This window comes from Klebsiella sp. GW_Kp181, assembly GCF_040062315.1.
Taxonomy (GTDB): domain Bacteria; phylum Pseudomonadota; class Gammaproteobacteria; order Enterobacterales; family Enterobacteriaceae; genus Klebsiella; species Klebsiella oxytoca.
Genome location: NZ_JBEAFR010000085.1, coordinates 1 through 174,409, shown reverse-complemented (window position 1 = coordinate 174,409; position 174,409 = coordinate 1). Strand labels below are relative to the sequence as shown.

Annotated in this window: 153 protein-coding genes, 6 tRNA genes and 1 pseudogene; 52 read left to right on the top strand and 108 right to left on the bottom strand. The window is 55.1% G+C overall.

All coding sequences use genetic code 11. The annotated features are described in order from the left end of the window. The 8 genes from ABLV11_RS25870 to ABLV11_RS25835 form a co-directional block, all read right to left on the bottom strand. The coding region (locus ABLV11_RS25870) for a hypothetical protein (RefSeq protein ID WP_237761165.1) at window positions 1-379 on the bottom strand (379 nt) is incomplete at its 3' end. Continuing rightward, the gene (locus ABLV11_RS25865; protein ID WP_126489358.1) at window positions 369-1,508 is read right to left on the bottom strand and encodes a hypothetical protein; all 1,140 of its coding nucleotides are present in this window, start codon (window positions 1,506-1,508) and stop codon (window positions 369-371) included. The genes ABLV11_RS25865 and ABLV11_RS25870, both read right to left, overlap by 11 nt. Continuing rightward, window positions 1,505-1,771, bottom strand: a complete 267-nt coding sequence (locus ABLV11_RS25860) for a PAAR domain-containing protein (protein ID WP_016809482.1) — start codon at window positions 1,769-1,771, stop codon at window positions 1,505-1,507. The genes ABLV11_RS25865 and ABLV11_RS25860 overlap by 4 nt, the downstream gene beginning before the upstream one ends. 6 nt (window positions 1,772-1,777) lie before the next feature. Beyond that, a complete protein-coding gene (locus ABLV11_RS25855; protein ID WP_126489359.1) occupies window positions 1,778-4,243 on the bottom strand; it encodes a DUF2235 domain-containing protein in 2,466 nt (821 codons plus the stop codon). Next, window positions 4,231-4,761: a DUF3304 domain-containing protein gene (locus ABLV11_RS25850; RefSeq protein WP_049128287.1), complete on the bottom strand. Its 531-nt coding sequence runs from the start codon at window positions 4,759-4,761 to the stop codon at window positions 4,231-4,233. Before ABLV11_RS25850 ends, ABLV11_RS25855 begins: the two co-directional genes overlap by 13 nt. A 93-nt stretch (window positions 4,762-4,854) precedes the next feature. Next, window positions 4,855-5,661: a DUF4123 domain-containing protein gene (locus ABLV11_RS25845; protein WP_224250619.1), complete on the bottom strand. Its 807-nt coding sequence runs from the start codon at window positions 5,659-5,661 to the stop codon at window positions 4,855-4,857. A 15-nt stretch (window positions 5,662-5,676) separates the two neighbouring features. Further along, on the bottom strand, window positions 5,677-8,049 hold the full coding sequence (gene vgrG / locus ABLV11_RS25840) for a type VI secretion system Vgr family protein (protein WP_126489360.1): 2,373 nt from the start codon (window positions 8,047-8,049) through the stop codon (window positions 5,677-5,679). Beyond that, on the bottom strand, window positions 8,046-8,222 hold the full coding sequence (locus ABLV11_RS25835; RefSeq protein WP_158414355.1) for a hypothetical protein: 177 nt from the start codon (window positions 8,220-8,222) through the stop codon (window positions 8,046-8,048). Before ABLV11_RS25835 ends, vgrG begins: the two co-directional genes overlap by 4 nt. Window positions 8,223-9,434: 1,212 nt before the next feature. Here ABLV11_RS25835 and ABLV11_RS25830 point away from each other — a divergent pair. Together ABLV11_RS25830 and eco are read left to right on the top strand one after the other, a co-directional pair. Continuing rightward, a complete protein-coding gene (locus ABLV11_RS25830) occupies window positions 9,435-10,541 on the top strand; it encodes an AI-2E family transporter (protein ID WP_004103976.1) in 1,107 nt (368 codons plus the stop codon). 327 nt (window positions 10,542-10,868) lie between these two features. Next, window positions 10,869-11,360 carry a serine protease inhibitor ecotin gene (gene eco, locus ABLV11_RS25825; protein WP_126489361.1) on the top strand — a complete coding sequence of 164 codons (492 nt, stop codon included), beginning with the start codon at window positions 10,869-10,871 and terminating at the stop codon, window positions 11,358-11,360. Between the two features lie 45 nt (window positions 11,361-11,405). Here eco and mqo read toward each other — a convergent pair whose 3' ends face one another. Beyond that, window positions 11,406-13,040 (bottom strand): malate dehydrogenase (quinone), encoded by a 1,635-nt coding sequence (gene mqo, locus ABLV11_RS25820; RefSeq protein ID WP_126489362.1) that lies wholly within the window; start codon window positions 13,038-13,040, stop codon window positions 11,406-11,408. A gap of 279 nt (window positions 13,041-13,319) precedes the next feature. Between mqo and ABLV11_RS25815 the strand changes: the two genes are divergently transcribed. Continuing rightward, complete coding sequence (locus ABLV11_RS25815; protein WP_224330007.1) at window positions 13,320-14,567, top strand: SulP family inorganic anion transporter; 1,248 nt, start codon at window positions 13,320-13,322, stop codon at window positions 14,565-14,567. On the opposite strand, the gene mgtE is transcribed toward ABLV11_RS25815, so the two are convergent. The 6 genes from mgtE to ABLV11_RS25785 all read right to left on the bottom strand — a co-directional run bounded on the left by mgtE (window position 14,530) and on the right by ABLV11_RS25785 (window position 21,894). Next, window positions 14,530-15,966: a magnesium transporter gene (gene mgtE / locus ABLV11_RS25810; RefSeq protein ID WP_004103983.1), complete on the bottom strand. Its 1,437-nt coding sequence runs from the start codon at window positions 15,964-15,966 to the stop codon at window positions 14,530-14,532. The two genes, ABLV11_RS25815 and mgtE, sit on opposite strands and share 38 nt — an antisense overlap. Window positions 15,967-16,134: 168 nt before the next feature. Continuing rightward, window positions 16,135-17,778, bottom strand: a complete 1,644-nt coding sequence (locus ABLV11_RS25805; protein WP_049129130.1) for a multidrug ABC transporter permease/ATP-binding protein — start codon at window positions 17,776-17,778, stop codon at window positions 16,135-16,137. A 76-nt stretch (window positions 17,779-17,854) separates the two neighbouring features. Then, on the bottom strand, window positions 17,855-18,505 hold the full coding sequence (gene alkB / locus ABLV11_RS25800) for a DNA oxidative demethylase AlkB (RefSeq protein WP_348855998.1): 651 nt from the start codon (window positions 18,503-18,505) through the stop codon (window positions 17,855-17,857). Then, the gene (ada, locus tag ABLV11_RS25795) at window positions 18,505-19,569 is read right to left on the bottom strand and encodes a bifunctional DNA-binding transcriptional regulator/O6-methylguanine-DNA methyltransferase Ada (RefSeq protein WP_163530348.1); all 1,065 of its coding nucleotides are present in this window, start codon (window positions 19,567-19,569) and stop codon (window positions 18,505-18,507) included. Before ada ends, alkB begins: the two co-directional genes overlap by 1 nt. Before the next feature lie 72 nt (window positions 19,570-19,641). After that, entirely contained in the window at window positions 19,642-20,694 is a 1,053-nt protein-coding gene (apbE, locus tag ABLV11_RS25790) for an FAD:protein FMN transferase ApbE (protein ID WP_004103991.1), read from the bottom strand. A 102-nt stretch (window positions 20,695-20,796) separates the two neighbouring features. Then, window positions 20,797-21,894 carry a porin OmpC gene (locus tag ABLV11_RS25785; protein WP_004103993.1) on the bottom strand — a complete coding sequence of 366 codons (1,098 nt, stop codon included), beginning with the start codon at window positions 21,892-21,894 and terminating at the stop codon, window positions 20,797-20,799. Between the two features lie 771 nt (window positions 21,895-22,665). Between ABLV11_RS25785 and rcsD the strand changes: the two genes are divergently transcribed. Next, window positions 22,666-25,326 (top strand): phosphotransferase RcsD, encoded by a 2,661-nt coding sequence (rcsD, locus tag ABLV11_RS25780; RefSeq protein ID WP_126489364.1) that lies wholly within the window; start codon window positions 22,666-22,668, stop codon window positions 25,324-25,326. A 16-nt stretch (window positions 25,327-25,342) separates the two neighbouring features. Further along, window positions 25,343-25,993, top strand: coding sequence for a response regulator transcription factor RcsB (gene rcsB / locus ABLV11_RS25775; RefSeq protein WP_004103995.1), 651 nt, complete (start codon window positions 25,343-25,345; stop codon window positions 25,991-25,993). Window positions 25,994-26,037: 44 nt separating this feature from the next. Here the strand turns inward: rcsB and rcsC are convergent, their stop codons facing one another. Both rcsC and gyrA read right to left on the bottom strand, forming a co-directional pair. Next, window positions 26,038-28,884, bottom strand: a complete 2,847-nt coding sequence (gene rcsC, locus ABLV11_RS25770; protein WP_105890564.1) for a two-component system sensor histidine kinase RcsC — start codon at window positions 28,882-28,884, stop codon at window positions 26,038-26,040. A 131-nt stretch (window positions 28,885-29,015) separates the two neighbouring features. Then, window positions 29,016-31,649, bottom strand: coding sequence for a DNA topoisomerase (ATP-hydrolyzing) subunit A (gyrA, locus tag ABLV11_RS25765; RefSeq protein WP_348855995.1), 2,634 nt, complete (start codon window positions 31,647-31,649; stop codon window positions 29,016-29,018). 184 nt (window positions 31,650-31,833) lie between these two features. Here gyrA and ubiG point away from each other — a divergent pair, with 184 nt between their 5' ends. The 4 genes from ubiG to yfaE all read left to right on the top strand — a co-directional run bounded on the left by ubiG (window position 31,834) and on the right by yfaE (window position 36,677). Continuing rightward, window positions 31,834-32,562, top strand: coding sequence for a bifunctional 2-polyprenyl-6-hydroxyphenol methylase/3-demethylubiquinol 3-O-methyltransferase UbiG (gene ubiG / locus ABLV11_RS25760; protein WP_004114176.1), 729 nt, complete (start codon window positions 31,834-31,836; stop codon window positions 32,560-32,562). 344 nt (window positions 32,563-32,906) lie between these two features. Further along, complete coding sequence (gene nrdA / locus ABLV11_RS25755; protein ID WP_004104000.1) at window positions 32,907-35,192, top strand: class 1a ribonucleoside-diphosphate reductase subunit alpha; 2,286 nt, start codon at window positions 32,907-32,909, stop codon at window positions 35,190-35,192. Between the two features lie 100 nt (window positions 35,193-35,292). Further along, window positions 35,293-36,423, top strand: a complete 1,131-nt coding sequence (nrdB, locus tag ABLV11_RS25750; protein WP_004104001.1) for a class Ia ribonucleoside-diphosphate reductase subunit beta — start codon at window positions 35,293-35,295, stop codon at window positions 36,421-36,423. Further along, window positions 36,423-36,677 (top strand): class I ribonucleotide reductase maintenance protein YfaE, encoded by a 255-nt coding sequence (gene yfaE, locus ABLV11_RS25745; RefSeq protein ID WP_004104002.1) that lies wholly within the window; start codon window positions 36,423-36,425, stop codon window positions 36,675-36,677. The genes nrdB and yfaE overlap by 1 nt, the downstream gene beginning before the upstream one ends. Before the next feature lie 71 nt (window positions 36,678-36,748). Here the strand turns inward: yfaE and glpQ are convergent, their stop codons facing one another. Both glpQ and glpT read right to left on the bottom strand, forming a co-directional pair. Further along, window positions 36,749-37,819 (bottom strand): glycerophosphodiester phosphodiesterase, encoded by a 1,071-nt coding sequence (gene glpQ, locus ABLV11_RS25740; RefSeq protein WP_004114182.1) that lies wholly within the window; start codon window positions 37,817-37,819, stop codon window positions 36,749-36,751. Between the two features lie 9 nt (window positions 37,820-37,828). Further along, a complete protein-coding gene (gene glpT, locus ABLV11_RS25735) occupies window positions 37,829-39,175 on the bottom strand; it encodes a glycerol-3-phosphate transporter (protein ID WP_004104004.1) in 1,347 nt (448 codons plus the stop codon). Window positions 39,176-39,446: 271 nt separating this feature from the next. Here glpT and glpA point away from each other — a divergent pair, with 271 nt between their 5' ends. From glpA to glpC, 3 genes are read left to right on the top strand one after another with little or no spacing between them, the layout of a single operon-like run. Further along, the gene (glpA, locus tag ABLV11_RS25730; protein ID WP_348855993.1) at window positions 39,447-41,069 is read left to right on the top strand and encodes an anaerobic glycerol-3-phosphate dehydrogenase subunit A; all 1,623 of its coding nucleotides are present in this window, start codon (window positions 39,447-39,449) and stop codon (window positions 41,067-41,069) included. Continuing rightward, window positions 41,059-42,318 (top strand): glycerol-3-phosphate dehydrogenase subunit GlpB, encoded by a 1,260-nt coding sequence (gene glpB / locus ABLV11_RS25725; protein ID WP_348855992.1) that lies wholly within the window; start codon window positions 41,059-41,061, stop codon window positions 42,316-42,318. Before glpA ends, glpB begins: the two co-directional genes overlap by 11 nt. Beyond that, the gene (glpC, locus tag ABLV11_RS25720; protein ID WP_004104007.1) at window positions 42,315-43,493 is read left to right on the top strand and encodes an anaerobic glycerol-3-phosphate dehydrogenase subunit GlpC; all 1,179 of its coding nucleotides are present in this window, start codon (window positions 42,315-42,317) and stop codon (window positions 43,491-43,493) included. Before glpB ends, glpC begins: the two co-directional genes overlap by 4 nt. Before the next feature lie 22 nt (window positions 43,494-43,515). Here glpC and yfaU read toward each other — a convergent pair whose 3' ends face one another. The 6 genes from yfaU to ABLV11_RS25690 form a co-directional block, all read right to left on the bottom strand. After that, entirely contained in the window at window positions 43,516-44,319 is an 804-nt protein-coding gene (gene yfaU, locus ABLV11_RS25715; protein WP_004104012.1) for a 2-keto-3-deoxy-L-rhamnonate aldolase, read from the bottom strand. A gap of 14 nt (window positions 44,320-44,333) precedes the next feature. Then, entirely contained in the window at window positions 44,334-45,623 is a 1,290-nt protein-coding gene (locus ABLV11_RS25710; RefSeq protein ID WP_004104014.1) for an MFS transporter, read from the bottom strand. A 52-nt stretch (window positions 45,624-45,675) separates the two neighbouring features. Continuing rightward, window positions 45,676-46,881: an L-rhamnonate dehydratase gene (rhmD, locus tag ABLV11_RS25705; RefSeq protein WP_004104015.1), complete on the bottom strand. Its 1,206-nt coding sequence runs from the start codon at window positions 46,879-46,881 to the stop codon at window positions 45,676-45,678. A gap of 13 nt (window positions 46,882-46,894) precedes the next feature. Then, entirely contained in the window at window positions 46,895-47,677 is a 783-nt protein-coding gene (locus ABLV11_RS25700) for an IclR family transcriptional regulator (RefSeq protein ID WP_201520674.1), read from the bottom strand. Window positions 47,678-47,881: 204 nt separating this feature from the next. Next, complete coding sequence (locus tag ABLV11_RS25695) at window positions 47,882-49,078, bottom strand: nicotinamide mononucleotide deamidase-related protein YfaY (protein ID WP_348855989.1); 1,197 nt, start codon at window positions 49,076-49,078, stop codon at window positions 47,882-47,884. Window positions 49,079-49,174: 96 nt separating this feature from the next. After that, a complete protein-coding gene (locus ABLV11_RS25690) occupies window positions 49,175-49,717 on the bottom strand; it encodes a YfaZ family outer membrane protein (protein ID WP_004114193.1) in 543 nt (180 codons plus the stop codon). 269 nt (window positions 49,718-49,986) lie between these two features. Between ABLV11_RS25690 and ABLV11_RS25685 the strand changes: the two genes are divergently transcribed. Beyond that, on the top strand, window positions 49,987-51,435 hold the full coding sequence (locus ABLV11_RS25685) for a catalase (RefSeq protein ID WP_004104019.1): 1,449 nt from the start codon (window positions 49,987-49,989) through the stop codon (window positions 51,433-51,435). Between the two features lie 52 nt (window positions 51,436-51,487). Here ABLV11_RS25685 and ABLV11_RS25680 read toward each other — a convergent pair. After that, a pseudogene (locus tag ABLV11_RS25680) lies at window positions 51,488-52,159 on the bottom strand (Rpn family recombination-promoting nuclease/putative transposase); the annotation flags it as partial. Window positions 52,160-52,270: 111 nt separating this feature from the next. On the opposite strand from ABLV11_RS25680, the gene nudI reads away from it, so the two are divergent. Beyond that, window positions 52,271-52,696: a nucleoside triphosphatase NudI gene (gene nudI, locus ABLV11_RS25675; protein ID WP_004104021.1), complete on the top strand. Its 426-nt coding sequence runs from the start codon at window positions 52,271-52,273 to the stop codon at window positions 52,694-52,696. Here nudI and ABLV11_RS25670 read toward each other — a convergent pair. Together ABLV11_RS25670 and tctD are read right to left on the bottom strand one after the other, a co-directional pair. After that, the gene (locus ABLV11_RS25670) at window positions 52,688-54,103 is read right to left on the bottom strand and encodes a sensor histidine kinase (RefSeq protein ID WP_004104022.1); all 1,416 of its coding nucleotides are present in this window, start codon (window positions 54,101-54,103) and stop codon (window positions 52,688-52,690) included. The two genes, nudI and ABLV11_RS25670, sit on opposite strands and share 9 nt — an antisense overlap. Beyond that, a complete protein-coding gene (tctD, locus tag ABLV11_RS25665; protein ID WP_016809054.1) occupies window positions 54,090-54,764 on the bottom strand; it encodes a transcriptional regulator TctD in 675 nt (224 codons plus the stop codon). The genes ABLV11_RS25670 and tctD overlap by 14 nt, the downstream gene beginning before the upstream one ends. A 134-nt stretch (window positions 54,765-54,898) precedes the next feature. On the opposite strand from tctD, the gene ABLV11_RS25660 reads away from it, so the two are divergent. From ABLV11_RS25660 to ABLV11_RS25645, 4 genes are all read left to right on the top strand, one after another. Continuing rightward, window positions 54,899-55,879: a tripartite tricarboxylate transporter substrate binding protein gene (locus tag ABLV11_RS25660; protein ID WP_004104027.1), complete on the top strand. Its 981-nt coding sequence runs from the start codon at window positions 54,899-54,901 to the stop codon at window positions 55,877-55,879. A gap of 15 nt (window positions 55,880-55,894) precedes the next feature. Further along, window positions 55,895-56,326 (top strand): tripartite tricarboxylate transporter TctB family protein, encoded by a 432-nt coding sequence (locus ABLV11_RS25655; protein ID WP_016808363.1) that lies wholly within the window; start codon window positions 55,895-55,897, stop codon window positions 56,324-56,326. 11 nt (window positions 56,327-56,337) lie between these two features. Next, the gene (locus ABLV11_RS25650) at window positions 56,338-57,858 is read left to right on the top strand and encodes a tripartite tricarboxylate transporter permease (protein ID WP_004114208.1); all 1,521 of its coding nucleotides are present in this window, start codon (window positions 56,338-56,340) and stop codon (window positions 57,856-57,858) included. Window positions 57,859-57,963: 105 nt separating this feature from the next. Next, window positions 57,964-58,587 (top strand): DUF2238 domain-containing protein, encoded by a 624-nt coding sequence (locus tag ABLV11_RS25645; RefSeq protein ID WP_016808364.1) that lies wholly within the window; start codon window positions 57,964-57,966, stop codon window positions 58,585-58,587. A 9-nt stretch (window positions 58,588-58,596) separates the two neighbouring features. Here ABLV11_RS25645 and menE read toward each other — a convergent pair whose 3' ends face one another. The 7 genes from menE to ABLV11_RS25610 form a co-directional block, all read right to left on the bottom strand. Continuing rightward, window positions 58,597-59,955, bottom strand: coding sequence for an o-succinylbenzoate--CoA ligase (gene menE, locus ABLV11_RS25640; RefSeq protein ID WP_348855985.1), 1,359 nt, complete (start codon window positions 59,953-59,955; stop codon window positions 58,597-58,599). Continuing rightward, window positions 59,952-60,917 carry an o-succinylbenzoate synthase gene (gene menC, locus ABLV11_RS25635; protein WP_348855983.1) on the bottom strand — a complete coding sequence of 322 codons (966 nt, stop codon included), beginning with the start codon at window positions 60,915-60,917 and terminating at the stop codon, window positions 59,952-59,954. Before menC ends, menE begins: the two co-directional genes overlap by 4 nt. Beyond that, on the bottom strand, window positions 60,917-61,774 hold the full coding sequence (gene menB, locus ABLV11_RS25630) for a 1,4-dihydroxy-2-naphthoyl-CoA synthase (RefSeq protein WP_004104035.1): 858 nt from the start codon (window positions 61,772-61,774) through the stop codon (window positions 60,917-60,919). The genes menC and menB overlap by 1 nt, the downstream gene beginning before the upstream one ends. A 14-nt stretch (window positions 61,775-61,788) precedes the next feature. Beyond that, a complete protein-coding gene (gene menH / locus ABLV11_RS25625; protein ID WP_348855982.1) occupies window positions 61,789-62,553 on the bottom strand; it encodes a 2-succinyl-6-hydroxy-2,4-cyclohexadiene-1-carboxylate synthase in 765 nt (254 codons plus the stop codon). Beyond that, entirely contained in the window at window positions 62,550-64,220 is a 1,671-nt protein-coding gene (menD, locus tag ABLV11_RS25620; protein ID WP_004104038.1) for a 2-succinyl-5-enolpyruvyl-6-hydroxy-3-cyclohexene-1-carboxylic-acid synthase, read from the bottom strand. Before menD ends, menH begins: the two co-directional genes overlap by 4 nt. A gap of 47 nt (window positions 64,221-64,267) precedes the next feature. Further along, complete coding sequence (gene menF / locus ABLV11_RS25615) at window positions 64,268-65,593, bottom strand: isochorismate synthase MenF (protein ID WP_050545148.1); 1,326 nt, start codon at window positions 65,591-65,593, stop codon at window positions 64,268-64,270. 97 nt (window positions 65,594-65,690) lie between these two features. After that, window positions 65,691-66,152, bottom strand: a complete 462-nt coding sequence (locus ABLV11_RS25610) for a GNAT family N-acetyltransferase (RefSeq protein ID WP_004104042.1) — start codon at window positions 66,150-66,152, stop codon at window positions 65,691-65,693. 59 nt (window positions 66,153-66,211) lie between these two features. On the opposite strand from ABLV11_RS25610, the gene rnz reads away from it, so the two are divergent. Then, a complete protein-coding gene (gene rnz / locus ABLV11_RS25605; protein WP_064373206.1) occupies window positions 66,212-67,132 on the top strand; it encodes a ribonuclease Z in 921 nt (306 codons plus the stop codon). Window positions 67,133-67,184: 52 nt separating this feature from the next. On the opposite strand, the gene ABLV11_RS25600 is transcribed toward rnz, so the two are convergent. The 22 genes from ABLV11_RS25600 to ABLV11_RS25495 form a co-directional block, all read right to left on the bottom strand. After that, window positions 67,185-67,715, bottom strand: coding sequence for a tyrosine-type recombinase/integrase (locus ABLV11_RS25600; RefSeq protein ID WP_004114230.1), 531 nt, complete (start codon window positions 67,713-67,715; stop codon window positions 67,185-67,187). Window positions 67,716-67,749: 34 nt separating this feature from the next. Continuing rightward, window positions 67,750-68,259 (bottom strand): fimbrial protein, encoded by a 510-nt coding sequence (locus ABLV11_RS25595; RefSeq protein WP_134883989.1) that lies wholly within the window; start codon window positions 68,257-68,259, stop codon window positions 67,750-67,752. Between the two features lie 12 nt (window positions 68,260-68,271). Further along, window positions 68,272-69,315, bottom strand: a complete 1,044-nt coding sequence (locus ABLV11_RS25590; protein WP_023321366.1) for a fimbrial protein — start codon at window positions 69,313-69,315, stop codon at window positions 68,272-68,274. 19 nt (window positions 69,316-69,334) lie between these two features. Further along, complete coding sequence (locus ABLV11_RS25585) at window positions 69,335-71,884, bottom strand: fimbria/pilus outer membrane usher protein (RefSeq protein WP_348855981.1); 2,550 nt, start codon at window positions 71,882-71,884, stop codon at window positions 69,335-69,337. A 30-nt stretch (window positions 71,885-71,914) separates the two neighbouring features. Continuing rightward, complete coding sequence (locus ABLV11_RS25580) at window positions 71,915-72,577, bottom strand: molecular chaperone (protein ID WP_004104055.1); 663 nt, start codon at window positions 72,575-72,577, stop codon at window positions 71,915-71,917. 62 nt (window positions 72,578-72,639) lie between these two features. Beyond that, complete coding sequence (locus tag ABLV11_RS25575; protein ID WP_004104056.1) at window positions 72,640-73,176, bottom strand: fimbrial protein; 537 nt, start codon at window positions 73,174-73,176, stop codon at window positions 72,640-72,642. Between the two features lie 425 nt (window positions 73,177-73,601). Beyond that, window positions 73,602-74,153, bottom strand: a complete 552-nt coding sequence (locus ABLV11_RS25570; protein WP_024274515.1) for a tyrosine-type DNA invertase — start codon at window positions 74,151-74,153, stop codon at window positions 73,602-73,604. A 215-nt stretch (window positions 74,154-74,368) separates the two neighbouring features. Then, the gene (gene nuoN, locus ABLV11_RS25565) at window positions 74,369-75,826 is read right to left on the bottom strand and encodes an NADH-quinone oxidoreductase subunit NuoN (RefSeq protein WP_004104058.1); all 1,458 of its coding nucleotides are present in this window, start codon (window positions 75,824-75,826) and stop codon (window positions 74,369-74,371) included. Window positions 75,827-75,832: 6 nt separating this feature from the next. Next, window positions 75,833-77,362, bottom strand: a complete 1,530-nt coding sequence (gene nuoM, locus ABLV11_RS25560; RefSeq protein ID WP_004104059.1) for an NADH-quinone oxidoreductase subunit M — start codon at window positions 77,360-77,362, stop codon at window positions 75,833-75,835. Window positions 77,363-77,525: 163 nt separating this feature from the next. After that, window positions 77,526-79,367 carry an NADH-quinone oxidoreductase subunit L gene (gene nuoL, locus ABLV11_RS25555; protein WP_004104060.1) on the bottom strand — a complete coding sequence of 614 codons (1,842 nt, stop codon included), beginning with the start codon at window positions 79,365-79,367 and terminating at the stop codon, window positions 77,526-77,528. Further along, window positions 79,364-79,666 (bottom strand): NADH-quinone oxidoreductase subunit NuoK, encoded by a 303-nt coding sequence (nuoK, locus tag ABLV11_RS25550; RefSeq protein WP_004104062.1) that lies wholly within the window; start codon window positions 79,664-79,666, stop codon window positions 79,364-79,366. The genes nuoL and nuoK overlap by 4 nt, the downstream gene beginning before the upstream one ends. Next, on the bottom strand, window positions 79,663-80,217 hold the full coding sequence (nuoJ, locus tag ABLV11_RS25545) for an NADH-quinone oxidoreductase subunit J (protein ID WP_004104064.1): 555 nt from the start codon (window positions 80,215-80,217) through the stop codon (window positions 79,663-79,665). The genes nuoK and nuoJ overlap by 4 nt, the downstream gene beginning before the upstream one ends. 10 nt (window positions 80,218-80,227) lie before the next feature. After that, window positions 80,228-80,770 carry an NADH-quinone oxidoreductase subunit NuoI gene (gene nuoI, locus ABLV11_RS25540; protein ID WP_004104066.1) on the bottom strand — a complete coding sequence of 181 codons (543 nt, stop codon included), beginning with the start codon at window positions 80,768-80,770 and terminating at the stop codon, window positions 80,228-80,230. 14 nt (window positions 80,771-80,784) lie between these two features. Next, complete coding sequence (gene nuoH, locus ABLV11_RS25535; protein ID WP_004104068.1) at window positions 80,785-81,762, bottom strand: NADH-quinone oxidoreductase subunit NuoH; 978 nt, start codon at window positions 81,760-81,762, stop codon at window positions 80,785-80,787. Next, the gene (gene nuoG / locus ABLV11_RS25530) at window positions 81,759-84,485 is read right to left on the bottom strand and encodes an NADH-quinone oxidoreductase subunit NuoG (RefSeq protein ID WP_126489377.1); all 2,727 of its coding nucleotides are present in this window, start codon (window positions 84,483-84,485) and stop codon (window positions 81,759-81,761) included. Before nuoG ends, nuoH begins: the two co-directional genes overlap by 4 nt. 155 nt (window positions 84,486-84,640) lie before the next feature. Continuing rightward, on the bottom strand, window positions 84,641-85,978 hold the full coding sequence (nuoF, locus tag ABLV11_RS25525; RefSeq protein ID WP_004104072.1) for an NADH-quinone oxidoreductase subunit NuoF: 1,338 nt from the start codon (window positions 85,976-85,978) through the stop codon (window positions 84,641-84,643). Then, window positions 85,975-86,475, bottom strand: a complete 501-nt coding sequence (nuoE, locus tag ABLV11_RS25520) for an NADH-quinone oxidoreductase subunit NuoE (protein ID WP_004104075.1) — start codon at window positions 86,473-86,475, stop codon at window positions 85,975-85,977. Before nuoE ends, nuoF begins: the two co-directional genes overlap by 4 nt. Before the next feature lie 2 nt (window positions 86,476-86,477). Continuing rightward, complete coding sequence (gene nuoC, locus ABLV11_RS25515; protein ID WP_004104077.1) at window positions 86,478-88,286, bottom strand: NADH-quinone oxidoreductase subunit C/D; 1,809 nt, start codon at window positions 88,284-88,286, stop codon at window positions 86,478-86,480. An 86-nt stretch (window positions 88,287-88,372) separates the two neighbouring features. Beyond that, entirely contained in the window at window positions 88,373-89,047 is a 675-nt protein-coding gene (gene nuoB, locus ABLV11_RS25510; protein ID WP_002913178.1) for an NADH-quinone oxidoreductase subunit NuoB, read from the bottom strand. A gap of 15 nt (window positions 89,048-89,062) precedes the next feature. Beyond that, window positions 89,063-89,509, bottom strand: coding sequence for an NADH-quinone oxidoreductase subunit NuoA (gene nuoA, locus ABLV11_RS25505; RefSeq protein ID WP_004104081.1), 447 nt, complete (start codon window positions 89,507-89,509; stop codon window positions 89,063-89,065). Between the two features lie 389 nt (window positions 89,510-89,898). Continuing rightward, window positions 89,899-90,114: a hypothetical protein gene (locus ABLV11_RS25500; protein WP_101836956.1), complete on the bottom strand. Its 216-nt coding sequence runs from the start codon at window positions 90,112-90,114 to the stop codon at window positions 89,899-89,901. 46 nt (window positions 90,115-90,160) lie between these two features. Then, window positions 90,161-91,087 (bottom strand): LysR family transcriptional regulator, encoded by a 927-nt coding sequence (locus ABLV11_RS25495; RefSeq protein ID WP_004104083.1) that lies wholly within the window; start codon window positions 91,085-91,087, stop codon window positions 90,161-90,163. Window positions 91,088-91,977: 890 nt separating this feature from the next. On the opposite strand from ABLV11_RS25495, the gene alaA reads away from it, so the two are divergent. Beyond that, entirely contained in the window at window positions 91,978-93,195 is a 1,218-nt protein-coding gene (gene alaA / locus ABLV11_RS25490; RefSeq protein WP_004104085.1) for an alanine transaminase AlaA, read from the top strand. A gap of 87 nt (window positions 93,196-93,282) precedes the next feature. Continuing rightward, complete coding sequence (gene yfbR / locus ABLV11_RS25485; RefSeq protein ID WP_004104086.1) at window positions 93,283-93,882, top strand: 5'-deoxynucleotidase; 600 nt, start codon at window positions 93,283-93,285, stop codon at window positions 93,880-93,882. A gap of 48 nt (window positions 93,883-93,930) precedes the next feature. Here the strand turns inward: yfbR and ABLV11_RS25480 are convergent, their stop codons facing one another. From ABLV11_RS25480 to yfbV, 4 genes are all read right to left on the bottom strand, one after another. After that, the gene (locus ABLV11_RS25480) at window positions 93,931-95,763 is read right to left on the bottom strand and encodes an SLC13 family permease (RefSeq protein WP_004104087.1); all 1,833 of its coding nucleotides are present in this window, start codon (window positions 95,761-95,763) and stop codon (window positions 93,931-93,933) included. Between the two features lie 76 nt (window positions 95,764-95,839). Continuing rightward, on the bottom strand, window positions 95,840-96,499 hold the full coding sequence (locus ABLV11_RS25475) for a sugar phosphatase (RefSeq protein ID WP_016808374.1): 660 nt from the start codon (window positions 96,497-96,499) through the stop codon (window positions 95,840-95,842). 11 nt (window positions 96,500-96,510) lie between these two features. Further along, window positions 96,511-97,005: a YfbU family protein gene (locus tag ABLV11_RS25470; protein ID WP_004104089.1), complete on the bottom strand. Its 495-nt coding sequence runs from the start codon at window positions 97,003-97,005 to the stop codon at window positions 96,511-96,513. Window positions 97,006-97,092: 87 nt separating this feature from the next. Then, window positions 97,093-97,548, bottom strand: a complete 456-nt coding sequence (yfbV, locus tag ABLV11_RS25465; protein WP_004104090.1) for a terminus macrodomain insulation protein YfbV — start codon at window positions 97,546-97,548, stop codon at window positions 97,093-97,095. Between the two features lie 335 nt (window positions 97,549-97,883). Between yfbV and ackA the strand changes: the two genes are divergently transcribed. Together ackA and pta are read left to right on the top strand one after the other, a co-directional pair. Beyond that, complete coding sequence (ackA, locus tag ABLV11_RS25460; protein ID WP_004104091.1) at window positions 97,884-99,086, top strand: acetate kinase; 1,203 nt, start codon at window positions 97,884-97,886, stop codon at window positions 99,084-99,086. 76 nt (window positions 99,087-99,162) lie between these two features. Continuing rightward, entirely contained in the window at window positions 99,163-101,307 is a 2,145-nt protein-coding gene (pta, locus tag ABLV11_RS25455; RefSeq protein WP_004114247.1) for a phosphate acetyltransferase, read from the top strand. Window positions 101,308-101,354: 47 nt separating this feature from the next. Here pta and ABLV11_RS25450 read toward each other — a convergent pair whose 3' ends face one another. The 5 genes from ABLV11_RS25450 to ABLV11_RS25430 all read right to left on the bottom strand — a co-directional run bounded on the left by ABLV11_RS25450 (window position 101,355) and on the right by ABLV11_RS25430 (window position 105,335). After that, the gene (locus ABLV11_RS25450; protein ID WP_224330248.1) at window positions 101,355-102,308 is read right to left on the bottom strand and encodes a transketolase family protein; all 954 of its coding nucleotides are present in this window, start codon (window positions 102,306-102,308) and stop codon (window positions 101,355-101,357) included. Next, the gene (locus ABLV11_RS25445) at window positions 102,301-103,131 is read right to left on the bottom strand and encodes a transketolase (protein WP_004114251.1); all 831 of its coding nucleotides are present in this window, start codon (window positions 103,129-103,131) and stop codon (window positions 102,301-102,303) included. Before ABLV11_RS25445 ends, ABLV11_RS25450 begins: the two co-directional genes overlap by 8 nt. Beyond that, window positions 103,128-104,519 (bottom strand): PTS ascorbate transporter subunit IIC, encoded by a 1,392-nt coding sequence (locus ABLV11_RS25440; RefSeq protein WP_004104096.1) that lies wholly within the window; start codon window positions 104,517-104,519, stop codon window positions 103,128-103,130. Before ABLV11_RS25440 ends, ABLV11_RS25445 begins: the two co-directional genes overlap by 4 nt. Window positions 104,520-104,539: 20 nt before the next feature. Continuing rightward, window positions 104,540-104,812 carry a PTS sugar transporter subunit IIB gene (locus ABLV11_RS25435; protein ID WP_004104098.1) on the bottom strand — a complete coding sequence of 91 codons (273 nt, stop codon included), beginning with the start codon at window positions 104,810-104,812 and terminating at the stop codon, window positions 104,540-104,542. 79 nt (window positions 104,813-104,891) lie between these two features. Beyond that, entirely contained in the window at window positions 104,892-105,335 is a 444-nt protein-coding gene (locus ABLV11_RS25430) for a PTS sugar transporter subunit IIA (protein ID WP_023321372.1), read from the bottom strand. Between the two features lie 236 nt (window positions 105,336-105,571). Here ABLV11_RS25430 and ABLV11_RS25425 point away from each other — a divergent pair, with 236 nt between their 5' ends. Then, complete coding sequence (locus tag ABLV11_RS25425) at window positions 105,572-106,591, top strand: LacI family DNA-binding transcriptional regulator (protein WP_004104102.1); 1,020 nt, start codon at window positions 105,572-105,574, stop codon at window positions 106,589-106,591. Between the two features lie 3 nt (window positions 106,592-106,594). Here the strand turns inward: ABLV11_RS25425 and yfcD are convergent, their stop codons facing one another. The 3 genes from yfcD to yfcF are packed head-to-tail and all read right to left on the bottom strand — an operon-like array spanning window position 106,595 to window position 108,460. Further along, window positions 106,595-107,149: an NUDIX hydrolase YfcD gene (yfcD, locus tag ABLV11_RS25420; protein ID WP_004104103.1), complete on the bottom strand. Its 555-nt coding sequence runs from the start codon at window positions 107,147-107,149 to the stop codon at window positions 106,595-106,597. Window positions 107,150-107,207: 58 nt separating this feature from the next. Further along, window positions 107,208-107,759, bottom strand: a complete 552-nt coding sequence (yfcE, locus tag ABLV11_RS25415) for a phosphodiesterase (protein ID WP_023321374.1) — start codon at window positions 107,757-107,759, stop codon at window positions 107,208-107,210. 56 nt (window positions 107,760-107,815) lie between these two features. Then, on the bottom strand, window positions 107,816-108,460 hold the full coding sequence (yfcF, locus tag ABLV11_RS25410) for a glutathione transferase (RefSeq protein WP_004104105.1): 645 nt from the start codon (window positions 108,458-108,460) through the stop codon (window positions 107,816-107,818). A 208-nt stretch (window positions 108,461-108,668) separates the two neighbouring features. Here yfcF and yfcG point away from each other — a divergent pair, with 208 nt between their 5' ends. The 6 genes from yfcG (at window position 108,669) to ABLV11_RS25380 (ending at window position 112,247) form a co-directional block, all read left to right on the top strand. Then, window positions 108,669-109,298: a GSH-dependent disulfide bond oxidoreductase gene (yfcG, locus tag ABLV11_RS25405; RefSeq protein ID WP_126489383.1), complete on the top strand. Its 630-nt coding sequence runs from the start codon at window positions 108,669-108,671 to the stop codon at window positions 109,296-109,298. Between the two features lie 65 nt (window positions 109,299-109,363). Beyond that, the gene (folX, locus tag ABLV11_RS25400; RefSeq protein ID WP_004104107.1) at window positions 109,364-109,726 is read left to right on the top strand and encodes a dihydroneopterin triphosphate 2'-epimerase; all 363 of its coding nucleotides are present in this window, start codon (window positions 109,364-109,366) and stop codon (window positions 109,724-109,726) included. Between the two features lie 20 nt (window positions 109,727-109,746). Beyond that, entirely contained in the window at window positions 109,747-110,640 is an 894-nt protein-coding gene (locus ABLV11_RS25395) for a TIGR01777 family oxidoreductase (protein ID WP_004104109.1), read from the top strand. A 217-nt stretch (window positions 110,641-110,857) separates the two neighbouring features. After that, window positions 110,858-111,112: a hypothetical protein gene (locus tag ABLV11_RS25390; RefSeq protein WP_064344153.1), complete on the top strand. Its 255-nt coding sequence runs from the start codon at window positions 110,858-110,860 to the stop codon at window positions 111,110-111,112. Window positions 111,113-111,115: 3 nt separating this feature from the next. Beyond that, a complete protein-coding gene (locus ABLV11_RS25385) occupies window positions 111,116-111,682 on the top strand; it encodes a hypothetical protein (protein ID WP_004104113.1) in 567 nt (188 codons plus the stop codon). A gap of 67 nt (window positions 111,683-111,749) precedes the next feature. Continuing rightward, entirely contained in the window at window positions 111,750-112,247 is a 498-nt protein-coding gene (locus ABLV11_RS25380) for a GNAT family N-acetyltransferase (RefSeq protein ID WP_224330246.1), read from the top strand. A gap of 41 nt (window positions 112,248-112,288) precedes the next feature. Here ABLV11_RS25380 and hisP read toward each other — a convergent pair whose 3' ends face one another. From hisP to ABLV11_RS25340, 8 genes are all read right to left on the bottom strand, one after another. Beyond that, window positions 112,289-113,062, bottom strand: coding sequence for a histidine ABC transporter ATP-binding protein HisP (gene hisP / locus ABLV11_RS25375; RefSeq protein ID WP_004104116.1), 774 nt, complete (start codon window positions 113,060-113,062; stop codon window positions 112,289-112,291). A 7-nt stretch (window positions 113,063-113,069) separates the two neighbouring features. After that, the gene (hisM, locus tag ABLV11_RS25370) at window positions 113,070-113,786 is read right to left on the bottom strand and encodes a histidine ABC transporter permease HisM (protein ID WP_004104118.1); all 717 of its coding nucleotides are present in this window, start codon (window positions 113,784-113,786) and stop codon (window positions 113,070-113,072) included. Continuing rightward, a complete protein-coding gene (locus ABLV11_RS25365) occupies window positions 113,783-114,469 on the bottom strand; it encodes a histidine ABC transporter permease HisQ (RefSeq protein ID WP_004104120.1) in 687 nt (228 codons plus the stop codon). Before ABLV11_RS25365 ends, hisM begins: the two co-directional genes overlap by 4 nt. 66 nt (window positions 114,470-114,535) lie before the next feature. Continuing rightward, window positions 114,536-115,318, bottom strand: a complete 783-nt coding sequence (hisJ, locus tag ABLV11_RS25360) for a histidine ABC transporter substrate-binding protein HisJ (protein ID WP_023321376.1) — start codon at window positions 115,316-115,318, stop codon at window positions 114,536-114,538. Window positions 115,319-115,575: 257 nt separating this feature from the next. Continuing rightward, the gene (argT, locus tag ABLV11_RS25355; protein WP_004104124.1) at window positions 115,576-116,358 is read right to left on the bottom strand and encodes a lysine/arginine/ornithine ABC transporter substrate-binding protein ArgT; all 783 of its coding nucleotides are present in this window, start codon (window positions 116,356-116,358) and stop codon (window positions 115,576-115,578) included. 290 nt (window positions 116,359-116,648) lie between these two features. Beyond that, entirely contained in the window at window positions 116,649-117,218 is a 570-nt protein-coding gene (locus ABLV11_RS25350) for a UbiX family flavin prenyltransferase (RefSeq protein WP_004104126.1), read from the bottom strand. Between the two features lie 41 nt (window positions 117,219-117,259). After that, window positions 117,260-118,255 (bottom strand): LacI family DNA-binding transcriptional regulator, encoded by a 996-nt coding sequence (locus tag ABLV11_RS25345; protein WP_004104128.1) that lies wholly within the window; start codon window positions 118,253-118,255, stop codon window positions 117,260-117,262. Between the two features lie 38 nt (window positions 118,256-118,293). Beyond that, window positions 118,294-119,205, bottom strand: coding sequence for an ROK family protein (locus tag ABLV11_RS25340; protein ID WP_070555631.1), 912 nt, complete (start codon window positions 119,203-119,205; stop codon window positions 118,294-118,296). A gap of 272 nt (window positions 119,206-119,477) precedes the next feature. Between ABLV11_RS25340 and ABLV11_RS25335 the strand changes: the two genes are divergently transcribed. Beyond that, the gene (locus ABLV11_RS25335; protein ID WP_004114267.1) at window positions 119,478-120,881 is read left to right on the top strand and encodes an MFS transporter; all 1,404 of its coding nucleotides are present in this window, start codon (window positions 119,478-119,480) and stop codon (window positions 120,879-120,881) included. Window positions 120,882-120,888: 7 nt separating this feature from the next. Next, on the top strand, window positions 120,889-122,856 hold the full coding sequence (locus tag ABLV11_RS25330) for a beta-L-arabinofuranosidase domain-containing protein (RefSeq protein WP_070585432.1): 1,968 nt from the start codon (window positions 120,889-120,891) through the stop codon (window positions 122,854-122,856). A gap of 58 nt (window positions 122,857-122,914) precedes the next feature. On the opposite strand, the gene purF is transcribed toward ABLV11_RS25330, so the two are convergent. From purF to pdxB, 9 genes are all read right to left on the bottom strand, one after another. Then, window positions 122,915-124,432 (bottom strand): amidophosphoribosyltransferase, encoded by a 1,518-nt coding sequence (gene purF / locus ABLV11_RS25325; RefSeq protein WP_004104140.1) that lies wholly within the window; start codon window positions 124,430-124,432, stop codon window positions 122,915-122,917. Window positions 124,433-124,465: 33 nt separating this feature from the next. Next, window positions 124,466-124,954, bottom strand: coding sequence for a colicin V production protein (cvpA, locus tag ABLV11_RS25320; RefSeq protein ID WP_348855973.1), 489 nt, complete (start codon window positions 124,952-124,954; stop codon window positions 124,466-124,468). Window positions 124,955-125,153: 199 nt separating this feature from the next. Next, on the bottom strand, window positions 125,154-125,837 hold the full coding sequence (gene dedD / locus ABLV11_RS25315; RefSeq protein ID WP_004114272.1) for a cell division protein DedD: 684 nt from the start codon (window positions 125,835-125,837) through the stop codon (window positions 125,154-125,156). After that, window positions 125,827-127,095: a bifunctional tetrahydrofolate synthase/dihydrofolate synthase gene (gene folC / locus ABLV11_RS25310; protein WP_126489390.1), complete on the bottom strand. Its 1,269-nt coding sequence runs from the start codon at window positions 127,093-127,095 to the stop codon at window positions 125,827-125,829. Before folC ends, dedD begins: the two co-directional genes overlap by 11 nt. A 72-nt stretch (window positions 127,096-127,167) precedes the next feature. Further along, window positions 127,168-128,082: an acetyl-CoA carboxylase, carboxyltransferase subunit beta gene (gene accD / locus ABLV11_RS25305; protein ID WP_016808402.1), complete on the bottom strand. Its 915-nt coding sequence runs from the start codon at window positions 128,080-128,082 to the stop codon at window positions 127,168-127,170. 194 nt (window positions 128,083-128,276) lie between these two features. Further along, on the bottom strand, window positions 128,277-128,936 hold the full coding sequence (locus tag ABLV11_RS25300) for a DedA family protein (protein ID WP_004104153.1): 660 nt from the start codon (window positions 128,934-128,936) through the stop codon (window positions 128,277-128,279). Window positions 128,937-128,963: 27 nt separating this feature from the next. Next, window positions 128,964-129,776 carry a tRNA pseudouridine(38-40) synthase TruA gene (gene truA, locus ABLV11_RS25295; protein WP_004104154.1) on the bottom strand — a complete coding sequence of 271 codons (813 nt, stop codon included), beginning with the start codon at window positions 129,774-129,776 and terminating at the stop codon, window positions 128,964-128,966. Further along, entirely contained in the window at window positions 129,776-130,789 is a 1,014-nt protein-coding gene (locus tag ABLV11_RS25290) for an aspartate-semialdehyde dehydrogenase (RefSeq protein ID WP_004114277.1), read from the bottom strand. Before ABLV11_RS25290 ends, truA begins: the two co-directional genes overlap by 1 nt. Before the next feature lie 63 nt (window positions 130,790-130,852). After that, a complete protein-coding gene (gene pdxB / locus ABLV11_RS25285) occupies window positions 130,853-131,989 on the bottom strand; it encodes a 4-phosphoerythronate dehydrogenase PdxB (protein ID WP_224330244.1) in 1,137 nt (378 codons plus the stop codon). A gap of 123 nt (window positions 131,990-132,112) precedes the next feature. Here pdxB and flk point away from each other — a divergent pair, with 123 nt between their 5' ends. Next, window positions 132,113-133,072, top strand: coding sequence for a flagella biosynthesis regulator Flk (gene flk / locus ABLV11_RS25280; protein WP_224330242.1), 960 nt, complete (start codon window positions 132,113-132,115; stop codon window positions 133,070-133,072). Between the two features lie 38 nt (window positions 133,073-133,110). Here the strand turns inward: flk and ABLV11_RS25275 are convergent, their stop codons facing one another. Together ABLV11_RS25275 and fabB are read right to left on the bottom strand one after the other, a co-directional pair. Then, a complete protein-coding gene (locus tag ABLV11_RS25275) occupies window positions 133,111-134,286 on the bottom strand; it encodes an MFS transporter (protein WP_004104159.1) in 1,176 nt (391 codons plus the stop codon). 206 nt (window positions 134,287-134,492) lie between these two features. Next, window positions 134,493-135,710, bottom strand: coding sequence for a beta-ketoacyl-ACP synthase I (gene fabB, locus ABLV11_RS25270; protein ID WP_004104161.1), 1,218 nt, complete (start codon window positions 135,708-135,710; stop codon window positions 134,493-134,495). Window positions 135,711-135,868: 158 nt separating this feature from the next. Between fabB and mnmC the strand changes: the two genes are divergently transcribed. Beyond that, window positions 135,869-137,857, top strand: a complete 1,989-nt coding sequence (mnmC, locus tag ABLV11_RS25265; protein WP_224330240.1) for a bifunctional tRNA (5-methylaminomethyl-2-thiouridine)(34)-methyltransferase MnmD/FAD-dependent 5-carboxymethylaminomethyl-2-thiouridine(34) oxidoreductase MnmC — start codon at window positions 135,869-135,871, stop codon at window positions 137,855-137,857. 63 nt (window positions 137,858-137,920) lie between these two features. On the opposite strand, the gene ABLV11_RS25260 is transcribed toward mnmC, so the two are convergent. From ABLV11_RS25260 to prmB, 6 genes are read right to left on the bottom strand one after another with little or no spacing between them, the layout of a single operon-like run. Beyond that, window positions 137,921-138,199 carry a YfcL family protein gene (locus ABLV11_RS25260; RefSeq protein WP_004104165.1) on the bottom strand — a complete coding sequence of 93 codons (279 nt, stop codon included), beginning with the start codon at window positions 138,197-138,199 and terminating at the stop codon, window positions 137,921-137,923. 31 nt (window positions 138,200-138,230) lie between these two features. Continuing rightward, window positions 138,231-138,779 (bottom strand): elongation factor P hydroxylase, encoded by a 549-nt coding sequence (locus ABLV11_RS25255; RefSeq protein ID WP_126489394.1) that lies wholly within the window; start codon window positions 138,777-138,779, stop codon window positions 138,231-138,233. Continuing rightward, on the bottom strand, window positions 138,779-139,588 hold the full coding sequence (locus ABLV11_RS25250) for a sulfite exporter TauE/SafE family protein (protein WP_004104169.1): 810 nt from the start codon (window positions 139,586-139,588) through the stop codon (window positions 138,779-138,781). Before ABLV11_RS25250 ends, ABLV11_RS25255 begins: the two co-directional genes overlap by 1 nt. Then, the gene (gene mepA, locus ABLV11_RS25245; protein WP_126489395.1) at window positions 139,588-140,412 is read right to left on the bottom strand and encodes a penicillin-insensitive murein endopeptidase; all 825 of its coding nucleotides are present in this window, start codon (window positions 140,410-140,412) and stop codon (window positions 139,588-139,590) included. The genes ABLV11_RS25250 and mepA overlap by 1 nt, the downstream gene beginning before the upstream one ends. A 3-nt stretch (window positions 140,413-140,415) precedes the next feature. Next, window positions 140,416-141,501, bottom strand: a complete 1,086-nt coding sequence (gene aroC, locus ABLV11_RS25240; protein ID WP_224330239.1) for a chorismate synthase — start codon at window positions 141,499-141,501, stop codon at window positions 140,416-140,418. Between the two features lie 37 nt (window positions 141,502-141,538). After that, window positions 141,539-142,471, bottom strand: coding sequence for a 50S ribosomal protein L3 N(5)-glutamine methyltransferase (prmB, locus tag ABLV11_RS25235; protein ID WP_024274529.1), 933 nt, complete (start codon window positions 142,469-142,471; stop codon window positions 141,539-141,541). 167 nt (window positions 142,472-142,638) lie between these two features. Between prmB and smrB the strand changes: the two genes are divergently transcribed. After that, window positions 142,639-143,190: an endonuclease SmrB gene (gene smrB / locus ABLV11_RS25230; protein WP_004104178.1), complete on the top strand. Its 552-nt coding sequence runs from the start codon at window positions 142,639-142,641 to the stop codon at window positions 143,188-143,190. A gap of 20 nt (window positions 143,191-143,210) precedes the next feature. On the opposite strand, the gene sixA is transcribed toward smrB, so the two are convergent. The 4 genes from sixA to ABLV11_RS25210 form a co-directional block, all read right to left on the bottom strand. Further along, window positions 143,211-143,696 carry a phosphohistidine phosphatase SixA gene (gene sixA, locus ABLV11_RS25225; RefSeq protein WP_014230284.1) on the bottom strand — a complete coding sequence of 162 codons (486 nt, stop codon included), beginning with the start codon at window positions 143,694-143,696 and terminating at the stop codon, window positions 143,211-143,213. Window positions 143,697-143,905: 209 nt separating this feature from the next. After that, entirely contained in the window at window positions 143,906-146,050 is a 2,145-nt protein-coding gene (gene fadJ, locus ABLV11_RS25220) for a fatty acid oxidation complex subunit alpha FadJ (protein ID WP_126489736.1), read from the bottom strand. Further along, window positions 146,050-147,360 carry an acetyl-CoA C-acyltransferase FadI gene (gene fadI, locus ABLV11_RS25215; RefSeq protein WP_126489396.1) on the bottom strand — a complete coding sequence of 437 codons (1,311 nt, stop codon included), beginning with the start codon at window positions 147,358-147,360 and terminating at the stop codon, window positions 146,050-146,052. Before fadI ends, fadJ begins: the two co-directional genes overlap by 1 nt. A 159-nt stretch (window positions 147,361-147,519) precedes the next feature. Further along, a complete protein-coding gene (locus ABLV11_RS25210; RefSeq protein WP_004114294.1) occupies window positions 147,520-147,804 on the bottom strand; it encodes a YfcZ/YiiS family protein in 285 nt (94 codons plus the stop codon). Window positions 147,805-148,175: 371 nt separating this feature from the next. On the opposite strand from ABLV11_RS25210, the gene fadL reads away from it, so the two are divergent. After that, window positions 148,176-149,540, top strand: coding sequence for a long-chain fatty acid transporter FadL (fadL, locus tag ABLV11_RS25205; RefSeq protein ID WP_004104187.1), 1,365 nt, complete (start codon window positions 148,176-148,178; stop codon window positions 149,538-149,540). 62 nt (window positions 149,541-149,602) lie between these two features. On the opposite strand, the gene mlaA is transcribed toward fadL, so the two are convergent. Next, the gene (gene mlaA / locus ABLV11_RS25200) at window positions 149,603-150,364 is read right to left on the bottom strand and encodes a phospholipid-binding lipoprotein MlaA (RefSeq protein ID WP_004104189.1); all 762 of its coding nucleotides are present in this window, start codon (window positions 150,362-150,364) and stop codon (window positions 149,603-149,605) included. A gap of 258 nt (window positions 150,365-150,622) precedes the next feature. Here mlaA and ABLV11_RS25195 point away from each other — a divergent pair, with 258 nt between their 5' ends. The 3 genes from ABLV11_RS25195 (at window position 150,623) to ABLV11_RS25185 (ending at window position 153,022) form a co-directional block, all read left to right on the top strand. Beyond that, complete coding sequence (locus ABLV11_RS25195; protein WP_004104191.1) at window positions 150,623-151,519, top strand: formate/nitrite transporter family protein; 897 nt, start codon at window positions 150,623-150,625, stop codon at window positions 151,517-151,519. Between the two features lie 74 nt (window positions 151,520-151,593). Continuing rightward, window positions 151,594-151,665: transfer RNA gene (locus ABLV11_RS25190), tRNA-Arg, on the top strand. Window positions 151,666-152,152: 487 nt separating this feature from the next. Further along, complete coding sequence (locus ABLV11_RS25185) at window positions 152,153-153,022, top strand: hypothetical protein (RefSeq protein WP_126489397.1); 870 nt, start codon at window positions 152,153-152,155, stop codon at window positions 153,020-153,022. A 204-nt stretch (window positions 153,023-153,226) separates the two neighbouring features. Here ABLV11_RS25185 and cynR read toward each other — a convergent pair whose 3' ends face one another. Continuing rightward, the gene (cynR, locus tag ABLV11_RS25180; protein ID WP_004114299.1) at window positions 153,227-154,132 is read right to left on the bottom strand and encodes a transcriptional regulator CynR; all 906 of its coding nucleotides are present in this window, start codon (window positions 154,130-154,132) and stop codon (window positions 153,227-153,229) included. Between the two features lie 166 nt (window positions 154,133-154,298). Between cynR and ABLV11_RS25175 the strand changes: the two genes are divergently transcribed. Together ABLV11_RS25175 and ypdK are read left to right on the top strand one after the other, a co-directional pair. Next, window positions 154,299-155,486: a cyanate transporter gene (locus ABLV11_RS25175; RefSeq protein WP_126489398.1), complete on the top strand. Its 1,188-nt coding sequence runs from the start codon at window positions 154,299-154,301 to the stop codon at window positions 155,484-155,486. A 366-nt stretch (window positions 155,487-155,852) separates the two neighbouring features. After that, on the top strand, window positions 155,853-155,924 hold the full coding sequence (ypdK, locus tag ABLV11_RS25170) for a membrane protein YpdK (protein WP_077777854.1): 72 nt from the start codon (window positions 155,853-155,855) through the stop codon (window positions 155,922-155,924). 41 nt (window positions 155,925-155,965) lie between these two features. Here the strand turns inward: ypdK and alaC are convergent, their stop codons facing one another. Further along, window positions 155,966-157,204 (bottom strand): alanine transaminase, encoded by a 1,239-nt coding sequence (gene alaC, locus ABLV11_RS25165; RefSeq protein ID WP_004104296.1) that lies wholly within the window; start codon window positions 157,202-157,204, stop codon window positions 155,966-155,968. 398 nt (window positions 157,205-157,602) lie between these two features. Between alaC and ABLV11_RS25160 the strand changes: the two genes are divergently transcribed. Both ABLV11_RS25160 and ABLV11_RS25155 read left to right on the top strand, forming a co-directional pair. Beyond that, window positions 157,603-159,282, top strand: a complete 1,680-nt coding sequence (locus ABLV11_RS25160) for a sensor histidine kinase (protein WP_163530545.1) — start codon at window positions 157,603-157,605, stop codon at window positions 159,280-159,282. A gap of 11 nt (window positions 159,283-159,293) precedes the next feature. Beyond that, window positions 159,294-160,031: a LytTR family DNA-binding domain-containing protein gene (locus tag ABLV11_RS25155; protein WP_126489399.1), complete on the top strand. Its 738-nt coding sequence runs from the start codon at window positions 159,294-159,296 to the stop codon at window positions 160,029-160,031. Between the two features lie 43 nt (window positions 160,032-160,074). Here ABLV11_RS25155 and glk read toward each other — a convergent pair whose 3' ends face one another. Then, on the bottom strand, window positions 160,075-161,040 hold the full coding sequence (glk, locus tag ABLV11_RS25150; RefSeq protein ID WP_004104302.1) for a glucokinase: 966 nt from the start codon (window positions 161,038-161,040) through the stop codon (window positions 160,075-160,077). Between the two features lie 262 nt (window positions 161,041-161,302). Between glk and ABLV11_RS25145 the strand changes: the two genes are divergently transcribed. Next, complete coding sequence (locus ABLV11_RS25145) at window positions 161,303-162,538, top strand: ion channel protein (RefSeq protein ID WP_126489400.1); 1,236 nt, start codon at window positions 161,303-161,305, stop codon at window positions 162,536-162,538. Here the strand turns inward: ABLV11_RS25145 and ABLV11_RS25140 are convergent. Further along, window positions 162,535-164,196, bottom strand: a complete 1,662-nt coding sequence (locus ABLV11_RS25140; RefSeq protein ID WP_126489401.1) for a thiamine pyrophosphate-binding protein — start codon at window positions 164,194-164,196, stop codon at window positions 162,535-162,537. The genes ABLV11_RS25145 and ABLV11_RS25140 overlap by 4 nt on opposite strands. Before the next feature lie 176 nt (window positions 164,197-164,372). On the opposite strand from ABLV11_RS25140, the gene mgrA reads away from it, so the two are divergent. Then, a complete protein-coding gene (mgrA, locus tag ABLV11_RS25135) occupies window positions 164,373-165,365 on the top strand; it encodes an L-glyceraldehyde 3-phosphate reductase (RefSeq protein ID WP_126489402.1) in 993 nt (330 codons plus the stop codon). Between the two features lie 130 nt (window positions 165,366-165,495). Next, entirely contained in the window at window positions 165,496-165,843 is a 348-nt protein-coding gene (locus ABLV11_RS25130; RefSeq protein ID WP_004104306.1) for a DUF2502 domain-containing protein, read from the top strand. A 41-nt stretch (window positions 165,844-165,884) separates the two neighbouring features. Here the strand turns inward: ABLV11_RS25130 and ABLV11_RS25125 are convergent, their stop codons facing one another. Then, window positions 165,885-167,120, bottom strand: coding sequence for an Nramp family divalent metal transporter (locus ABLV11_RS25125; protein ID WP_004114311.1), 1,236 nt, complete (start codon window positions 167,118-167,120; stop codon window positions 165,885-165,887). Window positions 167,121-167,466: 346 nt separating this feature from the next. On the opposite strand from ABLV11_RS25125, the gene ABLV11_RS25120 reads away from it, so the two are divergent. After that, window positions 167,467-168,669: a NupC/NupG family nucleoside CNT transporter gene (locus ABLV11_RS25120; RefSeq protein WP_105890593.1), complete on the top strand. Its 1,203-nt coding sequence runs from the start codon at window positions 167,467-167,469 to the stop codon at window positions 168,667-168,669. Between the two features lie 42 nt (window positions 168,670-168,711). Here ABLV11_RS25120 and ABLV11_RS25115 read toward each other — a convergent pair whose 3' ends face one another. From ABLV11_RS25115 to ABLV11_RS25105, 3 genes are all read right to left on the bottom strand, one after another. Then, on the bottom strand, window positions 168,712-170,892 hold the full coding sequence (locus tag ABLV11_RS25115; protein ID WP_004104314.1) for an EAL domain-containing protein: 2,181 nt from the start codon (window positions 170,890-170,892) through the stop codon (window positions 168,712-168,714). 197 nt (window positions 170,893-171,089) lie between these two features. Further along, window positions 171,090-171,165 (bottom strand) — tRNA-Ala (locus ABLV11_RS25110). Between the two features lie 41 nt (window positions 171,166-171,206). After that, window positions 171,207-171,282, bottom strand: a tRNA-Ala gene (locus ABLV11_RS25105). Window positions 171,283-171,501: 219 nt separating this feature from the next. Here ABLV11_RS25105 and ABLV11_RS25100 point away from each other — a divergent pair. Next, window positions 171,502-171,855 carry a YfeC-like transcriptional regulator gene (locus tag ABLV11_RS25100; RefSeq protein ID WP_004104315.1) on the top strand — a complete coding sequence of 118 codons (354 nt, stop codon included), beginning with the start codon at window positions 171,502-171,504 and terminating at the stop codon, window positions 171,853-171,855. A 4-nt stretch (window positions 171,856-171,859) separates the two neighbouring features. Beyond that, window positions 171,860-172,252: a YfeC-like transcriptional regulator gene (locus ABLV11_RS25095; RefSeq protein WP_004104316.1), complete on the top strand. Its 393-nt coding sequence runs from the start codon at window positions 171,860-171,862 to the stop codon at window positions 172,250-172,252. A gap of 60 nt (window positions 172,253-172,312) precedes the next feature. Here ABLV11_RS25095 and gltX read toward each other — a convergent pair whose 3' ends face one another. Then, on the bottom strand, window positions 172,313-173,731 hold the full coding sequence (gltX, locus tag ABLV11_RS25090) for a glutamate--tRNA ligase (protein ID WP_004104317.1): 1,419 nt from the start codon (window positions 173,729-173,731) through the stop codon (window positions 172,313-172,315). Window positions 173,732-173,990: 259 nt separating this feature from the next. Between gltX and ABLV11_RS25085 the strand changes: the two genes are divergently transcribed. The 3 genes from ABLV11_RS25085 to ABLV11_RS25075 all read left to right on the top strand — a co-directional run bounded on the left by ABLV11_RS25085 (window position 173,991) and on the right by ABLV11_RS25075 (window position 174,306). Then, window positions 173,991-174,066 (top strand) — tRNA-Val (locus ABLV11_RS25085). 44 nt (window positions 174,067-174,110) lie between these two features. Further along, window positions 174,111-174,186 (top strand) — tRNA-Val (locus tag ABLV11_RS25080). Between the two features lie 44 nt (window positions 174,187-174,230). After that, window positions 174,231-174,306: transfer RNA gene (locus tag ABLV11_RS25075), tRNA-Val, on the top strand. Window positions 174,307-174,409: the final 103 nt, after the last annotated feature.

Below are 174,409 nucleotides of genomic sequence, written 5' to 3'. Positions count from 1 at the left end.
CCAGCAGCAGGCGGACTTTGTGGCGCCAGAAACGGGTATAGCGGCGGCGGAGATACTGACGCAGTTCAGTAAGATAATGCGAATTTGCATCCAGGGTTTGTTGATGTGTGGCGGGTCCTGGATGATAAATCTTGTTTAAAGCCTCGGCTCGCGCCAAAGCATTCCAACCTTGCAGAATAAAAGGTGATAACCACATCAGTAAAAACCACGCTCCTGCAAGGTATAGCAGGAACATTTGTAATGTGAAGGGAGGTAAACCGAGCGCGTCCTTTAAAAACCAATACAGGCAACCAATAATCACCAGAAATAGAGTGATCGTTACTGAACACCAGATGAACTGGCGAAAAAGAGAGCCTTGATGTTCCTTATCATTTATCAATGGTAATTACTCCAATAATACATTTACGCATTTGATCCTGGGCTATCCATCCACATGATTGCCCAGCCTCAAGGCTTCTGAAGGCAGCCATAGAAATTGCAACAAATGGGGACATTTGCTGCAGGTCCCCCCAATATGGGGCAAGGATGTGTTCCAGCGTCGGCCATCCTCCCGATTGCAAATATTCTGCTGCACGGTTATTAAATGACAGACAGTGTTCAGGCGGAGAAGTCATAAGGGAAATTTTTTCAACCTGCCTGGTTAGCATCAGGGCGGTTTCATCTGGAATATCCTGCCGTTCAGCACGTTGCACGATAACTTTTTTTTCTACCCCGACGCACCAGACAAACCCTGCTTCTCCGGTAATCTGCGTAGAGTCGATGTGGCTCGCCGAATAAATGCCAGCACACAGTAATCTATTTTTATGCCGGGAGAGACGATGGTAATGGTCGATAGCATCATCTAACTGATCGATATCGTTCAGCGGTAAAAGCGGCTGCTGAAACTGCCATCCTGAATCACATAACGTCTGCATAAACTGTTGCCCCGCTTGTGACGAACCACACCAGTACAACGCCTGAAATACTGGAGGACATGAGCTTTTTAATGCGTATGTCTCAATCAACGTGCGCACTAAATGTCGAGTTAATGCCGCCTCCCGGCGCCAAATGTCGTTTTCCAGTATTTGTGGGCAACGCAAAACCCTGAAACCATGCTGGGTTATTAAATATTCTGGCGGAGAGCTATCTCGCGCCAGAGCAGCCAGATGATGCTCTGGTTTATCACCGCCCGGCCCCAGCAAACACCATGGTTCTATCGGAAGTCCGGCCGCTCGTTGCCGCCACCATCGCACTTCCTCCTGCTGCAGTATATGGCGATAAGCCCGTTGATTCCCCGAAGCCACCTGATAAATCAAGACTCGTGCAGCAAACAGAAATCCGATAAAAAGGGTAGGAAAAACGGCAGTCCAGAACCAGAATTCTGCAGTATGGGTGGCCTTGTCTAAAGGCCATAACCAGAGGATAAAAAATGTAAACAGTAAATTACCCACCAGCCATGCCACTCCCCAGCGTTTTTTACAGGGGGGAACAACTCCCCGGTAATCAGGATAAAGCCGCGGATATTTCATAGCGCGATATCCATCTCCTGTAATGAACTCACCAAAGCGCAACCGCAGGTGCAACGGTGTCCATCCAGAGCAACAGACTTACCATCAATCATGGTTCCTGCTGCTCCCTCAATAATTGTTGTAGCTCCATGCTTATTGCACTGCACCGCATCCCCCACGCGGGCAATAGGCTTGCCAAAAGCAAGATATTTCCCGGATAAGACAGTTCCACCATATTCCCGTAAAGTATCGCCCTGTCGGACTATTTTTTTTAACGCGCTCATTGCCGGCTATCTCCTGTTACTGGCTGGCTCGACAAAGTTATTTAAATTTTCCACCAGTTCATCCAACTGTTTTTTATCACTCGCTGCTTCTTGCTGATTATAAATTTTGCGTAACTGGGTAACATTACGCGTGGGGAAAACTATATTCACATATAGCGGAACCTGGCATATCATTTCGCCATTGATATCGGAAACAGGACATGTTTGCATAGAAGACATATGCCTTACTTTCTCGACCACGCCACGGATAACTTTCCCGCCCATTTCACGGATCTTTTTATTTCTGGCAGCGATAGCCTCATTCTCCAGGTGCTGCGCCTGTGCCGATAATTCCATGCCGTCTTTCATGACGTTTCCTAACTTATCCACACCCCGATCCACTGCGGCAAATGCTTTATTTTCCTCAGCAACTAAATAAATATTTACGCCAATAAGCACCTCGCCACCTTTTTGGCTCATTTTTAACAAAGAAGTCTCTTTATTAGCATCATCCCCGCTATAAATGGTACGGTAGCGAAAATAACCCGCCCACAGTTCGCGATACCCCAGACTAGATTGCATAAACCACGCACGTGAATCATGAATATGATCGTCATACAACTTACAAACTTGGGCATAGTGACTATCATCGGTAATCGCGCCACGATCGTCTTTAAAGAGTATTCCTTTTAACGAGTTAGCCGCGGTTTTCATCTGCGTATATTCAGCCGCCTGATCGTCAGGATCGAAGATGTACGTAATCCTCCCACCGATGCCATCAACCAGCATCTGCCATCCACCGCCAGTGTTATTCCGCGTCATGCCTACCGTGTAAGGAGAGAGAGCGTGATAATCTGCACGAAATTCGTCCGCTGCCTGCTGCAACTGCTGCTGATCGAGAGCAGGTTCGAATATTGGTACTCCCGGCGTATCCGGTATTATCTTGCGAGCCTTTTCACGCTCATTCTGTTTTTCATCACGCGCCCTCTCACTTGCGTCACGGTGCTGCTGGTCCGTATCCCCACTATTCCATGCCGCTTCCTGATAAAAGGACTGACGCTGGTAACTGCCATTCGCAAAACGTCCTATACGCCAGGCAGTTATCCACGCCATCTGCTGTTCAATCACATTTTCCAGCGCATGCTTCAGGTCAACAGGTTGATAACCAGAGGTGGCGTTCTGCGGCAGGTCTGGCTGCAAAGTGGTGCGCCAGGCATTGAAGCGCTCGATAAGCGGTTGTTTGATTTTAAATTCCTGCAGAACGTCCTCACTCATATTCCGTGAAGGCTTACGCGATACTAAATCGGGCGGGATCATCTGTTCCGGTACCATCAGGGGGGCGCCCATAGCAAAGGCTGCGGCATAAAGATCGTGCAGCACAATCTGCGAGAGAATCAGCGCATCCTCAACGCTCTTCCCCTGCTCCCCCCGGGCATAGCCGCCGCCCACGTCAGAGTGAACACCAGGGTAAACCACCTCAAAGGTACTGGCGGGGTAATTTCCCTCCGTGCGTCTGACAGAATCGAGCGGAAAGCACAAACGCTGCTCGTGAGCGGAGACAAAATGGCAGCAGCGCTGAATAAATCCGGGGAATTGACTTTCATCCGGCAGCGCCAGATTATCATCCGCCCACGCCATATGCCCCTGAAATCCAGGGGCTATGCGTGCAATCCCTACCGAGGCCACGGTGTCGCAGAGACCAAGAAACTCAACGGCTATCGGCCAGCCCAGCAGAGTGGGTTGCGGAGTTTTCTCCTGTAGCAATGCCGCATCCAGGATGTCCGTTAACCAGTTCACAAAGGCGCGCGCCTCGGCGGCGCCGCGGGAGAAACCGTAGATAAACAGCTTGATTTTGAGGATTTTCGGCTGATGGGTTTTCGCTCTAGCGCGCAGTGGGGCAAACAGGTGACGGAATACGACCTGCCGCCTCATCGTTCTTATTGGTTTGTTTACTTTCGCCTTGCCTGCCATGTCCCTTGAAAGAGACTGTGCCAACCCCTTCGCTTCGCTATCACCCAGACGTTCTCCGGTTAATGTATGCCTGACGGCATCGACAATGCGCAGCAGTGCCCAATTAATTCGCGCCTCTCCCCCCGTGGCATATCTTAACCCCGCATCGCTAAAATCCAACTCGCCAATTTCCGGAAAAGCAGTCCCCACACCGGGTATATAGTAGCTATAATATCCGCTATCGATATCTTCAAGCGCCGTATGATAAAGTCGGGCGATATTGCTGGGGTTCGGTCTTTTTGCCTCAGCGCTTGCTTTTTCATTATTATTAGTGCCGTCAAAAAATAGGCTGACATGCAGGCTTTTACAACAAGGAGGGGTATTATTAAGACCATTTTGCGCATTCAGCGTTAGTTTAAACTCCTTCTCCTCACGTGTCTGTAAATCTACATTGGCTTGTACCAAGTCAATATTTTTGGGCAACCGGCCTTCAGCGGGGAAATACGGAGGTGCTAAAACCGACCTGACATTCATTTGGGGCATTGCTCAGGCTCCTCCATTTCACGGGGCTCTTTAATCGGATATTCAGCGGCACCATATGTTTTGCAAGAGGCAGTAACCTTGATTTGATTACAGGGCAAAAAATGGACGGTTAATCCGCATTTCCTGTCACCGTAGTCGGGAATATCGACTGTGGTGTAGTGTTTAACCCTCCCCTCTATAACTTTTTTTTCCCATGCCTTATATTTCTCCCAATCCTCATATCCAGGAAAGTTGATTATGTCTGAAGTCGTACTGACCACCCACACAACATCAGCCTTTAAACCTGGTCGCCATTTATCAGGCAGGGAAATGCAACAAGCTCCTCCCTTTTCCCCGAAGGAACCAATATTCGGCCCGATACTGCCGTTGACGCTGAAGCCGGGAATCTCCTGGCGTGTATGGTTAACCCCACGCAAATCACCGCTGCTCCAGGTTTCCGGTTGTTCACAACTGGTCAATAATAATGCCGCAAACAAAAACAGCGTATAGCCCCTGCATTTAGTAAGCATCTTGATCATATTTATTTTTACTCTTTGTCTCACTCATGTAGGCGCATGCTGGCTTTAGGATACACACCAATGAATTATGCGCGAAAAATTACAGAGCCATTATTAATCAGGTCTCTTCTTTTTATCGATGGTTTGCTGTTCACCCCCCCCTCCCGATAAATACTCACTAAAAAAGCGCTCATTATCAAGCGGTTTTTCTTCATCCATCATCTGCAATCGCTGCCACAAATGATTAAATAATGTTTGCTTTGTAAACTCAGGATGCCTGAAGTGATATTTTCTGATAAATCCTTCGATATCACTAATCATACCTAATTGGCTGTATTGAGCATCGGTAAGCGTTAATAATGTCGTCTCGCTAAAGTTATATTCACAGTTTTCACCCCGAAACCAGACGGATTGCCCATCGCGATTACGCCAGCTCCATAGTTGCGCAATATGTAGAAAATAATTTTTTTGTTGCTCAGTCAATACTGACGTTACCAACGCCGGGAATACTCGGGTATCATAAAATCGCATTAAGCCCTTACGGCCCTCCCATTCCGCAATAATCAGGTTCTGCAAATGTTTTGCCAACGAACTAAAATCACACACAGAAAAAAAGAGCAATATTCGCGCCGGATCATTATATTGCCGAAGTAAGGCTGACAACCACTCTTTGTGCTGCCATACATCAATACATAATTGCAAAAAAAGAGGCGCATCTTCAATAAACTCATTTTCCGGTTCATTCTCTAATAGCGAAACCCAGGCAATCTGCGGTTGAAACCGCATCAAATCATGAACTAAAGAGGGGGCATCCCCAGCCTGATCCACAATAATATTTACTGACACGGTATCCAGACAAGCACACACTTGTTCGATCTGTTTTAACCAATTTAATATTGAATTATCAGTATCTGCGTCCATTTGATATCCTTTTAGTTAGCGAGGGATAAATCCAGCGGCAGCTTCCTGTGCTTTACATAGACACTCTTTACAAATCGATTGTGGGAGTTCTGGTAATGGAAAGTCCTGCCTTGTCGGACCTTCAAATACATGTTTTCCCTTAAGGCTTAACAAACCAGGCCCATGTATTTCAATTCGACCATCGGGAGACAACCGAATATACGCGCCACCGCATGCCAGGGTAATCCCATTTTTGGCTGTCAATTGCAAATGGCCCTGCGTGGACTGAATAGTAATATCTTTGAGCGCAGTAATAGACAGAGTATCTGTATGCGATTCCAGTTCGCAAGGCCCCTTACCAGAGACAATCCTTACTCCCTCTGTTTGAGCTAATAAAGAAATAGCGTAATTAGCATTAAGCGCAATGCGTTTGCTGCTGGCAATATGTACTTCGCCCATACTTTGGGCATAGAGTGCTTTCCCCGTCTGTAGCATCACTGTATCCGGACTGACAATCCCTACTCCAGCAGGGGCTGTCAACAACATAGCGGGTTTTTGAAGCCGTTCGGCCGCTTTTAAATAGTCACGTAAGCATTGTGCGTCGGGTTGCACGTTATGATGACTCTCAGCAATCTCTCCCCACTCAGTAGCCTGATGAATAGCACCTTTAACAAGGCTTATTGCTGACCCCATCTCAAGTACCTGCCCCTGCGCTTTCATCTGCGCATCAGCGGTGATGAATATCCCTTTCCCGGCCCGTATCGCTCCGTAGCTGTCGGTACGCAGCTCGAATCCCTCCCCGCGCGGCTGTTTTCCGCCGTCCACCAGATGCCCCAGGTTCAGCTGGCTCTTGCCGCCGTACTCCGTGCTGACCTTGATGTGCTCTTTTCCCCGCGCGTCGTCGAGGCGGATTTTGTTGTTCGCCGGCGTGCGCAGCACGTTACGTTTATAGTTCCGGATGGTGACAGGGTCCGGGTGCGCCGAGTCGTGCAGGACACCGGCTATATACGGCCGGTCCGGGTCACCCTGTTCAAAGGCGATGGCCACCTCGGTGCCCGCCAGCAGCGGCAGATGCAGGCCGTACGTGTCACCGGCATACGGGCGCGCCTGGCGTACCCACAGACTCTCTTCCCCCGGCGGCCAGTGGTCGCGGTCGAACAGCAGGTTGACCCTGTAACGCCCGTCGCGGTCGATATGGCCGTAGATATCACTGCTTTTCGTGCTGGTGACCCGCGCCGGCAGCGTCCCGGCCATCACCGGCCTGGCGATACTGGCCGGGCGGAAGCCGTAATCTTCCGAATACGGGATGGCGTGGAAGGCCACCTCAAAACTGCGGTCGCGCCGGCCGCGGCTGTGGATGTGGGTTATCACCACCCTCTCACGGAAGGTGCCGGTGACCTCTTCGCCGCCGCTCACCTTCAGTTCCTGACCGGGGGCGAGCGTCGCGCAGCTGCTCTTTGCGCTCAGCCGGGTCTGGTCGTTCAGATAGCGCTCGTGACGCAGGCGGGCATAAAACGCCCCGCTCTCCGGCGCCGGGTCGCGCGGATGGCTGTCGCCCGGCGTCAGGTAGTTATCCCCCCAGTGGTACGCCTCGCCGTAAGTGGTGCTGTCGCCCCGGCTGACATCGATGCTGAGGCTCATCTCCGCCGGCGCGTTGCGGTAGTTATAGTCCCGGGTGAACACCGACTGCGGCACCACGCGATGCCGGCTTTTCAGCGCCCACACCGACTCGGTACCGCTGTCGTGCTGGCCGGAGGGCGGCACCGACGGCAGAATCAGTCCCAGCCCGTCGTGCCGCTGGTCGTCGTAAAACTCCACCACGTCAATGTTCAGCCGGGTGTCGGCGGTGAAGCGGAACCAGATACCCACCTCACTCAGCAGGCGGGTGATAAAGCGCAGGTCGTCCTCGCCGTACTGCATCACCTGCTCGCGCCGCGGGTACGCCTGCGCCAGCGTGAAGATAAAGTCCTCCCCGCGCATGCCGTGGCGGGTGCGCAGGATATGCTCCACGATATCCGGCACCGACATATCCTGGTAAATCCGGTTCTGGTGGCTCCGGGAGAGCAGCGCCAGACGCGGCTGCAGAGTCAGGGAATAATGCGTTTCGTCCCGGGAGGCGGAAAGGCGCTCAAACGCCGTCACCACGCCCTGAATCGTGCGTACCGGCTGCCGGATTTTTACCCCGAAGCCCTGGTCAACCGGGGCCTGCAGGGTGAAGGCGGCATCCTGCATCAGCATCTGCTGCGGCGTGAGGGTTTTGTCGGCGCTGGTGAATTCAATCTGGTAGCTGAACGGTTCGCTCAGGGCCTCATCGCCTTCAAAGGCCAGCACGTCCAGGAGGGCGCGGCAGCCGCGCACCGTTAACAGAGGATGGTTGTGGCTGAACTGCTGCGCCGGGATATCACTCATTCGCTCACCTCTTTCTCAAACGTCATCGCAGGCCGCTCCTCTTTATTGCAGGCCGGAACCGGGCCCGTCTGCGCCGGCTGACAGTGACCGGGCAGGATTTGCCCGCACGCCCGGGTCTGGCGCACTCCTTCTACAGCACAGGTACAGCCGGGATTAAGTTGGCGTTGCGGCATGGCGGGGTTTTCACAGGAATCTCTCTTTATCGTTTGCGGGCACGCTACCGCCCGTCGCTGTTCACTTACCAAAGCGCATCAGGTCTGACAGGCTGATTGTGTGTTTTTGCCAGGTTCGCGCATTTCGTCAGCTAACGCTTCTGACCACCCAGGGGCTTTTAAAATATTTCCAGGTTATTTCCTGAAAAGTAGCGTTATTAAGAAGCCAGCAATTAGAGCGGCGTCGCCAGCATGGCGCGATGTTACGATCTCTTCGACCAGCTATTTCCTGATTAAAGTCTTTAATACAGGCAACATTCAGCATCAACTTTTATTCCGAACCGTCCCTGCCAGCATATTTTGCACGTTGAAGCTTATGTCCGGGCTAAATTAAAATAGCCCGACATTGAAATAATTTTTATTGATAATGATTTTTTCTCCTTCAGAGAATAAACGGCTGCTGTATTACGACCGACAATCGCTGGTGGTAAGAAGTTTTAGTCGTAGATCGACACTCCTCTGTACGCCACCGATATACAGTCTTAAGGGTAAATTAATACGTTAACCCGGCTTTTATTCTGAGTCGTAGTGGCCATAGCAATCTCTTCCTTTGAGGGACCTTAGAGAAAAATAATTGAATAGCCTGAATAAAACCATAGTAGAACAAAGCATTGTAACAGGTCAACCAGTAAGCCTCCCGCTTTTAACCAGGGTTTCAATTAAGAAATTCAACTCTCTGAGAAAAAATACTAATTATTCATTCCGCGCAATGACTAAATTCATAGCAGACGTATGAATAAACATTGCATTCATATATAAATAAAACCATTTAATTGATATAAATCAATGCACGCAAGGGATAATAATTATTCCTGAAACTGAAAACACTCAGCACAATCAGTAGACGTTTAAATATTGTCATGCATACCCGCTGCAAGGGAATAATAATAGAGGGTATTAATATCGTGATAATAATGGAAAGAGAATTTCATATAAAAGAGCCAAATAATACCAGGCAGTCTCAACGACTGATTACTCGTCCTGGCGAGCCGGACAGAGAAAGCGAGAACAAAAATAGCGCGACTCCATTCTGCCGGTGTGTCTAAAGTATGAGCAGAAATGATATCTCCCATCAATACCGCTCTTCTACACATCGCCGCAGCAGCTATGATTGTAAATTGTGGAGAAACTTCTATTATTTGACTGTACACGTCATTTTTCTGAAGGATTTACATGAGAGTTAATGGACTTACGAAGGGATTTTTCATCCTGATCGTGCTGATCGTCACCCTGGCTTTTTTCGACGTTCTCTCCCCCTATTATTCAGCCATTTTATGGGCGGCCATTCTGGCGGTGATCTTCCACCCGGTGAAAAACAAACTGCGCGATCGGCTCGGCGAGCGCAACGGCCTGGCGGCGCTGCTGACCATCGTCATTATCTGCCTGATTGTCTTTACCCCGCTGGCGATCATTCTTTCGTCGCTGGCCTTCGAGCTCAACGTGGTTTACACCAAACTGCAGCATAATGACACCCAGTTCCCGACCGTGGTAGCCAGCCTGTTTGCTCACCTGCCGGAATGGGCCAGGAGCTTCCTTTCTGAGCATAATCTCGATAGCGCGGAACAGATTCAGCGCCAGCTTTCAGACGTAGCGCTGAAAGGAGGCCAGTACCTGGCCGGTAGCGCATTCTTGATTGGGAAAGGGACCTTCGGCTTTACCGTCAGCTTCGGCATCATGCTTTATCTGCTGTTTTTCCTGCTCAAAGATGGCCCGTATCTGGTCAGACTGATCCTTGAATCCCTGCCGCTATCGAATCACGTGAAGCAGCATCTTTTCGCTAAATTTGCCGCCGTCTCCCGGGCGACGGTAAAAGGCACCGTCGCGGTGGCGCTTGCGCAGGGCGCGCTTGGGGGACTGGCGTTCTGGATCGTGGGGATTGATGGCAGCATCCTGTGGGGCGCGCTGATGGCGTTTCTGTCGCTGATCCCGGCGGTGGGCTCGGCGATTATCTGGGTTCCAGCGGCAATCTATCTCTTCGCGACCGGGCAGCTCTGGCAGGGCGCGTTTATCGTCGGTTTCTTTGTGATCATCGTAGGGCTGGTGGATAACATTCTGCGACCTTTACTGGTTGGTAAAGATACCAAAATGCCGGACTACCTGATCCTGATCACCACGATCGGCGGAATGGAAATTTACGGCATCAATGGTTTTGTGATCGGCCCGCTGATCGCCGCGCTGTTTATCGCCTGCTGGAACCTTCTCTCCGGACGCGATCACGCTGGAAACATCGATGAGCTTGATGAAGATTTCCTCGAAGAAGGTAAAAATCACGAAGAGTAGCAGCGCTGTATTGCAGCGCTTTACAGGTAAAATGCTGCCATCCCGTCAGGTGGCGATCGGCGTTTTATCTGAGCGGTAAATAAGTAAAAACAGCGCGGGACAGCAAAACGCAGGGGCCCCCCCTGCTCGACTGCGATGAAACCCCGTTCTCAGCGCCCGTCTTAAACCGAGACGTTAAGCTTATGGGAAGTAGTTAACGACTACGTTCCCTCTCATAAACAGAATTTATAACTGCTATTTATGAAAATTTTGGTAAATAGCACTTATCAATCAGCGGATAAATGCTACTCTTATGCCGTTGAGGATTGATAACAAAGGATTACTCACGTGAAAAAAATCACTACGTTTGCCGCTTCCATGCTGGCTCTTGCCTGCGTTTCCGCCAGCGCCGTTGCAGCTGAACAGCCGCTGGAAAAAATCGCTCCCTACCCTAAAGCGGAGCAAGGGATGAAGCGTCAGGTGATTCAGCTGCCGCAGCAGCCGGATGAGTCGACGTTAAAAGTGGAGCTGATGATTGGCCAAACGCTGGAAGTCGACTGCAATCGTCATCGTCTTGGCGGTCAGCTGGAAAGCAAAACCCTTGAAGGCTGGGGCTACGACTACTACGTATTTGATAAAGTGACTTCTCCCGTCTCGACCATGATGGCCTGTCCGGATGGTAAAAAAGAGAAGCAGTTTGTGATGGCAGGTCTGGGCGATGCGGGAATGCTGCGTTACAACAGTAAGCTGCCAATCGTGGTTTATACCCCGGCCAACATCGATGTGAAATATCGTATCTGGAGAGCGGACGAAACCATCGGCACGGCCGTTGTGCGTTAATCCCTGTACGAGTGAATCCGGCGGCCTGAGCCGCCGGAGAAGAAGTTAAAGCGCAATATCAGCGACCGGTTTACCTTCCGGCAGCGGCTTCAGCTCCGCCTGCGGAACCTCATCAGCCACCGTAACCGGCTCGTAGTGCAGTTCCAGCACTTCGCTGGTCCACGCCAGCGCCTTTTCAATTTCCGCAGCGTTGCCGTCCAGACGCGTACCGTAGCTTGGTATAATCGCTTTCAGTTTCGCCTGCCACTCCGCTGAGTTGATCTTCTCTTTGAACACTTTTTCCATGAGCTGCAGCATAATCGGCGCCGCAGTGGAAGCTCCCGGCGAGGCGCCCAGCAGCGCGGCTACGGTGCCTTCGTCATCGCTGACGACCTCGGTACCGAGGCGCAGAACGCCGCCCTTCTTCTCATCGCGCTTGATAATCTGCACGCGCTGGCCAGCCTGCCATAAGCGCCAGTCATCTTTGCGCGCTTCCGGATAGTATTCACACAGCGCCGCGTGACGATCTTTGTCCTTTTGCAGCACCTGGCTAATCAAATACTTCACCAGATCGAAGTTATCCAGCCCCACGTTGAGCATCGGCATGATATTCGAGGTGTTGGTCGAGGCCAGCAGATCCCAAAGCGAACCGTTTTTCAGGAAGCGGGTCGAGAAGGTTGCGAACGGCCCAAACAGCACCACGCGCTTGCCGTCGATAATACGGGTGTCGATGTGCGGAACCGACATCGGCGGCGCGCCAACCTCGGCCTGACCGTAGACTTTGGCCAGATGGTGATTAACCACTTCCGGGTTCTCACACACCAGGAACTGTCCGCCGACCGGGAAGCCCGCGTACTCTTTAGCCTGCGGAATACCGGTTTCCTGCAGCAGGGTTAGCGCGGCGCCGCCGGCCCCGATAAAGATAAATTTAGCCTTGATAACCCGTTTCTGGTGGCGGTTGTTCGCATCCGCCAGCGTAACGGTCCAGCTTTTGTCGGCGTTGCGCTTAAAACGGCGCACCACGGTCCCCAGCTGGAGAGAGAAATTATCATGGGTTTGCAGCCCGGCGATCAGCTGACGGGTGATTTCGCCGTAATTCACGTCGGTACCCACCTCCGAGCGGGTCGCGGCCACCTTCTGCTGCGGATCGCGTCCTTCCATCACCAGCGGAGCCCACTCTTTTATTTGTTGATGATCTTCAGAGTAGCGGATACCGCGGAACAGCTCGCTTTGTTGTAAAGCCGCATAGCGAGCGCGCAGGAAGTTAACATTGTTTTCGCCCCATACGAAGCTCATGTGCGGCACGCTGTTAATAAAGGATTTAGGCTTTTTCAGAATGCCCCGGGTCACCTGATGGGCCCAGAACTGACGAGAAATCTGGAAGGATTCGTTGATGTCGACCGCTTTATCGATGTTGATACCGTTAGCGGTTTGCGGCGTATAGTTCAGCTCCATCAACGCCGCGTGGCCGGTACCCGCGTTGTTCCATCCGTTCGAGCTCTCTTCCGCCACGCTGGACATCTGCTCGACCATGGTAATAGACCAATCCGGCTCCAGTTCCTGCAGCCAGGTTCCCAACGTGGCGCTCATGATGCCGCCGCCAATCAACAATACATCCGTCTCTTGCTCATGGCGGGTGTTGGTCCGAGTGTTATTGGAACCAACCGCCTGTGAGCTGGGTACGGCCATCTTTTTCTTCATCGGATTTGAGCCTTACTTTACTCGCTTTTTTATTTAGCGCAGGTGAAACGATTCTCGGCTTCAAAGGTAACACTGAAGAAAAAAAATTTAAATATTGTTTAAATTTTAAGTTGAGTTTTGAGATCTGTTATAAAAATGTTTAATAAATGTGTATCATAAATCACATTTTGTACTGGTATCAGAGGCGCTTCCGCGCTATTATCCTCGGTTTTGTGACCGACCGCACGTAACCAGCGACCGATCATGGCCCAAATTTTTTAAATTCTGCGAAATTTTTTTATGCCCCCTGTTTCTGATTCCGCTACCTCCAGCAACGCTGGCGCATTAGGCCAGATCCTGCGCTCGCCCGCGCTGCTGACGCGTGAAACGCTGGCGGGCGTACTCACCGCACTGGCGCTAATCCCCGAGGTCATCTCCTTCTCGGTTATCGCTGGCGTTGATCCGAAAGTCAGCCTGATTGCCTCCGTAGTGCTGTGCCTGGCGATGTCGGTTCTCGGCGGCAGACCGGCGATGGTCACCGCCGCCGCCGGATCGGTAGCGCTGGTGATTGGTCCGATGGTGCATCAATATGGCGTCGGCTACATTCTCCCGGCGGTCATAATGGCCGGCGTTATTCAAATTTTGTTTGGCATTTGCGGCATGGCGCGCCTGATGCGCTTTATTCCGCAGCCGGTGATGACCGGTTTTGTTAACGCGCTGGGTATTCTCATCTTTTTTGCCCAGGTACCGCATTTCTGGAGCAAGCAGCCGCTGATTATCGGCCTGTTCGTGTTAACGCTGCTGATTGTGCTGTGGGTGCCGCGCTATATAAAGGCAATCCCTTCTCCGCTCATCGCTATCGTACTGCTGACGCTGTTTACCGTTTTCAGCGGCCAGCTGCTGCCGACCGTCGGCGATGAAGGCTCAATGAGCGGCGGACTACCGGGGTTAACCAGCCTGATAGTGCCTCTGAATTTAACCACGCTGCACATCATCTGGCCCTGCGCGCTGAGTATCGCTTTTGTCGGCCTGATGGAGTCGCTTCTGACGGCAAAGCTGGTGGATGATTTAACCCAAACGCCTTCCAGCAAAGCGCGCGAGAGCGCGGGTCTGGGCATCGCCAACATTCTCGCCGGGTTCTATGGCGGTATCGCCGGGTGCGCGATGATCGGCCAGACCATCGTTAATGTTGAAATGGGTAAAGCGCGCAGCCGCGTGTCGACCGTTGCCGCAGGCCTGGTGCTGCTCCTGCTGGTGACTGCCTTAAGCGAAGTGATGGCAAAAATCCCGATGGCCGTGCTCGCCGGGGTGATGGTGATTGTCGCGGTGAAGACCTTTAGCTGGCACAGTATTCGTCCAACTGAGCTGGCGCGCAATCCGTGGCCGGAAACGCTGGTGATGCTGGTGACCGTCGGCGCAACCGTCGGCACCAGCAATCTGGCAATCGGCGTTCTGGCAGGGCTGATCTCAATGGCTCTGATCCCCCGCCGTCTGCGGACTCAAGCGCAGGCTACATCAGAAAAAGCGTCGCCAGCCCAAGAAAAATAAAGAATCCGCCGGTGTCGGTAATCGCGGTAATCATTACGCTGGAGCCGACCGCCGGGTCGCGTCCCAGCTTGACCATCACCATTGGGATAATGACGCCCATCATTGCCGCCATCAGTAGATTGAGCATCATCGCCAACGTCATCACGCCGCCCAGTTGCGGATCGTCGTATAGCCACCAGGTGATAGCCCCCATAATCCCGCCCCAGACGATCCCATTGATCAGCGCAACGCCCATCTCGCGCAAGATCAGGAAGGTAAAACTTCCCGGCTGAATATGCTGTAACGCCATTGCCCGCACGATCATGGTGATCGTCTGGTTGCCCGTGTTGCCGCCAATCCCGGCGACAATCGGCATTAGCGACGCCAGCGCCACCAGTTGGGAAATAGTATGTTCGAAGCCATCGATCACGCGGGAAGCGATAAACGCGGTGCACAGATTCACCGCCAGCCAGGCCCAGCGGGTCTTCACCGCTTTGCTCACCGGCGCAAACACGTCGTCATCGTTGCTCAGGCCGCCCATGCGGCGTAAATCGTTATCCGTCTCCTCATAGACCACGTCAACGATCTCATCAATGGTTAAACGTCCCATCAGCTTGCCGTCGGCATCAATCACCGCGGCGCTAAGTAAGTCATCACGTTCAAAGGTACGCGCCACTTTCTCCGCGTCTTCGTGCGGCTGGAAGGTCACCGGATCGCCTTCCATCACTTCCCCTACCCGCTTCTGCGCATCGTTAAGCAGAATGGTTTGCAGCTCGAGTTCGCCGAGCAGCAGCTTATTGCGGGTGGTCACAAACAGTTTATCGGTATTCTCCGGCATTTTACCTAGTCGCCGCAGATAGCGCTGCACCGCTGCGAGAGTCGCTTCCGGACGGACGGTAATGACCTCAAACTCCATGATCGCGCCGACGGTATTGTCGGCGTAGCGCATCATCTGGCGAATACGCGCGCGCTTATCCGCAGGCAGGGTGGCCAGTAAACGTCCGGTCAGATCGCGGGGCAAGTGCTGCAGCAGGTAAACCTGTTCATCGATATCGAGATTTTGCAGCGCGAACAGCAGATCGTGATCGCTCATCTCTTCGATGAGATCGCCCCAGACGCTTTCCGACGCCTCCAGCAGCACTTTGCCGCGCTTATCATCGGCGACCAGCCGCCAGAGCGCGTTGCGCGCATCATAGGGCAGCGCTTCGAGCGCATCGGCAAGATCCGGCGGCGGCAGGTGTGAAACCAGCATTTCCACTTCCGCCAGATCGTCGGCCAGGGTACTGTCATCGTAGCGTTCAGCGAGGGTTAATTTACCCAGCAGTGAAGATGTGACGGCTTTATCGGTGCTCAGGAGCCAAATGAGGCGGGCGCGCTCTTCATCGCGCAATCTGGCGCTTTTTTTGTGCAAAACGGACATCGGTCAGGCAATCCTTGTAAAAATATCTGTCAGACCAGCAGGCCGGAAGCCTTAAGCATAGCGCGAGGAGGCGGAAATAATAACCGCTATAAATTCGGTCGACGGAAAAAACAGCAGCCTGCAGATACCCCGGAGGTCGACTGACGCCTCCGGGACGGCGTAAACCGATCAGGCGGTACGGGCAACCGCATCGCGGGTCGCCAGTTCGCGCTCATTTCCGGTCAGCTCCGAGAGCTGGCCGCCGCGCATTTCCAGCAGCCTGTCGGCGTGCTGAAAGTAGTGATCGTCATGGCTGATGGCAAAGAGGGTTTTGCCCATCTCCTTCATCAGCGGCAGCAGCACCTGATAGAATTCGCGGCGGAAATGGGGGTCCTGATCTGCCGCCCATTCGTCCAGCATGATGATATCTCTGTCTTCCGCTAACGCCAGCAGCAGCGCCACGCGCTTTTTCTGCCCTTTTGACAGCTTCAGGTCGAGAATTTTGCCATCGTCCAGCCGTAGCTTATGGTTCATTTGCAGATAGCCCAGCCACTTCTCCACCAGCGCCGGATCGGCCGCCTTCCCTTCCGGTCCCAGCAGCCTGTCGAACAGCCAGACGTCGGTAAAGACCGCCGAGAAAAGCTTGCGGTAATCTTCCGGCTTATCCGCCGCCATCGGCTTCCCGTCAACCAGGATCTGTCCAGAAACCGGCTGATACAAACCGGTCAGCAGCATGGCCAGCGTCGATTTTCCGCTCCCGTTGCCGCCAATCAGGAATACCAGCTCGCCGCGCCTGAGAGTCAGATTAATCGGCCCGACCGCAAAGCTGTTGTCGGGATAATGGAAGGTAATATCGCGCAGCTCGAGCGTCTGCCAGTGGGGGTACACCTGCGCCTGCGGGAATTCAGCGCGGTAGGGCGCGAGCGAAAACTTATTCAGCTTATTGAATGCCACCTGAGCGCTGAGCAGAGTCGGCAGCGCGCCAACCGCAGAGAGCAGCGGCGTGCGCAGGAAGAGCAGCGTCAACGAATAGGTGGCCGCCACCGCCGTATCGGCCCAGCCCAGGCTGTTAGCCATCCAGAAGACCAGGCCAATCGCGCCCAGCATCATAATATTCGACCAGTTGACCGCGCTCAGATGGAAGGTATCGGCGCGGACAATATGGTGGCGGTATTCGCGCGCGTCCGGGAGATAGAGCTGATTAAATACATATTCAGCGCGCTCGCGATTAAGGGTGAGCTCTTTGCGTCCTTCGAGAACCGTTTGATAATCGTGATACAGCTTATCTTCGGTTTCGCGCAGCGAGGCCATGTGCTTGTAGACCCGCGACACCAGCACAAATCCGCCCCAGATGGTTAACGCCAGCCACAGCGCGGTAACCAGCATCATTTTTCCGGACAGCCAGGCCAGATAAGCGGCGGAACCAAAGGTCAGAATAATCCCCTGTACCAGCTCCGGCAGACGCACGAAAGCAATGGTAATGTTGCGGATGTCGCTGGTTAACCCGGCCAGCAGCGACGCGCTGCCGATTTTCTCGATCTTCTCAATTTGCGTATCCAGAATGCGCTTAATAAATTCCCCGCGCAGGCGATAAACAAAATGGTGGCCGAGCGTAGTAAGCGCCAGTTGCGAGCCAAGGGTGACCGCCATCAGCAGCAATAATAGTCCCAGAAATTCCGGCAGTACCGTCAGGGAGGTATCGACGATAGTTATCAGGCGCAGGTTAATAAAGGCGATAAGCCCAATACCCAGCGCCGCGCTCAGCAGGCTCAGGGCAATGACGGAGATAAACGGCCAGCGGTACTGACGCCAGACAAGAAGAAGAAGTTCCATAACGCGTAATCCGGGCAAGCAAAAACAGCCAGCAGTTTAAACTGCTCGACGATGACAGCAAGAATAATTCTTATTTTTATTCTTTATTCCCTGCCAGGCGGAAAGTGAGATTGTAGCGACAGGAGCCGGTATCCGGATGAACACCCTCTTTTAGCGGCTGAATGCCGTGGTAAAACAGCCGTGATTCGCCGCCCCAGACCACCACATCGCCGTGCTCCAGCAGCACCCGCTGTAGCGGATCGCTACGCCGCAGGCCGCCAAACTGGAATATCGCCGGCAACCCCAGCGAGACGGAGACGATCGGCGCCCGCAGGTCGCGCTCGTCTTTATCCTGATGCAGCGACAGCTTTGTGCCGGGCTGATAGCGATTAATAAGACACGCATCCGGGGTAAAGTGCGCATAGCCGCCCGCCGCCGCCGCCTCTGAGGCCAGCTCGCGGAAAAGCGGCGGCATCTGCGGCCAGCGCTTTCCCGTCAGCGGATCGTCGCTGGCATAGAGATAGCCGCGCGCGTTCGTGGTCCAGCCCAGCTCGCCACAGTTGGTCATCGCCACCGACATCGTATAGCCGCCGGGGGTAACCATCTGACGAAAAGGCGAACGATGGGCAATATCGGTGATTGCCTGCAAAAGCGCTGGCGCGCGTTCACGGGCGTAGCGGCGCAAAATTATCGCCCCCGGATCCAGTTGCTCCTGCCAGGGCGGCGTATCGGCAAAAAGATCGAGCATTATGTCTCCTCGTATTGCGCTTCTCGCGCCAGCAGCAGCGCCTTACGCGCCGTTCCCCAACGATAGCCGGATAGCGCCCCATCCTCGCGAACCACACGATGACACGGGATAACCAGCGCCAGCTTATTGGCGGCACAGGCGCTGGCCACCGCCCTCACCGCGCGGGGACGCCCCATACTTTGCGCCACCTGGCGATAGCTGCGGGTCTCCCCCGCCGGGATCTGGCGCAGCGCCTGCCAGACCTGAAGCTGAAAAGCCGTGCCGCGCAGATCCAGCGGCAAAGAAAACGGCTGGCGATGATCGTTAAGATGAGAAAAGACCTGCGCAACCCGCAGGCGAAAGACTTCATCGCCTGGATGCAGTCGCGCATTGGGGAACAGGCTGGCTAATTGATCATACAGCGAGCTGTCGCTATCTCCCGGTAGCACGGCACAGATTCCCCGTTCGCTCTCAGCCACAAGGCAGCGCCCCAGCGGCCCGTCGCCGCATACCCAGGTAATGTCCATATTCTCACCGCCGCGGCGAAACTGACGGCCGGTCATCCCCAGCGCGGCGTCAGCCTGCTGATAGTAGCTGCTATTATCCGGGAAACCGGCGGATAGCGCCGCGTCGGTAATTTTCGCCCCCTGCCCTAACGCTTCGCGTAAACGGCGAGCGCGCCAGGCCTGTTGCCAGGCTTTGGGGGTCATACCAGTCACGGATTTAAAGAGGCGGTGGAAATGAAAGGGGCTGACCGCAAGCTGGCGTGCCAGTGCTTCCAGCGTTATCGGCGTCTCCTGCTCCAGCAGACGGCAAGCGGCAGCGACTTTATCTACCTTCTGCTGCTGCGGATCGCTGTTTTCCGGCTGGCAGCGTTTGCACGGGCGAAAGCCTGCCGCCTGCGCGGTATCGACATCAGGATAGAAGCGAACATTTTCCCGCAGCGCGCGACGAGAGCGGCAGGACGGACGGCAGCAAACGCCGGTAGTCAGCACGGCAAAAACGAACTGACCATCGGCGCCGGTATCGCGTTCGCATACTGCCTGCCAGCGGCGCTCATCGGTATCAAACATTATCGGTTTCATCACGGACTCCTGCTGTAAGTGTAACTTCAGTCTGGGCCGAAGTCCGTTAGCAAAAACCCGAAATCTTGCGGTTTAATTTTTCTCGCCAACCAGGAAAGCGCGGAACTGCGGAGACATCCAGGTTTTAAACCCCTCCCCCTCTTTGACAATCATATAGACCGCCAGCCCCTGTTCACGCACCACCTCCTGCGCTTTTTCCGGCCCCAATACCATCAGCCCGGTATCCCAGCCATCTGCTTCCAGCGCCGTCGGAGCGATAACGGTCACCGAAACCAGCTTGTGATCGATTGGTCGCCCGGTTTGCGGATCGATGACGTGCGAGATGCGCTTGCCGTCCAGCTCATAGTAGTTGCGATAGCTGCCCGAGGTACTGATACCGTGGCCGTTAATATCGACGATCGCCTGTACCGCATTTTCGCGATCGGTCGGTTTCTGGATCGCGACCCGCCACGGTTGACCTTCGGCATTCATGCCCCGGCTCACCAGCGCCCCGCCCACCGAGACCAGGTAGCGCGAGATCCCCTCCTGTTCCATCAGGCGCGCCAGATGATCGGCAGCGTAGCCTTCACCGACGGTGGAGAGATCGACGAACAGATCCGCAATGTCTTTTTGCAGATACTGCCCGTCGGCCCGGTTGATCACCGTCAGATGCTGTAAGCCGCTACGCGCTTTGGCATCGGCAATCTGCTGCGGATCCGGCGTTTTTACCGGCTGTTTGTCCGGGCCAAAGCCCCATAAATTGACCAGCGGCCCGACGGTAATATCCATAGCGCCGTGAGTTTTAGCGCCAATTCGCAGGGACATCGTCACGATATCCGCCATCGCCTCGCTGACCGGCCAGGGCGATGTCTCCGGCGAATGGTTAAAGCGCATCAACGCTGAATCGTTCTTCCAGGTGGAAAGCAGACGATCGTCAGCATCCAGCTGAGCCTGAACTTTCTGACGCAGCGCCTCGGCCTTCGCCTGATCAAGGTCTATGACGCTGACCCGCCAGAATGTGCCCATGGTTTTACCGTCCAGTACGGTAGCGGCGGATTTTGGCGTCTGGGGAGAAGTGGCTGAATCACAACCTGAAAGTAATACCAGGGCCCCGAACAGGGCGGCGCGGAAAAATGTCATGTCCATAAAATTGGCTTCCTCTTGCTAAGGCCCAAAGAGTACACCAGCAAGGTTAAACCGGGCATAAAAAAAGGCGCCATCGGCGCCTTTTTTCAAACTTAAGCGTGCTTAGAACTGGTAAACCAGGCCCAGAGCAACGATGTCGTCGGTAGAGATACCGGCAGCACGGGTGAAGTTGTTTTCGTCCAGCAGGTTGATTTTGTAGTCAACGTAGGTGGACATGTTTTTGTTGAAGTAGTAGGTCGCGCCTACATCAACATATTTCAGCAGATCTTCGTCGCCGTAGCCACGTCCCAGGTCTTTACCTTTGGACTGCAGGTAAGCCACGGACGGACGCAGACCGAAGTCGAACTGGTACTGAGCAACCACTTCGAAGTTCTGCGCTTTGTTAGCAAAGCCCAGGGAACCGGCGCGAGTTGCGTTGTAGGTCTGGGTGTACTGAGACGCCAGATAGATGTTGTTGGCGTCATATTTCAGACCGCCGGTGTAGGTTTCAGCGTTGTCGCCGCGGCCCAGTGCTGCTTTGGTGTTCTGATCGCTAGTACGTTTAGAGTGAGAGTACGCAAAACCAGCGCTGATACCGTCATAGATATCATAGGTCAGAGAGGTGCCGTAGCCGTCGCCGTTCTGTTTATTCCAGTCACGACCATTGTTGGTGGAACCTTCACCGCTGGTGCTACCGTTTTTACCCTGGTACTGCAGAGCAAAGTTCAGACCGTCAACCAGACCGAAGAAGTCGGAGTTACGGTAGGTCGCCACGCCGTTAGCGCGAGACTGCAGGAAGTTATCAGAACCGTAGGTGTCGCCGCCGAATTCCGGCAGAACGTCGGTCCAGGAAGTCACGTCGTATACTACGCCGTAGTTACGACCGTAGTCGAAAGAACCCGCGTCGCCGAATTTCAGACCCGCAAATGCCAGACGAGTCCAGGACTGCTTGTCAGAACCTTCTACGTTGTTCGCCTGAACGTTGTATTCCCACTGGCCGTAACCGGTCAGCTGGTCGTTGATCTGAGTTTCGCCTTTGATGCCCAGACGCATGTAGGTCTGGTCGCCATCGGAAGATTTGTCGTCAGAGAAATAGTGCAGACCGTCGATTTTACCGTACAGGTCTAATTTGTTGCCATCTTTGTTATAGACTTCAGCCGCATTCGCTGCGCCTGCTACCAGCAGAGCCGGTACCAGGAGGGACAGTACTTTAACTTTCATGTTATTAACCCTCTGTTTGTTATATGCCTTTTATTATTGCCACTGCTTACTGATTACCCTTCTAATCAGTCGGCTATTTCATTGTGCTGCAAAATGCAGAATAATCCAACAAGAATATGATACTAAAACTTCTAAGATGTTTCAAAATACCCACAAGATGTTTCAATTTGTAAATGCAAGGGAACTTTTTTTCTGCCACAAATGCGCAACTAAATAAGCACTAATAATCAAAAAATAAAAATTTTCAATCCCTGTCAATGAGTTACATGGTTACATCTCTATAGCACTGAATGGTAAAACAAAATTCTCGTCTGCGACTAAAATTAATCCTGCTATCATCATTAACTTTATTTATTACCGTCATTCAGTTCTGAATGTCTGTTTACCCCTATTTCAACCGGATGCCTCGCATCCGGTTTTTTTTACCCTTCTTTACACATCTTTAATTATTCCATGCTACTCGTGAAAAAAATAACGGTTATTAATCAAACAACTTACGTCTAAGCTCAACGCTATTTATATAATTTCTTGTTATTTAGTGCTATTTCCCTAAGGTAATCCGTCAATAATTGTACAAAAACAACTGCGGTGTACATCTTTGCTCGCATTACTGGTTTAAGATAAATCTCAAGGCAAAAAAGTCATTGTAGGGTATTCAGATGTATGGATTTTGGACGTTAACCTTTATACTGTTCGTAGCATCTGCGCTGCCCCCGGTTAACTTGGTGCAACAGTCCGTTTACACACACTGATGAGTCGTACTCTCACACGATGACCCCGAAAAAATTTTCCCTGATACCCGGCAACATTACCCGCTTCTTTATTCTCATGGTCATCGTCCTGCTGGCGACGATGGGGGTCATGATCCAAAGCGCCGTTAACGCCTGGCTAAAAGATAAAAGCTACCAGGTTGTCGATGTCAGCTACGACTTGCATAAACGTATTGACACCTGGCGCTACGCCACCTGGCAAATCTATGACAACATCGCCGCAACCTCTGCCAGCTCAGCCTCCGAAACCGGGTTGCAGGAAACGCGTTTAAAGCAGGATGTTTACTATCTGGAGAAACCGCGGCGCAAAACCGAAGCGCTGATTTTTGGCTCTCATGACGGCTCAACGCTGGAAATGACGCAAAAAATCTCCAACTATCTCGATATCCTGTGGGGCGCCGAGACGATTCCCTGGTCAATGTATTATCTCAACGGCCTGGATAACAGCCTGATACTGGTTTCAACGCTGCCGTTAAAAGATCTCTCTTCCAGTTTCAAAGAATCGACGATAAGCAGCGTCGTTGAATCACGCCGGGCTGAGATGCTGCTGCAGGCCAATACCCTTGATGAACGCGAGACGTTTTCGTCGCTGCGCCACCTCGCCTGGCAAAACGGCTACTACTTCACCTTACGCACCACCTTTAACCAGCCCGGTCATCTGGCGACGGTAGTGGCCTTCGATCTGCCCATTAACGACCTCATTCCGCCGAGTATGTCTCTGGAGAGTTTCCGCCTGGAGCCCGATCCCTCGCAGAACGGAACCAGCAATCCGGATAAAGAAGCTGCCGACATCGTCAGCATTAACTTTAACGGCCCGCAGATTGAAATTATCACGACCATTAATACCACCGGTATGCGCCTGGTCTGGATGGTGCCCTTTAGCGAGCTGATTCTGGAATCGCTGCAAAATATTTTACTGCCGCTGTTGCTGAACATTGGTCTGCTGGCGCTGGCGCTGTTCGGATTTACCACCTTCCGTCACTACAGCGGACGTAAAAGCGTCGCGGGAACGGCTATCTCCTCGGCAGCCAATAGTGAACTACGCGCTCAGCGCGCCATTCACGAAGAGATCGTTTCCCTGCTGCCGCTCGGGCTGCTGGTGCACGATCTGGAGGCTAACCGTACGGTGATCAGCAATCCGATCGCCGATCATCTGCTGCCGCATCTGAACCTGCAAAACATCATTAATATGGCCGATCAGCATCAGGGCGTGATCCAGGCGACGGTGAACAATGAACTGTATGAAATCCGTCAGTTCCGCAGTCAGGTTTCGCCACGAACGCAAATTTTTATTATTCGCGATCAGGACCGTGAGGTGATGGTGAATAAGAAACTTAAGCAGGCCCAGCGTCTGTATGAGAAAAATCAGCAGGGCCGCACGGCGTTTATGCAGCATATCGGCGCGGCGCTCAGGCAGCCGGCGCAGACGCTGGCGGAAGAAGCCGCGGCGCTCGGCATGGCAGAAAGCCGCAGGCTGGCCCAGCATGCGGACGAACTGGTGCAGTTGGTAGATGAAATCGAGCTGGCAAACCTGCTGGAGAGCGATAGCTGGAAGAGCGCTCAGGGTCTATTCTCGATTCAGGAACTGATAGATGAAGTGGTGCCTGAAGTGCTACCTATCATCAAACGCAAGGGTCTACAGCTGCTGATTAACAACGCTTTGCCGGCCAATGAGCAACGCTACGGCGATCGCGACGCCCTGCGCCGTACGCTTTTACTGCTTATCCAGTATTCGGTTACCACCACGCCTATTGGCAAAATCACTCTGGAAGTGAGTAAAGATGAATCAGCGGAAGATCGTCTGACCTTCCGTATTCTCGATACCGGCAACGGCGTTTCCGCAAACGAAATTGACAATATGCACTTTCCGTTCCTCAACGATACGCAGGCAGACCTCTACGGCAAGGCCAACGCCCTCACCTTCTGGCTCTGCGATCGCCTGACGCGCAAGCTCGGCGGGCAGCTCAATATCAAAGCACGCGAGTCGCTGGGTACCCGCTACTCCCTGCATTTAAAAATGGCCGCCAGCGCAGAGGAGAGTGAGTCAGGGGAACATCTGCTGGATGACGTGGTGATATTGCTTGATGTGACCGCCAATGAAGTCCGCCGTATTGTGACTCGCCAGCTGGAGAGCTGGGGGGCCACCTGCATCACGCCGGATGACAGAATCACAAGTCAACAATATGATCTCTTTTTAACGGATAATCCGTCTAATCTTACTGCTTCGGGCTTGCTTTTAAGCGATGATGAAGCCCGGGTTCATAAGATTGGTCCTGGTCAGCTCCGCGTAAACTTTAATATCAGCGCTGCGCTGCAGGAAGCTATCCTGCAATTGATTGAGCAGCAGCTTGCAGAGGAAGAGGAGCAGCCTTCCTCTGCCGGTAGCGAAAGTAACGCCGAACTGCATGCCAGCGGCTATTACACGCTGTTTGCTGACACGGTACCAGATGATGTTAAGAGGCTGTATAATGAACGGGCAACGGGCGATTTCGCCGCGCTGGCGCAGACCGCTCACCGCCTCAAAGGGGCGTTTGCTATGCTAAATCTGGTACCCGGCAAGCAGTTATGTGAAACGCTTGAGCATCTGATCCGAGAAAAAGATGCGCAAGGCATAGAAAAATATATCAGCGACATTGACGACTACGTCAAGAGCTTGCTGTAGCAAGGTAGCCTAATACATGAACAATATGAACGTAATTATTGCCGATGACCATCCGATCGTACTGTTCGGTATTCGTAAGTCACTTGAACAAATTGAGTGGGTGAACGTTGTCGGCGAGTTTGAAGACTCCACCGCATTAATCAACAATCTGCCAAAACTGGACGCACATGTCCTGATTACCGATTTATCCATGCCCGGTGATAAATACGGCGATGGCATTACGCTTATCAAATACATCAAGCGTCATTTCCCGGATCTGTCAATCATTGTACTGACGATGAATAACAACCCGGCGATCCTTAGCGCGGTTCTGGATCTGGACATAGAAGGGATTGTCCTGAAACAGGGGGCGCCAACCGACCTGCCTAAAGCGCTGGCCGCGCTGCAAAAAGGCAAAAAATTCACTCCGGAGAGCGTTTCGCGCCTGCTGGAAAAAATCAGCGCTGGCGGTTACGGCGACAAACGTTTGTCGCCGAAAGAGAGTGAAGTGCTGCGCTTGTTCGCCGAAGGCTTCCTGGTCACCGAGATAGCCAAAAAGCTCAACCGCAGCATCAAAACCATCAGTAGCCAGAAAAAATCGGCGATGATGAAGCTCGGCGTGGAAAACGACATCGCCCTGCTGAACTACCTCTCTTCCGTTTCCCTGAGCTCCACCGACAAAGACTAAGCTCTTTTCTTCCCGGATAGCTCGGCGTTATCCGGGAAGCTTCTCTACTCCCTTCCCTTACGTACCCGCGTAGCGTAGAGCGTTAACGTCTGCTTAATGATATCCAGCGTGACCGGCTTAGAAAGACAGCTGTCCATACCGGATTCCAGGCAGCGCTGCTTCTCTTCCGCCAGCGCGTTGGCGGTAACGCCAATCACCGGCAGCGTGAGCCCCAGCTGGCGAATACGCTGAGTCAGGCGATAGCCGTCCATGTTCGGCATGTTGACGTCGCTGAGCACGATATCAATATGCTGTTTGCTCAGGACATTCAGCGCATCGACCCCATCATTTGCCGTCACGCATTGATAGCCCAGCGATCCAAGCTGATCGGCCAGCAGGCGACGGTTGATCGGATGATCGTCAACCACCAGAATCATCATGTCATCATTGCTGGCGTTTTGCGCATCCGCGGCAGCTAGCGCAGGGCCGTTATCCGCACTGGCTACGGCAATATGGAAGATGCGTCCCAGCAGCGGCAGGAGCTCGTGCGGCGTGGCGACGCTATGCAGCCACTCGCCGGGTGCCCGCTCTTGCGGAATACCGATATGCCGACGAGAGAAGATCACCATCGCGCAGCCAGCCCAGGCTTCATACGTCTCGCTATCGGTTAACAGAATATCTTCCGCTCCCGGCGTTTGCCCGTCAAAACGACGGACAGGAACGCCGTGGAAGGTCAGCAACTGCTCGACGAACACCGCCAGCGAGCTGTTATCAATCGCCAGCCAGCAGCATTTTTCAGCCAGGCCATCAATATTCAGCGGCGGCGTATTTTGCACGCCATAAAGCGGGATACGAATAGTGAATCGACTGCCCATACCCGGTTCGGTTTCGACGGCGATATCACCATCCATCATGCTGATAAGCTTTTCACAAATCGCCAGGCCGAGCCCGGTTCCCTGGAAGTTGCGCTGCACGCCGGTACCGACCTGGAAGAACGGATCGAACAGGCGTAGCACCTCTTTCGCCGGGATCCCTTCGCCGGTGTCGCGTACGCTGATGCGCAGATAATCATCCGCCCGCTCTACGTGCAGGACAATACAGCCGGTATCGGTAAACTTAATCGCATTACTCAACAGGTTTGAAATAACCTGCTGCAGGCGCATCGGATCGCCGGACATCAGTTGCGGAACGTCTGGCTCAATAAAGCAGTACAGCCCAAGATGTTTACGCACCACCAGCGGCAGATAGTTGGCGGAGATATGGTTCATTACCTCACGTGGCGAAAACTCCCGCGGCTCAATTTTAAGCTGCTCGGACTCAATTTTAGAGAAATCGAGAATATCGCTAATGATTTTCAGCAGCAGGCTGGAAGAGTTGTTCATCGCTGTCACCAGACGATCGACGCCCTTCGGTAGCTCCTTGGTCTGCAAGAGATCGAGGTTGCCGATAATCCCGTACAGCGGCGTACGCAGTTCGTGGCTGACGGTGGCGAGGAACATCGATTTCGACTGGCTGGCCTGCTCGGCGGCCTGGGCCATCTCCTGCAGAGACTCTTCCATTTTGACGCGCGCCGATACGTCCACCAGTACGCAGATCGCCACGTTCTCGTTGCGATAGCGCGAATGGACAAAGCTGATTTGCAGGTTGGTATTATTGCTGGTCAGCACATCGACAAAGTTTACCTGCTGGCCGCAGATAATTTGCGTCAGCCGCTGCCGGTCCTCATGAGTTAACATGTTGAGATAGTTATGCGCCAGCTCGTTACTCAGGATATTGGTGCCGTCGAGGGTACGTAAAATACAGATCCCCACCGGCGCGGAGGCAACGATTTTGCGGTTGAACTGCTCATGCTCTTCCAGGCGCTGGGCATCATTTTCGGCCGGAATAAAAATCCGTCGTTCATACATTCGGGCGAGGGCGAAAAGGAGCGCGCCGGTGAGCAGATTGAGTACCACCGCGTTCAGTATCAGCATCCGAATGCGTTCCAGCACCTGATCTACCGGCACCGAATAGACAATACTTAAGGATGACGGCGGCAGGCTTTTTTTCATCGCCAGCTCGCGAAAACCCGCGGTATAGCCAAACCACAGACGTTCCTGCATCCACTTCGCGTCCGGTTTGATATTGCTATTCGACCCGGCAAGTGAAATCAGCGACTGTCCATTATCGTCAAGGATCGTCACGTTCATCGGCAAACTGCCTGGGGTAAAGAAACTTTCCATACGGATGGTTTGCTCTACGCCAAGCATCGCCTGCAGACGATTCGCCACATAGATGGGCGTGAGCGCATAGAAATAGCCAACGCCCGGGCGCACGCCCTGGCTTATCCAGAACAGATTATTGCCGCGCTCGTTTTGCGGCGCGTCGCGATACTGCTCAATGCGCTGATGCAGTACTTTAAGCGCCTGGTCCCGCTCCAGCGGGATGTCACGCAGGCCGAAGTTGGCCATGCACAGATTGTCGCTACCAATCAAAAAAATACGATTGAGGTCGTAGGCCGTGGAGAAATTGTCGCGCCAGTAGCGCATAAACCACGCCAATGACTGCAGCGAATTACGCCAGGTGGAACTCATCAGCGCACAGTCGGAATCCGGATAGAGCGGTTCAAAATCAGGAATTGAAATATTGCCGCGCTGGGCCGGCGTATCGCCGCCTTCGCCGCCATCTATCGGCCGATTACCGGCAACATATTTCAGCTCCTTAATCACGTCGGCCGTACGCTGTATATAGCGCTGCGCCTGATCGGCATTGAGGTTAAATTCCTGGCGAATTTCCGATTCCCGATCGTGCAAAGCGTTGACGATGTAAAACACCGAAACAAAAGCGACCAGCACCCACAGCAGTACCGCCAGCGCTCTGAACAGATAGCGTGAAACTTTTAACGTGTTATGGAAAGAAGCTAGATATTTCAATGTGGCGATGCTCGGCCGTCAGGGGCTCAACAGAATGGCGTTAAGGTAACGATAAAACTACGGTCCCGCAACGGGAAAACAAAAAGGGCCGGGGATGAGCCCGACCCTTTCAGAACAATTACCGCAGAGAATTACTCTTCATCTTCGGCGATGTCATCGTCAGTATCTGCTTCCGGCGCGATATCTTCATCGCCTTCCGCCGCGCTGCCGTCGATGGCATCCAGCTCTTCGTCATCAACCGGCTCAGCAACGCGCTGCAGACCGACCACGTTTTCATCTTCCGCGGTACGAATCAGGATCACGCCCTGAGTGTTACGGCCGACAATGCTCACCTCGGAAACGCGGGTTCGTACCAGCGTGCCCGCATCGGTGATCATCATAATCTGGTCGCAGTCATCAACCTGCACCGCGCCCACCACGGAACCGTTGCGTTCGGTCACTTTGATTGAGATTACGCCCTGGGTCGCACGCGACTTGGTTGGATACTCATCAGCCGCGGTACGTTTACCGTAGCCATTCTGCGTAACGGTCAGGATGGCCCCTTCACCGCGCGGAATGATCAACGAAACCACTTTATCTTCGCCGGCCAGCTTGATGCCGCGTACGCCGGTAGCGGTACGGCCCATTGCGCGGACGGCGTCCTCTTTAAAGCGCACCACTTTACCGGCGGCGGAGAACAGCATAACTTCGTCCTGACCGGAGGTCAGATCGACGCCAATCAGCTCGTCGCCTTCGTTGAGGTTAACCGCGATAATACCGGCAGAACGCGGACGGCTGAATTCGGTCAGCGCCGTTTTCTTCACGGTACCGCTGGCGGTAGCCATAAAGACGTTCACGCCCTCTTCGTACTCACGTACCGGCAGAATCGCAGTGATACGTTCGTTGGCTTCAAGCGGCAGCAGGTTGACGATCGGACGCCCGCGCGCGCCGCGGCTGGCTTCCGGCAGCTGATAAACCTTCATCCAGTAGAGACGCCCGCGGCTGGAGAAGCAGAGGATCGTGTCGTGGGTGTTGGCCACCAGCAGGCGGTCGATAAAGTCTTCTTCTTTTATACGCGCCGCAGATTTACCTTTACCGCCACGACGCTGTGCTTCGTAATCGGTTAACGGCTGGTACTTCACGTAGCCCTGATGCGAAAGGGTCACGACAACATCTTCCTGGTTGATCAGGTCTTCGATGTTGATATCCGCGCTGTTAGCGGTGATCTCGGTACGACGCGCGTCGCCGAACTGTTCACGGACCAGCTCCAGCTCTTCACGGATAACTTCCATCAGGCGATCGGCGCTGCCCAGAATGTGCAGCAGTTCCGCAATCTGTTCCAGCAGCTCTTTGTATTCATCGAGCAGTTTTTCATGCTCAAGACCGGTCAGTTTCTGCAAACGCAGATCCAGAATCGCCTGCGCCTGCTGTTCGGTCAGGTAGTACTGATCGTCGCGTACGCCGAACTCAGGCTCCAGCCATTCCGGACGAGCGGCGTCATCGCCTGCGCGTTCCAGCATAGCGGAAACGTTGCCCAGATCCCATGAACGCGCGATTAATGCTGCTTTCGCTTCCGCCGGAGTCGGCGCGCGGCGAATCAGTTCGATAATCGGATCGATGTTGGCCAGGGCAATCGCCAGCGCTTCGAGGATATGCGCGCGATCGCGGGCTTTACGCAGTTCAAAAATAGTACGACGGGTCACCACTTCGCGGCGGTGGCGCACGAACGCGGCAATAATTTCTTTCAGGTTCATGATCTTCGGCTGACCATGGTGCAGGGCAACCATGTTGATACCGAAGGAGACCTGGAGCTGAGTCTGCGAATAGAGGTTGTTAAGCACCACCTCACCCACCGCATCGCGCTTCACTTCAATCACGATGCGCATGCCATCTTTATCAGACTCGTCGCGCAGCGCGCTGATGCCTTCAACGCGTTTGTCTTTGACCAGCTCGGCGATTTTCTCAATCAGGCGCGCTTTGTTCACCTGATACGGAATTTCATGCACGATGATGGTTTCGCGGCCGGTCTTCGCGTCAGCTTCCACTTCCGCGCGGGCGCGAATGTACACTTTTCCGCGACCCGTACGATAGGCCTCTTCAATGCCGCGGCGACCGTTGATGATCGCAGCGGTCGGGAAGTCCGGACCGGGAATATGTTCCATCAGCCCTTCAATGCTGATGTCTTCGTTTTCAACGTAGGCCAGACAGCCGTTGATCACTTCGGTCAGGTTGTGCGGCGGAATGTTAGTCGCCATACCTACCGCGATACCGGACGAACCGTTGACTAGCAGGTTCGGGATTTTGGTCGGCATAACGTCAGGGATTTTCTCCGTGCCGTCATAGTTATCGACGAAATCCACCGTCTCTTTTTCGAGGTCGGCCATCAGTTCATGGGCGATCTTCGACATACGGATTTCCGTATAACGCATCGCTGCGGCGGAGTCGCCGTCGACCGAACCAAAGTTACCCTGGCCATCTACCAGCATGTAACGCAGGGAGAATGGCTGCGCCATACGTACAATGGTGTCGTATACGGCAATATCACCATGAGGGTGGTATTTACCGATGACGTCACCCACGACACGGGCAGATTTTTTATAGGCTTTGTTCCAGTCATTGCCCAATACGTTCATGGCGTATAGTACGCGACGGTGTACCGGCTTCAGGCCATCTCGGACATCCGGCAGCGCACGGCCAACAATGACCGACATCGCATAATCCAGATAGGAGCTCTTCAGCTCTTCCTCAATGTTGACCGGTGTAATTTCTCTCGCAAGGTCGCTCATCTAACCGCTATCCCTCTACTGTATCCCGGATTCAAAGGTCGCAAATTATAACACAGCCGCGGTGATACGGGTAAACCTATACCCAATGATTTTCGCGCTGTAACAGGGACAGGGATAGACGGTTTATTCATCGCGGAGGCCTGATATACTTGCCGGTCTGAACTGAACAGGAGTAATAGCGCCCATGAATGCCGAAAAACCGTCGGTGGCCCACAATGTTGATCATAATGAAATCGCTAAATTTGAAGCCGTCGCATCGCGCTGGTGGGATTTAGAGGGCGAATTCAAACCGTTACATCGCATTAATCCTTTGCGTCTTGGCTATATTGCGGAGCGCTCAGGCGGCCTGTTTGGTAAGAAAGTGCTGGATGTCGGCTGCGGCGGCGGCATCCTGGCAGAAAGCATGGCCCGGGAAGGCGCTACGGTCACCGGTCTGGATATGGGGTTTGAACCGCTTCAGGTCGCGAAACTGCATGCCCTGGAGAGCGGTATTCAGGTCGACTATGTCCAGGAAACCGTGGAAGAACACGCGGCGAAGCACGCCGGGGAGTACGATGTCGTCACCTGCATGGAGATGCTGGAGCACGTGCCGGACCCGCAGTCGGTCGTTCACGCCTGCGCGCGGCTGGTCAAGCCTGGCGGCCAGGTATTCTTCTCTACCATTAACCGTAACGGTAAAGCCTGGCTGATGGCGGTTGTCGGCGCCGAGTACGTCATGAAGATGGTGCCGAAGGGAACCCACGATGTGAAGAAATTCATTAAACCAGCGGAGCTGCTCGGCTGGGTGGATGAGACAATTCTGAAAGAGCAGCACATTACCGGTCTTCATTACAATCCGCTAACCAATACCTTCAAGCTGGCGCCGGGGGTGGATGTTAACTATATGTTGCATACAACGGCGAAAAAAGCATAACGTCAGCAGTATTTCCTATGATGATTGCGCGGCATCAAGCCGCGTGATTATTTCTTCCGATGAAGAAATCAGCACTCGATCAAATTTTCATTTTTTTTTCAGATTTATTGACATCTTCTCCAGGCCTTATGGGGCGTGGATTTCGCGATTATCACCCTTCCGCAACCTCAATTTAACGTCAAAATCAACTCTTGTACTCAAAAGAATCCTTACTAGAATACTCACCATATAGCGTTTCTTTTATCGACCACCCCCTACATATAGTATTTATCCACAGAGTTAGTCACAACGGCGATCTGTGGATAAGTGGGGGATATTTTCTTTCACGGACAGGTATAAACCACATGAATCAGAGTCTGCTGGTGACAAAGCGCGACGGTAGCACCGAGCGCATCAATCTCGACAAAATCCACCGCGTGCTGGATTGGGCGGCAGAAGGGCTGAATAACGTATCCATCTCCCAGGTAGAACTGCGTTCCCACATTCAGTTCTATGACGGCATTAAAACCGCCGATATTCACGAAACCATTATCAAAGCCGCTGCGGATCTGATCTCCCGCGACGCGCCGGACTACCAGTATCTCGCCGCTCGTCTGGCGATTTTCCACCTGCGCAAAAAAGCCTACGGCCAGTTTGAGCCGCCAGCGTTGTTCGACCACGTGTCGAAAATGGTGAAAAACGGCAAATACGATACTCATCTGCTGGAAGACTACACGGAAGAAGAGTTCAAGCAGATGGATTCGTTTATCGAGCACGATCGCGATATGACCTTCTCCTACGCTGCGGTTAAGCAGCTCGAAGGCAAATATCTGGTACAGAACCGCGTCACCGGTGAGATCTACGAAAGCGCCCAGTTCCTGTACATTCTGGTGGCCGCCTGCCTGTTCTCCAACTATCCGCGCGAGACGCGTCTGGACTATATCAAGCGTTTCTATGACGCGGTGTCGACGTTTAAAATCTCGCTGCCGACGCCGATTATGTCCGGCGTGCGTACCCCGACCCGTCAGTTCAGCTCCTGTGTGCTGATCGAGTGCGGTGATAGCCTCGATTCTATTAACGCGACCTCCAGCGCGATTGTTAAATACGTTTCTCAGCGCGCCGGTATCGGCATCAATGCCGGCCGCATCCGCGCGCTGGGTAGCCCGATTCGCGGCGGTGAAGCTTTCCACACCGGCTGTATTCCGTTCTATAAGCACTTCCAGACCGCAGTGAAATCCTGCTCGCAGGGCGGCGTCCGCGGTGGTGCCGCCACCCTCTTCTACCCGATGTGGCATCTGGAAGTCGAAAGCCTGCTGGTGCTGAAAAACAACCGCGGTACCGACGCCAACCGCGTTCGTCATATGGACTACGGCGTACAGATCAACAAGCTGATGTACACTCGCCTGCTGAAAGGCGGAGACATCACCCTGTTCAGCCCATCCGACGTTCCGGGCCTGTACGATGCGTTCTTCGCCGACCAGGACGAGTTCGAGCGCCTGTATACCCAATACGAGCAGGACGACAGCATCCGCAAGCAGCGCATTAAAGCCGTAGAGCTGTTCTCGCTGATGATGCAGGAGCGTGCCTCCACCGGTCGTATCTACATCCAGAACGTGGACCACTGCAACACCCACAGCCCGTTTGACCCGGTTGTCGCGCCGGTGCGCCAGTCCAACCTGTGCCTGGAAATCGCCCTGCCGACCAAGCCGCTGGAAGATGTAAACGACGAGAACGGTGAAATTGCGCTGTGCACCCTGTCCGCTTTCAACCTCGGGGTTATCGATAGCCTGGATGAGCTGGAAGAGCTGGCGGTGCTGGCCGTTCGCGCGCTGGATGCCCTGCTGGATTACCAGGACTACCCGATCCCGGCGGCCAAACGCGGCGCGATGGGCCGTCGTACGCTGGGTATTGGCGTGATTAACTTTGCCTACTATCTGGCGAAGCACGGTAAACGCTACTCCGACGGCAGCGCTAACAACCTGACGCATAAAACGTTCGAAGCGATTCAGTACTATCTGCTGAAAGCTTCTAACGAGCTGGCGATCGAACAAGGCGCGTGCCCGTGGTTTAACGAAACCACCTATGCAAAAGGCATTCTGCCGATCGATACCTACAAGAAAGACCTGGATGCTATCGTCAGCGAATCTCTGCACTACGATTGGGAGCGGCTTCGCGAGTCGATCAAAACGCACGGCCTGCGTAACTCCACGCTCTCCGCGCTGATGCCGTCCGAGACCTCTTCGCAGATCTCCAACGCCACCAACGGCATTGAACCGCCGCGCGGTCACGTCAGCATCAAAGCGTCAAAAGACGGTATCCTGCGCCAGGTGGTGCCGGATTACGAAAAACTGCAGAACGGCTACGAGCTGCTGTGGGAAATGCCGAACAACGACGGTTATTTACAGCTGGTCGGTATTATGCAGAAGTTTATCGACCAGTCGATTTCCGCCAATACCAACTACGACCCGACGCGCTTCCCGTCAGGCAAAGTGCCGATGCAGCAGTTGCTGAAAGACTTGCTCAATGCCTATAAGTTCGGCGTCAAAACGCTGTACTATCACAACACTCGCGATGGCGCGGAAGATGCCCAGGATGACCTGGCGCCGTCTATTCAGGACGACGGCTGCGAAAGCGGCGCATGTAAGATCTAAGTTTTTTGCCGGGCGGCGCGATGCTGGCCCGGCCTAAGGTTTTGTAGGCCCGGCAAACTCACTGCCGCCGGGCGATACAATCTCAACAGGACTCACTTCAATGGCATATACCACTTTTTCTCAGACTAAAAACGATCAGCTGCTTGAGCCGATGTTTTTTGGTCAGCCGGTGAACGTCGCCCGCTACGATCAGCAAAAATATGACATCTTCGAAAAGCTGATTGAAAAACAGCTCTCCTTCTTCTGGCGTCCGGAAGAGGTTGACGTTTCCCGCGACCGTATCGACTACCAGGCGCTGCCGGAACACGAAAAACACATTTTTATCAGCAACCTGAAATATCAGACGCTGCTGGACTCGATCCAGGGACGCAGCCCGAACGTTGCCCTGCTGCCGCTGATTTCCATTCCTGAGCTGGAAACCTGGGTTGAAACCTGGGCGTTCTCGGAGACTATCCACTCGCGCTCCTACACCCATATCATCCGCAATATCGTTAACGATCCGGCGATGGTATTTGACGATATCGTCACCAACGAGCAGATCCAAAAACGCGCGGAAGGCATTTCCAGCTATTACGATGAATTGATTGAGCTGACCAGCTACTGGCATCTGCTGGGCGAAGGCACCCACAGCGTGAACGGTAAAACCATTACCGTGAACCTGCGCGAGCTGAAGAAGAAACTGTACCTGTGTCTGATGAGCGTGAACGCGCTGGAAGCCATCCGTTTTTACGTCAGCTTCGCCTGCTCTTTCGCCTTTGCCGAGCGCAAGCTGATGGAAGGTAACGCCAAGATTATCCGTCTGATCGCCCGTGACGAAGCGCTGCACCTGACCGGCACTCAGCACATGCTGAATCTGCTGCGCTCCGGCGTTGACGATCCGGAAATGGCGGAAATCGCCGAAGAGTGCAAGCAGGAGTGCTACGACCTGTTCGTGTTGGCGGCACAGCAGGAGAAAGAGTGGGCGGATTATCTGTTCCGCGACGGTTCGATGATCGGCCTGAACAAAGATATTCTTTGCCAGTACGTTGAGTACATTACTAACATCCGCATGCAGGCGGTAGGTCTCGATCTGCCGTTCCAGACCCGCTCCAACCCGATCCCGTGGATCAACACCTGGCTGGTGTCCGATAACGTGCAGGTCGCGCCGCAGGAAGTGGAAGTCAGCTCTTATCTGGTCGGGCAGATCGATTCCGAAGTCGACGCTGACGATCTGAGCAACTTCCAGCTCTGATGAAACGCATTTTCTTGAAGATTTCTGACACTCGCCTTGAGTGTCAGGATGAACATCCCTCCCTGCTGGCGGCCCTGGAATCGCACAATATCGACGTGGAGTATCAATGCCGCGAAGGATACTGCGGATCGTGTCGTCTGCGGCTGGTTTCCGGTCAGGTTGACTGGCTCACCGAGCCGCTGGCGTTTGTCCAGCCGGGAGAGATTTTGCCCTGCTGCTGCCGGGCAAAAGGCGATATCGAAATTGAGATGTAAGTTTTGTCGGGCGGCATAACGCTTATGCCCCCGACAAAACTGCCGTTCACAGGCCGGGTAAACCCGGCTTTTTACTGCTTAGCGTGCAGAAACTGCACGGCTTTATCCGGAAAATCGGTGAACAAGCCGTCGACATCCGCCTGATGGTACAGCACGTTATAGAGCTGATTGACGTCGATGGCGTAGTCAGGCAATTGATCCGCGCGAACCGTGTATGGATGTACCTGCATGCCGCTGGCGTGCGCCTCTTTCACCATTGCCGTCAGCTTCACGTCTCCCGGTTTCGAGCCTTCCGCCACCAGCATATGGTAGTCCGGACCAATACCGTCAGCGTACTGGGCGATCTGCGCCATTGCCCCTGGTTTGAACATCCAGTCATAGCTGTAGTTCACCCACTTGCCGTCAGCCTGCCGCTGCTGGGTCTCATTCCAGTCGGTATAGGCGATAAGCTGCACCAGATTGAGATCCATCCCCATTTTCGGCTCCAGCTCATGCTTAATACGCTTAAGCTCGTTGGCGTCAAAGCACTGCAGATACACCTTATCCTGCTTGCCGGTGTAACCATATTCCTTCAGCACTTTCAGCGTGCTGGCGGCAATATCCTTGCCTTCCTGATGGTGGAACCACGGCGCTTTGATTTCCGGGTAGATGCCAATGTTTTTGCCGGTCGAATGGTTTAACCCCTGGACAAACTCAATCTCCTCTTCGAAGGTATGAATGCGGAAATCAGATTTCCCCATCGGGAAGCGACCCGGATAAGTTTGCACGTTCTTGCCATCTTTCGGTTCAAACCCTTCGGTAAACTTCAGCGACTTTATCTCAGCGAGGGTAAAGTCGATAGCGTAGAAGCGGCCATCTTTACGCGCCCGCTGCGGGAAACGCTGGGCCACGTCGGTCACCCGATCCAGATAGTGGTCATGCAGGACCACCAGCCGGTCATCTTTGGTCATCACCAGGTCTTGCTCAAGGTAATCCGCCCCCTGCGCGTAGGCCATCGCTTTCGCCGGCAGGGTATGTTCCGGCAGATAGCCGCTGGCGCCGCGGTGGGCGATAACGATTTTCTCTCCCGCCACGGCGCTGAAGGAGAGCGCCGTGGCGGCCAGCAGCACTCCGCTCATCAGGGTGGTTAATTGACTTTTCATCGCCGCACCTTAACCTTGTTTCATCTGTTGATGGTGGCGTCGTTCACCCAGCATCACGATAATCAGCAGCACAACCGCCAGCACGCTGCCGCCGATCATCACCATAAAGCCGCCGTCCCAGCCGAAGAAATCGACGGTATAGCCAACGATGGCGCTCGCGGCCACGGAACCGCCGAGATAACCGAACAGGCCGGTGAAGCCCGCAGCGGTGCCGGCGGCTTTTTTCGGCGCCAGCTCCAGCGCATGCAGGCCAATCAGCATCACCGGGCCATAAATCAGGAAGCCGATAATAATCATACAGGCCATATCCACGCCCGGGTTACCCGGCGGGTTCAGCCAGTAGACAACGGTGGCGATGGTGACCAGGGTCATAAAGAAGACACCGGTCGCGCCGCGGTTGCCTTTAAACACTTTATCCGACATCCAGCCGCACAGTAGAGTGCCCGGAATCCCCGCATATTCATAAAGGAAGTAGGCCCAGGAGGATTTATCCAGCGCGAAGTGCTTAACCTCTTTCAGGTAGGTTGGCGACCAGTCAAGAATGCCGTAGCGCAGCAGGTAAACAAACACGTTTGCAACGGCGATGTACCACAACAGCTTGTTCGGCAGGATATACTGCATAAAGATCTGCTTTGCGGTCAGCTCCTCTTCATGCTTCTCGCTGTAGTCATCAGGATAATCGTTTTTATACTCTTCGATCGGCGGCAAACCGCAGGACTGCGGAGTATCGCGCATCATCGCGAAGGCGAAAATCGCCAGCAGGATCGCGCCGAAAGCCGGCATATACAGCGCCGCATGCCAGTCGTTAAACCACGCCATTCCCAGCAGGAACAGCAGCGGCGGGATCCCGCCGCCGACGTTATGCGCGCAGTTCCATACCGACACGATACCGCCGCGCTCTTTCTGCGACCACCAATGCACCATCGTACGTCCGCACGGCGGCCAGCCCATCCCCTGGAACCAGCCGCACAGGAACAGCAGAACGAACATCACCATAATGCTGGAGGTCGCCCAAGGGACGAAGCCCATCACCAGCATCACCAGCGCGGCAAGAATCAAGCCTGCCGGTAAAAAAATGCGCGGATTCGAGCGGTCGGAAACCGACCCCATGATGAATTTCGAAAATCCGTAGGCGATGGAGATACCGGAAAGGGCAAAACCGAGGTCGCCACGGGAGAACCCCTGCTCGATAAGGTAGGGCATTGCTAAAGCAAAGTTCTTACGAACCAAATAGTAAGCAGCATATCCGAAGAAAATACCGATAAAGATCTGCCAGCGTAATCGACGATATAAAGGATCGATTTCCGCGGTTGGCAATCGCGCTTTATGCGCTGCGGGTTTAAATATACTTAACATATCAGCCTCCGTGGCCATTGCTGTTCTTCTGACGTCGACGCAAAAAAACGTAATTTATTCACCAACTTCTGATTTGGTCGCGATAGTAGGCAAAGCGTAAATCTAATACTGTGAAATGTCGCACACTTTGTTACAGAAATATGACAGCATTTTCTAATATGCGCACAAAGTCACAACAAACGCTCGAATTTCGCGCAAATATGCTCGAAATCAAACATTAAATGCTGTCGATATGGCTAAATGAAGTAAAACGAAAACAGAGGACGGGGAGATGGCCGATAGTCGTGAATATGACGTCATTATTATTGGCGGCGGCGCCACCGGCGCCGGGATCGCGCGCGACTGCGCGCTGCGCGGGCTAAAAGCAGCGCTGGTGGAGCGCTACGATATCGCCACCGGCGCGACTGGCCGCAATCACGGTCTGCTGCATAGCGGCGCGCGCTATGCGGTCACCGATAGCGAATCAGCGCGCGAGTGCATTAGCGAAAACCGCATATTGCGCCGTATCGCCCGCCACTGCATAGAGCCCACCAGCGGCCTGTTTATTACCTTGCCGGAAGATGACCCGGCGTACCAGTACACCTTTATCAGCGCCTGTCAGGAGGCAGGCATCGAAGCCCAGCCTCTGACGCCCGCCGAAGCGCTGCGTATAGAGCCCGCGGTTAACCCGGCGCTGCTCGGCGCGGTACAGGTTCCCGACGGCACCGTCGATCCTTTCCGCCTCACCGCGGCGAATATGCTCGATGCCCGCGAACATGGCGCGACGATCCTCACCGGCTGCGAAGTCACCGGTCTGCTGCGGCAGGGCGATCGTGTCCATGGCGTCGCGATCTACAATCATCAGCACCGAGAATCGCGCGCGCTGCGCGCTCAGGTGGTGGTTAACGCCGCCGGGATTTGGGGGCAGCGCATCGCAGAGTACGCCGACCTGCGCATCGCGATGTTTCCGGCAAAAGGATCTTTGCTGATCCTCGACCACCGCATTAACCGTCAGGTTATCAACCGCTGCCGCAAACCAGCTGACGCCGATATCCTGGTGCCCGGCGATACTATTTCGCTGATTGGCACCACCTCAATGCATATTCCTTATGACGAAATTGACGACAACCGGGTAACCACCGAGGAAGTCGAAACGCTGCTGCGGGAGGGAGAAAAGCTGGCGCCGATCATGGGACGGACGCGGGTCCTTCGCGCCTATTCCGGTATACGGCCGCTGGTCGCCAGCGATGACGATCCCAGTGGCCGTAGCGTCAGCCGCGGTATCGTGCTGCTCGACCACGCCCGCCGCGACGGTATGGAAGGCTTCATCACCATCACCGGCGGTAAGCTGATGACCTATCGTCTGATGGCGGAGTGGGCCACGGATGCGCTATGCCGCAAGCTCGGAAATACCGCCCCCTGCACGACCGCCGATACGCCGCTGCCCGGTTCGCAGGAACCGGCGGAAGCCACGCTAAGTAAAATCATCTCGTTACCTGCGCCGCTGCGCGGGTCGGCCATCTACCGCCACGGCGATCGCACCCCGGCATGGCTTGGCGATAGCCGCCAGCGCCGTAGCCTGGTCTGCGAATGCGAGGCGGTCACTGCCGGAGAAGTAGAGTACGCGGTTGAAAACCTGGCGGTGAAAAACCTGCTTGACCTGCGCCGCCGTACCCGCGTCGGCATGGGAACCTGTCAGGGCGAACTGTGCGCCTGCCGCGCCGCCGGGCTGCTCGCGCGTTTTAACGTCACCACCTCCGCGCGGTCCCTCACCCAGCTGTCCCAATTTTTGAACGAACGCTGGAAAGGCGTTCAGCCGGTGGCCTGGGGGGATGCGCTGCGCGAAAGCGAGTTTACCCGCTGGGTTTATCTCGGTCTGTGCGGATTAGAAAAGGAGCACCAGGATGAAGTTTGATTGCGCGATTATTGGCGGCGGCCTTGCCGGGCTGCTCTGCGGGCTGGCGCTCAACCAGCGCGGCCTGCGCAGCGTGATTATCAGCCGGGGCCAAAGCGCCCTGCACTTCTCTTCCGCCTCGCTGGATTTGCTCTCGACGCTGCCGAATGGCGAAACCGTCACCGATGTTGCTTACGGTATCGGCCAGTTGGCCCGCCAGCTTCCCGAACACCCTTATGCCAGGCTCGGCGCCGAAAGCGTGATGAATTACGCCCGCCAGGCTCAGGCGCTGTTTGCCGACTGCGGGATTGCCATGCAGGGCGATGCCAGCCAGCCGCATCTGCGCGTGACGCCGCTGGGAATCTTACGCGCGGCCTGGCTTTCTCCGCAGGAAATCGCCACCGCGCCGCTGCCCGTCAGCGGCGTCTGCGTCGTAGGCATCAGCGGGTTCGGCGACTTCCAGCCGCATCTTGCCGCGGCCTCTCTGCACCAGCACGGCGTGACCGCCGTAGCACACGAGATAGAATTACCCCTTCTTGATGTTCTGCGCGATAGCCCATCCGAATTTCGCGCCGCCAATATCGCCCGCCGGCTGGACGATGAAGCGCACTGGCCGGCGCTGCTGGCGGCGCTGCGCCCGCTGGCGCAGCAGCATAATTTACTGATTATGCCCGCCTGCTTCGGCCTCGCCGACGATCGCTTGTACCAGTGGCTGCGGCAGCGTCTGCCCTGCCCGCTGTGCCTGCTGCCTACCCTGCCGCCATCGGTGCCGGGGATGCGCCTGCACGCCCAGCTGCAGCGGCAATTTATCCGCAGCGGCGGGACCTGGCTGACCGGGGATGAAGTCATTGATATCAGCCACCAGGACGGTAGGGTTAACGCGATCTGGACGCGCAATCACGGCGATATTCCGCTGCGTCCGCGCTTCGCTGTGCTGGCCAGCGGCAGCTTTTTCAGCAACGGGCTGGTCGCCGAACGTAGCGGCGTGCGCGAGCCGATCCTCGGTCTGGATCTGCAGCAGACGCTGCCGCGCGAAAGCTGGTATCAGCAGGATTTTTTTGCCTCGCAGCCCTGGCAGCGTTTCGGCCTGAAAACCGATGAGGCTCTGCGTCCCCAGCGTCAGGGGCGGACGCTGGAGAATCTGTTCGCCGTCGGTTCGATCCTCGGCGGTTTTGATGCCATCGCGCTGGGATGCGGCGGCGGCGTGTGCGCAGTGACCGCGCTTCACGCCGCAGGGCTAATTGGCGAGCTTGCCGGAGGTGAGTCATGAACGACACGCGCTTTGAACACTGTATTAAATGCACCGTTTGCACCACCGCCTGCCCGGTCAGCCGGGTTAATCCGCGCTACCCGGGGCCAAAACAGGCCGGGCCGGACGGCGAGCGCCTGCGCCTGAAAGACGGCGCGCTCTACGACGAGGCGTTAAAATACTGCATTAACTGTAAACGCTGTGAAGTCGCCTGCCCTTCAGACGTCAAAATCGGCGATATTATCCAGCGGGCGCGCATGGAATACGGCCGGCAAAAGCCCACGCTGCGCGATACCATCCTCAGCCACACCGATCTGATGGGCACCCTCTCCACGCCGTTTGCTCCGCTGGTAAACGCCGCCACCGGGCTGATGCCGGTACGTCGGGTACTGGATGCCGCGCTCAAAATCGATCACCGCCGCTCGCTGCCCAAATATGGCTTCGGCACCTTTCGCCGCGCGTATCGACAGCTGGCTGGCCAACAGGCGCAGTACGCCGAGCAGGTGGCCTTCTTTCATGGCTGCTATGTGAACTACAACAATCCGCAGTTGGGTAAAGATCTTATCCGGGTGCTCAACGCCATGGGCATCGGCGTGCAGCTATTGCATAAAGAAAAATGCTGCGGCGTGCCGCTCATTGCCAACGGTTTTTTTGCGAAGGCGCGTAAACAGGCACAGAGCAACGTTACCGCGATGCGGGAAAATAACCTGCCAGTGGTGGCGACGTCCTCGACCTGCACTTTTACGCTGCGCGATGAATATCCGCACGTCCTTGATATCGATAATCACGATGTGCGCGACCGGGTTGAACTGGCGACCCGCTGGATCTGGCGTCAGCTGGACGCCGGACGGAAGCTGGCGCTGAAATCGCTGCCGCTGAAGGTGATCTATCACACGCCCTGCCATATGGAGAAGATGGGCTGGTCGCTGTATACCCTTGAGCTATTGCGGCTGATCCCCGGCTTGCAGCTGGAGGTGCTCGACTCGCAATGCTGCGGTATTGCTGGCACCTTCGGCTTCAAGTCGGAGAATTACGACTCATCGCAGGCGATTGGCGCGCCGCTGTTCCGACAAATTGAGGAGAGCGGCGCGGACCTGGTAGTGACCGACTGTGAAACCTGTAAATGGCAGATAGAGATGTCCACCAGTAAACGCTGCGAGCATCCCATCACTCTGCTGGCGCAGGCGCTGGCCTGACGCCAGCGCCAACACCGGGGGGCTAGTAGCTCCCCTTGCCCTCCGCCTGTTCGGCTACCGGCCTGAACATCGCCAGTCGTTTATCCAGCGCGCTGGTATAGAGGTTGGTATCGACGCCAACGGCAACGAAATTCGCCCCCCACGCCAGCGCTTTGTGCGCCATCTCCGGATCGACGGCCAGGAATCCGGCCGCCTTTCCCGCCGCGCGAATGCGGCGGATGCTCTGTTCAATAACCCGCTGCACTTCAGGATGACCGGCGTTATCCGGGTAGCCCAGCGAGGCCGACAGGTCCGCCGGGCCGATAAAGACGCCGTCAATCCCCTCGACTTCAAGGATCGCATCCAGATTATCGAGGGCGGTTTTGCTCTCAACCTGAATCAGCAGGCACAGCTCATCGTTGGCCTGCGCCATATAGTTCTCTACCCTTCCCCAGCGCGCGGCGCGAGCTACCCCGGCGCCGACGCCGCGGGTCCCCAGCGGCGGATAGCGCGTCGCCGAGACAATGTCCCGCGCCTGTTCTGCGGTATCGACCATGGGGATCAGCAGCGTTCTGGCGCCAATATCCAGCACCTGTTTAATCAGGCTACGATTGCCCTCGACCGGACGAATCACCGGCTGGCTGGCGTAGGGCGCAATGGCCTGTAGCTGATGATAAAGATCCTGAATAGTATTCGGCGCATGCTCACCGTCAATCAGCAGCCAGTCGTAACCCGAGGTGGCGGCAATCTCAGCCATATAAGAGGAGGTCGAGCTCAGCCACAGGCCAATTTGTGCTTCCCCTTGCAATAACCCCGCTTTAAATGGGTTCGATAAAATTGCGTTCATAGTTCTCCCTTAAATTAATGCTGTACGCTGCCGGCCTGCGGTACCGTGCGGCTCACGCGCAGTGAAAAGATAATAACAACCCCGATAACCGCCACGCAGGCGAGCGTCAATAATCCGGCAGAATTATTGCCGAACATCGTTTCAGCCTGGACGCGTATAATCGGCGCTAAAAATCCGCCGATCGCGCCAAACAGGTTGACGAAACCAATGCCTGCGGCCAGCGCCGTGCCAGATAACAGCTGCGTCGGCATAGTCCAGAAGACCGGCTGTACGGCAATGACGCCGACGGCGGCAACGCACAGCGCGATGATGGCCAGTACCGGCGACACCAGCCCGGAGACCGCAATGCCAATTGCCGCCGCCAGCAGGGTTAATGCCGCAATATTACGCCGCTCGCCGGTGCGGTCGGAGTAGCGAGGAATCAGCCAGGTACCAAACAGCGCTGCCACCCACGGGATCGCGGTCACCACCGATGCCACAAACCCCACTTTAGTGCCGAGCAGCGCCGCAACCTGGGTCGGCAGGAAGAAGATCAGGCCGTAAACCGCCACCTGAATGGTGAGATAGATAATCGCCAGCTGCCAGACGCGGCCGTTGCGCAGCGCATCGGACAAACGCGAAGTAATCTTTTTCTGCTCTTCGCTGGCCAGCTCGCTGATGAGCGCCTGCTTTTCGGCAGCGGTCAGGAAGCGGGCGTTTTGCGGCGTGTCGTCAAGCCAGAAGAAAGTAAAGAAACCCGCGCCGACCGCCAGTAAGCCTTCAATAATAAACATCCAGAACCAACCGGGATGCCCCATAAAACCGTGCATTTCCAGCAGCGCGCCGGAGAGCGGCGACCCGAGGGTCAGCGCCAGCGGCGCGCCCATATAAAATAATCCCATAATGCTGGCGCGGTTTTGCTGCGGAAACCACTGTGAGGTCAGGTAGATCATGCCCGGAAAGAAACCCGCTTCGGCGGCGCCAAGCAGGGTGCGTACCAGCAGAAATTTCGCTTCCGTATCCGCCCACGCCATCGCCGCTGAAAGAATGCCCCACAGTAAGGTGGTGCAGCCAATCCATTTTCTCGCGCCGAATTTGCGCATCAGCAGGTTGGCAGGTACCCCAAGAAAGGCGTACACCACAAAGAAAATCCCCGCCCCCAGCGCGTAAGCTTCATTGCTGAGGCCGGTATCCAGCTGATAGGTCTCTTTCGCAAAGCCGATATTCGAACGGTCAAGAAACGCCAGCACGTACAGCGCCAGCATAAAGGGGATCAAACGGGCGCGGTTTTTCTTCACCACGCTCTCAAGCAAGGTGTTGCTCATCGTAATATCCTCAACAATAGGCCGCACATCAGCGCTGTGCGGCACGACGGGATCAGTGGCTATAAGGACGTTTCAGGTTGCAGTCGCGGTTCAGCTCGACGCCGAAACCCGGTTTATCCAGAACGGTTTTATGAATGCGCCCGTTAACCGGTACCGGCTCATCAACCAGAATCGGGTCAAACTGTGGACGCATCGTTGAACAGTCCGGGCTGGTCATCAGGAATTCGCTGAACGGCGTGTTGGTAAAGGTAATGACCGCATGATGCGAATAGACCGACGAACCGTGCGGCACCACCAGCTGGCCGCGCGATTTGGCGATCGCCGCAATCTCCACCAGCGTGGTCAGACCGCCGCACCAGCCTACGTCAGGCTGCATAATATCGATGCCGGTTTCCGACAGCGTGCGGAAGGATTGCAGCGTGCCGTGGTGCTCGCCGCTGGTGACCATCATTCCGGCCGGGGCATTGCGTTTCAGCTCGCGATAGCCTTCATACTGCTGCGGCGGCAGGCACTCTTCGATCCACTTAAGGTTATAGGGCGCGCAGGCGTGGGCCAGTTTAGTGGCATAATTAACGTCCTGGCTCATCCAGCAGTCCAGCATTAGCCAGAAGTCCGGGCCGCATTTTTCGCGCATATCGGCCACCATGGCGGCATCTTTGCGGATCCCCGCATCGCCATCGTGCGGGCCCCAGTGGGTCGGCATCTTGCCGCCAATAAAGCCCATCTCTTTCGCCAGGTCCGGACGGGCCCCGGTAGCGTAGAACTGAATTTCATCGCGTACCGCGCCGCCCAACAGTTTGTATACCGGTAATCCCACCACTTTGCCGAATAGATCCCACAGCGCCAGGTCGATACAGGAGATGGTATTCATCACCAGGCCGCCGGAGCCGGAGTAGTACATGGTGGCGTTGAGCATCTGGTCATGGATCAGTTTGATATCGCTGACGCACTTCCCTTCGATAAAGCGGTTCAGGTGCTTTTCCACAATAAAACAGCCCATCTCGCCGGCGGTTGATACCGCAAAGCCGGTCTGGCCGTTTTCGGCTTCGACTTCAACAATCAGCGTGCCGAGAACGTTGATGCCAAACGACTGGCGGGACTGTTCATACTGTTTATATTTGCTCATCGGCGTGGCGATATGATCGTCAATCCAGTGGTTTGCGCCCTGGTCATGATAGTCGCCGCCGCCAGCGCCTTTCTCTGCGGTAGCGCCGCCGATAAACCAGGCGCGGACGTGTTTAATTTTCGGTAGGGTCATGATCTTCTCCTTATTATGAGGCTTGTTGTTCGAAGGGGCTTTTCCACCCCAGCAGACGAGAAATGTCCTTGGCGCAGGCAATCGCCCTGCCAGCGAGATAATCGCGATTGTCTTCATTGATTTGCAGACGAGTACCCACCACGGAGATGGCGGCGGTCAGCTCGTTATTGGCATTAAAAACCGGCGCCGCCACGCAGCGAACGTCGGGATAATCTTCGCCGTTATCGAAGCTCCAGCCGCGGGCGCGAATACGCCCCAGTTCATCGCGAAGCAGCTGGGCGCTGGTGATGGTGGTTGGCGTTGCCCTCTCCCACTGCAGCTCGCTGATAATTGACTCCTGAACCCGCTCGGGCTGCCAGGCAAGCAGGCATTTACCGATACCGGAGCGGTACAGCGACAGGCTTTTACCTTCGTGGGAACGCACGCTGATGGTGGCCGGGGATTCAATCTTCAGAATGTAGTAGGCGTTACCGCCATCGATAATGCCCAGATGGCAGAGCAGTCCGCACTGATCCATTAGCTGCGTCAGGCGCGGACGCGCCAGTTCGCGCAGATCCATTTTGCTCAGCGCGTGACCGGCCAGCTCAACCAGTTTGGTCCACAGACAGTAGTTGTCCTGATTATCCATGCTGAGGAAGCGCTGTCTTCTCAGTTCTCCCAGCAGCAGGTAAGCGGTGCTTTTCGGAATACCCAGTTCGTCAATAATGGTCGCCGCGCTGCACGGACCAATGCGGGCGATCAAATTGAGAATATCGATGGCGCGGGTTAGCGCCGGGACTTTGCTTGATTCCAACATACTGGACTCCAATCCTGAATACTGGAATCAGTGTTGCGGTTGTCGGGTCTGTAAATTGTGAGCGACTTCAAATGACGACGCTATTCCAGCAGGGTGGACGTTCAAGGGGATAGAAATGCGAGATGGTGCACAGAATTTTTAAAAGCAAGTACAGCAGGTTGGACTGATTGCGCGTCGGGTAGGTCTCCCGACGCGGTGTTTTATCTAAACGGCGAGATAGTCAACGACGTTAATCCAGCCGTGTTCACCGGCCACGGGCTGGCCATTCAGCCAGCGGCGCAGCATGTTGAGAGCCATCATCGCGCAGACCTCCTGACGCACCTGCACGCTGTGGCGGTTGGTCGCGAACTTCACCCGCAGCGCGTGGGTGCCGTCCGGCGTGGAAAGCGCAAAGTTCAGGTGATCGCTCTCCTGACCACTCACCGCCAGCGCCAGACCGGCAAAGTGTTTTTCGCGCCGTTCCGCCGCCCAGCGCGCAGACTGCGCCAGGGTCTCCTCCTGCGCCGGAATGACTTCGCTGGCCAACAGCGGGGCATTGACCCGTGAAAGCTGTAGCGCCAGCAGACCGCCGGTGAACTGCTCGCTTAGCGTCAGGCTTAGCTGGCGCTCCTGCAGACGATGGGCGATCTGCGCCGGCAGGCCTTCGGTGCCTTCGAAAACGATGCTCTCTCCGGCCACTTTTTGCACTTCCGGCCACAGCGCCAGCATCGCCTCGCGCTGTTCGGCAGGCCCGGTCAGCTTCAGTTCGATAATCGGCATTGAGGAACGATAGCCCATCACCACGCCCGGCGGCAGTTGTAAATGCTCGAGGCTCTGCGCCAGCTCGCTTTCGGAACGACCGAAGGTGGTCAGACGCAGACACAGCGGCGCGGCGGGCAGCGGAAAACGTTCGCGCAGGCGCGGTAAGATTTCCTGCTCGACCATTATCTTAAATTCAGACGGCACGCCGGGAGTGAAAAACATCAGGCAGCGGTTTAGCTGCACGGCAAAACCGCAGGCGGTTCCGACCGGATTGTTGATCATCTCGGCGCTTTGCGGAATTTCCGCCTGTTTACGGTTGCTGGCGGCCATAGGCCTTCCGCGCTCGGCAAAGAAACGGGTCATGGTTTCCAGCCACGCTTCATGCAGAATCAGCCCTTCACCTTTGGCGGTCGCTGCGGCAAGCGCGCTTAAATCATCGCTGGTCGGGCCCAGACCGCCGTTGACGATCAGCACGTCGGCATGCTCGCTGCGCTCGCGTAAAATCGCCACCAGGGAGTCAAGATCGTCACCCACGGTATGGCGACGCTTTAAAGGTAATCCTTGATTAAAAAAGAAATCCGCCAGCCACGCGGCATTGGTATCGATGATTTGCCCATGCAGCACTTCATCGCCGGTGGACAGCATTTCCACGTTTAACATTGTCAACTCCAGCCTGATAAGTAGAAATACTATATCGCAAAGCGGCTGGCGAAAAAGCCTGAAAATCAGGCGCGGCGGAATACCGCGCCGAAGGGGTTAGAAGCTGGCGTTAACGCCGACGTACGGGCCGTCCGCGACCGCGTTATCGCGGTTGCCGTCTTTACCCGCCAGGTTAAGGTAGCGATAACCGGCTTCAATGCTCAGAGGACGCATAATGGTAAAGCGCGCGCCGGCATTAGCTTCCTGATAACTGTCGATACCGCTGGAGAGCGAATCAGGAGAATAATAATATTCGCCGAACAGGCGGAAGCTGTCGCCGATCTTCCACTGCAGGCCGCCGCCAACCGCTGCTGCGTAGCCCTCATCGCCGTTATTCGGATTGGTATAAACCCCTTTACCGCCAACGGTGGCAAGGAATGGACCTAAAGGGATGTTCAGCCCCAGTCCCAGGCCTGCCGCATCGCCGTCGTCATCGTTATGCAGCCAGTTGCCGGTTACCGCCAGGCCGGTAGATTCCGTGCCAAATCCGACGCCAAGGTTCGTGTAGTGCTCGCCGGCCTGTCCGCTGAAACTGATCGCATGCGCCGCCGTTGAGACGAACATCATGCCAGCGAGGGCCGCAAATATACTTTTTTTCATTTTTACTCTATCCAACAAACAAGAATTAAAAAGTCCCAAAAAACCGCGAAATTGTACTGCCGAACGTTAAGGAATCAATGCGCTAAGACGAGCTTTACCATTGTGATTGTAACCAGTTGCTACCGGAGCCAGGCCAACGGACGCGGGTATCAAATCGATAGCCAGAGCCAGATTGTCCGTGTTGGATATTTATTCTACAAATAGCGCTCAGCTTATTCTGCCCTTGCGGGAAATGAATAAGTTACATAAAACTTTGTCAGGAGATAAAGATGAGCAAAAAAGGATTAACCACCGGCTCCGGCGCGCCGGTTGTCGATAATAACAAAGTCATCACCGCAGGTCCTCGCGGCCCGATGCTGCTGCAGGATGTCTGGTTTCTGGAAAAACTGGCCCACTTCGACCGGGAGGTTATCCCGGAACGCCGAATGCACGCAAAAGGCTCCGGCGCTTACGGTAAATTAACGGTCACTCACGATATCAGCCGCTACACGCGCGCAAAAATGTTCGCCGAGGTCGGTAAAACCACCGATCTGTTCCTGCGCTTTTCCACCGTTGCCGGAGAACGCGGCGCCGCAGACGCCGAGCGCGACATCCGCGGCTTCGCTATCAAGTTTTATACCGAAGAGGGCAACTGGGATCTGGTAGGCAATAATACCCCTGTTTTTTATCTTCGCGACCCGCTGAAATTCCCGGACCTGAACCACGTAGTGAAGCGCGATCCGCGCACCAACCTGCGCAACCCTACCTGGAAGTGGGATTTTTTCTCCCTGCTGCCCGAAACGCTGCATCAGTTGACTATCGACTTCAGCGACCGCGGCATCCCGCGCTCTTATCGCCATATGCACGGCTTCGGCAGCCACGCGTTCAGCTTTATAAATGCCGACAATCAACGTTTTTGGGTGAAATTCCACTTTAAATCCCAGCAGGGGATCGCCAACCTGATGGATGATGAAGCAAAACGTCTGGTGGCCGAGGACCGCGAGAGTTCGCAGCGCGATCTCTATGAGTCGATTGAAAGAGGCGATTTTCCGCGCTGGACCTTTTACGTGCAGATCATGCCGGAAGCAGAAGCCAGCCGGGTCCCTTACCATCCTTTCGATCTGACCAAAGTATGGCCGCATAGTGATTATCCGCTGATAGAAGTGGGGGTACTTGAGCTCAACCGCAACCCGGACAACTATTTCGCCGAGGTTGAGCAGGTTGCGATGAATCCGGCTAACGTGGTGCCTGGCGTCAGCTTCTCTCCGGATCGCATGCTGCAGGGTCGTTTATTCTCCTACGGCGACACCCAGCGCTACCGCCTGGGCGTTAACCATCATCAGATTCCGGTCAATGCGCCGCGCTGCCCGTTCCATAACTACCATCGCGATGGCGCGATGCGCGTCGACGGCAATAGCGGCAACGGCGTCACCTATGAGCCAAACAGCTTCGGCCTCTATCAGGAGCAGCCGGACTTTAGCGAACCGCCTTTAAATCTTGAAGGCGCGGCGGCTCACTGGAATCATCGGGAAGATAACGACTATTTTAGCCAACCGCGCGCGCTGTTCGGGCTATTAAGCGAAGACGAGCATCAGCGTATGTTCCATCGAATCGCCAGCGATATGCGGGATATCCCTGAATTTATCCAGCAGCGACAAATTGGCCTGTTTAGTCAAGTCCATCCCGACTACGGCGCGGGCGTGGCCGCGGCGCTGAAAGTCTTACAGAAAACCCTGTAAACACAAACGGCAGCCCACGTGCGGCTGCCGTTTGACGAAAACGTTTTAGGGGTTAGTGCTGAAGCTTAGCGAGCTGCCGCAGCGACAGTCCGGTTAGCTTTGCGACCTGGTCACGCTCAAGCCCCTCTTCCAGCATCGCCCGGGCGATGCGTTTTGTCGCCGCTAGTTGCCCTTCATTTCTGCCTTCATTACGACCTTTCTGTCGGCCCTTGCGCAAACCTTTTTCTATCCCCGCCTTCATTCCCTGAAGCATCCCCTCTTTGCGACCTCGCTCTTCGAGAAAATGAGCAATATTTATCAGCGTCTCCTTATGCGGCTTGAGTGACGTCTTTTGCGCTAGCTTGCGTAAAAAAGCCACCGGATCGGCGGCGTTGCCCGCCTGAAGCATATAATTCAGCAACGTTTTAAACTGCCGACGGGTAGTGTATCCCGGGGACAATATTCTGACCAGTTGCTCTGAGATGTCCATCCTATCCCGCTGCCGAATATGCTTTTGCAACAGTTCCAGCATAGCGACCCGCCGGTGCTGTATCAGCTGGTCATCTGGGATCTCAGTCACGTCTATTAGCGGAAAGTTCTGGCTATAGAGCCGCTCGGCCACCTCTGGTAGAGAAAAACCGTCCAGCCAGCGCGTTGAGTGCGGGTAGGGACTGATTCTGCCGTGATAAAACAGCAGAGGAATAACCAGCGGCAGCTAATGATGGCCCCAACCCATTAACCTGCGCTCACCCTACCACCGCTCGCGCTCAACGCGTATTTTCGCTTGCGGTTTGCCGAGGCAGCTCGCAAACTGGACCATCCCATGATATATCCCTGCCACCATTAAGGAGAAGTTATGCGTCAAAGGACTATTGTCTGCCCGCTCATTCAACATGAGGGTCACTATCTGTTGTGCAAAATGGCCGACGATCGCGGGGTATTTCCCGGGCAGTGGGCGCTCTCCGGCGGCGGCGTCGAGCCCGGCGAACGCATCGAAGCGGCGCTGCGGCGGGAAATTCGCGAAGAGCTGGGCGAAAAACTGCAGCTAACCCACATCACACCATGGACCTTTAGCGATGACGTACGGGTTAAAACCTACGCCGATGGCCGTCAGGAAGAAATATATATGATTTATCTTATCTTCGACTGCGTCAGCGCCAATCGCGAAGTAACCATCAACGAGGAATTTCAGGACTACGCCTGGGTAAAAGCGGAAGATCTTCCCCACTATGATTTGAACGAGGCGACCCGGAAGACGCTCACCCTGAAAGGCCTACTCTGAACCCACAGTCAAAAAGCGCAGCCTGACCTTCAGCCCGCCCAGCGTTTCGCTACGCAGCAGCTGCGGATGGCTGCGATGCAGGCGTGCAATATCGCTGACCAGCGCCAGTCCGAGCCCGGCGCCGGGATTATCACCAACGTTTTCCAGACGGTGGAACGGCATGAGCGCCTGCTGGATCTGCGCATCATCGATTCCCGGCCCGCTGTCTTCAACATCCAGCAGCACCGCCTCCCCTTCACGATGCAGGCTGACCGTGACGATACCGCCCTGCGGCGTATAGCGGATCGCGTTATCCAACAGATTTGCGCACAGCTCGCTCAACAGCACGCCATCGCCGGCGATAGTCACCGTTGAGGGTTCCCCCTCATAGCCGAGATCGATAGCTTTGCTCCGCGCCTGCTGAAGACGGGAAAAGCAGCTGTTGTGGACGATCTCATACAGATCCACCGGCGGAAACGCGTGTTCTCCCTGCTCTTTACGTTTGATGGTAGCCAGCTGTAGCAGGCGTTCGGTAAGCAGAATCGTACTGTCCAGCGTGCCGCTCATCGCCTCCAGACTCTCTCGCCACAGCCGGGGATCGCCGCTCGCCAGCGCCACCGAAGCCTGGGTTTTCAGCACCGCCAGCGGCGTTTTTAACTGGTGAGAAGCATCGGCGCTAAACCGCTCCTGCCGGGAGATCATCGCCCGCAGCCGGTCGATATAGCGGTTAAAAGCAACAATCAATAAACGGGTTTCCGACCACGGCAGCAGTTCCGGCAGCGGCGTCAACAGGCCGGGTTCGCGCCGCACCATGAGCGCCGAAAGCCGACGCATCGGCCGCAGCACCCGACGCAGCAGCCAGCCGGTGAGCACCAGCGTCAACAGCACCAATAGCCCCTGCGAGATCCACGATGAAAACAGCAGCTGTCCCGCCAGCCAGCGCCGCGACTGCAGCGTTTCGGCGATATAGATTTCCGCCATTCCCACAACGCCGCCTTCGTTAACCGGCTGCAGCAGCCGCGCCACGCGGATGGCCTGACCGCGATACTCGGTATGATAAAACCACGCCAGCGCCGGATAGAGCTCGGTACGAGAGGTTGAGGGCGGCATCGATGGCAGATCGTCAAAACCGGAAATCACCCGCTTACCGGGATCGAGCACCTTATAGTACAGGCGATCGTTCATATTCAGCTCGAAGCTATCGAGCACCACCCAGGGGACATTCACCTCCAGTCTGCCGCCGCGTACCACCAGGCGTTCCGCCACCGTGCGGGCGGAGGAGAGCAGCGTACGATCGTAAGCCTGGGTCGCCGCCTGCAGAGCGCTGACGTAGCTATTGAATGCCGACAGCCCCCACAGTAACACCAGCGGCAGGCCAAGAAACAGCAGCAGCTGAGCGAATAACGACTGCGGCTTACCCCACCTCATCGGCGAGCTCCAGCACGTAACCCAGGCCGCGCAGGGTCACAATTCGCACGTTGCTCTCCTGAAGTTTCTTCCGCAGACGATGGATATATAGCTCGATGCTTTCCGGGCTGACGTCATCGTTAAGGCTGAAAACCTGTTCAAACAGCTGCTGGCGCGACACCGGACGCGTGCGGCGAAACATCAGCACCGTCAGCAACGCCTGCTCGCGCGGGGTCAACGATAGCGTCTGTCCGCGCAGTAAAAAATAGCCTTCATCGCGATATTCCAGAGAGCCGATCTGCTGAATCTCATGCACCTGGCCTTCGCTACGCCGCAGCAGTGCGCGCAGCCTGGCGTCCAGCTCTTCAAGTTCAAACGGTTTTGGTAAATAGTCATCGGCACCGACGTTGAGCCCTTTTACCCGATCCGCCACCGCGCTGCGTGCGGTCAGCAGTAAAACGGGAAGGGTTTGTCCGCGCTTTCGCAGACGCTGCACGACTTCCAGGCCGTCGAAGCCCGGCATGCCGATATCCAGTACCGCCAGCGCGTATTTTTCGCTTTGCAGCAGATGATCGGCCGCCCGGCCATCAAATACGCAGTCCACGGCAAACCCGCCCTGTACCAGCGCTTTCTCCAGCCAGTGAGCCAGCTCACGGTTATCTTCTGCCAGTAAGAGACGCATATCACATCCTGTAAAGTTGCTGCCGCATTGAAAGGGAAATGAAAGGTAATTGTTTTAACAATCACGCAACCGAATAGCCACAAGCCGGTTCACATAATCAAAAAAACGTCCCCTGTATCTGACTGAGGAAGCCTATGAATATCCCGTTCCTTCGCCCTCTTAGCGCTATCGCATTATGCCTTTTTACCGCCTCTGCCTGGGCCGCCGAAGCGCCTTCCCGTACCGAATGTATCGCGCCCGCCAAGCCCGGCGGCGGCTTCGATCTCACCTGTAAGCTGATTCAGGTGAGCCTGATGGAAACCGGCGCCATCCAAAAACCGATGCGCGTCACCTATATGCCCGGCGGCGTAGGCGCAGTGGCCTATAACGCTATCGTCGCCCAGCGCCCCGGAGAACCCGGCACCGTTGTCGCCTTCTCCGGCGGCTCGCTGCTCAACCTGGCGCAGGGCAAGTTTGGCCGCTACGGCGTGGATGATGTCCGCTGGCTGGCCAGCGTCGGCACCGATTACGGCATGATTGCCGTCCGCGCCGACTCGCCGTGGAAAGATCTGCCGTCGTTTATGGCGGCAATGGAAAAAAATCCCGCCAGTATCGTCATCGGCGCCGGCGCCTCAATCGGCAGCCAGGACTGGATGAAAGCGGCGCTGCTGGCGCAGAAAGCAAACGTCGATCCGCACAAAATGCGCTACGTAGCGTTTGAGGGCGGTGGCGAACCGGTCACCGCGCTGCTGGGTAATCACGTGCAGGCAGTATCCGGCGATCTCAGCGAAATGGTGCCTTATCTCCAGGGCAATAAAATCCGCGTGCTGGCGGTCTTCGCTAACGAAAGGCTGCCCGGCGCGCTCGCCGATGTCCCTACCGCCAAAGAGCAGGGCTATGACCTGGTGTGGCCGATTATTCGCGGTTTCTTCGTCGGCCCGAAAGTCAGCGATGCCGATTATCAGTGGTGGGTGGCGGAGTTTACTCGACTGCAGCAGACCGACGCGTTTAAAAAACAGCGCGAGCTGCGCGGCCTGTTTGAATTCAATTTGAACGGGAAAGAGCTGGACGCCTACGTCAAAGAGCAGGTGGAAGAGTATCGCCTGCAGGCGAAATCTTTTGGCCTTGCCAAATAACCCACGGAGGCTGCGATGAGCGATCGTATTTTTGCCGGAATATGGCTGCTGCTCTGCGTAGGGGGGATGTTTATCGCCTGGCAAATCCACAGCGAATACGCCTATGAACCCGTCGGCCCGCGCCCCTTTCCGGTCGGCATTATCGGCCTGATGCTGCTGTGCTCCGTTTTGCTGCTACTGCGGCGGCCCGACGCAATCTCCTGGCCCGGGCGTCTGGTTTTACAACGGCTGTTGACGATGGTCGTGGCATTGGCGGTTTATGCGTGGGGTTTTGAATGGCTGGGGTTTCCTCTGGCCACCGCGCTGCTGACCGCTGTTTTTGGCCTGCTGTTTGGCGCCACCCTGCCCGCTGCTGGGGTAGCAGGCGTCGCGATGGGCATCGCGCTGTGGTACGTCTTTGACGCCCTGCTTGATGTCACCCTGCCGCTCGGCGTCTGGTTAAGTTAACGGAGAAGGTTATGGATATCTGGATTTATCTGTCGCAGGGCTTCGCTGTCGCCATGACGCCGGGCAACCTGACGATCGCGCTGATCGGCTGCTTCGTCGGCACCATCGTCGGACTCCTGCCGGGTCTCGGCCCGATTAACGGCGTGGCGATCCTGTTGCCGCTGGCCTTTGCCCTGCACCTGCCCGCAGAATCGGCGTTAATTCTGCTGGCTACGGTCTATATTGGATGTGAATACGGCGGGCGTATTTCGTCGATCCTGCTCAACGTGCCCGGCGATGCCGCCGCCATTATGACCGCCATCGACGGTTACCCGATGGCGCAGCAGGGACGCGGCGGCGTGGCGCTGTCGATCTCTGCCGTGAGCTCCTTTGTGGGTTCAACGATCGCTATCGGCGGGATCATCCTGTTCGCGCCGGTGCTGGCGCAGTGGTCGCTGGCGTTCGGTCCGGCGGAATATTTCGCCCTGATGATTTTTGCCATCGCCTGCCTCGGCAGCATGATGGCGCAAAATCCGCTGAAATCGTTTCTCGCCGCGTTAATCGGGTTGGGGCTGGCGACGGTGGGCGTTGATGCCAATACCGGGGTGTACCGTTTCACTTTCGATAGCGTTCATCTTTCCGACGGCGTGCAGTTTATCGTGGTGGTGATTGGGCTCTTTTCGGTTTCGGAGATTTTGCTGATGCTGGAGAGCACCAGCAGCGGACAGAGGCTGGTACGGAAAACCGGGCGCATGCTGTTTAACGCCAAAGAGGCGGGCCAGTGCGTGGGCGCGACGCTGCGTTCATCGGTGGTGGGCTTTTTTGTCGGTATTCTGCCGGGCGCGGGGGCGACCATTGCCAGCGCCATCACCTATATGACCGAGAAAAAGCTCAGCGGTAACAGCGATACCTTCGGTAAGGGCGATATTCGCGGCGTGGCGGCGCCGGAGGCGGCAAATAACGCCTCCGCCTGCGGATCGTTCATTCCGATGCTTACCCTCGGCGTCCCCGGCTCCGGAACTACCGCGGTGATGATGGGCGCCCTGACCCTCTACAATATCACTCCGGGTCCGGCGATGTTTACCGAGCAGCCGGATATCGTCTGGGGATTAATTGCCGCGCTGCTGATCGCCAACGTGATGCTGCTGATTATGAACATTCCGCTGATCGGTCTGTTCACCCGCATGCTGACGATCCCGCTGTGGTTTCTGGCCCCGGCCATCGCCGCCGTGTCCGCGGTCGGCGTCTACGCGGTACACAGCACCACTTTCGACCTGCTGTTGATGGTTGGGCTGGGCGTGCTGGGCTACATTATGCGTAAGATGCACTTCCCGATGTCGCCGTTGATCTTAGGGTTTGTGCTGGGCGAGATGCTGGAGCAAAACCTGCGCCGCGCGCTGTCCATCAGTAACGGCAACGTGGGAATTTTGTGGCAAAGCGGCGTAACTAAAACGCTCCTGGTGTTAGCCATCGCGGTGCTTGTTGTCCCTCCGCTGCTGCGTTACTGGCGCAAACGTCAGCTTAACACGCAGGGCGACCTGCCCTCTTCCTGATGCGCAACGAAACTGGCGGTCGCTCAGCGCCGCCAGTCTCGGTATACGTTGAATTTTCACCGCACCTGCCTGATAGTTATGGTTTTAACTTTCTGGTGATCCGTTATGACCGTCGCAGCATCCCGCTCGGGGTTAACATTCGCAGCGCTGGCGCTGGCCCTGATTCTTATTTATACCGGTATCAGCGCAGGGGAAAAGCTTACCTGGCTGATGGAAGTGACGCCGGTGATTATCATCGTTCCGCTTTTGCTGGCCACGCGCTCTCGCTATCCGCTGACGACGCTGCTTTATGTGCTGATTTTCTTCCATGCCATCATTTTGATGGTCGGCGGTATGTACACCTACGCGAAAGTGCCCATCGGCTTTGATGTCCAGGCGTGGCTGGGTTTGAGTCGTAATCCCTACGACAAGCTGGGGCACTTTTTCCAGGGGCTGGTGCCGGCCCTGGCGGCGCGGGAGATTCTGCTGCGCGGCGGCTACGTTCACGGGCGTAAAATGCTCGCTTTCGTGGTCTGCTGCATTGCGCTGGCGATTAGCGCCGTCTACGAGCTGATCGAATGGTGGGCGGCGCTGGCGCTGGGACAGGGGGCGGATGATTTTCTCGGCACCCAGGGCGATCCCTGGGATACTCAGTCCGACATGTTCTGCGCCCTGCTTGGCGCGCTGACCACCGTTTTTGCGCTGGGCCGCTGGCATACGAAGCAGCTACTGCACGTCCAGCGCATCTGAGGCGGAGCTCTACTGCTGGTTGACCCAGTCACGTAACGCCCGGCGGGAAATTTTAATTCCGCCGGTTTTCAGCGATTCAGGCAGCCGTAACCAGCGCACAGGCTGCTGAAAGCGCGCCAGCTTATCGGCGCACCAGTCAGCCAGCACGGATGGGTCGCCATGATCGCGACACTCTACTACCGCCACCGGCCGCTGGCCAAACTCCGCATCATCCTGCGGCACGATAAAAACTTGCTCAATCAACGGGTGTGTGCCGATAACCCGCTCGACTTCCTCCGGCTGAATGCCTTCTCCGCCGCTAAAAAAAAGATTATCCATTCTCCCGAGGATAGTCAGCCTGCCGTTGTCAAGCCGACCCCGATCGCGGGTGGCGAACCAGCCATCGGCGTTGGTGAGCGGTATCGTTTGGCCGCCTCGCCAGTAGCCTGCGGCCATGCTGTCCGATCGAAGCCACACTTCGCCATCCACGATGCGCAATTCGCGCCCCGGCAGCGGCAGCCCGACATCCGCCAGGCCATCCGCTTCCTTGGCGCATACCGTGGAGGCAAACTCGGTCAGTCCGTAGCCGCACCAGCAGCGGATACCGCGCCTGCGCGCCTGTTCGGTTAGCGCCACCGGGATGGCCGCGCCGCCGAGCAAAACCGCTTTTAACGACACCTCGTCATCGCCGCTCAGCAGCCGCCAGAGCTGGGTTGGCACCAGGGAGGCGTGAGTACAGCCGCGTAGCGCCAGCACCAGCGGCTGTTTGTCGCGCACCGTCAGGCCTGCGCCGGCAACCAGCCAGCGCCAGAGAATCCCCTGGCCGGAAACGTGAAACAGCGGCAGCGACAGCAGCCAGTCGTCCTGCGGCGCAAAGGGTATCAACGCCAGTACCCCTTCAGCGCTGGCAATATGGGCGCGAAAAGCGTGTACCGCCGCTTTCGGTAGCCCCGTCGACCCCGAGGTCAGCGTCATGGAAGCCATACGATCTTCTCGCCAGTCAGCCGCGCGCTCGCCGTCGACAGGGTACAGAGTCAGTGGATTAAGCGTTACCGGAAGATCGCCGCCGTTCAGCACCAGCGCGTGGCGCAGGTCCAGGGTCGGCAGCAGTTCAGCCAGCAGTGGCCCGGGCAGTTGCGGATTCAGCGGCAACACGCGCGCACCGCACTGCAGGAGCGCCAGCCATGCCAGCAAAACATCGGGCTGGTTGTCAGCCCGCAGCAGTACGCCATCACCATCGCGAACGCCCTGGGCGTGCAGTCCTGCCGCCAGCGCATCGATTTGCGCGCACAGTTCCCGCCAGCTTAGCTGCCGCTCGTTCAGGCGCAGAGCATGCGCCTCCCCTCGCTGCTGGCGCCAGTGGCGCCAGGGCCAGTCGCTAAAGGTCACAGCAGCGGCTCCAGTTCATCGACGGTCAGACACGGCAGCTCGCTTTCCGGCCAGCAGCGAACCAGCTGGCCGCGCATGAGGCTCAGGGTATCCAGACCGGGAATGGTATTCGGCGTCAGCCAGGCGGCAATTCGCGCCAGCTGCGTCAGGCCAAGGCTGGACTCAATGGCTGAACTGATAACCGCCGTCAGCCCCAGCGCATGAGCCTGCGCGACCTGCTGCTGGACCTTTTGCAGACTGCCGGTCAACGTCGGTTTAATCACCACCGCGTGCAGACCCGGCTCGGCAGCAAACGTAAAGTCCGCTTCGCGCAGGCTCTCATCCCAGGCGATAGCGATGCCCGTTTGTTGGGCAAACGCGCGTGAATCATCGCGGTTTTTGCAGGGTTCTTCGAGAAAGGCGATACGGGTGCGATAGTGCGGGCTCACGTATTTAGCGAACTGCTGCGCCTTCAGCGGCGTCCAGGCGCGGTTAGCGTCGAGACGCAGCGTCAGATCGGGAATCGCTTCCAGCAGCAGATTGACCACCATGCCATCGCGCACCGCCTCATACAGGCCGACCTTGACCTTGGCGACCTTCTCGCCGGGCATCTGCGAAAGCCTGGCGAACAGTTCGTCCGGATCGCCGGAACAGAGCGGCGCGGCGCGATAATCCGCCGCCAGCGGCAGCTCACCGCCCAGCTCCGCCAGTGCGCAGCTTATCCCGAAGGCGGCTGAAGGCGGCGTCGGCAACGCGCCATCCTGGCCTTCGCGCCAGGCGTTCGCCCATGCCAGCAGCGCTGCCTGCGCCTCATCCAGCGTTTCCAGACTGAATCCAGGCAGGGGAGAAATCTCCCCCCAGCCTTCGCGCTCGCCATCGCGCAGCTGCAGAAGCAAGCCATCGCGGGTTTTTAACCGCCGTTCACGCAGCACCACTCCCGCGTCCATCGGTAGCTGCCAGCGGTAGACCTGCGCCTGCCGCATTACGGATTCCGTTTAAATTTGCTGAAGTCCGGCTGGCGCTTCTGGTTGAAAGCGTTGCGTCCCTCCTGACCCTCTTCGGTCATGTAAAACAGCATGGTGGCATTGCCCGCCAGCTCCTGCAGTCCCGCCTGACCATCGCAGTCGGCGTTCAGCGCGGCCTTCAGGCAGCGCAGCGCCATCGGACTGTTCTGCAGCATTTCACGGCACCAGCGCACGGTCTCTTTTTCCAGATCCGCCAGCGGCACGACGGTATTGACCAGCCCCATATCCAGCGCCTGCTGCGCGTCGTACTGGCGGCACAGGAACCAGATCTCACGGGCTTTTTTCTGCCCGACAATGCGCGCCATATAGGAGGCGCCCCAGCCGCCGTCAAAAGAACCAACTTTCGGGCCGGTCTGACCGAAGATTGCGTTTTCCGCGGCGATGGTCAGATCGCACATCATATGCAGAACGTGGCCGCCGCCAATGGAGTACCCCGCCACCATCGCCACTACCGGTTTCGGACAGGTGCGGATCTGGCGCTGAAAATCGAGTACGTTGAGATGATGAACGCCGGAGTCATCCTGATAGCCGCCGTAGTCGCCGCGGACTTTTTGATCGCCGCCGGCGCAAAAAGCTTTATCGCCTTCACCGGTCAGGACGATCACGCCGATATTGTCGTCATAGCGGGCATCCGAGAGCGCCTGAATCATCTCTTTGACGGTCAGCGGACGAAACGCGTTACGTACCTGCGGGCGGTTGATGGTTATTTTGGCAATCCCGTCCGCCGATTTGTGGTAGCGAATATCGCTGTAGCCTTCGGAGCAGTCCTGCCATTCAATCGGAGCGTAAAGCATTGCTTCATCAAGAGAGATCATAAAGTGTCCTTCGGTTAACTCGCTAAAAACTGCGCCAGACAAGCCACGACTGCATCGGGGTTTTCCCGATGCGCGTTGTGTCCGGCATGATTAATCACGTGCGTGATGGCGGATAGATCATCGGCGAGGGCGCGAAACTTGCCGTCGCGTTCGCCGCAAAGGTAATGGAATGGGAAATCGCGCGCCCGTAATGCCTCGCGCAGATCGGGCTGTTCAGCCAGTGAGCAGGCCTGCAGCATCGCGGCTAACGCCCTGCCGTTGTTGCAGCTGCGTAGCGCAACCAGCGCCGCACGCTGCGCTGCGTCCAGGGAGGCGAAGACCGGCTGCTGATACCAGTCGGCAAAGACCTGCGTAAGCGGCTCTCGGCGAAAGCGTTCAGCCCAGGCGGCATCGCTGCGCCGGCGCTGCGCACGCTGATCATCGTCCGCCAGACCCGGATGCCCTCCCTCTACGACCAGCCCGCAGAGCCCCTCATGCGACTGGCTGGCATAATACATCGCCACCCGTCCGCCGAGGGAGTACCCCACCAGCCAGTACTTATGTATGTTGTAACTAATTAACGTATTCTTAATCAGCTCGCTGACATCCGTAAAACGGTTAACTGCCCTATCCGCCGAGCCGCCGTGGCCCGGCAGGTCAATATAGAGACGCGGATACGCGTCGAACGCCAGCCCCACCGCCCGCCATTCGAGGCTATCGCCGGCAAAACCATGCAAGAAGACCAGCCAGGGATAGCCCGGCAGCCCGCGTTCCGCATGCGCGTGCGCGTGCAGAATCATAGCTGACTCACCTGCGCAAGCAACTGCTGGAGAGTTTGCGTACCGTCGGTTTCATTAACCACCAGCTCGATCAGCGTTGCGCCGGGCGCTCGCCAGGCAACGTCCAGCGCGCGCTCCAGCTCACTCCAGTCCGCGGGGCAATGATAAGTCAGATCGAACATCGCCGCCGCGTGCGCAAAATGGATATTCTGCGGCATCAGATAGAACTGGCTGCGCTGCTCCTGCGGCGTTGGCAGCAGGGAGAAAATCTGCCCGCCGTTATTGTTGACGACAATCAGCACCAGCGGCGCGGAGGCCTGACGCAGCAGCGCCAGCGAATTGAGGTCGTAAAGCGCCGAGAGATCGCCGACGATGGCCAGGGTCGGACGCGCGCTGGCGCGCTGCACGCCGGCCGTCGTCGCCAGCAGACCATCTATTCCGCTGGCCCCGCGATTGCTGTAGACCGGGTAGCCTGCGGGAAGCTGCGACAGGGCGTCAATTAAGCGCACCACCAGACTGTTGCCGACAAACAGCTGGCCCTGATCCGGCAGGTAGCGACGGATTCGCTGCGCCAGCTGGGCCTCGCCGAAATCCTCGCTGCTGGCGACAGCCGCCTGCCATGCCTGGCGTGAAAGCGCAGGAATGACGGTAGCCCACGGCTGCCGCTTTTCCGCCGGATGCTGTTCAAGCCAGCGGTCGATGGCGCACACCAGTCGGCGACCACGATGTTGGGCGGGATCCAGACGACCCGGCAGGTTGTCGATCAGCCAGTACTCTTCAGGTTCGCAGGTGGCCTGCCACTGCAAAACGCGTTTGCTGGTCAGGCTGCTGCCCAGCTGAACGATAATTTGCGCCTGCGCCAGTTCGCTAACCGCTTGACCGTTACCGAGCCACAGATCGGCGCAGGGGAGCGGCTGCCCGGTTTGCGAAAGGACATCGCCAATCAGCGGCCAGCCGAGCGTTTTCGCCCATTCGGCAACCTTCAGGCCCTCTTCCGCGCTCATTCGTCCGGCAACCACGACGCCGCGTTTTTGCCGCCAGAAAAACCAGTCGCGCTGCTTTTCGCTTTCCAGATGCAGATTGTGACTCAGCCAGGGCTTGTCGCTCTGCCACCAGTCGCCGAGCTGCTGCTGCCACGCGACCCCGGTGTCGTCCATATCGCCGTACAGCGGTTCGGCAAAAGGACAGTTAATATGAATGCCGCCGCAGTGCAGCGCGCCGAGCGCCTGGTCGAGGGTCGAGACCAGCCAGCGGGCGGAGATATCCTGCGACGGGCGCGGCAGGGCCAGGGTCTGCGACGGATGCGAAGCAAACATGCCCGGTTGACGAATGGCCTGGTTCGCACCGCAGTCGATGAGCTCCGGCGGCCGGTCGGCGGTCAGTAAAATGAGTTTTTCGCCGGTCAGACCCGCTTCTATCAGCGCAGGATAGAGGTTGGCCGTGGCGGTGCCGGAAGTGACAATCACCGCCACCGGCTGGCCGCTGGCTTTTGCCAGCCCTAACGCCAGATGGCCAAGGCCGCGTTCATCAAAGTGGGTATGGTAAATAAACGCGCGGTTTTCCGCCGCAGCCAGGGTCAAAGGGGTCGAGCGCGATCCGGGCGCAATGCAGATATGCTGCACGCCGTGGCGCGTTAAAGCTTCGAGGATCACCGCCGCCCAGCGTCGGTTAAATGCGCTTACTGACATGAATTTGTCCGATATCAAATATTGACGCTAAGTATAGATAAAGCCCGTTATTGCCGTTTTGATATGCATCGTTTTATCTCTGCTTCTGTGAGCAGTAACGAACGCAATCCTGCAGCTTTATTTTCAATTTCCTGCCACTCTTGCTCCGGGTCAGAGCCGCTGACGATGCCCGCTCCGGCGTAGAGCCTGAGCGTATGCTGCCGTACCTTCGCCGAGCGTAGCGAAACGCAAAATTCGCTTTGCGCCAGCGACAGATAACCGGCGGAGCCCGCATACCAGTCGCGGGTAAAAAGCTCGTTCCGGGTGATAAAATCCAGCGCCACCTGACGCGGCAGCCCGGCGACCGCAGCCGTGGGCTGGAGCTGGCGCAGACAGCGGGCATCATCGGGGACGTCCAGCTCGGCCCATATACAGCGCCGCAGATGCTGCACTTTACGCAAACGGACGATCTGCGGCGGCAGCACCTCCAGCGCGCGCGTCTCCGCCTGCATACGCTGACAGATGTCCTCAACTACCAGCATATTTTCCCGCTGGTTCTTGTCATCGCCCATCAGCCAGTCGCCCAGGCGCTGCGCCTGGCGATCGTCCTCATGGCTGGCCGCTGTTCCCGCCAGCGCCTCGGTACGCATCAGCGCGCCGCGCCGTCGCCATAGCCGTTCCGGCGTTGAGCCGAAGAAGGCTTCTTGCGGATTAAAGGCCATCAGATAATGAAAACAGTGCAGATTGCTGCGGCGGCTGGCGGCCATTATCGCCCCGACGTTCAGCGGGGCGGCAAACTGTAAATCGGTGGCGCGCGCCAGCACGACTTTATCCATCTCCCCTGCCGCTATCGCCTGTGTCGCCTGTGCAACCAGATCTCGCCACTGCGGATAAGCCGGGAAATGCTGCTCACTGAGCAGAGAAGGAAGCGTGCCAGGCTGCGCTTGCCGGGTCGTCAGCGAGCGGAGAAACTCGCGCGCCGCGCAGGCATCGTCACGGAGTGAGGTATCGCTATACAGCGTCAGGCGTAGCGTGGCGTGACCGCCAAGCCGACGCCACTCCAGCCTCGGCAACAGCAGCATGCCGCGCTGCGGATCAAACGCGTTAAGGCCGCAAATCCGCAGATCGTCACGCGCTTGTTGCTGAAGAAAAGCGTGCGCCTGCGGCAGAGAGGAAAAGATTTTTACCGCCCCCAGAGCGGCCAGCTCTTCATCGCCGCTGCGCTGCTGCCAGTAGAACTGCGGCCACTGCTGCTGATGGGTACACCACAGAAGCGGATCAAAAGCGTCATTCAGCGCGAAGGGGATATCGAAGATGCGCCAGCCGGGCGATGGCGGAAACGCTTCATCCAGGCAGCGGTACAGGCTTTCCAGCGCGGTGGACACAGACAGCACGCAAACCTCCACGGAGTAAAAACCCCACATTATACGGGGTACTGCTGCGGAATAGCAGTACCCCCGATGAGGGAGCGGCTTTTAATCAGCCCGGCGGCTAGTGGGTGGCAATTTCGTATGCCATGCCAATATGGTCGATGCCGTCCTCGTCGTAGACGTCGGTCACCGGCACAAAGCCGAAGCTGGCGTAGAATTTTTGCAGATGCGCCTGGGCGCCAAGATAAATGGCCTTCTGCGGCCAGTGTTGACGGCAGCTGGCCAGCGCCTGCTCCATCAGTTGATAGCCCAGCTTTTCGCCGCGCACCGCCGGGCTGACGATCACCCGGCCAATCACGACCGGCTCATATTCATCATCGCTCTTGAGAATGCGCGCATAGGCCACCAGTTCATCGCCGCGCCAGCCGAGAAGATGGCGGTTCTCCCCTACCAGATCGTCGCCGTCGATATCCTGATAGGCGCAGGTTTGTTCGACAACGAACACCGCACAGCGTAATTTCAGCACAGCATAGAGCTGGGGGACGGTCAGTTCAGCGTGGTGAAGATCCTGCCATGTCATCATCTGCGGTTCCTTAGTTGGTATACTTTGTTTTTTGACCCACGCCCTGAGGACACTGGACGATGGAATTACTCTTTTTGGGGACATCCGCTGGCGTGCCAACCCGTACGCGTAATATGACGTCGATGGTGCTGAATTTGCAACAGCCAACTATGGCGGAGATGTGGCTGTTCGACTGCGGGGAGGGAACGCAGCATCAGTTTCTCCACACCCCTTATCATCCCGGCAAGCTGAATAAGATCTTTATTACCCATTTACATGGCGATCATCTTTTCGGTCTTCCCGGCCTGCTGTGCAGCCGCTCAATGCAGGGTAATTCTCTGCCGTTAACGCTGTACGGGCCAAAGGGGCTTAAGGAGTTTGTGGAAACCGCCCTGCGTCTTAGCGGTTCCTGGACCGATTATCCACTGGCAATCGTCGAAGTCGAACCGGGTCTGGTATTTGATGAAGCCGGTTTCCGGGTCACCGCCTGGCCGTTAAACCATCCGGTTGAGTGCTACGGCTATCGGATCGAACAGCATGATAAGCCGGGTCCCCTTGATGCCGCACAGCTTATCGCCGAGGGCGTGCCTCCCGGTCCGTTGTTCCACCGCTTAAAACTGGGGCTGACGGTTGAACTGGAAGATGGTCGGTTGATTGACGGCAGCCGCTACCTTGGGCCGGCAACGCCCGGTAAGAAGCTGGCGATTTTCGGCGATACCGCCCCCTGCCCGGAGGCGCTGGAGCTGGCGCGCGGCGTGGACGTTATGGTTCATGAGGTTACGCTCGAACAGGCGATGGCGGAAAAAGCCAACGGTCGCGGGCATTCATCCAGCCAGCAAACGGCGGCGTTAGCGAGGGAAGCAGGCGTCGGGACGCTTATCGCCACTCATTTTAGCTCGCGCTATGATGCCGAAGGCTGTCAGCGGCTGTTGGCTGAGTGTCGGGAGGTCTTTCCCCCTACCGTGCTGGCGGAAGATTTTCTGGTTTATAACATCGAATAAAAAAAACAGGCGTAACGCGGGAGATGAACGTTACCCGCGATTACGCCAAAAATTACTCTTCAACATAACCGTTATAACGCAGAATAGATTTTAAATTGCGATAGCCCAGATAATCCTGGATAGAGTCATCATCTATGCCTTTTTTACCCAATTCATATCCGCAAGCATGGCGCAGCATCCGCGGGTGAATATTTTGCTTCAGTTTCGCCAGCTCACAGCATTCACGAATGATTTGATAAAAACGCTGGCGAGTCATCTGATTTCCCCGCGAAGAGATAAAGAGTAAATCATTATGGGCTGGATAACACTCTCTGGCCAATAGCCAGCGCTGCAATGAGATAATCTCTTTGGGTTGTAATGGATGATACCCCGAGATCCCGTGACGCGCCCGGCGAATATAAATTCGTTTTCCCGGCAGGTCGACATCCCGCAAAGTTAATGCGGTAATTTCATTAATCCGACAACCGTGCAAAAAGCACATTTGGATCATGCAGCTATTTCTCTCGGGGTGCGCACAATAATGTGCGGCAAGCACCAGGCGCTCAACGTCTTTAACGCTCAGATATTCCGTCTCATCCTGCATATGACATTCCTTTTCATCCATTTAATACATACAATTACTGATAGGTAAAAGTCAGCTGCACCACCGACTCGAATTTTCCCACTTTTGCTCCGCCCTGTGTTGAATATAAGCGCGCGGCCAGCGGGAATTCGCCTTTGCCGGTGCTACCGTTAATAGCAATAGTCATCCGATCCTGGTTTTTATAGGTTGTGGAATGATCGGTATTGGTTATCTGCAGCGCGATATTTTGCGCCGCATCGCTGGCGGCCATATTGGCGAAATGCGTGGCATCATCGCCGTCGATCACGCCATCAAATTTCACCGTCGCTTTCGTCGTACCCGCCGGGCAATTTTCAACGTTCAGGCTAAAGGTTTTCCACTCAGAAGCGGTGCCAGCAGTTTGAAAATCGATATTCAGCAGCGTGCCGAAATTCACCTCCTGATACTTCGTATCGGTGCTGACGTCGCAGGGGAGATAATATATATTACCCTTCACGTTCAGAGGGATGCCGCCCCAGGATGAAAAAACAGGCAGCAGCAATGCCAGCCATAGCGCCTTTTTCATTATTCACTCCTGCTATTCGATTTCTGCTTGAATGGTTGCCGTCGCCGTAAATCCGCCGCCATCGGGTACATTCCCGGTGGTATTAATCGGATAGATTTTCATGGTCGTGTCCCCTTTCTGGGTCGCGTAATTCAGATTGACCGGCAGCATTCCGGATATAACGGGGATTTTGACACCAGTAATATTTTCTATACGAACCGCAATATCACTATTTGTGGTCGCCAGCGCGGTACTGTCATTCGTATCCGCCGTTCCCTGGAAGGAAAGCGCAATTTTTACCCCTGAGGAAATATTAGTACAGGCTACCGTCATATTGACAACATGCGGCGTAAAGCCCGTCGGCATCTGACCTGAAGTTTTAAAGTTATTCGCGGCAATATCGCCGAAGTCGATATTAATCGGCTGACCGGTATTAATCTCGCAGGACTGCGGTACTGTTACCGAGCCGCTCATTGAGATCTGCGTGAGAGGAATACTGCTATAGCTCCCCGTTTTCCGCGACCCGTAAACGTTCAGGATCACCGTTGGCGGGATCGTCACCTGACCGACGAACGGCCGGGTAAAGTAGAGCGAGATATATCCCACTGAACCGGTATTAAACAGCGTACCGCCCGGGTTACAGGCATAACCCTGATTATTTAGATTGCTTTTATCCTGAATGGGCGTCGGTAAATACTGATTCACCCCGCCGGCAATAAATAGCTCGCTGGCGATTTCCAGGTATTTATTCAGCTGATAATAATTCAAGCCGCTTCGGGTTTGCGTCGCGACTAATCCCGGAACAGTGGCTCGAAAATACGTAGTACCAGTAACATCGCTACCGCAATCACATTTCGCCTGATAGGTTCCCCCGGTAGTCCAATGGTACAGACGAGGGAACGCCATTCCGGCCTGGTTTTGCGAAGGGTTAGTAAAAGTTTCAATAAATGAAAAGCTGTCCTGGAAAGGAGCTCCGCCATTACCCGTATTCTGACACCAGCCCGTTTCCGCCATAATCTGCGGCGATATCGCCAGCGCCGCCAGACCGGTCAGTAATCCCCATGAAAATCGTTTCATTGTCTCTGCATCCTTTCGATTAACGGCATAGCCCCTGGGCTACGATAATGCCGGTGAGGCTTTTCCCTGACGGCAGCGCATACTGGACCCGGCAGCGATCTTGCGCGCTGGCCCCCCACTTCACGTTAAGTACGCCGCTAGATTCCAGCCCGGTCAGATAGACCTGGCCGCTATCGCCAACGATAAAAGCTTGCTCAGATGACGCGGCTCCAGGAATGCTGACCATGGCGCCAAAAGGCACCGGCCGCCCGTTATCCTGACGCACCGTCATCAGCACCCGGCTACCGACGCTGGTAGCGTAATAAGCGCGCACTACCGCCCCGCGGGTTGGCACCACCGTTTGCGTCGTTAGCTCAAGGTCGACATCATCCGGCATCGTGCTGGTATCAAGCGTTAAGGTGTTTTTACGATACGGCGAGGTGTAAGGTACCAGGGCATAGCCCCGCCAGTCGGTTCTGACGCCGGTCTGGTTGTTGATGCCAACGCCCGCGGCGCCCGGGGCTTTAACTAAAGCAAGGGTTTCACCAAATGGCTGCCCAAGCGTCAGCCCATTCTCATGCGCCAGTACTCCGCCTCGCAGGGCGTAGTTCAGGCGGTGGCTGTATTTATCATGACTGTAGCCGCCGGTCAGTTCCGCGTAGGTCGCACGCCAGTCGGCGTTAACGCTGCCGCTCTCCCCTCTTCCCTGGCTGGTATAACCTTCCTGTACGCTCCAGCTCAGGTTGTTACGCTCCAGCAAGGTACCGGAGAGGCCCAGGTTGTTGGTAGTCGAGCCATTTTTGCTGCTGTTAAGGGAGTAGTTGGCATAGACCGGATTAGGCAGCCATTCGCCCAGCGGTATGCTGATGCTTAAGGCGAACAGATGGTCTTCATCATTACGTTTACCGGTGTTCTGATCGGTGGTATTGCGATTGTAGCTATAGTTCATGCTATAGCTGATGCCGCGCCAGCTATTGTTGTAACCGACGCCCACTGACTCCATGGTACGACCGGTGTTCCAGTAGTCCTCGCGAATATAGCTTAGCGACAGCGACCCCATCTCATCACCAAGACTCTGGCTGATCGTCACCTCTCCCCGGTTGCGCCGCCGTTCCACTGAAGGCGTATAGGCGTCATCGCGATAGGTATCCAGCACCTCCTGCATATCCCAGTAACCGCTGGTGGCATAGCGATATCCTGCCAGGCTGACGTTGGTCCCTAATCCCGGAAGATCTTTGCTGTAACGAACACGAACCGACTGACCGCTCTCTTTATCTTTATCATGGCGATTCGACCAGGCCTGGGTAACGTCGGTCGATACGGCCCCCAGTTCGCCGAGGTTTTTGCCCATACCCAACGCCAGCGACTGATATTTGCTACTAAACTGACCGCCGCCGTACAACGTCCATCCCCATGGCAGACCGTAGATGGCCGTTGCCTGAGAGAGAGGCGTCTCGTCAATACTGTTGTCGTAGGCGCGATACACCCCAGTAGTTACGCTATATTTCAGACGCCCTTCACGCTGCAGAACGGGGAGTGAAGCATAGGGCACGATCAGGTTCTGCTCGCTGCCATCGGCCTCTTTGATAGTCACCGACAGATCGCCAGACCCCCCGGTCGGATACATATCGGTGATTTCAAATGCCCCGGGGGAGACGTAGGTCTGATAAATCTCATAGCCGTTCTGGCGAATAATGACCTGGGCGTTAGTCCGCGCGATCCCGCGCACAACCGGCGCATAGCCGCGCAGGCTTTCCGGCAGCATATCGTCATCGGAAGCCAGCATCGCTCCGCGAAAGGGAATACCTTCAAAAACGTCGGCGTCGGTGCTACTGTCGCCCAGCGTCATCACCCCTTGCAGAGCATTAATATTGCGCTGCGCATAGGTGTAGACCGTATCCCAGCTGTTACTCGACTCGCCGCCGCCGCTGCTGCGGGTCCAGGTCGTGTAGTTACGCAAACGCCACGGTCCGATGTTAATACCGGGACGGAGGTTAACGTATTGATTATCGCTATCCGGCGTGTCGTTCTTGCGCGACCAGTTGTTGGCTCCGCTAAAAGCGTAATTCAGCAGCAGCGCCGTCACTCCGTCATCCCACTGTTTAGGATCGACCCAGCCCCGGGCTGCGCTGGACACTGCCGCCTGAGGGAAGCTTAATAACAGCCGCTGTTGGCTGAAACGAAACTCGGCTTTCGCCTGCGGTATGACGCTCATATCCGCGCAGTTTGCTGACTTTCGCCCTAAATCTGGAAATCGGGAGACGCGCACGCCCCATTCCGCAAGCTCTTCGACCTTCAGGCACGGCTGCAGTTCCGTTTTCCCGGCGCCTTCACCTTGCTGAAAAGTCACATCGCGGGTATCCATAAAAACGTTATTAAGGTAAATATCCACCCGATAGCTGCCCGGCTGCTGGCCTCCGACCTGCTCATAGGCTGATAAATCCCTGATGCCCGTCTGAGGTCCATCCATTTCCAGCAGGGCCGGGTTGAAAACATCCCGCGCCAGGACCTCGTCACACAGCGGTAACAGCGCAACGGCCAGAGCTCCGGCTATCCGGTTAAGCCGCCATTTTTTATGATTATTTTTCATTTTCTCTGGAACTCCCTGGCCAGACAGCCTCTACAAATTAGCGCGGTGCTGCGCGCCGATTCCGCCGTAATCGTTAATCAGCTTCCACTGCAAAGCGCCGGCGCTGCCGCGCGGTAGTTCAAAGCGCGCCGTTTCCCCTGGCCCCACCCAGTTGGCGTCCTTGACTTCGGCCCCGCCTATTTTGACCTCGGCGAAATTCATATAGAACGCGGTCGGATTGGTTACCTGGAGCGTGTTACCGCTACGCGCCCAGCGAAGCTGCTCCGTTACCATCTCCGGCGAACCCACGACGGATTTAGGTCGATAGATGAGTTTGATGCGCGTTTTGATCGCGATCTGCAGGGTGTTGGCCCCGGCTTTCGCTTGCGAAGAAGGAATCGCTTTGATGTTCATCCAGAACATGCTCTCTTTGTTTTCCGGCAGGCCGCCGCTATAAATCACCCGCAGACGGGTTTGCTGCTCGCCATCCAGGCGAAATAAAGGCGGAGTCAACAGAAAAGGGGCGGCCCCCTGCGCAGCTTCTACCCAGCTTTGAATGAGATAAGGCGTAGCATCGGTATTGGTAACGCTCAGAGAGGATTCTTTTTTGCCCCCGGGATATATCAGGCGAGTGCCCCCGGTGACGACGCCCGCATGTGCCGCAGCGCCCACTAACAGCCATCCAGCCATTAGCACTTTCAGGTATCGTTTCATCTCCAGCTCCCTGGAAAAGCGAGCCACGCAGGGCTCGCTAACACTGTCATACAAACGGAGAATCAGTTGTAGCTGATAGTGAAGTTCGCGCTACCGTCTGCCTTACCGGCAACCACTGTGGTATCAGTCTGGATATAACGAACGCGGAACGGCAGATCGATTTTGCCGGTAGCCGGGATATTCAGGCTGGTGGAACGGGTGAACAGCGGCAGGGTATTGTTGTTGCTGCCATCAACCAGCTGCAGGGCCACGCCTTCGGCAACGTCAGGATCGGTACCGGCGCCGGTCAGCTCCAGTTTTTCATTATCACCGTTGACGTTAGGGCCGGAGAACAGTACCGATGCTTTGGCGACGGTCGTCGGGCAGTTTTCCAGTTTGATCGAGAAATCCTGTTCAGCCGCAGTAGAACCGGTACCGCTAAACGCGGTCTTGGCAATCTGCCCCATATGAACTTCCAGCGGGTTGGTCATGTCGTTAACCACGTCACAGCCAGCATCGATGATTTCGCCGAGAAACTTCACCTGACCGTCATCCGCCAGCGCAGCACCAGAGAACGCCGCGCAACCGGCAACTACAGCAGCAAGTAATGTTTTTTTCATGATTTATCCTTTTCAATGCAGTCAATGCATTAATTTAAAAGCGCAATACTGAGCGCATCCTTTTATTTACGCTTGATATTAATAACGCTTCAAAACATTGACCCATGAATGGATATAATATTTTGAAGTGGTCATTTTGTATCAATTTGACCACTTCAATTAATTGAAATATAAATTGCCAGGGAAGGCATATTTGATTTTATATTTGCCAGGTGAAACCTTAATAAACACGATAAAACACTAAGGGTCGAAAGGAGAGACAACTCATGCATTAAACTAATTTAAATAACCCCAAGAATAAATGACACCAATATATAATTTAAACGTATGAAAAACATAACAAAAAATATTGTTAATCATAAATTGACATTGTTACCACCTGTGGATAGCATAGGAGACAGTTTGATACAAAATGACTATTTCATTTACCAAACCTCTCTAAATCTTGCATCATTACTTGCCGTATAAATGACCGTATGCTGAATATTCCTGTGGCCGAGAAAATCCTGGATTAATCGCGTATCGACACCGTTGTTAGCCAGCGCAAAACCGCAGGCGTGGCGCAGCATATGGGGATGAGCGCTGATCTCCAGCTGGGCGACAAGACTCAGGTTCTTCATCATCTGATATATTCGCTGCCGGGATAAAGGTTGACCATTGCGCGATAAAAAGAGCCAGCCGGAATGATTACCGGGATAATCCTTACGCACGCGCAGCCATTCCTTAAGAACTTTCACCTCTTGTTTATATATCGGATGGGTCGTTGAAAAGCCATTTTTTAACCGTCGAATATAAATAACCCCGCTTTGAATATCGATATCCGAGAGCTTCCAGTGACGAATTTCACTCACCCTGCATCCATGATTAAAACACATCCACAATAAACAGACATCGCGTTCCGGGTTAGCCCCCCGTCTGGCTGCATCAACCAAACGCTGAACTTCACCGACAGTCAAATGCTTACGCCTTGTTTTCATTCACTTTCTCCATCTACAGAACACAACAGTGTGCGTATCAATAATAGTACGGAAAATAAGAGGATGAGTGGAAACGTAAAGTGAGATTAATATGATAAAAAGCATGAATAATACGAAAAATAGGCAATATTAAAGAAAATTCCCATCGCTTGCTGGTAGATATAAAAAAAGGACCGCCGAAGCGGTCCTTGTTCGTTCCCAACCTGCGTGCAGCATTACATCAGCGGCGTCGCCAGCTGTACGATGTTGATGAGCGGTTGCGGCCACACGCCGAGCACCAGCACCAGCAGCGCGGAGATCAGCACGACGATACCACCGGCGCTGTACTGCCAGTTAGACGGCGCATCGCGATTCAGTTTCTCCGGCGCGCTGAGGTAGAGGCTCACCGCCACGCGCAGATAGTAGTAGAGGCCAATCGCCGAACCCACCACTACCGCCCCGACCAGCCACCACAGGTGCGCATGCACACCCACCGCCAGCACGTAGAACTTACCGATAAAGCCCAGCGTCATCGGAATCCCGGCAAGAGACAGCATCATTACCGTCATCACCGCCGACAGAATCGGGCGATGCCAGAACAGGCCGCGGTAGGAGTAGAGAGAGTCTGCGTCCGGGCCGCGGTACGGGCTGGACATCAGGCTCACCACGCCGAACGCGCCGAGGCTGCTGAACAGATATCCGGCCAGATAGACGCCCACCGCTTCCATCGACATCTCACCGCTCTGCAGGGCAATCAGCGCCACCAGCAGATAGCCAAGATGGGAAATGGAAGAGTAGCCGAGCAGACGTTTGATGTTGGTCTGGCTCAGGGCCATCAGGTTACCAAAGATAATCGATGCAAAGGCGATCAGACCCAGAACCACCCGCACTGCTTCGCTGTCGCCCACCGGCATGTAAAGGAACAGACGCATGACCACGCCGAAGATAGCAATCTTGCTGGCGGTGGCCAGAAAGGTCGATACCGGGGCAGGCGCGCCCTGGTAGACGTCCGGCGTCCACAGATGGAACGGCACCAGCGACAGCTTAAAGCCAAGACCGACAATCATCAGGCCGAGACCGGCCAGCAGCAGCGGCTCATGCAGCATGCCATCCGTCAGGCTCTTACCGAGCGCCAGGAAGGAGAGGTTACCGGAATTGGCATACACCAGCGCCATACCGAACAGCAAGAACGAAGAGGCAACGGCGGACAGGATCGTATATTTGATACTGGCCTCCAGCGAACGTTTCTGGCGGAAAGCGTAGCCGACCAGGCCAAACAGCGGCAGCGAAATCAGCTCAATGCCGAGGAACAGCGCTGCCAGATGGTTAGCGCCCGCCAGCAGAATGCCGCCCAGTGCGGCGATCAGCACCAGCAGATAGAACTCTTCTTTGTTGTCCTTGTAACCCTCAAGCCACGGGTAGGCAAAGGTGCAGGTTGCCAGGCTGGCCAGCAGCACCAGGCCGGTATAGAGCATCGCGTAACCGTCAACGCGAATCAGCGGCGTGACGTCCATCGCTCCGTTCTGACCCACGAACCAGAGTGATATCAGCGCGGCGTTCAGGCCGAGAACCGACAGCGTGGCATTGAGGAAATGATTGCGTCGCCACGCAATGGAGAGCATCACAACCACCACCGTCAAGCCGACGATCAGCAACGGTAGCAGTGCGATCAGTTGTTGTGGAGTTATTGTCATGGCGAATTACGGCCTTGTAGTAGAAACAGAATTAACAAACCACTGCTGAATGTTACTCATCGCAGAGTGCGAGGTGTCCAGAATCGGCTGCGGGAAGAAGCCCAGCAGCACCAGCAGAACAACCAGCAGCAGGATGATCGACAGTTCACGCAGGGACATTCCCGGCAGCGCTTTGGCGGCGATTTCGCTTTTTGCTTTACCGAAGTACGCGCGATGCAGCATCGACAGCGAGTACACGGAAGCGAACACCAGACCAAAGGTAGAAATAACGGTAATCACCGGCACGGTCTTATAGCTACCGAACAGAATCATAAATTCGCCGACGAAGTTACCGGTGCCCGGCATCCCGAGGGTCGCTACCGCAAAGAACATCGACAGCGCCGGCAGCCACTTAATTTTGCTCCACAGACCGCCCATCTGGCGCATATCGCGCGTATGCAGACGCTCGTAAAGCTGACCGCAAAGGATAAACAGACCGGCTGCTGACAGACCATGAGCGATCATCTGAATCACCGCCCCCTGGTAAGCCAGCTGGCTGCCGGTGTAGATAGCAATCAGCACGAAGCCCATATGGGAGACGGAGGTGTAAGCGATCAGACGCTTAATATCGTACTGGCTGAAGGCCATCCACGCGCCATAGAAAATACCGATCACGCCAAGCCACATCGCGATCGGCGCAAATTCGGCGGAAGCGTTCGGGAACAGCGGCAGCGCAAAGCGCAGCAGGCCGTAGGCCGCGGTTTTCAACAGGATCCCCGCGAGGTCAACGGAACCCGCGGTCGGCGCCTGAGAGTGCGCATCCGGCAGCCAGCCGTGCAGCGGAACCACCGGCATTTTTACCGCGAAAGCGATAAAGAAGCCCAGCATCAGCAGGTATTCCACGCCGTGGGACATCGGCGTCTTCAGCAGCTCTTCATAGTTGAAGGTCCATACGCCGGTAGCGTTGAAGTGCACAAACGCCAGCGCCAGGATGGATATCAGCATCACCAGACCGCTCGCCTGGGTATAAATGAAGAACTTGGTTGCCGCCGTGATGCGCGTTTTACCGTCGGAAGCCTTATGGCCCCACAGCGCGATCAGGAAGTACATCGGCACCAGCATCATTTCCCAGAAGAAGAAGAACAGGAACAGGTCGATAGCCAGGAATACGCCGATCACGCCGCCAAGGATCCACATCAGGTTAAGATGGAAAAACCCCTGATATTTCTCGATTTCGCGCCATGAACAGAGCACCGCCAGCACGCCGAGCAGCCCGGTCAGCACCACCATCAGCAGCGACAGACCGTCGATAGCCAGATGAATGCTAATCCCGAATCGCGGGATCCACGGCATCACGAATTCCGATTGCCACTGCGGAATACCGGTAGATTGCGTGAGAGAATAGCCGCCCTGCATCCACAACTGCAGGCCAAGCAGAAACGTCAATCCCATAGTGATCAGCGCGATCCAGCGCGGCATCTTCACGCCAAAGCGTTCAGTCTGCCAGCACAGGAAGCCGCCGATGAAGGGAATTAATATTAGCCAGGGTAATAACATGGCGATCTTTATTCCTTGTTAAAGTCCCGTTCAGGACCGATTTTCAACGAATTCTCACAGAAAATTCACTTCGGATTGCGGGTGTTATTGCCCGGCAGCGCTATGCTTGCCGGGCCTACTGCTTGTAAGTCGGGTTAACCGACAACGCCCACAATCCTCAAACTCAGCGCAATACCATCAGTAACGCCAGCACCACGACAGCGCCAATGCCCATTGAAGCCACATACCAGCGCAGATAGCCGTTCTCGCTTACCACCAGGCCTTTACCTGCGAAGCGGGAAAGGATCGCCGGAATGTTCATCAGCGCATTCAGCGGATCGCTCTTCAGCAGCCACGCCACGCCGAGGAACGGCTTGACGAACACTTTGTCGTACAGCCAGTCAAAGCCCCAGGCGTTGTACCACCAGGTCCCGAGCAGACGACCCGGCGCGCTGTTGGCAATCGATGTGACCAACGTGCGTTTACCCAGCCACAGCCAGGCGGCAATCAGAATACCGGCGATGGCAATCACTCCGGAGGCAATCTCCAGGGTCATGACGCGTCCATGCTCAAGCTCGGTGGTCTGCGGCAGTACGCCATCCAGCGGCGGCACAATCAGCGCGCCAACGAAGGTTGAGAGCACCAGCAGCACAATCAGCGGCAGATGATGGGTAATCCCCTTCCCTGCGTGAGCATGAATTTGTTCTTTGCCGTGGAACACGATGAAAATCATACGAAAGGTGTACAGGGAGGTCATAAATGCCCCGACCAGACCGGCCACCATCAGATTCAGATGACCGTTCGCCATCGCGCCCGCCAGGATCTCATCCTTACTGAAGAAGCCTGCCGTCACCAGCGGCAGTGCGGACAGCGCCGCGCCCCCCACCAGGAAGCAGACGTACACCAGCGGAATAGACTTACGCAGGCCGCCCATCTTGAAGATATTCTGTTCGTGGTGGCAGGCGAGGATCACCGAGCCGGACGACAGGAACAGCAGCGCTTTGAAGAACGCATGGGTCATCAGGTGGAAAATCGCCGCATCCCACGCCTGCACGCCGAGCGCGAGGAACATGTAGCCAATCTGGCTCATGGTGGAATATGCGAGTACGCGTTTGATATCGGTCTGCACCAGCGCGGCGAAGCCTGCCAGCACCAGCGTTACCGCTCCGACGATCCCGACGAGATGCAGAATTTCCGGGGTCATCAGGAACAGGCCATGCGTGCGCGCAATCAGGTAGACGCCGGCGGTCACCATGGTGGCGGCGTGGATCAGCGCGGAGACCGGCGTTGGACCAGCCATCGCGTCCGCAAGCCAGGTCTGCAACGGCAGCTGCGCAGATTTACCCACCGCGCCGCCCAGCAGCATCAGGGTTGCCCACATCAGCATGTTATTACCGGCGGCAAAGTGCGCAGGCGCCAGCTCAACCATTTCGCGGAAGTTCAGGGTGCCCAGTTCGTTGTAGAGAATGAACAGCGCGAACGCCAGGAACACGTCGCCGACGCGGGTCACTACGAACGCTTTCATTGCCGCCGCGCCGTTCTTCGGATCGGTGTAGTAGAAACCGATCAGCAGATAGGAGCAGAGGCCCACGCCTTCCCAGCCGAGGTACATCAGCAGCAGGTTATCAGCGAGCACCAGAACCACCATGCTGGCGATAAACAGGTTGGTATAAGCGAAGAAGCGGGAGTAGCCCTCTTCACCGCGCATATACCAGGAGGCGAACATGTGGATCAGGAAACCGACGCCAGTGACCACGGACAGCATGGTCAGAGAGAGACCGTCCAGCACCAGGTTGAAGCCAACATTGAAGTCGCCCACCGACATCCAGGTCCACAGCGGAACGCTGACCGCCTGTTTGCCGTTGGCAAAGAAGTCGACGCCGACAAACGCCGTCGCCAGCGCCGCCAGACCGACCGAACCCACCCCCACGGTGGCGGATAAATTCTCCGACCAGCGTCCGCGAGAGAAGGCCAGCAAAACAAAGCCAATCAATGGCAAAAGAATGGTTAGGGTAAGCATGTTCATCCGCGCAACTCACTTACTGAATCGATGTTCAGGTTCTGGCGACGACGATGGAGCTGCAGCAGCAGCGCCAGGCCGATACTCGCTTCCGCGGCGGCGAGGGTGATGGCGAGGATATACATTATCTGGCCATCGGTCTGGCCCCAGTAGCTTCCTGCAACCACGAAAGCCAGCGCCGCGGCATTGATCATGATCTCCAGGCTAATCAGCATAAACAGCAGATTGCGGCGGATAACCAGCCCCGTCAGGCCGAGGACAAACAGGACAGAGGCGAGGATCAGTCCATGTGTTAAGGGGATCATGCGTGTTCCTCCGTTTTTCTTTTATCGCTGTCGTTCGGGCGGTTGCTCAGCACTTCCCCGGCGCGCTCTTCGCGGCCGATATGGAAGGCAACAACCAGGCCCGCGAGCAGCAGCATGGAGGCCAGCTCCACCGCCAGAACGTACGGACCAAACAGCGCAATACCGACCTCTTTGGCGTTAATCGCCGCACCGTCAATTCCCTGATCGTTAATACCGAGGATGGCGTAAACGATAACCACCAGCAGTACCGCAGAGAGGATGGCGGGGCCAATCCAGATCCCGGGTTTCAGCCACTGGCGCTCCTGCTCGATTTCGCTGCCGCCCAGATTGAGCATCATCACCACGAACACGAACAGCACCATAATGGCCCCGGCGTAGACGATAATTTCCAGCGCACCGGCAAAGTAAGCACCTAGCGAGAAGAACACCCCGGCAATCGCCAACAGCGAAATGATCAGGTACAGCAGCGCATGCACCGGATTGGTATGGGTGATCACCCGCAGGGTAGCGAGGATGGCTATCAGGCCACAGATATAAAAAGCGAATTCCATTGCCCTCTCCTTACGGTAACAGGCTCTTGACGTCGATAGGCTTAGCTTCGTTCTCTGCTTCGCCCTTATCTTTGCCGTCGATTGCCATACCCGCCATCCGGTAGAAGTTATATTCCGGGTATTTACCCGGACCGGAAATCAGCAGATCCTCTTTTTCGTACACCAGATCCTGACGTTTGTATTCGCCCAGCTCAAAGTCCGGGGTCAACTGAATCGCCGTCGTCGGGCATGCTTCTTCGCACAGACCGCAGAAAATGCAGCGTGAGAAGTTGATGCGGAAAAACTCCGGATACCAGCGGCCGTCTTTAGTTTCGGCTTTTTGCAGAGAGATACAGCCTACCGGACAAGCTACCGCACACAGGTTACAGGCAACGCAGCGCTCCTCGCCGTCCGGATCGCGCGTCAGCACGATGCGGCCACGGTAGCGCGGCGGCAGATATACCGGCTCTTCCGGGTACATCCGAGTTTCACGTTTGGCAAAGGCGTGCATCCCGATCATGCAGATACTGCGGACCTGGGTGCCAAACCCTACCAATAATTCTTTTAAGGTCATGGTCAATTCACCCCTTATTGCGCCTGCCAGAGAATGACAGCCGCCGTTACCAACAAGTTGATCAGCGTTAACGGCAGGCATACCTTCCAGCCAAAGGACATTACCTGGTCATAGCGCGGACGCGGTAATGATGCGCGGATCAAAATGAACATCATCATAAAGAACGCGGTTTTCAGCGCGAACCAGATGAAAGGAGGTAACCATGGGCCATTCCAGCCGCCGAAGAACAGCGTCACGATCAGCGCCGATACGGTAACAATCCCGATATATTCACCGACGAAGAACAGACCGAACTTCATGCCGGAGTATTCGATGTGATAACCGTCAGCCAGCTCCTGTTCCGCTTCCGGTTGGTCAAACGGGTGACGGTGACATACCGCTACGCCCGCAATCGCAAAGGTCACGAAACCAAAGAACTGCGGGATGACGTTCCACAGATGCGCCTGGTTATTGACGATATCGGTCATGTTGAATGAACCGGCCTGCGCCACTACGCCCATCAGGGAAAGGCCGAGGAACACTTCGTAGCTCAGGGTCTGGGCAGAAGCACGCATCGCGCCAAGCAGCGAGTATTTGTTGTTGCTCGACCAGCCGGCGAACAGCACCGCATAGACCGCCAGGCCCGCCATCATCAGGAAGAACAGGATACCGATGTTCAGATCGGCCACCACCCACGTCGGGCTGACCGGCACGATGGCGAAGGCCAGCAGCAGCGAAGTAAAGGCGATCACCGGCGCCAGAGTAAAGATCACACGATCCGAGAAGCGCGGAACCCAGTCCTCTTTAAAGAACATTTTGATCATGTCGGCGACAAGCTGCAGCGAACCGCCCCAGCCCACGCGGTTAGGTCCGTAACGGTTCTGGAACAGGCCCAGCAGACGACGTTCGCCAAAGCTCATAAACGCGCCGCAGGTGACCACCACCAGTAGAATCACTACCGCCTTAAGGATGCCTAACAGAATGTCGATGAGATCGGGAGTTAACCAACTCATGCTTTCGCCTCCTGCAGAGTATCAATACGCGCTCCGGTCAGCACCGGCGCAATCCCTGGCAAGCCCATCGGTAAGCCAACCTGCCCTGCCGTCAGCCCCGCCGAGATTACCAGCGGCAGGCTAAGCGCCTGGCCATCAACGCTGAAGGAAACCATCGCCCCTTCGTTCACGCCAAGCTTCGCGGCATCTGCCGGGTTGAGCTTAACGTACGGCTGCGGCATGCGGCTCTGGAATACCGGAGCACGCTGCGACAGCTCGTCGCTGCCGAACAGATGGTAGTAAGGCGCGATACGCCATTTCCCTTCTTCAGCCTGGAAGCTTGCCGGTACCGCGGTAAAGTACTCAAGACCGCTGGCGGAGGCTTCAATCAGACGCACGCCCGGATCGCCGTGGCGCAGTTTACCGCCCACTTCATCCTGGAACTTGTTCCAAGCCTGAGGGGAGTTCCAGCCCGGAGCCCAGGCAAACGGAATTTGCGAACGCGGCGCGGACGGCTGGTTGTTCCCTTCCATAGAGAAGGCGAACATGGTGTCTTTATCCTGCGGCTGACGCGGTTCATGCACGCTGATGTTGGCGCGCATCGCCGTACGTCCGCTGTAGCGGTGCGGTTCACGAGCCAGCTTCTGACCGCGAATGCGGAAGGTCGCATCCGGCGCGGCGTCTTTGATCGCGGCCAGCTGCGGCAGGGCGGCAATGGCGGCGTCAATCACGTGGTCCAGCTGCGTCCAGTCAACCTGACGATTGTTCACTGTGCTGTGCAACGAGTGCAGCCAGCGCCAGCTTTCCAGCATCACGGTTTTCGCATCGTAATAGGCCGGGTCGTAAACCTGGAAGAAGCGCTGGGCGCGACCTTCGTTGTTGACCACGGTGCCATCGCTTTCCGCAAAGCTTGCCGCGGAGAGCACCAGATGCGCTTTTTCCATAATCGCCGTACGCTGATGGTCAACCACCAGCACCAGCGGCGCTTTCGCCAGCGCCGCATCTACGCGGGCGGCTGAAGCGTGGCGGTGCAGATCGTTTTCCAGCACGATAACCGCATCGGCTGCGCCGGTTTCCAGTTCACTCAGCGCCTCTTCAAGCGAGCCGCCACCGATCATCCCGAGACCAACGCTATTCACTGCCCGGGCGACCATGGTCACGCCAACGTCGGCGCCGCGGCCTTTCAGGGCTTTCGCCACGTTCGCTGCAGCCTGAATCACCTCGATGCTGCCGGCGTTAGTTCCGGAAACAATCAGCGGTTTTTTCGCTCCGGCTAACGCCTGAACGATCACCTCGATTTTGCCTTTCAGCTCGCTGCTCAGACCTTCGACCGCCGGCGCGCTATCGTCCAGCGCGTGGGCAATGGCGAAGCCAAGACGCGCCTGATCTTCCACCGGCGCGCGATAGGTCCATGCCGCAATGTCATCAAGACGGGTGTCGTCGATGTTGGTCACGAACAGCGGATGCTTTGCACGCTGGCCGATGTTAAGGATCGCGGCGATCTGCCAGTCGGCGACCTTCTGCGCCGCCGCCATTTCGCGCGCTTTGCCTTTCACCGCCTGACGCACCGCCAGCGCGATACGCGCGCCGGTCTGGGTAATATCTTCACCGAGGATCAGCACCGCATCGTAAGATTCGATCTCGCGCAGCGCCGGGGTATGAATACCGCCTTCGCGCAGCACTTTCAGCATCATCTGCAGGCGTTCCTGTTCGCCCTTCGCGATGCCGGTATAGAAGTTGTCGGCGCCGACCAGCTCACGCAGCGCAAAGTTGCTTTCAATGCTGGCGCGCGGGGAACCGATACCAATCACTTTCTTCGACTGGCGCAGAATATCTGCCGCCCCCTGCATCGCCTGCTCGGCGTTAAGGGTAATCAGATCGTCGCCGCGACGCTGAACCGGCTGACGCGGGCGATCTTTCAGATTCACATAGCCGTAGCCAAAACGTCCGCGGTCGCAGAGGAAGTAACGGTTAACGGTACCGTTATAGCGGTTTTCGATACGACGCAGTTCGCCGTAGCGCTCGCCGGGGCTGATGTTACAGCCGATGGAACACTGCTGGCAGATGCTTGGTGCAAACTGCATATCCCATTTACGGTTATAGCGCTCGGAGTGTGTTTTATCGGTAAAGACGCCGGTCGGACAGACTTCAACCAGGTTGCCGGAGAATTCGCTCTCCAGCACGCCGTCTTCCGGGCGACCGAAGTAGACGTTATCGTGAGCGCCATAGACGCCCAGGTCGGTACCGTCGGCATAGTCTTTATAGTAGCGAACGCAGCGGTAGCAGGCGATGCAGCGGTTCATTTCGTGGGAGATGAACGGCCCCAGATCCTGGTTACGGTGGGTACGCTTGGTAAAGCGGTAGCGACGGAAGCTATGACCGGTCATCACGGTCATATCCTGTAAGTGACAGTTGCCGCCCTCTTCGCACACCGGACAGTCGTGCGGGTGGTTGGTCATCAGCCACTCAACTACGCTTTCGCGAAACTGCTTCGCTTCTGCGTCGTCGATAGAAATAAAAGTGCCGTCGGATGCCGGAGTCATACAGGACATCACCAGGCGGCCACGCGTGTCTTCCGCGTTCTGATATTGCTTCACCGCACACTGGCGGCAAGCACCAACGCTTCCCAGCGCCGGATGCCAGCAAAAGTAAGGAATATCAAGACCCAGAGAGAGACAAGCTTCTAACAGGTTGTCCGCTCCGTTGACCTCGTACTCTTTGCCGTCTACATGAATCGTAGCCATTAGCGTGCTTCCAAAGTAAAAAAATCTTTTCCACTTCTTCATTCAGGCGGCCTCTGCGTTGGCTGCCTTCGTTCACCCCGGTCACTTACTGTAGTAAGTCCTGGGGGTTCACTCAGTTGCCGCCTTGATGCAACCTGAATGATCTTGTGGATACATTACCAGCGCGTCTTAAGCAGGTTCGGCTGAATCCCGTTGATTGCATGGGTATTGCTGAACTGCTGTTTAATGCCAGCTTCGAATTCTTCGCGGAAATATTTAATCGCGCTCTGTAGCGGCTCAACCGCACCCGGCGCGTGCGCGCAGAAGGTTTTACCCGGTCCGAGGAATCGACACAGTTGCTCAAGCGTCTCGATATCCCCCGGCTGCCCTTCGCCGCGCTCGAGAGCGCGCAGAATTTTCACGCTCCACGGCAGACCGTCGCGGCAAGGCGTGCACCAGCCGCAGGACTCGCGGGCGAAAAACTCTTCGAGGTTGCGCACCAGCGATACCATGTTGATCTCGTGGTCAACGGCCATCGCCAGCGACGTCCCCAGGCGGCTTCCCGCTTTACCGATGCTTTCGAACTCCATCGGCAGGTCAAGATGCGCTTCAGTCAGGAAGTCGGTACCCGCGCCGCCCGGCTGCCAGGCCTTGAACTTCAGGCCATCGCGCATGCCGCCGGCGTAATCTTCGAGGATCTCGCGCGCGGTGGTGCCGAACGGCAGCTCCCAGACGCCCGGATTTTTCACCCGCCCGGAGAAGCCCATCAGCTTGGTGCCGGCATCTTTACTGGTGGAAATGTTCTGATACCACTCAACGCCGTTAGCCAGAATCGCCGGCACGTTGCACAGGGTTTCAACGTTGTTAACGCAGGTCGGTTTGCCCCATACGCCGGAGCTGGCCGGGAACGGCGGCTTCGAGCGCGGGTTCGCGCGGCGGCCTTCGAGAGAGTTAATCAACGCGGTTTCTTCGCCGCAAATATAGCGCCCTGCCCCGGTATGGACGAACAGCTCGAAGTCAAAACCGGTGCCGAGTATGTTTTTGCCGAGCAGGCCCGCTTCGGTCGCTTCGGCAATCGCCCGGCGCAGATGCTGAGCCGCTTCAACATATTCTCCGCGCAGGAAGATGTAGCCGCGGTAAGCTTTCAGCGCAAAAGCGGAGATCAGCATACCCTCCACCAGTAGGTGCGGCAGCTGCTCCATAAGCAGGCGGTCTTTATAGGTACCCGGCTCCATTTCATCTGCGTTACACAGCAGATAACGGATGTTCATGGATTCGTCTTTCGGCATCAGGCTCCACTTCAAACCGGTGGAAAAGCCCGCGCCGCCGCGCCCTTTCAGGCCAGCGTCTTTTACCGCCGTGACGATTTCATCCGGTGCCATCCCGGAGAGCGCTTTACGCGCCCCGGCGTAGCCATTTTTGCTCTGGTATTCATCCAGCCATACCGGCTGCTTGTCGTCGCGCAGCCGCCAGGTCAGCGGATGGGTTTCGGCAGTACGAATAATGGTTTTCATTTATACCGCTCCAGGAGGTCAGGAATCGCTTCCGGCGTCAGATAACTGTGAGTGTCCTCATCAATCATCATCGTCGGCCCCTTGTCGCAGTTGCCCAGACAGCAGGTCGGCAGCAGAGTGAAGCGGCCATCAAAGGTCGTTTGACCCGGTTTGATATCCAGCTTCTTCTCGATCGCCGACTGAATGCCCTGGAACCCGGTAATATGGCACACCACGCTATCGCAGTAGCGAATCACGTGACGCCCTACCGGCTGGCGGAAAATCTGGCTATAGAACGTCGCCACGCCTTCTACGTCGCTGGCCGGGATCCCCAGCACATCGGCGATAGCGTAGATTGCGCCGTCCGGCACCCAGCCGCGCTGCTTCTGAACGATCTTCAGCGCTTCAATGGACGCCGCACGCGGGTCTTCGTAGTGGTGCTTCTCGTGCTCAATCGCCTCACGCTCTGCCGCACTCAGCTCAAAAGCCTCGGTTTGTGGTTGTTGATTCTCGTGCATAATTAGCGGTCCACGTCTGACATAACAAAATCGATACTACCCAGATAGACAATCAGGTCAGAGACCAGACTGCCGCGAATGGCGGCCGGGATCTGCTGCAGGTGCGCGAAGCTCGGCGTACGCACGCGGGTACGGTAGCTCATGGTGCTGCCGTCGCTGGTCAGGTAGTAACTGTTAATCCCCTTCGTCGCTTCAATCATCTGGAAGGATTCCTGCGCCGGCATCACCGGGCCCCAGGAAACCTGCAGGAAGTGCGTAATCAGGGTTTCGATATGCTGCAGCGTGCGCTCTTTCGGCGGCGGCGTCGTGAGCGGGTGATCCGCCTTGAACGGGCCTTCCGGCATGTTATCGAGGCACTGCTGAAGAATGCGCAGGCTCTGGCGCAGCTCTTCCACTTTCAGCATCACGCGGGTATAGCAGTCGGAGACGCCACCGCCGGTCGGGATCTCAAAGTCGAAGTTTTCATAGCCAGAATAGGGACGCCATTTACGTACGTCGAAGCCGATGCCGGTGGCGCGCAGGCCCGCGCCGGTGGTGCCCCACTCCAGCGCTTCTTTCGCATTATAGGCGGCAACCCCTTTCGAACGACCGATCAGGATAGTGTTGCGTAGCGCGGCTTTCTCATAGGAATCCAGACGCTTCGGCATCCACTCGAGGAATTCGCGCAGCAGGCGATCCCAGCCGCGAGGCAGGTCGTGCGCGACGCCGCCGATGCGGAACCAGGCCGGATGCATACGGAAACCGGTAATCGCCTCCACCAGATCGTAGATCTTCTGGCGGTCGGTAAAGGCAAAGAATACCGGCGTCATCGCCCCGACGTCCTGGATAAAGGTGGAGATGTACAGCAGATGGCTGTTGATGCGGAACAGCTCGGAGAGCATCACGCGGATCACGTTGACGCGGTCCGGCACGGTAATACCCGCCAGTTTCTCTACCGCCAGTACGTACGGCATTTCGTTAACGCAGCCGCCAAGATATTCAATACGGTCGGTATAAGGAATGTAGCTATGCCAGGACTGGCGTTCGCCCATCTTCTCCGCGCCGCGGTGGTGGTAACCGATATCGGGCACGCAGTCGATAATCTCTTCGCCATCGAGCTGCAGAATAATACGGAACGCACCGTGCGCTGAAGGGTGGTTCGGGCCGAGGTTAAGGAACATGAAGTCCTCGTTTTCGGTCCCGCGCTTCATGCCCCACTCTTCCGGTTTGAAGGTCAGCGCTTCCATTTCCAGATCCTGTTTGGCTTTGGTCAGCTCAAACGGGTCAAATTCGGTGGCGCGCGCCGGATAGTCTTTACGCAGCGGATGGCCTTCCCATGTCGGCGGCATCATGATGCGCCTGAGGTTCGGGTGGCCGTCGAAGGTCACGCCAAACATCTCCCAGGTTTCACGCTCATACCAGTTAGCGTTAGGGAACAGTTTGGTGAAGGTCGGCAGATGCAGATCGTTTTCAGACAAGGCAACCTTGAGCATGATGTCACGGTTGCGGTCTATTGAAATCAGGTGATAGAAAACGGAAAAATCCGCGGCGGGTAAACCGTCGCGGTGCGTGCGCAGACGTTCGTCCATGCCGTGCAGGTCGAACAGCATCACGTAAGGCTTCGGCAATTTCTTCAGGAAATCACCCACCTCAAGCAGCTGTTCGCGCTTAACCCAAACCACCGGAACGCCGGTGCGGGTAGGCTGAACGGTAAAGGCATCCGGCCCAAAACGGTTGCGCAGTTCGCCGATCACCGGGTCATCTAGGTGATCGCGGGTTTGCCAGGCTGGTGCGGCGTCATGCGCGGTTAAATCGGTCATATTGTTCACCATTGCAAAAGGTCCGTGGTGACTGCTGGCGAGGCTTCGCGCTGTAGTAGATTGATTTGCGAAGTTTTTATCCCACCCGCAGGCGCAAGTTAAATCTCGTCCGGAGTCCGCAGATTGGTCACTGCAATACGCTCGCCGCGTTTACGCTCGCGTTCCGACTGCATATTGGCGCGGTACACGCCCTGATCGCCTACCACCCACGAGAGCGGACGGCGTTCTTTACCAATGGATTCCTGCAGCAGCATCAGCGCCTGCATGTAAGCTTCCGGACGCGGTGGACAGCCCGGGATGTAAACATCGACCGGAATAAACTTATCCACGCCCTGGACGACTGAGTAAATATCGTACATTCCGCCGGAGTTGGCGCATGCGCCCATCGAGATAACCCACTTCGGCTCCAGCATCTGGTCATAAAGACGCTGAATGACCGGCGCCATTTTGGTGAAGCAGGTCCCCGCAACCACCATCAGGTCAGCCTGACGCGGGGAGGCACGTAATACTTCTGCACCAAAGCGCGCAACGTCATGCACCGCGGTGAATGACGTCACCATTTCCACGTAGCAGCAAGAAAGGCCGAAGTTATAAGGCCAGATTGAGTTCTTACGGCCCCAGTTCACCATGTCATGCAAGGCGTGTTCGAGTTTCCCCATATACACGCTTTTATTGACTTCTTGCTCCAGGGGGTCGGTTACGATCTCCTGTTTTTGCAGGGGGTAACGGTCGTTCTCACCGTTAGGATCGATGCGGGTGAGCGTATAATCCATCTTATTGCCTCGCTTTTACTGCGTATGACGGTTAGTGGGACTGTCTGTTTCCGGGTTAACCAGCGTGCGACGGGAGCGCGCAGGCGTCCAGTCCAGTGCGCCGATACGAACGAGGTAAACCAGACCAGCCAGTAGCACTAAAATGAAAATTGCGGCTTCCACAAAGCCGACCCAGCCGCTTTCACGGATAGAGGCCGACCATGCGTAGAGATACAGGGCTTCCACGTCGAAAATCACGAAGAACATGGCTACCAGATAAAACTTCGCAGAAAGACGTAAGCGAGCCGAACCGACGGAGTCGATCCCGGATTCAAACGGCGTGTTCTTGCTACGCGCGCGCGCGCGTCCGCCAAGATACCAGCCGCCGACGAGCATCAGGCAGCACAGGCCGATAGCGATGATGAGAAATATAGCGAATGCCCAATGATGAGCGATGACTTCAGTGGATGTTGACATACGCATTGCTTAACCAAAAAAGTGTAGCGCTAAAACCCTCTGCTCTTACTGGCAGATGAACGCCACAGCGTTTCACGGGGAGGAATAAAAAAAATGCCGTGCAAAAAAGCGTCCCTGGGTGATGTGGAAGGCCAGTTGCGGTGGCTTTTTACTCCTTTCATTAACCTTTTGTCAACTTTAACAAAAGTTTTCACAACATTAATTTACATTGGATTTTTTTCATTAACATTAAATGCCCTTTCATGCGGAATAACCTTGCATACTGTTCGGCTTTAGTGTTGTTGAATCGTGTCCGTTTCCGCCGTAAATCAAAATTACCCGTCTATTTTGACAGGATTCAGACACGATTCCTCCCCCTAAGGAGGGGTATTTTCTTGATCTGCGACACGCTTTTGTTAATTCAACCAAGAAAACAGCAACAAACCAGATGGTTTTTTAACATTAGCAGGAAGTATTGAAAGTGCAGAGAAAAGTGGAGAAATGAGAGGAAGAGCAGAACTAAGCCACTGATTTACATGCAAAGAAATCAACAAAACATTTAATTCATCAATAAAATTTGAAAAAAACGAACCACAGTGGCGATTTTGCAGGTCTGTGGTTCGTTTTTGCACTTACATTTTGTTACCAGTTTTTGTGATGTTTGTTAGCTTTTTCCCTTCAGGAAACAAGGGAATTATCTCCCCCTTCAGGGGTATAAATGCGCTGGCTAGACCATGGCTGGTACTCCGTGCTCAACGACTGGAAAATCGCCTGAGTGAGCTCGCTTGCCTTCTGAGGGTTACAGTTCAACATGTAGTGGGTATCCGGCAGCACCGGTAACCCGTCGCTTCTGCCCGGCACGCGAAACTCCGGGCTCATCATCTCTACCGGCTGCGCGGTTACGCCAAGTCCGGCTTTCACCGCCGCTTTGACCCCAGCCATTGATGACGCCGTATGGGACAGATGCCAGGGAACCCGGGCAACATCGAGTACCGTAGTGATATCTTCGCGAAACGGATCTGCGGCATCCAGCAATACAAGCGGGACCGACTCGCCCTGCGGGAGAACGTAATCCGCCGCGCAGTACCACAGGGTTGGCGAAGTGCGCAGCGTCAGCATTTCCGAACCCTTCGTTGGTCGGGTCGTTAGCGCGAGATCGATCGCCCCATTGTTCAGCATATCTACTATATCGGGATGATTGAGGACTTTAATTTCAAGGGTCAGCTTGGGATAAAAACTGCCGATCCGATTTAATAAGAACGGTAAAATGGTATCCGCTGTCTCATCAGAAGCACCCACTGTCAGCGTCCCCTGGAGGCTGCCGAACATGAGCGACATACAGGCTTCATCGTTAAAACGCAGAATCTTCCGCGCATAGCCTAACAGCTGAATACCCTGTTCTGTCAGGAGTTTATTGCGCCCGTGGCGCGCAAAAAGTTCTTTGCCGACCAACTGCTCCAGCCGCTGCATCTGCTGGCTTACCGCTGACTGAGTCCGGCACACCGCAACGGCGGCAGCGGCGAATGTACTGAGATCGGCGACGGCAACAAAGGTTCTCAAGAGGTCGAGGTCTAAATTTAGTATCGAACGATTTTCATTTATCATATTTGCTTCACTTTCAGGCGGCTAATGCTTACCTGCCTTGTTGATGCTGTGCTCCAGGCTTCCGGCTAATCCTTCAGCTTCGCGTTATCCGCCAGGAGAGTGGCGAATGAACAACTGGACGAACGTTATTGCATTAGAAAGCACTCATCCGCAGCAAATGTGCAGAATTTCTGAGTAATATTTTGTTCGTAGGCCTAAGCGCTTTTAATTACGACGCGCTGGCTTTTTGTGATGTGACGCAAAAAAACAGCCAGCGATGGCCATCTTCGGCATCCTCACGGGCGACAAACTTGCCATAGCCCTCAGGAAGATAACAAAAACCTGCAATAACAATGTATTAATAAAAAGACTAGCTACCGGGTATAGCTCTACGTCCGTATTAACGGCGATATTCTAACCGAAAACCACAATATTTATAAGAGTTAATCAGTATTAACTCAGCTAATTTTAAACGCTTTTCAGAACCTTAATTAAATTAACAAATCTAAGAATATTCCTTATGTAAAATAAAACTCATTTATCGATTAAATACTTTCATTAAAAATAGCGCGTCAAGTTGTTACAACCTGCTGTGTATTGTGAAATAAACGTTCTCATTTAAGAGACGCTTTATTGCGCAAAAAATAATCCGCTCATCCTCCAGGCAGAAAAAACCATATAAACGTTCGCAAAAACACGACATCACACAATATAAGACCAATTATAAAACCAGAGAAGGAATAATGTATAAACAAAATCGCCTGACGCCAGGGAAATTGATTAAACTAAAAAAACATGAATAGCAAAATCTTCTCCTGTTAACCCTTCAAAACAGCGGGGATGCGGAGTACATTGTTCCGTGCTGACTTCCACGGCAGGGAGTGGCGATAACAGCTAAAAGGTCAAGGTTCATGTCCCCCATCGAAAAATCCAGCAAGTTAGATAACGTCTGTTACGACATCCGCGGCCCGGTTCTGAAAGAGGCGAAACGCCTTGAAGAAGAAGGCAATAAAGTCCTGAAGCTGAACATCGGCAACCCAGCGCCGTTCGGCTTTGACGCACCTGACGAAATTCTCGTTGACGTCATCCGCAATCTCCCCACCTCCCAGGGCTATAGCGATTCAAAAGGTCTTTATTCCGCGCGTAAGGCCATCATGCAGCACTATCAGGCCCGCGGTATGCGCGATGTGACGGTCGAAGACATCTATATCGGTAACGGCGTTTCCGAGCTTATCGTCCAGGCCATGCAGGCCCTGCTGAACAGCGGTGATGAAATGCTGGTTCCGGCGCCGGATTATCCGCTCTGGACCGCCGCAGTCGCGCTTTCCAGCGGTAAAGCGGTGCATTATCTTTGCGATGAATCGTCCGACTGGTTCCCGGATCTCGACGATATTCGCGCCAAAATCACCCCGCGCACCCGCGGCATTGTGATTATCAACCCGAATAACCCAACCGGGGCGGTATACTCAAAAGAGCTGCTGATGGAGATCGTTGAGATCGCCCGGCAGAATAACCTGATTATTTTCGCCGACGAGATCTACGATAAGATCCTCTACGATGATGCGCAGCACCATTCGATAGCCCCGCTGGCCCCGGATCTGCTCACCGTAACCTTTAATGGTCTGTCAAAAACCTACCGCGTCGCCGGCTTCCGCCAGGGCTGGATGGTGCTTAACGGCCCGAAGAAACACGCTAAAGGCTACATCGAAGGCCTGGAGATGCTGGCTTCCATGCGCCTGTGCGCCAACGTTCCAGCCCAGCATGCAATTCAAACGGCCCTCGGCGGTTATCAGAGCATCAGCGAGTTTATTGTTCCCGGCGGCCGTTTATATGAACAGCGTAATCGCGCCTGGGAGCTGATTAACGAAATCCCCGGCGTCTCGTGCACTAAGCCGAAAGGCGCGCTGTATATGTTCCCGAAAATCGACGCTAAACGCTTTAATATTCACGATGATCAAAAAATGGTGCTCGATTTTCTGCTGCAGGAGAAAGTCCTGCTGGTTCAGGGAACCGCCTTTAACTGGCCGTGGCCGGATCACGTACGTATTGTGACCCTCCCGCGCGAAGACGATCTTGAAATGGCGATTACCCGCTTCGGACGCTTCCTTTCCGGCTACCATCAGCTCTGATTTAGCCTGTCCAGCCGCCGGTATTTGCATCCGGCGGCGATCCCTGCGCACAATGGCACCCGACGTCATAACTGATTAAGGGTTCCTATGAGTCAGAGTCATTTCTTTGCCCACCTCTCCCGCCTGAAACTGATCAACCGCTGGCCGCTGATGCGCAATGTCCGCACAGAAAACGTCTCCGAACACAGCTTACAGGTCGCCATGGTTGCCCATGCGCTGGCGGCGATTAAAAATCGCAAATTTGGCGGCCAGGTTAACGCTGAGCGAATCGCGCTGCTGGCGATGTATCATGATGCTTCGGAAGTGCTGACCGGCGATCTGCCGACGCCGGTGAAGTATTTCAATTCGCAAATTGCGCAAGAGTACAAAGCCATCGAGAAAATCGCCCAGCAGAAGCTGGTCGATATGGTTCCTGACGAGCTGCGCGACATTTTTGCGCCACTCATTGACGAACATCACTATAGCGAAGAGGAAAAATCCATTGTCAAACAGGCCGATGCGCTTTGCGCCTACCTGAAGTGTCTGGAAGAGCTATCGGCGGGTAACAATGAATTTCTGCTGGCCAAGGGCCGCCTGGAGAAAACGCTGGAATCGCGCCGCAGTCCAGAGATGGACTACTTTATGCGGGTATTTGTACCGAGCTTCCATCTTTCCCTTGATGAAATTAGCCAGGATTCGCCTTTATAAATCACTTCCCGGCCGGCGCGCGCCTGACCGGGAATTTTTACAGCGCTATCAAAACGGGAACAGTACCGGGATTAGCAGTACGCACACCACCATCACCATGATGGTAAACGGTACGCCAATTTTGACGAAATCGCTAAATGAGTACTTACCCGGCCCCAGCACCAGCGTGTTCACCGGTGACGATACCGGCGTCATAAACGCCGCAGAAGCCGCCATAGCCACGACCATCGCAAAGGGATATGGCGATACGCCCATCGACTTCGCCGCAGCCAGCGCAATCGGCGCCATCAGCACCGCGGTAGCGGTATTGGAAATAAACAGGCCGATAGCCGCGCACATCACGAACAGGCAGCCCAGCATCAGATAGGGCCCTTTACTCCCCGCCACGTCCATCAGGCCTTTCACAACCAGATCCACCCCGCCGGTTTTCTGCAGCGCTAGGGCAAAAGGCATCATTCCGACGATCAAAATAATGCTCGGCCAGTGGATGGCTTTATAGGCGCTTTCCGCGTTGATGCAGCGGAATTTACCCATCAGCAGGCAGGCAATGATGGCCGCTATAGGGTTAGGTATTTCGTCAGTCAGCATCAGCGCCACCATCAGCACCAGACAGAAAATGGCGTGCGGCGCCTGGCTGTGCGCCGGCGAGGCGTCATTGACCTCAATGGGCATATTCAGCACCACGAAGTCCCGCCCCCGCTTGGCCAGCAGGGCTATCTGCCGCCAGTTGCCAACCACCAGCATGATATCGCCAAGCTGCAGGGGTTCATCGGTGACTGCGCCGTCAATGGCTTTGCCATCGCGCTTCAGGCCCACGATGTTCAAATCAAAACGGGTACGAAAAGCGATTTCGCGCACCGACTTGCCAATCAGTTCTGAATCCGGGATCAGAGAGACTTCCGCCATCCCTACGTCCAGCGCCTGATCGGAAAAATATTCACCGCGCAGCACCATCGGCTCAAGCATCTGCTCGCCGCAAAACTGGCGTAAATCAACGTCCGAAGCCGACATATCGATCAGCAAAACGTCACGGGCGCGGAATTCTGATACCCCATTAACGTTCACGATAACCCGTCGAAAGCGCCGCCAGCGCTCAACGCCGATGACGTTCGCCCCATAGCGCTCGCGTAGTTTCAGGTCGTCCAGGCGCTGGCCAATCATCGGCGAGCCGGGGCGAATAGCCAGGCGACGCGCCCTGCCGGTCAGATGATAATCTTTGATGAGATCGCGAAAGGTGCTGCGTTTACGCCCATCTCTGACCTGTTCGCTTTCATCTCCCTTAAGCATAAAGCGCATCACCAGCATATAGAAAACGCCCAGAACCAGCACCACCAGGCCTATCGGCGTGACGCTAAAAAAGCTGAATCCTTGCAGCCCTTCGCGTAATAGTTCGCTGTTGACGACCAGGTTGGGCGGCGTGGCGACAAGCGTCATCATCCCGCTGATAAGCCCGGCAAAACTGAGCGGCATCATTAACCGCGAAGGCGAGGTGTTCATGCGCATTGATACGCTGAGCACCACCGGAATAAAAATGGCCACCACGCCCGTCGAGCTCATAAAAGCGCCCAGCCCGGCAACGGTCAGCATCAAAAAAACCAGCATTTTGGTTTCGCTGTTACCGGCAACCTTCACCAGCCAGGAACCCATTTTAGTGGCAACCCCGGTACGCACCAGCCCATCGCCAATAATGAAAAGCGCGGCAATAAGGATAACGTTGGGATCGCTAAAACCGGAGAAGGCCTCGCTGAGCGTCAAGGTATCGCTGAGGACAAACGCGACAATCACCAGCAAAGCGATAGCGTCCATGCGCACTTTTCCGGTGGCAAAGAGCACGACGGCTACGGCAAGAAGAGATAACACCCAAATCAATTCACCGTTCACAACTTATCCTTGTCAGAAGATGGAGTTGGAAGTTTGGCATAAAAAAGCCCCGCCAACGCGGGGCTAAATCATGAGATTAGTTTTTAAGGCTAACATTCACCTTGCCGTCAGGCAGACGCTCAACCTGCAGGCTTTCCAGCGTCGTTAATACTAAATCCGCTTCATCAAGACGCGGTGCATCGGCGGGCACGTTGACCGCGATGGTCCGACAGCCGGCATTCAGGCCGGAAAGCAGACCGGCAGGGGCATCCTCCACGACGGCGCAATCCGCCGGTGCCAGGCCCAACAGTTCGGCCCCCAGCAGATAGGCATCCGGAGCGGGTTTCCCGTGCTTTACGCGCTCGGCAGTGACGAACACCTCAGCTTCAGGCAGACCTGCGGCACGGTGACGAGCGTGGGCCACAGGTATCGAACCCGACGTCACAATCGCCCAGGGGATCCCGGCTTCATCCAGGGTTTTGAGCAACGCAACCGCACCCGGCAGCGCCGTAACGCCATCGGTATCCGTCGCTTCTACCGTTTCCAGCAGGGTGAATTCAGCCTGAATCTCTTCTTCGCTGCGGCCGGGGAGAAAGTGACGCAACGAGGTGATTGCCTGCTTGCCATGAATGAAGTTCAGCACCTCATCATGAGGGATACTGAATCGATCCGCCCATTTGCACCACGAACGCTCCACCACCGGCAACGAATCGACTAATGTCCCGTCAAGATCAAACAGGAAACCTTTACACTGCACGGGAACCTCCATCAGGCGTTGATAATTTGATTAATTTCGTTACTGCTCAGATGATACTGACGCGGGCAGGCGTGCCAGGTGCTCAGCATACGCTGGTATTTTTCCCACATCGGGGTCTGGGAGTTAAAGCCGTGAGTCCCGGCGTCAAAGTGGCTGTAGCGTCCCTCAACGTTGACCATAAAGCGAACGTAGCCGAGATAGCGAGCTTCAGTGGCAACGTCAAAACCGAGGAATGTGACCCGACGCTCGTCGATTCCGCTGGCGTCCTTCAGGTTGGTCCAGGAGACATGCAGCGCATGATACATCTCCATGATATCAATGATGGTACGACACGTTTCCTCGGTAAGCTGGCCAAACTCGCGGTCCAGCTCGCGCATCTGCAGCCCGTATCCACGCTCAATGATGGTCTGTAGACGGCGATAGCGTTCGGCGTTGTCCGGGTCGAGCATCGTCATCATCTTGTACTGATTCGACAGAATCAGACGTTGCGCATTGGTCATTTCCATTTTTGACTCCTGTTGCACTTTTTACGGCGTGAAAAAAGAAGGCGCATGAATTATGCGCCTTCTTTTATATGCGTTTTCCTGATGCAATTACAAATCATCCAGGAAAGTTTTATCCAGTTGTTTGAAGGCGCGCTTAAGCGTGTCAGCTAAAGCCTGATAATCAGGCTTACCGTCGACCGGCGTTAATGCTTGTCCGGCCTCCTGCAATTTACCGCGCACTTCATAAAACCAGTTTAAAATCGATGGCGGCAGCGGCGTCACCGAGCGCTTGCCCAACCACCATAATCCCTGCATCGGCAGGCTCAGCGCAAACAGCGCGGTAGCCACGGCCGGGCCAAGCTGGCCGCCAAGGGCGATTTGCCAGCACAGCGTGAAAATCGCTACGGGCGGCATGATACGAATCGCATAGCGCGTGGCGCGAATAATACGGTTTTCGATAAACACCGGGGCAAGGCGCTTATCCAGAGGCCAGGTCTTTGCATAATGCTGCCCGTGGCGAAACAAGCCGAAAAAACTTACAGGGCGATTTTCTGGACCAGACATGGCTTACCTCAACTTTACATATAAAACTTAAAAAATTTGTGCAAAACACCAACTGTGTATGACAACGTTCAAAAGATTTTGGCAATGGCGGCCTCAATCAGGTATTCTGTGCGCACCTGAGGGGCGGTTAGACCCTTTTACCAGGTTAGTCAAATTATCGCATATTCTGCCACTGGCTGAAAATTATGCAAAATGACATAAAATCAAATGTACTTCTCCCATCGTGCCGAAAACAGTGCAAGGCATGATGTTAATCATAAATGTCGATGTCATCCTGCGCTACGCTTTGTGACACACTGACGTTTTTTTAGCCACGTATCATAAAAGGTACTTCCATGTCGAGTAAGTTAGTACTGGTTCTGAACTGCGGTAGCTCCTCTCTGAAATTCGCTATCCTTGATGCCGTCAACGGTGACGAATACCTGTCCGGTTTAGCAGAATGTTTCCATCTTCCAGAAGCCCGTATCAAATGGAAAATGGATGGCAGCAAACAAGAAGCCGAGCTAGGCGCTGGCGCTGCTCACAGTGAAGCGCTGAACTTTATCGTTAACACTATTCTGGCACAAAAACCAGAACTGTCTGCTCAGCTGACCGCAATCGGCCATCGTATCGTTCACGGCGGTGAGAAATACACCAGCTCCGTTGTTATCGATGACTCCGTCATTCAGGGCATTAAAGATTCCGCATCTTTCGCTCCGCTGCACAACCCTGCGCACCTGATCGGTATCGCTGAAGCGCTGAAATCCTTCCCGCATCTGAAAGATAAGAACGTTGCCGTGTTCGACACCGCGTTCCACCAGACCATGCCGGAAGAATCTTACCTCTATGCCCTTCCGTACAGCCTGTACAAAGAACACGGCGTACGTCGCTACGGCGCGCACGGTACCAGCCACTTCTATGTGACTCAGGAAGCTGCGAAAGTTCTGAACAAACCGGTTGAAGAGCTGAACATCATCACCTGCCATCTGGGCAACGGTGGTTCCGTTTCCGCTATCCGTAACGGTAAATGCGTTGACACCTCTATGGGTCTGACTCCGCTGGAAGGCCTGGTTATGGGTACGCGTTCTGGCGATATCGACCCGGCTATCATTTTCCATCTGCACGATGCCCTGGGCATGAGCGTAGACGCCATCAACAAAATGCTGACCAAAGAGTCCGGTCTGCTCGGCCTGACCGAAGTGACCAGCGACTGCCGCTATGTTGAAGACAACTACCAGGACAAAGCGGATGCTAAACGCGCTATGGACGTTTACTGCCACCGCCTGGCAAAATATATCGGTTCCTACACCGCGCTGATGGATGGCCGTCTGGACGCGGTTATTTTCACCGGCGGTATCGGTGAGAACGCGGCGATGGTTCGCGAACTGTCTCTGGGCAAACTGGGCGTACTGGGCTTTGAAGTTGATCACGAGCGCAACCTGGCTGCCCGTTTCGGCAAGTCTGGCTTCATCAACAAAGAAGGCACTCGCCCGGCTATCGTCATTCCGACCAACGAAGAGCTGGTCATCGCGCAAGACGCCAACCGTCTGACCGCCTGATTCCACACCGCCAGCCTAGCTGGCGGTGCTGTTTTGTATCCCGCCCGATACTGGCGGTAACGAAAGAGGATATATCGTGTCCCGTACAATTATGCTGATCCCTACCGGAACCAGCGTAGGCCTGACCAGCGTCAGCCTCGGTGTTGTCCGTGCTATGGAACGTAAAGGCGTGCGCCTGAGCGTCTTTAAACCAATCGCTCAACCACGCGCCGGTGGCGATGCGCCAGACCAGACGACGACCATCATTCGCGCGAACTCCGACCTTCCGGCCGCAGAACCGTTGAAGATGAGCCACGTTGAGTCGCTGCTCTCCAGCAACCAGAAAGACGTGCTGATGGAAGAGATCATCGCCAACTACCACGCCAACGCTCAGGATGCTGAAGTGGTGCTGGTTGAAGGCCTGGTCCCGACCCGCAAACATCAGTTTGCCCAGTCGCTGAACTACGAAATCGCCAAAACGCTGAACGCTGAAATCGTCTTCGTCATGTCCCAGGGTACCGATACTCCGGAACAGCTGAAAGAACGCGTTGAGCTGACTCGCAGCAGCTTCGGCGGCGCGAAAAACACCAGCATTACCGGCGTAATCGTCAACAAGCTGAATGCGCCAGTTGACGAACAGGGCCGTACTCGCCCTGACCTGTCAGAAATCTTCGACGACTCTTCCAAAGCGAAAGTCGTGAAGATCGATCCGGCTCAGCTGCAGAACGGTAGCCCATTACCGGTTCTGGGCGCGGTGCCGTGGAGCTTCGATCTGATCGCCACCCGCGCGATCGATATGGCGCGTCACCTGAACGCCACCATCATCAACGAAGGCGACATTAATACCCGCCGCGTGAAGTCCGTGACCTTCTGCGCACGCAGCATTCCACACATGCTGGAGCACTTCCGCGCAGGATCGCTGCTGGTCACTTCCGCAGACCGTCCCGACGTTCTGGTCGCCGCCTGCCTGGCCGCGATGAACGGCGTGGAAATCGGCGCCATCCTGCTGACCGGCGGCTACGAAATGGACGAGCGCATCAGCAAGCTGTGCGAACGCGCATTCGCGACCGGCCTGCCGGTATTTATGGTCAACACCAACACCTGGCAGACCTCCCTGAGCCTGCAGAGCTTCAACCTGGAAGTTCCGGTTGACGATCACGAGCGCATCGAGAAAGTTCAGGAATACGTGGCTAACTACATTAACGCTGACTGGATCGAGTCGCTCACCGCGACTTCCGAGCGTAGCCGTCGCCTCTCTCCGCCAGCCTTCCGCTATCAGCTCACCGAGCTGGCGCGTAAAGCAGGCAAGCGCGTTGTTCTGCCGGAAGGTAACGAACCGCGTACCGTTAAAGCCGCCGCTATCTGCGCCGAGCGCGGTATCGCCACCTGCGTCCTGCTGGGCAATCCGGAAGAAATCACCCGCGTCGCCGCGTCTCAGGGCGTAGAGCTGGGCGCCGGGATTGAAATCGTCGATCCGGAAGTGGTTCGCGAAAGCTACGTAGCTCGCCTGGTCGAGCTGCGTAAGAGCAAGGGTATGACCGAAGCGGTTGCTCGCGAGCAGCTGGAAGACAACGTGGTTCTTGGCACCCTGATGCTGGAGCAAGACGAAGTTGACGGTCTGGTCTCCGGCGCGGTTCACACCACCGCCAACACCATCCGTCCGCCACTGCAGCTGATCAAAACGGCCCCTGGCAGCTCTCTGGTCTCCTCCGTATTCTTCATGCTGCTGCCGGAACAGGTTTACGTTTACGGCGACTGCGCGATCAACCCGGATCCGACCGCTGAGCAGCTGGCTGAAATCGCCATTCAGTCTGCTGAATCCGCAATTGCCTTTGGCATCGAGCCGCGCGTGGCCATGCTCTCCTACTCCACCGGCACTTCAGGCGCAGGCAGCGATGTAGAGAAAGTTCGCGAAGCAACTCGTCTGGCGCAGGAAAAACGTCCTGACCTGATGATCGACGGCCCGCTGCAGTATGATGCTGCGGTAATGGCTGACGTTGCGAAATCCAAAGCGCCGAACTCCCCGGTTGCCGGACGCGCTACCGTGTTCATCTTCCCGGATCTGAACACCGGTAACACCACTTACAAAGCCGTACAGCGTTCCGCCGATCTGATCTCCATCGGGCCGATGCTGCAAGGCATGCGTAAGCCGGTGAACGACCTGTCCCGCGGCGCGCTGGTTGACGATATCGTCTATACCATCGCCCTGACCGCGATTCAGTCGTCCCAGCAGCAAGCATAATCTGCCCGCTGCATGAAAAAAGGCGACCGGATGGTCGCCTTTTTTATTTACAGCAGCTCGCGCGCCGCTGAGACAATATCATGCGCCGTCAGGCCATACTCCTTCTGCAAGAACTCCTGCGTTCCCACCTGACCGTAGCGCTCTTTCACTCCTACGCGCCGCATCGGTACCGGACAGGTTTCCACCAGCACCTCCGCCACCGCCGATCCCAGTCCATTGTGAATACTGTGGTTTTCGCAGGTCACGATGCGCCCGGTTTTTTCGGCGTAATTTTTCACCAGCATGCGGTCAATGGGCTTCAGGGTAAACATATCAATCACCGCCGCGCTAACGCCTTCCTGCTCAAGCTGGCGCGCCGCCTCCAGCGCTTCCGCCACCATAATCCCATTGGCAATCAGCGTGATATCTTCACCTTCGCGCAGTACATTCCCTTTGCCAATGGTGAACGTTGAACCCGGCGCGTACACGCTCGGCGCCTGTTTGCGAATGGTGCGAACCCAGTAGAAGCCGTCGAGATCGATAAGCTGACGCAGAATCTCATCGAACATCACCGCATCGGTCACTTCCAGCACGACCGAATGCGCCAGGCCGCGCACAATCCCCATATCTTCAAACGACATATGGGTTCCGCCGTTATGGCAGGCGGTCACCCCCGCATCGGAAGCAATCACTTTGACGTTATTCCGCTGATAATCGAGCGACATAAACAGCTGGTCGAAACAGCGGCGGCTGGCAAAAGCGGTAAAGGTGTGCACAAACGGCTTGCGTCCGGTCAACGATAGCCCGGCGGCAGTGCCTATCACGTTGGCTTCCATGATGCCGCAGTTGATGACTTGCTGCGGATGCTCCCGCGCGACGCCGTCCATCGCCATGGAACTCATCAAATCCGCTTCCAGCGCGATAATTGAGCTCTTGTCTGCAATCTGCTCTGCGACGAACCCGGCATAAACCTTACGCATCTCTACGGCATCTTTTTGCCCTGCTGGTGCAAGCTTAATCATGTTCGGCCTCCAGTTGGCGAATCGCCTCGTTTAGCGTCTCTTTCATTTCGCCCGTCAGGCGCAAATGGTGGTTGTTGCTGAGATTTTCGAGATACGGCACGCCCTGGCCTTTCACGCTATCGAGAATGACTACCCGCGGTCGCGCATCGACGGGCGGAACGGGCTGTACCGCAGCCAGCAGTCCGGGAACGTCATCGCCTTTAACGGTCACGACATCAAAACCAAAGGCGCGGAATTTATCTTCCAGATTAAAAGCGCGAATGATCTCATCCAGCCTGCCGTCAAGCTGTAGCTTGTTCCAGTCAACAAACACGGTCAGGTTATTCAGGCGATGATGGGCGATAAACTGGAATGCTTCCCAGCACTGGCCTTCATTCAGTTCCCCGTCGCCAACGATACAGAACACACGATTCGTCCGTCCCGCCAGCTTATGCGACAGCGCCATCCCGCCAGCGATGGAAATCCCCTGCCCCAGCGACCCCGTTGTGGCGTCTACGCCGCGCGTTTTTAGCCGATCCGGATGGCTTGGCAGCCGCGTACCGTTCTGGTTCAGCGTGCTTAGTTCCTCCATCGGGAAATATCCCTTTATCGCCAGCGTACTGTACAGCGCCGGGCCGGCATGGCCCTTCGATAACACAAAGTAGTCGCGCTCGGGCCAGTCCGGATCGGCGGGATCAATTTTCATCACCGCGCCGTACAGTACCGCCAGCGTTTCCACGACCGACATACTGCCGCCGTAGTGGCCGAAACCGAGATCCGTCAGCGATTTAAGGGTTGCGACGCGAATGTCTCGCGCCAGTTTAGTCACTTCTTGCACATTCATGATTTCGCTCCGCTGTTCTCCTGCGCGCCGCGGCCCACAGATTTCTTTTTCGCAAAAACGTTGTACGCCACCAGCAGTACGAACAACGCCACAACCAGGCCAGTTATCGCAAACGGCGACAGATAGCGGGCCAGATTACCCAGCACGATGCCGACGACGCCGAAATCAGCATCCGAGAAAGTGGTATTGGCAAAACCAATCGCCCCCAGTACAGGCAGGAGCAGCACCGGCAGGAAGGTGATCAGCAGACCGTTGGCAAACGCGCCGATCATTGCCCCGCGCCGCCCGCCGGTCGCGTTGCCAAACACGCCAGCGGTCGCGCCGGTAAAGAAATGCGGCACCACGCCGGGCAGAATCAACACCCACTTAAATTGCCCGCAGAGGAACAGCCCGACCAGCCCGCCGAGGAAGCTAAACAGGAAGCCAATCAGTACCGCATTGGGCGCATAGGGATAAACAACCGGACAGTCCAGCGCCGGACGGGCATTCGGCACCAGCTTTTCCGAAAACCCGGTAAAAGCCGGTACGATTTCCGCCAGAATCAGGCGTACCCCTTGCAGGATGATGAACACCCCGGCAGCGAAGGTGATCGCCATAATGATGGCGTAGACCAGGTAGTTCTGGCCGCCGCTGAAGGTGCTTTCAACGTATTCACGCCCTGCGCTCACCGCCATAATCAGATAGATGATCATCATGGTCAGCGAAATAGAGATGGAGCTGTCGCGCAGGAAGCTCAGGTTTTTCGGCAGGTTCATCTCTTCTGTTGAACGCGAGCCTTTACCGCAAACGCTACCGATCCACCCCGACAGTACGTAGCCCAGAGTGCCGAAGTGGCCGAAAGCAATGTCATCGGTTCCGGTAATACGCTTCATATAGCGCTGGGCCAACGCCGGGAAGAATGCCATGACCAGACCAAGGATCAGCGAACCGGTAAATACCAGCCCGACCCCCTCAAAACCCGCCACGGTGAGAATCACGCCAATCATGCAGGCCATATAGAAGGTGTGGTGCCCGGTGAGAAAAATGTACTTCAGGCGCGTAAACCGGGCGACCACAATATTTGCCACCATCCCAAACGCCATAATCAGCGCGGTTGAAGCACCATATTTTTCCAGCGCAATAGAAACTATCGCCTCATTATTAGGGATAATTCCCTGAATATTAAATGCGTGTTCAAACATCCCCCCTAATGGATTCAGCGAGCCGACTAATACCGTCGCGCCACCGCCGAGAACGATAAAGCCCAGAATAGTTTTAATTGTTCCCTTCACGACGTCGGAGAAAGATTTTTTTTGCGCCACCAGACCAATTAACGCAATTAAACCGACCAGTACTGAAGGGACTTTAAGAATATCAACAACAAAATTCAGCGTTTCAAGGATAAACATATCCACCTCGCTATAAATAGTTATTGTCTGGCGAACCACGCGCGCAGCTGCGCTTCGAGTTCATTAATATCGATGATGTTAGTAATCACCACCAGCTGGCTTTCCGGTACGCTGGCGCTGGCAGCAATATCTTTCGCCATCACAAACAGATCCGCCGCGCCAGGAGTTGCCGACGACAGATCGGAGTGCTCTACCTCGGCCTCGATTTCGAGCTTTTTAAGCACTTTTTTAATATTCATTTCAACCATAAAACTGCTGCCCAGGCCAGAACCGCAAATTGCCATAATTTTCATTGTTATCACCTTTTTTGGGTAGAGTAGGTCCGCATCACGCAGGCGCGTAATGTCCGATAAGTCGGATGTTTAAATTAACTCAGAAGCGTGCGATGATTTTTTTAATCTCCTCAAGGCCGGTTGCCTGATGTAATTGATGCATATCTTCATCGCTGGAAAATAATTCCGCCAGAGCCGCGATCATTTCGAGATGGCTATGTTTATCCGGTGCCGCAAGCATAATGATAATATCAACCGGGTCGAACTCCTCAGAGCCAAACGATACGCCCTGTTCCAGTTTCAACAGCGATAGTCCTAAGCCCTTTGCCCCCTCCTCTGGCCGCGCATGCGGCATCGCCAGTCCCGGCGCCAGCACGTAATACGGCCCCAGCCTGCGATGCTGCTCCACGATCGCCTTCACGTAAGCAGGTTCGATAACGCCGGCCTCGAGCAGCGGCCGGGCGCAGATATCCAGCGCCTGGGGCCAGCTGTCTACGTTCTGCCGCAGCGCAATGGTGGCATCAGAGAGCCATGTGTTGAGCATTTTATCCCCCGTCTTTTAGCAAAAGATGGGCAAACTTTATGCAAGCAGGGAAGAGTTATCTGCGAGAACGATCACAAAGATAGCGCTACCAAAAAGGAACATTCAGATTTGTGATAGCGCTATCAACTCACAATCATCCTGTGAAAACGCAGCAAAAAGCCCCGGTTAAGGCGTATACTCCCTGACACGTGAAGTAATGGATGAAAATAAAAAACGTCTGTTTAGCAGGAATATGTATGTCTCTAACCCGAAAACGGCGTAGTACCGGTAAAGTGACGATCGCCGATGTTGCTCAGCTGGCAGGTGTGGGAACCATGACCGTATCCCGCGCGCTTCGCACGCCGGAACAAGTTTCCGATAAACTCCGTGAAAAAATCGAAGCGGCGGTGCAAGAACTCGGGTATATGCCTAACCTCGCCGCCAGCGCCCTGGCATCAGCCTCTTCAAGAACTATCGCGATGGTGGTCCCCAATCTGGCGGAGGCGGGCTGCTCAGCGATGTTTGCCGGGCTTCAGCAGGTACTACAGCCGGCGGGTTATCAAATCATGCTCGCGGAATCGCAGCACCGTCTTGAGCAGGAAGAAAAGTTGCTGGAAACGCTGCTGGCTTCGAATATCGCCGCCGCCATTCTGCTTAGCGTTGAACATAGCGATACCGTACGCCACTGGCTGCAAAACGCCTCGATTCCGGTGGTGGAAATGGGGGCGATGCGCGCCGATCCTATCGACATGAATATCGGCATTGATAACGTAGCGGCGATGTTCGAGCTGACGGAGATGCTCATTCACCGCGGCTATCAGAATATCGGTCTACTGTGCGCCAATCAGGAACAGTGGATTTTTCAGCAGCATTTGCAGGGGTGGTACAAGGCCATGCTGCGCCATCATATGTCGCCTAACCGGGTGATTAACGCTGCGCTACCGGCCAACTTTTCCACCGGCGCTTCGCAGCTGCCGGAGTTTTTGCTGGCATGGCCAGAACTCGATGCGCTGGTCTGCGTTTCCGATGAGCTGGCATGCGGGGCGCTGTATGAGTGCCAGCGTCGGCGTATCAAGGTGCCTGATGATTTAGCCGTCGTCGGCTTTGGCGACAGTGACGTGAGTCGGGTGTGCCAGCCGCCGTTAACGACCATGGCTGTGCCGCACCACAAGATTGGTATAGAAGCCGGGCGAGCCCTTCTGGAGCGTTTTAATGAGGGAAACTGGAGCGACAGGAAACCCATCGCGTCCAGTTTATGCATGCGGGATAGCTGCTAAAGGCTATTCCGCCTCTTCCTGTTTTTCGGCTTTTGTTGGCTCATTGTTGGCATTGCGGGTCATCCACAGCGCCAGCGCTTTTAATGAATCCGGAGTGAACTCATCGCAGCGGGCGGTGATCTCTTCCGGCGTCAGCCAGCACACTTCGCTCACTTCTTCTTCTTGCAGCGCGAACGGTCCGTGCGATACGCAGCTAAACAGACCGCCCCAGACGCGGCAGTGCTTATCTTCGTAGTAGAACTGCCCGTGGTCAGCGAAGGGCACGCCGGCAATGCCGAGCTCTTCTTCCGCCTCGCGGCGCGCGGACTCCAGCATTTGCTCATCAGCCTGCACCACGCCACCGGCGGTGGCGTCCAGCATGCCCGGCTGGAAATCTTTCGTTTCGGTACGACGCTGCACCAGGATTTTGCCCATCCCATCATGAACAACAATGTAGGTCGCGCGATGACGCAGACACTCCGCGCGCATTTGTTCGCGGCTGGATTGTGCTATCACCTCGTTGTTTTCATTAACAATATCGACCCATTCTGTGCTTGCCAAATGATTCTGTTCCGCCATCAGGAAACCTTACTTTTTAAAGCGCTCTCGCGGCGCGTCTATACGATTGAGGGGTAAATTACGGGTAAATTGCGACCTCTGCAATAACCTGATGATCATCGAGTGCTAAAACCTGCAATCGCCCCTCGTTCAGAAGACCGTAGCTGGCGGTAAATCCCCCTTTAGGGATGCTGACCGAGCCGGGATTGAAGAGAAAAATCTCGCCGCGTTTCTCGGCTACCGGAATATGAGTATGGCCGTAAGCCAGCACATCGCCAGCGGCGAGTGGAGGCAAATTATCGGGGCTGTACAGATGTCCGTGAGTGAGAAACAGGCGGGTTCGCTCGCTCAAAACCTGCTGCCAGGGGGCGGTTATGGGGAAATGGAGCAGCATCTGATCGACTTCGCTGTCGCAGTTGCCGCGAACGGCAACCACCCGCTCCGCTACGCGATTTAACACCTCTGCGACCTGGGCCGGGGCATAACCTTCAGGAAGCGCGTTACGCGGTCCGTGATTCAGCACATCACCGAGAATAACCAGCCACTGCGCCCCGCTTCGCGCGAACAGCTCAAGCACGCGTTCGGCTGCAGGCAGAGAGCCATGGATATCCGAGGCAAACATCAGCTTCATACATTTCATCTCCACGCATTACGATGCCGCTATGATAACGGAACCGCTGACGCTTATCAGCCCGCTCGTTTGGCTGAGAGTGCGACGTAGCGCTGGACTGACGCTCGCTGCCACTGGAAGGTGGCGTAATCAGCCAGCGCTGTCGGAACCTCATCGCCGTTCAGAACCAGACGATTGAGCATCAGCGCAAGGTCGGTATCGGCTATAGACCATTCGCCAAATAAATTCTGCCCGCCATGGGATAGCAGAACGCCAGCCGTTTCAAACAGCTTGCCGGCGCTTTTTTTCCCGGCTTCGCTGAGCGGCGGTTTCTTTTCTCCGGCAAAAACCACGGCCGTCGAGCGTTCTTCACGAATCGGCATTAAATCGCTACGCAGCCAGGCCTGCACCTGACGCGCCCGCGCGCGCTTTTGCAGGTCATGCGGATACAGTCTCTCCCACTCCGGAGGCGCGAAGCGTTCATCGAGATATTCGGTAATCGCGGAGGATTCGCTCAGGAAGAACTCACCGACCTCCAGCAGCGGTACGCGCCGCGTCACGCTGTAGCCTTTCCAGCCGCTTTGCAGATGCTCGCCGCTGTCGAGATCGACGGTTTTTAGAGTGAAAGGCAGGCTCTTTTCCTGCAGGGCAACGTACACGGACATCACATAGGGCGAGAAAAAATCGGCGTCGGACCACAGGGTAATCGCGGACTGGCTCATAGCATCCTCAATGGCTAATGTAATGGGGCGATAAGCCAACATAGCCTGTCTTTCAGAAGATGTCACTGACCGTCGCCTTGAGGATCTTACATACTTAATTGCGGTGAACTTGCCTGGCGAAAATCATCCCGGATTCGGTTAGCCTGCCGGATAACGTCAGTTCACCTATACTCGAAAAGTTTGCGACCCGTAACGGCGAGGGATTTTCATGATCGATCTTTACTACGCACCCACTCCCAATGGCCACAAAATCACGCTCTTCCTCGAAGAAGCTCAGTTGGCCTATCGTCTCATCCGGGTGGATATCGGCAAAGGGGAGCAGTTCCAACCCTCCTACCTTGCGATTTCGCCAAATAACAAGATCCCGGCGATCGTTGACCATGAACCCGCCGACGGCGGTGGCCCGTTAAACCTGTTTGAGTCCGGAGCAATCCTGCTCTACCTTGCAGAAAAAAGCGGCAAGTTACTGAGCGGTGAGCTCCGCGAGCGCTACGCTACGCTCCAGTGGTTATTCTGGCAGGTCGGCGGTTTAGGGCCGATGCTCGGGCAAAACCACCACTTTAACCACTGCGCCCCGCAGGCGGTACCCTATGCCATCGAGCGCTATCAGGTAGAAACTCAGCGGCTGTACGGCGTGCTCAACCGGCGCCTTGGCGAGAGCCCCTGGCTGGGCGGCAACCACTACAGTATCGCCGATATCGCCTGCTGGCCGTGGGTGAATGCCCATCAGCGCCAGCGCATCGACCTCGCCAGTTTTCCGGCGGTTCACAACTGGTTTGAACGCATTCGTCATCGCCCGGCGACCGTTGAGGCGCTTCTGAAAACAGAAGCCTGGTAACCCCCTGCTCGGCCGGGAAGCTTTGATGTATGATGGCGGAAATTACTACCCGGAGGAAGCCTGCAATGTCTCAACCAGACGCCATTATTCGAATTAAGAACCTGCGCCTGCGTACTTTTATCGGAATTAAAGAGGAAGAGATCGCCAACCGCCAGGATGTGGTGGTCAACGTCGCTATCCACTATCCGGCGGAGAAATCACGCAACAGCGAAGATATTAACGATGCGCTGAACTACCGCACCATTACTAAGCGCATTATTAGTCATATCGAAAATAACCGCTTTTCTCTACTGGAAAAATTAACTCAGGATGTGCTCGACATCGCACGCGAACATCACTGGGTCACATATGCTGAAGTAGAGATCGACAAACTGCATGCACTGCGCTACGCCGATTCCGTCTCCATGACAATGAGCTGGCGGCGCTAGATGCATCTTCGGGAGGCGCTATGAACGTTCTGCTTACTGGCGGTACCGGCCTGATTGGCCGGCATCTGATACCCCGGCTGCTGGAGCTGGGGCATCGCGTAACGGTTTCAACCCGCAGCCCTGAAAAGGCGAAAAACCGCCTCGATTCTCGCGTCACTCTGTGGCGCGATTTTGAGCATCAGGTGAATCTTAACGGTTTTGATGCCGTCATCAATCTGGCAGGCGAACCTATCGCCGATAAACGCTGGACGGCGGAGCAGAAGCAGCGCCTCTGCCACAGCCGTTGGGATATCACCCAAAAGCTGGTCACCCTAATCAACGCCAGCGACGCGCCGCCCGCGGTGCTGATTAGCGGTTCAGCCGCCGGCTATTATGGCGATCTCGGCGAAGTTGTCGTCACCGAAGAAGAGCCGCCGCATAATGAGTTTACCCACAAGCTTTGCGCCCGCTGGGAGCAGATTGCCTGCGAAGCGCAGAGCGATCGCACCCGCGTATGCCTGCTGCGTACCGGGGTGGTGCTGGCGCCGCGAGGCGGCATTCTGGCCAAAATGGCGCCCGCCTTTAAGCTTGGCCTCGGCGGCCCTATCGGCAGCGGCAGACAGTATCTGGCCTGGATCCACATCGACGATATGGTCAACGGTATACTGTGGCTGCTTGATAACGACCTGCGCGGGCCGTTTAATATGGTTTCCCCTTACCCGGTTCGTAACGAGCAGTTCGCTCATGCGCTGGGCCATGCGCTAAACCGTCCGGCGATTTTCCGCGTCCCGGCGGCGGCTATTCGTCTGCTGATGGGAGAATCTTCCGTTCTGGTACTCGGCGGCCAGCGCGCGTTGCCTAAACGCCTGGAAGCGGCCGGATTTGGCTTTCGTTGGTACGATCTGGAAGAGGCGCTGGCCGACGTGCTGCGGTAGTTCAGTTTACTCAGGGAGAGCGCTACGTTCTCCCTGAGCGATTAATTTGTGGAACCCACCTCGCAGCGCGCAAAAATCACCATTCCTGTGTCGCCTTAACTGTGAATCTTATTCCAGTGATATGTCTTTCACTCTGCCATAACCCCTGTGTGTAATTTAACACCACCACACCGTTGACATTCGTCAACAACTTATTCAATATTACCAGGATGAATTGATGAAGGAACATCCGGATAAACATATCAGAGCAGCTATTGACTACGCGCTGGCACGGGGCTGGATTTTTATCACTGGCTGCAAAAGCGCTCACTGTTTTGGCAGGTTGATGTGTGGGACGGCCCGGCACCGGGAACATATGATGAGCATCTGGTCAACGCCTGCGGTACCCATTAACCACGCCAGGCAAATTATCAGAATGGTCGACCGCTGCCAGCCGCCTGCCTCGGGTCAGATTAACCACAAGAAGGATTAAACAATGGCGCTGTATAATTTTACGCTCACCCTCTCCGGCGTAACTTCTCGTACCGTGGGTCTGGAAGATGCACTGCATGCCGCAGGCTGCGCTGACGCCCTGGTCTGTTTTTACGGAACGGCGGTCTATCTGGAGTTCGATCGCGAAAGAGACTCTCTTGAGCAGGCTATTCTGTCAGCCATTGCTGATATCGAATCCGCTCCGGCTCTGAATGCGCGAGTCGAATCCGTCGATTCCGCGCTGGTAGGATTAAGCGATATTGCCGAACTCACCGGCCTGACGCGACAGGCCGTCGCCTTATTGAAAGATGGCGCGCGAGGCTCGGGCCAGTTTCCGGGACCGGTGCAGCGCGTTAAAGGCAATTCGCCGCTATGGCGCTGGAAAACCATCGTTGGCTGGCTGGTAACGGAGGGACGACTTGCTGAAGACTCAGCGCTGGTCGCCCACGCCGAGGTGCTGGACGATCTCAATCTGGCGCTGCAGCTGAGGGCTACGCGGGAGAGCAAAACCGTGTTGCACTATCTTAGCGGGCTGGAAAGTCAGCGCCAGGCTTCACCGACGGTTGCTTAAAGGCATAAACATTCCGCGGCTTTATGGTGTTAAGGTGGCGGAAGAATCCACTTGTATGGACTGCTTTATGATAATGCTCACCACTCCGCGCCTGCGTCTCTCTGGGTTTAACGCATCCGACTGGCCTTTTTTTCTGCGCTTACGGCGAGATCCCGAAGTGATGCGCTATATGGGAGAGCTTCTTGAGGAGCCGGCGCTGCGGACGCTGTTTGAGTCCCGCTGCGCAGACCCTGGCGTATTCGTTTTACGTGATGCCAGCGGCGCGGCAATTGGCGATATCGGGCTGCGCATCAGCAGTAAAAACCCGCACGAAGCGGATGTCGGATACGCACTCCTGCCCGAAGCTCAGGGGAAAGGGTACGCCAGCGAAGCGCTAAAAGCGATTTGCGACTACGGTTTTCAGCTGCTCGGCGTTCACGCCATCAATGCCTCGGTGCTGGGCAGTAACGCTGGTTCCTCTCGTCTGCTGGAAAAACACGGTTTTATCCGCATTCAGGTGCTCGAAAAAGCCTATCGCCTGAACGGAATTGATTACGACGACTGGGTATATCGGCTGGAGCGTTAGCCGCCCCGACGGAGAGTATTCCGCCGGAGGCAGGACAGGAATTACTTTAAAGAGCCTTTCAGGAACTGCTGCAGGCGCTGGCTTTTCGGATTACCGAAGACTTCGTCAGGGTGCCCCTCTTCTTCTATCTTGCCCTGATGCAGGAAGATTACGTGAGAGGAGACGTGGCGCGCAAAGCCCATCTCATGGGTGACCACGACCATGGTTTTCCCCTCTTCCGCCAGCTGCTGCATAATGCGCAACACTTCGCCCACCAGTTCAGGATCAAGCGCCGACGTCGGTTCATCAAACAGCAGCACATCGGGTTCCATCGCCAGCGCGCGGGCGATGGACACGCGCTGCTGCTGGCCGCCGGAGAGATGCACCGGATATTTAATCTGCTGGCGTTCGTCAATCCCCACCTTCGCCAGATATTTCACCGCCCGCTCGCGCGCTTCCTGTTTGCTCAGGCCCAGAACCTGAATCGGCGCTTCCATCACGTTTTCCAGCACCGTCATATGGCTCCAGAGATTGAAATGCTGGAACACCATCGTCAGGCGAGTCCGCAGCAGACGCAGTTGGTTCTTATCCGACACCTTGAGCTGACCGTCTTTATCACGAACCAGACCAATGTTCTGCCCGTTAACCACAATCGTCCCTTCGCTGGGCTTTTCAAGAAAGTTAATGCAGCGCAGAAAGGTGCTTTTACCGGAACCGGATGAGCCAATAATACTGATCACGTCCCCGGCTTTCGCCCGCAGCGAAACGCCTTTCAGCACCTCGTGTTCGCCGTAACGTTTATGCAGATCGATTACATTTAATTTATTGTCGGACATGGCGTTCTCAATGCGTCGAAGAAGGTTTGATATGCTGCAGCCAGCGCTTTTCCGCCCTGCGGAATAAGCTAATCAGCACATAGGAGATAATTAAATACAGAACTGCGGCAATGCCAAAAGCGGTAAACGGCTGGTAGGTTGCCGAGTTGATATCACGGGCAATTTTCAGCAGATCCGGCACCGTGGCGGTAAAAGCCAGCGCGGTGGAATGCAGCATCAGGATCACTTCGTTGCTGTAGGCAGGCAGAGCAATACGCAGCGCGGAAGGCAAAATAATGCAGCGATACATTTTGACCGCAGAAAAACCGTACGCGCGGGCGGCTTCGATCTCTCCCGCCGGCACTGAACGAATCGCTCCGGCAAAAATCTCCGTGGTATAAGCGCAGGTATTCAGCGTCAACGCCAGCACCGTACAGTTCAGACCGCTACGAAAGAAGGCGTTCAGCAGTTCTGTACCTTTGACGATCTCCAGCGTGTACATACCGGAATAGAACACCAGCAGCTGCACATACAGCGGGGTACCGCGAAAGATATAGGTGAAAAGCCAGATTGGGAACTGGATAAATTTGTTGCTCGATACCCGGCCTATGGCAAGAAAAACCGCGAGTATGCCGCCCATCACGACTGAAGAGATCAGCAGCCAGAGCGTAATCGCTACGCCGGTGAAGCGATAGCCGTCGGTCCACAGCAGAGATTTCCAGTACTCCTGAATAATATCAATCACAGGTCAGCCCTCTTCACGCCAACAGAATAACGGCGTTCGAGCATCAGCAGCACACCATTGGAAACCGTGGTAAACACCAGATAAATCAGGCCGCAGACGATAGCGAAGTAGAAAGGCTCCCAGGTGCTTTTACCCGCCAGCTGAGTTGCCTTAACCACATCTTCCAGCCCCAGCAATGAGACCAGTGCAGTCGCTTTGAGGATCACCTGCCAGTTATTGCCAATTCCGGGCAGCGCATAGCGCATCATTGCCGGAAACAGAATGCGGCGAAAGGTCTGCCCGCCGCTGAAGCCGAAGGCCGTTGCCGCTTCAATATGTCCCTTCGGTACCGCCAGGAAGGCGCCGCGAAAGGTTTCGGTGAAGTAAGCGCCGTAAATAAAGCCCAGAGTGATAATCCCCGCGACCATGGGGTCGATATCAAACTGCGCGAGGCCAAGCGCATCGGTCAGCGCGTTGAGCGCGATCTGCAACCCGTAGAAAATCAGCAGCATCAGCACCAGATCGGGTACGCCGCGAATTAAGGTGGTATAGCCTTCAAAAATCAGCGCCAGCGGACGATTACTGGAAAGCTTCGCCCCCGCGCCTGCCAGGCCGATAAGCACTGCCAGAACGACCGAGCTTAACGCCAGCTCAAGGGTGACCAGCGCGCCCTGAAAAATAACCTGAGAAAAACCGTACAGCATGCTGTCTGCCCTGTCTGTCATCAACCATCGCGCGCTAAGTCACGCGCGATGGGGTACGCGGGATGGTTAGTCGCCGTACACGTTAAAATCGAAATATTTCTTCGCCAGCTTGTCGTAGGTGCCGTCCTGGCGCATCTCGGCAAAGGCTTTATTTAATGCTTCACGCAGCTCATTATCCTCTTTGCGCAGCCCCATTCCGGTGCCGACGCCAAACAGCTTCTCGTCTTTAATCGACGGGCCGCCGAACTGATAATCTTTGCCAATAGGCTGTTTGAGGAAGCCTTCGCTGGCGGCAACTTCATCCTGGAACGCCGCGTCAATACGTCCGGCGGTCAAATCGGAATAGATATTGTCCTGGCCCTGATAGGAAACGATTTCAATACCTTTCGGCGCCCAGTGTTCATTGCCATAGGTTTCTTGTGTGGTGCCCTGCAGAACGCCAATGCGCTTACCTTTCAGCTTCGCAAGGTCTGGCGTGATATCGCTGCCTTTTTTGACGACCAGGCGAGAATCAGCCGCGTAAAGTTTGTCGGTGAAGGCAATTTCCTGCTGGCGTTTTTCGGTGATCGAAAGCGAAGACATAATGGCGTCGATCTTCTTCGCTTTTAAAGAAGGGATCAGCGCGTCCAGCGGGTTCTCAATGAAGGTACATTGCGTATTGATGCGCTTACACAGCTCTTTTGCCAGATCGATGTCAAAACCAACCAATTCACCCTGTGCATTCTTTGATTCGAACGGGGCATAAGTAGGATCGGTGCCAATGCGGACTTTTTGCGGAATTGCTGCGAATACGGTGGAAACGCTGGAAAGGGCCAGCGCTAAGGAGAGAGACAACGCCAGTTTTTTCATAACTATCCTCAACAGACTGTCATTCTAATGGATTTATTAGAAGTACTTACGGCAGTTATCGTGCCATTATTCGCCCCGGTAAGGCAAAGTATTCTGCGCCGGAAAGCAAATTTTTTCGCATCGGAAACGCTTAACTATGCACTTTTTAACATAGAGTGCGCAATTTCCTGTACCAAATTGATCCGCTTAAAGCACCGTTGCACCAATATCAGACAGAAATAGATACTCGTGGCCCGGAATCCGGGCCAGCGGGCGACTTAATCACCGTAAACGTTGAAGTCGAAGTATTTCTTCGCCATTTTGTCGTAGGTGCCGTCTTTGCGAAGCTCAGCCAGGGCTTTATCAAAAGCGGCCTTCAGTTCGCTATCATCCTTACGCAGGCCAATACCGGTGCCATCTCCGAAGAATTTTTTGTCTTTAACAGAAGGTCCGGCAAAGGCAAAATCTTTACCGGCTGGTTGCTTGAGGAAGCCTTCGCTGGCGGCGACCTCATCCTGCAAGGCGGCATCCAGGCGGCCCGCAGCGAGGTCTGAGTAGATTAAGTCCTGATTCTGATAAGCCACGACGTCGACCCCGTGGCTGCGCCAGCGTTCATTGCCGTAGGCCTCCTGGGTGGAGCCCTGCAGAACGCCGACGTGCTTGCCTTTCAGAGATTCCAGCGTCGGTTGAATCGGTGAGCCTTTGGCGGCAATCAGGCGAGAGTCCGCCGCATAGAGCTTGTCAGAGAACGCGATTTCCTGCTGGCGTTTTTCGGTTATCGATAACGAAGAGATGATGGCGTCGATTTTCTTCGCCTTCAGCGATGGGATCAGGGAGTCGAAATCGCTGCCAACCCAGGTACATTTTACTTTGATGCGCGAACAGAGCTCATTACCCAAATCAATGTCAAAACCCACGAAATCCCCTTTCGCATCCTTAGAAGAAAAAGGCGCGTAGGTGGCATCGGTGCCAATGCGAATACTCTGCGGCAGCGCGGCGAAGGCGCTGGAAGCGCTGCAAATGCCCATCATTAAAGAGAAAGCCAGGACCGTCTTCTTCATAGGTTACCCTTAAGTGTCGTGATGTTGTTATGTCATGCGTTGTCTTGTTATTGGTGCTGCCGACAAATCTTGCACGTTTTATGCCATTCTCTCAGTGCGTGCTGGAAACGGCGTTAAATTTGTTAAATAAAGGTTGCAAGTTTGTCTTGAAAGGGAAGATACCAGCAATAATGGATAAACCGCAGCGCCGTAGCGCAAAAAAACAAATTAAATGTTGAGGATTTGATCGAGGCGACAAAATTGCACTGCAGGAGCGCAGAGGTGAAGAAAGCGCACTATGTTAGTGCGCCCTACGCGCCCTGCCAGCGGGTAAAGAGGTCTGCAGGAAGAGAGATATCAAACTGATCGATAACGCGATTGACCGTTTGATTGATCACATCGTCAAGGCTTTCAGGACGATGATAGAACGCCGGAACCGGCGGCATAATCACTGCGCCCATTTCCGCCGCCTGGACCAGCAGACGCAGATGACCGAGGTGGAACGGCGTTTCCCGAACGCACAGCACCAGCGGGCGACGCTCTTTAAGCACCACGTCCGCCGCTCTGGTCAGCAGCCCATCGGTATAGCTATGAACAATGCCGGAAAGCGTTTTCATTGAACATGGCAAAATCACCATCCCGGCGGTTTTAAAAGAGCCGGAAGAGATACTGGCGGCGATATCACGGGCATCGTGCACTACGTCGGCCAACGCCTGCACCTCGCGCAGGGAGAAGTCCGTCTCCAGCGCCAGCGTCTGACGGGCGGCCTGGCTTAAAATAAGATGGGTTTCGACATCAGGCACCTCGCGCAAAACCTGGAGCAGGCGTACGCCGTAAATTGCGCCGCTGGCGCCAGAGATACCGATAATGAGTCGCTTCACGATGATTGCCCCTTTCACACGATGGCGCAGACTTTGCCGGATTATGCCTGCGGACGCAACCGCAATGAACTCTCACGAACCACTAACCGCACCGGCAACAACAGGTTTCTGTCACCCTCATCGCTGAGTAAAAGACGGAACGCATCGCGGCCAAGCTCACGTTTATCAATGGCCACCGTGGTTAACGGCGGCCAGGCCCATGCAGCAGCTTCAATATCATCGAAACCGACGATCGCAATCTCATCCGGCACCTTGATGCCCTTCCGCGCGCAAACTCTCATCGCCACCAGCGCCGCCATATCGTTATAAGCAAAGATAGCATCCGGCGGCTGCGGTAGCGCCAGCAGTTTCTCCATGCCTTCTACCAGCGGTTTTTCTATCTCCTTGACCGGGGGGACTTCGACTCGATACTCCTCGGCCAGAGAAATTCCGGCATCAAACAGCGCCTGCAGATAGCCTTCAGTACGCTGACGGATGCTGTAATGGTGCTGCGAATGGCCGAGTAAGGCAATACGCTTTCTTCCCTGTTCAAGCAGGTGGCGGGTGGCGATAAATCCGCCGTGATAGTTGTCAGGATTGGCACAGGGAAAATCCGCCGCCCACAAATCAACCAGGGCAACGGGGAGCGCCGTTTTTTTCAATTCCGCCAGTATCTCTGCTTCAAGATAACCCGCGCAGATCAGCGCGTCAGGCTGATGGAGATTAATCAACTCGCCAACTGAATCTCCCGGACCAATGGGCTGGAAGCTCATGGCAATTTCATTTTCTCTACAAGCGTCAGCAACGCCAAGCATGACGGTCGAATAGAACGGCAGAGCGCTGGCAATATTGTGTTCCCTGTGCATTAAAAACAGCAGCCGCTTGATGCGACCGTTGCGCAAGCGGCTAAAATCATAGCCTTCGGCTTCCGCTATCGACAGGATCCGCTGACGAGTCTCCTCGCTAAGCCCCGGCTGCCCTTTTAGCGCTCTTGATACTGCGGCAATCGACACGCCGCAGGCCGCCGCAATATCTTTAATTCTGGTCTTTTTTACCATTCCGTTCGTTTTCACCTGTTTTACGGGGTTTACGCTGATTATCCCTGCAGCGCCTGCTCTCCAGCCCATGCAGCGCCGCGTACGCCGCTGCTGTCGCCATGCTTTGCCGGCAGAACCGGCGTCACGCAGCGTCCACCGAATATGTACTTTGCCATTTCAGCCGATAAATCGCTATACAGCTCATCGACGCCCGACAGCCCCCCACCTATCACTATCACATCCGGATCGAGCATATTCACGACGTTTGCGAAGGCGCGCGCCAGCTGATTACGGAATTGCCGCCACAGCGCCAGCGCTTGAGGGTGTCCTTCACGCATCTTCAACACCAGTTCTTCAGCGGTTCCGCGTCCTTCATTATGTAAGCGAAACTGTCGGGCCAGCCCGCTGCCAGAGATAAACGATTCTACGCAGTTATGCTGACCGCAATAGCACAAGTGCGAAGGCCCATCGTGTTCCGGGGAATAGTGCGGCAAAGGATTATGCCCCCATTCACCGCTGCAGGCATTCGGCCCGGTCAGCAAACGCTGATGCACCACCACCCCGCCGCCGCATCCGGTACCAAGTATCGCCCCAAACACCACTTCATGACCGGCGCCACAGCCATCTATCGCTTCCGACAGCGCGAAACAGTTAGCATCGTTTGCGACAGCCACCGGCTGGGAAAAATAGTCGCTAAGGATATCATGCAGCGGATGCCCATTGACCACCTGAATATTTGAATTTTTTACTAAACAAGTAGCGGTGTCAATCGCGCCGGGCAAACCGAATCCCAGGCTTAGCTTTTCGCCTGCCCAATCCTGCGCGGCATGGACTTCTCCAATGATACCCTGTAAGAACTGCTCAATACTGGCTTTCGGTGTCGCAATGCGCTGCTGCCAGACCAGTTTTCCCTTGTCATCCAGCACGACAGTCTCAACTTTGGTCCCACCGATATCCATACCTAAATGCATTTAATTCGACCTTTTCTCGTAAAAATGATGCTCAGCTTAGCGAATAACGCAAAGAATCCCGGCATCCTTCACGGATAAATGTGATCAAGATCGGCATTAAAAATAATTTGTAGTAAAACTCAAGATCAAAATCACAAGCACAAAAGTCAAAAATGTACGAAAAGAGAAGATTAGATCTATGCTCGGCAGCGTATGAAGTTTACTAAAAACATAAAAACAGATCGTAATGACCTGTGTACCCTCACACTCTGCTTAGCAAATAAGGATTGGTTATGGCTACAGTCGATAATCTGGACACGAATGTGCAGATGGTTGATGCGGGCGAAACGCTCTCCACCCGCGAAAAAATAGGCTATGGGCTGGGAGATGCCGGTGGACACTGCATCTCTGACTTAATCAGCGGCTTCCTGCTTTTTTTCTACACCGATGTGTTCGGCCTCAGCCCGGCCATCGTCGGGGCAATGTTCTTTACCCTGAGAATTTTTGATGCGATATCAGACCCGGTTATGGGCGTTATTGCTGACAGAACCCGCAGCCGCTGGGGCCGCTTTCGCCCTTGGCAGCTCTGGACTGCCGTGCCGCTTGCGGTTATCGGCATTCTGACGTTTACCGTGCCAGACATGAGCCCAAACATGAAAATTGCCTGGGCGTTCGGGACCTATTTTTTGCTCTCTATTGGCTATACCGCCAATAACGTCCCCTACTGCGCCCTGATAAACGCCATGACCAACCGTCACGATCAGGTAATGTCCTGCCAGTCCTGGCGCTTTGTCTTAAGCGGTATCGCCGGCTTCCTGGTCTCCGTCGGGCTGCCATGGATGGTCGAGCTTTTTGGCCAGGGCAATCTGGCTAAAGGCTACCAGTACGGCGTGGCCGTGCTGTGCGCCGTTGGTATGATCATGTTTTTACTTTGCTTTTTCTGGGTCAAAGAGCGGGTTCCGCTGTCGCTGGCCGGAAAATTCACGCTGCGCCAGCATCTGCAAGGGCTGCGTAAGAACGACCAATTACTGCTGATGCTGGTGATGTCCTTCCTGCTGGTGAATATTCTGTGCATTCGCGGCGGCGGCTACATGTACTTTATCTCCTACGCGCTGCAGGGCAGCGCCGGCTTTATGTCGCTGTTTTTTGCTATCGTCACCGTGGCTGCGATTATTGGTGCGGTGATCGTCAACCCGCTTTCACGCCGCGTCGACATGGTTACGCTGTACTTCCGCACTAACCTGGTGCTGGTTATTTTCGGCGTGGCGATGTGGTTCCTGCCCACCGGCCCGCAGCATCAGACACTATGGCTGGTCTGTATCCTGATCAACAACGTTGTGCTTGGTTTCACCCTGCCGCTGCACTTCTCGATTATGGCCTTCGCCGATGATTACGGTGAATGGAAGAATGGCGTGCGTTCCTCCGGTATGAACTTCGCCTTTAACCTCTTTTTTATCAAGCTCTCCTGGGCCTCATCCGGCGGCATTATCAGCCTGTTGCTGATTCTGGTCGCGTACCGTCCAGGCCTGGAAAATCAAACTGCCGCGTCTATTCAGGGCATCACCCTGCTGCAAACCGTAATACCGGCAATTTTCCATCTGGTGCTGGCCCTGTGTCTGCTGAAGTGCCGGCTGGACGGCCCAATGATGAAACGTATCTCCACCGATCTTAACCAAAGACATAGCCAAATTTCCTGAGGTAAACATGATGCAGTCCGATGTAATTGAAGCCGACCTGAACAGAATTACCGTTACCGATCCTTTCCTGGGAGAGTATCAGCGTTTGATTCGTGATGTCGTCATTCCTTATCAGTGGCAAGCGCTGAACGACAATATTCCCGATGCGGAGCCCAGCCACGCGCTGGCCAACTATCGCATTGCCGCGGGACAAGAGGATGGCCAATTTTACGGAATGGTTTTTCAGGATAGCGACGTCACCAAATGGCTTGAGGCGGTCGCCTGGTCGTTAAGCCAAAAACCTGACGCGACGCTCGAACAAACCGCTGACGAAGTGATCGAACTGCTGGCGCAAGCGCAGTGTGAAGACGGCTATCTCAATACCTGGTATACCGTAAAAGAACCGGGTCAGCGCTGGACTAACCTGGCAGAGTGTCATGAACTGTACTGTGCCGGGCATCTTTTTGAAGCGGCTGTCGCTTTTTATCGCGCCACCGGTAAACGTCGTCTGTTGGAAATCTCCTGCCGCTTTGCCGACCACATTGATACCGTCTTCGGGCCTAACCCCGGACAGCTTCGCGGCTATCCGGGACATCCGGAAATCGAACTGGCGCTGATGCGCCTGTATGAAGTCACCCGGGAACCTCGCTATCAGGCGTTGGCCTGCTTCTTCGTCGAAGAACGTGGGAAGCAGCCCTACTATTACGATATCGAGTTCGAAAAACGCGGCGGTACCCGGCACTGGATCGGTTGGGGCGACGCCTGGCCAGGAATGATCAAAGACAAAACTTACACCCATGCGCACAAACCGCTCGCTGAACAGAACGAAGCGGTCGGCCACGCCGTACGTTCGGTCTATCTGATGACCGGCCTGGCGCATATCGCCCGTATGACAAATGACGAAGAGAAACGTCAGACCTGCCTGCGGATCTGGAACAACATGGTGCAGCGTCGGATGTATATCACCGGTGGAATCGGCTCTCAGGGGATCGGCGAAGCTTTTACCAGCGACTACGATCTGCCCAACGATACCGCCTACGGCGAAAGCTGCGCTTCAATTGGCCTGATGATGTTCGCCCGTCGGATGCTGGAAATGGAAGGCGATGCGCACTATGCCGACGTGATGGAACGCGCTTTTTACAATACGGTACTCGGCGGGATGGCGCTGGACGGTAAACACTTCTTTTATGTTAACCCGCTGGAAACCTATCCGAAAAGCATTCCGCATAACCATATTTACGACCATATCAAACCGGTTCGCCAGCGCTGGTTTGGCTGCGCCTGCTGCCCGCCAAATATCGCCCGCACGTTGGTGGCTATCGGGCACTACCTGTTCACGCCGCGCCGGGATGCGCTGTTTATCAATTTCTACGCCGGAAGCGAAGCGCAGTTCACCATTAATGACCAGCCGCTGGCGCTAAAAATCAGCGGTAACTATCCATGGGATGAGGAGGTCAACATCACTTTCAGCCACCCGCAGGCCGTTCAGCATACGCTGGCGCTGCGCCTGCCGGAATGGTGTGAAGCGCCGCAGGTGCTCATCAACGGCGAAGCCGCGCAGGGCGAACAACTGAAAGGCTATCTGCATATTACGCGCCAATGGCAGCAGGGGGATATCATTACGCTGCGCCTGCCGATGACCCTCCGCCGGGTCTACGCCAACCCACTGGTTCGCCATAACGCCGGTAAAGTCGCCATTCAGCGCGGACCGCTGGTTTACTGCCTGGAAGAGGTTGATAACAGCGCCGAACTGCACAACCTGTCGCTGCCCAAAGCGAGTCAGATACGCGAGATTCCAGGGACCGGGGTGCTAAAAGGAAAAATCGTGCTGCAGGCGGAGGGGCTTCGGGTACTGACCGCCCAGGAGGATAAACCGCTCTACAGCTTCGACCATCGCCAGACGGCGGTAGAGAAACAGACCTTAACCTTTATTCCATGGTTTAGCTGGGCCAATCGTGGCGAAGGCGAGATGCGAATTTGGATCAACGAGGCCTGACCTCTAAAAACAAAAAGCCCGCAGTCTTCGGACCGCGGGCTTCCAGCGAATCAAGGCATTACCCTTCGTTGTGCATCTCCAGGTTTTCCACTTCGTTCTGCAGCTGAACCGCTTTTGCGTCGTCGTTGCGCAGAGAGTCAAGGAAATCCAGATAGGTCTGATCAACATCTTTAGTGACGTAGATACCGTTGAAGACCGAACATTCAAACTGCTGGATATCCGGATTCTCAGCGCGCACCGCGTCAATCAGATCGTCCAGATCCTGGAAAATCAGGCCATCCGCACCGATGATCTGGCGAATCTCATCCACTTCACGCCCGTGAGCAATCAGCTCATTGGCGGTCGGCATATCGATGCCATACACGTTCGGGAAACGAATTTCCGGCGCAGCGGAAGCCAGGTAGACTTTCTTCGCCCCGGCTTCGCGCGCCATCTCAATAATCTGCTCAGAGGTGGTGCCGCGCACGATGGAATCATCCACCAACAGCACGTTCTTATCGCGGAACTCGGCGCGGTTGGCGTTAAGCTTACGCCGCACCGATTTCCGGCGCAGCTGCTGGCCCGGCATGATGAAGGTTCGGCCTACGTAGCGGTTTTTAACAAACCCCTGGCGGTACGGCTTGTCGAGGATGCGGGCGATTTCCAGTGCGATATCGCAGGAGGTTTCCGGAATGGGAATGACCACATCGATATCCAGATCTTCCCACTCGCGGGCAATTTTCTCGCCCAGCTTCGTGCCCATATTGACGCGGGCGCTGTAAACGGAAATTTTGTCGATGAAGGAGTCCGGACGCGCAAAGTACACGTACTCGAACAGGCACGGGTTGCTGACCGGGTTTTCCGCGCACTGGCGAGTAAACAGCTGGCCTTTTTCGGTGATATACACCGCTTCGCCAGGCGCCACGTCGCGCAGGAACTCAAAGCCCAGCGTATCGAGCGCCACGCTTTCCGAAGCGACCATATACTCGGTACGGCCATCGCCAATATCGCGCTTGCCCAGCACCAGCGGACGGATGCCGTTCGGGTCGCGGAAGGCCACCATGCCGTGACCGATAATCATCGCCACGCAGGCGTAAGCGCCGCGAATCTGGCGGTTGGTGGCGGCAATCGCCGCAAAAATATTGTCGGCTTCCAGCGGGTAGTGGCGGAAGTTGTCCAGCTCGCTGGCAAAGATATTGAGCAGGATTTCGGAATCGGAGGTGGTGTTGATGTGGCGGCGTTTTTCTTCAAACAGCTTTTTACGCAGCTCGTGAGCGTTGGTCAGGTTACCGTTGTGCGCCAACGTAATACCATACGGTGAGTTGACGTAGAAAGGCTGAGCCTCAGAGGCGCTGGAGCTGCCAGCCGTCGGGTAACGAACGTGACCAATCCCCATATTGCCCTGCATACGCTGCATATGGCGAGCTTCAAAAACATCGCTCACCAGTCCGTTCGCCTTACGCAAACGGAAACAGTTGTTCGCATCAATGGTGATGATGCCTGCGGCATCCTGGCCACGATGCTGAAGCACCGTTAACGCGTCATAAATCGACTGGTTTACCGGCATGACACCGGCGATACCGACAATACCGCACATACGTCTTTTCCTCGTTAAGCTACATCCCAACGCTTATGCTTTGGGCAAGAAACTTGACGAGCTCTGCAGATAGTCAAAGAACCATCTGATAACGAAACTGAACTGCGGGATAAGCTCAGACTTTTGCCAGTCTTCGCTTTTCGCCATACCGGTAAAGCTATCGAGAAAGAACAGAATCGCTGAGACGATTAGCACACCGCGCAGGGCGCCAAAGCAGATCCCTAAGACCCTATCGGTACCCGACAGGCCGGTTTTCTCCACCAGCTGACCTATCACAAAGTTTACGATAGCGCCGACGATAAGCGTTGCGATAAACAGTATCGCGATAGCAATCCCATTTCGGACCAGTTCGTCTTCAAAGCCCGTGAACCAGACAGCCAGGTAAGCGTAGTAATGACTGGCAACAAAGAAAGCACATCCCCAGGTTACCAGCGATAAAGCTTCACGAACAAAGCCGCGGATCAGGCTAACCAGTGAGGAAAAACCAATCACCGCAATTATGGCGTAATCAATCCAGACCATATACGTCCCACGATTTTACGCCCTGTCGTCCGGTTCGGGGCGCATTCTAACAGAAAAAGAAAACGTTTGCGTAGGGATTTCCGTGCCCTACATAAATAAAAATGGCGCTGAAAAAACATTCAACGCCATACTGCCTTTCGCCTCTTCAGGGCACGTCAGACAGGGGTTTCAGCTCGCTACTCTTTTAAAAAAGAGAGAGTTAGTTCGGGCTGTAGCCCATGACCACGCCGCTGAGTCCTGAAAGCTGCTTCAGTTCTCCAAGCTGGCCTTTAAGCTTATCCTTTGAGGTATCCGGCCCCACAAGAATACGGGTAATTTTACCCTGCACCGGTGTCGAAGGCGATGTGTAAACCTTAAAACCGGAAGCGCGCAGCTTGCCCACAATTTCGTTGACCTTATCGGCGTTCTTTAACGCGCCCAGCTGCACTACGTATGCTTTACCGGTCGGCGCCGGGATTTCAGCCTGCTGCTGTGGCTTAGGCGGCGGCGTCTGCGCCGCAACCTGCTGCTGCTGTGGTTTCTCTACCGGCTTCGGCTGAGGTTTCGGCTGCGCCTGCGGTTTTGGCGCGACAACCGGCTCCTGAACCACATCAAAACTGTTGTTGTTCACCGGTATGCGCGACGGATCCAACGATGGCGCCGCGGCGTCACCGGCTCTCACCTCTTCCGCCGCCCCTTCCGGAGGCTGCGAAGGCAGCGCCTGAGTCGCCGCTGGCAGCATATCCGGCTCATCGCGGTCCCCTGGTTTGGGCACCAGCGGAATGGCGGCAAACTCATCCTGATAATGTTTTTTCTGACCATCCAGTAGCCCTGGCAGGATAATCACCCCCAGCGCTACCAGCACAATCGTCCCGACTAAACGGTTCTGAAACTTACTTGCCACCGGTTCTCCCCGCGTCTATTTCTTCCATTACATGCGCCACCGTGTGGAATGAACCACAGACCAGCACCGTATCTTCAGGTCTGGCATCCGCCATCGCCGCATGCCACGCTTGCGCAACGCTGGTATAGACTTTACCTGCGCGTAAATGTTCCAGCAGCTGCTCCGCCGTGGCTCCTCGCGGTCCTTCCAGCGGCGCGCAGTACCAGTCGTCAACTTCCGCCTGCAAATTCGCCAGCGTACCTGCGATATCCTTATCATGCAGCATACCAACAACCGCCAGTACGCGCCCCGTTTTCGATAAGGTTTTGAGACGCCCGGCGAGATAGGCCGCCGCGTGCGGGTTATGAGCAACGTCAAGGATCGTCCGCGGCGCTTCGCTGATTATCTGGAAACGCCCAGGCAGCATCGCGTTTTGAATGCCGTCGCGCATCGCCTGCTCCTTCACCTTAAGCCCGCTGGCGCGCAGGGCCGCGAGCGCGGTTGCCGCATTCGGCAGCGGTACCTGCGGCAGCGGCAGATCGTTTAACGTCCCCAGCCGATCGCGGAAGGACCAGCCTTGTTGACTGGCGTCGTACTGCCAGTCAACGCCACGGCGCAGGAGCTGCGCCCCTTTTTCGCTCGCCACCTCTGCGATGGTCAACGGCATATCGGGTTCGCCGACGATGGCCGGTTTGCCTGAGCGGAAAATCCCCGCCTTTTCACGACCGATACTTTCGCGATCGGGCCCCAGCCAGTCAGTATGATCGAGGGCAATACTGGTGACCACCGCCACGTCAGCATCGACGATATTGGTAGCATCAAGGCGGCCGCCCAGGCCCACCTCAAGAATCACCACATCCAGTCGCGCCTGCTGAAACAACCACAGCGCAGAGAGAGTACCGAACTCGAAATAGCTCAGGGAAATATCGCCGCGCGCGGCTTCAATTTCGGCAAAAGAGGTCGTATGCGCGAGTTCCGGCAGCTCTTCGCCCTGCACGCGCACCCGCTCGGTGTAGCGCACCAGATGCGGCGAACTGTATACGCCAACCTTGTAGCCCGCCGCCATCAGCACCGATTCCAGGGTACGGCAGGTGGTGCCTTTGCCGTTGGTCCCCGCGACCGTAAAGACAAACGGCGCAGGTTTTATTACCGCCATCCGCTGCGCGACCTCGCTGACGCGCGCCAGCCCAAGATCGATAGTTTTGCTGTGCAGATGTTCCAGATAAGAAAGCCACGTAGCCAGGGGCGACGTGGCCTGAGGAATAGGTTGTTTTTCCATGATGTCCGGCAAGAGTTAGGATAACTACGCGTATAAAAAAGGGCAGCGCCGTCAGGCCTGCCCTCTGCATTATCAGGCCTCTGGTTCCTGATCCGGCACCGGTGGCACCACCTCACCTTCGTGAGCGGGTTCCGGATTTGGCGCCGGAAGATTCATTAGCTTCGCCAGAATGCTGGCCAGCTTCAGACGCATTTCCGGGCGGCGTACGATCATGTCGATCGCCCCTTTCTCAATCAGGAACTCACTGCGCTGGAATCCTGCCGGCAGCTTCTCGCGAACGGTCTGCTCGATAACGCGGGGACCGGCAAAGCCGATCAGCGCTTTCGGCTCGGCGATATTCAGATCGCCCAGCATCGCAAAGCTCGCCGAGACACCGCCCATGGTGGGGTCAGTCAGCACGGAGATATACGGCAATCCGCGCTCCTGCATTTTCGCCAGCGCAGCGGAGGTTTTCGCCATCTGCATCAGCGACATCAGCGCTTCCTGCATACGCGCGCCGCCGGATGCGGAGAAGCAAATCAGCGGGCAGTTGTCTTCCAGAGCCTGCTCAACCGCGCGGACAAAGCGCGCGCCGACCACAGAGCCCATTGACCCGCCCATAAAGGAGAATTCGAAAGCTGCGGCAACAACCGGCATAGCATGCAGAGTGCCTTTCATGACCACCAGCGCGTCTTTTTCGCCAGTCTCTTTCTGGGCTGAGGCCAGACGGTCTTTATACTTTTTCGAATCGCGGAACTTCAGCACATCTTTCGGCTCGAGCTCGCTTCCCAGCTCCACGAGGGAACCTTCGTCCAGCAGGCTATGCAGGCGGTTGCGCGCCGACATACGCATGTGGTGATCGCACTTAGGGCAAACCTCCAGGTTGCGCTCCAGCTCTGCGCGGTACAATACCTGACCGCAGCTGTCGCACTTGGTCCATACACCTTCAGGGATACTTGCCTTACGGGTGGGGGTTATATTGCTTTTAATTCGTTCAATCCAGCTCATTGATAACCTTTCTACCTGAACCTGGTCGATGCCAGTTTTGTCGCAAGGGGCGCATAATGCCATTTTTGCCCCTCACAGACCATGAATGTTGCACATTAAATCATAACATCCCGTAACATGGGATAAAAAAGTGGTCGAACCGCTCACACTTCACTCTTCGGACGGCGGCATACCGTCCGAAGATCGTCGCCGCGTTATTTCGCCTGTTTCGCCGCCGCCCGCTTGTGGCGGATGACTTCAATGACGCCAGGCAGTACGGACAGAACAATAATCGCGACGATCAGCAGCTTAAGGTTTTCCTGTACGATCGGCAAATCGCCAAACAGATAACCCGCATAGGTAAATAACAGTACCCAAAGCAGCGCGCCAACGACGTTATACATCGCAAAATGACGATAGGACATATGCCCCATTCCCGCAACAAACGGCGCAAACGTTCTGACAATCGGCACGAAACGGGCCAGGATGATGGTTTTGCCGCCGTGGCGTTCGTAGAAGCTATGGGTCTTATCCAGATAGCTGCGGCGGAAAATTTTCGAATCGGGGTTGCTGAAAAGCTTTTCACCGAACAGCCGGCCAATCGTGTAGTTCAGCGCATCGCCAACAATCGCCGCAATGACCATCAGCAGCACCATTAAATGCACGTTGAGATCGTTAGTCGGCAGCGCGGAGAGCGCTCCTGCCACAAACAGCAGAGAATCCCCCGGCAGAAACGGCGTGACCACCAGGCCGGTTTCGCAGAACAGAATCAAAAACAAAATCGCGTATACCCAAATACCGTACTCCGCGACCAACTCAGCCAGATGCACATCAATGTGCAGGATAAAATCGATTAAAAAGTGAATCAGATCCATAATTTGCGTTAGCCCTTAATGACCAGGTTAGTCCGCCAAAAACAGCGGGCCCATCGGCATGACAGGGAGGTCGTAGCGCGCCGGGTAATCCACCGCCACCAGATACAATCCTTCCGCCTTTGCCGTTGCGGCGGCAAGCGTCCTGTCTTTTGCCGCCAGAAGTTCTGCAATCCAGCTCTCTGGCTGGTTACCGGCACCTACTTCCATCAGACTGCCGACAATATTCCTTACCATATGATGTACAAAGGCATTCGCTTTGATGTCCACCACCACATATGCACCATAACGAGTGACGTTAATGTGCATCACGTTCCGCCACGGCGTGCGCGACTGGCACTGCACCGCACGAAACGAGGTGAAATCATTCTCTCCCAGCAGGCACTGAGCGGCGCGCTGCATCCGTTCTGCATCCAGCGGGTGATAATAATGGGTTACGCCGCGGCTCAATACCGCCGGCCGCAGACGATGATTATAGATAACATAACGATAGCGGCGCGCGGTGGCGCTGAAGCGGGCGTGAAAATCCTCAGGAACCCGCTTCACCCAGCGAACCGCGATATCGCCGGGTAAATTGGCATTGACGCCCAGGGTCCATGCGGCATCCTGACGCTGCGAGCGCGTTTCAAAATGCACGACCTGGCCGGTTCCGTGAACGCCGGCATCCGTACGGCCCGCGCAAAAAACGTTAACAGGCTCGTTCGCTACCTGCGAGAGCGCCTTTTCCAGCTTCTCCTGTACGCTGCGGACTTCGTTCTGCCGCTGCCAGCCGTAGTACTTGCTGCCATCGTATTCGATGCCCAGCGCGATTTTGTAGACCGGCGGCTGCTCCATCTCAGACATCAGTACAAATACTCCTGAACCAGCTTCTCAGCGATTTTCACCGCCATCAGCGCGCCGCCAAAACGAACGTTATCGGCGACTGACCAGAACTGCACCTGTTCAGGCATACCATAGTCGTTATGCACGCAGCCGACGGAAAGGCGGGCGTTGCCGGAAGCATCCCCGACCTGCGTCGGGAATTCGCCCTCTTCGGACAGCTCGATATCTTCCCCGCGGCTAAAGGCATCGCGCGCCTCTTCGGCCGCCAGTGGACGCTGCGCTTCAAAGCTCACCATCTGCGCGTGGCCATAGAACACCGGCGACTGCACGACGTTAGCGGAGATCATCAGACCGTCATCCTGCAGTATCTTGCGGGCTTCATCGACGATACGTCGCTCTTCGCGCACGCTTCCTTCACGATCGGGCAGCAGCGGCAGCATATTGAACGCCAGCTGGCGGCCGAAGAAATCATCGTCATCGATTGGCATACCGTTGAGTAATTTAGCGCTCTGGCCCGCCAGCGCATCAACCGCTTTTTTACCGTGAGCGGAAGCAGAAAGCAGGTTGGTTACGCTTATACGCGACAGGCCGCCCTGATCGATCAACGGTTTTAACGCCGACAGCAGCTGGCTTGTCAGGCTATTCGCTACCGCGATAACGTTGCGGTTGCGGTAATCCGCCAGTACGAACGGGTTAACATCCGGCACCACCAGCGGCACATCCGGCTCCAGAGCAAACAGACCGCTTAAGTCAATCACCAGGCAGCCCGCGTTCGTGGCCTCTTCGACATACGCTGCGGTCGCTTCTACACCCGCGGCAAAAAATGCCAGCTGGGCCTGGGTCCAGTCGAACTCCGCCGCATCCTGAACGAGAACCGACTTGCCCGCAAAACGCAGATGTTCACCGGCGCTGTCGCTACGCGCAAGGGCATAAATATCCCCCACCGGGAACTGACGATCGGCAAGAGTTTCGAGCAGGGCTTCGCCCACGGCGCCCGTTGCGCCCAGTATGGCAATATTCCAGCCTTCAGACATGGTGGTGTACTCCAGAAAAAAAGCGGCCCTGCCGGATTATCCAGCAGGAGCATTAAGATGATATTAACGAACAGGATGATGTACGGCGTTAAAGCCAAGCTGGCGCAGCAGCGTCGCCGCCTGGGCATCACTACACTGCACGTACAGCGAAGACCATTCGCGACGTTCCTGGTAATTCTTGCGCAGCTTATCGAACTCGCCCGCAACGCCCGCGACTTTTCGCAGCGGCGCATCATCGCGGCGCACATCATACACCAAATGCGCCAGCCGTTTTAGCGTTGCCTGATCGAGCGGCCCGTGCAGCGTAATGCGGCCAAACTCCGGCGCCGGTAGCAGCGTGTCCAGCGCCACCTGCTGCGGGTGGCCAATAAACGCGCTGTAGGCCTCAAAAACCTGGGTCGTACCGCGCGCTTTTCCTTCAAGGGTGTAGCCGGCAATATGCGGCGTACCAATATCCACCCGCTTGAGCAGCTCGATATTCAGGTCCGGCTCCGGCTCCCAGACATCCAGCACCACGCTTAACGGGTGATTTTCCTGTAGTCGTTTAAGCAGCGCAGCGTTATCCACCACTGCCCCACGGCAGGCGTTGATTAATATCGTCCCCGGCTTCAGGCGGCGAATCAGCGCCTCATCCGCCAGGTGCAGCGTTTTGTACTGCCCTTCCTTATAGAGCGGCGTATGGAAAGTCAGAATATCGGCTTCCTGCACCAGCTCGTCAAGAGGACGGAAGTCGCCCTCATCGCCGCGATCGGCGCGCGGGGGATCGCAAAGCAGCGTTTTAATTCCCAGCGCCTCGAGACGTTTGTGCAGGCGCCCGCCCACGTTGCCGACGCCCACGATCCCGACGGTACGGTCGCGCAGCGCAAAGCCATCGCGTTCAGCCAGCATGAGCAGCGCTGAAAAGACATATTCCACCACCGCGATAGCGTTACAGCCCGGCGCCGCGGAAAAACCGATTCCCGCCCGCTGCAGCCACGCCTGATCGACATGGTCGGTGCCTGCCGTTGCGGTGCCAACAAATTTGATAGCCTTGCCGGAGAGCAGCGCTTCGTTAACTTTGGTGACGGATCGCACCATCAGCGCATCAGCGTCATTGAGCGCTTCGACCGGAACGGGACGACCCGCAACGGCCTTCACTTCCCCCAGGCGGCTAAAAAGCTCACGCGCATAGGGCATATTTTCATCAACGAGGATTTTCACGGTTCAGTACCTGTCTGAGAGCGAGAGTAAACCGGGGAAGTGTGCCATAATCTGCCCGCCAGGAACATCACCACCCGGCCCTGAGTACAGTAATTTAGTACAGCACTACGCAAAGGATTAATCATGACGCATCCCGTTTCAGGTATGTCCGATCGCCCTCCGGGGACAGGCGAACCTCCGCTCACTACCCAGCAGCGCACCGCGCTTGAGCGGCTCATTACGCGCCTGGTGGCGTTAACATCGCAGCAAAGTGCGGAAGTGTGGGCCTGCGTAAAGCACGATCTGAGCCTGAAAAACGACGCCCCACTGTTGGCAAGCCATTTTGCGGCCGCCGAACACAGCCTGAACCAGCGCTTAATCCTTGCCCAACAGAATCACCACCGCCGGCAAATCCTGGCGCAGCTGAGCGAACTGCTGAACCAGGGTAATAATCGTCAGGCGGTCAGCGATTATATTCGTCAGCATGACGGTCAAACCGCGCTGCATGCGCTCACCCAGCCGCAGCTGGAGAACGTTTTGCAACTGCTGCAAAGCGGCCAGCTCTCGATTCCTCAGCCGCAGCAGCGCCCGCCAACCCATCGTCCACTGCTGCCAGCGGAGCACAATACGCTCAATCAACAGGTGACCAAACTGGCAGCAGCTACCGGGGAGTCCAGCAAGCTCATCTGGCAGTCGATGCTGGAGCTAAGCGGCGTCAAAAGCGGGGAACTGATCCCGGCGACCCACTTTACTCCCCTCTCTTACTGGCTCCATGCGCGGCAAACGCTCAGTACGCAGGCTACGCCGACGCTGATGTCATTGCAGGCCGCCCTGAAGCAGCCGCTTGAAGCCGCGGAGTGGCAAAGAGTGATGGATTTTGCGCAAACCAGCTGGCACGCAACGGCGCAAACGCCGCTAAGCGCAGCCCAGCTGCTGACGCTGCTGAACAAAATTTTCGTGCTCAGGGTCGCCAGAGCGCAAGAGACGCTGGCGATCCCGCTGGTTCAGGCGCCGCCTTCATCGCCGTGGCTGGCGTTTAAAAAGCCGTGGGCTATCGCGTTGACGCTGCTCGCGGGGCTTATTTTGCTGTGGTTAGTGATTTAACCGCCTGTTCGGCCCGTATACCGGGCCGAACAAAAGGCCTATTTACGCAGCGATACCAGCGTAATGAGGATCCCCAGCACGGCGCATATTGCCGCCGCCAGGAAGACGGAAGAATAGCCTAAAGAAGTCGCAAGCAATCCGGTAAGCGGGCCGGTGACGCCGTAGGAGATATCCTGAAACGCGGCGTAGCCGCCAAGCGCCGTTCCTCGAACCTGCGGCGGTACCCGCTTCACAACCTCTACGCCCAGCGCCGGGAAGATAAGCGAGCAACCGCAGCCGGTTAGCGCCGCGCCCGCCAGCGCGACCCAGGCATTGGGCGCCTGCCAGAGCAGCGCCAGGCCTACCGCCTCAATCAACAGCGAAACGATGGCCACTTTCACCCCACCGAAGCGGTCCGGCATCCAACCAAACAGCACGCGCATCAGCACAAATGCTCCACCAAACGCGGTTAAGGTAAAACCGGCCATCGCCCAGCCGTTGCTGGCGAAATAGAGGGAGACGAACGTGCCTATCACCGCGAAACCGACGCCCTGCAGTCCAAGACCGATACCGGGCCGCCAGATCATTCCCACCACGCTCCACAGCGACGGACGCTCGCCGCCGTGGGCAGGAATTTTACGCACCGTGCCGTTAATTGCCCACGCCACCAGCGGCAGCACCATGGTGACGCCGGCCAGCGCTGCAACGCCGTAATGGCTGTAGATCAGCAGCCCCAGCGGAGCTCCGGCCGCCAGCGAGCCGTATATCGCCATGCCGTTCCACGACATCACTTTACCTGAGCGCATCGGGCCCACCAGCCCCATTCCCCAGCTTAAATTGCCGGTGAGCAGCTGGCTTTCACCAAACCCCAGGATCAGACGGCCCAGCACCAGCAGGCCAAACTTCGCCATTACGGGGACCGGCAGCAGCGCGGCGCATAGCCAGGCACCTCCAGCCAGCGCACAGGCCAGCATCCCCTGTAGCACAGAGCGTTTCGCGCCGTACTGGTCCGCCAGGCGACCTGCATAGCCGCGTGTTAATACGGTCGCCAGAAACTGGATACCAACGGCGATACCAACCATGGTGTTGCCGAAGCCCAGTTCCTGATGAACGAACAAGGGGATAACCGGCAGCGGCAGGCCAACGGTCATATAGGTAAGAAAAACGGCGAAAGTGATCCGAAACAGCGAGCCATTCGCTGAAGGCGTTTTTTTTGTTTCAGTGACTGCGGACATGCTTTACTCCAGTTCGCAGAGTAAGGCGAGGTGATGGCCACGCCCTCTCCACCTGATTATCAGGTTTAAGGCGCGTTGGATGACGTTAAACGCTTACGCATTATCTGAGAGAATAATGTTGTGGCAGGAGTTTGCCTTTACACCCAGGGGTCTGTCAAGAATACAAAAAAGGGGAGCCGGCAGGCTCCCCTTGCAAAGCATGCTCGTTATGCGCTGTATTTACGCATCACCAGCGTGGCGTTAGTACCGCCAAAGCCGAAGCTGTTAGACATTACGGTAGTCAGCGCACGCTCGGTCGGCTCGGTCACAATGTTCAGACCAGCTGCCTGTTCGTCCATCTCTTCAATGTTGATGCTCGGGGCAATAAAGCCGTGTTCCAGCATCAGCAGAGAGTAGATAGCCTCCTGTACGCCAGCGGCGCCCAGGGAGTGACCGGTCATCGCTTTGGTCGCGGAGATAGCCGGGCTGTTATCGCCGAAGACTTCGCGAATCGCCCCCAGCTCTTTCACGTCGCCTACCGGCGTAGAGGTACCGTGGGAGTTCAGATAGTCAATCGGCGTATCTACGCCTTCCATCGCCATCTTCATGCAGCGAACCGCACCTTCACCGGACGGGGCAACCATATCTGCGCCATCGGAAGTTGCGCCGTAGCCAACGATTTCAGCATAGATGTGCGCGCCGCGCGCCAGAGCATGTTCCAGCTCTTCAACCACAACCATACCGCCGCCGCCAGCAATAACGAAACCATCACGGTGGGTATCATAAGTACGGGAAGCTTTATCCGGCGTTTCGTTATATTTGGTGGACAGCGCGCCCATCGCGTCGAACTCACACGCCATCTCCCAGCACAGCTCTTCGCCGCCACCGGCAAACACGATATCCTGTTTGCCCAGCTGGATTTGTTCCACAGCATTACCGATGCAGTGCGCAGACGTTGCGCAGGCGGAGCTGATGGAGTAGTTCACACCGTAAATTTTGAAAGGTGTTGCAAGGCAAGCGGAGACCGCGGATGCCATCGCCTTGGTCACCACATAAGGACCTACAGCTTTCAGGCCGCGCGGGCTGCGCATGGCATCAGCGCCAAAAACCTGAGACTTAGAAGAACCGCCAGAACCGGCAATCAGGCCCACGCGCGGGTTTTGCTGATAGACCTCATCTTTCAGGCCTGCATCTTCAATCGCCTGCTGCATGGAGAGATAGGAATAGATAGAGGCATCGTTCATGAAACGAACCACTTTACGGTCGATCAAACCGGTTGTATCCAGTTTAACGTTGCCCCATACGTGGCTGCGCATTCCCGAATCTTTAAACTCTTCAGAGAAAGTGATCCCGGAGCGTCCTTCACGCAGAGATGCCAGGACTTCCTGCTGGTTATTACCAATACTGGAAACGATGCCCAGGCCAGTAATCACTGCACGTTTCATTCAATACCTCTGTAAGTCGCACTATATTAAGTTTCGAGTCGCACAATAGCGTACACTTGTACGCCGAACAAGTCCGATCAGCCAATTTGTGTATAAATTTGCGCCCTCAGGCACACATCGTTAAGATCGTTCTACGCCTTGTGATTCGAGTAACTTACGTGAAACAAAACGCCATACAACCTGCCAACCTGGAATTCAACGCTGAGGGTACACCTGTTTCCCGAGATTTCGACGATGTCTACTTTTCCAATGACAACGGTCTGGAAGAGACGCGCTACGTTTTCCTCGACGGCAACCGGCTCAACGAACGTTTTTCAACACATTCACGTCCGTTATTTGTGGTTGCCGAAAGCGGGTTCGGTACCGGCCTTAACTTTCTGACGCTGTGGCAGGCGTTTGACGTTTTTCGCCGCGATAACCCTCAGGCTACCCTGCAAAGATTACACTTCATCAGTTTCGAAAAATTCCCGCTGCGCGCGGACGATCTGCGCCTCGCTCACCAGCACTGGCCGGAGCTTGCGCCCTGGGCCGAGCAGCTGCAGGCCCGTTGGCCGCTGCCGTTTGCCGGCTGTCATCGACTGCTGCTGGACGAGGGCCGCATCACGCTGGATTTATGGTTTGGCGATATTAACCAGCTGACCAACGAGCTGGACGACTCGCTCAATCAGCAGGTAGACGCCTGGTTTCTGGATGGCTTTGCGCCCGCCAAAAACCCGGACATGTGGACGGCGGAACTCTTTGCGGCAATGGCTCGCCTGGCGAGACCCGGCGGCACTCTGGCTACTTTTACCTCCGCAGGTTTTGTGCGCCGCGGGCTGGAGGACGCCGGTTTCAGCATGCAGAAACGCAAGGGCTTTGGCCGCAAGCGAGAAATGCTCATCGGGGAAATGAATCAACAACTCAACTTTCCCGCGCGTGCGCCGTGGTTTGCCCGCAGCGGCACCGAACAGCGCGATGCAGCGATTGTTGGCGGAGGGATCGCCAGCGCCCTGCTCGCTCTGGCGCTGCTGCGGCGCGGGTGGCAGGTGACACTATACTGCGCCGATGACGCTCCGGCACAAGGCGCATCCGGCAATCGTCAGGGAGCGCTCTATCCGCTGCTCAGCCAGCACGACCCCGCCCTGGCCCGCTTTTTCCCCGCTGCATTTACTTTCGCTCTCCGCCTCTACGACGATCTGCCGGTCATGTTCGATCATGACTGGTGCGGGGTGACGCAGCTGGGCTGGGATGAAAAAAGCGCGCATAAAATTGCCCAGATGGTTGAGCTTAATCTGCCGCCGGAAATCGCCCTCGCCGTTAATGCGCAGAGCGCTACGGAACAAGCAGGAGTGGAAACCGGCTGCGGAGGAATAACCTATCCCGCCGGAGGCTGGCTGTGCCCCCAGCAGTTAACCGCAGAACTGTTGGCGCTCGCCGCCACTCGCGGATTACGGGTTCACTACCGCTATCCCGTAGAGACTATCAGCGCGGACAATACCGGCTGGCAATTAAACGATCGTCAGTTTCATGAAGTCGTGGTGCTGGCCAATGGCCATCAGGTAACCCGCTTCAGCCAGACGGAGCATCTTCCGATGTATCCCGTCGCCGGCCAGGTCAGCCATATACCAACAACGCCAGGGCTATCGTCTTTACGCCAGGTGCTGTGCTACAACGGCTACCTGACGCCGCAAAACCCGTACAACCAGCAGCACTGCATCGGCGCCAGCTATCATCGTGGACAGACGGATACCGCGTTTAGCGCCGACGATCAGCAGCAGAATCGACAGCGTCTGATAGACTGTTTCCCGCAGGCGCAATGGACGCGGGAGGTTGACGTAAGCGCGAATGAGTCCCGCAGCGGCGTGCGCTGTGCGACGCGCGATCATTTGCCGATGGTCGGCAGCGTGCCTGATTATGACGCGACCTTAAGTGAATATGCCTCGCTGGCTGAACATCAGGATAAGGCCGGAGCAGCGCCGGTTTACCGCAATCTTTATATGCTGGGAGCGCTGGGTTCGCGCGGCCTCTGCTCCGCCCCGCTCGCGGCAGAGATCCTCGCGGCGCAAATGAGCAATGAGCCATTACCGATGGATCAAGAGACGCTAGCTGCGCTGAATCCGAACCGGCTATGGGTAAGAAAACTGCTGAAAGGGAGAGCGGTGAAATAATAGCGGAGGAACCGTGCCCGGCGGGATGAACGCCGGGCGTCGGCTTAAGGAAGCGCTACAGAACTACGCCTGCATCGCCTTCTGATACAAACTGTCCCACATTCCCTGCACCAGTATCTGATCCGGCGGCGACAGTTCGCCCGCGCTGATGGCTTTTTCCAGGCTTTGGGTCACTTTATCATGCACCGCCTGCGCAGTATGCTCCCCTTCTCCTTCCAGCTCGGCCACCGCCAGCGTCAGGTGGCCGCGCAGATAACCGCCGGCAAACAGTTCATCATCACTGGCGTGGTCTACCATATTGTCAATTAACGCCAGAATGCGTGATTCAAACTCCGCGATCATCTTCTTTCCTCATATTATGTAAAGCGCGGCCTTAGTGCAGGTCTTCCGGCCACGGGAACTGTTCTGCCGTCAAAGGCGGCGTTTGGTAATATTCTTGCAGCGCCTTGATAAAACGCGCGGGACGCTCAGGGATCCCTTGCTCCAGATAGATCATGACCTGGGCATGTACCCGCCGCTGAAAAGCGATCCGATCGGGTTCAAAATCCCCTTCCAGATTGTCGCAGCTGACGTTAAACGGATATCCCGCCGCCACGCAAAACAGCCAGTCGAACGCCTGAGGTTTCACCTCGACATCTTCAAATTTTGACTGGGTCATCGCGTCGCGTCCGTCCGGGCAGTACCAGTAACCGAAATCAACCAGCTCGCGGCGCGCCTTTCCGGCAATGCACCAGTGCGAAATCTCGTGCAGCGCGCTGGCATAAAAGCCGTGGGCAAAGACGATGCGGTTATAGGGCACCTCGTCATCTGCTGGAAGATAGATCGGTTCGTCATCGCCTTTAATCAGACGGGTATTAAAATCATCGGCAAAACAGCCGTCGAAGATTTCGATCAGCTGTTCGTATTTATGCGTACTGTTCATTAGTTCATCCCCAACCAGCGGAGGATCTCCTGTCCATGGCTATCATAAAGAAGTTTCGCGCTCATCACCGCCGACACCACAACGATCATTGGCCGAATCAGTGACTGTCCTTTGCTCAGCACCAGTCGCGATCCCGCGCGAGCGCCGATAAACTGCCCGGCCATCATCACAAAGCCGGTCGCCCAAATCACCTTGCCGCCAATAATAAACAGCAGCAGGCCGCCAACGTTGGACGTCGCGTTAAGCAATTTTGCATGCGCGGTCGATTTTGCCAGATTGAACCCCGCCAGGGTGACGAAAGCCAGCGCGTAAAAGGATCCGGCGCCCGGGCCAAAGAAACCATCGTAAAAACCGACGCAGCCGCCAGCCACCAGGGCAAACGGCAGACCGTACAGACGTCGCTGCCGGTCCTCTTCGCCGAGTTTCGGCATCAGCAGAAAATAGAGGCCAATGCCGATAACCAGAATTGGCAGTATCTGTTTGAGAACATCAGACTGGACGTGCTGGACCAGCAGCGCGCCGCCGGTCGAGCCGAGAAAGGTCATCAGAATATTGAGCTTCTGGTCGGCCAGATTCACTACCTTGCGGCGGATGAAATAAAGCGAAGCGGACAGCGACCCGCCGCAGGCCTGCAGCTTATTCGTTGCCAGCGCCTGCGCTGGAGGAAGACCCGCCGCCATCAGTGCCGGGACGGTTAATAGCCCGCCGCCGCCCGCCAGGGAGTCAATAAATCCCGCCAGAATGGCCACGAAAAACAGCACCACCATTACCGTCGGCGATACCATAAAAAGATCGATAAAACTATCCATTAAAGAACATGCTCATCCAGTAGCGCCTGGCAGGAAGGGGGCAGCGGAGGCGGCGTCTTCTTCACAGGTGGGGTTGATCCTGGTTTAGGGGGTTCAAACCAGCTTTGTAATTCCGCACCGCAGCCATCGCCGGCCGGTGGCGGAGCCTGATCTTCGCACTCAAGGCTGCCTGCCGGACAGCGCAGGCGCACGTGCATATGCGCCCGGTGCTGGAACCATGGGCGAACTTTGCGTAGCCAGTCGCGATCGTTACCGGCATCCAGGCACAGCTGCTGCTTAATTGCCGGGTTGACGAAAATACGCGTGACGTCGCTATCTTCCGCCGCCATCTTAATCAGCTGGCTAATTTGCGGGCTCCACAACGACGGCACGACGCGCTTACCATCGCGGGCCACCAGATCCAGCGCCTGCGGCTTCAGCAGCTGAGCTGAACTCCAGCGCGCCTGCGGAAGCTGCAGAAAAATATCGACGTCAAGCCCGGACTGATGGCTGGCATGACCGCCGTTGAAACGCCCCCCGGCCGGCATCCCCATATCGCCAATCAGTACCGTTCCCATACCTCTGTTATACGCCTGGTTGCTTAGACGCTGAATAAACTGCACGAGATCCGGATGGCCGAAGTAGCGGCGCTGATCGGTACGCATCACCTGATAGCCGGTGGCGTTTAACGGCAGCGCCTGCGCGCCAACGATGCAGCCATTGGCAAATGCACCGATCGACTGCGGGCTGCCGCTGATGGGCTGGGTGATTTTCTGCCACGGCGTTGCCGCCAGGCTGGTACCGCTGGCGAAAAGCGCCAGCAGTGCGATAACGGTTTTTTTCATCTATTACCAGCGTGGAATTGATGTCGTCACGTCGCCATTTTGCGCGCGCTGACGCATAAAGTGATCCATAAGCACGATCGCCAGCATCGCTTCGGCAATCGGTACCGCACGAATGCCAACGCAGGGATCGTGACGCCCTTTGGTGATCATCTCGACTTCTTCGCCAGAGCGATTAATCGTATGTCCCGGAACGGTAATACTGGAGGTAGGCTTCAGCGCAATGATCGCCACGATCTGCTGACCGCTGCTGATACCACCGAGAATGCCGCCCGCGTGGTTGCTCTGGAAACCCGCTTTGGTAATTTCATCGCGGTTTTCGCTGCCGCGAAGCTTCACCACCTCAAAACCATCGCCAATTTCCACGCCCTTCACCGCATTAATGCTCATCAGCGCGTGCGCAATGTCCGCATCGAGGCGGTCAAATACCGGCTCACCGAGCCCAGGCGGAACGCCATCGGCCACCACGGTTACTTTCGCTCCGATGGAGTCGCCCTCTTTTTTCAGGCCGCGCATCAGTTCATCGAGCGCTTCAATTTTCTCCGGATCCGGACAGAAGAACGGGTTTTGTTCAACCTGTTCCCAATCTTTGATAGCCAGAGGAATATCCCCCATCTGGGTCAGGCAGCCGCGAATCACAATCCCGAATTTCGCGGCGAGGAATTTCTTGGCAATCGCTCCGGCAGCCACGCGCATAGCGGTTTCACGGGCAGAGGAACGACCGCCGCCGCGATAGTCGCGCAGGCCATATTTCTGTTCGTAGGTGTAGTCAGCGTGACCCGGGCGGAAAACGTCTTTAATCGCGCCGTAATCCTGAGAACGCTGATCGGTATTCTCAATCAGCAGACCAATGCTGGTCCCGGTAGTCACCCCCTCGAATACGCCGGAGAGGATTTTAACCTGGTCCGGTTCGCGGCGCTGGGTAGTATAGCGCGATGTTCCCGGACGTCGGCGATCGAGATCGTGCTGCAGATCGGCTTCGGTTAGCGGAATGCCGGGCGGTACGCCGTCGACGATACAGCCCAGCGCCAGGCCGTGCGATTCGCCAAACGTCGTGACGCGAAAGAGTTGTCCAATTGTGTTTCCTGCCATCACGGCTCCGTTCTTGTCGTTATGTTTGCGTGTTGTTTTAGTCTTTATAGATGCCGAAATGCGCGCGGGCGGCAATCAGCTGCGGTTTAGTCAGCATAAAGACGCCATCGCCGCCGTTTTCAAACTCCAGCCAGGTAAATGGAACGTCAGGATACTGTTCCATCAGATGTACCATGCTGTTGCCGACTTCACAAATCAGGATACCGTCATCGCTGAGATAATCCGGCGCGCAGGCCAGGATCCGCCGAGTCAGCTTCAGGCCATCGCTACCGGACGCCAGGCCGAGAACCGGTTCATGACGATATTCACCCGGCAGGTCGGACATATCTTCTTCATCGACGTACGGCGGGTTAGTGACGATCAGATCGTATTGCACCTTCGGCAGGTCGCGGAACAGATCGGAGCGAATTGGCGTCACGTGGTGAATTAAGCCATGGTCTTCTACGTTCTGCTCGGTAACGGCCAGCGCGTCAGGGGAAATATCGACCGCATCGACTTCCGCTTCCGGAAAAGCGTAAGCGCAGGCGATAGCGATACAGCCGCTGCCGGTGCACATATCGAGGATGTGCTGCGGATAGTGGTCAATCAGGCCGGAAAAATGGTTATTAATGAGTTCGCCAATCGGCGAGCGCGGCACCAGCACGCGCTCATCGACGTAAAACTCATGTCCGCAGAACCAGGCTTTGTTGGTCAGATAAGCGACCGGAATGCGTTCGTTAATGCGGCGAATCACGCGCTCAACGATGCGGTGTTTCTCACTGGAAGTCAGGCGCGCGGTGCGCATATCTTCCGGAATATCGAGCGGCAGATACAGCGACGGCATCACCAGCTGCACCGCTTCGTCCCACGGGTTGTCGGTACCGTGTCCGTACCAGATATTTGCAGCGCTGAAGCGACTAACCGCCCAACGCAGCATGTCCTGAATGGTATGAAGCTCATTAACGGCTTCATCAACAAAAATTTTATCCACGCTATCCCCCAGGGCACGCTCTGCTATAAATTCGGCGGCTAGTTTGCCACGAAGACGGGGATAAATCAGCATTCTTACGTCACGCTGAGGGGGAAAAAGAGGTTTTCCTTGCCTGGATGCGTGGCGAGTCGGGTAAACTACCGGCAAAGAAAAAATGAGACCAGGTAATGAAAAAGAAAACAACGCTAAGCGAGGAGGATCAGGCATTGTTCCGGCAGCTAATGACCGGCACTCGTCAGATTAAGCAGGACACCATTGTTCACCGTCCGCAGCGCAAAAAAATCGCTGAAGTACCGCCCAAGCGGCTGCTCCAGGAGCAGGCCGATAACAGCCACTACTTTTCCGATGAGTTTCAGCCGTTGCTGAATACCGAAGGATCGGTGAAGTATGTGCGTGCTGACGTCAGCCACTTTGAGCTGAAAAAACTGCGTCGGGGTGATTATTCGCCGGAGCTGTTTCTCGATCTGCACGGTTTGACCCAGCAGCAGGCCAAGCAGGAGCTGGGGGCGTTGATTGCCGCCTGCCGTCGCGAGCACGTATTTTGCGCCTGCGTAATGCACGGGCATGGGAAGCATATTCTCAAACAGCAAACGCCGCTATGGCTGGCTCAGCACCCGCATATCATGGCGTTTCATCAGGCACCAAAAGAGTACGGCGGTGACGCCGCACTGCTGGTACTGATTGAAGTTGAAGAGTGGCAACCGCCGGAGCTTCCGTAAAACGTCGGCTCCGGAGGAAATCAGATAGCTTTCGCCATCTTCAAATTGCAGGGGCTCATTTGCCAGTTGAACTCGCCTTTGCCGCTGGCATCAAGCGTAACGCAGGCAATCGCCGAAGTGGTGAACATCGGGGGAGTTTCCCCCGGGCACAGCTCTGAGACGAGGTACCCCACCAGAGGGAGGTGGGACACGACCAGCGCCGTCGCCACACCTTCATTCGCCAGCGCCTGGAGATAAGCGCTGACCATGCCAACATCGCCGCACGGCGTGAGTTCCGGCATCACGTCGACATCTTTTGGCAGATTCATGCACTCCCCAACGATTTCCAGCGTCTGTTCTGCACGCAGGTAGGGACTGACAAGAACTCGCTCAATATCCACTTTTTGACCTTTCAGCCAGGTTGCCATCTGACGAGACTCATCGCAACCGCAGACGGTTAATGGACGAACCGAGTCACTGGCTGCATCGAGGGCAGCGTCGCCGTGACGCATGATAAAAACTTGCATATTGCACCGCTTTTGTTAACCAGAAGCACCGCGGTCTTACCCACGTAGACGATACGCAGGTGACCCGGTGGCCGGGCATTGTGCCTGATCCATTCAACGAATGAAACGCTGTTTTTTACCTCAATGGCGTAAGTATAGTCAACTATCGCTTACAAAATCGCCAAAGCACCGCGCCATTCACTAACGGATTTACCTTCTTTGACCACAACTTAGGTCGTACGTTCATCAGCGGGCCAAAAGGTCGCCCCCTGCTCGGCCATGTGTAACAAAGTGTCACATGGTGTAAAACGCGGGCCGTATTGAGCGGCCAGACGCTGCAAAATCGCTGCGACTTCCCCCGCCCCCAATCTATCCATATAGCGGAACGGGCCGCCAAGGAACGGCGGAAAACCAATGCCAAACACGGCGCCGATATCGCCATCGCGAGCGTTGCGAATAACCTGCTCATCGAAGCAGCGCGCCGCTTCGTTGAGCATCATCATGACGCAGCGTTCCGCCACCTGCCGCGCGGACAAGCGCGCCTGTGGAGAAGCGATACCCAGCAGGTTGTAAATCGCCGGGTCGGGCCGTTTTTTGCTTTTACGCCCTTTTGCCGCATAAAGATAGAAACCCCGGTTATTTTTTCTCCCTTTGCGATCGTCATTCAGAATTGCGCTAATGATGTTTGCAGGCGGGCTAAAACGCTCTCCCCATGCCGCCTCCAGAACGGGAATAATTTTAGTGCCGGTATCGATCCCCACTTCATCAAGAAGCTGAATTGGCCCTACCGGAAAGCCAAATTGAACCAACGACTTATCAATGTGATCGATCGGCTCCCCTTCTATTAACAGGCGCATGGCTTCATTAATATAGGGCGCGAGAATTCGGTTAACATAAAATCCGGCTTTATCCGCGACGACAATCGGCGTTTTCCCCTGCAGCTTCGCCAGCTTTACCACCGTGGCAATAGTCTGCCGATCGGTACCACGATGTGGAATCACTTCGACCAGCGGCATTTTTTCTACCGGGCTAAAAAAGTGCAGGCCGATAACCCGCTGAGGTCTGCTCGCTTGCGCCGCGATCTCTGCGATCGGTAAAGACGACGTATTAGAGGCAAAGATCGTCTCCGGGTGGCAGTGTTGTTCCACTTCGCTGACCATTTTCTGCTTGAGCGCCAGATCTTCAAATACCGCTTCGATCACCACATCGCGATGGGCAAAACCCTGGTAATCCAGCGAACCGGTAATCAACCCCATCTGGCGATCGCGCTCGCTGGCGCGCAGATAGCGGCGGCGCACCTGTTTATCGAGCAGATCCCAACTGTATTTCAATGCATGATTTATCCCGCGCGGCTGAATGTCCTTAATGCGGACCGGCAATTCTCCTTTGCATGCGGTGACGTAGGCGATGCCGCCCCCCATCAGTCCTCCGCCAAGAATGCCTACGCTACGCAGCGCGACGGGCTGAGCATCCGCACCGCGATCTTTTTTAAGATCGGTGCTGGCGAAAAAAATCGATCGTAGCGCCTGCGATTGCGGCGTCATCGCCAGCTCGCCAAAAGCGCGGGCTTCTTCTGCGTATCCGCTGCTGCATCCCTGCGCCAGTCCGGTCTCAATCACCTGCAGAATGCGCTCAGTTGCCGGGTAGTTGCCCTGGGTTTTGTGATGCGTCTTTTTCGCTACCAGACGAAACAGCAGGCTGCGGGCGAGAGGTCCTGCGAGAATACGTTCGCGCGCCGGGACGGTACGGCTTGCCGGACGACCTTTAAGAGCCCGTTCAACTGCGGTTTGTAGCAGGATGGTCTGTGGCACCACTTCATCGACCAGTCCCGCCTTCAGAGCCTGACGCGGGCGAAGCTGTTTGCCGGTCAGGATCATCTCCAGCGCGCTGCTGACGCCAATTAATCGCGGTAAACGCTGGGTGCCGCCAGAACCTGGCAGCAGGCCCAACTGAACTTCCGGCAGGCCAAGCCGGGTTTTATTATCATCGCTGCATACCCGCCCGTGGCAGGCCAGTGCCAGTTCCAGGCCGCCGCCCAGGCATGCGCCGTGAATTGCGGCAATCACTGGAATGGGGAGCCCGTGGATCTCGGCCATGATTTGCTGCCCCTGGCGGGCCAGCGCCTCCGCTTCCTGAGCGGAATGACAGCGGGCAATCATGTTGATATCGGCCCCGGCGATAAAGTTATCCGCTTTTGCTGAAATAAATACCGCGCCGCGCAGTTCTTTATTGTCACGGAGCTGACGGATAATTCCCCGCACCTCGCTGGCGAACTCAGCTTTCAGGGTGTTCATTTTTTCACCTGGCGCGTCAATGGTGATGACGGCGATATTGTCCGGGCGAACCTCAAGCGTAAATGCCGATACGGTTTCCATCATTCGGCCTCCAGAACCATAGCTGAACCCAACCCACCCGCCGCGCAGGCGGTAACCAGCCCAAACCCTCCGCCGCGACGCCGCAGTTCATGCAGCGTTTGGGTAATCATTCGCGCGCCGGTGGCGGCAAAGGGATGGCCGTAGGCAATCGAACCGCCAAGCACGTTGAATTTGCTCTCATCGACTTCGCCGATAGCCTGCGAGCGGCCAAGTACCTCACGGGCAAATCGATCGCTGGCCATGCATTGCAAATTCGCCAGCGTTTGCGCAGCAAAGGCTTCATGCATATCAATCAGGGTTAAATCGGCCAGCGTCAGCCCGGCTCTTTCCAGCGCCAGCGGTGTCGACCACGCCGGACCCAGCAGCATATCCTGACGAACATCAATCGCGGTAAAAGCGTAGCTGCGCAGGTAGCCCAGCGGGATTAGCCCAAGCGCTTTAGCCCGGGATTCGGTCATCAGGATCACCGCCGCCGCCCCATCGGTTAACGGCGTACTGTTAGCGGCGGTCACGCTACCGTGTTTGCGATCGAAGGCCGGACGTAACTTTTGGTAATCTGCCAGCGTTGAATTCTTACGGATGTTGTTATCCTGTTCCAGAGGTTCACGGAACGGCGGCGTGTAGGCAGTCATGACTTCTGCCGTTAATTTCCCTTCCTCCCAGGCCCTCACCGCAAGCTGGTGCGAACGAAGCGCCAGCGCATCCTGCCGCTCACGCGTGATACCCCACGTTTTCGCCATCTGCTCAGCGGTATCGCCCATCCGCAGACCGGTGGAATATTCGGCAACAGCTGGTGGCACAGGGAGAAGATCGCGGAAACGCAGCCGGGAAAAGAGCTTCATGCGCTGTCCCAAAGTGCGGGCTTTGTTGGCATCAACAAGCGTTCTGGCAAGTTTTTTGCTCACGCCAATGGGCAATACGGAAGAGGAGTCGGCCCCGCCGGCGATGCCTGCATGAATGGTTCCCGCCATCAGGCTCTCGGCGACGTTGGCCACCGCCTGAAAGCTGGTCGCACAGGCGCGACTGACGCTATAGGCATCAGTATGTACGCTCATACCGGTACCCAGCACAATTTCCCGCGCGATGTTCGGTGCTTCCGGCATCTGTACCACCTGACCAAATACCAGCAGGTCTATTATATCCGCGGGGATATTGCTGCGAGCCAGCATTTCGCCGACCACCAGCTTACCTAAATCAACGGCTGGAACGCCGTGGAAAGCCGTCGCCTGCCGGGCAAACGGCGTACGTAAACCGCTGACGATGGCGATACGATCGCCCTGACGGGTAACTAGCGGTAATGCCTGACTCATAACGCTCCCCTGTTAACCAATAAAACAAAGTGGTCTGACCTGATAACAGTTTTAACTAATATTTTACATTAAGCCAATCGGGGAACAGAAAAAGTGCGAGCCAAAACACATTGATTAGAAAAGATAACGCCCCTGCGAGGAGGAGCGTTTGGGAAGGGATTAACGCAGGCCGAGCTGGAAAATCAGGGTTTCAGCTTCGCAGCTGAACACGAAATCGATATCCAGCTTCACGCCGCCATCAACTTCAGTAAAGGTCGGGGTGATTTTGCACGGCTCCGATTCAACGTTACGCGCTCTTTCACTCAATGCGGCAAGCATTTCTTCCGCTTCGGCGCGGTTCGCAAACACGCGGCTATAAGATGCGGTGCAATCGGTGTTGTCCATGATGGTACCAACATCCATACAGCAGCAAACCGGGGTTTCATCAGCACTGCATTTACTCATTGTAGATTTCCTCTGTATATGCACTCAGGGTGCCAGACAAATAATGTGCTTATTTTACGCCCGGGGCATGCCTGCCTCCAGTCGTTAATGGCGACAAAGGAGATAAGTGACCGAAATCACACTTAAAAATGATCCAAAACAAAAAGTGCCTGCTTTGGATTGCGGGTACCCCGGCAAATTTGCCAACTGGATCGCGTTTCTTAGATCACAATTGAAAAAACTTATAAACAAACTTGCAACATATCATCTGGTCAGACCTATACTCAGCGCACTGGTCTGATTTCTCTGTCGTAAAGCAGACCCTACACTTCGCGCTCCTGTTACAGCATGTAACATTGTTTAAATAAAAATAACTCTATGAGGTTATGGGCATGAGCCAGAAAACCCGCCTTACCCAATCTGCCCTTGCAGTGGCTGTAGCACTTGTTTCAAGCCAGGCCTGGTCGGCAGGCTTTCAGTTAAACGAATTCTCTTCATCGGGCCTTGGTCGCGCCTATTCAGGTGAAGGAGCTATTGCTGACGATGCTGGAAACGTCAGCCGTAACCCGGCATTGATTATGATGTTCGACCGTCCGACTTTCTCGGGCGGCGCTATTTTTGTCGATCCTGATGTCAACGTCACCGGCAGTTCAGTTATCGGTAATGACGCCAGCCAGGACAATATCGCGCCAACCGCATGGGTACCCAATCTGCACTTTGTGGCGCCGATTAACGACCAGTTTGGCTGGGGGGCTTCTCTGACGTCTAACTATGGTTTAGCCACCGAATTCAACAATGATTTTGCCGCGGGCTCAATGGGCGGTACAACCGACCTCGAAACCCTCAACCTCAATCTGAGCGGCGCCTATCGTCTCAACGATCACTGGAGCTTTGGTTTAGGCTTTGACGCCGTCTATGCCAGAGCTAAACTAGAGCGCTACGCGGGCGATTTACCGGATATTATCGGCGCGCAGCTACCGGGAATGGTGAAAGCCGGCAAACTCTCTCCGGCCCAGGCCGCGGCAATTGGTCAACAGGCTGGCGGTATCAGCCGCGATACGCAAATCGCTCGTCTGAAGGGTGATGAGTGGGGCTTCGGCTGGAATGCGGGCATTTTATATGAAGTCGATAAAAACAACCGCTACGGCTTAACCTACCGCTCTGAGGTCAAAGTTGATTTTGACGGAGATTATAAGAGCAGTCTGCCGTCATCCCTCAACCCTATTAACTCTGCCCTCGGTCTGGGACTGCCTTACGGCACAGGTGGTTCGACAATCGGCGGTTCTCTGACGTTGAATCTGCCCGAAATGTGGGAAATCTCAGGTTATAACCGCGTAGCGCCAAAATGGGCCGTTCACTACAGCCTGGCTTATACCAGCTGGAGCCAGTTCCAGGAGCTGAAAGCCACCAAAACCAGCGGCGGCGAAACGCTGTTCTATAAAGATGAAGGTTTTAAAGATTCCTATCGTATCGCTCTGGGTACCACCTATTACCATGACGATAACTGGACCTTCCGTACCGGTATCGCCTTTGATGATAGCCCGGTTCCGGCTTCTAATCGTTCTATCTCTATCCCGGATCAGGATCGCCTGTGGCTCAGCGCCGGTACGACTTACGCCTTTAATAAAGATGCTTCCGTCGACGTCGGTGTGTCCTATATGCACGGTCAGCACGTCGAATTTACAGAAGGGCCGTATACCTTTAAATCAGAAGGTAAAGCCTGGCTGTACGGCGCGAACTTTAACTACCGTTTCTAATCAACAGCAGCAACAAAAAAGGGTGAACATCATGTTCACCCTTTTTACTTTCAACCCGACGGTTACTGTGAATCGATATCTTTGAGATCGCCTTCGATCGCCTGAGCGTTGGGGTTCTCATTCGGAGAAAGTTTACCGCCGTTGGCGATAAAATCATGACGCTGGAAGTAAGCTTCACGCATCAGGATATACGGATCGGAGGACTGACGGAGCAAGCCATCGGAATCCAGCAGCTGCGCGCGGGTTTCGACTCCCTCTACCATCCATTTACCAATAGACATCGGCCATGTCAGCCAGGAAAGAACCGGATACAAGTCATCAGCCATATCACCGCCTTCATCACGCAGCGTAAAGCTGCCGTAGAAAGGCAACTGCACATAGGGGCCGTATCCCACACCATAGTGACCCAGGGTGCTACCGAAGCGAGCAGGCTCAACGCGTTGCAGTTTTGGATTCGCCATTCCCGCTACATCAACCAGCCCACCCATCCCGAGGAGTGTGTTCAGGAAGAAACGCGTAAAGTGCACCATACCTTTATAGGGATCGCCCTTCAGGAAGGAGTTCACCATTACCGCAGGTTCTTCAAGGTTGCTGGTAAAATTGCTCAGACCATTACGCGCCGGCTGCGGAACATAATCTCGCCACGCTACGGCAACAGGCCGAAGAACATAAGGATCGACAACATTGTAGTTGAAGTTGAACATGGTTCGGTTAAAACCTTCAAGCGGATCTGAACGCCCCTGCGGTAGATCGCCAGAACCAGAACTGGCGCACCCCACCAGCAATGTGGCGCCAAGCGCAAGCGCCGACAGGCGAAAATTCATAGGTATCTCCCTGTTAATTTTAGCTATCGCTGGGGGTTATCCGAGGACAGCCGCCTCCATTAAGATATCGCCCGTAAGCATGTGCCTGCTTTCAGCATAGCCTTTTTTGGCATCGTTGTTGATGCCCCCGATTCTATACACATTTTGCAATTTCCGTATTGCTAATCTTGTCATTACAAAGAATTTAGGAGCTTATCCACTCCAAATAACCGAAACCGCTCTACGATTATAATAAAGACCAGCCGTTGAGGAAAAGTTATGAAGCCGCAAACTCACCATGATAGTGAAGATGTTGAGGTTGAAAGTGAAGAAAAACAGAATGGTGAAGAAATTGAGGTGGATGAAGAACGCCTGCCTTCACAGGCGATGGCTACGCATGAAGTGATTCGCCAGGAAGGAGAGAAAGAGCTTGAGCGCGATGCCATGGCGCTCCTCTGGTCAGCGATTGCAGCAGGACTCTCAATGGGGGCTTCGCTGGTTGCCAAAGGCATATTCCATGTCCATCTCAGCGAGCTGCCCGGCGGTTTTTTGCTGGAAAATCTCGGCTACACCTTTGGCTTTGTTATCGTCATTCTCGCTCGGCAACAGCTGTTCACCGAGAATACCGTCACCGCCGTCCTGCCGATTATGCATAAACCCACGCTCAGCAATATCGGCCTGCTGTTACGTTTATGGGGTGTTGTACTGGCGGGTAACTTAATTGGAACCGCTATCGCAGCATGGGCGTTCGATGTCATGCCCGTGTTCGATGAACCGACTCGCGAAGCCTTTCTTAAAATCAGCCTGAAGGTGATGCAAAACCCTCCGCTGGAGATGTTTGCCAATGCGATTATCTCCGGTTGGCTGGTCGCAACCATGGTGTGGATGTTTCCCGCCGCAGGCTCCGCGAAAATTATCGTCATCATCCTGATGACCTGGCTTATCGCCCTGGCGGACACTACGCATATTGTGGTGGGCAGCGTCGAGATTTTCTACCTGGTGTTCAACGGCACGCTGCCGTGGCAGGAATTCATCTGGCCGTTTGCGCTCCCGACCCTTGCCGGAAACATCTGCGGTGGGACCTTTATTTTCGCGTTATTAAGCCATGCTCAGATCCGTAATGATATGAGCCACGAGAAGAAAGCCCGTGCGGCTGAAGAGAGAAAAAAGCGCTAAATGGCTATAGATTAAGCAGTTGGGCCGCGCAAGCTTAACGTGCGCCGAAAATAACGCTATAATCCCGGCGCCATGTCCCCTTAGTTAAATGGATATAACGAGCCCCTCCTAAGGGCTAGTTGCAGGTTCGATTCCTGCAGGGGACAATCTGCCTTGTTACATCAGGAAATCCCTGCCTGACACCCCGCCACCTTTAGAGATATTTTCGTGTTGCAGGCCTGATGCAAGCGATGGCAGCCCGCTGTTCAACCTTCCAGCTACGCTCGTTAACCGGCGTTTATCGAACAGTTTACGTTCTGAGAACTCCCACCTCCAGCTAAAGCACACGATCCCGTATTGTCATTAACGTCGTATACACCTCCGGATTCAATTCACTACATAAATAATTAAATGCAAATCATTCCCTGTAATAATAGCTATCAATTATAATTTTCTATTAGCGATATATTTAATTACTGCAGAAAAAGTGATAGACTGCACGACAGATAACGGTCTGACCCGATTCACCAATTGATATACAACATCATCTCTGATAAATTATTTAGCATGAATTAAACATCATACAATCATCAATACGTAGACAAAATTCAGCTTAAGAAACTCAAAAGCCAACCTATTTTTCATAAGATAATAATGACCATGGAAAGAAAAGAACGGAACATATGGAAACTCAACAACCTTCCGCCACTGGAATATTGTTCAATCTCTCGCGCTCAAAAATTATTAAATTGTGAATTAGAAGATCTGCTTCATTGGCATGATATTGGTGCAATAAGCCTTTGCATCAAATTAGGCAGAACCAACGGAACGTTAAAGAGTGCTATCCGCCATCAGCAGGGCGGCAACAAACCCTATTTTTTTAACACATCAAATATTGATGAATTGAGCAGAAGCGAAAGATCGTGGTCCCCTCACTCCAAAATAAACAAAATTTTTAGATTCAATGAAAGTGAACCGAACCTGGATGCCCAATATGGAACGCCTGTTACCCAGTTAAAACTCCGGGTTTCCGTATCTGGCCTGTGGTACAGCCACACGAGGAATTTAACGGAAGTACTAGAAAACCCCGATAGCATCATTACTGAACAGCGGATCAGCATCATTTCACCGGCAAGAAACGTCCTCTTCTGTCACTTCACCCCCGATGAGGATGAGAAGCCAACCATCACGATGAATAAACTTTACATCACTAATCAGGCGATTGAGAAAATTTATGAGCATACTATCAGCAGCCGCCCTCTGGAATTTGCAGAAAAACCGCTAAATATTATTGAGGATAAAGAGGTGCATAATCCCTCAATTATTCTTCAAAATAAACTGCTCATTGAATTCATCAATCACATCATTCAAGCCAACCCACACTTTGGTGATAACATTCTAAACGCAACGGAAAACAATAAAAATAAAATATTCAACATCGCAATGGATAAACTAAGGGCAGAAGGCGTGGTTTCCAGCTACGGCAGCATCAATCTCCCGGCATCAGAATACACGCTCAAATGACTAACAGTGAATTTAAACATTAGAATAAAAACCCTTTCTGGCGCCATGAAGCGGTGGCGCATACCACCGTTTTAAACGTCAAATGGCCTTCAATATAATTTCAGATATGAACCTGACTTCATAATAAGACCATACTTTATGAATTACCAGTCTGCTAATAAGTCATTTCATATAAACATAAATCAACATAACAACAAAGCTCGCTTATTCAGTATCTGTAAGACCTTCTCTGATCTTCATCGCAGCCCGATGCGCCATCAGTATAAATTCGCGGGCCGCGGCGCTTTGCCAGGCACCCTTTCGCTGTAGCAGACATGCGGTTCTCGCGAGTAACGGTGGGGTGAGTTCAATGGCAGTGAGATCGTCACGCGCCAGAATAATGGACGCCGGAAGCAGGGTTGCCAGCGATGTGCGTTCTACCACGGCCAGGAGAGCGCTAATCGAGTTAGCCTCCATCTGAACTTTCGGTTGAATATCACGCTGCCGGCAGTAACGTTCGATTTGCTGGCGAGTCGCGAAAGCGCGACTGAGCAGAATCAGAGATTCCTGACTGAGCGCAGCCAGCTTGACGCGATCGGCCGTCGCCAGAGGGTGACGCCGGCCTACCACCAGCGCCAGGGTTTCCGAAAGCAGCGGCTGATAAACAATATCTCGCGCATCGTTGCCTTCAAAAGCAATGCCGATATCGAGCTCATCATTGAGCAACATGGTCTCCATTCGCTCCTGGGTCATCTCTTGCAAATCCAGCGTAATATTTGGGTAACGTTGATAGAACGAAGCCACCAGCGGCCCCACAAAGTAAGTCGTAAAGGTAGGCATCATCGCAATACGTAGCGAACCGCGCTGCAGGTCCTCCACATCATGAAGCGCACGCTGCCCCTCAGCGAGCTCCTGCCGCGCCCTGTGCGCGTACGTCAACCACACCTTCCCGGCATCCGTCAGACAAGTATGACGCCCGCTGCGATCAAAAAGCCGTACGCCCAGAGACTCCTCCAGCTGGCGAATCTGTTGCGATAAAGCCGGCTGCGAAATATGCAGTATCGCTGCGGCCCGCGTAAAACTACCTTGTTCAGCAACGGCAATGAAGTAATTGAGATGTCGCAGCAACATGAATTCACTCATAAGCAATTCAAATGAACTCAATCATAAATAAGTATTTTAACTTATCAAACAACAGGCGTACTCTCCCTGCGCCTTTTGACTGATAGCCCCAGGAGATCGCAATGAATTCCCCCCATCCTTACTTCAGCGCTCAACACGCCACGGTCACCCGGCAATGAATCAGACGCAACGTAACGGCGCCATGCTGCTGGTGTTGGTGCTTATCGGAATGAATATGCGTCCGCTGCTGACATCGCCAGGCCCGCTCCTTCCCCAGATACAGCAGGCAAGTGGTATGAGCTTCACGCTTGCCTCCCTGCTCACTGCGCTCCCGGTGATCGCGATGGGTCTGCTGGCGCTTGCCGGCGGCTGGATTAACAGCCGATTCAGCGAACGTCAAAGTATCGCCTTCAGTCTGTTAATCATCGCCGCCGGAGCTTTACTTCGCGAACTGGCGCCGCAGAGCGCGCTATTACTCAGCAGCGCGCTTCTTGGCGGGATCGGCATTGGTATTATCCAGGCGCTCATTCCTGCGGTAATAAAACGCCTGTTTCATCGTCGGACGCCTCAGGTGATGGGACTCTGGTCAGCGGCGCTGATGGGCGGTGGCGGTCTGGGAGCCGCATTTACGCCGTGGCTGGCGCAGCACAGCGCTATCTGGTATCACGCGCTTGCGTGGTGGGCGCTACCCGCAGCGACAGCGCTCCTTTGCTGGTGGCCGCTAAGCAGAACGTTACCTGTCCAGACGCCATCGACAATACAGCTCTCTGTTTTTCGCCATCGTCGAGCGTGGATACTTAGCCTCTATTTTGGTTTGATAAACGGCGGTTACGCCAGTTTGATCGCCTGGCTGCCACCCTACTATATGCAGTCAGGCTATAGCGCGCAGTTTAGCGGTACCCTTTTGGCGTTAATGACCGTCGGCCAGACTGGCGGAGCGCTACTTCTGCCTGTTCTGGCCAGGCATGAAGATCGGCGAAAGCTTCTGATGCTGGCGCTGGCGCTGCAGCTCATCGGCTTCTGCGGCTTTATCTGGCTACCGCAGCAGCTACCGCTTGCCTGGGCTATCTGCTGCGGTATTGGACTTGGCGGCGCGTTTCCGCTCTGCCTGGTACTGGCGCTCGATCACGCGAAGCAGCCCGCTATCGCGGGTCGCCTGGTGGCCTTTATGCAAGGAGTGGGCTTTATTATTGCAGGTATTTCCCCCTGGCTTTCAGGGCTGCTGCGGAGCTTAAACGGCAATTTCCTTCCGGGCTGGATGTTTCACGCCGCCTGCGTCCTGGCGTTAATGCTCCTCACATTGCGTTTTGCCCCGGCACGCTATCCGCAAGAGTGGCAACATCAGAACTCAGCCACTCGCTAAACCCGTCTAATCCTCTTACGGGATGGTTACCCCATCCCGTATTCAGGCAGAAAAAAGCCCAAAATCAAGTAACTATATCCCTACAAAAACCATTGTTAACGACCGTCGCCAGAATGAAATTTAATACCGAATGAAATTAATGTGTCGCCGAATCACGACACTCGTAAGTAACTAAAAATTAATAAAAAAATGGCTCTTGTTTCCCTCATTTTTTAGGCGTACATTAGCGCCATCTGGAGCCGTTTACGCTCAGAATTTACAGCTACCGCCGGCTAAAAAAGTGTCGTTTTAGTTAGCGATAGCTGAGCAGGCAATGAAGAGCAAATTCATGTAAGGCGTCTCGCCTAGAGCGCGGAGTGATGAGTCGTGAAATATTTCTTAATGGGCATTTCTTTTATGGTCATCGTTTGGGCCGGTACTTTCGCCCTGATGATCTAGCTTTAACGGTGTTAAAAAAAGGAGCCTCTCGGCTCCTTTTTTTATTCGTTGCTTTCGCTGGTTAACTTAGCCGCTGCCGGAAGCAGCCCGTCGGCGCGGAACATTGATTTAATACCGCGTACGGCCTGGCGGATACGATCGCGGTTTTCGATTAAAGCGAAGCGTACGTGAGTATCACCGTAATCACCAAAACCGATGCCGGGTGAAACGCAGACTTTAGCATCCTGCAGCAGCTTTTTAGCAAACTCCAGGGACCCCATGGCCGCGTACTGCTCAGGGATCTTAGCCCATACGTACATCGAGGCCTTCGGGCACTCCACCATCCAGCCCGCCTCATGTAACCCTTTCACCAGCACGTCCCGGCGGCGTTTGTACTGTTCGGCGATGTCGCGAACGCACTGCTGATCGCCTTCAAGCGCAGCAATAGCCGCAACCTGCAGAGGAGTGAAAGTACCGTAATCGTGGTAGCTTTTAATGCGCGCCAGCGCATTAACCAACGTTTTGTTACCCACCATAAAGCCAATACGCCAGCCCGCCATATTGTAGCTTTTTGAGAGCGTAAAGAATTCGACGGCCACATCGCGCGCGCCGGGAACCTGCATAATAGAAGGCGCTTTCCAACCGTCATACACAATATCGGCGTAGGCCAAATCGTGCACGACCAGTACGTCATAACGCTTCGCCAGCGCGACGACTTTCTCGAAGAACTCCAGTTCAACGCACTGCGCCGTCGGGTTGGATGGAAAACCGAGGATCATCATTTTCGGCTTCGGATAGCTCTCACGAATAGCGCGCTCAAGCTCATTGAAAAAATCCACGCCTTCAACGAGGGGAACTGAACGAACCTGAGCTCCGGCAATCACCGCACCGTAAATATGAATTGGATAGCTGGGATTCGGCACCAGCACGGTGTCGCCATGGTCAAGCGTCGCCAGCATCAGATGCGCCAGCCCCTCTTTTGAACCGATGGTCACAATCGCTTCTGATTCCGGATCGATCTCTACGTCATAGCGATCTTGATACCAGCGAGAAATCGCCCGGCGCAGTCGCGGGATGCCGCGAGAGGTGGAATAACCGTGCGTATCGGGGCGCTGGGCAACGGTACATAGCTTTTCAACGATATGCGGCGGCGTCGCGCCATCGGGGTTACCCATGCTGAAGTCAATAATATCTTCGCCGCGGCGTCGCGCAGCCATTTTGAGTTCGGCAGTAATATTAAAAACGTACGGGGGGAGACGATCGATACGCGTAAAACGGCGTTCAGGACTGAATTCAGCCATAGATTCCTCGGATTAACGTTAGCGCCCGGACCGTCCGAGCGACGCGGCTGCAACCGCAGCACGTTTAGAAAATAACCCGAATATTTTCTTCCTGTCGAGAGGTGGATTAAAAAAAATTTTTCACCCTAAAAACGGGCATCATTTCAGCTAAATACGGCAGAAAGAAGCGTCCTTGATATCACACCCCTCATAAAATTTAACATATTGATATCTTTAATTTTACGCAAAAAAGCACCGCCTGCGCAGACGCTATTGAAACTCAGCGCACCGTCATCAATCCCCTTTTATTTGTGTGACTTTTCCTCATTCCTCTCTTCGGCTGGTCTTCTGCGACGAGGTTTTCTATCATATTGCTTTCTCGCGATTAACACGGCGCACACATGCACGAAATTTTTACTATGCTGCTGGCGGTTTTTGACCGCGCGGCATTAATGCTGATTTGTCTCTTTTTCCTCATTCGCCTGCGCCTGTTTCGTGAACTTCTGCATAAATCCGCGCACACGCCAAAAGAGCTGCTGGCCGTTACCGCCATTTTCTCCCTCTTTGCCCTTTTCAGTACCTGGTCCGGCGTACCGGTCGAAGGTTCACTGGTCAACGTGCGTATTATCGCAGTCATGTCCGGCGGGATCCTCTTCGGCCCCTGGGTAGGCGCGATAGTGGGCGTCATTGCCGGCGTACATCGCTATCTAATCGATATTGATGGCGTCACCGCCATCCCCTGCTTTATCACCAGCATTGTCGCCGGTCTACTCTCCGGGTTAATCAGTCGTAAAGTCCCTAAAGCGCAGCGATGGAAAGCGGGGATCCTCGCCGGGATGCTGTGCGAAACCTTAACCATGGTACTTGTGGTGGCGTGGGCTCCATCGTTCTCGCTGGGGATAGATATCGTGTCAAAAATCGGTATTCCGATGATCCTTGGCAGCGTATGCATCGGTTTTATCGTTTTGCTGGTGCAGAGCGTTGAAGGGGAAAAGGAGGCCAGCGCCGCGCGTCAGGCGAAACTGGCGCTCGACATCGCTAACAAAACGCTCCCCTTGTTTCGCCACGTCAATAGCGAGTCCCTGCGTCAGGTATGCGATATTATCCGCCGCGATATTAATGCCGATGCCGTCGCCATTACCAATACTCAACATGTGATGGCCTACGTCGGCGTCGGGGAAATCAACTACCGGGATAACGACGACTTTATCAGCCCGACAACGCAACAGGCGATTCGCTATGGAAAAATCATTATTAAAAACAATGACGAAGCTCATCGGACGCCGGAAATACACTCTATGCTGGTCATTCCGCTATGGGAAAAAGGCATCGTCACCGGTACGTTAAAAATCTATTATTGCCACGCTCACCGCATAACCTCATCGCTACAGGAAATGGCGATTGGCCTGTCGCAAATCATCTCGACTCAGCTGGAGGTCTCCCGCGCAGAGCAGCTTCGTGAAATGGCTAATAAAGCCGAACTGCGCGCACTGCAAAGCAAAATTAACCCCCACTTTTTATTCAATGCCCTGAACGCGATTTCGTCGTCGATTCGCATGAATCCGGACACCGCGCGCCAGTTAATTTTTAATCTGTCGCGCTATCTCCGCTACAACATTGAATTAAAAGATGATGAACAAATAGACATCAAAAGGGAGCTGTATCAAATCAAGGATTACATCGCCATTGAACAGGCTCGCTTCGGCGACAAGCTGACGGTGATTTATGATATTGATGATGAAGTCAGCTTTATGATCCCCAGCCTGCTTATTCAGCCGCTGGTAGAGAATGCGATTGTCCACGGGATTCAGCCTTGTAAAGGTAAAGGGGTGGTGACCATCGGCATTAATGAGTGCGGAAATCGGGTACGAATTAGCGTTCGCGATACGGGGAACGGTATTGACCCTGCGGTAGTGGCGAGAGTCGAGGCTAACGAAATGCCGGGAAATAAAATTGGCCTGCTCAATGTTCATCATCGGGTCAAGCTGCTGTACGGCGAAGGCCTGCATATCCGACGCCTGACGCCAGGGACCGAAATCGCCTTCTATGTGCCTCACCAGCACGCGCCCCAGGCGGCCAGGGAGTCGCTGCTGTCATGAGCGGAGATAAAATGAAAGTCATCATTGTTGAAGATGAGTTCCTCGCGCAGCAAGAGCTCACATGGTTGATTAACACCCATAGCGAGATGGAGATTGTCGGCACCTTTGACGACGGGCTGGACGTACTGAAGTTTTTACAACACAACAAAGTCGACGCCATTTTTCTCGACATCAATATTCCTTCGCTGGATGGCGTACTACTGGCGCAAAATATCAGCCAGTTCGCGCATAAGCCCTTTGTTGTATTTATTACCGCGTGGAAAGAACATGCGGTGGAAGCCTTTGAGCTGGAAGCCTTTGATTACATCCTGAAGCCCTATCAGGAGTCGCGCATCATTAATATGCTGCAAAAGCTGACCAGCGCCTGGCAGCAACAGCAGCAGCCGAGCGCCGGTGCGATGCCTAATCCGGCCAGGGAAAATGACACCATTAACCTGATTAAAGATGAGCGGATTATCGTCACCAGCATTCACGATATTTACTATGCGGAAGCGCATGAAAAGATGACTTTTGTTTATACCCGAAGAGAGTCATTTGTGATGCCGATGAATATTACGGAGTTCTGCAACAAGCTACCGACGGCGCACTTTTTCCGCTGTCACCGCTCGTACTGCGTCAACCTGAACAAAATTCGCGAAATCGAACCCTGGTTTAACAACACCTATATTCTGCGGCTTCGCGATCTGGAGTTCCAGGTTCCGGTCAGCCGCAGCAAGGTCAAAGAGTTTCGCCAGCTCATGCATCTGTAGGAAAGTTACCCGGATAAGCGATTTATCCGGGTTAACGTCAGGATTAAAGAACCTGTCCCAGAGTCTGACGCAGGTGGGCTCCGGATCCCAGTAGCCCCGGATTGTCGTGGACGATCAGATAGACCGGGATATCCTGCACGAAGGCTTTAAACCGACCTTTATCTTCAAAACCGCCGCGAAAACCTGAAGCTTTAAAGAAATCGAGGAAGCGCGGCACAATGCCGCCAGCGATATACACGCCGCCAAAAGTACCGAGCGTCAGCGCCAGGTTACCGCCAAAGCGGCCCATAATGACGCAAAATAGCGATAGCGCGCGACGGCAATCGATGCAGGTATCGGCCAGCGCACGTTCAGTCACATCCTTAGGCTGCAGATTTTCCGGCAGACGCCCGTCAGATTTAACGATCGCATGATAAAGGTTCACCAATCCGGGCCCTGAAAGTACGCGCTCGGCGGAGACGTGACCCAGCTCGGTACGCAGCTCTTCCAGAATAATGCCTTCCTCTTCGCTGTTAGGCGCAAAATCCACGTGCCCGCCCTCTCCCGGCAGGCTCACCCAGCGCTTATCGACATGAACCAGATGAGCAACGCCCAACCCGGTACCTGCGCCATAGACGGCTATCGGCTTGCCTTCAATCGGCTTCGCGCCGCCAAACTGAATCAGATGTTCGGCTTTCAACATCGGGATCGCCATCGACACCGCCGTGAAATCATTAATGATTTCCAGATGCGAGAACCCCAGATTTTTTTTCATCTCGGCGATAGAAAATGCCCAGGTGTGGTTGGTCATCGCCACCCAATCGCCGGTAATGGGACAGGCGATGGCTATACAGCCGTCCTCAACCTTGACGTTATGCTCTTCCAGATAGACCTGAACAACAGCTTCAAGACTGGGATAATCGAGCCCGGAATAGGTCTTTGCACGGGAGATCTCCCCGCTTGCCAGATCGCACAACGCCAGACGAGCATTCGTTCCGCCTACGTCCCCTACTAAAGCAAATTTTGTCATTCCGTTACGGCTCCGCTAAAGTCAAAATAATTCTTTTGGCACACTCTAAATTCATGAAGCGCTAACAACAACGACCAACGCATAAGCGCCCCTGGTTTAGCGATCTGCGTCACAATTGAACTGAAATTCATGAAAAATTGAGCATCCTGGCGCTTACAATTTTCAGGTTGCATCATTACTTTATCGTTTCAGCACCATTTGCGTCGACGCTCTTTACGAGTCCATGCAAATTAGTGCCAAGGATACTCAGAAGGATATTTTCATGCTGCACCCACGCGCCAGAACCATGCTCCTATTATCGATACCCGCAGTCGTCATTGGTATTGCTTGCAGTCTGGTTTTAATCGTGGCGATGAAAATAGCCGCCGTTTTGCAAAATATCCTGTGGACCAGCCTGCCTGCGAGCGTAGGCATCAATGCCGATGGCCCTTTGTGGACGATGGCTATTCTCACCGGAACCGGCATCGCCGTTGGGCTGATCGTGCGCTTTAGTCCCGGGCACGCGGGACCGGACCCGGCAACAGAGTCGCTGATAGGCGCACCGGTCAGCACCAGCGCGCTGCCGGGTCTGCTTGCGGCGCTGATAGTGGGTCTGGCGGGCGGCGTTAGCCTGGGGCCGGAACATCCTATTATGGTCGTGAATATCGCCCTGGCGGCTGCGGTGGGCAGTCGCCTGTTTCCACGCATTACCCCTCTGGACTGGACGATTTTCGCCGCCTCCGGCACCATCGGCGCGCTATTCGGCACTCCGGTCGCGGCGGCGTTGATATTTTCGCAAACGCTGAACGGCAGCAACGATGTTCCCCTGTGGGACAAGCTATTTGCTCCGCTGCTTGCGGCGGCAGCGGGTTCCCTGACCACCAGCCTGTTTTTTCATCCCCATTTTTCGCTACCACTGCCTTATCTGTCGGAGCTGCGCTTCGTCGACATTATTAGCGGCGCCATCGTGACGCTTATCGCGATTGCCGTTGGCATGGTCGCCGTCTGGTGCCTGCCGCGTCTACACACGCTGATGCATCGTCTGAAAAATCCTGTGCTTACGCTGGGCGTCGGCGGGTTTTTATTAGGGATTCTGGGCGTCATCGGCGGGCATATCACGCTATTTAAAGGCCTTGATGAGATGCAGCAGTTGCCGGTAAGCCTGACGCTTGGCGCCAATGATTACCTGCTTATTGCCGTGATCAAGCTTGCGGCGCTGATACTTGCCGCCGCCTGCGGTTTTCGCGGCGGCCGTATTTTTCCTGCCGTGTTCGTCGGCGTCGCGCTCGGTCTGATGCTGCATGCACACGTTCCCGCCGTGCCGGCAGCCATCACGGTTTCCTGCGCTATCCTCGGCCTGACGCTGGTAGTGACGCGTGATGGCTGGCTGAGCCTGTTTATGGCGGCAGTGGTCGTGTCGGATACCACGCTACTGCCGCTACTGTGCATTGTTATGCTTCCGGCCTGGCTGCTGCTGGCCGGAAAGCCGTTGATGATTGCCAGAAAGAATAGCGATTAAACGCGACTGTTCCTCTCTTCCAGCGCCTGAGTGACCGTGCGCAGAAAGTCGGGGATATCCATTTTGGGCAGCATCACCTCTACCAGCGTCAGTTTGTCTGAGGCGACGCTGCTATTCATCGCTTCTCTCAGCTCATGCGTGCGAGTCACGCGCCAGCATCGGGACGGGACATCGGGAGCAAAAGCATCAGGCAGACGATTCCAGTCCCAGAGCGCAATATCGTTATACCGCTGCTCGGGGCCGTGAATCGCGCGCTCCACCGTATAGCCTTCGTTATTGAGCAACAGAATCAGCGGACGTTGCTTATCCCTGAGCATCGATCCCAGTTCCTGAATAGTTAACTGCGCTGCGCCATCGCCGAGAATCAGCACGACCCTTCTGTCCGCCGCTGCTATTTGCGCCCCGTAGGCTGCCGGAAGGGTGAAACCTATCGATCCCCATAGCGGCTGGACAATCAGCGTTGCGTCAGTGGGCAGCTTAAGCGCGGCGGCGCCAAAAGCCGCGGTTCCCTGATCGGCAAGAATAATGTCTCCCGGGCGGAGCTGTTCCTGCACCGTACTCCAGAAGTTTTTCTGCGTCAGGCTTCCTTCAGGCGCGCCGCTCACCCCGGGCGCCTGAATATTCGGCGGTACCCATTCCCCCGCCAGGCTTGCGGAGAGCTCGATGACTATTTCGAGCGCCTTATCCATCGGAACCCGGCTGAACCAATGGTCGCCCACCCGAACGGCAAACGGCTGGATTTCAATCGTTTTTTCCTGCGGCAGATGCTGGGTAAAGCCCGCGGTAATGGTGTCGGTAAAACGGGTGCCGATACAAATAATGGTGTCAGCGTTTTCAATGGCCTCGCGGGTTTCCTCTGCGCTCGCAATCCCGCTGTAAGTGCCAACAAAACCGCTTTGTTGCTCATCAAAAAGCCCTTTGCCCATTAACATCGTGGCGCAGGAGACGGGCACGCTGGCGACCCATTTTCGGAGAACATTTTGTAGCCCATAGCGCTGAGCAAGAAAATCAGCCAGCAGCGATACGCGACGACGACTTCTGAGCATCCGCTCCGCGTGCTCGCGGAATCCCGCCAGCTGGTTCTCATCGGCAGGCAGATTCGGAATAAGCAAAGGATGTGCAGGGGGTGTCGCTTTTGCCTTCGCCACATCGGCAGGCAGCATCAAATAACCGGGGCGATGATGGGTGAGCATCTCGCTGAGTACGCGGTCGATTTCATGGCAGGCATTTCCCGCCGCCAGTACCGCCTGAGAGCAGGTAATCTGCTCGCTCATGCGCGAGAAGTGGCTGAAATCACCGTCGCCCAGCGTATGGTGCAGCAGTTCGCCGCGCTGCTGCGCGCCGGTTGAGGGTGCGCCGACAATATGCAGAACCGGAACATGTTCGGCGTAGCTGCCGGCAATACCGTTAAGCGCGCTCAGTTCGCCGACGCCGTAGGTGGTCAACAGCGCGCCTGCGCCTTTGATACGCGCATAGCCATCAGCAGCGTAGGCCGCGTTGAGCTCGTTAGCGCAACCTACCCACCCTAAATTCTGCTGCGCAATAACGCTATCGAGAAACTGTAAATTGTAATCGCCAGGTACGCCAAACAAGCGGTCTATGCCGCAATCTACGAGACGATCCAGCAGATAATCGCCAATGGTATAAGTCGGTTGCATATCCTTACTCTCCTCTCGTGCAGGTAAGTTGAGTATTGAATAAGCAGTTGTGCTGTCCAGATTGCACTCAACAAAGACGGTGGAAAGCAAAATTTACGCGTTCCGGGAGTATACTCGCCGGCAAACATTCTTTAGTGTAAACGTATACACAACCCTGTTTTAAGTGCGGAGGAAGTATGGTTTACCAGGCAAACACCACGCGATATCAAACGATGGAATACCGCCGTTGCGGTCATAGTGGGCTAAAGCTACCGGCAATTTCTCTTGGGCTTTGGCATAATTTCGGCGACGAAACGCGGGTGGAAACCAGCCGTCAGCTTCTGCGTCACGCATTCGATCTCGGCATCACCCATTTCGACCAGGCCAACAACTACGGGCCACCGCCGGGTTCCGCGGAGAGCAATTTTGGTCGCATCCTGAAAGAGGACTTTTTGCCCTATCGCGATGAACTGATTATCTCCAGTAAAGCCGGTTACACCATGTGGGACGGCCCCTATGGCGACTGGGGCTCACGCAAATATCTGATTGCCAGCCTCGACCAAAGCCTTAAACGAATGGGCCTCGACTATGTCGATATTTTCTACCACCACCGTCCCGATCCTGAAACGCCGCTGCAGGAAACCATGCGCGCGCTGGATCATCTCGTCCGCCAGGGGAAGGCCCTGTACGTTGGATTATCGAATTATCCTCTCGATCAGGCCCGGGAAGCCGTCAATATTCTTAACGAGCTGGGCACACCGTGTCTGATTCATCAGCCTAAATATTCCATGTTCGAACGCTGGGTCGAGGGGGGCTTACTCGATTTCCTGCAGAGCGCAGGGGTGGGAAGTATAGCGTTTTCACCGCTTGCCGGCGGCCAGTTAACTAACCGTTATCTGCACGGCATTCCGGCGGATTCCCGCGCCGCCAGCGGCAGTCAATTCCTGCAACCGGATCAGCTTACCGAAAGCAAACTGGAAAAGATTCGTCAACTTGACGCACTGGCCGAAGCCCGCGGGCAGAAGCTCTCGCAGATGGCCCTGGCCTGGGTGCTGCGCGACGAGAAAGTAACTTCGGTATTGATTGGCGCCAGCAAAACCACGCAGCTCGACGATGCGATTGGCATGCTGGAAAACCGCCGTTTCACCGCCGAAGAACAGGCAACGATTGACGCAATCCTTGCGGTGTAAATTCATTTTTACTTTAGCAAAAAGTGCTCTCACTGGCGATTTAGGAGTTCCTCCGATGCGACGGGGCTTTACTGCCCCGTAATATCGGGTTAACAGGCCGACAACGGCCCCGATCGTGAAGGAGAAGAGTATGTTCAGGTCACTGATTTTGGCTGCAGTGCTTCTGGCTTCAGCGCCATTGGTCGCTAACGCTGGTGAAATCACCCTGTTGCCATCAATAAAATTACAAATTGGCGATCGCGACAATTATGGTAACTACTGGGACGGTGGCGGCTGGCGCGACCGTGATTACTGGCGTAAACACTATGAATGGCGCGATAACCGCTGGCGTCGTCACGATAACGGCTGGCATCGCGGCTGGGATAAAGGTAAAGCCTACGAACGCGGTTATCGCGAAGGCTGGAAAGATCGCGACGACCGACGCGGCGGGTGGGGACGAGGCCATGGCGGCCGCGGCCATGGTCACGGGCACCATTAATCGCAAAAGGGAGCCATCCGGCTCCCTTTTTAATTACCTGCTTAACCGACCAGCGTTCCAACAATCAGCCAGCCGTTGAGCACCACAACCACCGCGACAATCGCCCACCCCAGCACTTTCACCCACCGGGAATTGACCAGATCCCCCATCAGCCGCGCATTGCTGGTAAAGATGAGCAGCGGCACCAGCGCCAGGGCGATACCGAAGCTCAGCAAGACCTGGCTCATCACCAGAATACGCGTCGGATCAAGCCCCATCAAAATCACAATGAATGAAGGCAGCATGGTAATGGCCCGACGAAACCACAGCGGGATATGAAAGCGAATAAAACCCTGCATTACGACCTGCCCCGCCAGGGTGCCTACAACCGTGGAGGATAAACCGGCGGCGACCAGGCTCAGCCCAAAGATGGTGGCTGCCGCGTGGCTCAACAACGGCTCCAGCGTCAGATAGGCCTGATCGAGATCGGCAACGCCGGTGTGACCATTGAAATGGAAGGCCGCGGCGGCGGTCGCCATCATGGCCAGGTTAACAAAACCTGCGATGGTCATAGCGATGGCAACATCCCAGCGCGTGGCGTTATAGCGCTCTTTGCGCGTCCCCCCGTGCAGGTGCTGAGTGAGCGACGAGTGTAAATAGATAACATGCGGCATGATGGTCGCGCCCAATACCCCGGCGGCAAGGAATACCGCTTCGCTGGTTGGCAGAGACGGTACGAGCATGCCTTTCGCCAGCGGCGCCAGCGCCGGCTGGGAGAAGATAAGTTCAACGACATAAGCCGCCGCAACAAACAGCAGCAGTCCGCCGATGACTTTTTCCAGCGGTTTTTGTCCGCGGCGCTGTAGCATCAGGATCAGGAACGTCGCGATCCCCGTCAATACCGCGCCCTGCAGCAATGACACGCCGAGCACCAGCTTAAATCCAATGGCTGCGCCAATAAACTCTGCAAGGTCGGTCGCCATAGCGATAATTTCCGCCTGCACCCAGTAAAACCACACCACCGGACGCGGGTAGTGGTCACGAATTTGCTCTGCCAGATTTTTACCGGTAGCGATACCCAGCTTCGCCGACATCACCTGAATCAGCATCGCCATCAGGTTTGCCCACACGACCACCCATAGCAGTTGGTAGCCAAAGCTGGCGCCGGCCTGGATGTTAGTAGCGAAATTACCCGGATCGATATAGCCAATGGCAGCAATGAACGCAGGCCCCATCAGGGCGAGCTTAATCTTGCGCGCTGCGCGACCGCTGCTATTCTCAACGCGACTGTTTGTCATTTTCTGCCTCTGGAAATATAGCCTTTGCTATGTTTTATGCTATCAAAATGCGAATGATTATCAAGTTCATTTGGAGCGATGATAATGATTGCTGTGATAGGGGGGAACGATAGCAGGTCAGTAACTTAAAACCGGGGAACTGATAAATTCTCTTAATCAGTCATCAGAATAGTACAACAGCGCAACTTTTAAAACTTTTACGTAACATAACAAAAATGCATGGTTGATCACTATTTTTGCCATTAGTCACATATCCTTGCAATAGTGTGTGCTGGCTCTCGTTTTCTTTGCGCTTGTTACATAGAATGTGCACAGAAATTTAACCTGCCTCATATTTGGAGCAAATATGGACCGCGTCTTGCACTTTATTCTCGCGATCGTAGTGGTGGCTATTCTGGCCCTGTTGGTCAGCCACAACCGTAAGCAGATTCGTATTCGTTATGTCATTCAGCTGCTTGTCATTGAAGTGCTGCTGGCCTGGTTCTTCCTGAACTCTGACATTGGTCTGGGTTTTGTGAAGGGCTTCTCCGAGATGTTCGAAAAACTCCTCGGTTTTGCCAATGAAGGGACAAACTTTGTCTTCGGCAACATGAACGATAAAGGCCTGGCTTTCTTCTTCCTGAAAGTTCTGTGCCCTATCGTCTTCATTTCCGCGCTGATTGGTATTTTGCAGCATATTCGCATTCTGCCTATCGTCATTCGCGCGATCGGTACCATACTGTCCAAAATCAACGGTATGGGCAAGCTGGAATCCTTTAACGCAGTCAGCTCGCTGATTCTGGGTCAGTCTGAAAACTTCATCGCGTATAAAGATATTCTTGGCAAAATGTCCCGCAACCGCATGTACACCATGGCTGCGACCGCGATGTCTACGGTATCCATGTCTATCGTAGGTGCGTACATGACCATGCTGCAGCCGAAATACGTTGTTGCGGCGCTGGTACTCAACATGTTCAGTACCTTTATCGTTCTGTCGCTGATTAACCCGTATCGCGTTGACGAAAGCGAAGAAAATCTGCAGATGTCTAATCTGCATGAAGGCCAAAGCTTCTTCGAAATGCTGGGTGAATATATCCTGGCGGGCTTTAAGGTGGCGATTATCGTGGCCGCCATGCTGATTGGCTTTATTGCCCTGATCTCCGCGCTGAACGCCCTGTTCGCCACCGTTACCGGCTGGTTTGGCTATAGCATCTCCTTCCAGGGGATCCTCGGCTATATCTTCTATCCGGTGGCGTGGATCATGGGCGTACCGGCAGGCGAAGCGCTGCAGGTAGGTAGTATTATGGCAACCAAGCTGGTTTCTAACGAATTCGTCGCCATGATGGATCTGCAGAAAGTGGCCGCCACGCTCTCACCGCGTGCGGAAGGTATCATCTCTATCTTCCTGGTCTCCTTCGCTAACTTCTCATCTATCGGCATTATCGCTGGCGCAATTAAAGGCCTGAACGAAGAGCAAGGTAACGTGGTTTCTCGCTTCGGCCTGAAGCTGGTTTACGGTTCTACTCTGGTGAGCGTGCTTTCTGCGTCTATCGCCGCGCTGGTACTGTAATCCCTGTTCGCTAGAGAGAAAGCCGGGCAAGTCCCGGCTTTTTTACGTCCGCAGCTCGCTCAGCGGCTGCGGTTTACCTACCAGATACCCCTGGAGGTAATCGACCCCTAGCTGAAGAAGTTTTTCCCGCTGCTCCGGCGTTTCAACGTATTCCGCCACCACCTTCATCTTTTTAACCTTAGCCATTTCGATAATCGATTTGACCATAATGGCGTCCAGCGGATCGGTTTCGATATCCCGCACGAAGCACCCGTCAATTTTTAAAATATCGGCCTGCAGGCTTTTCAGCCGCTCATAGTTAGCGTAGCCGGTGCCAAAATCATCGATAGCGATAGCGCAGCCGAATTCTCGCAGCTGCTGTATGTTATACATACTGGTTTCCACATCGGAAAACGCCTGCTCTTCGGTGACCTCAATCGTTATCGCCTCCGCCGACAGGTTATAGCGTTTAAAAAGCGAGATAATTTGCGTCGCGCTATCCTTTTGCATCAGCGTATAGGGCAGCAGATTCACGGAGAAGTGCTGCCCTTGATGGTGCCTGAGCGAGCTGAACAGCGTTTCCAGTACCTGCATATCAAAGCGCTGGCTCAGATTAAACTGCGCGATCGGCGGAATAAACTTATCGGGCGTAATGATGTTATTACCGCAGCGCATACGGCAAAGAACTTCGTAGTATCCCTTTCCTGCGGCATCGCGGATGGGTTGGGCATACAGTACCAGACCGCGCTCGTTAAGCGCCTGCTTAATCTGCGCCAGCAGCCGGACCTGTTCGCTTGTTTGATCGGAAATCTGTTCCTGAGCGGCGTCAAGCGCTAACACGCGACGAGCCGCGCCGGCCTGCTCCGATAGCCAGCTAAGCTGACCAAGCATCGGGTGAATATCCGATTCGGTACCGCTATAGCCTCCCCACGATGCGCCAAACTCGAGATCCAACGTCTGGTTGTTCCAGCTAAACTTTTTATGGTTAAGCGTGGAAACGATATGATTTAAACGCGCCTCAGGTTCAGGGCCGTTTAGCACCAGCAATAGCTCACTACCGGGAAGCTGAAAAATTCGCTCTCCCTGAGACAATAGCGGCTGTAGCTTACAGGCGATTTGCCGTTTGCTCTCAACCCTCATCATCATGCCGTAATGGCGGCTAAGGAAATCCAGATTCTGTATTCGCAGGCTGCTTATAGCAACCGCGGGGTTACGCTGCAGATGACTCTCCAGCGCACGCAAATTGGGCAAACCGGTTAGCGGATCTTCTTCCGCCTGGTCTCGCCATCTGAACTTCATTCTTTCACTGCGCGCGTAGATATCCGCCATATAAAACAGACAGATAGTGAAACAAATTAGCACCGAAAGCACAAATGACAGGGAATATTCAGTTTGTACCCCATGCAAAAAATTCTGGTTATAGGCCACGAGTAAAAATGCTGAAACGGACCACGAAATGCGAATCAGCGTATGCGCCAGACGACTAATACCAATAAAGTACAAAATGAAAATAAGAGGAACTAAATAACCAGCAATAAAAACAGAATCATAAGGCGTACATAGCACCAGTAATATTGCCGCCAGCGCTACAAACCAGTACAGCGTAAATACTCGCTGCTCGCGCACTTGCCATGAATGACAAAGATTGCGCCAGAATACTCGCGCATATCGCGGACTGATAATCATCCGCAACGGATAATAAAAGAAGGTCGTAAAAATTAACGCAGCGCTAATCAGGCTCTGTATATCGATAACGGTGTAGATAACCGACATATTGCCGAAATAGCTGGAAATCGCCAGCGGAAACGAAAAGAAGCGCCCCGCCAGATACATTGTGATCTTGAGCAGAATTGGCGCGAAGAAACCGCCCCAGAAAACCCTCACGCCCATATGTTTCGCCGTCAGCCCGGCGCGCCAGCGCCTTCCAAGCTGATAACGGACAATAGCGCAGGAGAGGAATACCGAGAAGAGCTGGCAAAAAAGCAGGATGACCGCCTGAGTGAAGGTCAGATCGATTATCCAGGCATTGGTAATCGCAAACGCGATTACCAATGGAGCAACAGCATAGCGGCCAAAAATAAAAAGCACAGCATACATTAAGCTCAACGGCAGCCATGCCAGATAAATTTGATTTCCGTCAATAATAGTTTGAGGAGAAATAAATCTGGACAGCGGAATGGCTATAAAGCAGACCAGAAGGGCCAGCAGAGTTTTTTTGATCTTAATGTTAAAATGATCAATCATTATTGTTAATTAAAACTCCTGCGGCAACAAATATATTTAGGCAGCAAATATTATGTTGCTTAATAAAGGCAGGCAAGATTTTAAATAGTGAAAAAATCTGAAATTACTTAACGCGGAGATTTACTGACTTATTCAGAAAGTACTTTACATTTCCCTGATAAAAACAAAAACCCCCGCCGCAGCGAGGGTTCGGAATTTGGTGGAGCTAAGCGGGATCGAACCGCTGACCTCTTGCATGCCATGCAAGCGCTCTCCCAGCTGAGCTATAGCCCCACAGGACCTCTTTACGAACCAAATCTGCTGGGTGCAGGATTTGGTGGAGCTAAGCGGGATCGAACCGCTGACCTCTTGCATGCCATGCAAGCGCTCTCCCAGCTGAGCTATAGCCCCGTAACGTAAAGCGTGTCGTGTTGACGGGCGGCATAATATGAATTCCTTCGTCAGGTGTCAACGGCAAAATGAATCCCCGCAATTTGATCGCTGAAAAAGCAGGCAAACGGCTGACATTGCGAGCCTTATCGCAGCCAGAAGCTAAACATGTCACTCTTTCCTGTAAAAGGATGCTATAACATGTGCAACTAATTCCCACATATTTACTCAGGAAATAGTATGCTCAAGGAACGAATGACACCTGAAGAAATAGCGCATCTGACTGGCTTCAGTCGGCAAACCATAAACAAATGGGTACGTAAAGAGGGGTGGCAAACCTCCCCGCGCCCCGGCGTTCAGGGCGGTAAAGCGCGCCTCGTACATGTCAATGAGCAGGTTCGCGAATTCATACGCAGCGCGCAGCGCGTGGCCGAAAACCCGGTCCCCTACTCCGCAACGGATAACGAACTGGAATCTCTGCTTCTTACGCTGTGCAAAGAGATGACGCCGGGTGAGCAAAAGTTGCTGATGTCGCTGCTGTTGCGTGAAGGGATCACCGGATTACTCAACCGACTGGGTATCCGCGATCGGTGAAAGCATGATGAAACTTAAAGATAAAATGACGCCAGCGGAGCTCGCCGAGAGTCTTAACCTCGCCCGACAAACCATAAACCGCTGGGCCAGAGAACAAAAATGGCGGACGGAACCGATACCCGGAGTCAAAGGGGGGCGCGCTCGTCTTATCGTCATCGACAGGCCGGTTATCGATTTCCTCGCCAATATTCCGGCGCTACGGCATCTGGCGATAGATAATCAGCTGGCTGAACAGCCCGTCAAATACTTTGTGAATGATGCTGACGCCATATGGCGGCAGATTGTCGAAACCATGCACCTGATGACCCCGACCGAACAGTTACACCTGCGCGATCTTCTTGCGCGCGAGGGGATTAGCGGATTTCTCTCCCGGCTTGGTATTACTGATGCAAAGTAGCAGGCAAAAAAAACGGCGGGGTTAGCTATCCCCGCCGTTTTGCAATGTCTGTTTTAAGTATCAGGATTGTTGGCTTTCGCGTTCAGCAATAAAGGCCAGCGCCTTATTGATACGTTCTACGCTACGGGATTTGCCAATCGCATGCACGGTCACATCAAGCGCCGGAGACTGGCCTGCGCCGGTTACGGCAACTCGCAGCGGCATCCCGACTTTGCCCATCCCGACTTCCAGTTCATCAGCCGTCGCCTGAATCGCGTGATGAACATTTTCCGCTGTCCAGTCACTGATAGCGGCTAATTTATCGCGTACCACTTCCAGCGGCTGACGAGCAACAGGACGCAGGTGCTTTTTCGCCGCATCGGCATCAAACTCGGCAAAATCTTCATAGAAATAACGGCAGCTCGCCGCCATCTCTTTCAGCGTTTTGCAGCGTTCGCCAAGCAGCTTAACCAGCTCAGCCAGCTGCGGGCCGTTACGGGTGTCGATATTTTCCTGCTCAATGTGCCACTGTAAATGCGTTGCCACATATTCCGGGGCCAGCGAGTTGATATAGTGATGGTTCAGCCACTGCAGTTTTTCGGTGTTGAACGCGCTCGCAGATTTGCTCACCGCACCCAGGCTAAACAGCTTAATCATCTCTTCGCGAGAGAAAATCTCCTGGTCGCCGCTGGACCATCCCAGACGCACCAGATAGTTCAGCAGCGCTTCCGGCAGGTAGCCGTCGTCGCGATACTGCATAACGCTGACCGCGCCGTGACGCTTGGATAGTTTTTTACCGTCATCGCCGTTAATCATCGAAACGTGGGCGTAAACCGGCACAGGCGCATTCAGCGCTTTCAGGATGTTAATCTGGCGCGGTGTATTGTTGATATGGTCTTCACCACGAATAACGTGGGTGATTTCCATATCCCAGTCGTCAACCACGACGCAGAAGTTATAGGTTGGAGAACCATCGGTACGGCGAATAATCAGATCGTCCAGCTCATGGTTGCTGAATTCGATCGGACCGCGGATCTGGTCGTCAAAAACAACGGACCCCTCTTCCGGGTTGGCAAAACGAACAACGCAAGGTTCATCATCAGCATGATGTTCGTGGCCATGGCGGCAGCGACCGTCATAACGTGGCTTTTCGCCTTTTGCCATTTGTTCTTCACGCAGCGCTTCCAGACGCTCTTTAGAGCAATAGCATTTATAGGCCGTGCCCGCTTCCAGCATTTCATCAATGACGGCGTTATAGCGATCAAAACGCTTGGTCTGGAAGTACGGACCCTCATCCCATTCCAGGCTCAGCCAGTTCATACCATCCATGATGGCTTCAATGGCCTCCGGCGTGGAGCGCTCAAGATCGGTATCTTCAATACGCAGCACAAACTCACCGCCGTGGTTACGTGCAAAAAGCCAGGAATAGAGAGCAGTACGCGCGCCGCCAACGTGCAGATAGCCTGTCGGGCTGGGCGCGAAGCGAGTTTTGATTTTCATGAAGTGGCCTTACGTTTGATAAAGGTGCCGACACGCGGCAGTGTTCGTTGGATTTTATGGAGGAATATTCTAACACCGTGGGCTGATTCCTCAATGTTGTTACCGTTTCAACGTCAAGCTTTACCCTTTTTGTTTATAAATCATGCGTCATAGATGACATTGCGATCGTTTTGTTTAATTTTACGACGAACAAACAAATTATTTAGAAAAGGCGTTGACTCATTTTCAACTCTCCCTATAATGCGACTCCACACAGCGGGGGTGATTAGCTCAGCTGGGAGAGCACCTCCCTTACAAGGAGGGGGTCGGCGGTTCGAACCCGTCATCACCCACCAACTACTTTACGTAGTCTCCGCCGTGTAGCAAGAAATTGAGAAGTGGGTGATTAGCTCAGCTGGGAGAGCACCTCCCTTACAAGGAGGGGGTCGGCGGTTCGAACCCGTCATCACCCACCAACTACTTTACGTAGTCTCCGCCGTGTAGCAAGAAATTGAGAAGTGGGTGATTAGCTCAGCTGGGAGAGCACCTCCCTTACAAGGAGGGGGTCGGCGGTTCGATCCCGTCATCACCCACCACTTTCTCGCCAGCTGGATTTCTTGTCATAAAATGTGAAGTACCGAAGTGGGTGATTAGCTCAGCTGGGAGAGCACCTCCCTTACAAGGAGGGGGTCGGCGGTT

Coding starts and splice junctions, on each gene's coding strand:
- glpB (WP_348855992.1), top strand. CDS start 41,059: ATGAAGTTTGATTGCGCGATTATTGGCGGCGGCCTTGCCGGGCTGCTC.
- glpA (WP_348855993.1), top strand. CDS start 39,447: ATGGCCGATAGTCGTGAATATGACGTCATTATTATTGGCGGCGGCGCC.
- menC (WP_348855983.1), bottom strand. CDS start 60,917: ATGCGGCAGGCGCAGGTCTACCGCTGGCAGCTACCGATGGACGCGGGA.
- ABLV11_RS25600 (WP_004114230.1), bottom strand. CDS start 67,715: ATGCAGGATGAGACGGAATATCTGAGCGTTAAAGACGTTGAGCGCCTG.
- ABLV11_RS25860 (WP_016809482.1), bottom strand. CDS start 1,771: ATGAGCGCGTTAAAAAAAATAGTCCGACAGGGCGATACTTTACGGGAA.
- ABLV11_RS25340 (WP_070555631.1), bottom strand. CDS start 119,205: ATGCATTTAGGTATGGATATCGGTGGGACCAAAGTTGAGACTGTCGTG.
- alaA (WP_004104085.1), top strand. CDS start 91,978: ATGTCCCCCATCGAAAAATCCAGCAAGTTAGATAACGTCTGTTACGAC.
- ABLV11_RS25850 (WP_049128287.1), bottom strand. CDS start 4,761: ATGATCAAGATGCTTACTAAATGCAGGGGCTATACGCTGTTTTTGTTT.
- argT (WP_004104124.1), bottom strand. CDS start 116,358: ATGAAGAAGACGGTCCTGGCTTTCTCTTTAATGATGGGCATTTGCAGC.
- cynR (WP_004114299.1), bottom strand. CDS start 154,132: ATGTTGCTGCGACATCTCAATTACTTCATTGCCGTTGCTGAACAAGGT.
- ABLV11_RS25580 (WP_004104055.1), bottom strand. CDS start 72,577: ATGAAACGATACCTGAAAGTGCTAATGGCTGGATGGCTGTTAGTGGGC.
- ABLV11_RS25815 (WP_224330007.1), top strand. CDS start 13,320: ATGCCCCCTGTTTCTGATTCCGCTACCTCCAGCAACGCTGGCGCATTA.
- yfcG (WP_126489383.1), top strand. CDS start 108,669: ATGATCGATCTTTACTACGCACCCACTCCCAATGGCCACAAAATCACG.
- nuoB (WP_002913178.1), bottom strand. CDS start 89,047: ATGGATTATACGCTCACCCGCATCGATCCTAACGGTGAGAACGACCGT.
- glk (WP_004104302.1), bottom strand. CDS start 161,040: ATGACAAAATTTGCTTTAGTAGGGGACGTAGGCGGAACGAATGCTCGT.
- ABLV11_RS25435 (WP_004104098.1), bottom strand. CDS start 104,812: ATGAAAATTATGGCAATTTGCGGTTCTGGCCTGGGCAGCAGTTTTATG.
- ABLV11_RS25175 (WP_126489398.1), top strand. CDS start 154,299: ATGAATCAGACGCAACGTAACGGCGCCATGCTGCTGGTGTTGGTGCTT.
- menH (WP_348855982.1), bottom strand. CDS start 62,553: ATGATTCTGCACGCGCACGCGCATGCGGAACGCGGGCTGCCGGGCTAT.
- ABLV11_RS25195 (WP_004104191.1), top strand. CDS start 150,623: ATGAAGCCGCAAACTCACCATGATAGTGAAGATGTTGAGGTTGAAAGT.
- vgrG (WP_126489360.1), bottom strand. CDS start 8,049: ATGAGTGATATCCCGGCGCAGCAGTTCAGCCACAACCATCCTCTGTTA.
- ABLV11_RS25160 (WP_163530545.1), top strand. CDS start 157,603: ATGCTGCTGGCGGTTTTTGACCGCGCGGCATTAATGCTGATTTGTCTC.
- folC (WP_126489390.1), bottom strand. CDS start 127,095: ATGGAAAAACAACCTATTCCTCAGGCCACGTCGCCCCTGGCTACGTGG.
- ABLV11_RS25125 (WP_004114311.1), bottom strand. CDS start 167,120: ATGACAAACAGTCGCGTTGAGAATAGCAGCGGTCGCGCAGCGCGCAAG.
- ABLV11_RS25655 (WP_016808363.1), top strand. CDS start 55,895: ATGAGCGATCGTATTTTTGCCGGAATATGGCTGCTGCTCTGCGTAGGG.
- menB (WP_004104035.1), bottom strand. CDS start 61,774: ATGATCTCTCTTGATGAAGCAATGCTTTACGCTCCGATTGAATGGCAG.
- nuoE (WP_004104075.1), bottom strand. CDS start 86,475: ATGCACGAGAATCAACAACCACAAACCGAGGCTTTTGAGCTGAGTGCG.
- truA (WP_004104154.1), bottom strand. CDS start 129,776: ATGTCTGAGATGGAGCAGCCGCCGGTCTACAAAATCGCGCTGGGCATC.
- yfaE (WP_004104002.1), top strand. CDS start 36,423: ATGAAACGCATTTTCTTGAAGATTTCTGACACTCGCCTTGAGTGTCAG.
- ABLV11_RS25345 (WP_004104128.1), bottom strand. CDS start 118,255: ATGGTAAAAAAGACCAGAATTAAAGATATTGCGGCGGCCTGCGGCGTG.
- ABLV11_RS25590 (WP_023321366.1), bottom strand. CDS start 69,315: ATGAAACGATTTTCATGGGGATTACTGACCGGTCTGGCGGCGCTGGCG.
- ABLV11_RS25685 (WP_004104019.1), top strand. CDS start 49,987: ATGAGCAAAAAAGGATTAACCACCGGCTCCGGCGCGCCGGTTGTCGAT.
- flk (WP_224330242.1), top strand. CDS start 132,113: ATGACGCATCCCGTTTCAGGTATGTCCGATCGCCCTCCGGGGACAGGC.
- ABLV11_RS25610 (WP_004104042.1), bottom strand. CDS start 66,152: ATGATGACATGGCAGGATCTTCACCACGCTGAACTGACCGTCCCCCAG.
- ABLV11_RS25700 (WP_201520674.1), bottom strand. CDS start 47,677: ATGTTGGAATCAAGCAAAGTCCCGGCGCTAACCCGCGCCATCGATATT.
- ABLV11_RS25710 (WP_004104014.1), bottom strand. CDS start 45,623: ATGAGCAACACCTTGCTTGAGAGCGTGGTGAAGAAAAACCGCGCCCGT.
- ABLV11_RS25145 (WP_126489400.1), top strand. CDS start 161,303: ATGCTGCACCCACGCGCCAGAACCATGCTCCTATTATCGATACCCGCA.
- ABLV11_RS25390 (WP_064344153.1), top strand. CDS start 110,858: ATGAAGGAACATCCGGATAAACATATCAGAGCAGCTATTGACTACGCG.
- menD (WP_004104038.1), bottom strand. CDS start 64,220: ATGTCAGTAAGCGCATTTAACCGACGCTGGGCGGCGGTGATCCTCGAA.
- mgtE (WP_004103983.1), bottom strand. CDS start 15,966: ATGTCCGTTTTGCACAAAAAAAGCGCCAGATTGCGCGATGAAGAGCGC.
- aroC (WP_224330239.1), bottom strand. CDS start 141,501: ATGGCAGGAAACACAATTGGACAACTCTTTCGCGTCACGACGTTTGGC.
- nuoF (WP_004104072.1), bottom strand. CDS start 85,978: ATGAAAACCATTATTCGTACTGCCGAAACCCATCCGCTGACCTGGCGG.
- nuoL (WP_004104060.1), bottom strand. CDS start 79,367: ATGAACATGCTTACCCTAACCATTCTTTTGCCATTGATTGGCTTTGTT.
- ABLV11_RS25570 (WP_024274515.1), bottom strand. CDS start 74,153: ATGAAAACAAGGCGTAAGCATTTGACTGTCGGTGAAGTTCAGCGTTTG.
- ackA (WP_004104091.1), top strand. CDS start 97,884: ATGTCGAGTAAGTTAGTACTGGTTCTGAACTGCGGTAGCTCCTCTCTG.
- hisP (WP_004104116.1), bottom strand. CDS start 113,062: ATGTCCGACAATAAATTAAATGTAATCGATCTGCATAAACGTTACGGC.
- fadL (WP_004104187.1), top strand. CDS start 148,176: ATGAGCCAGAAAACCCGCCTTACCCAATCTGCCCTTGCAGTGGCTGTA.
- ABLV11_RS25130 (WP_004104306.1), top strand. CDS start 165,496: ATGTTCAGGTCACTGATTTTGGCTGCAGTGCTTCTGGCTTCAGCGCCA.
- glpQ (WP_004114182.1), bottom strand. CDS start 37,819: ATGAAAAGTCAATTAACCACCCTGATGAGCGGAGTGCTGCTGGCCGCC.
- ABLV11_RS25185 (WP_126489397.1), top strand. CDS start 152,153: ATGACCATGGAAAGAAAAGAACGGAACATATGGAAACTCAACAACCTT.
- nuoA (WP_004104081.1), bottom strand. CDS start 89,509: ATGCGTATGTCAACATCCACTGAAGTCATCGCTCATCATTGGGCATTC.
- smrB (WP_004104178.1), top strand. CDS start 142,639: ATGAAAAAGAAAACAACGCTAAGCGAGGAGGATCAGGCATTGTTCCGG.
- fadI (WP_126489396.1), bottom strand. CDS start 147,360: ATGAGTCAGGCATTACCGCTAGTTACCCGTCAGGGCGATCGTATCGCC.
- ABLV11_RS25335 (WP_004114267.1), top strand. CDS start 119,478: ATGGCTACAGTCGATAATCTGGACACGAATGTGCAGATGGTTGATGCG.
- ABLV11_RS25425 (WP_004104102.1), top strand. CDS start 105,572: ATGTCTCTAACCCGAAAACGGCGTAGTACCGGTAAAGTGACGATCGCC.
- folX (WP_004104107.1), top strand. CDS start 109,364: ATGTCTCAACCAGACGCCATTATTCGAATTAAGAACCTGCGCCTGCGT.
- ABLV11_RS25210 (WP_004114294.1), bottom strand. CDS start 147,804: ATGAGTAAATGCAGTGCTGATGAAACCCCGGTTTGCTGCTGTATGGAT.
- ABLV11_RS25695 (WP_348855989.1), bottom strand. CDS start 49,078: ATGTTAAACGTGGAAATGCTGTCCACCGGCGATGAAGTGCTGCATGGG.
- ABLV11_RS25430 (WP_023321372.1), bottom strand. CDS start 105,335: ATGCTCAACACATGGCTCTCTGATGCCACCATTGCGCTGCGGCAGAAC.
- ABLV11_RS25660 (WP_004104027.1), top strand. CDS start 54,899: ATGAATATCCCGTTCCTTCGCCCTCTTAGCGCTATCGCATTATGCCTT.
- ABLV11_RS25100 (WP_004104315.1), top strand. CDS start 171,502: ATGCTCAAGGAACGAATGACACCTGAAGAAATAGCGCATCTGACTGGC.
- ABLV11_RS25595 (WP_134883989.1), bottom strand. CDS start 68,259: ATGAAAAAGGCGCTATGGCTGGCATTGCTGCTGCCTGTTTTTTCATCC.
- ABLV11_RS25440 (WP_004104096.1), bottom strand. CDS start 104,519: ATGTTTATCCTTGAAACGCTGAATTTTGTTGTTGATATTCTTAAAGTC.
- nuoG (WP_126489377.1), bottom strand. CDS start 84,485: ATGGCTACGATTCATGTAGACGGCAAAGAGTACGAGGTCAACGGAGCG.
- ABLV11_RS25650 (WP_004114208.1), top strand. CDS start 56,338: ATGGATATCTGGATTTATCTGTCGCAGGGCTTCGCTGTCGCCATGACG.
- sixA (WP_014230284.1), bottom strand. CDS start 143,696: ATGCAAGTTTTTATCATGCGTCACGGCGACGCTGCCCTCGATGCAGCC.
- ABLV11_RS25495 (WP_004104083.1), bottom strand. CDS start 91,087: ATGATAAATGAAAATCGTTCGATACTAAATTTAGACCTCGACCTCTTG.
- mepA (WP_126489395.1), bottom strand. CDS start 140,412: ATGAAAAAAACCGTTATCGCACTGCTGGCGCTTTTCGCCAGCGGTACC.
- nudI (WP_004104021.1), top strand. CDS start 52,271: ATGCGTCAAAGGACTATTGTCTGCCCGCTCATTCAACATGAGGGTCAC.
- yfcD (WP_004104103.1), bottom strand. CDS start 107,149: ATGGCGGAACAGAATCATTTGGCAAGCACAGAATGGGTCGATATTGTT.
- gltX (WP_004104317.1), bottom strand. CDS start 173,731: ATGAAAATCAAAACTCGCTTCGCGCCCAGCCCGACAGGCTATCTGCAC.
- ABLV11_RS25830 (WP_004103976.1), top strand. CDS start 9,435: ATGAGAGTTAATGGACTTACGAAGGGATTTTTCATCCTGATCGTGCTG.
- cvpA (WP_348855973.1), bottom strand. CDS start 124,954: ATGGTCTGGATTGATTACGCCATAATTGCGGTGATTGGTTTTTCCTCA.
- ABLV11_RS25095 (WP_004104316.1), top strand. CDS start 171,860: ATGATGAAACTTAAAGATAAAATGACGCCAGCGGAGCTCGCCGAGAGT.
- ABLV11_RS25855 (WP_126489359.1), bottom strand. CDS start 4,243: ATGCCCCAAATGAATGTCAGGTCGGTTTTAGCACCTCCGTATTTCCCC.
- ABLV11_RS25385 (WP_004104113.1), top strand. CDS start 111,116: ATGGCGCTGTATAATTTTACGCTCACCCTCTCCGGCGTAACTTCTCGT.
- yfbV (WP_004104090.1), bottom strand. CDS start 97,548: ATGTCTGGTCCAGAAAATCGCCCTGTAAGTTTTTTCGGCTTGTTTCGC.
- alkB (WP_348855998.1), bottom strand. CDS start 18,505: ATGCTCGATCTTTTTGCCGATACGCCGCCCTGGCAGGAGCAACTGGAT.
- nuoJ (WP_004104064.1), bottom strand. CDS start 80,217: ATGGAATTCGCTTTTTATATCTGTGGCCTGATAGCCATCCTCGCTACC.
- ABLV11_RS25585 (WP_348855981.1), bottom strand. CDS start 71,884: ATGAAAAATAATCATAAAAAATGGCGGCTTAACCGGATAGCCGGAGCT.
- yfaU (WP_004104012.1), bottom strand. CDS start 44,319: ATGAACGCAATTTTATCGAACCCATTTAAAGCGGGGTTATTGCAAGGG.
- ABLV11_RS25250 (WP_004104169.1), bottom strand. CDS start 139,588: ATGGATAGTTTTATCGATCTTTTTATGGTATCGCCGACGGTAATGGTG.
- ubiG (WP_004114176.1), top strand. CDS start 31,834: ATGAATGCCGAAAAACCGTCGGTGGCCCACAATGTTGATCATAATGAA.
- yfcF (WP_004104105.1), bottom strand. CDS start 108,460: ATGAGCCAGTCCGCGATTACCCTGTGGTCCGACGCCGATTTTTTCTCG.
- tctD (WP_016809054.1), bottom strand. CDS start 54,764: ATGCGTCTCTTACTGGCAGAAGATAACCGTGAGCTGGCTCACTGGCTG.
- nrdA (WP_004104000.1), top strand. CDS start 32,907: ATGAATCAGAGTCTGCTGGTGACAAAGCGCGACGGTAGCACCGAGCGC.
- ABLV11_RS25445 (WP_004114251.1), bottom strand. CDS start 103,131: ATGAATGTGCAAGAAGTGACTAAACTGGCGCGAGACATTCGCGTCGCA.
- ABLV11_RS25845 (WP_224250619.1), bottom strand. CDS start 5,661: ATGGACGCAGATACTGATAATTCAATATTAAATTGGTTAAAACAGATC.
- ABLV11_RS25450 (WP_224330248.1), bottom strand. CDS start 102,308: ATGATTAAGCTTGCACCAGCAGGGCAAAAAGATGCCGTAGAGATGCGT.
- mgrA (WP_126489402.1), top strand. CDS start 164,373: ATGGTTTACCAGGCAAACACCACGCGATATCAAACGATGGAATACCGC.
- ABLV11_RS25255 (WP_126489394.1), bottom strand. CDS start 138,779: ATGAACAGTACGCATAAATACGAACAGCTGATCGAAATCTTCGACGGC.
- yfbR (WP_004104086.1), top strand. CDS start 93,283: ATGAGTCAGAGTCATTTCTTTGCCCACCTCTCCCGCCTGAAACTGATC.
- yfcE (WP_023321374.1), bottom strand. CDS start 107,759: ATGAAGCTGATGTTTGCCTCGGATATCCATGGCTCTCTGCCTGCAGCC.
- accD (WP_016808402.1), bottom strand. CDS start 128,082: ATGAGCTGGATTGAACGAATTAAAAGCAATATAACCCCCACCCGTAAG.
- nuoH (WP_004104068.1), bottom strand. CDS start 81,762: ATGAGTTGGTTAACTCCCGATCTCATCGACATTCTGTTAGGCATCCTT.
- nuoC (WP_004104077.1), bottom strand. CDS start 88,286: ATGGTGAACAATATGACCGATTTAACCGCGCATGACGCCGCACCAGCC.
- mlaA (WP_004104189.1), bottom strand. CDS start 150,364: ATGAATTTTCGCCTGTCGGCGCTTGCGCTTGGCGCCACATTGCTGGTG.
- ABLV11_RS25805 (WP_049129130.1), bottom strand. CDS start 17,778: ATGGAACTTCTTCTTCTTGTCTGGCGTCAGTACCGCTGGCCGTTTATC.
- ABLV11_RS25835 (WP_158414355.1), bottom strand. CDS start 8,222: ATGCCGCAACGCCAACTTAATCCCGGCTGTACCTGTGCTGTAGAAGGA.
- alaC (WP_004104296.1), bottom strand. CDS start 157,204: ATGGCTGAATTCAGTCCTGAACGCCGTTTTACGCGTATCGATCGTCTC.
- rnz (WP_064373206.1), top strand. CDS start 66,212: ATGGAATTACTCTTTTTGGGGACATCCGCTGGCGTGCCAACCCGTACG.
- ABLV11_RS25865 (WP_126489358.1), bottom strand. CDS start 1,508: ATGAAATATCCGCGGCTTTATCCTGATTACCGGGGAGTTGTTCCCCCC.
- hisJ (WP_023321376.1), bottom strand. CDS start 115,318: ATGAAAAAACTGGCGTTGTCTCTCTCCTTAGCGCTGGCCCTTTCCAGC.
- ABLV11_RS25645 (WP_016808364.1), top strand. CDS start 57,964: ATGACCGTCGCAGCATCCCGCTCGGGGTTAACATTCGCAGCGCTGGCG.
- ABLV11_RS25300 (WP_004104153.1), bottom strand. CDS start 128,936: ATGGATCTGATTCACTTTTTAATCGATTTTATCCTGCACATTGATGTG.
- ABLV11_RS25155 (WP_126489399.1), top strand. CDS start 159,294: ATGAAAGTCATCATTGTTGAAGATGAGTTCCTCGCGCAGCAAGAGCTC.
- glpT (WP_004104004.1), bottom strand. CDS start 39,175: ATGTTAAGTATATTTAAACCCGCAGCGCATAAAGCGCGATTGCCAACC.
- ABLV11_RS25575 (WP_004104056.1), bottom strand. CDS start 73,176: ATGAAAAAAACATTACTTGCTGCTGTAGTTGCCGGTTGCGCGGCGTTC.
- nuoM (WP_004104059.1), bottom strand. CDS start 77,362: ATGTTATTACCCTGGCTAATATTAATTCCCTTCATCGGCGGCTTCCTG.
- nuoN (WP_004104058.1), bottom strand. CDS start 75,826: ATGACAATAACTCCACAACAACTGATCGCACTGCTACCGTTGCTGATC.
- rcsD (WP_126489364.1), top strand. CDS start 22,666: ATGACCCCGAAAAAATTTTCCCTGATACCCGGCAACATTACCCGCTTC.
- ABLV11_RS25330 (WP_070585432.1), top strand. CDS start 120,889: ATGATGCAGTCCGATGTAATTGAAGCCGACCTGAACAGAATTACCGTT.
- nuoK (WP_004104062.1), bottom strand. CDS start 79,666: ATGATCCCCTTAACACATGGACTGATCCTCGCCTCTGTCCTGTTTGTC.
- ABLV11_RS25120 (WP_105890593.1), top strand. CDS start 167,467: ATGGACCGCGTCTTGCACTTTATTCTCGCGATCGTAGTGGTGGCTATT.
- ABLV11_RS25785 (WP_004103993.1), bottom strand. CDS start 21,894: ATGAAAGTTAAAGTACTGTCCCTCCTGGTACCGGCTCTGCTGGTAGCA.
- ABLV11_RS25290 (WP_004114277.1), bottom strand. CDS start 130,789: ATGTCTGAAGGCTGGAATATTGCCATACTGGGCGCAACGGGCGCCGTG.
- ABLV11_RS25115 (WP_004104314.1), bottom strand. CDS start 170,892: ATGATTGATCATTTTAACATTAAGATCAAAAAAACTCTGCTGGCCCTT.
- ABLV11_RS25140 (WP_126489401.1), bottom strand. CDS start 164,196: ATGCAACCGACTTATACCATTGGCGATTATCTGCTGGATCGTCTCGTA.
- rcsB (WP_004103995.1), top strand. CDS start 25,343: ATGAACAATATGAACGTAATTATTGCCGATGACCATCCGATCGTACTG.
- ABLV11_RS25470 (WP_004104089.1), bottom strand. CDS start 97,005: ATGGAAATGACCAATGCGCAACGTCTGATTCTGTCGAATCAGTACAAG.
- ABLV11_RS25260 (WP_004104165.1), bottom strand. CDS start 138,199: ATGATCGCGGAGTTTGAATCACGCATTCTGGCGTTAATTGACAATATG.
- gyrA (WP_348855995.1), bottom strand. CDS start 31,649: ATGAGCGACCTTGCGAGAGAAATTACACCGGTCAACATTGAGGAAGAG.
- fabB (WP_004104161.1), bottom strand. CDS start 135,710: ATGAAACGTGCAGTGATTACTGGCCTGGGCATCGTTTCCAGTATTGGT.
- ada (WP_163530348.1), bottom strand. CDS start 19,569: ATGAAACCGATAATGTTTGATACCGATGAGCGCCGCTGGCAGGCAGTA.
- ABLV11_RS25690 (WP_004114193.1), bottom strand. CDS start 49,717: ATGAAAAAAAGTATATTTGCGGCCCTCGCTGGCATGATGTTCGTCTCA.
- ABLV11_RS25365 (WP_004104120.1), bottom strand. CDS start 114,469: ATGCTGTACGGTTTTTCTCAGGTTATTTTTCAGGGCGCGCTGGTCACC.
- mqo (WP_126489362.1), bottom strand. CDS start 13,040: ATGAAGAAAAAGATGGCCGTACCCAGCTCACAGGCGGTTGGTTCCAAT.
- glpC (WP_004104007.1), top strand. CDS start 42,315: ATGAACGACACGCGCTTTGAACACTGTATTAAATGCACCGTTTGCACC.
- ABLV11_RS25670 (WP_004104022.1), bottom strand. CDS start 54,103: ATGAGGTGGGGTAAGCCGCAGTCGTTATTCGCTCAGCTGCTGCTGTTT.
- purF (WP_004104140.1), bottom strand. CDS start 124,432: ATGTGCGGTATTGTCGGTATCGCCGGTGTCATGCCGGTAAACCAGTCG.
- ABLV11_RS25275 (WP_004104159.1), bottom strand. CDS start 134,286: ATGTCCGCAGTCACTGAAACAAAAAAAACGCCTTCAGCGAATGGCTCG.
- ABLV11_RS25380 (WP_224330246.1), top strand. CDS start 111,750: ATGATAATGCTCACCACTCCGCGCCTGCGTCTCTCTGGGTTTAACGCA.
- apbE (WP_004103991.1), bottom strand. CDS start 20,694: ATGGACATGACATTTTTCCGCGCCGCCCTGTTCGGGGCCCTGGTATTA.
- nrdB (WP_004104001.1), top strand. CDS start 35,293: ATGGCATATACCACTTTTTCTCAGACTAAAAACGATCAGCTGCTTGAG.
- rhmD (WP_004104015.1), bottom strand. CDS start 46,881: ATGACCCTACCGAAAATTAAACACGTCCGCGCCTGGTTTATCGGCGGC.
- fadJ (WP_126489736.1), bottom strand. CDS start 146,050: ATGGAAACCGTATCGGCATTTACGCTTGAGGTTCGCCCGGACAATATC.
- nuoI (WP_004104066.1), bottom strand. CDS start 80,770: ATGACCTTAAAAGAATTATTGGTAGGGTTTGGCACCCAGGTCCGCAGT.
- ABLV11_RS25395 (WP_004104109.1), top strand. CDS start 109,747: ATGAACGTTCTGCTTACTGGCGGTACCGGCCTGATTGGCCGGCATCTG.